Raw genomic sequence first — 230,686 nt, forward strand, 5'->3', positions numbered from 1 at the left:
GCCGTTCGACAGGAAGCTTACTGTATACGTATCGACCGTCCATTTTGCATACAGCGTCATATTTCCTTTAACCAGACCTGTACCAAAGTTCCAAGCCGTCGTTAAACCGGAATTCGTATACCAGCCTCCGAAGGTATGACCTGCTTTGCTTGGGTTTGCCGGCGATGAGATCTTGCCATCGTAGGCTATCGTTTGGGCAGCTACCGCCGAGCCGCCGTTCGACTGGAAGCTTACCGTATAGGTATCGACCGTCCATTTTGCATACAGCGTCATGTTTCCTTTAACCAGGCCTGTACCAAAGTTCCAAGCCGTCGTTAAACCGGAATTCGTATACCAGCCTGCGAAGGTATGACCTGCTTTGCTTGGATTGGCCGGCGCTGCAACTTTGCCATCGTAGGCTATCATTTGCTCTGCAACAGCCGAGCCGCCGTTCGACTGAAAACTTACCGCATACGTATTGACCGTCCATTTCGCATACAGCCTCAAAGGCCCTTTAATCAGATCCGTATCAAAGTTCCAAGGCATCGTTAAACCGGAATTCATATACCAACCTTCGAATGTATGCTCAGTCTTGCTTGGGGTTGTCGGACGTAAGACTTTGCTATCGTAAGCTATCGTTTGGGGAGCTACCGCCGAGCCGCCGTTCGACTGGAAGCTTACCGTATAGGTATTGGCCGTCCATTTCGCATACAGCGTCATATCCCCTTTAACCAGACCCGTATCAAAGTTCCAAGCCGTCGTTAAACCGGCATTCGTATACCAGCCCGCGAAGATATAACCTGTTTTGCTCGGGGTTGCCGGTGATACGACTTTGTCATCGTATGCGATAGCTTGGTCTGCTACCGCTGAGCCGCCGTTCGACTGAAAATTTACCGTATAGGTATGGGCAGTCCATTTCGCATATAGCGTCATGTTTCCTTTAACCTGATCTGTGCTAAAGTTCCAGGGCGACGATAAACCAGGATCCTTATACCAACCCGCAAATGTATGCTCTGCTTTGCTTGGATTTGCTGGCAATACGACTTTGTCATCGTACACGATGGTTTGGGCAGCTACCGCTGTTCCACCGTTTGATTGAAAACTTACCGTATACGTATTGGCAAGCCACTTCGCATACAGCGTTATGTTTCTTATTACAATATCCGTATTAAAATTCCATTGATTAATGAGTTCCTTTTCCTTATACCAACCTGCGAAAGTATGTTCTGTTTTGGCTGGAGTTGTTGCGACTACTGATCCCTTTTGACCGAAATTTATAGCTTGATTGTCAACTCTCGATCCTCCATTTGAGTTAAACGAAATGACATTCGTCTTCCACGCTGCATAAATAGTCATTGGAGGCGTAACTGTGTTATTCCAAACGTGTGTATATGCAGCTTCAGTATACCAATCATACAGATCACTATTTGTTGCATCAGAATACTGACTTGAAAAAACGCTAGCATCAGCAAGAGCGGGCGTCCCTAAAAAGGTCACCGATGTGAGTGCATTGTAGTGAAATGCGTTGCTCTTCAGATGGGTTACCGTAGATGGAATCACCAATTCGACTATACGGTTTCCGCTGAATGCAGAGTCGCCAATAATACTCACACTGGCTGGAATGTCAATAGAGGTTAATTTGTTGCCATAAAAAGCGTTATCTCCAATCTCCCCCAGATTATTAGGCAATACCAGATTTGCTATTCGATTTCCGAAAAATGCATTCTTAGCAATTTCAGTTACACTATTCGGAAGGTTTAAAGTCGTTATTCTATTACCCATAAATGAAGCTAAACCTATCTTCTCTACACCATCATGAATGGTTAGACTTGTTAGAGCATTATCTTGAAACGCACCTTCTTCAAGCGTTTTAACATTTCCCGGAATTTCCAGACTCGTCAATAGATTTTTATAAAACGCTTTTTCACCAATCGAAACTAATCCATCCGGTAACGCCAGGCTTTCTATGGATTTACTTTGAAAAGCTCCGTCGCCGATTGCTGTTACCCTTTTTCCATTAATCATCTGCGGAATAACGACATGATTTCTCGGAGCAGAATCTGTATATCCTGTTATTGTTACAGTTGTAGTATCCGCATTTTCAATATAATAAAAATCACCACTAAGATCATCTGCATGCACAGGCAAGATGTTAAACGGTGCTAACCATAATGCCATAACAAGCAACAACGTGCATGTTTTCTTCATACCAGCCTCCAACCCTTCATCGTTCTAATTATTCAATCCGCCCATTACTGCCAAATGCTACCTCCCGCATTTTAAATATTTGAATACGATATGTAGCTTAATGAATAATAATAGACAAATACTGAACAAATATAATTAAAATACGAAGTGATTGGTTATGCCCTTTCCATATACTCTTTATATAATTCATTCATTTTTTCAGGAATCGGAATGTTTAACTCTTCTTGCAATTTTTCTTGTATGGTTTCATAAAATTGTTTGCACGCTTGTTTTTTATTTTGCTCAATCAGAAATTGCAGAAGCAGGAGCATATACTGCTCATTATATTCCTCTAGCTCCACCATCTTTTGCAAACAATTCAACTTCAATAATGAATTTATTTCCTTCGTAGTTGCCACATATGACTCTAGCACATTTACGACAGCTTGTTTTAACCGAATTCTTATTCTAACTGCCCATGAATATTCTTCGGCCGCTAGAAAATCATCCTCATAGCAATTCAAAATTTGTTGAATCGACTGTTCATCATGCTGCTCTCTCTCGATCAACGCTAATAATTGCTCGTAATCGCTATCGATTTTTTTTATCAACTGATAGTGATTATTAACGAGTAGAATAGGATTTTCACTTCCATACTGCTTGAGTGTTTTTCTTAATTGATACATCGTGGTGTGAAGATTCACGCTTGCTTTTTCGGGATCAACTTCCGGCCACAAGTTCTCCATAATGACGACATTTAATAATGGTTTTTTTTGATGGAGCCACAGAAATAAGAACAACTCACTTACTTTCTTGGTACGCCACTTCACCGTTTGTTGCCCAGCATCCAATAATTGAAATCCGCCAAATACACGAACATAGAGAATTTCATTTTTATCATCATTCCGTTGTTCCTTGCGCGTGTCATAAACCTGCTGTGCTTTGATCATCGCCTTCTCCAGCCGCTGCTCTTGAACCGGCTTTAACAAATAATCTGTAGCTGCAACGTCAAATGCATCCACCGCAAACTGGGCATGTGCCGTTACAAAAATAAGTTGAATCTGCGGATATTTTGCTAATATTAATTTCGCAATCTGCAATCCATGAACATCAAGCATCTCCATGTCTAGAAAAACAAGATCGATCTGTTCCCGTTCAAAAAGATCAAACGCATCCATCGCATCCGTAAAAGTGCCTTTTATGCAAATCGAGAATTGTGTTAACTCTTCTAACACAATGGCCAATATGTCAATCGCTAGCTTCTCATCATCAATGATGACTATGTTCAATGCGATCATCTCCTGGTAATAATATAATGACCGTCGTTCCTTTTCCTTCTTCACTATATAAACGCAAACTAGCGCTTTTGATTAGCTTAAACTTTTTCAAAGGGTTTTTTAAACCAATTCGCGAATTGCCCCCGCCCACAATTTGCTGCAATTTATCTTCCGGGATCCCTACGCCATTATCATCAATTTTGATACGGATTAGCTGCCCATCCCGCTTAACGCTGATTTCAACCGTGCCCCCTTCCTTTTTCTTGGATATCCCATGAAAGACGGCATTTTCAACTAATGGCTGAAGAGACAATGCTGGAATTTGTATAGCGATGGATTCGTCAATATCATAAATAACAGTCAGTCGATCATCCAATCGCATTTGTTCGATATAAAGATAAGCCTTTACAAGTTCAATCTCCTCCGATATAGAAACCATACTATTGCGATAATGAACATTTAATTTGGCACGAAAGTAAGTAGATAAATAGTAGAGCGCACTTCTCGTATTTTTGATATCTTTATAACTTAACGCAATTATGGTATTTAGCGTGTTATATACAAAGTGAGGCGTCACTTGAGCGTATAAATAATTCATTTCCTCCTCTATCGCATCAATAGAAGATTGACGAACGGCTAGCAATGACTGAATGCGTACCAACAAATCTTCGATCACGATCGGTTTTAACAAATAATCATTGGCTCCGCTATGCAAAGACAGCATCAAATCTGAATGCTGCATAATCGAGGTTAGCACAATAATCGGCAACTCTAATATATCGTGATGCTTACGTACTTTCTTACACAATTCATAGCCCGACATACCTGACATCATGTAGTCGATTAACATACAATCCACTTTATGCGTATTGAGAATGTCCAACGCGTCATACCCATTATCAACGGCAATGAATGTATATCCGCTTTGAGTTAAAGCGTCAGCAAGCAGCTTAATACTCGCATGATCATCATCAACCACTAAAATCGTCTGTTCATTCCCCTTATAGAAGAGCGGCAATTCTAAAGAATGTGAGGTGCTGTCTGTTGTAGAATCCGTGATGCCATCGGTCTTGGCAAGCGGCATCGTGAAGGTGAATATGGAGCCTGCGCCAAATGTACTCGTGGCATAAATGTGACCGTTTAGCTTTTCAACAATATTCTTTGCAATACTAAGCCCTAATCCAAACCCTCTTCTTTCATTTTTCACTCGATAAAAGGAGTCGAAGATATATTCCAGTTCTTGCGGAGGTATCCCCGATCCTGTATCACTGACCCCAATGACCATCTGTTCTTCACGAACCTCTGCAGTAACCTTAATATGTCCCTCCGTAGTATGCTGCAACGAATTATATAGCAAGTTGTAAAGCACCTGCTTGAATCGCAATTCATCCGTATACATGGCTGGCAAAGGATCTTCAACAGCGCTAATCAATCTTATCGGCACATCATCTGACAGTAAGCTTCGGATTTCATCGATCACTTCATTGATGACTGCAATCGGCACAGCGCGTGGTGTGACACTCACTTCACCTGCCATATGATTGGACGAGAACAATAAATCTTCTACCAAAAAACCTAAACGTTGTGTGTCATTATGAATAGATATGATATTTTCCTGTTGCTCACGCTTTAATGGACCCTTAGTGCCTTCCATCAAGGCTTTCGATACGTTTAGTATGCGATTTAAAGGCGTCCGAAGCTCATGTGATGTTTGTATTAAAAACTCATCTTTTAATTGGCTATTTATGTATAGCTCCTCCGATAGTTTTTGTGTTTTGCTAAAGGAGGCATTTGCTCTAAAGCTAAGAAGTGACGCAAAACTGTAAAGTACGAGTACAAATAACAGCAGCTCACTATAATCCATAGGCAGATCAAATAAAAATTTAACCACCATTAAAATGGAGTAGCAGCAAAGCGATACTAAAAAGATTAAAATATAATGCGCGCCTTCTACTTCTTTCAGGAGTACACGGAATAAAACCAATAAGTTATAGAGTACGACTGGAATAATTGCACTTACATACATGAGCTGAAAGAATATAACACCACCCGTTTCATGATTGGCAAACGGATTTGTAATCGCATAGATAAAGAAAACAATGCCAAGTAAAACGCTAATTCTAATGATTGCTCGTTTCTTTATATATTCAGGATACATCGCGTGCACAAAATAGGTTAAGCTGGCAGCTACCAAAGGTATAATGCCTAGCTGTAAACGTATTTGCTCCGAAACGCCTACTGTAGGAAAAAATTGAAAAAATATCTTTTGATTAATAAATGACATGTAAATACCTAGCAATAAGATGAATAGACCAAAAAACAATTCTTCTTTTCGTTTCCGGTTTTGATAATAGGATATTAAATAAATAAGACCAAATATCATATAGCCGATGGATACCAACGCATCCAATAATAATTTCTTGTTGTAATCATTTTCGATGGAACTCTTAGTGCCAAAATCGACTTGAAAAAGAATGCCTGCCTTTGAGTAATTGTAATTGGCTACATGAATGACGATATCAAGCAGCTTATTTTCGCTTGCTGAAAAAACCGTGTATTTATCTGCATTTTCCACACGAAACGTTTCAAATCGATGACTTGGGTTCCCCTTTGCACCGACTTCTTCTCCATTTATAAATATGCGATTGGCTTGCCGGATTGTACGAAGGTATAAGCCGTATTGTCCTTCAACAGGTACTTCTACGATGGTATGATACGTTCCAACAGAGAGCCCTTCCTCATTGGGTTCAACAAGGTTATCCCACTTAGAAGGGACAGCTATACCTATTCGTTGATCTTCAAACTCACTCATCGCCCTGCCCGGAGGGATCAACACATTGGGATAAAATGCCCACTCTCCATCTAATTTTATAATGGACTGCTTATCTAATTGCCCAATATCAATGGATGCGAAACCATCCTGTACAACTGACTTATGTTCTATATGAAAATAGTTTTGATTGCCGAGGAAGAAGATCATCGTAAATAGCATCATAATCATTACAATCAAGCTTATATTCCTTCTCATGATTAAGCCTCCTGCTTTAAATGACTACTCTAGCCTATTCGATCATTCCTAGACAAAATCTGATCAATCATAGTCCTACCTCAATATATCACGGCTCAACTTCCCTACCAACATCGCTGAGATCATTCTCGGTCTAATCATATAAATTTATCATACGCTAATCATGATAACGATTACCGGGGGGGCATGTAGTTGAAAAAAGTTAAAGTCCGTCTACAGCCTATTGTCAGCAGGATAAATATGCCGACTATCATCAAAACAACCATCTTTCCGGGGGACTCGATCGAAAGCATAATTGTCGCAACCCAGGTCGGAGAGATCTTTTATATGAGACACGGAGTGATTGGCATATTTGCAGATATACGTCAGCAAGTCTTAAAACTAGGCGCCAATGGCGGATACGATGAACGAGGACTGTTAGGTCTAGCTTTTCACCCTCAATTTCACTATAACGGTTTGTTCTACCTCCATTACTCAGTAGCTGGAACCCAAGGTCCAGCAGCTTTTTCCGAATCTTTTAAACCTAACCCGTGCGATACCAGCACCTTAAACCTACAGTGGACAAATAGGGAGAAACAATATGACCATGTTGATACCGTTGAAGAATGGATTCTGCCATCGAACGGGCAACCTCAAAGACGGCGTACCTTACTAAATATAAGAAGGCCCTTTTTAAATCATAATGGTGTCAACAGCTTAAACTTTTCACCTGAAACAGGGAAACTTGTTTTGACGACCGGAGATGGCGGATCAGCCTATGACCCCTTTAATTTAAGCCAAAACATGATGGAGATCGCAGGTAAAATAATTGAAATTGATGTGGGAATGAATGCTTTTATTGATCATCCATCCGTCGTTACACGGTTTAATGAGTTGTCCGTGCCTATTCAGGAAACGCTTACGGTCATCGCCAAAGGTGTACGAAATATAACGGGCATTTCTTATCAAAGGTTCAATAATAAGTATGTGAAATATGCAGGAAATGTCGGGCAGGAGCTGGTGGAATCCGTCTTTTCATTCGTTCAATATACACCAATACCGGTTACTCAAGTTGTTCAAGCTTCTATAATGGGGTCTGAGCTTGACCAAGAACAATGTACGAACTTTGGCTGGCGAGGGTGGGAAGGTGTTCTGCCTACTTCCGTGCCAAGAAACTGCCCAGAAAACGCGATATTGAATGAGAAATACATGGCCTATTACGATGAGGCCTTAAAAACTTCCGCGCTGCGTCTACAGCCTTTAACAAGTTATTATCATGAAGATCCCCGCCCCGACAAGTTTGGAGGAACCGCTCTAACAGGCGTTCAGGCCTATAGCGGGAATGAAATCCCCGATTTAAGGGGGAGCGTCGTGTTTACCGACCTTGCTCGGAAACAAGCAAATGCTCCTGCTAGGGGAGTTTTAGCGTATACCAAGATCAAAGCCGATTGCAGACCAAATGATTACACTGTTATTGAAACGGATTATGATTTCGGATCTCAAGCCGCCTATTACGTTTGCCTAGGAACAAATCTGAATCAAACCCGGCTATATTTAGGCGTTTACGGCTCTATGAAAGTAGCCGATTCTAACTTAGGCACTGTATTTGAGATTGTTCCATGGGGGCCATAAGGAGCACTTGCTGATAAGAAATCATCGCTTTCTCGCTGACTAATAACGCAATTAAGCGTTCTTGACTCTGCTTGTGCGTTATTTTAGAACAAATTTCAAACTGTTTAAATAACCGGTACACAAAAACGAAGATCTCAGGCTGCTTATCCTCGCCTGAGATCTTTTTGCACTATGACAGGTAAATGTAGCCTTCAAACTCTACTCCCTCACCAGCAACGCCACTACCTCCACATGACTGATCTGCCTATCTTTTCTCTATGCTTCAACCTCACTACGTCACAAGATATTGCGATTGACAACAACATATTTCTTCAAGATAATACTCATTAGTAATATATAAGACTATCGAGTATTATCGTTGGGTATTATTGGATTATTAATAGCCCCGTGAGTGGCTAGGTATGTATTTGAAGGGGGACATTTAGTTTATGAATATGCGAAAAAGATTGAGGTCGAAGGAAACTAAATTAATGTTTATTGTCGCATTAATTTGCTTACTATCACTCGGTTGGATCGTTGCTAAACAACCTATCGAAGCAAGCGAGAGGGGTACCATTTTTTCAGACATAGAGCCAGGCAGTGAGTATGAAGAAGCTTTGGCAAGCCTAGTGCAACAAGAAATTATTTTTGGCTATTCAGACGGGACCTACCGTACATCAGAAAAATTAAATCGCGAACAAGCAGCGGTTATTCTCGCCAGAGCTCTACAACTCAACCTGGAGGCGGTTGATGATCCCAATTTTCAAGATGTGAATGAAAGCTCCAAGTATTATAAGTCTATTGCTGCTATTGTAAGCGCTGGAATATTCCAAGGATATTCAGATGGAACATTTAAGCCTGACCAATCGCTTACACGTGCGGAAATGGCGAAGATTCTCGTAGTTGCCTATCAGTTACCAGTAGAAGAATTAGCGGTAAACCCTTTTAAGGATGTATCCTCAACGAGTTGGTATGCTCCTTACTTGGCTTCATTGATTCAAAATAAGATTACAACAGGAACTTCACTGACCACGTACTCACCTAATAATGTAGTAACTCGTGGAGAAATAGCTTTATTCATCTATCGTTGTCAACAATTGTCGCAGCAACTCACTGAGCGAACAATCGAGTCTGAAGTGACGACAATCACTTCAGATTCAATTCAATTAGGTAACGAAAGCTTTGCTTTAACTAATGATCAAAAAACTTGGATTACGCCTGAAAATCTTCCGATATTAAAAAAATCAAGAATAAAAGCTCAAATTATTGGAGGGAAAATAAGCCGGATTGAATGGGTTACTCTTTACGCAAATGGGCTATTAAATGATGAAAAGGAAAATCCAACTGTAGTGTTAAAAGGTAATAGTGCCGTTATTGATGCTACCGTGATTATAAAAGGCGACAATTTGTCCATTAAAGACGCTACTATAACAAGGGATTTAATTATAGAAAGCGATGTTCAAAAAAGCTTTTATCTTGAAAATGTACTGGTAAAAGGTTCGACGATACTATCTAAGCCACAAGAAATAGTTGCAGCGGAGTCGTATAGCACATTTGTTTCGTTGGATATCAAAAATAGCCACAATCCCAAACTGCATTTACATAATTCAATTCTGCAATCTGTTAAAGTTTCGTTGGATAGTTTTACCATTAAATTGACTGGTGAAACCAAAGTTAATGAAATAGATCTATTAGTTGATGCTTGTATCGAAGCAGACGCAAGTATAACCATCCCCCTCGTCAGGGTTGGAACTGACGCCTTAAATATAGTGTTAAATGCAATGATAGATTCCCTTTTCATCGAAAATATGAATAGTAGAATTAACCTTAATAACGACGCTAAAATTGAAGATTTACTCTTGGAACTGAAAAATAATGTGACATTCATTTTTCTCAACTACGAGTTGATAAAACACAAAATTATTAGAATTAATGGGGTTCCAAATATAGAGTTGCAACCTTCGGCTGGCGGGTCACCTAACTCGGGAGAAAATTCTAATTTAATTTCAGCAAAAAATGCTGTTGCTTGGTTATTTTCGAACAGTACTAAAACAGCTTTGAAAGCTGGTGTGGACCAAGACACAATTGACGCTGCCAGTGCTAAAGTGAATCTGGTTGCCGACGGTGCGGAAAAGTCAGCGTTGGTCGCGGATCTTCAATTCGCACAACAGCTCTTAAACGCACAACTCGAAGCCATAGCTCACTTACAAGCAGCTACTGAAGCCGTAAATGAGCTATTCTCGGACAGTACTAAAACAGCTTTGAAAGCTGGTGTGGACCAAGACACAATTGACGCTGCCAGTGCTAAAGTGAATCTGGTTGCCAACGGTACAGAAAAGTCAGCGTTGGTCGCGTATCTTCAATTCGCACAACAGCTCTTAAACGCACAACTAGAAGCCATAGCTCACTTACAAGCAGCTACTGAAGCCGTAAATGAGCTATTCTCGGACAGTACTAAAACAGCTTTGAAAGCTGGCGTGGGTCAAGACACAATCGACACCGCAAAGGCAAAAGTGAATCTGGTTGCCGACGTTACGGAGAAGTCAGCGTTGGCGGCGGATCTTCAATTCGCACAACAGCTCTTAAACGCACAACTCGAAGCCATAGCTCACTTACAAGCAGCTACTGAAGCCGTAAATGGGCTATTCACGGACAGTACTAAAATAGCTTTGAAAGCTGGTGTGGACCAAGACGCAATTGACGCTGCCAGTGCTAAAGTGAATCTGGTTGCCGACGGTGCGGAAAAGTCAGCGTTGATGGCTGACCTTCAATTCGCACAACAGCTCTTAAACGCACAACTCGAAGCTATTGCCCACTTACAAGCAGCTACTGAAGCCGTAAATGGGCTATTCTCGGACAGTACTAAAACAGCTTTGAAAGCTGGTGTGGACCAAGACACAATTGACGCTGCCAATGCTAAAGTGAATCTGGTTGCCGACGGTGCGGAAAAGTCAGCGTTGGTCGCGGATCTTCAATTCGCACAACAGCTCTTAAACGCACAACTCGAAGCGATTGCCCACTTACAAGCAGCTACTGAAGCCGTAAATGGGCTATTCTCGGACAGTACTAAAACAGCTTTGAAAGCTGGTGTGGACCAAGACGCAATTGACACCGCAAAGGCAAAAGTGAATCTGGTTGCCGACGGTGCAGAAAAGTCAGCGTTGATGGCTGACCTTCAATTCGCACAACAGCTCTTAAACGCACAATTCGAAGCTATTGCCCACTTACAAGCAGCTACTGAAGCCGTAAATGGGCTATTCTCGGACAGTACTAAAACAGCTTTGAAAGCTGGTGTGGACCAAGATGCAATTGACGATGCGAATGCTAAAGTGAATCTGGTTGCCTACGGTACAGAAAAGTCAGCGTTGATGGCTGATCTTCAATTCGCACAACAGCTCTTAAACGCACAACTCGAAGCGATTGCCCACTTACAAGCAGCTATCGAAGCCGTAAATGAGCTATTCTTGGACAGTACTAAAACAGCTTTGAAAGCTGGTGTGAACCAAGACGCAATTGACACCGCAAAGGCAAAAGTGAATCTGGTTGCCGACGGTGCAGAAAAGTCAGCGTTGATGGCTGACCTTCAATTCGCACAACAGCTCTTAAACGCACAACTCGAAGCGATTGCCCACTTACAAGCAGCTACTGAAGCCGTAAATGGGCTATTCACGGACAGTACTAAAATAGCTTTGAAAGCTGGTGTGGACCAAGATGCAATTGACGATGCCAATGCTAAAGTGAATCTGGTTGCCAACGGTACAGAAAAGTCAGCGTTGATGGCTAACCTTCAATTCGCACAACAGCTCTTAAATGCACAACTCGAAGCGATTGCCCACTTACAAGCAGCTATCGAAGCCGTAAATGAGCTATTCTTGGACAGTACTAAAACAGCTTTGAAAGCTGGTGTGAACCAAGACGCAATTGACACCGCAAAGGCAAAAGTGAATCTGGTTGCCGACGGTGCAGAAAAGTCAGCGTTGATGGCTGACCTTCAATTCGCACAACAGCTCTTAAACGCACAACTCGAAGCGATTGCCCACTTACTAGCAGCTACTGAAGCCGTAAATGGGCTATTCTCGGACAGTACTAAAACAGCTTTGAAAGCTGGTGTGGACCAAGACGCAATTGACACTGCCAGTGCTAAAGTGAATCTGGTCGCCAACGGTGCAGAAAAGTCTGCTCTAAAACAGGCCATTGAAATAGCTCAAAATTTACTTACCCAAGTCTTGGAAGCCCCGACTTTAACGGGGACAGCTCTGAATGTCGACACCGTGCAAATTTCATTTTCAGATGATGCTGCGTGGAGAAACAAAATTTCCGGGGTTTACCTAAACGGCAACTCGGTTCCCATCCACAGCTCTAGGGTGAATCGTTCTACCGCAGGAGTCATTGACATTAATCTTACTGGCGCTTCACTAAGCCCAGGAACACATCAATTTTCAATTAAAGCTGAAGGGTATGCGGACGCTGTCGTTACTATTGAAGTGCTCGTACCGTTAGCAGCCCCGACTTTAACGGGAACAGCTCCGAATGTCGACACCGTGCATATTTCATTTTCCGATGATGCTGCGTGGAGGAACAAAATTACCGGGGTTTACCAAAACGGCAACTCGGTTCCCATCCACAGCTCTAGGGTGAATCGTTCTACCGCAGGAGTCATTGACATTAATCTTACTGGCGCTGCACTAAGTCCAGGAACACATCAATTTTTAATTAAAGCTGAAGGGTATGCAGACGCTGTCGTTACTATTGAAGTACTTGTACCGTTAGCAGCGCCGACTTTAACGGGAACAGCTCCGAATGTCGACACCGTGCATATTTCATTTTCAGATGATGCTGCGTGGAGAAACAAAATTACCGGGGTTTACCTAAACGGCAACTCGGTTCCCATCCACAGCTCTAGGGTGAATAGATCTACCGCAGGAGGCATTGACATTAATCTTACTGGCGCTTCACTAAGTCCAGGAACACATCAATTTTTAATTAAAGCTGAAGGGTATGCGGACGCTGTCGTTACTATCGAGGTGGATCCGCCGTTTGCAGCGCCGACTTTAACGGGAACTGCTCCGAATGTCGACACCGTGCAAATTTCATTTTCAGATGATGCTGCGTGGAGAAACAAAATTACCGGGGTTTACCTAAACGGCAACTCGGTTCCCATCCACAGCTCTAGGGTGAATAGATCTACCGCAGGAGTCATTGACATTAATCTTACTGGCGCTGCACTAAGTCCAGGAACACATCAATTTTTAATTAAAGCTGAAGGGTATGCGGACGCTGTCGTTACTATCGAGGTGGATCCGCCGTTTGCAGCGCCGACTTTAACGGGAACAGCTCCGAATGTCGACACCGTGCAAATTTCATTTTCAGATGATGCTGCGTGGAGAAACAAAATTACCGGGGTTTACCTAAACGGCAACTCGGTTCCCATCCACAGCTCTAGGGTGAATAGATCTACCGCAGGAGGTATTGAAATTAATCTTACTGACGCTTCACTTATACCAGGAACACATCAATTTCTAATTAAAGCTGAAGGGTATGCAGATGCTATGGCAGTGATCATTATTGAATCTTGATTATAATAAGGCATAGTTGTTATGATAGAATTACTTTCTTAACTCGTACGTACTTTCTATTAAATTACTACAGGTGAGTTCAAATAGAGTTTGGAGTTGTTCTAACTGAAAAAAAGAGGTCGAAAAATCGGAGCGGATGGAGAAAAAAGCAGGGAGTTGCTTTTGAAGATCGCAGCAAAACAATTTGCTTTATATGGATTCCATGAAACGAAAATCAGTACTATCGTAAAGGAAGCCAACGTGACACAGCCAACATTTTACCTATATTTCAAAAGCAAAGAAGCAATTTTTCATGAATTGATTGATTTATTTAAAGCTAAGTTGCATACACGGGTTGAGCAAAGCAGACTCACTTCTGGTATTGAGGCGGCAGGGATGCTGCAACGAATCGCAAATAATATTGCCATGATTTTTCAGCTATTTCAAGAAAATGATCATGTCGCACGGATTGGTTTTTTTCTCTCAGAGGATGCTATTGAAATAAAAAAACAAATGGCAGAGCAAATTGAAGAAAACCTTACTGTAGAAGTAGAAAATGGATATTTCCATCCTAACTTTGATTTAAGCATTGTAGCCTCAGCAATCGTTGGTGTTATTGAACACCTTACATTAACAAAGTTATGGACAGGTTTAAAGACACCCGACGAGCTTTCCAAAGAAATAACTAGGCTCTTTTTGTATGGATTAATTAGGAAAGATTAAATTGCAAAAGAAAATTACACAATCCCTGCTCTTGAATGATTAGATGCAAAAGACGCAAAGGAATCATATTCCCTAGCGTCTTTTTAGTTGCTTTACACTGGTACATGTTTAATTTTAACATCAATTTTTAATCACGCATCTCGTCTCAGCTCAATTAACACTTCAAGATCTTCATTTCTTCTTCCAATTCGATTGGCTTCCACAAATACAAAAGACCTAGCGCTTTATTAATTCGAGCTTTTACGGTAGGTAAATGCGGCTCACAAAAATGTTATTTCTTTAATAGCAACGCACAGCATTCAACGTGCGCCGTCTGAGGAAACATATCCACCGGTTGAACCCATTCCAGCCGGTATCCGCTGTCCAGCAGCACCTTGCAGTCCTTCGCCAGCGTTGAAGGATTGCACGACACATACACGAGCCGCTTCGGCTGCGCTTTCGCAATCGCCTGCAAGAGCGGCAGCTCGCAGCCTGTGCGCGGCGGGTCGACGACGACGACGTCCGGGCGGATGCCTTGGGCGACCCATTGCGGGAGCAGTTCCTCAGCTCGCCCCTCGAAGAAGCGCGCATTGTCGATGCCGCTGGCCCGGGCATTATCCCGCGCATCCGCAACGGCCTCCGGGATGACTTCAATGCCGCGCACCTCGCGGGCATTCTTCGCTAGCCACATGCCGATCGTTCCCGTGCCGCAATAAGCATCCACGACCAGTTCCTTGCCCGTCAATGCAGCCGCTTCCTTCGCCGCGTCGTACAGCTTCACCGTCTGCTCCGGATTGAGCTGGAAGAATGCCCGCGGCGACAGTGCGAATCTCACATCGCCCAGCGTCTCGTTCAGCCGCTCGTCTCCCCACAGTACCGTCGTACGTTCGCCAAAAATAAGCGGTGACTTGCCTTTGTTCACATTCTGCGCGATCGTCTTCACCATCGGCACCTTCTCGCGAATGCGCTGGACAAGCCTTCTGGCGTCAGGAAGCCGATCTACTGCTGTAATCAGAGTGAGCTGGACATGCTCCGAAGCCCGTCCTACCCGCGCCACAATCGTCCGTAACGCTCCCTCACGAGTCCGCTCATTATAGATGGGAATATCCAGCTCGCGAAGAACCTCCTTCGTTCCTTCTATCACTTCATTCACGATGGGATCCTGCACTTCACAGCCGCTAATGTCGACCAATCGATGCGAGCCTGCAGCATACAAGCCGGTTACGATCTCTTCACCTTGCCGTCCCGCTTGAAGCTGCGCCTTGTTACGATAACCCCAAGGGTTGTCCATGCCCAGAATAGACCTCATCGGCAACGAATCGATGCCGGCATATCGCTGGAACGCTTCCCGCACTATCTCTTCTTTGGCCGTAAGCTGCGCCTCGTACGTCATATGCTGCAGCTGGCATCCCCCGCATTCTTCGTAGACCGGGCATGGAGGCTGCTGGCGATGCGGCGACTTTTTCTCAATCTCCGTGACCCTAGCTTGAATATAGCCGCGTTCCGCCTTCGTCACCTGCGCTTTTACCACTTCACCGGGCAGCGCTCCTTCGATAAAGACCGCCTTCCGTTTGTAATAGCCGACGCCTTCACCATTAATACCGATGCGCTTGATTGTAATGACAATACGATCGCCCGCTTTCACCTCTTCAGCAGACGAGTGAGCGCTTAGCGATGGGTTGGCCTTTGTTTTGCTTCCGCTATGCCCCGCATGATGCGCTCGATCCTTTCTTTCCCCTCTATTCCCTGCATCCTTCCCCTTGTTCTGGCCTCTATTACGATCCGCTCTCTTGTCTTCCATTCGTGCCATCATGTATTCGCTCCGTTTCCACACTTGGTACATTCACTATACCATAGCGCATCCCCAATCCCAACGGTAGCATCAGCCAGTTCTCTTGCATCCATCCCGCGAGCAAGCTATGTTATGATTAGAAGAACAAGATGAACGAGGAGGCCAAGCAGTCATGTTTCAACGCAAGAAAAAATCAGCATCCGGCTCAGCGCCTTCCGGCAAACGCGGTCTGTACATGACTCGCGTATTTAACGTGCCTAAGGAAGTGTTGTTCGAGCTGTTCACCCAAGGCGAACATATGAAAAACTGGTGGGGCCCGCGAGGATACGAAATGACCATCCTCTCCCAAAAGCTGATACCCGGCGGGATCATTCATTATAAGCAGCTATCCCCTGAAGGCAATGTGATGTGGGGCAAATTTACATACCGGGAAATTGCGGGACCGGACAAGCTTGTCTATGCGAACTCCTTTGCAGACGAGACTGGCAAGACCGTCAGAGCTTACTTCAGCAAGGATTGGCCGCTAGAAATATTGAATACGGTGACCTTCGAAGAGCAAGAGGATGGGACAACAAAGCTGACCTTGCACGGTCTGCCCGAGGATGCCAAAAAAGCTGAGATGCGCGTGTTCGAAGCGCTCCGTGACCATCTGCGGCAAGGCTTCGCCGAGACATTCGACCTGCTGGACGAATATATACAGAATAGGTCCGTTTAAAAGAAAGGCGCAGTGCACTGGAAGGGAATTTATCCCTAGACAGTGTCTGCGCCTTTTTACGATCAACCTCTACTCTTCCATCACATATGCAATTAGGAGCGCAGCTGTATTCACGACCGCTTCCTCATGGGTACGCTCCATGCCATGAGAAGCATGTACTCCCGGACCCATTAATGCAGCACGAATGTTGCTTCCACCTCTTAAGGCTGCCGATGCATCAGATCCATAATGAGGATAAATATCCACTGCATGTGGAATGCCTTCCCGCTTCGCTAATTCAATAAGACGTGTCGTCATCCCATAATCGTAAGGACCCGAGGAGTCCTTTGCGCAGATGGACACATCCTTCTCCGTCGCTGACAGATCGTCGCCAAGCGCCCCCATATCCAGGGCAAGCAGCTCCGTAATATCCGGCGGAATGAAGGCACAGCCATGTCCAACCTCTTCATAAGTGGAGATCAGCAGCTTTACAGTGTACGCTGGCGACTTCCCTTCCCTCTTCAGCCATTCCAAAAATCCGAGCAGCGCCGCTACGCTTGCCTTGTCATCCAGATGGCGGGATTTGATCCAGCCGTTCGGCAATATGCGGGTTCTTGGATCCCATGAGATAAAGTCTCCAACCGAAATACCAAGCTTCAGCGTATCTTCTTTGGATGTAACGGATTCGTCGATACGAATCTCCATGTTCTGTTCTTCCCGCTTCATATCGCGAGCGTCGCTATAGACATGCACCGAAGGCTTGGTCGTCAGCACCGTTCCTTCATAGTTGCGGCCATCCCTGGTATGGATGACACAATATTCTCCCTCTACCGTTCCCATGGCATAACCACCTACAGGAGTAAACCGGATCATGCCGTTTGATTTGATCGAACGAACCATAGCCCCCAGCGTATCCACATGCGCGGACACCCCGATGACTTTATCCGTACGCTTACCCGGAATCGTAATGATGCCCGTTCCCTTCGGTGTCTGCTCCATCGTGTAGCCTAAGCTCTCCACTTCTTTGCGCAATTCATCCATAATCGCCATGCAATAGCCGCTTGGACTCGGAATGCTCAGAAGCTGACTTAATTGACGAATCATATATTCCCGATTAAGCTCGGGTTTTAATGCGTTAGACATGATGCTGCACTCCTTTTTTATAGATCACAACCAGTGATTTTGATCTTTTCATCTTACCATATCTTCCGAATTGGAAACCAAACTCCTTGCCTGGCCTGCCCTCACGGCCTTCAAACGCCCAAAAACACAATTGATTTCTATCAGAAATCATTCCATATTGACAAAAATAAAAACATTCATTAACACTGTGTATATTTTGTAAAAATTTACCCCTTCCATACCATGAATTTACCCCTTCCGCTTGTTCATACTTCGAATCATGATAGGAGTAGCAACACCGCAATTCCATTAAAACTAGGGGCTGGAAGGAGGGGCGAAGCAAGCATCCAACGAACCATTAGCGGCCAATGAACTTGCTAGCCAGACTGATTTTTTTCAGAAAAAGAAAACGCTGTCACAAAACGCTCCCCATTCAAAACGGACAAGCTTTATCTTCAGTCCAACTAGTGCAATACCAGTACATGCTTCCAAACATGCGACTAGATCGCAGTATGTACGACATTGGCTAGCACACACCATGAGTTTCTTACACACACGCAAAATTCCCTATTTAAACATCGAACGAAACATCGAATCCGACATCATGAAGCAACCCTCATCAGCTCCGCCGCAACACCTGCCAGCGGCTGACACGTCATGCCGCGAGGACAGACTATTACAATGAGGTGATATGGTGTATTTTGCTGCACGCAAGAAAGAATTAAAGCTACTTTTTATCGTTTTCTTGGCTCTAGCGATCATGCTCAGCCCTCTGATGCAATCCGTATCTTACGCCGAGGAATCTGCAGCGCCGGAAGCGATCACTCAGGAACAACAAGTTCCTGAAAACGAAGGATCCGAACAGGAACAACAAGTTCCTGAAAACGGAATATCCGAAGAAGTTTCTTCAGACGAAGAGATAGAAGCAGCAGCAGATGACGAGAGTACACCGTCTAAAGTACCACAAAACTTGACTGTGGTAGAAGGTTCCGTAACGGCTACCACAGCAACACTCAAGTGGGATACAGAAGAGGGTCTGGCTGATGCGGATATCTGGTATTTCGTAAAGGAAGATACGAAGGAAGAAGACACCAATAACTACCTGGCTTCCGGTAAAGATGGAAGCGTATCTTTAACCAACTTGCAACCAAATACGACTTACAAATTATATTCGACTTGGTATAAAAGACCATTCACCCGTGTGGAACGCAGTAACTTTGTTGAATTCAAAACGTTGGACGGAGCGCCTACAGGCCCTACCGGTACTACAGCAGCAACAAATCTCCGTGTTGTAGAAGTAACTCATAACACAGTAAAAATCGAATTCGACCCTGCTCATAAAACAGATCACTACTGGATTTGGGCTGATCCGGCAACTCCAGGCAAAGACCCGTATAGCGGACATACGCAAGTTGGAGGAAGTGTCGTTAACGAACGCCTTAAGCCGGAAACGACTTACTCTTGGATTATTGGCCCTGACGGTGTCCAATATGCCAACCTGAAGCCGGAACAAAGGAGCAACCGGATTACCTTTACTACACTGAAAGATACCAGCGAGTTCGAACCTGCTCCGCTGACACCGCCTCAAAATCTTCATGTTAAGAGCATTGTAGAAAATAAAGTAACGTTGAGCTGGAATGAAAGTCCTGACGCCACCGGCTACGACTTGTATGTCAATGGCGGCTGGGGCGGCGGAAAATATGACGGTACCGATGTAATGGAAATCACCTACACCGTACCAGATACGACAGCAGGCACCCTCTACAAATTTATGCTCGGCGCACAAGCAGCTGCGCCTGGAGGTCCAACTGAGACTTCAGAAAAAAGCAATATCCTTACTTTGAAATGGGGACAGCTTGATCCACCACAAGATCTGCAAGTAATCACATCGAACAGTACAACTGCCTCCCTGGGCTGGGCGCCTGTAGGTGGTGCTGCCAGCTATGAAATTTACCAGGACGGAGAGCTTGTTGGCACCAGCAATAACAATCGCTATGCGGCATCCGGCTTGACCGAAGGCCAAACGTATAGCTTTACGGTTAAAGCCAAGAACAGTCTGTGGACCTCCGAATCCAGCAGCACTGCGATTGTGGTTCCTGGAAGCAACTACACCAACGTTACGTACTATATTTCTTGGGCAGCATACACAAGCGCTAACTCGAGAAATTTCCAGCCTGAAGACATGGACGTTTCGCAGGTTACTCACATCAACTACGCCTTCGCGGATATTTGCTGGAAGAAGGTCGGCTCCAACGGAAGAGGGTGCCAGGTAGACAAGTCTGAAAATGCTGAAAAGCTTCCCTATGAAATCCCTCTCCAAGACCGTTATGTGCATGACGGGGAAATGATAGTTGGGGATAAATTGGTGGACATTCAAAACTTCAATAAATTTGCTGCCATCAAAGAAGAGAATCCGCATCTGAAATTGCTTGTTTCTGTAGGGGGCTGGACATTCTCCAACCACTTCTCGGATATGGCTGCTTCTGAAGAAACAAGGCGCGCATTCGCTGTTTCGGTCGTTAAGTTCCTGAGAGCATACGGCTTGGATGGCGTAGACATTGACTGGGAATACCCGGTTGAAGGCGGAGAAGACGACAACATCCACCGTCCAGAAGACAATGTCAATTTCACCTTGCTCATGAAGACGGTACGGGAAGCGCTGGATGCTGCTGGTTCCGAAGATGGCAAATATTATTTGCTGACGATCGCTTCTCTACAAGCCGATAGCTTCATTGCCAATGCAGATCTACCGAATTCGTCCAAATATCTGGACTTCGTTAATATTATGACTTACGACTACAGCGGTGCCTGGACCAAGCTTGCCCATCATAACTCACCGCTTTACTATGATCCGAAGCATCCAGGCGCATCCGCTAAGCGCAATAACGTAAGAGGAGGCGCACTAGGCCACTTGAACGGAGGCGTTGAACCTCATAAGCTGGTACTGGGTATACCGTATTACGGCAAGGGATGGATCGGCTGTCCTGAAGCCGGACAGTATCAGGAATGCGAAGCTTTTGCTGATTTCGGCACATGGGAAGACGGGCTGTTCGAATACGATGACATTGAGGACAACTACTTAACGAACCCTAAATTCCAACATTATTGGAATGAAGCATCCAAAGTATCATATGTATACAGCAAGGAGGACAAGCTGTTCATTGGCTACAACGACGTGACAACCATGATGTATACGGCTTCCCTTGTTAAAACATTGAACCTGGCGGGCATCATGAGCTGGGATATTACAAATGATGAAAACAGAACGCTAACGACTCAACTCATCAAAGATCTCCCAATTGATGGGAAAGCCAACGAAGCGGCGCTGAAAGCACCACAAAACGCTAAAAAAGTAAGCTCTAGCACAAACTCATTTACTGTACAATGGGATGCCGTCGAAGGAGCAAGCGCTTACGAGATCTTTAACAACTACACTTACGTTAAAACGGTTACTGATACGAAAATATCTCTAACAAATCTTGCAGCCAACACGGAGTATACAGTAACTATCTTGGCTGTAAGAAATGCCGATGAAAAAATTGCAGAAGTTTCTCCAATGAGTAATCCTGTGACAATTAAGACAGCAGAACTGACAAGTCCGCCAGTTGTAACGCCTCCAACAGGTTCTGGAGATACAACTACGGAACTGGATGCCTCCATTACGAAAAACGATGGCAAATGGGTAATTAACATTCAAGAAGGTATTTCTGTTCAAACGATTAATGGCTCAAAAGAAACTGCTTTTAAATTATCCGTAGACAAAGAAGCCAAATCGATTGAAGTTGAATTGCCTCAAGCAGTAGTAACTGCTCTGGCTGCAAAAGGCGACAACGCTCAATTGTCCATCATCTGGAATGGTGTGACATACGTGATTCCAGCACATGCGCTTCCACTCGGCGTTAACCTGCAAATCTCGATTACACCAGCATCGGCAAGCGCTGCAGAAGCTGCAGAGAAGTTGGCCAAGGACAGCGGACTGAAGCTATTGGTTCAACCGCTTGACTTCAAGATTTCTAAGTACACCTCCGATGGCAAGCTGGAGGAAATCACAGACTTTGGCAAACATTCGCTTAGCCGCATCTTTACGCTCGAAGGAGCGGATGTGACTCCAGCGAAAGCTACTGGAGTTGTATATGACCCAACTACTAACACATTACGTCCAGTTCCGACCCTGTTCACGAAGCTGTCTAACGGCAAAGTAACTGCTGAGCTGAAGCGCAGCGGCAATAGTATCTACACGATCGTACAATCCAGCATTTCATACAAGGATGCAACCGCAGCTTGGGCAAAAGACTCTGTAGCTCGCGCTGCAGCCAAGCTTCTGCTTGAAGGCGAGTCTAAAGACACATTCGGCGTTAGCAGCAGCATCACTCGCGCTGAATTTACGTCCATGATCGTCAAAGGTCTTGGTATCCTGCCTGAGAATGGTACAGCTCCATTCCAGGATGTCGCTGCCAATTCCAAGTACGCTGGCGACATCGCTGCTGCGAAGAAGCTAGGTCTGATTCAAGGCAAATCCGAGACGGCTTTCGATCCGGAAAGCACGATTAGCCGTCAAGACATCACCGTTATTCTGACAAACGTCCTGTCCTACCTGGGCGTGAAGACAGATGCCGATACATCGAAGCTGAACGCTTTCGCTGATGCTAAGGATATAGCAGCATATGCGAAGTCGGCAGTCGCTCTGGCTGTTCAAGAAGGCATCATGATCGGCAAATCCAGCACGACCTTCGATCCGAAAGCTGATCTGACGCGAGCTCAAGCAGCCGTAATCGTCATCCGCATTCTGGAGGCTCACAAGCTGGATAAAGTATAATCCTTTCATAGAGAGGGACGGAACAGGCCTTGGCCTGATCCGTCCCTCTTTTTTACTGTGGAACTTAATTACGTTGCTTGCGATCCGCTTATCCCCAGTTTCTCACACCAGCTCCAAAAGCCCTCTTTCAATACACATCGCCATAGCCAGCGTTTTTACGTTGTTCTCACCGAACCGGATAATAATACTCTCGTTGTCGGCACGCTCAATGCATCCCACTCCAAATACGCGGTGCCGAACGTTGGCTCCTGCCGCAAGCTCGGTCGGATGTTTGGCCGCGTTGGGATTTGCTTCAGCCTTCACGGGCTCCCTGCTGCTTGTGAAATTGGTGCTTTTCAGCCTAATGGAATTGCTCCGCGAATCCCCAGCTGCAGATAAGATAGGCTGGCGTTCTGAGCCTGCCGTTGCTCGTGCCGATATGCGGCTCGGGTCTACAATATCTTTTACCGCTGACATGAAGGAAGACTCCGTCGCTTGCTCCCCGTCACGCTGTCCATACGTGACCATCTCCAGCGTTCTTCGCGCCCGCGTCATGCCGACATAGAAGAGCCGTACCGCTTCCTCCATAGAAGACGAATCTCCGCCTGCTCCCTTCTTACCGTCCTCCGAAGCAGGAATAACCCCTTCAATAAGGTCTACCATATAGACATGATCGAATTCCAATCCTTTGGCGCTGTGGAACGTAGAGAACGTTACGGCGTTTTGACCTTTCCTCGACTTCGCACCCTTCAGCACCTTCTCCAGATATTTCAGGCGCGCTGCAAAGTCGGCCATCGTCTCCAATCCTTCGGCGATATCCTCCAGCGTATTCAATATGCCGATCAGATACTCCTTGCGGAAGCCCAGCCGCTCGCATAGCTTCTCAAGCGCCTTCTCATACCCGAGCCGCGTCCGAATGACGCGAATGGCATGCAAGGGCGGCATGCCGTTCATCTCTCGGAATGTTTCTTTCGCCTCTTGCAGCGGCTTGATCTGATAGTCGTGAAGCTGTGCGATCGTCAGCAGGTTATCGAAGACCGACTCTCCGTTATCAATGGATTTCAGAACGGACATTTGATGCTTGCTAATGTAGCCGTTGAATTTCAAGTGAATATTCTCCAAGATATCCGCGCGTTTATCTGTATAGGACATACGCATGAAGTTCAATACATCTTCGATCACCCAATGGGAGAAAAACCGATTATCCGCATCCTTCATATAGAACGGAATACCGGCACGGTCAAATTCATTCATAAGTGCAATTGACGATGAATTGTTCCGGTACAGCACTGCGCCCTCGGAGAGCTTCTCGATCTTCGCGATCTCCCGGACAACATATTTCGCTTGCTCCCGATAATCCCGAAGTGTCTTGAAGGTTATTGGCTGATGAGATGCATTGTTCGTAAACATCTCTTTATCGTAGCGATTCTTGTTGCGCTTGATAAAGGTGTTGGCCGTCGTCACGATTTCAGGCGATGAGCGATAATTTTGCACCATATACAGCGTAACGGCTTCCGGATATACATTCTTGAAGCGGAGCAAATAAGTCGGCTCCGCTCCCCGCCAACTATAGATGGACTGGTCGTCATCCGCCACTACACAGAGATTGCGATGCGATTTCACCAGCTTTTCGATAATGGCATGCTGCACCATCGACGTATCTTGGCTTTCATCCGTCATAACATAATCATAGCGGCTTTGCAGCTTGCGAAGCATTGCTCCATCCTTTTCAAGCACATCATGGGCTATCGTCAGCATATCGTCAAAGTCAATAAGCAGCTTAGACGTTCCGCTGCGCTTGAACGACTCGTATTCGTGCAGGATTCGCTCGGCGTGTGGCACATCAACCTTGACGCTTGCCCATTGCTCCGGAGGCAGCATCTTGTTCTTTACATAGCTAATGTAAGTCGTCAGTTCCTCCATGGCATCATCCGTCGCATTTTCGCCTACGATATCCTTGAACAAATTGCGCAAAATGATCCGTTTATGAAGAGGCAAAGGTCTTTCATACCCTTGCTCTTCATCCCCCTCTTCAATCTCCAGGGCTCCCTCTATGATGTCATATGCGGTTCTTGTTTTGTAGAAATGAGTGCGCACGATCTCAAATGCAAGACTATGAATTGTTGAGAAATCGACTGGCTGCAGCAGCGGGAAGAAGCGCGTGAAGCGCTCCTTCATATCTCTTGCGGATGCTCTGCTGAACGTAACCGCCTTGATTCGTGCCGGATCCGCCCCTAGCTCTTCAATCAAGTAGCCGATTCGCATAATTAGGGTCGTAGTCTTGCCCGACCCCGGCGAGGCCAGCAGCAATAACGGCCCTTCCGCTTGACCTACGGCTTGCTTCTGCACTTCATTTAATCCTACGCCAAGCTCCTCAAGCTTGCGCTCCAGGAAACGTTCCAATTTCCCCATATCTCCCCGATCCCTTCCGAACAAAAAACAATGTCGCTATTATAGCATATTCTAGCTGCCTATCCTTTCAGGAAAGCGATGGATACAAGGAAGGAAGTCAGTCCTAATGTATAGAGCTGACGTGATGTTGACTGTTCCATTAATTAAGCCGCTGCATACGCAGGTATCAACCTGCCTTGCAGCGGCTCTTGGCGCAGTCAATTAATACCCGGGCTTGGCTTCTCTCTTCAAACGCAACCATGTCGCATCCCCGTATAAATAATGGAGGATATCTTCAATCTCCGAAGTCTCCAGCAGAACCTTCTGATGGTCTAACAAAACATAGGTAGGTGTACGTTTCATTTCAAAAACTTTCACATAGCGGTAATTGGGATCTTGCGGGTTTAATTGAACAACCTGAAGTCTCGCTATATGCAAGGATTGGCGGAAATCCTCGGAGTCGAATGGACGGAGCATAGATGCTGGCAACGACGATCCTTCCGCGCCCTCATTATCCCAGAACACATAGACATGATAATAGCCGAATTCTTTCGCCGCCATTTCTTGGATCAGCTCTGCGTGATCATGCTCGTAAACGATGGGTATGCATACAAAAATAATCAACAGCAACAGCAGCACCCATCTCTTCATAATTCACCTCCGCAGGCTTGTTGCAAGATTTAACTCTATAACACGCAAAACAACAAGAAAGTAGCAGAAATTTGTCGAATTATTTCAAAATGCTCTATTTAACACATGTGATTAGTCGGAAAAAACGCTGCGGCTACCGCATTATTTCCAGGTTCTTATACTATCTCAAGAAAAAGTGCAACGAACGAAACGCTTCAAGTGTTTATATAGTGGATACGATTCATGAACTTCTATTCTATCGTCACGAAAGCGGGTGCGGGGATGAAAACAGAAGAATTAGAAACGATGTTTGACCATGCCTTTCGTGAAAGTGTCACGCTTACCCGTTTTGTCCCCGATACCGAAGAGTCCTGGACAAGGCTGCAGAAGAAACTTGCGAAGAGATATAGAATCAGAAGAAGAATGGGCTTATTCAAAGTGCTGCCCTTCATCGTAGTCTCCTTTTTACTAGGTGCTTTTTTATTCGGAACTCCTACCGTCTCTAACGCCTTTCAACAAGTTGCCACAGTAATTAAACAAGACATATTCGGGATTTCCGACGATACGACTAGTCATAATCTAATCCCCAAGACCGCACCTCCTCCTGATTACAAATTGTTTTACGATTAATTCTCTACCATAGAACCGACATACGCCATAAACAAAATATTGTCTAATTTTTCTGTAATACATTAACCCCCATATACGGTATAATGGCAGGAGACAAAGACTTACACGATCTTCCAAACTACCGAATTCCATATGCATCCGTAAGGGGGTCGCATTACCGTGGAAAGCAAGCTGTTTCTTCTGTCAGGCGCTAATTACCATGCGCTTAGTCCGCAGCTTCAAAAGGAGATTTACGAGGAGTTTTATCAATTCGTATATTCTCCCATTATATATATGGTTAAGGAACATGCTGCGACAGAGGATATTATTCAAAATTCATTTATCAAAATTATAGACAGTGTACCGCGCGCCGATAATGAAGCTCAGCTAAAAAGCTGGCTTAAGGTCGTTGTTCGGAACATGGTCTATAATTATTTTCGAAAAACAAAAAAAAATCGCAACGAGATTGACTCAGAAAGTGTTTATATAAATGAAAGCACGCCGATGTCCACCGAGATGGCTTCACTGGAGAAGGAAGTCGAGCTGAAGCTTATGACGGAGACAATCAGCCAATGCTTGAATGAGCTGCGCCCGGAATACAAGGCGTTAATTGAATTAAGATGGAAGAAGGATCTCAGCTACCGAGAGATTGCAACCGAGCTGGAGACGACAGAAGAACGGGTGAAGTATAAGCTGTACCGGGCAAGAGAAGCGATGAAACGAACCTTTTCCAAGAAGTGGGGTGAGTAGGGTGAACAAAGAGGAGTTCGATAAATTATTCGACCAGGCCTTTGAAGAGAGTGTCCAAAACCATAAATTCACCCCCGATGCTGGACCCTCCTGGGAAAAACTTCAGCTGCAGCTTGCTAAGAAAAAACGCAGAAAATCTCAGCTTCGTGCCTTGCCCTATATAGCGGCTTCGTTTCTTCTAGGTGCCTTTTTATTCGGCACGCCTACAGCGTCAAATGCTTTTCAACCATTATTCAAGGCCGTTGTGACTATCAAGGACGATGTTGTACGAATTATGTTTGGTGAGAATAATGCATCTAAAACAGTTCCAAAAACACCGCCTCCGCCTGAAGACAGCTCCATTGTTGAATATGACGATTCTAATGTTGTGGCGGTTGATGAACACTATCTCTCCAGCAACCCTCAGGACTTAAGATTTACGACATTAGAGGAAGCATCCGAAAAAACCAACTTCCCTATACCAGCTATCACTTATATAGCTAAGGGGTATCAGTTACAAGAAGTAATTGTTTTTCAAAACCAAGAAATTTCGCGTATGGCAGCAATTTCGTACACAGATGATGAAGGGATTGCCTATACTATTATCCTTCAAAGATTATTAGAGAACTCTGCATTCACATCAGGCGGCGGTCCAAACATAAAAATGGAAACATTAAAAATTGGAACTACAGAAACTTATATTTTCTCAACGAACGACGGGTACATTGCTCAAGAGTTCTTGATTGATGATATTCATGTCTCTGTATCTGGTCCGCTTAGTCCAGAGGAGACACTTATTATATCCAAGGAAATTATTAAAAACATGACCAAATAGAAAAAAGGACTAGGTATTGTAATATACCCAGTCCTTTTTTCTTCATGCAGTGATCGAATTATGGAGCCAGTACTGTTTCTGAATATGAAACTGCCGTTTCAGTTGTTCCGTTATGCGTCACGAAATGAGTAACCTTCGCTCTATAGTAATATCCGCTTCTTACAGACTTGGTCATATTCCCGGTTGCCAGTGTCGCATTTTTATTTGAATAGGGGGCTGTAGGAACAAGATTAATCCAGCTCGTGCCTGACCATTCCTGCAACTGTATAGTCCCGCCAACCTCAGAGACAGTCGATTTGGCATTCGTTACAGTAGTCACTACCGCAATAAGGTTAGATCCAATGGACAAATTTTCAGAAGATGACTTCAAATAGGTATAGCCTTCAAACACAGCCATTGGCTGTACCATCACAGGGGGTGGAGAGGTTTGTGGTACAGTTGCTTCTCCGGCGGCAGCGAGTTGTGGAACCATGACAAGTGCAAGTGCGAGCATCAAACTAATAGTTGTTTTTGAGAAACGCTTGATTTTTACCATCCTAACCATTCCCTTCGTTTGTGTAATGTGTTGATAATACTTAAACGAATTAATGATTAATCAGGTTACATTTATTTTCACAACATTTCAATATGCAGCCGACTATCCCAAGGATATAAAAAAACGATAGCCGATGGACAGCTACCGTACCCCGATTAGTTATTTCTTCAGCATCAACTGCGGCATCTCCAGCGCCATCGATACGTTGCATAACATCCCCCTGGCCAGAAAATCGGAGGTTCTTTCTTCCACATCGGCGAATCCCGCCTGCTGGAAGGCATCTCGCACCAGCGTCTGCACTTGGTTCATGCCCGCTTGCATCGCCTCGCGCACAACCGGCTCTGTGATGGTCTGCGCCTGCATTTGAAGCAGCACTTCATGGCGGTGGGATTCCATAATTGCTTCATACGCCCGAATAAAGCTTATCTCTAGCCGTTCCGAGGAAGGCGTATCTCGAATGACCTGCTGGAAGGCTCTCAGGATGCGTTCCCATGAAAGCTCGATAGCTGCAACCAACAGTGATTCTTTTGTAAAAAAGCGATATACATACGGCTGCGAAATATCCGCCTTCTCCGCTACCTGCGCCGTTGTTGCCCGGTAATAGCCCAGCTCGGCGAATACTTCAATGGCAGCCGCTACAATATCGTCTCTTCGATTGGATGCCGATATACCTCTGACCATAAAACAGGCACTCCTTTTCACCTTATCTTTATTGATCGACCAATTACTAAATAATGTAACCAGTATAGTACAGCCGCATCATGAAAGCAAGAACGCTACACCTGAGAAGAGCCCCATTGTCCGCAAATATTGAATAGCCCATTCGCAACGAGAGGGCTTATTCATATCAATTTCACTTAGCAACCATTCTGCTCCACGAGGCGATAATCGAACACTCGCGCTATATTTCATGAAAGCATGATGGAAGGATCATTGATCCTTCCTTTCGCTATCCTTTTCCTTTGCCGACCAAGCGGCAAGACCCCATATGGAAGCTACCAACACAACCAGGAATGTAACTAACGCTGCGTCTAACATGGCGCATCCTCCTCTCGTTTCTCTTCCCAACGATTCTCTTCAAATTCCAATACAAGCTCCTCCGGGATTCGCCGCTGATGGCCAATTGAGCGCAAAAAAAGAAGCCTGCGAAGGAGGGGTCCCTCGCGGCTTCTTCTGTAGGCATAGCGAAACAAGCTACACTTATGCTGAAGAGCTGCAATTGGCCTCTCTCGAGTCGCTTACGAGGTTAGCTGTCGGATTCGGGCGTGAGAGTCGCCCTACCGGACCTGCTCGGTCCGGATTCACCCCGGGATTTCACGCTTGGCATGAAATCGTATGGTTCCCCCGCTTTCTGCTATGTGCAGAAACTCAGCGTGTTGCATGGTCATCATCCTAATTTGCGCATCAAAAAAACCACAGAGGCGCGTGTCCCCTGTGGTCGCCTATGCGATCACAAGCCACTTCCTCTCCATCTACGCTTACGAGGTTAGCTGTCGGATTCGGGCGGTGAGAGTCGCCCTACGCTTGGCTCGCACCTGATCAGGCGCTGCAAGCGATTCACCCCTTGCCTATCTATAACGGCCGGCTCTCACACCGAACTGTTCATAGGCGATGGTTCCCCCGTTTTCCCGCCTTATGCGGAAAACTCAGCGATTGCTATAAAGCTTAATCCGAATATTACTCCTGTCTTCGGAAAGTGTAAAGCTGCAGTAAATGCTGCTTTCAGCGATTTTCCATACCTTGCAATCTGATTTATCGCATTCATCGGCTCTTATCGGAGAAAAGCTCTTCTACACTCGTGCAATCACGGCCGCACACGATTTGCTCCATGAAGGCGAGCCCTTTTTTATTGCTTTTTCCGAAGACCGCCCGTAACAAGAAGCAGCGCAAAAGATATAACGACCATGCCAGCCGTCCATGCCCAAGCCATTGGCATGTTGCCAGCATCAACCGATACGTAGATAGCAGTAGGGATCGTCTGTGTCTTGCCCGGGATGTTGCCCGCAATCATGAGCGTCGCTCCGAATTCGCCTAAGCTGCGCGCAAAGCCGAGAATATAAGCAGTCATTACCGCGCGCATCGTCAGCGGCAGCGTCACATAGCGGAACACCTTCCCCTCACTGGCGCCTGCTGATCTCGCCGCATCCTCCAGATCCTTGTCCACCGAATCGAGTGCGACCTTCATCGTCTGGTACACAAGCGGGAACGCCACCACAATCGAGGCAATGACAGCCGCCCATGGCGAGAAGAGCACCGGTGCGGAGAAAATCCATTCTGCCGTACGTCCCAGTATCCCCTGTCTGCCCCATAGAACAAGCAGCAGAAAGCCAACGACAGTAGGCGGCAGCACCAGCGGCAGCATGAAGGCCGTCTCCAGCAAGATCTTGCCAAGGAATGACCTCCTCGACATCCACCATGCTGCGGCAATACCTGCCACGGAGGCGACAATGCTGGAGATCAGTGCCACCTGCAATGACAGTACGACTGGCGGCCAGAACGATTGCCAGCTCATCAGGACTGCTTCGGCAGGCTGAAGCCGTATTTCACAAACAAATTTAGCGCTTCTTCCGTCTGCAGATAGTCGTACAATTCGCGTACTTGCTTCTCATGCTTGGTTGCCTTGATGATGCCGATCGGATACAGAATCGGCTTGTAGCTGCCCGGATCCACCGCAAAAGCGATGTCCGTCTTCGACTCCGAAGACAGTGCGTCCGTACGGTAGACAAAGCCTGCATCCACGTTTCCCGTCTCCACATACTGAAGCACTTGCCGCACGTCCTTGGCCTGAACCGCCTTCTCTTGAAGCTGGTCCCACTGACCGGCATTCGTCAGCGCTTCCTTCGCATACGCACCGGCAGGCACACTCTCTGGAATGCCTATTGCCAGCTTGCTCACAGAATGGGACAACAAATCCTGTACACTCCCGACACTGTCCCCTTTGCCCTCCGGCGTCACCAGAACAAGCTCGTTGGATAACAAGTTGATTCGATCCTTCGCATCTATAAGTCCCTTATCCACCAACGCGTCCATGTTCTTGGCCGCAGCCGACAGGAACAAGTCCGCTGGCGCACCTTGCTCAATTTGCTGCTGTAGCGAGCCTGAGGCCCCATAATTGAACAATAGCGTAACGCCTGGATGTTCCTTCTCATAACCCGCTTTCAGCTCGTTCAACGCATCGGTTAAGCTTGCCGCAGCGGATATCGTCAGCTCCACTTTCGTATCCGCAGCATCTTTCCCGCAAGCAGCCAGAACCACAATCGTCACGATTGCCATCATAAGTGCCATTGCTTTTCTCTTCATTCCGTTCTTTCTCCCTCGTCCCAATAACTAACTATATCTATTTATAATTAAATATATCTAAATAGCATTATACCTACCCCTATTCACTTCTGTAAATAACATACCCGCTCTCCATCATTACGCCTCCTCTGTGCTACAATGACTATATCGAATTTGGACACGGACCAGGAGGCTAATCGGACATGTCTCAGCATCTCTCTTATACGACAGAAGAAATCGCCCAACTGCTTAAAATTTCAAAGCTTACCGTCTATGATCTGATCAAAAAGGGGGAATTGCTCTCCTATCGGGTCGGCAAGCAAATGCGCATCGATGCATCCGACCTTGAAGCCTACAAGCAGCGCAGCAAAGCAAAGTCCGCCGGACATGAGGCATTCACAGCTCCGGCGGCTGCTCCAATCGCTTTTGAACGCACGGGCAACGCGCCTGTCCTCACCGGACAAGATATCAGCCTCGATATGCTCGCCAGCCAGATGGAGCGTCGCATGCCCGGACTGCGGCCCTTGCGCTCGCATACCGGAAGCCTCGACAGCTTGATCAGTATGTACAAGGGCGAAGCGGATATTGTCAGTACGCATCTCCTTGACGGAGACAGCGGCGAATATAATATCCCTTATATCCGCCGTTTGCTCATTGGCATGCCGTATATCGTCGTCAATCTGCTAAGCCGTCCTGCCGGCTTGTATGTGGCGAAGGGCAATCCTCATGGCTTATCTGGCTGGTCAGATCTGGGCAGCCCCGAGCTAAGTCTCGCCAATCGGGAGGTGGGATCGGGGGCGCGTGTACTGTTGGATGAGCAGCTGCGGTTGAGCGGAATTGCGCCTGGGAGCATTGCCGGTTATGACAACATCCACACCAGCCATATCTCCGTCGCCTCCAAGGTCGCATCGGGTGAAGCCGATGTCGGAGTGGGAACCGCCAGAGCCGCATCCATTGTGGAACAAGTGGATTTTATCCCGCTCACACAAGAACGATACGATCTGGTTATTCTGAAAAACGACCGCAGCAAGCCATGGCTTCACGAGCTGCTGGCCGTGTTGCGCTCAATTGAGTTCCGGCAGGAACTGCAATCCATCTCCGGTTACGATCTGTCTCTAACCGGCCAAGTGCTGTATGAGACGCCATAATCCATCCATATCTTTACACATATTGGACTCGTTCTTATAATAGAAATAGAGAAGTAACATATCGGGGTATGGCGCAGCCTGGTAGCGCGCACCCTTGGGGTGGGTGAGGTCGCTGGTTCGAATCCAGTTACTCCGATACGATAGAAACAACAAGGATTTAAACCAAGGGTTAAGATAATACCCTGGCTGAGCATATTAGACCATTCTCCTCATTGAAGTAACATTCAAGGAAAGAGTGGTCTATTTTGTTTTTTAAAGTTTGCCATTAATCTTTTATTGAAGGACTAAGCGTTATTTATCCCATCTAGACGTTCGAGCTTGTAGTTCTTAGCGTACGAGATGTTATCCTTTTCGATGGTGAGAACGACCATCATGTCAATAAAGCATGTCCAGCAAAATTGATATTCTCTAATCACAGCTTGCGGAATTTCGTCAGAGAACTCGGGTTGATAACCGGGGCCTTTGGCGTCATACTGAGGGCGCTCGACAATGTCTACGCCTGATAACTCGAAGATGGCCTATAACAGCATATACTTGAACGTATAAATCGGAGCGTTAGCGTGCCGACTGCTCTCCATGATGTCTAATTATAAGTGAAAAGAGGCACAGCCTCCCTCGAATTTCTTGAGGGTCTGTACCTCTTTCGTGAAACGGACTTTTTCAGCTGCCTCCTTAAACACTGGTGTGATTTCAACAAGTTTACTCAAAATTCATTCTTACTCTTCTTTATTAACTGCACAGTCAGAATCAATGAAATAATTGCAAGAATGACCAGAACGACTACCTGAATTACTACCGTGAAAGGTAATGAATGGTACCAGTCATCTTGTATGAGTAGCTTCACAATTTTAAATAGAATATAAAATATCGCAAAAAAGACCAAAGTATGAACGAGTTTGTCCGCTAGTTTCTGGATAGTATCGCCTCATTTCATAGATGAAGTTATTTAGCAAGATACTTATCGATACTTGGAGCTACTGTGTTTGTTGTTGCTTCCTGAATGTAATCTAATGATTCAAACTGACCTACACTTTGAACTACAAGGAATTTAAGCTTTAAAGCAGAACCAGATGAAAATCTTTTTGTTAAATCTCCGTTAAATGCCCAACTTGTTTCGTCTCCATCTAAACCAGCAAAGGTAACACAGTATAGCCTTTGTCAGCGTCATACTCGATGAATTGAATGGTATCCTCAAAGTTAATCATACTTCCAATCGAATAATCTTTAAAGTCAACTTAATTAGAATTTTCGGAACATTCTTTTATCATTTCATAAACTTTTTACTCATGGAATATTTTCCATATTTATGAACATCCTAAAGCTATTGCCGTTCGAGCAACGGTTAAATCTACATGTTCTACTTCAGGAGGAACCCATGAAAAAAATAATGATGCTCCTAACGGTGCTGCTGCTTTCCCAGACGGTGGCTCTCGCCAGCGCAGAAGAAGGAAACGCGCCTGCCGAGCAATTAGTCTCCATTGTGAACAGCAAGGGCGAAGAGATCGGCAACGCCCATTTGAAGCAGCAGGGCAGCAAAGTACTGATTCATTTGGAAGCTAAAGGCTTGACTCCAGGCGTGCACGGCATTCACTTCCATGCCGAAGGCAAGTGCGATACGCCGGACTTTAAGACGGCAGGCGACCACTTCAATCCACATCACAAGCAGCATGGCTTCAAAAACCCGAAAGGCTTCCATACCGGCGATCTGCCGAATATTAAAGTGAATGAAGACGGCACAGTCACCGCCATGCTGGACAGCGAGACGGCGACCTTATTGCCGGGCAAGCCGAATTCTCTGACCAAAGAAGGCGGCACATCGCTCATCATTCACGAAAAAGCAGACGACTACGTAACCGACCCTTCCGGCAATTCCGGCGCGCGCATCGCCTGCGGCGTTATCAAGTAACTCAAGGGAACAAGCTGTCTTCGCGCTTCCGGCGTGCAAGACGGCTTTTTTATATGTTTCGAACGCTCCGCATCGGGTTAATAACCCATAAGAGGCGATATGCAGGTTCGTATGGCCCAATGGCAATCGAAGGAGAGATGCACTATGTCCAAAAACACATCCACAAGCGGAGTTGTAGTCGGAGCATTGGTAGGAGGTGCGGTCGGAGCCATCACAGCACTGCTGTTCGCGCCGAAGACAGGCCAGCAGTTTCGCTCGGATATCGGAAATCAGCTCCAGTCGATCGGACAATGCGCCAAGGAGCTTGCAGCGAGCGTAGGCACACATACGAAAGAGATGGTAACCAGCGTAAGCGAGCAAGCAAAGGACAGCGCCCAGGCTGCTGTAGAAGGCGTTAAGGCTGATGTCAATTCGATGGCGCCCACAGAGGACGACATTGTCAAGCTAGGCAAGGAAATGGACAAGATGTCTACCAATTCCGAGGTCAAGAGCAAGGGTCGCACACCCGATCCGGCTCAATAATATACCTTATCCCCAGAAGAAGGAGCGCCTGCGAGGCGCTCCTTCTTCTGGCGTCCGCCTTCCATGTCTAACAGTCAACCCCGTTGCCACACTCCCCCCTGCTTGACGATACTATCTCCTCCAACGAACTCTTGCTGCAACAAAAAAAGCCTGCCAGCCATCTTCATGGCCCACAGGCTATTCCGTTTGTGCAAGACGCGGGTTCATTCCAGCCGACTACACTAGCCAGCCTTAATTCCCGGCCTCCTCTTCCTCCTCCGCGAGAAGCGTTTTCAACCGCTCGATCGCCCGGCGCTGAATGCGGGAGACGCTCATCTGCGAGACGCCCAGCCTCTCGGCTACATCCCGTTGCGACAAGCCGTGTGTATAGACAAGGGTTAGCACATGCTGCTCCTGCTCCTTCAGACGTCCGAATGCCTCTCGAAGGTCCATTCGACCCTCGAGCGCCTGAAAGCCGTCGGAGTCGCCTGCAATCATGTCGCCAACCGTAGCCGCGCTTTCCCCTTCGGATGACAGAGGCATGTCCAGCGATACGTATTGATACGCTTCGCGCGAAGTCATGACTTCAATCGTCTCTTCGACGCTTAGTTCCAGGCACTCCGCAATATCCTCTATCTTAGGCGATCGGCCCAACTTAACCGTCAGCTCATCGATAGCCTTCTGAAGCAGCAACCCCTTCTCTTTGATTCGCCGAGGCACTTGGATGTACCAGGACTTATCCCTGAGAAAGTTTTTCAGATGGCCGATTACACTCTTCATCGCGTACCCTTCGAACGGAATGCCCTTCTCCGAATCGAATTGCTTGAACAGTCTGAGCATGGATATCTGCCCGACCTGGAATAGATCCTCGTACAAGTCGGGTCGGCTCCTGGACAGCTTGCCTGCCGCCATGCGGACGATGGATTCATAATGAAGGAGAAGCTGCGTCGCGCTATCGTTGCACTCATGCAGACGATAGCGCTCCATGAGCATCGAAGCATTCTCCGGCGTCAAACCCGAGGATTGTTGATTCATACCATCTCCTCGTTTCTGCTCATGCGCTTAATGAGTACAACCTCCGTACCATTCTCGGAGCGTACGTGAACCTCATCCATCAGAGCCTCCATCAAAAATATGCCCAGACCGCCAACAGCGACATCGGCAATCGGCGACTGATGCAGAACGGAAGGCGCAGTGCCCTGCGCCGCCCTCACTACGTTTCCTCTTCCATCATCCTTGACCGTAATGTTTAATTCATCTTCCTCGCACAGGAAGGACAGCTCGACCAATCCGTCGTATCCTTCCTCATAGGCATGCCGAATCGCATTCGTGCACGCCTCGGTTACTGCAACCTTCATATCTTCTATAGCTTCATACGAGAACCCGGCTTTGCTCGCGATTGCGAACAAAGCAGCTCTGACAATATCCAGATAGTCGGCTTTAGCCGGAATGCGAATCATAATAGGTAACGGATTCATGCTCCACGATCCTTTCTCACACCTTCAATTATAGCTTAATTCTGCTTGAGCCGGTTCCATATCCGAATGGTAGAGGCGATGCCGTCCGCAATCGCTGCGATTGTCCCGCCCTCCGGCTTTTGAATATCCCGACTGTTTCGTTTCACCTTCGATGCGGCTCCTGTTGCGGCTTCCTTGACCGATTGCGTCACCACATGGGTCGCTTGGCCAATCTCCTTCACGCTGGAAAATAATGAATCCAGTTCCTGCATTTTTTTCTGCGCATCTACGGTTACAGCATTCGTGTTGCGGACAACCTCGCGGGCATCCTGGCTGATTTGCAATATCTCGGTTCTCAAGTCGCCCAGCGTTACCTTGGCATCTTCAATCGCTGCTCCCGCAAGCTTCAGTGTTTTGAAAGCAGCCAACAGCATAATAACCGCGGCTATAGCAACTACAACTATACTGATTTCAACAACTAGATTCATAGGATTACGGCCCCTTCCAAAGTATCCTTTCTCCCGTATTACCCTGCAGGGCAAAGGTTGAAACGAAGAAATCCGGAATCACTCCAATTTTTCCGATTGGACCTCGCATGCTATAATAAATAGAAAGAAAACCTTTTGCCCGGTGGACGGGCATTTCGATACGAGTTTTACGGGTTCTGCACAAGAAGGAGGCTGTTATGCTTACGCCACGCCATATAAGCATCCGATTCAAGATCGCGATGGGCTATATTCTCATCATTTGCTGCCTTGGCGCAGCAGTCGTTGCCGTGTCCGAACGGATCCAGTCGCTCCAGAACGAGATCGAGACGATTACATCGAGAGATATGGATGTTCATAACTTGATTACGAGCATCCGGTACAATGTCATCAGCATGGAGACTAGCCAGAGGGGCTACTTGCTGACAGGCGACGAAAATTACTTAAAGCCCTATACAGAAAGCAAAGCGGAATGGGAAGATAATTTGAACCGCCTCAGCGGCTTTTTTGACGATGACAACGAGAAGCGCAGAGACCTGGATAATATTCGGGCAACAATTGAACATTGGATCGAGGTATCCGGCGAACCGACCATTGCGCTCAAGCGGGAAAACAAAACCGAAGATATCATCGATTATTACAAAAACGATCCCGGCAAGGAGGATGTCGACCAGCTGCGCGATCATCTGGAACAACTCCGTCTTAAGCATCTGGACTCCAATCGGATATATATCGGAGAGCTGGAGAAACGGAATGAGCTGCTGACATTCAGCCTAATCGGCATTCTTATTGCTGTAGCGGTTGTGTCCTTCATTATCGTAGCTTATGTATCGAACGCCATCGTGCGTACGATACGCCAAGTATCGTCGACGATCAGCGAGATTGCCGATTCCCGAGGCGATCTGACGAAACGGATCAAGGTCAATTCGAAAGACGAGGTCAGGGATTTGGCCAACGCGACCAACATATTGTTGGAGAGCCTGGAGGCCCAATCCTGGATACAGACGCATGTCGCGGAAGTAGCTACTATGAACCACGGTGTAAACGACTTGAAGCAGCTTGCTTCTTCGTTTCTAAGCAAGGTAGCGCCTATGATTGGCGCCTCCTATGGCGTCTTTTACTATCGCAGGGGAGCAGGAGAGCAGCTTCGCCTGGACAAGCTGGCAGCGTACGCCGCCAGCGGAGACGAGAAGGCAAGGGACAGCTTCCGCTTCGGCGAAGGACTGGTCGGGCAATGCGCGCAGGACAAGCGGCCATTCCTGCTCAACCAGCCTGAGCAATACAACGCCAGCATCACAACCGGATTAACCCAGATACAGCCGAGAAGCGTACTCGTCGTTCCCGTCGAATTCGAGGATAGAATCATTGCTGTTATTGAATTTGCATCGCTGGATCCCTTCCTCGCCCAGCATCTGAAGCTGCTGGAAGTAATCGAGGATCACTTCGGTGTCGCGATCGACAATGTTGCGGGACGTATGGAGGTCGAGCGGCTGCTCGGCGAATCCCAAGCGATGACCGAAGAGTTGCAGACGCAGACAGAAGAGCTGCAAGCGCAGTCCGAGGAACTGCAAATGCAGCAGGAAGAAATGCGCATGACGACCGAGCATCTCGAGGAGCAGAACTTGTTTGCGGAACAGAAGACAAAGGAGTTGGAGCTGGCCAAGGCGGAGCTGGAGGATTATGCGGAGAAGCTAAGGCAAAGCGCGCAATACAAAACCAACTTCCTGGCGAATATGTCCCATGAGCTGCGTACGCCGCTTAACAGCATTCTCATTCTGTCCCAAATGCTGTACGAGAACGAAAGCCAGTCGCTCTCTTCCGAGGAGGAAGGTTACGCTCGCGTCATACACTCCTCAGGCAATGATCTCCTGGCATTGATCGATGATATACTCGACTTGTCCAAGATCGAAGCCGGCAAGATCGCTCTGGTGGTCGATGAAGTCAATGTCTCGGAAATTCCGGAAATGCTGAAGCTCAGCTTCGATCCGATTGCCGATAAGAAAGGGCTGTCCTTCCTGATCGAGCAGCAGCGCGAACTGCCTCCGATCATCCGGACGGATGGTCAGCGCTTGCAGCAAATTATGAAAAACCTGTTGTCCAACGCATTCAAATTTACCGAGAGCGGCACAGTGACGCTGAAGCTTCATCAAGCCGATCCATCGATCATACAAAAGCATATGCCAGATACGGATGCGGAGAGCTTCATCGCCTTCTCGATCATCGACACCGGGATCGGCATACCGAAAGATAAGCAAGACCTTATCTTCGAAGCCTTCCAGCAAGTCGACGGCAATACGAACCGCCTCTACGGCGGAACGGGACTCGGCTTATCCATATGCAGCGAATTTGCCCATCTGCTGGGCGGCTGCATCGTCGTAGACAGCGAGCTGCACAAGGGCAGCACCTTTACGCTATATTTGCCGTATCAGATTAACGAGGCGCAGTTTGAGCTTAACCAGGCATTGCTGGAGGCCGCGGCTGCCGCTCCAATCGGAACACCGACAAAACATACAGAAAGAATCGATCCTCCAGCAGACATTCCGACTGCGGAAGCGGCTCCTTCGCATCGGGTCGAGGAGCAATCGGAACACCCTGAGGGCGACTCCGCCTTCTTGAATAAGCGTGTGCTGCTCGTTGAGGACGATGCGCGCAACGTCTTCGCATTAGTTAGAGCGCTGGAGTTGAAGGGCTTGGAAGTGACAGTCGCCCGCAACGGACAGGAATGTCTCGAGATTGTCGATACCGACGCTAATTACGATCTGGTCCTAATGGATATTATGATGCCTGTCATGGATGGCTTCGAGACGACCAGAACGCTGAAGAAGCATCCGCTGATGAAAAACACGCCAATCATCGCTCTGACAGCCAAAGCGATGAAGAGCGACCAAGAGAGCTGTCTAGCAGCCGGCGCATCCGACTATATTAGCAAGCCGATCCAAATGGAGCAGTTGTTCTCGCTAATGAGGGTTTGGCTAACAAAGCAGGTGGAGCATTAACATGGTGGATGACAGCATATTGCGACATGGCGATTCCTTGCGGGAGGTCGATGAAGAGCTGTCTGATTATGGAGAGATCGAGGAGCTGGAGCTGGATTTGCTGCTGGAGGCCATCTATCGGCTGAGGGGCTTTGACTTCCGCCATTACTTGCGCTCTTCCCTGCGCAGGCGTGTTCGGCACCGGATGAACCTGGAGAAGCTCCCGACAATCTCCTCGCTGCTGGGCAAAGTATTGCATGAAGAAGGCTTCATGGAGAAGCTGCTGGAGGATTTCTCGATCAAGGTAACAGAGATGTTCCGCGATCCGGAGTTTTTCCTTGCCTTCCGCCAGAAGGTCGTGCCGCATTTGCAGGGACTAGATGAGCTTCGCATCTGGCACGCAGGATGTGCAACAGGCGAGGAAGTCTACTCCATGGCGATTCTGCTTCAGGAGGAAGGGCTGCTGGACCGCTCAATCATCTATGCCACAGATATGAGCAAGATAGCTATAGCTCAAGCCAAGCAAGGAAAGTTCCCGCTCAAGCGCATGCAGGCCTATACGCGCAATTACTTGCAGGCAGGCGGCACGCGCGAGTTTTCCGCTTATTATAAGACAGACCATGCCTATGCTTTTTTCCAGCCAGAAATTAAAGGACATATGATGTTCGCCGAGCATAATCTGGCGACAGACGGTTCCTTTAACGAATTTCATGTGATCCTGTGCCGCAATGTGCTGATTTACTTTGACCCCGAGCTTCAAAGCAGAGTACATCGTGTTCTGACGGACAGTCTGGCACCAAGCGGCTTTCTGGTACTGGGCGGCAAGGAATCCTTCCTGTCTCCGCACAAATCCAGCTTCGCCGAACATGCGCCGGAAGAGAGGATCTTCCGCAAGCTATAAGTCTCACAAGGCTGTCCGGCTTTCCCCTTGCAAGCCGGACATCACCATACGATTTCTTTACAGCAAAAAGGCGTGTCGCTTTGGTCAACCAAGCGCACGCCATTTTATATCATCATTTATAATTGCATCCTCTACATTCCATCCGCCGCAAGGCACAGAGGTTCTTGTGTTCATCCCCGGTATTTCATGAGGCGAACTTCCGTCCGCTGCTCATCGGAATTCATCTGCACTTCATCCATTAAGGCTTCCATCAGATAGATGCCCAGACCGCCTACGCGCAGCTCGCTGGGATGATTGCCCTGGATGCCGGAAGCCGACTTCCGTGCATCCGAATGCGCAAAGGGAACGCCGTAATTGACAACGCGAATGGCAAGACCCTCCGCATCGGATTCGAATGCGACGTCGATCACGCCATCACCCGCCGTGTCTCCCGTCACGCCATGCAGCACCGCATTGCTGCATGCCTCGGATACCGCTACCTTCATATCCTCAATATCCTCATAGGAGAAGCCCAGCTTGGTCGCCACACCCAAGAGACAATTCCGAACCAAATCGATATAGTCCGCATCTGCCGGTATTTGCAAGTGAACAGCTTTCATGCCCCGGCCTCTTCCTTCAAATAACCCGTCAAGCCCGTCATATCGAACAGCTTCCGTACGGTCGGCGGAATATTCCTCACAAAGAACGGCGCGTTCACATTATCCCTCGTCTTCAGAATCGAGACGATAATACCGATGCCCGTGCTGTCGATATAAACCAATCCCTCCAGATCCAGAATCATGGCGAGATCTGTGCGTCTCAAGTAAGGCTCTACTGCCGCTTGCAGCTGGGGAACGACGGCCAGATCCAGCTCTCCGCCAAGCTTTAATACAAACTGCCCGTTCGTCTCATGCTGTTCCATACGAAAAGGTTCCATTTTCATTCTTCCCATTCACTCCGCTCTATTTGACCTTATATTGATCCTACCAATTGAATCCCAATTAGACAAGCTACACTGTTGCGATATGGTAATAGCTCACATACTGCGGCTCACGCGTAGCTTCATCGAAGAATAGCTTGAGCACCGCATCATCCCGCTGGAATACGATGCCGTCCTCGGCGGTATAATCCGGCTGGCCGAACGCTTTCTTCAGAGCGGACTCTGTAATAGACAAGGTCACGCCGTCTACCTGCAACGCTTCGTCCGCCTCGATGTTGACATACTGGATGAACTCACCGTAGAAGGCGATTTCCATATCTGGATATGCATAAACCGCCAGATCGCCCCATATCTCATCCACCGACTTGCTCACCGGTTCGCCCAGCTTGGATACGACAGCTTCAGGGTTGTCATATAGACTGATCCCATTTACGCTGTCCAGATCAAGCCCGTTATCCGCTAAGGCTATGCTCTCTTCCGACGGTTGCGGCGGCTCCGAAGCAGGCTCCCCGTCATCCGTCTGCAAGTACATGGATGCTTCCTCTGCATGATTCATATGCCCGGTTGAATCATAGATGGCAGGCATCATTACCAGAGGCACTCCTGCAACATGCTTCATCGTCATCTGTGCATCAGCCGGCTGCTCTGACGACTGCATTCCCATTGCGACAACACTTACTATAATAAAGACATACAGAATGATCGCTCTCATAATGAACTCCCTCCCGCTATGGATGCTCATGCTTCACTTAGCCTTCAAGGTTCCTATGATCATGTATAAACCATTCTGTGTCATTTGAAACATGAGGTCGGCGCTACTTTAGCGTAATTTGCAATAAGCAAATATCATCGCGCTGCCTGTTGCTGCCGTCCTCGCATTGCATCAGGGCCTCTACGATCTCGCCCGGCTCCGCACCGGGACTGTTGCGAATGCCCTCCGCAATGCGGGTGACAAGCGCATCGTCTTCATCCGAGCCCATCGCTTCCAGCAGTCCATCCGTGTACAGCGCAATGACCGTACCCGGCTTATAAGAAACCATGCCTTTGCTCACGCGGATATGCTCGAACAATCCGATAGCCGGACCGCTGGGATTAAGCATCGCCAGAGAATCATCCGTTACGACAAGCCCCGGCGGATGACCTGCATTGACGTATTCAACCGTATGATTGGCGGTATCAATCACGACGAATACAGCCGTGAAGTAATAATTCATCAGCTCATCAGAGCGATAGAGCTGCCCCATATACCGATTCAGCTCCAGAATCACTTCCTCCGGGTCGGTAATACGAAACATCATATCCTTTAGAACGGAGGAGATGAACATGCATACGAGGGATGACGAAATGCCATGGCCCATCATATCCAGCAGAATGACGGCATACCGGTCCCGATCGATACGGAACCACGCATAGTAGTCGCCCGCCAATTCGAAGGAAGGCCGATAATCGGCCAAGATGCTGATCTGCTCGTTCTGAATAGGCGAGCTAAGCACGCTCCGCTGAACTTGCTTAGCCAGCTCCAGCTCATAGCGAATACGCTTGTCCCGCTCCTTATGCCAATCCTTCTCATATTTCAACCGGAGCGCGGAACGTATACGCGCCATCAACTCCAGCTTATTGATTGGCTTCATGACATAATCGGTTGCGCCGGCATCCAGCGCCTCTGCCAGCTTAAGGGAATCACCGACCGCAGTCACGAATATGATTGGCACATCGCGGTAGCGGTCATCCGCTTGAATTCTTCTGCAAGCCTCAAGCCCGTCAATCTCCGGCATCATCATATCCAGCAGGATAAGGTCTACCGGCTCCTCGGCGCGGCATTCCGATTCCAGATGCAGCATACCGAATAATTGCCGGGCAGATGAAGCGATTCGCAGATCGGAATATCCTTCTTTGGTCAGTATCGTTCTTATAATCATCTGGTTCGTCACATTGTCGTCTACGATTATAATACTCAAGTGGATTGTCCTCCTATTACAAGTTGCTAGAGGTATATAGCAATAGCCTACCCTTGCGGGCAGGCTATTTCAACCTATTTGTAAGGAGGCTGATTGTGCATCGGATAAGCGTAAGGGTAGAAGTAGACTTCACGGTCGAAGTCATCGTCGTAATACTCCCTTCCGCCCCAGGCGATGACGACGATCGCATCCCGGTCCATCGCGGCCTCAAGCCTCTCGGCTTCCTCCTTCGCGACGCCCAGCGACCTCATCTTGGCTCTCAGCTCATCACCCGTTGATCGGAAAATATTCGCAATCGATGTCCCAAGACCCTGCTCCGCTACTCCGATTTCTTCGGCATCTGTCCGCTCTGCCAGACGCTTCGTTCTTGTCTTGTCATGTGTCAGAACAAAGATACGATCCTCCGCATAGCCTTCATGGCGGAATTGTCTCACTTGCTCCTGCACTTCATCGCGTGTCATGACCGTCCGTACTTTGGTTTGCTCTGTATTTGCCGTTTTCATGATAAATCCCTCCTGAATGATATGGTTGATGGTACTGCGTTAGCGTACTGCCTTGGATATCATTAGGCTTTTCTTCTGCCCAGAATCAGGGAAGCCAAGAACAAGACTACAAAGATAACGAATAGAACCTTGGCTATTCCCGCCATAGCGGAAGCTATGCCCATGAATCCGAAGATTCCAGCTACCAGAGCGAAAATGAAAAACATTAATGCCCATCCCAGCATAGGAATCACCGCCTTTCTGATTGCTGGCGATTGTGCTCGCCGGCTTGCTTGTTCTTAACCCGATCAGTCCAGCTTGAAACAAGCGGCATGCGCATCATTTTGGGCAACCCCTATCCGATTCAACCGCCCGATCTCTGGGTAAGGAGAGCTATACCTTTTATAAAGGAGTGTAGTGTTATGAATACGAATATTCCGCAGCGCAACGTGGAAATCGAAGAACGGCATGTTCAGAAGAAGTCGGATTCAAGCCAGGTTCTGTCTACCCTTATCAGATATACCGCATACATCGTAATCGTCTTTGGCGTCCTGTACTTCCTCGTCCGGTATGTATTCCCCATGTTCTAAGAGGATTCGGCAGGAACCGCTTGAAGAGTTCAAACTCCTCAAGCGGTTTTTTGTGTTCTTTCCCCGTTGCCGACAGCCAGGCATGAAGAAAACCTCCCGTTCTCAGGGAGGTCTCTATGGCGGTCTCTATGGCGGTCTCATCTATGGTTATTCCGTCACCGTATCGTCGGCGTCGCCTGGCACGATTGGCTCTGTTGCAAGCGGATCATCCGTTACAATCGGTGCGTTATTATTCAGGTTGTTGTTGTTGGATGTTCCGTTCGTGTCGCTGTTGCAGGCTGCGGCTGTGAATATCATAATGGCGCACATCGTAGCCGTCAGCAACACCTTTGTCATTCTTTGCTTATTTGCGAGTTTGTTCATTGCTATCTTCCTCCTGATTGATCGTTTTTGGGTATGGAGCTCTGCGTCTCCTATCCCTACTTAACCCAACCTTCTCAGGATGAATCAGCTCTTCTCATGAGAAAAAACTCAGAAACCAGCAAGTCTACCGCGCATCCAACAGAAACTCATCGATGCCGGAGGCAATCATCCCGGCCCCCCGCTCCACATTGGCCAGTACATGCGCATAAACGCCTGGCTGCAGATAGGCCGAAGACAGCATAACAACACCCGGATCGCTTCCCATGACAAAATATTTGAACGGCTTGCCGTCCATGATCGTCATCCACACGCCATAGCCATAGGAAGTATGCTCATTCGAAGCCGCATGCGGATGCAGCATCCGTGCCGTTGACTCCTCAGACAGCAGCCGGAAGTTCAGCAGCGCATCCCAAAACCGGTCCAAATCGCGAACGGTTGTATAAGCGCCGCCATCCGGCCCTCCTGTGATCGGGATGGAGAACTGGTTTGTACGCCAATCGGTATCCGTTCCGATATAGCCGAGCGCTGTCCGTTCCGGCAGCCGGTCCATCGCGAAGTAGCCGGAATCGTCCATCCTGCAGCTGCGGAAGATATGCTCCTCGACATAGGAGGTGAAGCTCTGTCCGCTCACTTTCTCCACAATCAGACCAAGCAGAATGAAGCCTGAGTTGCAATAAGAGAAGCGCTCTCCCGGAGCGAACTTCATCTCCTGCTTATCGAACAGCGGCAGAAAGTCCGACGGAGACTTTACGCGGTACGTTGGAATGGCGCTCCATAACTCCTCATAATGACTCATGGTCTCCTCATCAAAGTAATCCGGCACCCCCGATGTATGGGTGAGCAAGTGATGGACGCTCACACGGGAATCAAATGCTGGAAAAGGATGCTCCACAACCTCCTTCAGCAAGGTATCGTACCCCAGCTTTCCCTGCTCGACAAGCTGAGCAATCGCCACAGCGGTGAAGATTTTGCACCCGGATGCGATACCAAAGCGCGTATTGGCGCTATTGTGGATACCTTCACTGCGATTGGCATAACCGCAACTCTTCTCGAACTGTTCGCCGTTCGCGGTCACTCGTATCGACCCGGAGAACGACATAGCAGCCTTATCATTAAAGTCCTGTACTAGTGCTTCAATTCGATTGGCTAATGACATGTGTTTCCCTCCTTATTCAAAAGCTTTCTATCAAAACGTTTGCAGTTGTCTCATTCCGAATACGTCAAGCCATACTCCTGCAACAAAGCGATCAAGGCAGCTCTGGCATCACCCTGGAACAATCCGCCGTGATAGCAGATCAGCTGGCGAATCGGGTACGTCAGCATGCGTTCGACGGAGCTTAAGGCCGCTTCCATATCCATCGTATATTGCGGATTGGCAATGCCAAGCCTGCCGTCCGCTTCAATCACCACTGCATCTCCTGCGATCATCGTGCCGCTCTCCCTGACAAATAACGATGTATGCCCCGGCATATGCCCTGGCGTATGGACAACCTCCGTCCCCCTGCACCACGGCAACAATGTCCCATCTGCTACCGTGCGGTGCACCAGAGCTGGCTCGATTTGATTCAGGAAGGCGATGAAACCTTCCGCCTGAGGCCTTGCCTCCTCCGCCATGCCCTCCAGAGAAGCTTCAGCCTGGATTAGCCTGAGCGACTTGCGCTTGCCCGCCACATAGAGCGCCTCCAGCTCATAGGTGACCGTCTCCGCCTGCGAGTATGCGCGCTGTAATTCGGCAAGCGCTCCGATATGGTCCATATCGTGATGAGTCACAAACACATGCGTCAAATGCTGGAGCGACAGGCCCTGCAAGCCAGCTGCTTCCTCCAGCAGCGGCACAAAGCCTGGATAACCGCAGTCGACTAGCACCATATGGCGGTCATCCCGCAGAATGACGGGCGTAATGGTCTGCCGTGGTCCGCCATGTTCAACAGTAATCGGCAAGCTGTACACCTGATTCATTCCGTTCACATCCTATTCTATAGCTTCGGGGGAATACGATGGCGTGTCGCCTGTTCGAAACCGTAAGCCAGCTTGATTAATGTCGGTTCGCTAAAGGCCGGACCGGAGAATATTACGCCGAACGGCCCTTTCGTGGAATCGCCATCCTCATCGATGATTCCATTCGCCGAATACCCCGCCGGAACGCAGATTAGCGGATAACCCATTCTAGCCGCCATATATTTGCCGTCCGCATCGCCCGGCAGAAGAAGCGCGTCCAGCCGCTCCTGCTTCATCAGATACTCAATACCTTCACGGCGTGCCCTCTTTTTGTACGAGGTCTGCTCCCTCTCCACCTGTTCCTCCGTCAGCTCGGTGGCCTCCGATTGCTCCAGCGTGTCCTGACCATAAGCCAGCGTCAGCTCGGCATGGTCCCGATGGTAAGCTATTAATTCCGTTAAGGAATGTACCGGAGATGATTCATCCAAGCGCGCCAAATAAGCGTTGATGCCTTGCTTGAACTCGTAACCTACGACGCCTTGGTTCCAATTGCTGTATTCCACCGGCAAAGGAATATCGTCGACGATCGTCGCCCCTTCGCGCCTCAGCGCCGCAATGGCATCTTCCATAATCGCGAGACGCTCTTCGTCCAGATGCTTGTAGTAGGGACGCGGGATCCCGATCCTCGCTTGCGCCACATACGCTGCGTCGAGGAATGCCGTGTAATCCAGGCAAGCCGCTTCTCTCCCGGCCTCCGTCAGCGAATCCTGCTCATCCCATCCTACGATAGCTCCCAGCAGGATAGCCGCATCCTCGACTGTTCGGGCAAGCGGACCCGGCGTATCCTGATAGAAGGAGATCGGTATAATACCCGATCTGCTAGCAAGCCCCACTGTGGGCTTGATGCCTACCAGCGCATGCTGAGCGGCCGGCCCTACAATGGAGCCTGCCGTCTCTGTTCCGATTGCAGCTGCCGCGAGGCTTGCGGCGACGGCCGCCGCCGAGCCGGAGCTGGAGCCGCTGACGAACACCTCGCCCGGACCGTAGGGGTTGAGAACCTGCCCGCCCCGCGAGCTGTATCCCGCCGGCATGCGGCTGGACATGAAGTTCGACCATTCCGTCATATTGGTTTTCCCCAGCAGCACAGCACCCGCCTTCCGCAGCCTGGCTGCGATGAAGGCGTCCTCCGCCACCTTGTTATTCGCTAATACAGCGGAGCCGGCGCTTGTATGCATGCGGTCTCCCGTGTCGATATTATCCTTCACCAGAATCGGAATACCGTGCAGCTCGCCCCTGCTCCCTCTCTCCTTCCGCTCCGCATCAAGAGACCGGGCAATGTCTATTGCATCCGGGTTCAGCTCCAAAACAGCATGAATAAGGGGATTGATTTCCCGTATCCGATCTATGTAAGCCAGAGTCAGCTCCTCCGAGCTGATTCGACCCGACTCCATCGCCGATTGCAGGCTCCTGATATCCGCTTCTATCATCCATTCTTTCAATGGCGCGATCATCCATCTCACTCCTGTCACTTCCGAAATCCATAGATTAAACCTACCATATCCCCCCATGCGACAGGTACGGAAAGATCAGTTATATTCAATTGGTAACGTGACTCAGCCGCTTGGTTAGGGCTGTATCCGATCGATATATCGAGGCTGTCCCGCAAACCGCTTATCTGCGACAAGCTCTCCTTCCCCATTGAAGGCACGGATCGTCCAGTTCTCTTCCGTATAATCCTCCAGCACTAATAATGCATATCGGCCCGCGACTTCCTTCCACTTATAATGCTCCGAATTGGCCTTCACATCATCAAGCGTCATCGTATAGGGCTCGTTATAGGCCAAGTCCTTCAGATGATTGCCCGCCGAAAGATAGCGAATCTGCGAATCGCCTGACAGCTGAATACCGACCAAGAACCATATTTCATCACCCCCGCTGCCGTATCCAGCCACTTCGAATGGCTGCCCGTCTTGAGCGGCGATGCGGCTTGCTTCGCCGCCATGGCGGTACAACAACCCCCATAGCGTATGTAGCCTGCCCACGCCGAAAGTACCGTGGAATGAATCCTCATAAAGCACGGCCTTGCCGTACGGCATGTCCTCGGACAGAATAACCCGGTAATCCTGATGAAAACCCGCCGATATCGCCGCCGACATCGTGAAGCGGTAACCTGCGAACCATCCGTAGGCCACAACCAGGACCGCTATGATTCCGATACTCCAATACCATTTCTTCTTCATAGCCTCACTCCCCCTTCTACTCTCTCTTTATCCTGCTGCGCTAGCACCGTGTCTATAAAAGTTCGATGGGCACGGGATATCCATTTGTTCTTGTGATAGCAGACTTGTCCGTAGAATGTCAGTTCGTCATCAGTCCGAAGTACCGCCATATCCTTGCTCCGCAGCAGCCCCTCCACGCTCATATGCGGCATAAGACTAATACCCAAGCCGCTGACGATGCACTGCTTCATCGCTTCCATGCTTGTGAATTCCATATGGCTGCTAAGGGCCCAAGCCTTGCCCTCCATATACGACTCGAAGGCTCGGCGGAGCGAGCAGTTTTTTTCGCTGAAGATGATGCACTCGTCCATAAGCTCCACGATTGAACGTGTAGCCAGATGGATTCCGCCGACGAAGACAAGAGGCGTTTCCAGGAATGGGATCGCTATAAGCTGAGGGTCTTCCACGATCGGCTCCAGTGTAATAGCAACATCCAACTCCCCGGTGTGAAGCATCTCCCGCAGCGGCATGCAGTTGTCATTAATGAGAGACAGAGTAACATCCGGATAATGTCTCTTGAACTGTGACAGGACAGGACCTAGCTTATAGACCGTCATCGTTTCGGACGCGCCGACGCGCAGCTCGCCCCGAACCGTATGGTTGTCCTCAGAGATATGCTTGATTTTTGCATAAGCCGTAAGCAGCTCCATGACATAAGGATACAGCTCCTTCCCCGCTACCGTTAGCGCAATCCGCTTCCCTAATCGGTCAAATAAGGGATAGCCGATCTCCCCTTCCAGTTGCTGAATATGGGAGGTGATGGTGGCCTGGGAATACTGCAACGCTTGGGCCGCTTTCGTAAAGCTTCCGAGATCTGCTGCCGATTTGAACGTCTGAAACTGCCGAATGTCCATCCTTATAGCCCCTTATTATCAGAAATACTGAACATATACTTATAATATTTCAATTTTACTAATACCCGTTTCTATTCTATCATGAATTCAACCAATCCAAACCAGATAGGAGCGAGAAGCATGAGCCGAATTTGCCTGCTGCTGCCGAACGGCTTTGAAGCTGTAGAAGCTAGCGTGTTCACCGATGTATTAGGATGGAATCGGGAAGAAGGGGACGGATCGACCGAAGTTGTGACAGTCGGAACTCGTAAGAGGCTGGCCTGTACGTGGAACTTTACCGTGCTTCCGGAAAAACTGCTGGTTGACGTGAACGTCGATGAATGCGATGCGCTGGCCTTGCCTGGGGGATTCGAAACGGCTGGATTTTACGAAGATGCTTTCCGTGAGGATGTGCTGGCCTTTATTAGAGAATTTGATCGCCAAGGCAAGTGGATCTCGTCTATCTGCGTAGCTGCGCTTATGATCGGCAAAAGCGGGGTGCTGGAGGGCAGGCGAGCCACGACGTATAACCTGAACAATCGCAAACGCCAGCTCATGCTGAAGGAGATGGGAGCACTGGTTGTTCCAGATGAGCGCATTGTCGTTGACCGCAATATCATTACGTCCTTCAACCCCTCTACCGCTTTCGACGTCGCATTTATGCTGCTGGAGAAGCTGACAAATGCCGACAACGCCAATGAGGTCAGAGGTTTAATGGGGTTTGCTTAAGAAGAACAATCCATATCTGATACATTTCCTATGCAACATCTTCGCCTCTTCCAACGTACTATCCATAAGACTAGCAACCGAAGGGAGCGGATAGGAGATGGAATTGTACTTTAACGACCGATTCTTCAGTACGGGCCAGACGGACATTATGGATAAAGGAGGATTGCCGGCTGGCATGCTGGATCTGGAGAGTATGCTGACCTCTTCCATTTCTGTCTACGCACAGGGCTCCAGTCTGCGTTGTACCGGCAAATTCCGATTTATTGGCAACACATGGGAGGTATCGGATGCTGCTGGAGAAGAGCTTGGCACGCTGCGGGCCAAGTTCTCCTTATTCAGCAAGCGATACGAATACGATACGGGCTACCGCGGCATCTATATGATTGAATCTCCGGCCTTCTCACAGGATTATGCTATATTAGACCGGAGCGAGACGACCGTTGCTACGTTCCAGAAGGTAAGCGGCTGGCTCCAACCCGGTGCATTCCGTCTGCAAAACCATGCAAGCGAGCTTGATAGCTATGAGCTGATTGCCGTCATTATGGGCGTGCACAGTATTCAGAAGCGCAACAACAATAACCATGCGGCTCATACGTGATTCGATTGAACAGTCCATCCCTTTGCCCTGCCGGCAAGGGATATTGTTATTTTATTCTTTGCTGCCTGCGGCATATGACCGGAGCTCCGACAATCCCTGCATTAATCGGCGTGCGCCTTCCCTCAATTGCTCATCATTAAGATGACCATAGCCCAATATAATGCGGTGCTCATGCCTGCCCTTCACTAGCGTATGATATTCTACCGGATAGACCCTCACGCCATCGTCTAGCAGACTCGCTAGTCGTTCTTCCGTAAACTTGATGCCCCGGAACGAAACCACAAAGTGTAATCCCGTTGACTGTCCCGTTATGTCCACCTCTTCCCCAAAAGCTTCCTTCAGACAGCGCAGCAGCACATCTCTGCGGCTCCGGTACAGCTTCTTCATCTTGGCAATGTGGCGCTCTAGCCCTCCGCTCTCGATGTAACGCGCCAGGACAAGCTGATCCAGGGAAGAGGTATGCAGGTCCGAAAACCACTTCAAGCTCCGGCACGCCTCCACTAGATGACAGGGCAGCACCAGATAGCCCAGCCGAAGAGCTGGCGATAATATTTTGCTGAATGAGCCGATATACAGCACGCGCTCCGGCTCCAGTCCCTGCAGCGAGCTGATCGGAGGCCCCTTATGCCGCTATGTTCAGCAGAAACAACTCAGGGTCATAGAAGTAAAGCAGCCCGAAGCTTCAGGAGCATGGCCTCGTCCAGTTCAAAATCGTAGGCAGGCCGTAATGCGGCCATTAACCGCTCCGCGACATGCAGCGCTTGAGCATATGCGTCTCGCAGCTCCGCTTGATTCAGCCTGGCCGTTAGCAGCGCGTATTCCCTATACGCTTCCGCACTCAGATCCTTCTCCAGATTTTTTGTGCTATTGAGCCATCGCTCTACATTCCGTTCCCTGATTCTTAATAGCTGCAGAAGGAATTTCTGTACCTGGGATAAGACCTCATGGGATCTTGCCAATTCTCCCCGCCTCATCACATTCAACCCCATTAGCCACGCATTCACAAAGTTATTGAACGCATAATTCACATTTTCGGCGGTCAATCGATCGGGTCCCCCGCCGCCCAGATAGTCCAGGCATAGCCTCAGCTTTCCAGTACGATCGTAGATAAACATGGCTTCCGGGTCCGGAAATACCCCCGTTGGCTTGAACGTCTTGATCACTTCCAGTTTGGCTTCAGGCAAGAAATGAAACTCGCCCCGAATCAAATTGGAAAAAATGACAACCTCCGTGTCATAATCATTGCGAAACATCAAGTCATAAGAAGCGACTTCCGCTACCCATTGCCTGGATTGGAACTCGTCAAACTGATGATCTGCAATAAAAATATAAAACTCAACATCAGAATAGGGATCCCCTTCACCTTTCGTAAAGGAACCGTACATCATGCATGAAGACACCTTCTGATCTTGTTCACAATGTTGTTTGACCCTTTGAATGATTTGCTTCTGTGGCAACATATTACACCCACTCCTTCATCTATAATTACGAAATAGATTCAGAGTGCTTGTCGGTCACCGCACAACAGCAACAGCACATCGTCATGCCCCTTTCCAAGGGAAGAACAATCATCATGGCATTATAAGTCTTGCGACAGACGTACCATATCCATGACTTGTATCCCGTTCTCGAATATTTCCTCCTCATAATGTCGGATGAAGAAGTCCCTGTCAACACCTGTTATTCTGAACCCGCACTTCTGATAGAGCGCAAGCTGGGTTACGCCCGAATTGCCGGTTCCAATCTCGATCGTTTTATAACCCGACATCCGGGCCTGTTCAATCGCATGGTTCACCAATTGCTTGCCGAATCCTTGCCCGTGACAGCTTTCATCTACCGCCACATTCACAAGCTCGACCGTCTCCGGCCTTGTCGGCAGCAGGACGTAGACACCGATGACGCCATTCTCCGACTCACCCACAAAGCATTGTCCTCTGCTCAAATATTGCTCAACCAGCTTCCGGGAAGGGTCGGCTAGTAAAAGCAAATCCATCGGCGGCTGTTCTTCTGCTCGAAGCATTCGTATATTCATCTGCATTTCTCCTTATATATTCAATCCGACTGCACGGGCATGCCAGCGATGTGCAACGGAAGCCGCGTCAAAGTGGCACCTTGAAAATAGTGCAATAGTGGGTCTCTTGCCAACCATTTTAACATGATAAATTGAGGACATACAGAGCGAAGGAGTGTGCCAAACAATGACCAAGCCGGAAGTACAAGCTGCCACTGCCCTAAAATCGATTTCCCGCAACGAGACAATCAAGTCCTATATCCGCCAGTCCAACGAGTTATATCCCCTTCTGCGGAAAGCAGCTCTCCGATTCGTTACCGGCGATACGCGTGAAGAAGCGCTGAAAGCAGCCGAATGGATCAAGATGAAAGGATATCATGTGGCGGTTGAGTGCATCGGGGAAAACACTTCAATAGAACAGGAGTGCCTGAAGGCGACTGAAGAGTTTAAATCCTTAATTGAGGCCTTTGGCCAACATGCCCTCAAAGAGACGGTGTCGCTCGATCTGTCCCATATCGGGTTATCCGTCAGCAGCGATCTGGCATACGCCAACCTGACCGAGCTTGCCGAAATTGCTCAGTGCTCCGGCGTCTCCATCATGACCGGGATGGAGGAATCCTCCAAAACGGATGCCATTCTGCAAATCTATAAAAAAGCATCAGAGCGCTTCCCCTCGGTTGGCGTGACGCTGCAGGCCCATCTGCATCGCTCTCCAGCCGATCTTCAGGAGCTGCTTCACTATCCCGGCAAGATCAGACTTGTGAAGGGAGCCTACGGAGAACCAGCCGAGCTGGCCTTGCCACGGTCGCCAGAGCTTAACCTCCGCTACTTGGAGATGGCGGCCGCCCTCTTGGAGAACGAGCATCCTGTCTCACTAGCCACTCATGATGAGTCGCTGCTGCAGGAATGGACACTTCGATACGGGCAGTTGCCGTCACATGCCGAGTTCGAGATGCTCTACGGCATTCGCCCGGAACGATTAAGCGAGCTTCGGGCCGAAGGCAGCCGCTGCAAGGTCTACCTGCCTTACGGTGAAGAATGGTATCTCTATGTATGCCATCGCATCGCGGAGCATCCCGAAAATTTGTATCGGGCGCTTGTGGATATCATTGGGCCTTCAACAAGCAGTCGAATGAATAGTTACAACTGACACAAAGAAACGAAAGAAGGAGAACCGGTAATCCGATTCTCCCCCAACCTTAATTCCGCGTTCATATTCAGCTATTTCTCAGGCTGCTCTTGCGTACGTTCCAGTTGGGCCTCATTTAAAATGGGGACAAACTCGACATCCTCGCCGCCGCTCTTAGAATACCCGCGCCCCGAAGAAGTCTTTCCGCCCCAGTAGTCAGGTATCCAGCCCGTATACATCATCGATCGCTGCTGTGTGCTGAACATGGAGCCGATGAGATCGTTGACCGCCCTGGACTGCTTCTGGTCCGCCTCCATGAGTTGGGCCCACTCCTCCGGGAACGGAATGGCCCCGTAATTTTGCTCATTCAGCACAACAGGCAGTTCCATCTGGATTCGCGGCACATAGAAGAAATCATTATAATGCCCGTACGCATTTCGGTCGCGCAGCAGATAGAAGGTAAGCCTCTCCATCTTGTCTCTGGGGTTAATATGATAGACGAACACGCGCTTGCGAGGGTCCTTATCATCAAGCTTCCAGATATGCGGCATGCCATTGTCGTCCACTCTGGTCAGTCTCCATTCATGTTTCTCCCACTCCCAGAAGCTCATGCCATGCTCCCCATACTCCGAAACAAACGGCACAAAGGCATGCCTGCTGTCCAACAGATCAACGGCAACCAATTGCTCAACTTCCCCTTGATTATACATTCCATTGATGGCGTTCACCATAATCTGCTCGTCGGGTAGCGCTCCTGGCTTGCCATCCGATTGGCTATACCCGATGACAGCAGCGGCTATCAATGCAAGTGCGGCAACTATGAGCACTTTAATCTTCACGAGCTGTCACCTCCACATTCACAAGAGGCTCTTCACTGCGGAAATAGTAGTGGCGCTCCGGCGTCTGAATCAGCAGCCCCTTGCCGTCAGACTCTACAAATACAGCGGACTCGTAGCCGCTGCCCCAGCTTGGCTTTGCTCCAAGCAAAGCATAAGGAAACTTCTCGTTCGCATGCATTGTTTCTCCCGTCGGCCTGGACTCGTAATACCAGGTTAACGTATCGTAGGACTCCTCAAGCTTCAGATCAGGAATCCGCTTCTCGAATGTCTCTTTATCCCAACCAATCTGCTGCGCAGATGGATGAATTCCAATCACTTGAATGTGCTGTATATCTGACAAATAAGTCACGGGATCAGTCTTGTCATATACCGTCTGATGCAGCCAGCTTCCAAGAAGAGTCGCCGCTACAAGAATAAAGCTTGAGAAGAAACCGATCCATGCGAACTTCCGGTAGGTATTCCACGAACTGTTCCTCATAAACAGGAATACGAGCAGCACGCCGATCGGCAAGATCGAAAGCTTGACGGTTGTAGAGAATAGGGTGACATTGATCGAAACCGACAGGATGCCCACTAGTGTGACGAGGATCATTTTCCATACAACAGGCTTTTCCCGAAGCTTTTGATAATTGCGGATCATCCAGTAAATGACGATCCCCCAGCCCAGGATACTAGCGATAACCAAAATAATATTTTGAGGGAATTCCAATTGCAAGGCCATAAATATTGCCACGCCCCCTTTCAAAAATTTGTTTGCCCCTAATTGCTCTGCTGCTAACCATCGCTCTGCATCCCATGAACCTTTTCACTCTAACATACCTGTTTTGGTAATGTAACCCTTTTCACTTATAAAAAAGCACCCCGACAACTTGCGTCAGAGTGCCTTCTAAATTTAATATCAGGATGCGCTCGCCTTCAAATCCGGCTTGATCGTTCGATTCTCGCCAAGCCGGTAGAACCAGATGGAAATGATCGATACAACCGCAACCGCAATGAACAAGCTTTGCCCGCCATAGCCCTGCAGCAGCATGCCGCCCAGCCACGGACCGAGGAAGTGGCCCAGATTCGTGAACGTTTGGGCGCCAAAGTAGGTGCCCCGCATCTTGTCCGGCGCCAGCCGATCAATAATGATCGCTCCGGCAGGGAACGTCAGAATCTCGCCCCAGGTAAAAATAATCATGGATACAATCAGCATCCACCAGCTATCGCTGAACGCAAAGCCGATATGTCCGATCGCATAGCTGATGCTGCCTATCGTAATCGCCGTCATCGGCGACCTCTTCTCCGCCCACTTGGAGAACGGAAGCTGGAAGGCAATGACGACCACGGCGTTAATGCTCATCATCCAGGCGAACAACGTAACCCCGCTTGCGAACTGCCCGTCCACAAATTGAGATAGGGTTGACGTCATTTGCGAATAAGAGATCGCGCTAATAACGCCCCCGATAATGAAATACCGGAATGCCCGGTCTCTTCGAATGACGCTCCAGGATTGGCCGATCGTAACCGGTTCCTTCTTCTCTCCCTCGATTCGGCGAATGCCGAATTTATTCAGGAGCACATGCAGCAGAATGCCGTAGCATACATAGATGCATCCGGTAATGATCCACGGCAAGCGGCCGCTCATCGCCGCGAACAGCGTGCCGAGCAGCGGGCCTACCGATACGCCGATATTAATGGCCATATAGCGAAGGGAAAAGACGTGATACCGTTTCTCCTTCTCCGTTAGATCGGCCATCAACGCCTGAGAGACAGGTTCATAGAAGGAGCGGCATAACCCGTTAACAGCATTAAGCAAAGCGAATATGATCGGAACACCTGTAAAGGCAAAGCCCAAAAAGACGAAGCCCCACATGTAGATCGCCGTCAGCATAATGATTCTGCGGCCGAACCGGTCGGACAGATATCCGCCGAAGAAGCCGCCAAGCATGCCCGCAAGCGAGCCGATGCCAATCGTAACGCCGATCATGGTCGGACTCATATCGGTCGCGGCCAGTAAGTAGATGGCGAGGAACGGCAAGCTCATGGAGCTGGCGATTCTGGCAAAGATGGTGCCGGCCAGCAGCACCTGGACAATGGGATGGTACTGGGTAACCGTCCCGAAGAAACGATGAAACATCGAATCCCTTCTTTCTCTTGCTGCAACGATACGATCCATGGGATGCGATGTTTTAGTTTACCGCCGCCTGCGCAGGCTATCGGGTCAGCAAATTTTTATAGAGTTTAATAATGCTTTGATGCAAGCCTTCGTGATAAAGTGCCATACTTAGAAATTGTTCCGGCGAATCCAGCGTAATGCCTGTCGAGGTCGTATAAGGTGTTATCTTCTCCTGCAAACGATCCTTCAGCGCCGCCTGAATACGGGCGTTCTGCTCGCCAAGCAGCCGCTCCAGCTCAGGCAGAGAGGGCACAGCAGCGGAGCTTACGCTCGTCAAGGGTGACGTGCCGTATTCAAATCGTTCCTTGAAGCCATCCGGCAGCTGTTGCGGAAGCCCTATATTATGAAAGGCGAATCGCTCCAGCACCACATAGACATGTCCTAAATTCCAGCGAATTGAATTGCGGAAGCCATCGGGAATAAGGTCCGCCATCTCCTCGGACACCCCGCTAGCCGCCTTCAATGTGCCATTTCGAACAAAAGCCAACTGCCTAAACAGATAATGCTCCATACGTACCGCTCCCAACGTCTTTAATGGTATTTAAAAAGAACCTTTTCATGAAAAAGGTTCCTTCTACTCGGCTATAGCTCTTGCATCCGCATTATTCACATCGGAATAAGAAGATCATCTTTAAGGAGAATACAAGGCTAAAAAGTGTCGATTCTGTGAAAGGTATGCTCATTATACCTGACACCGTGCGAACGGACAATCCCTTTTTTAAGCTGATAGAGAACCATCAATGTCATCCCAAAAAAGCCGCCTCCCGTAGAAAGCTCTACGATGAGACGGCCCTTGGCTTACTCCTATCCTTTATGGGTATATGCGAATAACGGTATTATTCCCCGGCAATCAGCCTTTTGTTATTCTGCCAAGCCTCTGTACGCCATTCAAGAAGCTTGTCGTAGCCTGCGGACTGAGCGTTTTGCTCTGCTTTGTCCAGAATGCTGAGCACTTCTTCATCGCTCTTCGCCATAACGCTTTGCGCATAGGCCTGCGTGAAGATATCGTCTACGCGCTGTTTCACGAGGCCCAGATCACTGTTCGGCTCCGGGTCAAGATTGATGAATTCTGTAACGTCAGCCTGAGTCGGCCAAGTCACTTCATTCTGATAACGAGCGGCCCAATTCTGCTCTTCAGGCGGAAGCTTGCTTTCGTACTTCATTTTAGCCGGATCGATGTAGCCTGTGTTGCCGTTCCACATGATGCGGTCATGCGCCTGCTGAAGATCCAGCACTTCCTTGGCATCGTATTCATCTGTATAGATCGGATGGCCGTCTTCGTCAAAGCCCTTCCAGTTCTTGCCCTCCGGACCGAAGAAGAGAAGCGCCTGTCCTTCCGGACCTGTATACCAGTCAAGGAATGCGAAGATCTTCTCAGGGTCCTTCGCGGATTTCGTGATGACGCTTACATTCCAGCCAAGCGCTGAGTAAGTGCCTGTGAAGATTTTGTTTTTGTCCAGTCCCGGCTTATGAATCGGCCAGATCATGAAGTAACCCGCTTCCGGATCGTTCTTCGACAGCTCCTGATGGGCATCCATCGCAATCGGATTAGAGCCGGCATAGACCGCCACCCGGCCCTGCATGACCTTCTCTTCGATCTGGTCCAGCGTCTGGGTAAATGCATCTTGAGAGATCAGCTTCTCGCGGTACAGCTTGGAGATATATTGCTGAGCCTCACGGAAGGTCGGGTCCGTGAGCAGGGACGTCAGCTTATCGCCTTGCGGCACGGCACGTATGCCCAAATATTCGTAGAGATTGTTTTCAGCAAAACCTGTATAAAGAACACCGAGTCCTTGCATATCCTTCGCCAGATGCGGCTCAAACGGAATGATGCTTTCTCCGTACTTTGCCTTTACCTTTACGAGATAATCGTATAGATCGTCAGTTGTCTCCAGCTTTGGCGAACCCAGCTCGCCATAGACCTTCTTGTTGATGACATAACCGGCGTTGCCGTTCGGACGATTCGTATACCAGTTCGGAAACTGATACAGCTTGCCGTCGGAGGAACGAAGCAAGTTCATGTTGTCGCCCATCCAGGTTTTCAAGTTTGTGTATTTGTCCAGATAATCATCGAATGGAACGAGCATGCCTGCTTCACGCAGTCTCTCTACCTCTGCACCCCGGTCCATCCACATCACATTCGGCAATGTGTTCGAAGCAATCATTGTGCTCAGCTTCTGGTCGGCGTTGCCGCTTGCCGCAATTGGAACAATGTTGACCCCTTTGTTTTCTTTAATCCATCTTCCCGCCACTGTGCTGTCCCATGCCGGTACGTCGTACCAGTCATAGTGTCCGTACATGGTGAACTCGAATGGCTCTGAACCCAGCTCCCATTCCGCTCCGGAAGCGGACGGGCTAGGTGCAGGCTCCGAGTTCGTCTTCTTTGAACTGCTGCAGCCTGCTAGAATGGTGCCACATACGAGAATCGTGGACACGATGAGCATCGTTGTCTTTCTGGCTTTCGTCATGCTTGTATTACCCCTCTCCATATGATGGTATATGTCCAAAGCGAAGATCGCCTTCAACCATTGGGATAGGACGTATCAAGCAGAATCGATCAGCACGATGTTTACGATGTGTAAGGTGCCCGGATGTTGATGTGCCAACCCGCTTATCCTTGCCCGCCCTAGCCTAGGCGTAGTTGCCCGGCTGTGTCTTGCTCTTCATAGCCACTCCGAAATCGGTATAGATGCGGTTCGTCAGGTCAATGCCTCTCGCTCCCGCAATATGATGGGCCAGAATTTGAAAAGGTATGATGAGCGCAAAAGGTGCGGCGAATTCGTCGATAGTAAGATCCAGTCCAAGCACGCTGGCTTGGGACGAGCTCCCCGTCGTGACGGTGTAGACGTACCCCGAGATGCGCTCTTCATAGCTGCGGAGACGCTCCAGGCGATCCTTGACCGGACTTTCCGTCTCGACGAAGAAGAAGCGATGTTCCGGATTGACCTCCAGATACGGACCATGCATGAACGCCTCCACCTCTACGCCTTGAGAAGGCACTCTGACGGTCTCGACAAACTTGGTCTCGAACTCCTTGATCGTTCCCACCGCAGGCCCGTAGCCGACTGCCGTGAACCGGGGCGCGCTGGCAAGCTCCTCGCGGAACGTCTCGAAGAATGTTTCCGTGCGGGCTATCGTATCCGGGATCGCTTCTGCAGCGCGCCTCAGCGAGTCAAGCTGTACCTGTACCTCGGCAGCGCTTAAGTTGCGATTCAGCTCCGCTGTGCGCAGACCCGCCAGCATCAAGGTAAGGACAGTCGCGAGAAAGCCCTTCGTTACATAGCCCACCCGTTCCTCGCCGCAGCCGATATCGACGGTCAGGTCGGCGACTTCGCTAATCGCGCTCGCCGTATCGGCGCTCAGCGCGATCGTAGGCAGACCCGCCTCCTTACGGACGCGCTCCAGCGCCCCGATTGTCGATGTGCTGTGTCCGCTCTGGGAAATGCCGATGACAAGATCTGTGTAAGGACTCAGCTTGTCATAATAGGTGAACGGAAACGGCTCCTTGATCTCAACCCGAACGCCCGCCCAGCGCTCGATAGCGTACTTGGCGCTTAGCGCCGCATTATAGCTGGAGCCCGTTGCGACAAGCAGCCAGTCCTGCTTGCCGGAAGCAAGCTCGGCAAATGGTTGAACATTATCTGGGTAGGCAGCTAGAATCCGCTCCGCCATATCCTTCTCTTCGTTGATATACGTCATCATGGTCGGTTTCATCGGTTACACCTCCGCTGCGTACAGATCGGCTACGATGGACATCCATTTGCCCGCATTGCCGGTCCATACTTCTTTATAAGTTGCATTGTTGAACTGCGGCCAATACGGCTCATCCTCATTGCCGAAGGTCTGTACGCCAACCGGCAATTCGCCGGTCATCTCGCCGCAAAGCACCGAATATTGCTGCGCATAGCGATAGCCTTCTCCATGCATCATGGATTGACCGAATGGATTTTGTCCGACGATCCATTGCAGCTGTCCCTCTGCAATATTCAGCAGCGCCTTATCCTTCAAGTGAAGTCCCGCTACCGAAGCCGCCTTTCCTTGCGACAGGATAATCGCATTATTGCCTCTGAACGAGAACCAGGCCGGGAATCTGCGCAAGTAATAAGAATCATTCAGCTTGACGCCTGCTTTAAGCTGGTTGCCGTAATCCTCTTTCGCTTGATGATCGATAAGCAGATGCTGATAATTGAAGCTCTTGTCATCCAGATGCTCGTTCACATGGTATACGCCGCTTGCCAGCATCGGATACGGCAGCGTGTATTCCGCAATGCGCTTGACGTATTCCCCGTAAGCCTCAATCGACGCCAGCCAATCTCCCGCTTCGGGATGATTGCCCTGCGTCTCATGGATGGCTGCGAAAGCCATCATATACAAGTGCTCACGAGCCTGATGATTGAAGTGCTGCACGACTTCTTTGCCCGGATTCCGGTAGAAGAAGCCCCTAAGCTTCGAGCCGTTGTCCAGCAGCTCAATCCCTTCAAGCTCCTGGGACCTTCTGACGAAGGCGATAAATTCGGCAGCCTTCTCCGCATAGAAGCTGTCCTTCGTCGCCTTGTACAGCATCGATGCAGCCCATGATGCCGTAGCCATATATAGGCTCTCCGACGATTGGTACGTATGCTCCCAGAAAATCGGCTTTTGGTCGAAGCCATGCTTCTTGAATTCTTCAAGCGCATATTGGAAGTCTTCCTTGGCGATATGCAGGAGCCGCTTCGATAGCGCAGGATGATGATTCATCCGGCTATGAATGAAAGCTTCGATGCCCGCGCAATAAAAATTCTCATACGCCTGGTTGTGAACGCGTGCTTCTGCGTCATCCATACTCCCGATTCGGCCGTCCGTCCACCTTGTCATGCCTGCGCTTGTAGCGCGATAGCCATCGCCGAAGCGAGTTTTTAATATAAAATCGAGACCCCACTCGCCTTCTTCCAGCAAGCGAAGATAGAGATCCTCGTCATAGGGCTTCACTTGATCCGCCATCTCGAACAGCGAATGCGTCACCTCTGCCGTCTGGATCAGCTGCTGCGAGACATCGCCTGCATCATGCCAGCCGCCGTTGAACGACAGCAGCGTCCCCTTATGCTTCGCTACAATATCCGCATGACAGCTGCCGTGAATGCCCGGAACCGGATATCCGCAGCGCTCGCAAAAGATGAAGTTCAGCGATTTCCACAAGGAGGCATGCCATACGCTCGGCGCCGCTCCAATCGCGAAGCTTTCTGTCGTCGCGCCACCCGCACTAAGTATATAGCGGCCGTTCTGCTTGAACCCGGAGAAGTCCATCACCTGGAACATCCCCCACTCCGTCTTCATCTCACCAAGCTTGCCCGTGAATACGGCAAAGCCAGTCGTCTCATGGATGAGCTGAAAGCGCTCTCCCTCAAGACCGGCTGCAAAGGCTGTTTTCCCCCCGTCAACTGAATAACCGCTGTGGGAGAACACAATCTCTCCCCGCTTCGGCACCCAGCCTTTGGACACATGATGTCCGTCCACTTTCTCCAGCGTAATATCTTTAAGCGCCAACTCAATCGCATCGCCTGTCGCTTTTTCCTTGCCGTTCAAGTAATACCCGATGGTCAGCTCCGTTATAACGTCTCTAGGCAGCTCCTGGATATCCAGATGAACGGTGTTCCACTCGTGGTTATCCATGTTCACGCCGTGAACGCCTTCCCGGTGGTACAAATCGGGAATTGGAATCACGCCTTCATTTTTGAATTTGATCATGATGTAGGCGTTAGGTACACCCTGAAAGTCAGGGCGCAGGTTAAGCGTGACGCGGTTGAAGGCCTCCCAGTTCACTTCCGGAAGCTTCAAGGTCATCCATGCGCTGCCGAAGTTTGTATAGTCTCCGTCAGCGGGTGCGCCCTCCGGCCAATGCGGCATAATGGAAGGCGACACGAGCTGAATCTCTTGTTCAGAGGCTCTTAGCGATCCTACGCCGTGATGAACCCACTGTTGGCTTTCGCTGGCAGCGGCATCGAACAGCGTCTCCCGGGAGAGCACGACTTGCTCCGCTTGTTCCTTCTCCATCGAACGTTCCGGGTAGATGGGCAGCGGGCGGTGAAGATAACCCGACTGCCTGATATCCTGCTTGAAGCTTTCATTCATCATGAGACAACACTCCCCTGCTTCTTAGTCCATGCTTCTAACCCGACCATCGCTGCTCCTACAAGGCCCGCTTCTGGCGTCGCTTGCTTCGTCCCCCTAAGTCCGTTCGTCACGAAGCGCATCGTCTTCGGGTTCAGATGCTGCTCGACCAGCTCCTTGAAGTACGTATTGCCGCCAACGCCGCCGCCAAGCACAATCGTATCCGGGTCAGATATGCGCACCATATTCATAATTGCAGCAGCCAGCGCCCTTGCCCCTTCTTCGGCGATCCGCTCCGCCAGCGGGTCTCCTTCTTGTGCATGCTTGAAGATCGCTTGGGCTGCCACTCTCTCGCCCTCTTCAATAGCAATGGCGGTATCCGGGTATTCGCTCCTCAGCCTCATTACACGCTCATGCAAGCCTAGTCCCGAGGACAGCCGTTCCACACAGCCTCTCCGGCCGCAGGTGCAGATGGCATCACTATTCATGTCCACAACCATGTGCCCGATCTCTCCGGCATTGAAGTGTGAGCCCTCGATAATCACGCCATTCACGACAAAGCCTGCCGCGATGCCAGTGCCGACATTGAGGTAAATGAAGTCCTTGGACTCCTTGCCCCATCCATGCTTCAGCTCGGCAAGCGTAGCGCAGGACACATCGTTGTCGATCCCGCATGGCAGGCCGAAATGCTGCTCGATGATCCGGCTTGCATTGGTCGGGTTTGTTTTGCCCGGCTCAATCTCCATCCACACACCGCCCCCCCGATCCACCCTTCCCACTACTCCAATTCCAATCGCGATAAGTTCGCTCGCCTTCTTCGGCACAGTATCGAGATAATGCGAAATGGCTTTTTGTATATTCTCCATGGCAGCTGCTTGCGTCGCCGTATTGGTTGGATACGACTGCGTATACAGCACTTTGCCGTCCAATGTGACTTCTCCGAGCAATATCGATGTACCGCCCAGATCGACTGCGAGTATAGATTGCGGAATTTGCTGTTCCACAGCTGCACCTCCTTTTTCATTTGGTATCGTTACCAAAAATGAATAAATCACTTTGTTGTTGACATGAGATTAACAAATGAAAAAGATGGTGTCAACAGCATATTTGCGCTATTCTTTGTGTAAATCGAAAGATATTCCGTGAGTTGATCCCTGTATTGAGTATGTGGTAACGATACCAAACTTGTATTGAATAAAACCCGTACTTGGGTTAAAATTTAGCTATAAATACAGCATCGGCCAAAGGATGTGCCCCGTTGAAAACGAAAATGACCATTCAGGAAATCGCCAAAAAAAGCGGCGTATCCGTGTCCACTGTTTCGCGTGTGCTTAACAATAGTCCATCCGTTTCTCCCAAGAAGAGGGAGAAGATTCAGCAAATTATCGACGAATACAACTATACGCCAAGCGTGTTCGCCAGAGGCATGGTCAATCACACATCGAAGAATATTGGCATTATTTTGCCGGACATTACAAATCCCTACTTTGCCTCCTTGTTTCTGGAGGTACAAAACTTCGCGCTGAAGAATCAATATGCCACGCTGTTGTTCAACACGATGTTCGTCCGCCATCGGTTGCAGAATGAGCTTCATCTGAACGAAGAGGACTACTTCAAAATGATTCTGGAGAAGCAAGTAGACGGCGTTCTGATCCTGGGAGGCAGCATCGACAAGGAAGATGTATCCGATTCGTTCATCCATGCGCTCAATCAACTGCAGCGCCGGGTCCCCGTCGTCGTCGTCGGCTCCAAGATCGATGGCTGCGACTGTCTCTTCATCGAGCGGAACCTGAGGCAGGGGGTTACCTCGATCGTCCATCACTTTATCGCGCTTGGCCATGAGCGCATCGGCTTCATCGGCGGCGAACCCGGCATCCGTATTACATCTGCGCGAATCGATGCCTTCAAGCAAAGCCTGCATGTGCTGAATATGCCGGTAGATGAGCGGCATATCGTCACATCCGACTACTACGCGCAAGACGGCTATTCTGCTATGACCCAATTGCTGGACACTTCGGCCGATGGTTTGCCAACTGCCGTAATGGCGATTAACGATATGGTTGCGATCGGCGCCATTCGCGCCATGAAGGATCGCGGCCTGGATTGTCCCGGCGATATTGCGATCGCAAGCTGCGACCAATTCCTCCAGAGTGACTTCAGCATCCCTAGACTGACATCGCTTGATCAGCACAATGAATATTTAGGCCGCATGGCCGTTATGCAGCTCATTAGCGCCATTAACGGCTCAGAAGAGATGCTCAGCATCAACCATTCCCCGGAGCTGATCATCCGAGAATCTTGTGGAGCTGCTGGAGACGCGAGCACTCGCGCTTAACTGAAGCCGCCCTGCAAGCCGAGCTTCTCGGCTTGCAGCCTCTTCGTGCGGCTGCGCGGGCGCTCTAAGCCGAGTTTCTCGGCTTGCAGCTCCTTCGTGCGGCTTCGCGGACGCTCTAGCCGAGTTTCTTTCGCGCGGCTGCGCGGACGCTCTAAGCCGAGTTTCTCGGCTTGCAGCTCCTTCGCGCGACTGCGCGGACGCTCTAAGCCGAGTTTCTCGGCTTGCAGCTCCTTCACGCGGCTTCGCGGAGGCTCTAAGCCGAGTTTCTCGGCTTGCAGCTCCTTCGCGCAGCTGCGCGGGCGCCCTAAGCCGAGTTTCTCGGCTTGCAGCTTCTTCACGCGGCTGCGCGGGCGCTCTAAGCTGAGTTTCCGGCTTGCAGCTCCTTCGTGCGGCTGCGCGGACGCTCTAAGCCGAGTTTCTCGGCTTGCAGCTCCTTCGCGCGACTGCGCGGACGCTCTAAGCCGAGTTTCTCGGCTTGCAGCTTCTTCGCGCGGCTGCGCAGACGCTCTAAGCCGAGCTTCTCGGCTTGCAGCTCCTTCGTGCGGCTGCTGCGCGGACGCTCTAAGCCGAGTTTCTCGGCTTGCAGCTCCTTCACGCGGCTTCGCGGACGCTCTAAGCCGAGTTTCCCGGCTTGCAGCTCCTTCACGCGGCTGCGCGGAGGCTCTAACCGAGTGTCTCGGCTTGCAGCCTCTTCACGCGGCTTCGCGGACGCTCTAAGCCGAGTTTCCCGGCTTGCAGCTCCTTCACGCGGCTGCGCGGACTCATTGGGATGAAGCCCCCCCTTGCGCACTAAACACTCCAGCTCGTCGGCAACACAAATAACCGATAAGGCCATTTACGGCTTCATCGGCTATCATGATCATTTTTATGACCAATTGGGTGAGGCAATACAGTAGCTGTGGAGCTAGAAATTATTTTGCTTCAGACTACTTATCATCACATTCGAAGCGACTTTAGTAAGCCCCATGACCTGAATAGATTTTAAACTACTCAGCGCTTTACTTCATAAACTCCTCCGTACTCTACTTTATGAACTTCTCCTTGCTCATTTAGCTACGCTGCAGCCTTCCCGCTATCTCGTTTTTCTAGCCATTACCGCAATGGACAGCAGATAAAACAGAACCGTCGTCCCCACCAGCACCGCGATACTGAGAGCTGCCGACGAGAATGTATCCCCGTATTGATAGACGACGCCCATGTCGAGCTTAAATTGCTGCACAGCCTCCGCGCTCGCTCCTGCGAACGACGCTTCCATCGGCCGCTCCACCATGACGCTGCGGATCAAAGCACCTGCGTGCGAGACAGGGAATACCTTGATCATCCACTGTACAGGCTCCGGCAACGACCCGATCGGGATATAGATCCCTGTCAGAAAGCCGATGAGCGTGCCGATTATCGTACCTGTCGTCGAGAAAGAATTGCGGCTGTTCAACAGCGACGTAATAAAAAATACGATGGCGCTGCTGGCAAGCACCGATAGCAGAATGAAGCCAATCACCTTGAACCACGCAACAAGAGGCAGCCATTCTCCGCCTTGTATTACAATATAGATTTCCGCCAGCACAAGCGTAACAAGACTAAGCACAACTCCAATTGTAAAGGCACTTAACAGATAGCCCCCAACCAGATCATAACGTTTGATTGGCGCGGCCTTGAAGTCCTTCAATATGTTCTGCGTGCGATCCTCAACCATAATGCCGAGTGCGCCAAGCGTAGCGGTGACGGATGTGACCGCGAGAATGCCCGCCATCACCCAGCTGTCCAGTAGAAATCCGATGCCTGGTGAATCCGGCACGCCTGACTTCAGTGTATCTCCAAGAAATAAAATATAAAGGCCCAAAATAATAAAAACAGACAGAAACGACATAACCACATTTCTGCGGTCGCGGAAAAACAGCTTCATATTACGGCTGGCAATGATATTCATTACGCTCTCATCCCCGTTCCTGTCAAGTTAAGAAATACATCATCCATTGAACCGCTTATTATCTCAATGCCGGCAATATTTCCCTTGCACCCCTCGATAAGCGGCAGCGCATCTATAGTGCGCTTCAGCGGAATATGATAGACGCCCCCTTGCACCGTATGCGGCAACGATCTTTCCTCCAAATATTGGACCAGCTCGGCCGGGCTGCCCGGTATCAGCCTCAGCACATCGGTGGCGTACCGATCCTTCAACTCGCTTGGCGTTCCTTGGGCAAGCAGCTTGCCATGATCCATCAGTGTAATGTAATCGGCCTGGGCGGCCTCTTCCATGTAATGCGTCGTCAAAAAGATCGTCATCCCCTGCTCCCTCTGGAGCTGGCGAATAGTCGTCCATACATGCTTGCGCGTCTGCGGGTCCAATCCGGTAGTGGGCTCGTCAAGGAACAGAACGGATGGCGCATGAATAAGCGCTCGTGCGATATCTGCCCGCCTGCGCTGACCGCCCGACAGCTTGCCATAAGGCCGATCCAGGAATCCGCCGACATCAGCCACTTCAACTGCCCTGGCTACCGATGCTTTCAGCTCCTTGCGCGAAAGCCTGTAGAAGCTTCCCCGAACGAAGAGGTTCTCCTTCACCGTCAAGAATGGATCCAGCAAGCTATCCTGGAACACAATGCCGATGGATGAGCGGATACCGTCATCCTCCTTGCCCAGCCTATAGCCACCCACGCTCACTTCCCCGCCGTCTGGCTCCAGCTGCGTCGTCAGCATATCGATTGTCGTCGACTTCCCGGCTCCATTGGGCCCCAGGAATGCAAACATGCTGCCTTGCTCCACGTAGAAGTCGATGCCCTGCACAGCTTGCAGCTCGCCGAACGATTTCCGTAATTGACTCACTTCAATGATCTTATTCATGCTTCTCTCCCCCTGCCTGATTCGCATCCAACTTTCGCTGCGACAACTGCTTATTAATCGCTCTGGCATCAGCTTGATCTCTTATCATCAGCAAGGCGCTAACGGCAAAATACGTAAGCAGAATCATGCCCAGTATCGGTCCAACATACTTCCATTCGAGCGGAAACATCTCAAAGACAATCCCAATGGTGAATACAACCGCCGCAATGCCCGCTATGCGGATGAATGATGTCAGCATATAGCTTCTGATGGGCAGCCGGTCAATAAGAGCAATGAGGATCGTCAAACTGACCGTCATCAAAAAGTAGATAAAGACGTCATCGACTGACATCGGCCTGAACAGTCCTGCCTTCACCAAGATCGAATACATAAGCGTAATAATCGTAAACGCATAACAGTTGATCGTAAAATAACTCTTGAATGTGGACATGCCATCCCTCCTCAAAACTGTATTTTGTCTTTAATCGCCTGCACGTAATGGCGGTTAATAATCAGCTTCTCCTTATTCACAAGCTGCGCCTCGAACTTGCCGTTCAGCAGCGCGCGCACATTAGCCAGCATCGCGATATTCAGGATGCAGGACTTGCTTATGCGCACAAAATGGCTGTTCGCCAAATGCTCTTCCAGTTCGTACAGCTTGTAATGGCATTCGTACACATCCTTTTCGCTGTACAGGAACGTCTTGTTGTCCGTGGATTCGATATAATAGACATCCTCCAGCCGTATCAGATGGCTTCGTCCATCCTTCTTTCCTGTAATGGAAAATGAATACAATCTGATCTGAGCAATGAGACGCTCCAAATTTTCGTCGATGATGCCGCACTTGATCGTAATTTCTACGTCCTGATGCTCCAGTGACTGGTCTATAATAAGCTTCAAGCTTACAGCTCCTCTCCGGCTTGCCGATTCCGCTTTTCTGTAACTCAGAATACCATCTTTGGCCCGTACTTCAAGGCCTTGCCCGGTCAGTTGCATATAGGATGGGGTGAAATGCATCAAAACATAAAAAAACCCGGCACTAATCAGGCACCGGGTCTTGCAATCGTATAATAGGCAGCGCTCATGTGCGAGCAAGTTGCGCATCTGTAGCATATCATCGTCATCTCATTAGTCGGCAATTCTCCGTTCATACAGATGAGCGCTCCAGCCTCCTCCGTTGAATCGGCCTTGCAGAACAAAGCCCTGGCTTTGATAATACCGATTCAGACCAGGATTGTCCGCCATGCAATCGAGACGAAGCCAGCGCTTGCCTTTGCTGCGGATGTAGCCCTCCGCCCATTCCAGCATCTCTTGACCGATGCCTGCTCCCTTATACCGACGGGAAACGGCCAGCCGATGGACATATCCTGCATCATCATGATACCGCTCTCCCCAGATTTCTTCGTAAGACCAGTGAACAGAGATGCAGCCTGCCAATTCCTCGCCGCGCTCCGCTAGGAACACCTCATGCTCCCCGATGAACGCGTCGACCGTCTCTTGCGTGAAATTCTCCTCGCGCCATTGCTGGAAGCCATGCGCCGAATGAATCCACCTGGCCGCTTCCTGCAACAAGCCCCGCAGCTTTACCGCATCCTTGGTGGTCGCTCTGCGGATGGCAAGCGAAGAAGACGTGTTCAGAACAGGAGCTTCACGATTCCATAGGTATTCGAGCTTCGCTGCCGTATCGAGCGCCCGCTCTTCTCCCGCTAACCGCCCCACTGCATGCAATGCCGCATCGATGCCCGCCGTCACGCCTGCAGACATGATGATGCTGCCGTTGTCCACGTATCGCACACCCTCCACGATGCGGGCGCTGGCAGGCGCCGCTTCACGGAGCAGATCCATAGCACGGCTGTTGGTTGTCACCGACAGGCCATCCAGCAAGCCTGCTTTGGCCAGCAGCAACGCACCGGTACAGACGGATATCGTAAGCTCAGCCTGCGTCGACAAGCTTCGAATCCAAGCCGTTATCACCCCGTTATGCATCTCTGTGCGCGCTCCCCAGCCTCCGGGTACGACCAGGATGTCCGGTATCGGACAATCCTCTGCACTATAGGTCGGGACAAGTGTAATTCCGCTAATCGAGCGGTATTCCTTCTTCTCCAGAGCTGCCGTATAGACATGGAAATCCTGTCCCCAGTTGCTCGCCACCGCAAACACGTCGAAAGGCCCTGCCAGATCAAGCGTATCTACTCCCTCATACATCAACACCGCTACTTGCTTAGCTCTACTCATTCTTATCGCTCCTTTGAACATAAAAAAGCATTCGATCCATGATCAAATGCTTTGCCCAGGCGAACGGCTTGTATGACAGATGTGCTCCCCCGTAGTGATCTACGTTCTCGCCAGTTACACACCCATATAATTACTGATTATTATAAATTTTCTGACAGAAAAGTCAATCGCTTATTTCCTTCTTCTCATTCCCAGCAGTACAACAACTAGAATAACGGCTATGGCTGCAATCAAGCCGACCATCAGTCCGGCTGAAGTGCTCATCCCGGAATCTGATGACTGCCCCAATTCCGATCCGTTTGCAATCGGACGGCTCTGAGCGTCATCTCCCGTCGTGTCCGTAGCTGCAGGGGCATGTGATGCCTCTACAGTCGACAGCTCGCTTGCTGGTTGGAGTTGAAGCTCCTTATCTTTTAAGTAATCCAACTCTGCATCAGCCAATGATAATTTTACGGTAGGTGAGCAAAGCTGATTCTCCCAATGACTATCGATATTTTTCAAATAGTACAAATACTCCTCGCCTTCCTTGCTCTCGCGGCTGTCCTTCTCCCAATATCGATCTTCCAAAATCGTTAAGCGGTCAACCTCGATCCCTTTGAAGCTTTGCTTAACCTCCAATTGAATGGTATGTTCCTCCTTGCCCGCTTTTACATTCAACACTTTCGCCACAATGACTCCATCATATGTCTCATACCGCTGATCGATTGGACCAGGCTCCACGCAAGTAAGAGCCATCGCTTGACCGGGCTGCAGAAGCCAGTAAGTTAACATAACCATCGCCAGCCAAACCGGTTTTCTCATCTTATCCCCCCTATGCTACGATAGACGAAGAAAGCTCCTTGATTTGTTTCAAATCGGACAAATGATAAGCTGCTAAAGATTTGTTCGCCAGCATAGAAACGCTCGAGGAAACTGCAAGCCGAGTAACTCGGCTTAGAGCGACCGCGCCGCCGCACGAAGGAGCTGCAAGCCGAGTAATTCGGCTTAGAGCGACCGCGCAGCCATGCGAAGAAGCTGCATGCCGAGTAACTCGGCTTAGAGCGACCGCGCAGCCGAACGAAGGAGCTCCAAGCCGGAAAATTCGGCTTAAGAGCGACCGCGCCGCCGCACGAAGGAGCTGCAAGCCGAGTAATTCGGCTTAAAGAATCTATCCCTGCCGTCATTTCACTCCGAGATATGACAAAAAAGCATTTGGGTACAACCCAAATGCTTTTTGTTATGGATATTTCGAGCAGCCAAGTAACGAGACAAGCTACTTTTTCGATTTGGATGAGAAAGACGACCACGGCGAAGGCAGAATCGATATAACCGCGCCCGACTCCTGGTGTACTTCTTGACGCAGCTGCGGCTTCGCATAACGGTCAGCTGAAGTCGGCTTCTTCGACTGCTGCTGCATTCTAGCCGACTTGCCCGCTTGCCGCTGGTTTTGACCCTCGCGAGGACGGTCACCCCGAGGCTGGCTCGGCTTCGCAGGGGCTTGCCCTTGCGGCCTCGCTTGCTCCTTCTTCTCCTGCGGCTTTGGTCCATTGGAGCGGCTCGGCTTGTTCTCCAGCTGCCGGACTTCCCCGGATTGCGGCTTATTCTGCGGCTTGGATTGACCGGCTGCACTTGCTTCTGATCCTGCTTCCGCTGCTTGCGGCTTGTTCTTTCTCCGGCGAGACTTGGAGCTGCCTCCTGCGCCTCCTTGATCAGACTTGGATTCAGCAGCAGCTGCCGGTTTCGAAGAGCCCTGCTCTGCTGCTGCAGGAGCGGCTCCTTTCATCGGATAGGGATGATCCTGAACAACAGGGATCTTCTTCTTGATCAGCTTCTCGATATCCTTCAGATACGGGAGCTCATCCTTCTCACAGAAGGAGATGGCCGTTCCGTCATGACCTGCGCGGCCTGTCCGCCCGATACGATGCACATAGGTCTCCGGAATGTTCGGCAGATTGAAGTTGATGACATGAGACAGCTCCTCCACATCGATTCCTCTTGCCGCGATATCCGTCGCTACGAGCACACGGGTTGCACCGCTCTTAAAGTTGCTCAGCGCGTTCTGGCGCGCATTTTGCGACTTGTCGCCGTGAATGGCCTGTGCCGTAATCCGCTGCTTGTTCAGCCCGCGGGCTACACGGTCTGCGCCATGCTTCGTGCGCGTGAACACCAGCGCGGATACGATCGACTGATCCGCGAGCAGCTCGTTCAGCAGCGACTGCTTGTTCTCCTTGTCAACCAGATAGAGGGATTGATGAATGCGTTCTACCGTGGACGATACTGGCGTCACTTCCACCTTGACCGGGTCCGTGAGCAGACTGTCCGCGAGATGAGCGATCTCCGGCGGCATCGTAGCCGAGAAGAACAGCGTCTGGCGTTTAGCCGGCAGCTTGGCAATAATTTTTTTGACGTCGTTAATGAACCCCATGTCGAGCATGCGGTCCGCTTCGTCCAGCACCAGCATCTCCACTGCTTGCAGGCTGATGACCTTCTGATTCAGAAGATCCATCAGACGGCCAGGCGTAGCAATCAGAATATCGGTGCCTTGAGCGAGCGCACGTTCTTGGCCGCTCTGGGAGACACCGCCTACGATAGCAAGGCAGCTCACCTGAGTGAACTGGCTATAGGCTTGAATATTGTCCGAGATTTGCAGCGCCAGCTCTCTTGTCGGCGACAGAATCAGTCCGCGGATCGGGCGGTTTTTCTTTGCGCGTTCCATGCTGCCGCTCAGCAGCTGGATCATCGGCAGCGAGAATGCTGCCGTCTTGCCTGTCCCTGTCTGCGCGCATCCGAGCAGGTCCCGTCCCGCCAGCACGGACGGAATCGAGCGCTCCTGAATCGGCGTAGGCTCGGTGTAGTTTTCTTTGCTTAAGGCTTGCAGAATGGGCTGAATCAGATTCAGTTCTTGAAAATTCATTTTTGTCGTTCTCCTATTTGAACACTAGTATGTGTTGTTATCGTGTATAGCGTCTAAGGATACCACAAATAAGTGTAAAATAGTAGAAACATTCGAAGATGTCCCGTAAATTTGCACCTATCCCCCAGACTTACTCGGTTACAATTCCTACAATTCCTCCCTAAGCCTTCCGAACCAATCCCTGGCATAGCGATGCGCTCCGAGTCCGTAATTCAACGTCAACAGCTGATACCGGAAGATATCGCGGTACCGTTCGGGCACTTCTCCTCCCACCAACTCTCGTTCCATCTGCTCCAAGCCAGCCAGTTCCTGCTCCAGCTTGTCCATGATCTCGGCTACGATACTCCGCTTGTCCAACGCATGCTCCACATGTCCAAGAAAGAACAGCTTCGACAATGCCGCTACTTCCAGCTTATGACCCGGCGTCTCACCTTGCATCCAGCGAAAAAATTCTTCACGTCCTTGCGGAAGCACATGATACACCTTCTTAAGCCTTCCGTTCTCTACAAGCTCCTCGCAAGCGACCCGTTCCTTGTCCAGCAGCTTCTTCAGCGCCGTCTGCAAGCTGCCGTAGCTCGCGCTGTAGAACAGGGAGATTCCCCGCGTAAAGCTTTGATGCAGCTCGTACAATGTCTGGCTTTGAATCATCAACAGACCCAAGATGACATGCTCCATCCCCTCACCGCCGTTTCGTCCCGATTGCCGCAGTAATCAATTACCGCTATTAGCAATATATCTATTAGGGATCAGAAAAAGAACGACAGGAGGTTGCGGAATGACAGCAAAAACAGGATTAACCTCATTAAACAATCTCAAGCTTGCCCAGCGGCTGGACCACATGTTCCGAAAGTATGAGCAAAAGGGAATTGGCGTACCAAAAGGTCACGCCGCCGAGATTCAAGCACGGATCTGCTCTCCCGCACTGGGCATCGACTATCGCTTTCCAGACACAGCCGGACCCTATCATATCGCCAGCATCGGCAAGCTTTTTACAATGACGATTATAGGCATGTTGGCTGATCAGGGGCGTATCGGATTAAATGATCGCATCGCCGCTTATTTTGAGCAAGGAGAGCTTAGGGGACTGTTCCTGCACCAGGGACGCGACTATGCCTCTGACGTGACGGTCAGCCACCTGCTTAGTCATACATCGGGAATCGGCGATTATTTTGAAGGTCCTGTCACCAGCGGTCGGCCGTTCGCCGACAGCATCTTATCCGATACGGAGCGGCTATGGCACCCATCCGACCTCATTGCATTTACAAGGGAGCGCCAGAGGTCGGCAGGACCGCCAGGCAAGCAGTACTTGTATTCCGATACCGGCTATATCCTGCTGGGGCAGCTCATCGAGAAGGTGTCCGGCAGCCCTTACGGCAGCCTTCTTCGTACGCAAATTTTTGAGCCTCTGGAGCTGAGAGACACCTATCTGATGTTCCATACCGAGCCCATGAATGTGCCGGCTCCCCCCATCTCTCCACTCTGGTTCAAAAGACGCGACATAAGCGGCCTGAACAGCCTGAGCTGCGACTGGTCAGGGGGAGGAATCGTGTCCACGACGGATGATCTGCTCACCTTCAGCAAAGCGCTCCATGGCGGAAAACTGATCGCCCCCTCCACGCTGCAGCAAATAGCTGCGTTCCCCTATCGGTTCCGTCCCGGCATCTATTATGGACTTGGGATGATGGAGATCCGTTTCGAGGGATTGTTTTTTCTGCTGCGGGGTTACCCCCGACTAAGAGGACATCTCGGCATTACAGCCGCCCATCTTCACTACGATCCTGCAAGCGATACCCATATCGTGCTCAATTTTGGCTCCGATGCTGCCATGCGTCCGAGCTTCAATGCGCTTATCGCCATGATGAACGAGCTGAGGAAAGCGCAAACCAGTCAGCCCTCCAAGTAGCTATTTCAAAAGTCATATATCCATCTCCCGCTCTAACCCTGAATAGACATAGAAGAAGACGCTTCCAGAGCCACTTGCGGTGGTTTTGAAAGCGTCTTTGCACATCATTTTGGACCGCAGCCGCGGTGTTGTCCATTTGCGGGTTCCCTTACGGGTTTGAATAAAAGCCCAGCTGATGCAGCAGCTTATCCTCGCTTACGCCGCCATGCCCTTCATTTTGATAATCAGGACATCCCAATATAGCAAGACCGGCAATTCGATTACAGCCGCATAACCCCGCGGTGTCGCCACTATTGTATATTCCAGCGGAATAGCGCGGCCGTTCCCAGCATCCGGGCTGGCGAGCAGCACGGACTCCAGTTCGCCGTCGATCGCAACCGTTACGGTTCGTCCCTGAAGCGGCTCCGGAGCTACCTTCGCCTCATTCCAGCAATCATCCGTTGCCGACAGAAAGTTGATGAAGTGAACCAGCTTCAAATCCGGACGCTCCCGAATGACCGTCCATACCTTGCCCGCCTCTCCGTACGTGCTGTACGGGAAGCCCTCGAAAGCATACTCCAGGTTGTCGCCGTCGGCATGCGTCATGGACACGTCTCTCAGTCCTTCGTCATGAGTGACATGGCCGTAGCGAACGCCGAAATCCGCATAGTCTCTCACCGTGCGCCGGAATGCCTCGCGCAGCTTGGAATGATCGACATAATACCCTTGGGTCAGCACGCCGCCATTCTCCCCATGGAGCAAATGATAGGCGCCATGAGCCGTAACTACGGCATTTAGCAAGCGGAACGCATGCTCCGCGCCTTCCTCCCCAAGCCCGCCAAGCTCGCGGAACGGCTTCAGATACGCAGCCAGAATAACCTGTTTCCCCCCGCTACAATGCTGCGCCCACCCGATTATTTCACGCAAATGATGATATCGCTCATAAGGCTTCCATACCTCTACGTAGATCGCATCCTGGCTCGCACGAGCGACCGTATCGACCGGCCAATTGCCCACATTGTTGAAGATGAGACAGATGTCGTCCTTCAGCTTCGATAGCGCCGCTCTAGTTGATTCGATCAATAGAGGGAACTGCTCCTCCAGCCGCTCCAGCCGCTTGACGCCGCCAAGCCTCGACCAGCCCGTCTTCGGAAAACCGTACGTATCCATATGAATGCCGTCAAAGTCCAGCCGTTCCACCGTCTTCCCGTATTCTGAGACGATATGGGCATGCCACGGGCTCTTAGGCGAAATATTCATGATATTAAATATGCCGATAAAATCATATGGCTCGCCTGCGCTCGTGTAAAGCCGCCAATCGGGATGCTGTTCTGCAAAAGCTTTGCTGGCAGCATAGACAGCGCCGTAAGCAATCGCCTTCATGCCATGCTCATGGCACAGGGCAATCTTCTCTTCTACTACGCGGCGGCTGACCGCTCTTCCCATCAGATCTGTATAGACGTCCTCGCCGCTCACCAGATCGTCGTGTCGATACATCCAATCATAGAATTGCACCAGATTGAGATGGAGCTTCGACATCCACTTCACGTCTTCGGAATCTCCTGATTGTTCTGTGCCGAAGTCGCTCAGAAAGCCGTACCTTGTCGCACGCCGCCAATCGGAGACAACGTCGAAGGCGGTGGACGCTTGATCTTTGACAACGTCGTTAATCATCAGCTCGGCATCGATGCCATAACCGGTGAATTCGGCCTTGAACGGCCCCGCCGCAAGCTCAACCGTGAACAACCCATTTGCCGGAATATCTACCGTAATATCATGGTTCTCAATGACTTGATCAAGCTCGCGAATCTCATACCGCACCCTCGCCGTTATCGCTTCAGAGGAGCTATTCGCCAGCTCCATGGCAAGCCTCACCATCTCCCCGCTTGCATATTGCGCCTTAAGGGGATACAAATCTTGTATTACGCATAAGCAGCTATTGTCTATCACGCTCTTCACCCTTTCAACGCACCCGCCGTGATGCCTTTAATGAAATATCGTTGGAATACAAGGAATGCCAGTACAGCCGGGGCTAGCCCGATCAAGGCTGCGGCCGCCATCAGGTTCCACTTCGCGCCATAGGTCTGGAAGAACATCGATACCGCTAGCGGCACTGTGCGCATATCCTGGCTTTGCAGGAAAAAGACCGCCTGGCCGTAATTGTTCCAGATGCCTAGTCCCGTCAAAATGATGACTGCCGACGTAACCGGCCGCAAAAAATGGAATGTCACGCGCCAGAAGGCGGTGAAATAGGTGCAGCCGTCTATGACAGCCGACTCCTCTACTTCTTTGGGCAGCGCCCGAATAAAGCTCGTATACAGAAAGACCGACAGAGGCAGCGCATTGGCTGCCGTCAGCAGAATCATCGCCCAGTGCGTATTAATGCCGCCGATCGATTTCATCAGCGTATACAGCGGCACCGTAATAATGATGGCCGGAATCATTAGGCACGCCAGCAGCGTGTTGAAGATCGCCGTATTTCCTTTATGGCGAAAACGTGCGATCGAGTAACCGGCAGAGCTGGATACAAATACGACAAGCGCAACCGCCCCGAATGTAATAATGACGGAATTGACCATCGACCGCCCCAGCTTGGAGCCCTCCCAAGCCTCGGCGAAGTTGCCGAAGAAGAAATCCGGTACAAGGAACAGTCCCTCGAAGACGCTCGCAGCCGGCGTATTAAGCGATAAGTAAAGCAAGACGTAGAACGGGATGATCGAGATGAGCACCATCATCCCGGCGATGGCATATTTGACCGTAGCAGATAGTCCCCATTTCATAGCGGTTAACCTCTCAAAGCTCATATTCGGATTTTCTCGTCATCCTCAGGAACAAGACGACAGGAATTAGGATGATGACGAACAAGACCAGCGCCACTGCTGTTGAATAGCCTGTAAAGCTACCGTACAGCATTCGCATAATGTAGATGCTGAGCGACTCTGTCGCATAGCCCGGACCGCCGTCGGTAAGCGCCACGATAATCTCGAACACAGACAGGGAGCCGATAATATTGGTTACGACGTTGATTTTGATCGACGGATACAGCAGCGGCAGCGTGACATAACGCAGCGTCGTCCATCGGCCTGCCCCGTCTATGCGCGACGCTTCGTACAGCTCCGCGGGGATGCCCTGCAGCCCGGCAAGATAGACAATCATCGTCATGCCGACGTACTGCCACACATTCACAATAATGAGCACGATAAGCGCCGAGGTGCTTTCCCCCAGCCAGTTCACATCGAGGAAGCCGAGTCCAAGGCCGTTCAGCACATGGGCCAGGTAGCCCCGCTCCGGCTGCAGAATAAAGTACCAGATATAGCCCATAATGAGCGGACTGATGACCGCGGGCAAATAGACGATGGCGCGAACCAGGCCTCTGCCCGCCAGCTTCCGGTCCAGGAAGAGCGCATACGCCAGTCCGAACAGATTAAGCAGCGGAGCGCTGCCGAGCGCGAAGTATACCGTAATCAAGACGTCTCCGCGCGCCCGGTCATCCTTAAAGAAATCAATAAAGTTCTGAAGTCCTACAAAGTTCGGAGCGGTTATGCCGTTGGAATCGGTCAGGCTGATCCCGATGCCCTGCGTGAGCGGGTATAAGAAGAACAAACCGAAGAGCAAGATCGCCGGGACCGCCATGAAATGATGCAATTTGCTATGAATCTTGTGTAACATTACACGCATGGTTTCTCTCTCCTGCCTTTCCCTCCTGCTGCCCTAACGCCTACTTGTTGGTCGCGCCCCAAGCCTTGTTCCAAGCTTCCTTATACGCCGATGCAAAGTCGAGCGATGTCTTGTATTTGCCGGCTAACAGCTCCTGCACCATGCGGCCCGCATCGTCGCCGGAGAAGCCCGACGGCGTATCCGTGAAGGCGATGTTGACACCCGCTTCAAGCGCGGCTGCCGCCTGATCCTTAAGCGGACCCCAATCCGCGCTAACATCCGTGAAGGCAGGCGGCGACTTCAAGAACTCGCTGTACACCTTCAAATTGTCAGGCTGGAATAGAAACTCAAGGAATTTCTTAGCTTCCTCCGGATGCTTCGATTCCGCTGCAATCGCATAGACCGAATCCTCCGCTGACAACGTGACCGGCGATGTGCCGTCTACGATAGCCGGGAACGGAGCAAATCCGATATCGCCCGCTATGTCCGGCTTGAGCGTCAACAGGTCGCCCAGCACCCACATGCCTTGGCTGAACAGCGCCGCTTTGCCGGAGATGAACGCTTCCTTCTGGTTATCGTAAGTCGCGGTAATCGCATCCTTGTTAATCAATCCCGCTTCCTTCAGCTCCAGCAGCCTGCCGGCGAACGCCTCGATTCCGCCGCCCTGCGCATCGAACTGAAGCTTCGACTCATCGTTGTTGATAAACGCTGCGCGAGCCTCTCCCACACCGTACTTTTGCTTAATCACACCGTGAGCCATAAATTCGATTAAGTGTCCGAGCGTCCAGGAATCCTTGCCTGCGAGGAACATCGGCGTCATATCGGGACGTTTCTCTTTAATAGCCTGCAGGTTGCTCTTGAATTCCTCCCATGTGTGGGCTTCCTTTAGTCCAAGTTCTTCAAACACCTTCTTGTTATAGAAAATGCCCGCCATCGTCATGTTCGTCGCTACGCGGTACTGCTTGCCCGACTTGATATCGGTGTTAAGCTCTTTGATTGCGGGCAGCACGCGGGACCAGAACGGCTCGTTCGACAGATCCAGATACTTGCCCTGGTCGACGTAATCCTGCGCATAGACGGTCGTAATATCCGGGATGTCGCCGGAGGCGAACTTGACCTTGATCATATTGCTGGCATCCTTCTGATATTCCTGCTCCACTTTGATGTTGGGATTCTCAGCCTCGAACTTCGCGATCAATTCGTTCATAAGATCGACTGTTTCCACCTTGCCTGTAAAAAACTTCAGCGTCACCTTCTCCTGCGGCTTATCCGTTGCCGCCGGCTCCGAAGAAGAGCTCTGCGTCGGCTCCGCAGTTGAAGCGCTTCCATTGTTGCCATTCGTATTGCCTGAGCCGCATGCTGCGGCTAGCGCCAGAACGAGCATGATGCTGATGAGACTTAATAACCTTTTGCGGATCACTGTGTTTCCTCCCCCGAGGATGTATTTGTGCTACACGTCTAGCTTAAGGGCATTGGACCGGAGTTGGAATACCCGAAAATCATGATTGCGGTACGGTTTTTTCAGATCGTCTTTACAAGGCAAGGGGGGTGTCCGATACAATGAAGAAGAAGCAACGGAATCCTGCCGTACCTGTCGATTCATTCATGCACGCTGATTGCAGCCCTACAATTAGGATGAAGGAGGATTTCTATGAAGGCTGGTTCCCGAATGAAAAGCTACCGGGAATGGAGCATCAAGACGAAGCTGCTCGCCATGACCGGACTGCTGCTGCTCAGCTCCGTATTATTCGAGTCCTACCTCACCTACACGCGCTATACGCGCGACTTCCAGCAACAATCCTCTGAGAAGGTCCAGCAAATTCTGGATCAGGTCTCGCTCAATATTGATACGTATCTTGACGATCTGTACCGGCTGACGCTCTATCCGTACCGGAATGCCCGCATTATGCAAGCGCTTGAGGAGTCTCCTCCCGGTACAGAGCTGGCCCAGCTGGAGAAACGGCGGCTTGTGGAGTCGTTTTTGGATGAGATTATGATCTATCCGCGCGAGGATATTCTTCGCGTATCTGTTGTAACCGATGAGATTTACTCCAGCGCCCGCATGCCGACAAAAGTCATTCCCGATGAAGATATGGAAGCTTACGACTGGTATAAGAAAGCGCTGTCAACCCAGGAGTATATCTTTGTGCCGGACAGCGGCATCGAAGCCGGAACCATCGGCAACGTGCGGACATTCTCCGTCGTCAAGCAGCTTCGCAGCATCAGCAATACCCAAATCGTGCTGGGCGTTATTAAAGCGGATGCCAATTATAAAGGCATCATCGACATATTGGAGAGAGCGGAGATGGGCCGGGACGGCGGCTTGTACATTCTGGATGCCAGCCGGGAATTCATCTACGCCTCCGCCGAATCGCACAAGGATACCGCCTTGTCCGCGCTGTCGTCCACCGAATCGATCGCCAATGGCTATCTGCTCAATACTGCGCAAATTCCGCGCATCGGCTGGACGATTGTCGCTGTCGGCTCCGTCTCCGAGATGAACAAGGACGCCATTGGGACGCGCAATCGGGCATTGCTGTTCTCCATCGGGGGCGCATTCATTGCGCTCGTCGCCCTCATCCTGCTGATCCGGCATTTTCTGAAGCCGCTGCTCTCCATCGTCAAGCTGATGAAGGAGGTAGAGATGGGCCGGCTCGATGTGACCTTCCAGAGCGACCGGCGGGACGAGATGGGGTATCTCGGCTCCGCGTTCAACCGGCTGGTCGGGCGAATCGGCGGCATGCTGGAGGAGAATACCGCTCTCGTCAAAGAGGTGTACGAATCCAAGCTGCTCCAGCAGGAGGCGCAAATTAACGCGCTGTTCAACCAGATTAGGCCGCACTTCATCTTCAATACCTTGAACCTGATCAGCCTCTCGATGCAATCGGGGAAGCAGGAGAAGGCCATCGAGCATATCAACGCGCTCAGCAGCATACTGCGCGGGATGTCCCAATGGGACAAAGAGATGCCTTTGCAGAAAGAAGTGGAGTTGCTCCATGCTTACCTCGGCATCCAGAGCAGCCGCTACGAGGGCAGGCTCACCTATCGCATCGAAATCGAGCCTTCCCTGCTCCAACTGCGTGTGCCCGCACTGCTGCTGCAGCCCATTGTCGAGAATGCGGTCGTGCACGGCTGCGAGATGAAGAAGGAGCCGACGACGATTACCGTATCATCCCGTGCCGCTCCCGGACGACTGCTGCTGGAGGTTCGCGACAACGGCCCCGGCATGGATGAAGATACGCTCCGCCAGCTGCAGGGCAGGCTAGACAGGCTGGAGGATTCCAGCCCATCAAGACGCAATCGTACGGGAATCGGCTTAGTCAATGTGAACAAAAGAATCAAGGCCAAATACGGACAGGAATACGGCTTGACGGTCTCCAGCATTCCGAATGAGGGAACCGTTGTTGTATTGGCTATTCCTTATTCGGTCACCCTTTAGAACAACCCTATTAATGCGGCAAAGGAGTCTGGACATGTACAAATTGCTTATCGTAGACGACGAGCCCATGACAAGAGAATATATGAAAGCCCAAGTCAACTCGCTTCATCGTGAATGGATATGCGCCGGCGAGGCTGGCGACGGCCGGGAAGCGCTGGAGCTGCTCGAACAGGGAGAGGACTATGATCTGATTGTCACCGACATCAAGATGCCGATCATGACCGGGCTGGAGCTCGCACGGGAGCTAGCGGGGCGAGGCTCTCGCCCGAGGATGGTAATCTTGTCTGGCTATGACGAATTCGCATTAGCCAAGGAAGCGATGCAATACGGTGTTCACGACTATATGCTGAAGCCTATCGTGAATGAGGAGCTGGTCTCCGTCCTGGATAAAATGGCGAAGGAACTGGCAGCGGAACGGGCTGAGCAAGCTGCTCTTCAATCCCTGCTTGTCTTGTCGGAGCAATCTCGCGGGCAAATTGCGCGCAACTTCCTCCACGCGTTAATCTCCGATAACAACATGGAGATCAAGCTGCTGTACCCTCTCCTTCACCGCCTGAAAATCAGCCTGATTGAGGCCGAAGGGGCCATCATGCTTGTGGATCTGGATGAGGGGCAGCTGCTGGAGCGGGACATCTCCCCTACCGATCTGGTCCTGTTCCGTTACATCGTCCATCAAACCTGCGCAGAACTGGCTGCCTCAGACAGCCCCAGCATCGTGCTGTTCAGTGACAACGAGCAGCGAACCGCGCTGCTCGTGCCAGGCGAAGACGCAGCAAATGTCCGGCAGCGCTGCGCCGCCATATTCGGGAAGCTGTCCGCCGCTGTGCAGGAGATGACCGGCCTGCAGCTGTGGGGATCCGTCGGCTCCTCCGAGATGGAGGTGCTTCAGCTCGGACAGTCCTACCGGTTAGCTAGAGAGGCGCTCTGGCGCAAGCTGATTGCCGGCGAAGACGCGCTGCTTGCAACCGAGGACGGCGCCCCGGACGCGTCTGACGAGCAGACGGGGAATCAAGCCGAGCAGACCGTTGCCGCTGTCCATCGCGCTATGCTGGAGGGCCGCTATGCCCAACTCTATGCTTCACTGCTTTCGCTTGCGGAAGCAGCGGGCACTGCCGACCGGCGCAGCGTCCTTCGGACTGGCGCCTGCTTGCTGCAAGTGCTGGCCGAGACGATGCCGAAGGAGAAGCGCCAGCATCAGACGGCTGCGGCTTTGCTGCTCCTGAGAGATACAGCCTTGACCCAAGAGCTCTATCGTCCCGAGGAAGCAGCAAAGCTCTACGAGCGAATGATAGAATCGCTCTATAACACGCCTCAGAAAGAGTCTGCTGTGCAGGAGACGGACGGCAGCGAGCATGAGATTGTCAAGAGAGCGAAGGAATATATTCTCGCGCATTATGCGGAGCCGCTCAGTCTGGCATTAATCGCCGAGAAGCTCGGCGTATCGCCCGGCTACCTGAGCAGTTTGTTCCATCAGAACACGCTGGAGCCCTATATCAAATTTCTGACTCGAATCCGCATGGAACGAGCAGCCCAGCTTCTTCAGATGAGGCCTGCCGAGAAAGTATACGATGTCGCCGAGAAGGTCGGCTATTTGAGCGTCAAGCACTTCTCCTATGTGTTCAAGCAGCACTTCGGCATTCCCCCTGGTGAATATCAGGAGAGAGCCGTACGTTAGGTTAGGTTAGGATAGGCTAGACTTAGAGCTTCCGAACGGAGTAACGACTTTACGGGGTTTACCTCTGCATCGCTAATCCTTGCATATAGTCGATCACTGCTCGAAATAGCGGTGTAGGGCAACGCTAAATGCTCGAAATCATCGCACACGGTGAATTAGTTGTGCCACACACCACTAATCGCCTCAATAGTGCTGAAACTCGTAAATAGCGGTGCTGTGCAACGCTAAATGCACCGATTCGCCATAGAGGATGAATTAGTCGTGCCACACACCACTAATCGCCTCAAAAGTGCTGAAACTCGTAAATAGCGGTGCTGTGCAACGCTAAATGCACCGATTCGCCATAGAGGATGAATTAGTCGTGCCACACACCACTAATCGCATCGAAACTGCTGGCACTCGAAAATAGTGGTGCTGTGCAACGCTAAATGCTCAGAATCGTCACAAACGATGAAATAGACGTGCAACTCACCACTAAGAATGCTAAGAGGGCAGCTCCAGATCGCCAACGACCTGGAGCTGCCCTCTTTATGGTCCACTACTGAACAGACGACGTTTCGTCAATGGAGCTCCCCCGCTAATTAAGCTGAGCTGCATCTGTTAAAACCGCCTTCTATGGCTTCCGCCGATCCTTGAAGAACAAGTAACGGAATCGGCTCTCCCTACTGCTTCGTCACACGCACATCGTCGATGTGAAGGACGGTGCCGCCAGGGGAATCCACGTAGAAGCCTACGTCAATCTGACCGTTTGTAACATTGATATTGCTGATTTTAATATAGGCCCACTCCCCGTTGTTCGGGATGTCCTGCGTGAGCATCGACCCGCCGTATCCGGCAATCTCCGCTCTTGCGGTTGTCGGGCTCGCATATTGCAGGCGAACCCTGGCCTCAAACTCATACAGGCTGTTGTTCACCGGCACGTTGATGACTTGATGAATACTCTGCTTGTACGCGCCCGCCGAATAGAAGAACGCCCGCTTGTCCTCCGTCCAGGCTGAAGCCGGCGGATTCGAGCCGGAGCCGCTGTCTATGCCGTAGGCAACCTCCTGCCCTGTCGGATGCCATTCCGTCCAATTGCCGGCGTAAGCCGTCTCTCGCTCGAAGCCGGGATTATCGAGCAAATTCCGTTCGGACTCAACCGTTCCGATAGCAGCTGCCGAGACGAGCAGCCGGTCCAGGTTCACATTGCCGCTGTCAGAGGCATCGTAACGATACGCAATGGTATTCGTTCCGGCATTCAGAGCCAGCGACTGGACAGCATCCTGCCATACATCCCAGCTGCTGCCGGGGCTAGGCAGCGACGCTTGAGCGACATCCGTTCCATTGACATATGTGCTAAGCGTCTTGGCGCTGCCCGTACCGTTCGCATATCTCAGCGCAACCTGGTAGTTGCCTGCAGCCGGGACGTCAATCGTAAACTTCACCCCTGCCCCAACCGTCGTGATGTCGTCCACGAACGCCTCGCCTGTGTAGAAGAGGTGGTTTTTGTTCGTCGCTGCGCCTCCGGATAGCTCGGCGCTCTCGGCCTCGTATTTCCCTACAGCCGGATAGAACGGCACCGTAATGTAATCCAGATTGACGCTGCCTGTATCTCCCGCGTCGCTGTCGTATTTGAATGTAATAGCGTTTCGTCCGGCAGCAAGCGGGATCGTCTCGCCCACTGTCGACCAAGTGCTCCAGTTCGCAAGTGACGGAAGGCTTGCCGCTTTGATGCGCTTGCCGTTCACATAGATGCTCAGCGTCTTCGTCGAGCCTGTCGCGTTCGCATAGCGGATATCTACACTATAATCTCCACCCGCCTTCACATCGGCGTAAAACGTCGCGCCAGCGCCCGCTTGATCCAGCCCGTCCACAAAGCCTGTGCCGGAGTATCCGGCATGATTGTTGTTCGCCTTTGCCTTGGTCGCGGTCGAATCGCCCGAAAGCGAGCCGTTCTCCGCTTCCAGCTTCACGCCGGTCGCCGCAACAGACGCGCTGCCGCTGACGACAAGGTTTTTGGCGGAGGTACTGACAGCCGCTACTTTCACGTACGTAACGTTGCCATAGATATCTTTGCCTGTCGCCCAGCCCTCTCCGGCCGCTGCCTGAAGCGCGCCCAGATCGGCATATGGCGTCAGAGCCGCTCCGTTGCTTGTTACGCCTGTGCCAGCTTTGCCGTGAATTTTCACCATGTAAGATTGCACTTCAGGGGTATAAGTGCCGGATTTCGCCGAAAGCTGGAAGCTGACACCGCCTGCCCCATTGTCCTGTGCGGTCATCGTCTGCTGGAAGTGCGTTCCGCTCTCGTAATCATAAGTGGAGCCGTCATCGTCATAATAGGTGAAGCTGGTTGCCGCGCTGTCTGCGAACACATCGACATCCACCTCCGTTACCGGGCTTTGGCCGATATAGTCTTGCGGCTTCTGGGATGGAATGATTGCCCCTTTCTTCACGAATAGCGGAATATCCGACCAGGTCTCCGCGTTGACCGGATACTTGATCGTCTGTCCCCCCGTATAAGCTGTGCCTCGGAAATAATCGATCCATGTGCCGGCCGGCAAATAAATGTCTTTGACCGTCTGATTCTGATCGACGACCGGAGCCGCCAGCAAATAGTCGCCAAACATCCAGGCTTGCGTATAATTACTGACCGCCGGGTCATTCGGATAATCGAACAGCAGCGGTCTGACCAGGCCAAGCCCTGTGTCGAGCGCGCTTCTCTCATAAGCGTACATATAAGGAACAAGCGAGTATCTAAGCTGAATCGCACCCTTCGCCGCTTCCTCCGCCGTATTGCCGTAGTACCACGGCTGGCGCTGGTGGTTCAAATTGCCATGAACCCGGAAGACCGGCGTCAAAGCGGAGAATTGCAGCCATCTCGCGTACAGCTCGGGACTCGGATTGCTGTCGGACGGATTGAAGCCGCCTGCGTCCATGCCCCACTTCGGCTGCCCGTTATTAATCGACGAGAGCATCACTGTGCGCTGCTCCTGCATGCCGGATGCCCAATCCACCTTGTCTCCCTTATGGAATTGCGCCCCGATATCGCCGGACCACAGCGTCGTGGCATAGCGCTGGGCGCCCGGATAGAACGTTCGCGCTGTCTGCCAGACCCGCTGGTCCGTATAGGCGCGCTGCCCTTCGTACATCGCCTGCGACAGATGCGTCGTAGAGAAGTTGCCGAACCACCACTGAGCGGCGCCGGAGGACACCTTGTCCGTCTCGTCGTTCCACCAGCCCACAATGCCCTTGTTATAGGCGTCTACAGATTGGTCCCAGTACCAGGACCTCAACCCGGCATTATAAGGATCAATGCTACGAACCAATACGGGGATAAAATAATCCGCATATTCACTGTGGCCTGGATACCAGTACCCTCCAGCCTCAGCATCATTGTATTGAGTCGTCCGGTTGCCGCCTGCGTCGCGCGTTACAATTCTCGGCTTCGTAATGCCGATCATCTTGATCCCTTTGGCATCCATATCATCCTTCAGAGCCGTTGAGCTGGAATCCGGGAAATTGGACGTATTCCATGTGAATTCGCCATAGTTCGTCTCCCCATACTTCTTCCAGTCATAGTCAAGACCGTATGCATCGAGCGGAATATTTTTCGCCCTGTAGGTGTCGACCATGTCCGTCATCTCCGTCTGGTTCGTTCCCCATTCGAAGTTCATGAAGCCCAGCGACCACTTCGGAAGCATCGGAGACTTGCCGGTAATTTCCGTGAAGCCGGACATAATTTCCTTCGGACTGCCGACGATAGCATAATACTCTACATCGGACTTCGTATAACGCCTGCCCTCTTCCGGCGTTCCGCCGTAATAGAATTCCAGCTTGCCGGTCGTATCCGTATAGGGATAGCCGCCGTCGCTGTCGACAAGTATGCCGTAGCCTGCCGTCGACCATATGAACGGACCGCCCGAATCGCCTTGATGGCCGGCATGCGCAGGGTGGTTGCTGCTGTTGCGCAGCAAATCCGGAGCCTCCTCGTTCGCATTGTAGCTTCGAATGCCATAGATGTTATGTCCAGCCGCATGCTGGAAGCGGACGCCGTCATAGAAGACGCCTCCCGCCGCCGGCTCCCATAGAAGCGTGGTGCCATCCGCCTTCTTGATGGTTACGCGAGCGGGCGTTTTGGCAATCTCTACTCTCACCTTGGAAGTCGTGATGGTAATCGGATCGCCTGTCGTGTCGATCGCCGCCCCGACTGCTCCCCATGTTTTGTTCGGGTCAATCATGGGCGTATCATCGCTTGGCGATATGTTGTTGGGACGATAAGAAACCTTCACAATATCCTCTTGCAGCACATCGAAGATGAGAATGTCGTCATTAGACTCTGCGCCGTTGTCTATCGTCAGCGTCAAGGAGTCGCCGGATGCGACTGCCCCTGTGACATTGCCAAGAGCACCGACATAGGCGAGCGCAGGCGTTGCGAACGTGAACAGGAACGTAGTACAAAATAATGCAACGGCAAGCAAGGTAACCAGGCTTTTTCTTATCCGTGCCTGTACGGCATACGGCATGATCATCATATCCCCCTGCCTTTCATGAAATGGTTATGAAAGTTGGAGCGGATGCCATGAATACAGCGCCGCTCCACCTGCTCTGCGGTTACTGCACCTCAATTTGGAAGTCTGTTCCTTCCCACCGGTCAACGCTTGGCTCCAGAACACCGTTGCCGTTATCATCCCATAGGAAGGTGAAGTCGACGGCTGTGCCGGCTGAAAACGGACCGACGGAAATCTCATGGGTAGCCCCCGCTTGGCCCGATCCATTCGGCATCATCTGGAAGTCGCCGACATTGTTCCAATTATCGACGCCCTGGTGCACCCAGCCTGAGGCGCCTGTCCGGAACGTGATTCTGTAACCCGCAGGAACCGTCGCGATTTGCCGGTCAAACTGCCAGACATACGTCTTGTCCAGATCAAGGTGATCCAGATTAATTGCGCCTGTGTTGGCGGCGTTCTTCCAGATCGTAATGGTATGAACACCTTTTTTCAGCGGCACGGTCAGCTCAGCATAGGACCAGGAGGCCCAGCCTCCCGTGGAAGGGAAAGCAATGGTGCCGGCATAATTGCCGTCTACGAATATATCCCGCGTCGCATTGGAGCCGCCGTTGGAATAGCGGAACCGCAGCACTTGATCGTCATCCTGGGCAGCGGATACGGTAAAGGTCACACCGTCATTATCGGAAAAATTATCGACGAAGCCGTCTCCCGTATAACCCGCATGGTTCGTATTGACTCCTACGCCTACTTTCACCGCATGCTCCGCCTCATAGATGTCGTCGACAGGGGCCGTGAAGCTGCGCTTCATGTAGATCATGTCCCAATATTGGAGCGACGGTATGGTGAAGGAAACATAGTTGCCCTTGCTGTCCGTCCCTGTCGTGTAGCTTAGCGACTGAGTAGCGCCCAGCGCGATGTCCGGCGACGCCAGATATACGCCCGATACCGATTCTTGACTGCCGAGATATACCTTAGTCTGCAAATTGGTCAGGGTTGTCGGAGCTTGATCGGAATTGCGCCAATCCGTGTCCGTGCTGTTCTTCAAATTCAGAAGATGCACGATATTGTAATCATCGCTTTGCTTCATGAAATGCCAGATCGTGCCCGGCGTACCATCGCCGGTTACCGGCTGTCCGGCAATCTCCACGAATTGGCTGCCGGAATCGGTATTGAACACATCCTTGTCGTAGAGCAGGTTCTCATAGGCGGTAATAAAATTGTACTGGTTCTTCGTCGCTTCCTTTAGACTGTTGCGCATTTGCTTGGCTCGGTTCGGGAAGTACGGATGGCCGAGCATCTGGTCACCCTCGCCCATCTCGATGCGTGAGGCGCCTGCGGCCGCAATCGCTGCGCCTGTCAGTCGTACGGAAGCCTCATCAAAGGTACCCAGCGTCAGGCTGTCCAAATTTATAAAGCCCGTATCTCCAGCTTCCTTCGCCAGCCGAACGGTATGCGCACCCGCCGTCAGCCACACCGTATGCGATGCATCAAACTTCCACGTATCCCAGCTGCTTTGATCGAGAAAGTTGCCAACCTGCTTGACGAAATTGCCATCCACATACAGGCTGCGCGTGTTGTTCGTTCCCGTATCGTTCGCATAACGGAATACAAGGCCGTACCAGCCTTCCTCCGGCACCGTGATGGAGAACTCGACATAATCGCCTGTATCTCCGAAGCCGTCTACAAATCCGCTTCCCGTGTATCCCGGATGGTTGTTATTCACGGACACGCCATTCAGGATGGCGGATTCCGCCTCATACCTGGTTCCGGTATTTTCCTCAAAGTTCATGTAGGCCGCCAGAACAACGGCCTTTTGTCCATTGTTGCGCTTAGCCTTGTCGATCAGCGCTTTCAAATCGATATAATCGCTTGCATGTCCCCAAATCTCGGTGTAAGTAAAATCATAATCGGCATTCTTGGTGACATCGTCGAATGCCCAGCCGTCAGCTGCGCCATCCACGTTGTTGAAGGTCAGCACCTTGTCCGACATGCCGTTGCTGTCGAGATTGCCTCGGAGATTGTTGATAAAGCCGGAGAAGCTGTTGTCCAGGTCTATTACATTGCCGTCGTAATCATACGGATCTGCCCGCTCTCCCATCTGGTCCAGATGAATGCCGTCGAAGCCGGCTGTTTCGATCATGTCCCGGTACTGTCCGTAGATATAATTCTGCCAGCCGAGGCTTGCAGGATTGAAGAGCCAAAGCCATGTGTCAGGGTTGTTGTCGTCGAAGTCGAAACCAAGCTGGTTCGCGTGCGCGGGGTCGGAGTACATCGCCCACTCAGGGCTTACTCCGGAGATGGATTGGTAGTTGTGAAGCGCGGCATACGTCATGGTGTAGGGCATCGCTGCCGCATTGTATTGGTGCATGGATGAGATGAGGTTCTGGATTGTCGGCCAATACATCGTATGCTTGCCGCTCCAATCCGTCCAGGATTGATCGATTACGCCATTCGTTCTCTTGATGTTGTTCTCATGTCGCCACATCCAGTCGTAGAGCTGGAAGGCATTCGTATGATAGTCTTCTATCGTTTGCTTCACACGCGCTTCCGTCACTGCCGGAGATTCGGACGGATACTCCGTGATGTAGCCGTACCGCGGGAACCTTGTCCAGTCGCTGGAAACGTCAATCGCTGTCGCGCCGGTGGAGGCTCCCGCAGCAACTTTCACAAAATATCCTTTGAAATCGGTGCTAGGTGTTGTCCAAGTAAAGGTTACGGTCGTTGAATTGCCGTTCGGCAGGGAAACAGGCGAGACATGGGTATACACTTGCGTCTCCAGATGATAGATTTCCAGATTGACATTGCCGCTGAATGAGCTCCCGGACTTATTGTCAAGCTCGACCTTGATGGTCGCCACGCTGCCAGGGTCATACCTGGCCTTGTCTGTGTACACCCGTTTGATGATTCCGTTTGCCGATGCGCTGACCGGCGGCGGGATCATGCCCGACATCACCAGCAGCAGAGCTGCCATAGCAAGTCCTATCACGTACCTGGCTCTTCTCACATCAACTTACTCCTCTCATGGATAGAATAGGATGCACCTACATTGTAAAGCTCCTAATCTATCAGAGGAAACACCGAAAAATTCATATGGGAGTACGCTTTTTATAGAAGCGGCCTTATTTGCCCTCCTCGTCCCCTGTTTTGCGGTCCGGCTGCTTGATCAGTGAATAGGCAATATAGCCGATCAGGCCAAGAAACAATCCGGTTCCTACAACAACGTAGAGCATCATGAACACCTTGCCCAGCATCGTCTGCGGCTCGAATGTCGGATGCCCCACCGTACTAAGCGTCAAGACGCAGACATATAGCGCATCCACGATGGACAGCCCTTCGTTGCTGACGAAAAACACGGTGCCCGATATTAGCATCACAACAACCAATATAAACAAGGCCTGAAAATTTTTTAGCTTGAATGCCCGCCATAGCGCGCTAAGCAGGCGCTTCACGGTTAAGAGGAATGATACCATCGCACAAACTCCTTCTCTCGAACATAGAACAATCAGATCTATAGAATAATCATGGATCGCAGCTTCGTCCAATGTATGCACAGCCAATTACTATTTAAACATTTCGCTACTGTACGTTGACCCACTCTCCCAACAAAGAACCGTCCCCTTAGCCCCCTGGTCTTCTGTGTCCAATCCGGGTTCCGCCCGCCGGAATAAGCTGTAGCATGCCGGATTCGAAAGGGGCGGGAGAATGGACGCATGGAGGGACGAATACGAACAACTGCTATTCCTGCAGGACCGGTCAATCGGCTTCAAAGCCATCGTCGCCATTCATAATACGAGGCTCGGCCCTGCGCTTGGCGGCTGCCGGATACGGCAATACGCCAACGACAAGGAAGCCGTCGAAGACGCGCTCAGGCTAGCCCGGAGCATGACCTACAAATCCGCGCTAGCTGGAGTTTCTTATGGAGGCGGCAAGGCCGTTATTTTGGACTCTCCGGATGCCGGTCCTCGCGAGGCGCTGTTTCGTACATTAGGAAAGCATATCCAGAAGCTGCAAGGGCAATACATTACCGGCATGGACCTGGGCTCAACCGTGGCAGACATGGATACGGTTCGGCAAGAGACAACCTTCGTCACGGACGTGAGCGGCTCGCTTGGAGCGGTCGGCGATCTGACCGCCAAGATGACCGCGTACGGGGTATTTCTCGGCATCCAGGCATCGCTGAAGCGTCTCTTCGGCTCCGAGTCGCTACAACATCGAAGTGTAGCCGTTCAAGGGTTAGGCAAGGTAGGCTATCACCTATGCCGTTATTTGAAGAATGCCGGAGCCAGGCTCACGGTAGCGGACATTGATGCCGGACGGGTTCGAATGGCCGCGAAGGAGTTGGGAGCATCCGTCTCCCGGCCCGACCAGATACTAGCTGTGCCATGCGATGTGCTCGCCCCCTGCGCGCTTGGCGGCGTGCTGGACGACGGGGCTATCGGCAGGCTGAATTGCCGAATTGTTGCGGGTGCCGCCAATAATCAGCTGGCGGAGGAACGCCATGGCGTCAAGCTGCAGAAGCGTGGTATTTTGTACGCCCCGGACTATGTCATTAATGCGGGCGGCATTATCGTGACTGCTTCCGAGCTTGGCGGAGGGGATGCGGCGGAGGCCAAGCGCAATGTGGAGACAATCTCCGGCACATTGTCCCGTGTATATGACCTGGCCGAGGCTCAGGCCATATCCACATCAGCCGCAGCAGACCGGCTAGCGGAACTGCTCTTCCGCGTATAATAGGCTTGCCAAGCATCTGCTCTGCTTCCCTCACCAGCCCTCTATGACATGCAAAAACCTCCCGTTCCGCATTCATTTGCAGACATGGAGGCTTATTATTGCTCTTTATTTTCAACGGCATGAACCTTTTCAATACTCGCATACTTCCTAAGCGTTGCCATCGGGATCGAAGAATGCAAACTAGGATGTCTCCTACCACTTCATTGCTCTATCAATGTCTATGGCCGGAATCAAGACGGTATCGATATGCTATATGCTGGAACATCTTCGTTATCCCTATTTTCCTTCTATACGCTCGCTAGACTTCTAGAGCTTCCGCCGCTTTCACAGCCAGCGCTAGTGCACCGCTAATCCCCGCCTTGTCGCCAAGACCAGGTTTTACAATGTAGCTCTCAATTTCTTGATCCAAAGCAGGATGATGAACATATCCCTTCAATAGCTCCTTTACTTGCATCCGAATGAGGGGGAACAGATGCGACTGATGCATGACGCCCCCTCCCAGAATCAGCTTCTCCGGAGACAGAATCAAGATATAGTTCACGAGCGCCTGAGCGATATAGTAGCTCTGAAAGCGCCACGCGGCATGATCCACGCCAAGCTCGGATGCCTTCACACCCCAACGCGCCTCAACGGCCGGTCCTGCGGCAAGCCCTTCCAGGCAATCCCCATGGAACGGACATTTCCCCTCGTATCGGTCTTCCGGATGGCGGCGTACGATAATATGCCCCATCTCCGGGTGCGTGAGGCCATGGACAAGCTTGCCCTCAGCGACAGCTCCCGCACCGATGCCAGTGCCAACTGTCATATAGAGGCAGCTTCGCAGCCCCTCAGCCGCTCCCCACAATAGCTCGCCCAGCGCCGCCGCATTGACGTCCGTATCGAAGCCGACAGGCACGTTGAGCACGCGCTTCACATAGCCCACAATGTCGTAGCCACTCCAATATGGCTTCGGCGTGCTCGTCACGGAGCCGTATGTGGGACTGTCAACGTTCACGTCGACGGGACCGAATGTCCCGATTCCGATCGCTTCAACCCCTTTGTCTGCGAAATAAGCCATCGCCTTGCTCATCGTTTCTTCCGGCGTAGTCGTCGGAATGGTCACTGTCTCCTGTATCGTGCCATCCTCCGTGCCGATGCCGCATACAAATTTCGTTCCTCCGCCTTCTATTGCTCCATATATCTTCATACCTGCATTCCCCGCATTCTTTTAGCCAGTATTTCTATTAACGTATCAGCAAGTTTGGCAGATTTCAAGCATAGGGCATAAAGCATCATAACTGATTCGATGAAGCCTATTATTCTTTCATAATTTTAGGAGTGATGTTCATCTCCATTAAAGAACGCTTTTGTTATTTACGATTCATTCATATTAACTTTACGCCAAATCCTTATTATTGCATATACTCCGTATAGCATCATTAACAACCCGAGTATATCTAGTACACGTTTAACTATAAGACCAATATCAATACTAGAAAAATACAAGTAACTTAATTGAGGAGTATGAAGAAGCATAAAGCCCATAATAAAAATAGCTACTACAATAAAGTACTTATTCAAAATTATCACACCTCTAACAGCTATTTTTTTTGATCAATACTGTGAAGCTCCTCATCAGTCTGCAAGTACGACTATATTAGTCGTACTTATTTCATTACTCTTGTATAAACGTAGCCAACAATAGTTTTGACTTATACTATAGGATGACTAGTGAAGGAACTTTGTTGCACTAAGTCTAAATATTTTTTATAAAACTTTGAGTTACCAATTATGGTATTAGGCACATCATATGAATTTTGAAAAATACTGCTAGCAGTTGTATTGTAGGGATGCCGTAATACATATAGATTTTAAAGTTTTATATTCTCACTGTGCAGAGAAAGCTTTGAATAACTTCGAGAAAATGGTTATGGTTATATAAAACCGTTATCTCCTTCCCTTAATCGTTTATAGTAAAAGTGCCTTTCAATCTTCTGGCGGGGGTGCGTAATTCATGAAAAAGCTGCGCTTTTGGGTCACTTATGCTCTATTGTTTCTTGCCATAGGCGGAATGGGCGTTCTAATCTATCAATTTTATGACAATTATTCTCCCGCATACTCTTATCAACTGGACGAATCCATTACCCTGCAAGACCTGAGCAACCTCAGCCAGGTTACCATCGGTTATTCCGAAAAGCCGACCGTGCTTCTGTTCTTCACTTCCTGGTGCCCTTACTGCAACGAAGACGCTCCGAAAATCGTCGAACTGCACGATAAATACAAGGAATTCATTAACGTTTATGGCATTAATGTCATTCAGCGGGACGAATTCTCCGAGGTCGTCGACTATGTTGAGAAGTATAGCATCGACTATCCGGTGCTGCTGGATCAATCGAATCAGCTCTATACGAATTACGGCAGCCACGGCTTCCCCTCGATGTTTTTCATTACGCCGAAGGGCGAAACCATCGATGCTATCGTCGGATCGGCTGACATCTCCTATATTGAGCAATCTTTCCTTAAGCTCATCCATTAACTGAACGACTACAGAATAAAAAGAAGCCTTCCGTCTGCTTCACGCAGGCTCGGAGGCTTCTTCCCATAAGTACGGCTATATATCGTTATGATTGGCTCACCAAAAACGCTTCAATCTCCGCTTTGTCCGGGATCGAGGATTGCGCGCCAGGCCGGGTGACTGCGATAGCGGCAGCGGCAGCGGCGAAGCGCAGCGCTTCCTCCTTTGCGAGGCCGTCCGCGCACGCCGCCGCATAAGCGCCGATGAACGTGTCACCCGCAGCGGTCGTATCGACCGGCTTCACGCGGAACGCCGGCACGGCTGCGCGAGCGCCCGCAGCGCTGGCGAAGAAGCAGCCCTGCTCGCCCAGCGTCACGATGATGCTGGCAGCGCCTTTGGCCAGCGCCCATGCTGCCGCCGCTTCAGCGGTAGCAGTATCGCTCACCTTCACACCAGTAATGACAGCCGCTTCCGTCTCGTTCACGATCAGCGTGTCGAGCAGCGGGAACAAGTCATCCGGCAGCTCTCTTGCCGGCGCGGGATTCAGGAAGACGCGCACGCCTTGCGCGTTCGCGCTGCGAATCGCAGCGACGGTCGTCTCCCACGGAATCTCATTCTGCAGCAGAGCCGCATAAGTGCCTTCCCATTGTACCAGCGAGGCGATATCCTCTTCGCTCACCTTCCCATTAGCGCCAGCGGACAAAATGATGTTGTTCTCGCCTTCCTCATTCACGGTAATAAGCGCAATGCCCGACGTCCCTTCCTTGCGCAGGACGGATTCTGTCTGCACGCCCTTCTCTGTAAGGGAATCGACGAGCGTATCTCCGAACGGGTCAAGCCCTACGGCGCCGGCCATGGCGCACGCCGCGCCCGCTCTGGCGGCAGCGACAGCCTGGTTGGCCCCTTTGCCGCCCGGTACAAACTTCGTGCAGCTGCTGTGAATGGTCTCCCCAGGCAGCGGAAATTGCTTCACGTTGCTAACGACATCCATATTGACGCTTCCGATAACAAGCAGCTTCTGCAACGTTGCAACGCTCCTTTCTATAAAGCCTGCTGCTCTATATTCCTATTATTCTACTTCTGTATATACCTTCACATCGCGAAATTCACTCTCGACCGGACCCAGGCTGCCGAATCCAAACATGCCTCTTCCAAAGTAACTATCCCGGCATTCCAAAACATTAACGCCATTAATGTCCAGGGCAAAATGCTCTTCGTCCGCGACGAGCCTCATTCGGTATTCCTCGCCATGCTTCCAATCATACGCCGCGCTGATCAAGCGCTCCTGCCCGAAATCCTCGCGGATGAAGGAAACCTTGCCCGCTCCGTCGAAGCCGGCCAGATAGTGGCGTTTAATGCCCTGCGCTCGTGTAATAAGCAAGTGACTCTCCCCCGCAATTGGCTTAACCGTCGCTTCCACAATGATTTTCCCTGCATAGTAGTTGCCGGAATACGTAGAGCAATCCGTCTCGCTGGCGCCATGCAGCGCCCCATCTTTCAGCTCCCACTTGCCGCGGTGCTGGGCGAATGGCGTGACCGAGCCGAACTCCTTGTATTGCTTCGCAAAATCAATCGCATATTCCGCTGCTCCCGTCACATGGAATCGTCCCAGGAACAGGCTGCCGATCGCGCGGTTCAAGAGCGGGGAATCGCTCTCCAGAATCCAGCCGATCTCATCGATCACAGCTCCATCCGTATCCGGTACAGTAAAGACAACATCCGTCCACGCTCCGCATGCAGGCGCGAACGAGGCTAGCTTCACATCTTCCTTCGTATGCGTATTGCGCACGTAAGGCGTCAGCGTCAGCGGCTCCCCTTCCCATTGATCGAGATAGAACGACGCCGATACTTGCTGGCCCGCAGCGATAAGCGGCGCAAAGGTCGGCTTGTACTTCTCGTCATTGAACTCCTCGCGGCGGTGGAAAGGCTTGAAGTACAGCTTGCTGCTGTCGCCCGTTACGAGGCGGTCGAACACCACCTCCAGCGAGCCGCGGCTATTCTTCGTATGCTGCGCGGAATGACGGACGACCGGCGTCTTGAAGCTGTTGCTGGTACGGAACCCGTGTGTAGAGCCCGGCAGATCGAAGTCGAAGTAGACCTCACCCGGCTTCACACGCTGAGCCAGCTGATCAGGCGCTTCCACGCCATTCATCCGATAGCCGAGGAGCGCCAGCTCCTTCGAGAACGTCGGAAAATCAACTAGATTGAGATAGCCCGATACGCTTGAAGCGACGATAAAATCATTGATCGGCTTGCGGTAATGCGCCGGAATGCCTTCCAAACCGGCCATTACGCCCAGTATAGTTCCTACGTTGCCCGCATTGCAATCCGTATCCCAGCCGCACATCGAAGCAATCTCAACGGTACGCGCGAAGTCTCCTTCGCCATACAGCATCGCCAGCACGCAGACGCCCGCATTCGGAATGATATGGCAGACGCCGGTATATTTGTCATAGCCCCAATGCTCATCCAGGTAGTGCCAACAAGCCCGGAAGTCCTCCGGGTTGTCGCGATGGAACTCCATTACGGCATGCACCACTTTGGCATAGGTAGAATCCGCCGGAATGACGCTCAGCCCAGCCTCGATGACATCATCGATCGACTTGGTCTCGAATGCCTTGGCAATACAGGCCGCCATAAAGCGTGCGCCGTACAGCCCGTTGCCGTCATGAGATACGCTGGCGGCCTTCTCTGCGTAGTCTGCCGCTTTCTGCATATTACCCGGGAACAATAGGCCCCAGGAATCGATAAAGATCTGGCCGCCAATCTGCTCCGCCATCTCCAGCCCGTTCACCTCGATGGAGCCGGAGCGAGGGGCGGGAATGCCCCTTTGCAAATTCAGATAAGCGGTATGCTCGGTGCTGACGTTCTCGCCGCCCCACCAGAACATACCGATGCCTTCCCTGGCGTAGTTCAGCCATGCCTTTCCGACATCGTCAGGCTCCAGCTCTCGATCGACGGCGTCATCATACAACGCCCGGATAAAGAAGACCGGCCCGTTCGCGTCGTCATCCGCGGAGAATGTCTTGTATTCCTTCACATAGTTGCGGATATCTCCGTATACATCGCGGATGCGGTCATGCGTCCATACGACAGGCTCGATCGGCGCTCCCAGCCGGATGCCGACATTCATGCCGAGAAATCCGGCATAAATCATTTCTACATAATTGTTCGGTATCATTGCTCTCACTCCCGTCCCTCTTGCGTTAGCCCAGGCTCTTTGTCTACAGGTGTCAGCTTCAGCTTCCAGCTACTATTCCAATATGCTTCTCCTTGCTTCGTGCGCGCGGAGATCGTCCTTAATGATGTTCGCCGCCATGTCGCTGAATCGATCTGCAATGGCGAACAAATCCAGCCGGTTCACCTTGTTCAACTGCTCGATGTCGGACGCTTTGATCACTTCATGACCATACATCGCTCCCAGTATGACGCCAGCCATTACGCCGATGGAGTCCGTGTCGCGCCCGGAGTTGACCCCGTCCAGCATGGAGCGGTAATAGTCGCCGTCATTCAGCACGATGAACGCCAGCGCCATCGGCAGCTCCTCAATCGACCATAGGCGGCTTGGCGTATAATGATTGCTCGGCACGCCTACCTTGTCGATATGACGGCTGACATCGTCGCCCATCGGCGAATACTTGAGCATAATCGCCTGGAATTCCGCGATGACCTTGTCCATGTTGTCCCGCTCGGTGCGCAATGCTCTTGCCTTATCCGTCAGTTCCTCGATCGCGGCCTTCGTACCGTCCTTCGCCAGGCTTACCGCCGTCTCTACGATATCGTCTACCGTCACGCCCGGCTCGAACGCCTTGGCTACACAGGCGGCGAGCACGCCCGCCGCCTCCAGTCCGTAGCTGACCTGATGACCCATGGCGAATAGGATCGCTTCATCATAGGCCGCCTTCGGATGCCCCGCATTCACGATGCCGATGGGGGCGATATACATCGCCGCCCCGCAGTTCACCATGTTGCCTATGCCGCCTTCTCTCGGATCGCAGTTGGCGAGCACATGGCGCATGAAGATATATTTTTCCGGATAGAAAAGCCGGTCTATAATGTATGTCTCCTGATTCAGCTCCGGCACGAACGTCTTCCGGAAGGCAATCTCCTTTACGAACTCATTGCCCATGTCGTAGGCGTCCAGATGGCGGCCTTCCGTCATATAGACATTAATCAGCGCAACCGTCATGAGCGTATCGTCGGTCACAATGCCGTCGCCCCTCACTCGCCCAAGCCGGACGTCTGCGGGCAGGTCCATCTTATGCCAGCGGGTCATGATCGACTCCACTCTGCCATACTGCGACTTGATCCCCTCATAGGTCAGCTTCTCGATCGGCGCTCCCATTGCGTCGCCCAGCGCGGTCGATGCGACCACGCCTCTCACTCGGTCACGAAACGAAGTCATGGCATTAGCTCCTTACTTGATGTTTTCGTTGGCGTATTTTGTAATGTCTGTTCCGCCGGCTGCGTTCCAAGCTTCTACGAACTTGTCGAACTCGGACAGATTTTTCTTGCCGGTAATGAAGTCGGTTGCGTATTCCTTGTACAGGTTGTTCATCGCATCCCAGTTCGCAATGAATTGCTCTGGAATGATGAAGTTATTGTCTTCTGTATAGAAGTCAGATGCAGCCTGCAGCGAGCTTGAACCCGGTTCGCCCAGCAATGGCGTCTTCAGCGGAGTTTCGGATTTCATCTCCAGCGGCTCCCAGAAGCGCGCATACCATTCGCTGTAGTACTTGTCATTCAGCTCGATCTGGCCGTCAACCACGGTGTAGTGCTCGTTCTCAAAGCCGAGTCGGTCGAGCATTTGGCCTTTCGGGCTAGCCAGGTAATCGAATACTTGGAACGCTACGTCCTTATGCTTCGATTGCGAAGAGATGGCCAGACCTCTGGATTCCTTCGTCACATCCGTTGCACCGAAGCCTTGCGCTTCGCCTTTCGCTGGCGGCAATACAACCAGCTTCGCGCCGTCGCCGTTCAGCTCTGTCATTCTGCCGTCATACAGGTCGATGATTTTGCCCGCTGTGCCAGTAATGACAGCCGCATCGCCCTTGTAGAACGCATCTTCCTTCGTATCCCATTGCTTCGTGATGAATTGCGGGTCCAGCAGCCCTTCGTTGTACAGCTTATTGTAGAAGGCGAGCTTTTCTTTTTCATTTTGCGAAACTTTGGAATACTCGTACGTACCGTCTTCCTTCTTCAGCCAAGTGGTATCCAGGCCGAATGCAGAGTTGAAGATGAAGTTGATCTCAGCGATATCGCCAGCAGCGGTCAGCGCATAGCCAGGCTTGTCGCCGCCAGGCTTCTTCTCGACCAATTCCTTAAAGAAAGCATAGTAGTTGTCGACTGTCGGGTTCTCAAGCAATGCCTTAGAGCTGTCCATCGCGTTCAGCCAATCCTCGCGCACGACCGGCGTCTTCGACGCAAGCGGCTTGATCCACATCAGGTACGGATAACTCGCCATTCTGGTTGCGTTATGCGGCTCGATGATGTCTTTGACATACTTGGATTTTTCGATATATGGCGTCAGATCCTCCAGCAGTCCTTGCTCGGAGATCTGTTGGTCGCCGCCTTGGAAGTAGATCACATCAGGGATTGTGCCGCCCAGTAGAAGCAGGTTCAGGTTTTCGGCATAGCTGCCTTGCGCCAGATCGACCAGCTCGAACTTCACGTCCAGCCCTTCGTCCTCCTTAAGCGCTTTCTCTAATGTCTCGAAAAATTTGACGGAAACCGGGTTGGCCGTACCTTCGTCTTTGTATACGATCTTCAGCGTAACAGGATCTGCGCTTGGATTCGGTGAAGCGGTTCCGGGTTCATTCGACGGTTGGTTGCTGCCAGGCGAGTTTGAGTTGGAGCTGCATGCGGCAATAACCGTTACCAGCATTGCAATGATGAGTACCAGGCTTACTTTTTTCATGGTTGATTCTCCCCTTTAATAAATTGGCACTTCCATTCCTGCTTTCGCAGTGTCTTCCCGAGCTAATCCTTCACCCCTCCTTCAAGCGCTCCTTTCGCGTAATACTTCAGAATAAACGGATATAGGATCAGCAGCGGCACAATCGCAATCATAATCGTACCGGCCTGCAGGGAAGCAAAGTCAAAGGTAACGGAGCTGTCGAACAGATTGTTCTGGTTGCCGATGATGGACGTATTGTCCTTCCGGACAACGAACTGTCTCAATACCACCTGCAGCGGCCACTTGCTTGGCTCGGAGATATAGATGGTGGCCCGGAAATATTCGTTCCAGCGGAATACACCGTAGAACAGACCCATCGTTGCAAGTCCCGGCTTGGATAATGGCAGCAGGATTCTAGTATACATGCGGAAGTGACCCGCTCCGTCAATCCGTGCCGCCTCCATGATTTCCTCCGGAATGTCCTGGAAGAACCGCATGAGGATGAACAAGTAGTACACGTTCACGGCTTTGTACAGGATGAGCGCCGTCAGCTTGTTCATGAGTCCAAGGTCCTTCACCAGCAAGTATTCCGGAATGAGCCCCGGCTCGAATACCATGATGACGATCAGGAAGAGCAGCACCAGCTTCTTCCCGATAAAGTTCGTTCTAGCGAGCACATACGCCGCCATCGATGTCAGTATCAGGTTAAGCAGCGTGCCGGCGCCCGTGATCCAGACCGAATTAACAATACTGCCCGTAATAAGCGGATTGGACAGGAGCAGCTCGTAGTTCATCAGTGAGAAGCCCTTCGGAATAATGTCGAGGCCGCTCATCAGATGGGCTCTTCCAGGCGCCGTCAAGGACAGCGCCAGCAGGTTCAGGATCGGAACCAGCACGGCGAGCGTGGACAGAAACAGAATGACGTAGATGATAATTTTGGATAGTTCCAGTCGTCTCATTGCATAGTCCCTCCTTTACCAGACGCCTTTGCCCGAGATGCGTTTTGAGATGAAATGCGTGCCGAGAATAAGCACGATACCGATCACGCCTTTGAACAAGCTGGCTGCCGTCGCATAAGCGAACTGGCCGTTGCCGATACCGATCCGGTATACGTACGTATCCAAAATATCGACGACGCTGATGACGGAATCGTTCATGAAGTTAAAAACTTGGTCAAAGCCCGCATTCATGAAGAAGCCCAGATTCAGAATGAAGACGGTTACAATTGTGCTGTATAGATGTGGAAGCGTAATGAATGTCATCTGCTGGAGCCTTGTTGCTCCGTCGATCTTCGCCGCTTCGTACAGCCCCGGGCTGATCTTCATGATCGCCGCGAGATAGATGATGGAATCCCAGCCGGCGCTTCTCCAAATCTCTGACACGACGAACACCCAGCGAATATGGTCTTTGCTTGTCATATAGTCGACGGACGGAAGGCCGAAGAAATTGCCGATCAGGTTCACGCCGCCCTCAGTCGGATTCAGCAAGCTGATCCATATACCCGCAATGACAACCCAAGATAGGAAGTGGGGCAGGTAAACGACGGACTGCACGTACTTCCGGTACTTCGAGCTGCGCACCTCGTTGATCAGAAGCGACATGGCGATCGGGATCGGAAAGACGAAGATGATTTTCATCAAGCTGATGATGATCGTATTCTGCATCACCGACGTGAAGGCTGGAGAGCTGAACAAGACGTTGAAGTGCTTCCAGCCGACCCAGACATGATCGCCAAGGATGCGGTAATCCTGGAATGCCAGCTTCATGCCGTACAACGGTATAAGATGAAAAATGACAAAGTAAAGCATGGGCAAAGCGAGCATGGCATACAGCACCCAATCCTGCCGCATGCGTCTTAGAGCTTTCATGTCTATCCCTCCCTCGCGGTGTCGATGGCAAGCATCATAAGAGGCGCATGCTGCTGGGCGCCGTATACGTCACGATCGCCGACCGTACCGGACGAAATGTCTCGGGAAATGGTAATCTTGAAGCCAAGCGCCTGATCGAAAAAGACCAGATGGTGAATCTGCTCCTCCGTAATGCCGTACAGCTCGCAGACGGTTTCCTTCGTGATGCGTCCGGATGCCTTCACCATTCGGTAATTCTCTTCGGAATCGAACAATACGTCTAATGTGAGCTCGAAGGGGCCGGAGTTTTTGCTCCTCAGCACCTTCGCAAGCTGGCCGAGTTGGGTCACGGTCTATCCTCTCCTAATTGAAACTCAATCCGCTCGATGCGGAAGCTTTCCTTGCTCATCTCCATCAAGTGGTATACCGAAAACTCGTACACCGGGCCAAACTCGATATCGCTTGGCGCGAACGGGAAGGCCAGATTGCCTGCCGTCGACTTCCGTCCTTCGTAGCCGTAATGCAGGAAGGTGGACCGGACGGTGGCGCATAGGCTACTCGCGAGCTCCTGCGTCTTCGCGACCACCTCGAACATGACGCCGACTTCATGGCCGCGGAACGTCTCGGGCTCTTTGTCCCCCAGCACGCCGTTCACGCCGTAATTATAGAAATGAATGCTGTAATCGGATACAGGAATGTCGTTGTAATAGTCCTGCGCGCCTTGCTTCACCAGCGCCTCTATTTCCTCCAGCTTGCCGATTAGAATCGGATCGCGAATGCCGGCCACGACGAAGGTGCGATAAGCGACCAGCCTGGCGCCTTCCAGCTTGATCTTGTAGGTCTCGGCCGGGATGTACCGGCTGCCCGTTACCCGTACGACGCCTTCCTCTTGCTCCTCGAACCGGCAATGCTCCAGATCGAGCGTGAAGCCCGGCCCATGCAGGATGTAAGGATGCTCTTTCTCGTAAAAGGTATGGGCCGCCACGCTCGTCGGGCTGCACTTCCGCGCCGGATTCAGCGATTGCACCAGGAACGCATCTTCGGTAATGGTGCCGAGAATGCTGTCCTTGGTCGTGCCAGGCTCTGCGCATAACGCACCGCATTCCAGGATTTTGCCCAAATGATAAGAGAGCCCCGGGTCCTTGCCGTGGTAGATGCCGATTGCCGCGAACGGCGATGGATCATAAGCGCGGCCGCATACGATGATATCCGCACCTTGGCGCAGCGCCTCCACGATCGGCTCATGGCCCATCTGGGCAACGATACTGTTCGTCTCGCAAATCGCCGCTTCATCGAGCGGAGGAATGTTGGGGCTTAGGGTGTGGATACGCCCCTCGCGGGTCGCCTGCAACACTTCCTCCTGCGTAAAGTCCGCCCAGATGACGGAAATTCTCGCCTGTAAGTCCCTCTCCTGCAATATTTCCTGTATAATGTCAAGCGTCCAGTTCACATGCTTCGCTGCGCCCGAGCCTCCAGCCGATCCAATAATAATCGGGATGCCCCGGGGAACCCCGCTGGCAATCATAATGTCCAGGTCTTTCTTGGCCGCGCGCTTGCTGACAATAGATACGCCAGCGCCCAGCTTGTGCGGACCTGCGTCTGTCGATCCGGCATCGACGACGATGCCGTGAATCTGCTGTTCCATGCCTCTTAAAAAGGATTGCTCCGGGAATCCATACCCCAGCATGCCGCATGGCGATAAAATCCGAATGTCTGTGTTCATGTGCAATCCCTCTTTTATGCTTCGTATTCATTCATGCCATATTTGGATAATTGGGTGATCCAATTAAATGAAGTGAGGGCAATATTTCCCTCGCTCAAGCATGAACGTAGTTTTTCTGAATGTTCTCCTTAACCTTGCCCAGATGATGAAGCAGAGCAAGCTTGGCTTTGACGGAGTCGCGTTCCTTAATTGCCTGCACAATAAGCAGATGCTCCTCGTACACTTCGCTCTTGCGGCCCGGAATCTTCGCCGTCTTGCTTAACGTTCGTTGCAGCAAATCCATATGCAGCTCAATCATGTTGACCAATACAACGTTATGGGTCGCCTTGGCGATAGACAAGTGGAACGCCTGATCCGGCTTGGAGCGGTCTTCGCTCTCCTGATCGATCTGTCCCCACTTCTCAAACGCCGCTTCGATCTCCTCGATATCCTCCGCTGTGGCGCGCTTCGCCGCCAGCTCGACAATTCCCGTCTCGAACAACTCCCTGGCTTCAAGCAGCTCCATAATCGTCGCCCGCTCAATATTGTCCATAATGCGATTCTTGTCTTCCGCAACATCGAGCGCCTTGCTGAGGAATCTTCCCCCGCCTGGCTTGGCGTCAATCAAGCCCTCACGCTCCAGAATGCGGAACGCCTCGCGCAGCGTCCCACGGCTGATGCCGAACGCCTGGGCCAATTCCCTCTCTGTCGGCAGCACATCGCCCGGAGTCAGGTTTCCTTCAAGAATGAGGTTTTTGATCTGCTCAATGACATCCTCGTACACCCTATGGTATTTAATCCGTTTAATCGTCATATGAATATCCTCTCACTTCGTAATGCACCTTGCGGCGGTTGGTCCATAATTGGATCACCCAATTAACCGCAACACTAGAATAAACGCTCCTCGCCCATCGTGTCAAGTTAAAATATAGCGCTTTCATTTCATGTTGACAGGAGATATTCGCCATATTAGTATAGTAATCGGACAATTGGGTGATCCAATTATGCCATAATGCCAACTGGAGGGATGTTCATGCACCGCAGCAAGAAGAAGCTCGCGGCCGCGTTATTGGCGGCCGTTATGACGTTCACCGTTGTCGGCCAAGTTAGCCCTGCGCAAGCGGCAGGACAGAGCGGTCGTACTACGGAAGTTGTAACGTTCGCCTCGGATGCGCTGACCCGCGACCGTATGCCCGGCAACGACGAACTGACTTACAAGCTCTATCTTCCGAAAGGCTATGATGAAAACCGCAAGGAAGGCTATCCCGTCCTCTATCTGCTTCATGGCAGCTGGGGAGACGAAAAGGGCTGGGACGATTTCTGGGGCACGCTTGATGAGATGATTGAAAGCGGTTCCATCGATCCGGTCATTGCCGTTGCACCTGCATCGGGCAACAGCTATTGGGTCGATTCCGACAAGTTCGGCGCCTACGAATCTGCTGTCACCAAGGATCTGATCGCCAAGCTGGACAACGAGCATAACACGATTGCAGATCGCAGCGGGCGTTATCTGATGGGCTACTCTATGGGCGGTTATGGCGCGCTCCGATACGGTATGGCCTACCCTGAGCTATTCGGAGCTGTGACGCTGCTTAGTCCGGCTATTCAGAAGAATGAGCCTCCTGTCACTTCCGGCGCTGTGGAGCGAGGTTCGTTCGGCGATCCATATGATCCGTCGCTCTGGACCGCTAACAATTATCCAACGGCGATCGAAAGCTACGTGAAGCAGCCTCATCGTGTACCTGTCTATATTTTCGCCGGGGATGATGATTGGAATCATCTCAGCGAGAAGGAAGACTTGCCTGCGGATGCTTATAAATACAACATGGAGGTGCAAGCCGCCCTGCTGTACCAGGAGCTGCACCGGAAGAACCTATTCGGCCTGCCTTTCGAGAAATGGGAAGACGTGCCGGGCAGCCCTGCCGAGCTTCGCATCATCAATGGCGGCCACGATACGGACTTGTGGCTGACCGGCTTCCGGGACGGCCTTCGTTATATGATGGGCAAGGCGGAGAGCGCAGAGCTTAGCCCGTCCTACAAAGCTGAAAACTACACGCCAACGCGCCAAGGCACCGTTACGACCGAGACGGCGAAGCTGGCCAGCCTCACCGGCAATACAGACGGCACGGTCGGGACGGAACTGAGCTACCGCCTGTATCTGCCGCATGGCTACAATGAGGAAGCGCCAACCCGCTACCCGGTCATGTACCTGCTGCACGGCAGCGGCGGGACAGAGACGAGCTGGGATAAATTCTGGCCGATTCTCGATTCCATGATCGAGAGCAAAAAGATTCCGCCTGTTATTGCCGTTGCGCCTGTCACAGGCAACAGCTACTGGGTTGATTCGGGCAAGTTCGGGGATGTGGAATCTGCCGTCACTCAGGACCTTATTCCGCTCATCGACCACACTTATCCGACAATCGCATCCCGCGAAGGCCGCGGACTTGTCGGCTTCTCCATGGGCGGATACGGCGCGCTTCGCTATTCACTTGTCTATCCGGAGCTGTTCGGCGGCGCTGCCCTGCTGAGCCCTGCCATTCAAGACGGCGAAGCTCCCGCGACATCGGGCGCAGTGGAACGCGGTTCCTTCGGCGATCCGTTCGATTCGGCGCGCTGGACGGAGCTGAATTATCCGCAAGCGCTGAAATCCTACGCGGAGAAGAAACGGCCTGTGCCGATGTACATCATCGCTGGCGATGACGATTGGAACCATCTCAGCGAACAAGAGGATTTGCCGAAAGATGCTAACCGCTACAACATGGAGGTGCAAGCTGTATCGCTGTATCAGCAGCTTCACCGGTCGAATGTGTTCGGCTATCCATTCGAGAAATGGGAGGATGTGCCCGGCAGCCCGGCGGAGCTGCGCATCGTGAACGGAGGCCACTCCATGAACGTATGGGCGGACGGCTTCGAGCAAGGCCTGTCCTATCTGTTCAAGAACGGACTTCAAGCTGCAACGGCGGGCTTCAAAGATATCGAGAAGCATTGGGCCAAAGCAGACATTGAAGCTCTTGCTGCCCAAGCGATCGTGACGGGCCGCGCAGAGGAACGTTTCGCACCGGAGGCTAACATCACGCGAGCCGAATTTGCGGCTTTGCTCGTTCGGGCGCTTGGTCTAACCACCGAAGCCGCGGATGCCGAACCGTTCTTCGATGTGCCAATGGATGCTTGGTATGCGGATGCGCTCGCTGCAGCTATGAAGGCAGGCATCGCGCAGGGCAACGGCGACGGCAAGTTCTGGCCGGATAAGCCGATTACCCGTGAAGAGATGGCTGTATTCGCCATCCGCGCGCTTGCGGCGAACGGCTCTGCTCCTGAGGAGCCTGGCACAGTTGCAAGCTTCAAGGATGAAGCGCAAATAAGCACATGGGCGATTCATGCCGTTAAGCAAACGGCGGGGCTTGGGCTGCTTCAAGGTTACCCGGACGGAGCTTTCGGCCCCGGCATTCAAGCGACAAGAGCTCATGCGGCCGTTATCCTGAATCGACTGCTGGCAATGCTAGAATTGACTTCATAGATTAGACTTCAAAGAATAGCTCTAGAAAACAGAAAGCCCCTCATTCTGTCCTATGCAAGCGACCTGAATCGAGAGGGCTTTCCTTGTTTTGAGAAACATTGACGCTTTACACTAGTTTCTTCTTCTTACCGCACGTATACGAATCACGCCGTATGCAGCGAAACCGACAATGCCTAGAGGAATCGCGGCATATTTCCATGGGAACGAGAACTTTTCACCGGACGGTGTGGAATTAGCTGCTGCCAGATGCGAGGCTGACTCCATATCTTTTACCGATTTAATCTGGATGTTATCGTCCAAAAGCTGTATTGGACCCGAAGGGTCAATGTTAAGAGGAATCTCCCGATCCTGCAAAAATGCCAGATCATCAGCCGCCTTGTCTAGCGGCTTGGTCGGCGAGCAAAGCGGCAGCTCCCACTTGCCATTATCTTGCTTCAAGTAGAAGAGGTAGCTCTCCCCGGCCTCGCTTGTTCCCCAGTCTGCATTTTCGTATACCTTAATGGATGTTTCCTGCACATTTTTAAAGCTTTGTACGACCTTCAGCTTGAGCGTATTCGTATGTTCGACCTTTGTGATCTTCTCCACTTGCGCAACTATGACTCCATCATAGTGCTCTACATTCTCTTCTGCGTTCGGCTGCTCCATGCATTTCAGCGCGTCCGCCTGCTGACCAGGCACAGCTAGATAAATGACAAGCATCAACGCCAGCAGCGCCAGTTTCTTGGCCATCCCGTATCACCTCTTGCCTAACAGACGCAATAATGGAAGGAAAAGGTTGCGCATAACGCTGCGCATAACCAAACCTCATCACATTCTCCTGACAGGCAGCCGCAAAATGGTTTTCCTGGTTGAAGGCGCGCTTTTCCGCGGATCAGACAAATAGATTTCATGATGCAGCCCGTTTCCCGTGAGTCCATGCTCGCTTATATAGGCATGCATGCGCTCCAGCGTTGCCGGCTCCTCGCTATAAGGTCCGATATGCATGATCTGCACGCAATCGCCTTCTTGAATAGGAAGAAAGGCCACAGTCTGAATCAGCTCAGCCAGCACAGGCTTCTTCTTAGCGGCAGCTAGCCTCGCACTCGCTACCTGATCGGCTGCCACAAAGTCCGGCATTCGGATGATAATCCGCCAACGCCATTCCTCGCGCGGGACAGTCAGCGGATCTTCAACATCCGAATCGACCCACCACAGCCCCTCCATCTTGGCTACCGTAAAATCGGCTTGCTCACGCTTGCATAGACCTTTGACGCCGTAAGCTACTGTATATATCGCTTCTGTCGATTTCTGGAATCGCTCTCCATTGGGATCTCCCTGTCCTTCTATTGCCACATAATTCAGCTCTGGAAAGTGAACAAGCCTCGGCTCAAGCGATGCCGTGTAATAGAGCTTGTCTGTTTTCGCCAAATCCAGCTTCTGTCCATTCATCATGTCAATCCAACGCCTTTCTATTTCAGATAAGGCCACTATATAACAGCTTCCCTGACAAGATGGCTGTCAGGGAAGTTATCTGGGACTTCAGGATTTTACGATTCATGATAGTGGACCAATTCCTTGGCGAGTTTAACCAGTGCTTCCTTCAATGACAGGGGCTGCACTACCTTGACCCCCTTGCCGAAGGAGAGAAGCATGTGCGGCATATAATCCAGCATCGCTTCCTCCGCCATCAGCAGGCTTGCCTCGCCCTCGCTTCGTTCAATCTCGGCGCTATGCTTCAAAAACCACTGGCTGCAAATTGCGCTCAACAATTCGTTATTTGCCCTTAAAATAACCTGAACCTTCTCGCCTGCATGCTGTTCGGATACAGCAAGATAGCCGTTCAAATATGCTTTTGCCGAAAAAGAAGCCGGGCGTACAAAGACGCTTCCGGCTGGCGACACCTCGCTGACGCGATCCCCTCTGAACACCCGGATTGACTCGCGGCTATGGCAATAGGCAACGACATACCAACGGCCATGCCGATACAGCAGGCCATAGGGATCGATTTGCCGCAAGCTCGTCGGCCCCCCAACTGCTTTTGCATAGCCGATGGACAATGTTCTGCCTTCGACAATAGCTTGGTCCAGTGCATCCAGCACGCGCTGCAGGCCGTCAGCCTTGTCAGGCTCATCCACTTCAATGCCGGATGAGCTTCGCTCTAGCTCCTCCAACTGTGAAGCGTTCAGCCGATGCCTGATTTTATCGAGTGATCGCATGAGTGACTCTGAATAAGGGTAGTGTGCCTGCTGCGCCAGCAAGACACCATGCGCCATTGCCTTCAGCTCATTGGCATCGAAGAACAGCGGTATGCCGGCAAAGCTGCTTGGCAGGCTATAGCCTCCGCCATGTCCCGCTTCAGCAACGACAGGCACACCGCTCATGCTGAGCGCATCAATATACCGGTATACCGTTCGGACGCTTACTTCCAAATCCTCAGCGATCTGCTCGGCCGTCACCCGTCTTCTGGAGCTTAACAGCCACAGTACGGAAAGCAAATAATCCAGCTTAACCATAGCAGGATGAGCTTTCTGGTAAAATGGCCAACAGGGATCGAATCATAACATCCGTCCTTTATCTGGGAATAAGGACAGTATAGCATGCCTATCAGATGAACATAAGCAGGTTCGCAGGTTCCTTTTCACTACTCCGCTAAATCAGTTACTGCGCCTTTGCTCGCTGACGATACAAGCCGGGCGTACTTCGCGAGTGCACCGGACGTACGTTTCAGCGGCGGCTGTACCCATGACCTCCTGCGCTGATTCAGCTCTTCGTCCGATACGTCGAAGTCAATCCTCTGCGACTCGCTGTCGATCGTAATCATATCTCCGGAGCGCAGCAGCGCGATCGGCCCGCCTGTCTGCGCCTCCGGTGCGGCATGCCCAATGACAAAGCCATGGGAGCCGCCGGAGAATCGGCCGTCGGTCAAGAGAGCCACTTCGCCGCTCAAGCCTTTGCCGACGATCAGTGCTGTCACCGACAGCATCTCCGGCATGCCTGGTCCGCCCTTCGGCCCGCAATAGCGAATGACCAGCACATCCCCGCGCTGGATTTCATCCCGGATAATCGCTTCCGTGGCAGCTTCCTCGCTGTCATATACTTTGGCAGGTCCGGTGAATCGCAGCTTCTTCATCCCCGACATCTTCGCAATCGCCCCGTCTGGCGCAAGGTTGCCGCGAAGAACGACCAACGGCCCGCTTGGCTTAAGCGGCTCGCTGAACGGACGAATGACCTTCTGGCCCTCATGAAGCGGCTCGCTTGCCGCCAGATTCTCCGCTAATGTCCGTCCTGTAACGGTCATACAGTCGCCGTGCAGCAGTCCCTGCTCCAGAAGCAGCTTCATCACCCCCGTTACACCGCCCGCATTATTCAAATCCTGCATGACGAATTGGCCGCTTGGCTTCAAATCGGCTAGATGCGGAACCTTCACCCGAATGCGCTCAAAATCGTCATACGTCAGCTCCACGCCTGCGGAGTGGGCGATTGCGATCAGATGGAGGAATGCATTCGTAGAACCCCCGAGCGCCATGACGACGGTAATCGCATTTTCGAATGCCTGCTTCGTCATAATGTCGCGAGGATAGATGCCCTTCTCCAGCAAGGCCATGACTGCCGCGCCCGCCTCCTCGCATTCCTCCGCCTTTCGTCCCGCGATGGCTGGCGTCGAGGCGGAGCCGGGAAGACTCATGCCCATCGCTTCGGCAGCAGCTGCCATCGTGTTGGCGGTGTACATTCCGCCGCATGCCCCTGGCCCTGGACAGACGCTGCATTCCACTTTATGAAGCTCTTTTTCCGTCATTTTGCCGTCATGGTATTGCCCGACCGCTTCAAAAGCGCTAACGATATCGACCGGCTTCCCGTTCAGCTCGCCCGGCTGTATCGTTCCGCCGTATACATAGACCGACGGTACGTTCAGTCGTCCAATCGCCATGAGGCAAGCCGGCGTATTCTTGTCGCAGCCGCCAATCGCCACGAGCCCATCGAACCGTTCGGCACCTGTGACAATCTCGATGGAATCGGCAATCGCCTCGCGGCTTGGAAGCGAATAGGTCATGCCTTCATGCCCCATCGATATGCCGTCCGATACGGTAATCGTATTGAAGATCAGCGGCGCACCTCCATGCCGGGCAAGCCCTGCCTTTGCCCGAACGGCCAGCTCGTTAATATGCATATTGCAGGGGGTAACCTCGCTCCATGTACTCGCTACGCCGATCATCGGCTTCTTGAAATCCTCATCCGTAAACCCGACAGCGCGCAGCATCGCTCTGTTCGGCATCCGATTGGCGCCTTCGCTAATGACGATGCTGCGAATCCTCAAATCCTTTTTGCCTGCCATATCCATCGCTCCTTTAACTATTTATCGCTTCCGTTAATATGCAATATATCGCATATGAATGCGAAATTCAATGTTAAGTTCTATGGTGTGCCCTGATGTGTAGTTTTGACAAAGATAACAAGGGCTAATCGATGGAATCGAGATCCATGCCTGGCATTTAACGTTGCACCTCAATGGAATGGCGAATATACTTGGTAGCGAAATCATCTAAGGAATGGCTGCGATTGTGAGACATTTCCTTATGAAAAGGAGGCTGCTTCATGAAAATCAGACAAGTTCTCTCTATTCTATTGGCGATCGTCTTTGTCATTGTTATCGCGGATCGGCTCACCTTCACTTCCTTTCAGAAACAAGTCTTGGATCAATTGGGGGACAACGAACCGATCAAAATTCACGTTCACCGGTTTTCCGATGGAGGAAAGCTTACCATAAAAGACAAGGAAATTATGCAGAACATTCTGGAGGATCTGGCGAATACGAAGCTGTGGAAAGTAGACCGTACTCCATAAAGTGTTGAAACACGACAATCATTATTTGGAGACGATTGAAAACCTGGAGTGGGAGTATCCCGAAAAATAATCATAACAAAACGGCTCTCCGATTGTCGGAAAGCCGTCTTGCCTCATCTAGCAAATATCCGGTTAAATCTACTGGCGCCATGCTCCCAGCTGTCTTCGAATCAATACAATCTGGCCGCTATGATACGCGTCATGCAGCAGCCATATGGACAACTCCTGGCCAATTGTCGAAGAAGCGAACGGTTTCTCCAGATCCTCATCGGACAGCGAGGCAATCGTCTCCCGCAGACCTTCCGCGAGCTCGTGCGCCCTGGCTACCACAGCCTGCCAACCCTCTTCGTCGTCCGGCTGGCCTGTGGTGCCAAATGTAGCTTTATTGGTAACCCGAGGGCCCAAAGGTTGGTTTCTCAGCCGATATAATAGATCCTCGTTGTAATAATTAATGTGGAGCAGCGTCTGCCATATGGAATTGCCGCCTCCAACAGGCTCCCAAGCCGCAACCTTCGCTGTCAGCCCATCCAGTGCAACGGCCAGCGGCACGATCCATTCCTCTTTGTCCCACGCTTGCTCCCTCTGCAGCAGCAATAACTCAACCTTGTTCAACTCCATCAGCTCCCCCCAAATTGTAACTAGCTAATTGTTATTTCGAACGTTACAATGAGAAGGTAACATAGGTAAAATACAATTGCAACCATCTAATTTATTTTAGGTGGTTACACTCGCAATAAGTTGGAGGTCATGAAGGATGGACAAGCTATGGACCGACTTCGCCAATAGTTTATGGCATGACTGGAGGGGAGACGGTCACTCGGAGGACCAGCTGCTGAAGCCGGATTGGCAAGCCGCTTTCCTGGAGAGCTGGAAGCTTCGCGCTCCACTGCCGGTTCCGGCAGAAGAAATGGACACCCTGCTGCGATTCAGGGAACATCTGCGTGATTTCGCCATTCAATTATCGATGGACGCGACCGTAACCCGCGAGATGATGAATACCGTGAATGAAAAGCTGGTGCAAAGCGCAGCTGTCCGCGAAATAAGACAAGAAGATGAGACCATTCGAATCGTATGGCTGCCGCAAGAGCATACATGGAAGAGCGTCCTGTCAGAAGTAGCCGCCAGCTTCGCGCAGACGTTGGCTGACGGACAGGGAAATCGAATCCGAATATGCGAGAACAATAACTGCAAGTGGGTATTCCTGGACGATACGCGCAATCGCTCCAAGCGATTCTGCGATGACAAGATGTGCGGCAATCTCATGAAGGTGAGGCGCTTCCGGGAACGGAAAAGGTCGGAGTCTAAGTAAATCTGCATAGTCATAGCAGAACCATACCTCCCGACGCTCGTTTTTAGAATAAATAATAGTCCATGTTTTTAATTGAGGTGAATAAGCATGCATTCTACCGAGCAATTGACTGAAGCATTATATCAAGCGAAGAGTATTGCGGTCCTGACCGGCGCTGGTATCAGTACGGCAAGCGGCATACCAGACTTTCGATCCCGCGGCGGCCTATATGATCAGAAGCTGGATGTCGAGACGATTCTGTCGGAAACCTACTATCATCGGCATCCCAAAACCTTTTGGACATACTTCAAAACGATCTTTCACTTTCAAGCGATTCAACAGTATGAGCCTAATCTCGGCCATCTGTTTCTGCACGAACTGGAGCAAGCGGGCAAAGAAGTGACCATCATCACTCAAAACGTCGACGGCCTGCACAGCAAAGCGGGCAGCAGCCGCATCCTGGATGTGCACGGCTCCATCCATACCGCCTATTGTCCGAAGTGCCGCACAGCCTACGGCCTGGAGCATCTGATCAGCGAGGATGTTCCGCGCTGCGCCAAGGACGGATTTATTTTAAAACCGGATGTCGTATTGTTCGAGGGGATGGTCAAGCATCTGGAGGAAGCCTTCGATGCTGCCGCCAAAGCAGATCTGTTCCTTGCGATTGGAACGTCATTAAAGGTTTATCCCGTAAAGGAATTGCCCCGTTACAGCAAAGGCCGCCGGGCTCTCTTGAACCGCGAAGCGACCGAGATGGATGGCTTGTTCGATATCGTTGTTCATGGGGATATTGTGGAAACGTTCCGCACTGTTCAAGCGTCTTGGTGATTATTTGAGCCAAACCATATCTCGCCAACTAAAGAACCACAAACCAAAGCCCCTGCAGCAGCCAATCACATTGGCCGCCGCAGGGGCTTTGTTCGTGCAGAGTCATCCGAGCGGCCCGTTAAAAATCAGTCTTAAGAACGAGGTGAATATACCGTGTGCCACATATACTGTTTATATAATAAACAATATAAAGAGGTGAGCACACTTGACCCAAAATGCGATTGAAGTGAAAGGCTTAGTCAAATCATTTGGCAAAACGGCAATTCTGAAGGGCGTTAATCTAGCCGTGCCCTCCGGCACGATCTTCGCCTTGCTCGGACCGAACGGTGCAGGCAAGACAACACTCATCCACATTCTATCCTCCTTGACCAAGCTGGATGAAGGCAGCGTAAAGGTAGCTGGGTACGATGTCGAAACTGAGCAAAAGGAAGTCAAACGCTCCATCAGCTTAACAGGGCAATTCGCTGCCGTAGATGAACTGCTGACAGGAGCCGAAAACTTGCGCATGATGTGCAGGCTGTCCGGCTTATCGCAGTCTGAGGCCAATGCCAGAACTAATGAGCTTCTTAAGCAGTTCGATCTGGAGGATGCCGCGTCCAAACGGGCGAGGACCTACTCCGGCGGCATGCGGCGGCGGCTTGATCTGGCAATCAGCCTCGTCACGCATCGTCCGGTGCTTTTCCTTGATGAACCCACGACCGGACTGGATACCATTAGCCGCCGCACGCTCTGGGAGATGATTCTCGGCCTCAAGCAGCAAGGCATCACCGTATTTCTGACAACGCAATACTTGGAAGAAGCGGATGAGCTGGCCGATGAAATTGCGGTCATTCACGGAGGGCGCATCGTCGCATCCGGTACAGCGGATGAGTTGAAGTCGCGGGTCGGCGGTGAAGTAATCGAGCTGCGCAATAGTCAAGATGAGCTTATAGGCTCCTATCCGACTACGGGAGGACTTGCTGATGTCAAACAGGTGCTAAACAGCGCCGCGCATGCTTTCAACCCCGATACCAAAATCACGATTCGTAAACCAAGCATGGATGACGTATTCCTAGCCCTGACCGCAACCGAAACAAAGGAGGCATCCATCTCATGAATACGGCCGGAGCTGTGCAAAAAACGCCTTCGCTCATGACGACCAATCTTGTCTTTATCGGGAGAAGCCTGCGCCATAGCCTGCGCAATGTCGAATCGCTGCTGATGGCGATTATACTCCCTGTGTTTCTTATGCTGCTTTTCACCTATGTATTCGGAGGAGCGATTGATACGACAGGACGCTACGTCACCTATGTCGTTCCTGGCATAATCTTATTGTGCGCCGGATATGGATCATCCAGCACCGCTGTCGATGTAGCGACCGATATGACGAACGGCATCATCGACCGCTTCCGGACGATGCCAATTCGGGCCGTCAGCGTCGTGACCGGGCATGTCGTCGCTAGTGTCGTCCGCAATATGCTGGCGACATGCATTGTTGTCGGCGTCGCTCTTCTGCTTGGCTTCCAGCCCGTGGCTGACTTAAGCGATTGGATAATCGCGCTTGGGCTGATTGTCTTGTTCATCTTGACCTATACGTGGCTGTTCGCAGCGATTGGCCTCGTAACGGGAAGCCCCGCAGCTGCCAGCGGATACGGCTTTGCACTCCTGTTCCTCCCTTATCTGTCGAGCGCGTTCGTTCCGACAGACACGATGCCATCTTGGCTTCAGGGCTTTGCGAACCACCAGCCCATTACGCCGGTCATCGAGGCGCTTCGAGCGCTGCTCATTGGCGGACCCACCGGCAATAACGGATGGCTCGCGCTGCTCTGGTGTGCAGGCATCCTGCTCCTGTCCCTCATCTGGTGCACAATCGCCTTCCGCATGAGATCGGGCCGCCGCTAAACATATCGCAGACTCGCCATGTCTACTTAAAGAGCCGTGTACCCCAACCGTTCCATGAGCGAAACGGTTGGGGTACACGGCTCTAATCGCGCATGAATTCTGTTCGGTTTGCTCTAGCGAGAAATCCTTACTGTCTGCTGTTTCTGCCAGTTCGCCTTACTCCTTCTGCTTTTTCGCTTCAAGCCGTTTTTCCTGGCGCAGCTTGACGAATTGGAATCCTACGATTGCGAGTGAAACCGCAAATATAATGACATTAAAATCCCGCATTCAGTTGACAGAAAACCCGCTCTCACTCAAACTAATACATATAAAATTTACCATATCAAGATAGATCCGAGTAGAGGGAGACTGCCGAACGTGGACAAGCCTTTGAATACGTATACACCCGAGCTTGATCAATGGATTCGCAATGGCGTAAAGCACGCGCTGATCGACGTCGATAATACGCTCGTGAAAGCCAATATCGCTGAGCTATATCTGCGTATGCGCAAGAACAGCTTCAAGCGTTCATGGGCATGGCGGCTATGGCTGGCTGGCTTCGCCGCATTCTGGGCGCCTATCTATCTGCTCCTGGATGCCATGAACCGGGAATGGTTCCAGCGGGCATTCTACCGGCGGTTCCGGGCTTTCTCCCCGGAGCAGATCGATCAGGCATCCGAAGAGCTTGTCCAAGAGAAATGCCGTACGCGGCTTATTTCCTACACGCATCAGCTCATTCCTTATTTGCAGAAAAACAACATAAACGTCATTCTTCTATCCACCAATATCGAACCTGTCGTGAAGCGAATGGCGCAACGCTATGGCGTAGATTACCTATGTCTTCCTGTCTTGCAGAACGGGACAGCCGCACAGGTAGGACTGGATCAACTCCGCGATTTCAAAAAAAATCACGCCACACGCTACCCGTCTGAATCCCTGCTCGCCGTAGCCGACTCCAAGCATGATCTGCCCGTACTGCAGCATGCTGCATACTCCATTGTCATAGAAGATCGCCCGCTCTCCTGGATGAAGAAAATCGGCGGCACATACATCCGCGTACCCGGCGCCCTATTCCAGCACGGGCATGACTATACAGAAAACCGCACGCATACGGAGAACATTCCCTCTTCATAGAACTTGCTCCTCCATAGCAAAAAGCAGCGATTCTCCCTTGCACGAATCACTGCTTTTTGCTTCTATTCACTCAGGTGTCTTCTTCATCTCGATGTACTGCTCGATGCCGTCGAGTATACGCTCCAGCCCAAATGCAAGATCGTCTCCGATCGGATTATCAGCTTCTTCGGTATAAGCGCCAGCCATCACAACCGGATACAAATGAGGATAGTCCTCCTCCTTGACGAGCGCCTTCAGACCTGCTGTGTAGATCGATCCGCTGAACGCATCCAGGCTGTCGCCTCCCTTAATGACGACATCTTTGTCCCGTTCGATCAAGCCGCACGCTCTAGCATAGCTGTTCAGCAGCAGGACAAAGGACATTTTCTCATAATCATTGAGCGGAAAGTCCCGCATCATGCGCAGCGTCCAGTCGATCAGCCTCAGCGTGTTAGGCGTCAACGGCACATTGCGAATCGTAATATCGCTGTACCAGGGATGATCCCGGAATATGCCTACGCAAGCTCTGACGTATTCGCGCATCTCTTCACGCCAATCCCGTTCGGCGTTCTCGTCCGGCACGGGAATGTCACACACGGCGTCCTGCATAAGAAGCAGGAGATCGTTTTTGCTGGAGACGTATCGGTATAAGGACATCGTGGTAAACCCAAGCGACTTCGCAATCTTGCCCATGGACAAGGCTGTGAGGCCTTCGCGGTCCGCAATCTCGACCGCAGCCTGGACAATCTGGGGGATGCTTAGCTCGCCCTTCGGCCCTCTGCTCGGTTTCTTGACAATGCCCCAGCTCAAGGTAACGCCGCCCGGAAAGTTTTTGAAAGCTTCATGATTAGGATCATTCAAATTGCCGTCAGACATGTATCGCTATTCCTCCATCTCTATCCGTCCAAATACCAAATCCATACCTGCTTGCTGCAAATCGTGTATGTCGCAAACAGTATACCATAGGCCGCACGGCAGAAGGAACCGACGGCAAGCTACCGCTGAATCATATAGTACGTGCCAAGCGAGCCGATTCGAACATTAGATAGATCGGTAATAGCTGCCTGATCAAAAGCCGTGATCAAGGAATCCTTCCATTCATTATCCGACAACGTTTCCGTCATACGAACGACGATGAGGTCATCGTCTCCGCTCTTTAACCGTTCAGCTACTTTGCTCGTAAATGTGCTGGCGGAATCGACCTCCAAACCGTTCGCTACGTAATAATCCCGTGAATTATCCGTTGATTCGAATTGATCCAGCTCATGGTCCAGCCAATAACCTTCGTCCAGATAGAAATTCAAAGCGGTAGCCGTGTCGTCACTGGAGCCATAGAGCAAATACGGAATACCCGAATTCGTCGCGTTGTTGGTCGCATCTATATGAACCCATGAACCGCCGATCTTCACCTTATTCCAGGCATGCGGCACGCCGTTCATATCGCCAGTGACGACAACAGACTCCAGGCCGGCCAGATCGCTAAGCATCTTGTACGTAGAGGCATAGGACGCGCATACGCCTACTTTTTTCACCATAATGCCATAGGTGGTAAATGAATCGTTAAACTTCGGATCAACCGTCTTGAATTCATTCTTCTCTGCATCCTCAAGCGCAGCATCGTCATAGACGGTATTGTCATTCAAATATTCATATAAAGCCAAATGCTTCTCTTCCTCCGGCATATCAGCCTTGAAGATTGTCGTGACAAGATGGGCTGCTTCTGCAACGATCTCCTGCTGCTTGCGGGCAATCGTCTCACGGTCATCTTCATAGCTAAGTAACAACGTCAGCGACTTATAGTTATAAGCATATTGCTTAACGCCCAGAATCATCGGATTCTGATAGATGACCTTTTCGAGCATATCGGTTATGGTATCGAAGTTCTGCGCCTCTGGGAACGCCTTCAGCGACAGTTCTTCCTGTCCGTCAATCAAACCAAGAGCCAAGTATTCTTCCAAAGCCGATTCGGCATTAACCGGGACATCCGCAACTACGGCAGGCACTGTGACCGCTTGTGCATTCCCTTCCTCAACCGTCTTGTCCGTGTTCTTCTTCTGGGCCGTGACTACTGAAGCCTCTTCATCCTCAGCAGGCGTGTCCGTAATGATCGTCGGAACCGTTGGGTCCGGTACATGATCGGTCGTATTGCTCGGCGGCACATAGCCGTTCGCTTCCTTCTCCGCTCTCTCGGACAAAGCATCTAATTCTTCCTTCGTAATGGAATTCACAATAATGAATCCGACGAAAGCCGTGCCGTCAACCGTATGTTTAATGACCGCCGAACCATCGCTTTTAATTACGACATCCTCTGTCATATAATTCATCCGCCGAGGCGCTATCGATCCGTCGATATACATCACATCAACCGTCTCCGGCAAGTCCTTGACCGTCGCAGACTAGCATATATTTCCTATGAATTCAAAGGCTTTTTAGACAATTTTAGGTAATTTGGGGCAATTAACCCTTAATTGATAGAACAAAGGACACATAAAAAAGCTCTGGGGGATTAATCATCTAATCTCCCAGAGCTTCTTAATCGTTCATTCTATTTAGCAAAGCTATGATGCCCAATCGTCACGATAACATCCAAGTTGGACCAGAACTCACCTTTGGACACCTTCGGATTGAAGAAATATACGGCATTCTCTACATTGTTCTTGCCATTCAGGGCATCCTTGGCAGCACGCAACACGCTCGCGTTCGGCTTGCTCTTATCAAGCATCCCGTTATGCGCCGGCGGGAATTGCTTGCCGGAATAGATGACGCCCTTCACCGTATTCGGGAAGCGCGAGTCCTTCACCCGATTCAGGATGACATTGGCGACAGCCAGTTGTCCTTCATACGATTCGTTGCCTGCCTCGACCTGTGTAATCTTCGCCAGCAGCGTCATATCCTCTTCCGTAAACGCCTTTGCCTTGTGCTTCAGTACAGAAGGCATCACTACGCGCAGCTTCGTACCAACCTTGATCTCGTCCTTGGCATCCAGGCCATTGCGCTCCAACAGCTTCGCCTTGCCGTGTCCGGTCTCCTTGGCGATCTCGGCCACCCCATAGTCCTCGGCGACAATAGCAGGCTCCACAGTCGTCAGCTCTGCGGTATCCGCCTCCGCATCCCACTTCACCGTGGCGTGAAGCAGCTCTGCTACATAACGCAGCGGAATGTACAATTTGCCGTCAGCAAGGAATGGCGTCTCCTCCAGCTTATAGCGTCCTTCATTGAAGTACACCGTAGGCACTTCGTTGCCGAGTACAATCGTATCGCCTAATAAGGTATGTATCGTCGCTTCCTCGTTCTTCTTATCCCATTTCACTTTCGCGCCGAACATCTCTGCCACTCGCGCAACGGGCAAATAAATCCGTCCGTCTTGCTTGCGTACCGGTTCTTTTATGTCCACTGCTTCTCCATCAAGTTTAACTGTAATGCCCTTCGCAACCTGCGGTAGATCCGCCGCCGCGACCGAAAGCGGTCCGACGCAAAGCAGCAGCATCGCAATGAATACCATAAGCGTGCGCCTGCCCATCGGCATGCTTCTTCTGATCATAGTAACCTCCCGTTTCAATTGGAACCGTGCGGAACCTGTTATCCATGCTCTTCGCAGATTATATCACAGCTCTAAGCGCTTACAGGATTAACGTTTTCACAGAATTGGCCGTTTTTGCGTCCATTTTGCGAAAAAACAGACGGCTTCTTGTCCCATTTATCGAAAAAAGCTGTATCTCCAAACTTGAATGTTATACAATGAACAGGAACGTACATTCGCTTTTTTATAAAAGGAGGGACACGATGATTCAATTGCAATTCAACCCTTTTCCACTCTTGGAAACAAGCCGATTGCAGTTAAGAGAACTGAATGAAAGCGACCAGTACGACATGTATGTCCTACGATCGGATGCGCAAGTCCTGACCTACCAAGATCGAAAGCAAGCTCAATCAGTCGATGAAGCCGCCGCGTTTATTGGCAAAATACAAGAGGGGATCTCGAACAACGATTGGATCATGTGGGCGATTGCGAAAAAAGAAAATGACCGGCTCATTGGCACGGTCTGTCTGTGGAATATATCGGAGGAGGAAGCATGCGCCGATATTGGATTCGAGCTGCTTCCCAGCGAGCAAAGAGCTGGCCTGATGCATGAGGCCGTAACCGCGGTGATCGACTACGGTTTCCAAGCCATGGAGCTACGCTCTATCGTAGCATTCACCCATACCGAGAATGCTGCATCCATCCGTTTGCTGGAGAAGCAGCTCTTCAAGAAGGACGTCCGCTTTCCATGTGAACCTCATGAAGTCGCCTATCTATTGGAGGCCAATCGATAGTTCGAGCAGACGGAGTCGCGAAGTCTCCGTCCTCTTACACCACTGCATGTGCAGGCCCCCGAGCGCTACATGCTCTTCGCATCAGGGTCCAACCGTCTAACCCTGTCCAAATAAGCCGTCACTGCACAATCCTCTTCCAGCGGATAGAGGAAGCCGAGCTCGCTTGCCACATACTGGCCTGTCTCACGGAACAGCTCGCCCATCAGAAACAGTGCTTGCCACACACTCTCGTACGAGCCTGCCGGATAGGTAGCCATCAGCTTCTGCCAGCTGTCCTCCGGAATATAACGGTCCAGAAACTTGCCATTCTTGCCAACGCTTAACGAGAAGTCCGTCCGAATGCCCGCTTGCCACTCCAGCATCTTTACCAGCATAGGCCGCATCAGATTGTTCAGATGATCCTGTGCATATAGCATTTCCTTCCGCCATAATCCTTTGGCGACATACGTTGCCACCCACCAGAACTCATTGCAGCAGTCCGCGTAAAACTCTGCCGAAGGCTTTTTCACCCAATAATCAACGTCTGTCGAAGGGAGCACATCGGGGAAGAGACCATCCTTGTCCAGCAGAACCTGCATCAGCTTGTCTTCCTTCACGTAATCGTCCTTCTCTTCAATCGGAATAAGCGTCATATCGATGCGGTTGCCGTCCTTGAACAACATTAAATAGGAGAATCGGTTGCCCAGATCAGGCGGAAACATTGCCATCGCCTCAGGTATTTGCATCAGAATTCTTTCGCCGAACGCATCGACCCAATCCGGCTGATCGATGTACGACTGCATATCCGTCACATGGAAGCTGATATCATAATCGCGAAACAAGTCCTTGGGCACGTTAGGATTCGTCCTGGAACCCTCCAGCGTAACGGCCCTTACCCTCTCATCCTTCTCTGCCATGCCAAGCACCATGCCTATCATTTCCTGTTCGCTTCGCAACTCGCTTCCTCTCCTTCCATGAATCGTCTCCCAATTGACTCTATTTCTATGCTACCATAAAGAATACTAGTCAACGAAGGAGGCGTATGATGTCTCAACCACATACAAGCTCTGCCAATGAATACTCTACCCGGCTGCAGGCGGACTGCGAACGCTGCTTCGGCTTATGCTGCACGGCGCTGCCGTTCGCCGCATCGGCGGACTTCGCCATCGATAAAGCCGCCGGACAGCCTTGCACGAATCTGCAGGCGGACTACCGCTGCGGCGTTCACCGCGATCTGCGAAAGCTCGGCTTCAAGGGCTGCACGGTATACGACTGCTTTGGCGCAGGCCAGCAGGTATCGCAGTCCACCTTCGGGGGCCGCGACTGGCGCGAGCATCCTGAATCGGCGCAACTTATGTTTGACGTGTTCCCCGCGATGTGGCAGCTGCATGAGCTGCTCTGGTATATGAACGAAGCGCTGTCCCGCCCGGAAGCGGCCGAGATTCATTCCGAGCTGCAAACAGCGCTTGCCGAGACCGAGCGCCTTGTCGCTCTCGATGCAAGCTCGCTGCTGAAGCTGAATGTGCCAGGCTGGAGGGCAGAAGTGAACCAGCTGCTGCTCCGTGCCAGCGAGCTTGTCCGGCAGAACGAGCTCCGCCGAATTAAAGGAACATCCGGCCGCCGGAAATCATACGGCCGCGGAGCCGACCTCATCGGCGCCAACTTGAAGGGTGCCGATCTGCGGGCTGCCAATCTGCGCGGTGCTTATCTGATTGCCGCTAACCTGAGAAACGCCGATCTGCGTTCGGCCGACCTCATTGGCGTAGACTTCCGGGACGCCGATCTGAGCGGCGCCGATCTATCCAGCAGCCTCTACTTGTCGCAAGCTCAGATGAACTCGGCGAAAGGCGACGCCTCTACCCGTATCCCGCCAACGCTTACGCGTCCGGCGCATTGGAGCTAGCGCAAGCAGGCAGCGGAATCATTCCGCTGCCTGCTGCATTTTTTGCAGCTTTTACTCATCACTGCCGACTCGTTAAGACCATGTCTAGCTTATTCGCCTTCGGCAATTCGCTTCACTTCATCTATCAAATCTAATGACGTCAAAGCTTGTATAACGATTTTGCAAAGTTCGTCCTCATCTCGCAAGATGAAGTTCATTTGGATATCCCGAATGAGTGCTTTTTTAGAAATAGCGGGAGCTGAAACCATATACACCTTCAGTTCTTCAATATCGAGACGCTCATCCTTATGTACGTAATACGGAACATGAACCTCATCTTCCGCCAAGCTGCTGACAACGCCGAGCAAGTCTTGTGTCCCAGCGGCAATCCGCTCTTGACGTTGCCGTGCCAGAAGCTCTAAATGCCGGTACGGATTCTCGACATGCGGCAAGGAAACACGCTCCCTCAACGTTCTTCTAATATCCTCTCTCTGCTGCTGCTCCTCCTCAGTTGGCCCATAAGGCGAAACTGCCGCTTCCTCTTTCCAGCGTTGCTTGGCAGCTCGGTAATCCTCTTCCGTCGCGAACACATTGTAGAACAGCTCCTCGTCCGTCAACAATAGACTCAAAAACTCTTTAATGTCGTTTGCTATTATCTTCGTAGGCCGGTCAAAATCCATCGGGCTGACGCATACAACCGGAGCATGCTCCAAATGATCCACCGTTCCGAAGTCCGTCAGAAAACCGTAATGAATACCGTCTCCCCCATTATTGCCGAATACCACGACGTCACATGGCGTATTAAAATAGCGGAATGAACTTAGCTCCAAATAAAAATTCAGTCCCGTATAAAATGGATCATGCCCGCCCCATTCTTCCTTTAACCGAATGAGCTTCTGCAGGGTAGGCGGCACAGCGTAAGAACCAAAATTGCTATTTTTCATTTTCAATTCCCATCCTTCTCACATTTGATCTCTATATAGAACTTCTCTCTTATTTGCTAGCCAGATTGAAGACGTATTCCGTTGTTTTACCGCCGATGAACAGATAATGCTCAAGAATCAGCTTGTTATCTTTAATCTCTATCACTTTCAACCCGTCCCATTGATGGAACTCTGTATTTAATTGATCAAGGGACTGATAGATTTTCCAAGTTTCCTCATCCAGCACCGCTTCAGCCAGCAGCGTCGTCTCCTCCGTCTTCCGATTAACGAGCGTCAGCCATCCCGTCCGCTCCGGACGAACAACCATATAATTATCGTCGAACCACTCTACTTGGAAATGGTCATCCTTGTAGCCCATAATAGCCTTTAGATCGTACTCGCTTATCCATTTGCCATCAAGACTAACCTCATAGAGGATAGCCCCATTCATCAAAAGCGCATGATTGCCTGCCGACCTGGCTATATTGCGCATTGGATGTCCAGCTGTGTATGCCTTCGACTCCAAGACGAGCTTTTGATTTGAAAGTACCATTTTAAAAAAGGTATTATGTATGCCTGGTTCGCCGTAATTGTCATAGACCTGCAAAACATGAACATTAGTCGATAGCGGATCAACTGTAAATTCCGAATAGCCGAGCACCTCAGCCTTCGTATTCGCAACCAGCTTGATAGCATCCGCATTGCTCGCGCTATAGAGCTTGCCGTTTGTCTTTTCCAACCAATAGCTGGTTGCCCCTTGGCTGACATATAGATACTTGGCTTCCACATCAATATTTACACGGCGCTCCTTGTCAATCCAGGTGACCAACGCGCCGAACGCTTCGCTGATGAATCGGACCGGGACGTAGACGACGCCGTTTTTGTTGGTTGGGACGGTCCGCATCGCAACGTTTTTGCCGTTAACCTTCGCTTGCTTGCTGCCTAGCGTCAGCTCGATGCGCGTTTGCGGATTCGTTATGACAATACGCTTGCCCTCCGGAATCCAGGTCGTCTTGCTGTTCAGCAAAGTACCAACTTCCCTTAAAGGCAATTGTGTCGTTCCATTTTGCAGAATCGGCGGATTCTGGAATTGGATCGGCTCCCAGTTATTTTGGGTGACCTTGATCGGCTTCGCTGCCGCGCTTGCCGCCCCAGGCCATGTATAAGCGCCTGCTGCCAATAAAACTGCTGACAGCAAAAGCGCGGTTACCCATTTGCTTGATTTCATCATTTATTCCTCCAATGGTCAAAGATAATCCCTCTAATAAGACGTCCAAATCCAGTAAAAGGTTTCCTTTTTTGGAGTTGTTTCTTCAATTCCGATCGCTTCCCGTCGGAACAGCTACAGCGTTTCTATCGCTGCATCTAGCAAATGGTGAAATGCAAACAAAACCCGGTATCCGACAGATACCGGGTTCAGCGTATTAGACGGTTGTATGCAAATGGAGAATGTGTTCCAGTTTGCGGGCCAGCAGCTGTAGAAGCTGTCGGCTTTCGCTATGGATGAAGAAATGGTCGCCTGGCAGCATATGAAGCTCGAAGGCCTCCCCTGCCTGCGACTCCCACGCTTGCAGATCCTCCTGCGGAATATCGGAATCGGAGACTCCGCCGAATACGGTCAAGCCGCAACCAAGCGGAGAACTTGCTTCATAGGAATACGTATCGCAGAGCTGCATGTCGGCGCGGATCGTCGGCAGATAGAGCTCCATCAGCTCGTCATTTTGCAGCAATGCTTCCGGCGTACCATTCAGTTTCCTGAGCTCCTCTTTCAGCTCGGCGTTGGATAGCAGATAACGTCCATGATCCGTTCGCGGCAGCTGAACGGATCGGAAGGCGGAGGCGAACAAATGCTTGAGCCTGCCGGGCAGCGCAGACTCCAGCCGCTTCGCCGATTCGTAGGCGAGCATTGCCCCCATGCTATGGCCGAACAAGACGAATGGCTTATCCTCCAAGTAAGGGGTCAACGTAGCCAGCATCGGTTTAATAATCGCGTCCAAGTCGCCGACCGGCTTATCCATGAATCGATTGCCGCGCCCCGGCAGCTGAATCGCGACAACCTCGATCTCCGGAGATAATGCTGCGGGCCATTCCCTGTAGATCGTTGCGCTGCCTCCCGCGTAGGGAAAGCAGACCAGGCGCAGGCGGGCGCCCGGATTCGGCTTCGGAATATGCAGCCATGGGCTGTCGGTTCTTTGTAGATTCATAACAGGTTCTCTCCAATCATGAAAGGGATGCGACAGGCTGTTCGTCCCATGCCTTCATGCGCGCCGCAAGCCCCGCGATGGTCGGCTGCTCGAACAACACCCGAAGCGGCTGCGGACAACCGGTATCAGCTTGGAGCCTGACCATTAACCTGACAGCAAGCAAGGAATCTCCTCCCAGCTCGAAGAAGTTGTCGAAGACGCTCACGGACTCCAGGTTCAGCAGCTCCAGCCAGATTGAAGCGATTCGGGCCTCGGTCTCCGTACGAGGAGGAACGGCTTCAACCGAACAGGCAATCTCTGCGAACTCCACGCTTGGCAGCTCCTTGCGGTTTATCTTGCCATTCGCTGTAAGCGGGAGTGCATCCAGCACCATAAAGTAGGACGGAATCATATAGTCTGGTAGTTTATTCGCCAGATAGCCGCGAATTCCCTCTTGATCCGCCACTCCTTCCTGATGAAGCACCAGATAAGCTGCCAGCTTCTGCTGGCCGCCCGCTCCCGCTACGGCCGCAACCGCCTCCCGAACTTGCGGATGCTGCACAAGAGCCGTCTCAATCTCGCCGAGCTCTATGCGGTAGCCCTGGATTTTGACCTGGAAGTCTTCCCTTCCCATAAATTCAATGTTGCCGTCCGGCAGCCATCTGCCCAGATCACCGGTCCGGTAGAGCCTCTCTCCGGTTCGCGGATGCACCACGAAGCTGGCCAGCGTCTTCTCCTCGTCCCGGTAATAGCCCTGGGCCAAGCCGATTCCGCTAATATACAGCTGTCCGGGCACCCACATCGGGCAAGGCTCCATTGCATCATTTAACACATGCATGCCCTGATTGCGCATCGCTTTGCCATACGGAATGCTGGACCAGGCTGGATCTACATGGCCGATCGGATACAGGATCGACCAGATCGAAGCTTCCGTCGCTCCGCCCAGGCTGATCAATTCCACATCCTCGCATAAGGCCCGAATCGCATCCGGCAAGGCCAGCGGTATCCAATCCCCGCTCATCAGTACGAGACGCAGCGACTTGTTCAGTCTCTCACGCTGTCCGGAAGCAAATTCGACCAGCATATTCATTAAGGCCGGCACTGAATTCCAGATCGTCACCCGTTCCTTGCGCATCATATAGAGCCAGTGCGCCGGGTCCTTGCGGTGATCCGAGTCTGGAATGACGATTGTCCCTCCAGCTGCCAGCGTCCCGAACAAGTCGTAGACGGAGAGGTCGAAGCTCAGCGCAGACAGGGCGAACACCTTATCAGAGCTGGATACGCTGAACCGCTCGTTTATGTCCAGCACGGTATTCAGCGCGCCAAGGTGATCGATCATGACACCTTTCGGCTTGCCGGTTGAGCCTGATGTATAGATGACGTAAGCCAGATCCTCAGGTTGCTGTACCGAATCCAGCGGCCCATCCTGAAGCCGGGCTAGTCCATCGTACTCCACAGCCAAAAGAGTCATTTCCTCGCCAAGCCCATGCAGCTTCGCCTCCAGCCAAGACTGGGTCAGTACGATATGAACTCGTCCCTGCTGAAGCAAATATTGTATACGTTCCTGCGGCATATCGGGATCAATCGGCAAGTAGGCTGCCCCCGACTTCAGCACGGCGAGCACAGCCGCCGCCTGCTCCCAGCCCTTCTCCATCACCACGGCTACGAGCCGGTTAGGAGCCGCCCCTTCCTTACGCAGCTGGCGCGCGTACCGATTGGTCATACGGTTCAGCTCACCGTAGGTGATCTCGAATTGAGAGGTCGCGATCGCCGCTTGCTTAGGATCAAGCTTGACTTGCTCATAGAACAGCTCATGCAGCAGCGCCGGTGCTCTGCAGCTTGAAGCATCGATAGTCGGATTCGAGGGTCCTTCGCGATCGGACAGACCTTCTGGAACGTTAGGAGAATCGATAGACTCCACCGCGTCCACAGGAGCTTGGGCGATAGCAGCGATTGCCGATCCGGCCACTGCCCCCTCTTGGGCTATGCCTGCGGAATCTTGACCTTGAGTTCGTATAACCCATCCCTCATGCCAAATATCATCCTCGTTCGCCAGACGATTCAGCAATCCGAAGTAAGCGGCGAACATGTCCTCCAGCATCCCCTCCGGGAACAGCTCCCGGACGACATCCCAATTGCAATACAGCACCTTCTCATCTTCCCATACGCCGCAATCCAGCCACACCTGGGAAGTCTGGGTAATGCTGTAGAACGGCTTCAGATCGAATCCGCTGCTCTGGCGGTCCGGAATAGGCAGCGTTAGCGCACTCGTGAAGACGACCGGCATCAACGCACGGGTCAGTCCTCCTTGCGCCCGGCTTAGCTCACGCAGCACATGTACACCGCTCACATGATGATGCTCCAGATCATGCCACAGCTTCTGCTGCGTCCTTCCCGCCCGGTCGACGAAGTTGATTCCGTCCGTATGATTGATTTCCAGCAGCGTCAGAGAAGTGAATTCGCCTACGATATCATGGACCTGCGGATGAATCTGCAGCCGGTTCAGGAAGGTCAGATTCAAGCAGAAGCTCCGATTCTTGCTCCAGGCAGCCAGCACTTCGGCGTAAGCCGACAACAGCACTCCGGACGCGGTCAATCCCATGCGCGTAGCCTTGGATTTCAGACGACTCCAGACATCCGCATCCAGCCGGTTATGCAGCCGGGAGAAGTACGGGTTCTTGAGCGAGCCTGGACTCTTCGCCATCGGAAGCTCAGGGGCCGGAGGCAAGGATGGGATACGTTCCTTCCAATATGCAAGCGACCGCTTGTAGGCGTCCGTCTCCTTCATCCGGGCTTCCGCATGCACGTAGTCACGGAATGTCAGCTCCAGCTCGGGCAGCTCGGCATCTGAATCTTGATGAAGCTCGGAGAGCTCCTTAAGCAAAATGACATAGCTCCAGGCATCGAATACAAGCGCATCCGAGCTGAGATGGATGCGGGCCCGGCCTTGGTCAAGCAGGGTCAGGCGCAGGTCGAAGACAGGCCATCTGTCCGTCTCCAGCATTTGATGAGACATACTCTCCCTCAGTGCTGCTAGCGCGGATTCCGTGTCATCGACCGGACGACCCCGCAAATCGAGTACGGCAATTTCGTATTCGGGCACATGCTCCAGCACCTGCTGCATGCCGTCTTCCGTCACGATGGCGCGGAGCATATCATGCCGCTGCACCAGGCGGTTCCAGGCAAGCTGGAATCGGGCGGGGTCGATATGCTCAACCTCCAGCTCATCATAGCTGTGCGTCGATACATTCCCCATCTCGAATGCTTCGTTGCGTCCGATCCAGTAGGCTTGCTGCACCTCTGTCAGCGGGAACCGCTTATGCCTTCCCTCGGGATCCTTCCGAAGCTCCGGCAAAGCCTGCACCGCTTCCTCATGACGCTGCTGCTGCCCGCTCTTCTCCGCGATGATAACAGCTAGCTCTGCTATCGTAGGCGCCTGGAACAGCACCTGCAGCGTTAGGTCTACCTGGAACGACTCGCGGATCGAAGCAATCAACTGAATGGCAAGGAGGGAATGACCTCCATTGACGAAGAAATCGGAGTGGATGCCCATTCGTCTGACCTGGAACAGCTCCGCCCATATGCCGGCCAGCTTCTCCTCGATCAACGTGCGAGGCGCAGCGTAGGAGCCGTCGTCTTCCGACTGCAAGGTCGGAGCAGGCAAAGCGCCGCGATCGACCTTTCCGTTGGCGGTCAGCGGAAGCTCTTCCATTACGACGAAGGAGGCCGGGACCATGTAGTCGGGCAAGCTTAGCTTAACGGCGCTGCGAAGCCTGTCCGTATTGACTGACATCCCCGCTTCGGGCACGATCCATGCCGCCAGCAACCGGTCCTCCCATACCTGAACGACACACTCCCTTACGGATGGATCGCGATTCAGCGCCGTCTCGATCTCACCCAGTTCAATACGGTAGCCGCGCAGCTTCACCTGATTATCCATACGGTCCAGCAGCTCGATATGGCCATCCGGCAAGTACCTGGCCCGGTCTCCCGTCCGGTAGACTAGCGTTCCCTCATGCCCAATAATTGGATGCGGGATGAATCGTCCAGCTGTCAGAGCCGGACGATTCCAGTAGCCGAGCGCAAGCCCGCGCCCTCCAATATAAAGCTCTCCCGGCACGCCGACGGGAACAGGCTGCTGACTGGCATCCAGCACATAAGCCTGCTGGTTCGGAAATGGCTTTCCGATCGGAATGAGCTGATTCGGCGACATCCCCGCGACATCGCCCTCGAAGTATGTACTATCAATCGTTGCTTCTGTGAGCCCATACGAATTAATCAGGCGCGTATCAGGGCCGCAGAATCGTCTGAAATGCTTGTATTCATGAATGTACCAGCGGTCCGAGCCGATGCACAGTACGCGCATGAAATCGAGCTTTTGCCCCGCAGCCTCCAGGTAACGGATCAAATTCCGGAATACCGCCGGGACAAATTCGGCGGCATCGATCCGCTCCTTCTTCATCAGTTCATATAAGCGGGGCGCATCCAGCATCGTATCCTTCTTCAGCAGCACAAGCTTGGCGCCGGAGCACAGCGCCCTGACCCAATCTCCTGTGAAGACGTCGAAGGAGAAGCTCGCCAGCTGCAAGTGAGCTTTCACATCCCGCAAGCGGTATATGTCCTCCCATCCGAAATAAGCATTGACGAGACTAGCATGACTCACCATCGTCCCCTTCGGCTGGCCTGTCGTTCCTGATGTGTATACGAGATAGGCCAAGTCCTCTTCCATGATCACCGGCTGGTGCAGTGTCTCCGCACCCAGGGTCTCCGCTTCTCCGGCATCAAGCAGAAGCGTGGCAAGGCCGCCCCCTGTGAACCTGTCCGCAAGAGCATGCTGCGTCAGCATAACCGACAACCCGGCATCCTCCACCATATACGCGATTCGTTCCGCCGGATAGTCCGGATCAACTGGCACGTAAGCCCCGCCAGCCTTTAGAATCGCCAGCACGCCTGCAATCATGTCCAGGGATCGTTCTACGCATATGCCGACGCGCGTTCCCGAGACGACACCCATTCCCTGAAGCTTGAGCGCAATATGGTCCGCCCGCTCGTCCAGTTCCCGGTAGGTAAGCGACTCTCCGTCCATAACTACGGCTGTTCCGTTAGGAATCCTCGCAGCTTGCCGCTCGAACAACTGATGAATCGCCGCCACACGCTCGTACGGCTTGGAGGTGCGATTCCAGTCAACAAGCATCCGCTCCCGCTCCGCCGTCCCAAGCAGCGGCAATTCGGCAATTCGGCAGGACTCATCTCCCGCGACCGCCTCCGCAAGCACCTGGAAGTGCTCGGCCATGCGGACAATACGATCGCGGTCATACAGGTCCGTATTATACTCGAATATACAAGTGGGGCCATCCGGACCTTCGAAGATATCGAGGGACAAATCAAATTTGGACGTACCGCCGTCAATAGCTTCATATGTAATGGAACGATCCCCCGTCCGAATAGGAGGAAGCGCGTTCTGATAAGTGAACAACACTTGGAATAATGGATTATGGCTTAAGTTTCTCTCCGGCTTAATGGTCTCGACCAGCCGATCGAAGGGAACATCCTGATTCTCGTAGGCATTCAAGGCTGTCCTGCGCAACTCGCCCAGCAGCTCCGCAAATGTCTGCAGACCGGACACACCCGTTCGCAGCGGCAGCGTATTGACGAATACGCCAATTGCATGCTCGGTGCCCGGCAGATGGCGCCCGGAGATCGGAAAACCGACGATAATATCCGACACACCCGTATAACGATAGAGCAGCACCTTGAATAGCGACAGCAAGGTCATAAACAGCGTAGCTTCATGCTTCCGGCTATAGGTCTTCAGCGCATCGTACAGCTCTCGCGGCAGCACAAGCGTGTGCATCGCCCCGCGGAAGGTCTGCACTGGCGGGCGAGGCCGGTCCGCCGGCAGCTCCAGAACGGGAAGCTCGCCTGCCAGATGCCTTCTCCAATATGCAAGCTGGCGGCTCTGCAGCTCTTGGCTAGCCCTCTCGCGCTGGGCAAAGACATAATCCGCATATTGAGTCATCGGCTGAGGAAGTGCCGATAGGTTCCCTCCTGATGATAGCGCATCATAGATCGAGGACAGCTCCCGGATGAACACGCCAAGCGACCAGCCGTCGAATACGATATGATGCATTGTGAGAATAAGCTGGTACTCCTGATCCTCCAGCCGAATGAGCGTCGCCCACCAGAGCGGTCCGAGCCGCAGATCGCAGGGCCGCTGCACATCGTCATTCACGATCCGCTCCGCTTCCGCGAACCGCACATCCTCCGGCCATGCTCGAAGGTCAATGGAGCGCAGCATCACCTTAGGAGAAGCGGCCACAAGCTGCACCGGCCTGCCTTCATCGCCCATACGAAATGTCGTACGAAGCACTTCATGCCTGCGGGCCATCTCATGCAGGCTCTCCGACATCAGCTCCTGGTCCCATTCGCCGAATAGGCGGAAGGCTGAGGGAATATTATAGAACGGGCTATGCGGATCTAGTTCCTGCAAGAACCATAAGCGCTGCTGCGTGAAGGAGAGCGGAATAGGCTCTCCCGTCCGAGACTTGGCCGGAGACGGCTCCGACACCGCATCTTCGGCTTTCTTTTTCTTAATCGCTTCCAGCAATTGCAGCCGCTTCTCCGGCGACAATGCTGCCAGCTTGTCCGTCAGCTTCTCACTCATTCCTTAAGCCCCCCGCCGGCAGCTACTTCTTGAAGCAGGGCTTCGACCTCTTCCAATGAGAGGGAATCTGCTTCCGATAGCAGCTCCTTCAAGTCTGCATCCAACTCCTTGCTATCGACCGCAAGCTGCGACAATAACGTGACCGTCAGCTGTGAGACGCTCGAGCCCTTCAGCAATTCCACGACGGCGACGCTCATCCCCAGATTCGTCTCGATCCGATTCTTCATCTCGATCGCCATCATCGAATCAAGCCCCCATACGCTAAGCGGCTGCTCCGGCAATAGTTGCGAGCGGTTAATGCGCAGAATGCCCGATACGACGTCCAGCAAATAGTGCTCAAGCAAGCGATGCCGCTCTTCGGCGTCAACGGCTGCTCCCAGCTGGCTCCTTATGCCGGCATGCCCATCCCCTTGCCCGGTTGCCTTCCTGTCCTCCTCGGTCTGCGCCGACAGGCGCTCCAGCATGATCGGTGCAATGCCCATCGGGAAATTCTTCTCCGCAACGACCGGCCAGTCTGCTGCCAGCACCGTCGCCTGTGCGAGCCGTTGGCCGAGCAAATGCTCCATCGCTTCCAGCCCATGCGCATTGCTCATCGGGTAGAAGCCCCGATTGCCGAAGAACTCGACCAGATCGAGCTGTGTAGCCATGCCGATCTCGCCCCATGGCCCCCAATTGATGCTGAGCCCCGGCAATCCGAGCGACCGGCGATGATGCGCAAGTGCATCGAGAAAGGCGTTGCCCGCCGAATAATTCGCTTGCCCTGGCGATACAACTACCGAAGCCAGGGACGAGAACAGGACAAAGAAGTCGAGTGGCGCGTCCGCGTATTGGCGATGCAGGTTCCATGCTCCCGCTACCTTCGGCTGAAGCACGTCGCTGAACTGCCCTTTCGTCATCTGAACGAGCAGCTGCGGCTTTGCCACGCCTGCCGCATGAATAATGCCCCGGACAGCTGGCCATCCCTCCTGCTCATACGTGCGCATGAACTCGGCAAGCTGGTCGGCATCCGCGACATCAAGACCAGCGACGTGCACCGAAGCTCCCATCGCTTCCAGAGCGCGCACTGCGGCAATTCGACTTGCCACTGACGGATTGTCTCGCTCCGCATCTTTCCAGAATGCACGCGGAGGCAGCTTCTCGCGACCGACCAGAATGAGCCTGCGCGCCCCGCGCTCTACCATCCACCTCGCGACGAGCTGGCCTAAGCCGCCGAAGCCGCCCGTAATGAGATAGCTGCCGTCAGGCCGCAGCTTCGCCGGAATTCTCGCCATTGGAGCGCAGGCCTCAAGCCGGGCTACATAGCGCCCGCCGCTCCGGAAGGCCACCTGATCCTCGCCGTCTGAGCGCCGAATTTCCTCCAACAACCCGTTTATGCTGCGATTCTCCGTATCGATGATACCGCCCCATATATCCTTGTGCTCCTGATGTCCGAGCGTTCTCGCAAGGCCCCACAGCATCGACTGATGAAGCGCAAGCCCGCGGAAGCCAGGCTGGACAGGCTGGCTGTCGCTCGTCACCAGCCACAGCTTCGGCTTTCTTCTCCAGCTGCGCCCGGTAATGGCCTGCACCAGATGCATGACCGCAATGACGCCTTCCTGCTCCGCTTCCTTCCATTCCGCTTGACCTGCTTCCTCCGTATGCGCTGCATTCAGACTCCATAGATGGATGACGCCGCGAATATCCGCGTCTTCACCTGAGCATACGGCTTCCAGAAGACGAACAAAGTCATCAGGAGATGCCGGGTTAACGCCATAATGTCCAAGAGTCTCATCTGCGCGATATACGCGCTCCGGGTAAATCTGAATACAGGCCGCGCCCTGATCGGCAAGCTCGCCAGCCAGCTTATCGCCCTCGCCATGCCGGTCCATGAAGAGCAGCCAGCGGCCTGTCACATTTTGATCCTCTGTTGCTGCGGCAGGAAGCCGTTCCTGCTGCACCCAGTTCATCTCATACAGCTGCTGCGGCTTATTCAGAGCAGCCGATTCATCCCGCAGCGAGACGGCGCGACAGCCTTGAATATCCAGAATGAGATTGCCCTCCGTATCCATCAGTCGGATATCGCCAAGCAGGCCGGAAGCATCCTGCTCCGAGATTGTGGCATGAATCCACATCGCATCCGACAGCTCGCGATAGACATGCCCCTGATTGACCCCGACCGGCATATAGACGGAAGAAGCATTCGGATCGATGGGCAGTGCAGCGGCCATAACCTGGAAGCAAACATCCAGCACGGCCGGATGAATACGGTAGGCGGACAGCTCCGATGCCAGATTCACTGGAACGTCCACTCTCGCCAGCGCCTCGTTGCGGCCTTGCCATAATTGCCGGATTCCCTGAAAAGCCGGTCCATACTGAAGTCCCATCGTCATGAAATGGTTGTAGCAGACATCACGGGCAATCTCAGTCCCGCAGCGTGCTTGCAATTCGCCAAGCTCTGTACGGCTGGCCTGGCCATGATGCGGCCTGACGCAGCCTTCCGCGTGAAGAGTCCAATCCGTATCACCCTGACTGCTGAATATGCTGAATCGGGAAGCATTCGAATCGAGGGTCACGCGCAGCTTGACCGTATCTCCTTCCCCGATAAAGAGAGCTTTCTTGAAAGCAATAGCTTCGGTATGCAGGACGGCTGCTTCTTCGCCGTACAGCTCCCGCGTCGCAGCGAGGCCCATCTCCACATAGCCCGCACCTGGGAATACAACCGCATTCTGAATGCGGTGATCGTCCAGGAACGGCAGGCGGCGGACATCCAGCTCCACCTCCCATGTCGGATATGGCGATGGCAAGCGGCGGCCGAGCAGCGGGTGAGAAGCACTTCCAATCCGGTCCTGCTCGGATAACGCGGATTCATGCCAGTAGCGCTGACGCTGCCAGGGATAAGACGGATAAGGGATAAATGGCTTCTTGCCCGGGTACAGCGAATCCCAATGGATCTCATAACCGAATTCGTACAGCATGCCCAGCGACTCCAACACCGTTCTCCGCTCAGCGGCTCCTCGCTTCAAGGACGGAATGGTATGGCCTGTCCTTCCGAGCTTCATCAGCGATTCCGAGATCGAGCTCGACAAGACAGGATGCGGACCGATTTCCACGAATAGGCCGTATCCATCCCGTATCATATCCTGTACAGCGGAAGCAAAGTAGACCGGCTCCCGTACATTCTTCCACCAATACTCCGCATGGAGCTCCATGCCGTCGATTCGATGGCCTGTCGCCGTGCTGTATAGCGGAATAGCTGTATGAGACAGCTCCAGACCGCGAAGCTCGTTCATCAGGTCCGCCTGCAGGGGCTCCATGTAATGGCTGTGGTACGGTACGCTGACATGCAAGTATTTGCAGAAGATGCCTTCCGACTCCAGCTTGTTCGTCAGCGTTCCCAGCGCCTCCGGCTCGCCGACTAGCGTCACCGCACTTGGACTGTTGATGGCGGCTATGGATACCGCGCCCTCCGTGCGGGCTAGCCTCCGCTCTGCCTCCTCCAAGGAAAGCCCGACGGCTGCCATCTTGCCTTGTCCCGTCGTCTTCTGCTGCAGGCGGCTGCGGTGATAGATGACCCGGACAGCCTCCTCCAGCGACATCGCACCCGCGATATGGGCTGCCGCCACTTCACCGGCGCTATGGCCCACAATCGCCTCCGGTACAATACCCCATGATTGCCACAGCTCAGCCAGCGCAATTTGAAGAGCAAAGTTAGCCGGCTGAGCCACCTCGGTCTCGCCCATGCGCGATTCCGGCTCCTTCGCCATCATCGCATCCAGCAGCGACCAGCCGGCATGCGCCGTGAACAGGCGGTCGCACTTCTCGATTGCCGCCCGGAAGACGGGCTCCTCGCCGATCAGCTGGCGGCCCATTGCCCACCACTGCGGGCCCATGCCGGTGAAGACGAAGGCGAGCGGCGGCAGCGCCGCAGGCGTTCCGTCACGATTCAGTCCGGCCGGCTCCGGCAGCGCATCCCGCTGGGCGATCCCCTCAAGCAGCTCAGCCCACTCCTTCTTCGTCCCCGCAACTGCTGCGATGCGGACGCCATGATGATCGCGGCGCCTTGACAGCATATAGCCGGTATCGTGCAGGGATGCCGTCTCTGCTGGCCGCTCCGACCTCGCTCTCATACTCATGGCGAATGTCCGCAGCGCTTCTTCGCTTCTAGCAGACAGAGGCAGCAGCATATCCCGTTCCTCATCGCCGCCGCTCTGCAACTGGGTGCCTCTGCCCAGCTCCGGCGCCTCTTGCACGATGACATGGGCGTTCGTGCCACCGAAGCCGAATGAGTTCACCCCTGCAAGACGAGGCCCGTCCGCATGCGGCCAGTCGGTCAATTGCTGCGGAACCTGCAGCTTCAGCTCATCGAACCGGATGTTCTCATTCGCTTCGATCAGATGCAGATGCGGCGGGATCTGACGATGCTTTAGGCAGAGAACTGCCTTGATCAAGCCCGCGATGCCGGCAGCCGCTTCGGTATGACCGATATTTGTCTTCACCGAGCCAATGTAGCAAGGCTTGCCCTCCTCCCTGCCTTCGGACAGGAACGAACCCAGCGCGTTCGCCTCGATTGGATCGCCGACCGGCGTTCCTGTGCCGTGGGCTTCGACATACTGAACCTCTGCCGGATGAACGCCGGCTTTCCGGTATACGTCCTCCATTAGCGCACGCTGCGCTTCCCCGCGGGGAACCGTAATACCGGAGCTGTGTCCGTCCTGGTTCACACCTGTTCCCCTGATCACCGCATGAATCGGATCGCCTTCCTGAATCGCCTTTGACAGCGTCTTCAACACGACCATGCCGGCTCCCTCTCCGCGAACATATCCATTCGCTCTGGAATCGAATGCCTTCGAGCGGCCATCCGGGGACAGCATGCCCGCCTTCGACTCGGCGATGAAGTAATCCGGCTTCAGCATCACATTAACCCCGCCGGCAAGCGCAAGCGAGCTCTCTCCGTTCCACAGGCTTTGGCAAGCCAAATGGACAGCTACCAGGGAGGAAGAGCAAGCTGTATCCAGCGAGATGCTAGGGCCGCGGAAGTCGAATAGATATGAGATTCGATTCGCCAGCAGCGTCATCATCGCGCCAGTCGCCGTATGCGAATCTACCAGATGCCGATTGCTCTCTGAAAATTGCAGAAGCTTGTAATCCAGCGTAAAACCGCCCATAAAGACGCCGGTATCGGAGCCCTTTAGCCTTTCGGCTACCTGTCCTCCGTTCTCCAGCGCCTCCCAACAGACCTCCAGCAGCAGGCGCTGCTGCGGGTCCATAAGCGATGCCTCGCGAGGAGATATTCCGAAGAAGGACGCGTCAAAACGGTCAATCTGCTCCAGAAAACCTCCCCATTGCGTATTCGTCTTGCCTGGTTTCGATCGGTCCGGATCGTAATATGTCGCTCTGCTCCAACGATCCTGAGGAACATCTGTAATGCCGTCAACGCCCCTCTGCAAGATGTTCCAGAAAGCTTCGGGATTGCTCGCGCCTCCAGGGAAGCGACAACCCATGCCAATGATTGCAATCGGTTCTTTCGCATGCTGCAATTCGTTGATGCCCATGGCTTGTTCCTGTCTGTTCACCCGATCTCACCTCTTGTTTCCTATGAAATTTTTTTATGATCCGATAGGCTCTGGAACCAGGCCATCGTCTCGGCAACGGCTTGCTCGTGAGGCGTCGTGTCCTTGCCGAACATCTTCTCGTATTTGCTCGTGTTCACGACAAACGGATCCTCGAACAAGTAGAGCATTTCCTTGATCTCTCTCATATTCGCATTAAATAGAGAGAGCAGTGCTACGAATGCTTTTGGCGCGACACGGAACCTCGGTTCCCTGCCTGCCATGCTGTAGATCATCGTTACGATCTGGCGTGTCGTAAGCGTCTCAGACGCCGGGATATGCCAGATATGCCCAAGCGATGCCTGGGATTGACCCAGCTTCACCAGCCCCTTGGCAAAATCGCGAATGTATATATAAGTGTGAGGAGCGTCAATGTTGCCCAGCACTTCGGCTGGCTTGCCTTCTAGCGCGGCTCGGAAGACCCGCTCTCCCAAGGCGGAATCCAGAACGCCCGGCCCGAAAAAGTCGGGAGCGCGGCCGATGGCTGCCCGCACCTTGCCGCTGCGATGCGCAGTCAAGAGCCTGTTGGCCATTTGGGCCCGTGTAATGCCCTTGCGTCCATCGGCTTTGTTCGGAAGGTCTTCCGTCAGATCCCGTCTCGCACTGCCGTACATGTATAAATTGTCTGCATAGACGATAATCGCCTTCTCGTTCTCTGCCGCTTCGATAATACCGTCCATAATGGGCGGGAACATCTCAGGCCAAGCCGTATAGGGCGCCTTGGCGCAATGATAGATGACGGACGCTCCCCGGCAGGCCGCTGCAATTTCAACCGAAATCGTCGCATCCCCCTTCACGACCTGCACCGACTTAGGTACATTGGCACGTCCGCTGCGATTCACCATGCGCACCTTTTTGCCCTGAAACTGCAACTCCTCCATAACCGCCATGCCGAGCGGCCCGGTACCAATGACTACATGAAGTTCATCCATCTCCTCACACATTCCCCTTCCTAATATGGAGTCTACAACCTACGATGCTAATTATAACCATTTTGAGAATCGCAGTAAATATCTTTAGTCAAGTAAATTTTATTAATTGTGTTCAGTTATTTACGTACATACTAAAAAGTGCTCGAAGAAGCAAAAAAAACAAGCCAGCAGCGGGTTTGAACCGCTGCCGGCTTGCTTGGGCTATGCTTATTCGGAGGTATGCTTTCTCATAAACGCGTCCTACAACGTATCCTTCTGGAGCCAGTCTACGACTTTTTCCCAAGCCGTTGTGTCGCCGAATCCTTGCTTGCCGTAATCGGCTGATGACTGCCGGCCTTGGCCAGCCCGTGTATGGGCATATTGTTGTACATCGCCTCATAGCCGCCCGCGCGCACCTCATACGTCTCATGGTAGATGCCGACGCTGCCGCCAGCCCCGACCTTCCGGTGGAAGTTCCGCCAGGCCTTCAGATGCTTCTGCCCATGTCTCGCATAATGCTCCAGCTGCTCGAATGATCGCCAGTACTGAATAACCGTGATACCGCGCCAGGAGAAGTGGAAGCTCGCATGAAGAAATCCCAGCTCCTTGTTCGTATACAGCTCTTGCAGCATAGGGCTCATCGCGAGCGTCACCGGCAGCCACCGATGCACCGCCCATATCCGGTTAATCCGCACGCCGATATGGAATACGACGAACGAGCCCTCCATCCCAGCCGTATATCTTCCAGGGAATATGACGGCCATCCGGTTCCCTACCCTTTCTCCAGAAGATGCAGATGAATCTCATAGAACCCGATAATATCGGTCGAAGCATACTGCTGTGCAGTCAGGAACGAGCCATAGAAGATCGTGAACAGCACCTTGACCGCACGGTCAAGCGATATCCCATCCTTCAGCGTTCCCGTCTTCTCGGCATGCTCCATGCTGGTATGAAAGATCTTATAGAGATCGGGCGTAGAGCTGCCTATCTCTTCATGATCGGGAAAGAGCAGCCGGACCTCCGCTTCGCTCATCTCCTGCAAGCGAGGGTGCATTCTCATCTCCGCCAGGAACGAGATCAGACTGGGCAGAATGCCCGGCGTCGCCTTCGTCTGGTCGGCGACCTTGTACAGCAAGTGCCGGATGGCATCGAAGCCCTTCTTCTTCTCCTGCTCAATCTCGATAATCCGCTCCGTCAGCCACACTCGCATGAAATAGACGAGCACATCTTCCTTCTTCGGAAAAAACTTAAAAAACGTAACACGCGACACTTCGGCCTGTCGACAAATGTCTTCCAGCATCACTTCATGGAACATTTTGTCTTCCATTAAGGACAGGCTAGCTTCATATAAAGCAATCTTGGCTCTAGCCTTCTTGATCTCCCTTAATGAAATATCCGCTATAACCACGAGCATCATCCTCATTTTTTCGTTAACTCATGTCAATAACTTTACTTACGATAAATATTATTGTCAACATTTATTCCAAACTTTAACAAGATTACCGTCATTCGAACACTAGAGAACGCTCAGCGGCGCAATCGCTCCTTTGCCCTTACACGACCGGTTGCTGATTTCTCCCATCATACCATTTGCGCAAGTCAATCCGATACGTCGTCTCGTCTCATTCCTATCGCTTAACCTTGTCGGGTTTTGTCGAACGGGCAATTTGTAGATTTATTGGGTTTTCATGCGTACACTCAAGGGACTGGATAGTCGCTATCCGTCGATTCCTCACTATGGCGATTTCGCCTATCCATCTGTTTTTTTTCAACAAATATGTGTCTATTTCGCCCCTCGATTGTCTAATAGTAGGACAAGGCTGACGGAGATGCGGAAGAGAGGTGATGAATTGCGGCAATTCTCTGAGGTCTATGAACAATATTCAGCCCCTGTGCATCGATTCCTCTTATCCCTGACCCGTGATGAGACGATGGCGGAAGAATTAACGCAAGAGACCCTTTATCGAGCCTTCCTTCATATCGACCGCTTCAGAGGTCAAGCCTCGCTGTATGGCTGGCTGTGCCAGATTGCGAAGAACTTGTACTTCAATGAATACAGGAAGAACAAGCGTCATGCGAACATGCCCGCATGGGATGAGACCGAGGCCGGGGGCGACTTTACCTTTCGAATACTCCAGAAAGAACAGGCCATCATGGTTCATCGTATTCTGCACGCGTTGCCGGAGCCCTATAAGGAAGTGTTCACGCTGAAGGTATTCGGCGAGCTTACCTTTCGGGAAATTGCGGGGTTGTTCGGCAAAACCGAATCGTGGGCAAAAATGACCTTTTACCGCGCAAAAGAACGAATCGCAACGAAAATGGAGGAGCGCGAATGAGCACATCTTGCAATATCGTGTATGACTTGCTGCCGCTTTATGTCGACGGCGCATGCTCCGCAGAAAGCAGAGCTTACGTCGATGAGCATCTGTTGGATTGTCCGGCATGCCGGAAGAAATATGAGGCGATGGCGCAGCCCATAACGGTTGACATACTACTGGGAATTCAAGAGGATGCGGAACAGAGCGAAGGAGTGGAGGAACAACAACAACGTGACCATGCTGCCAAAAGCGTGCTGAGACGCATCAAGAGGAGATGGCTATTATCGCTTATTCCTTTGCTGCTGCTCATTCCTCTGCTGTTCCTGGGCATCAATCAATATCGCGGCGTAGGCATGTCGTTCACCAATCTGTATGATCATTATGCCGCAAGCCAATTTCTCACCGCCCTGGAGAAGAGAGATTACGAAAAAGCATTCTCGTATATCAATATGAGCCACGAATATGACAATATTCAAGAAGGGTTGAAGCGATCAGCCGAGACGCTCGCATTCAACGTAGAAGATTTTGAGTCCAGAACAGACGAGAACGGTATTCTTTATTATACGAATGGGAAAACCATCTATACGGAGGAGCATATCAAGGCGATGCTGCGCCAGTATGAAGAATACCCCTGGTCGAAAGCGACGGATAAAGTGGGTGCCCAAAAATTTATCGAGGAGTATCAGGATGTGAGCTATGAGGAATTCTATCAGAGGAGCAAAGAGAACTTCATAGCGAATATGAAAGAATGGGAGAGGCTTGGCTATACGCTCGCGGGACATCGGGTGAAAACCTCGTATGCCAATAACATTGACGGAGTCATGCATTACAGCTTCAGCTATTATCTATCTATAAAGAATGGCAAACAAACGATCAATTCTGGCACTATCGACTTCGTAGGAACGAACAAAGGGAAATTCTCCTCTACCGGCGGTTCTTATTTCCCAGAGGACACCCTAACACCTAGGTTGCTTGATCGGATATCCATCTATTCCTTTGAGTAGCAGAATGAAAGGCGTCAAATTCGGTCAGGCCGCAAGCCCATACAGCTGCAATGTGGTTTACATAGCCCACTAACCATTAAGCTCATTAAAGTTTAATTAGATTGAGTAGAAGGCGGCCGTTCTTATGAGCGGTCGCCTTCTTCGTTAATGAAGCTGTCCCTCGTATCTCACACGGCTTTTTTGCCGCTGCGGTATCGATTAAGCTTGAGGGTATACGAGATGTACGGGAAACCCGGGAAGATAAGCAGAATAAATGAGGCTAAGCCTGCGAAAAGACCAATCTGCCCTAGCGTTTCCGGCAGCCAGCCGTATCCGCTTATGATTCGAACAAGCAGCAGCACAATGGTTACGATCAGAAGCGGCAATGCCACCTTGCCGGACATTTTCCGCTCACGCTCGTATCTTTCAATAAGAGAGTCTTGATCCGTATAGATCGGTCTGGTGCCTGGAGGAGCGCTGAAGATATGGAAGGCACTCTCCCCGCCCGCAGAACACACCTTCTTCCAGCCTGCTTCTTCGAACAAGGCGAAGTAATCGGCGTCCGCATCCTCCTGATAATCTACGCTGTAGATGAGATTCTGAGGCTCTCCCTTTCTCAAGGTATATCCGAATGGAGCAAAGCTCTCCAGCAACCATCCTTTCCGTGCGTGCTTGCTTAGCTTCTTCATATCTGACGCTTCTGTAAACGCCAAGCCGCCGCTATATACATACTTTGTCATCTTCATCCTTCCAGCACTCCTTTTTGTTGAAATATCGCTTCCGCATGGCGAACCATATCCTTGCGCCACTCGACGTTTTTCTGGAGCAGCCCCATCCCTTTGGCGGTAGCCGCATAGGTTTTGCGCTTATCGTCTTCATCATCGAACAATTCAATAAGTCCGGCAGCCAACAACTTCTTAATGGTGGTGTACATCGATGCCGGTCCGACTGTCAGACGCTGATTCGTCATCGTCTCGATCGACTGCATAATCAAATATCCGTGCTTCGGCTCGACAACGGACAGCAAGATGTAGAACGCTGTATCCGTCAGCTCGCCCATCTCCAAAGAATCATTTCGCGGCAATTCAGCACCTCCCATATATCATTTAACGATATATCATTGAATGTAGTATATCGTTTAACGATATATGTGTCAACGGGAAAATTCAGTATGGAATCGACTCCGTAAAAATGACCCTGCAACTATGATATGATGAGGATACGATGCTTCAAATAAACAGGCTTTACATCAAGCAATGGACGAATACAGTCTTTTCTGTCACATCTATATATGTAATAAAATCGGAGGTTGAATAACTATGAACATCGCATTTATTGGACTCGGAACTATGGGCAAACCGATGGCTATGCATCTTCAGCGCGCAGGACATACGCTGGCTGTCTATAATCGCAACCGCGACAGAACGCGGGACTTCGAACAGTTGGACTCGGTCACAATCGTATCAACGCCGAAGGAAGCTGCGGGACATGCAGATATCGTCTTCACCATGCTGACGGATGATGCGGTGGTCGAGGCGGTTTATTTGGGAGAGGACGGCATTTTGTCCGCTTGTACGGATGAAACGTTCGACACGCCGAAGATTGTTGTGGATTGCAGCACCATCTACCCGGATACAACTACAATGCTGGCAGAGCGTCTGGCCGCAGTCGGCGTCGATATGCTGGATGCGCCGGTGTCAGGCAGTGAGCCGCATGCCATCGAAGGCATTTTGACCTTCATCGTTGGGGGTAAAAAGGAGGCGTATGAAACTTGCCTGCCGCTATTCGAATTAATGGGCAGAAAAGCGCTTTACATGGGGCCCAACGGAACAGGTGCCAATGCAAAGCTGGCGAACAACCTCATCGTAGCAGCCAATATTACAGCACTGGCTGAGGGCATGTCCATCGTACAGAAGTCCGGCGGCAACCCGGAGCTGTTCCTTGAGATTCTGGCTGGCGGAGGAGCGCGCAGTGCTGCTGCCGAAGTGAAGGGCCCTCGTATTCTGAACCGCGACTTCTCGCCGCAATTCATGGCCCAGCTCATGTTCAAGGATGTGAAGCTCGCTGGCCGTCTGGCCCAGTCTCTGCAAGTGCCTTCTCCTATTCAGGCGACCGTGCAGCAGCTGTTCCAAATCACATGCAACAACGGTCTCGGCCAAGAAGATCTCAGCGCCGTTGTGAAGACGTATGAAGCGTGGATTGGGGAGACGATTGGGGAGAAATAAAAGGCCGTGACGATAAGTGCCGGGATCATCCAAGGATGTTCTCGGCACAACAAACATGCTTGTTAACGACGAAGGCGCTTCTTCAGCAGCTCCATTTCTTCCTCTATTCGACTTACCTCTATCCACTCAATCAATATCTCCACGTCATGTATTTGTTGCAATGAGGCTCTCGGTTTACTCATATTCAAAAAGCGACGCACCTTCACACAAGCAAATGGAATAAACGGATTTAGCAAATTAGCCAAGTTGGCGATTATCTACATACAAATATGCAAGGTGCGGCCGCATAATGCTCGATCCTCTTTCACCTGTATCCACGGTTTTTGTTCGTCTAAGAACTGGGCGCACAAATGCGAATATCGTTTCCACGCACCCAAGTAACGTGCGACCCAGGCACGCAAACCCTTCTTAATATCTCCGAGATTTCAATCCACGCACCCAAGTAAGGTGCGACATCGCAGACAGCTAGACCAATCAGAGCAAAAAAAATTTCAATCCACGCACCTAAGTAAGGTGCGACTGTCACGCCAAGCCCGATGCCGCCACCCATCTGTATTTCAATCCACGCACCTAAGTAAGGTGCGACCAATGCCGGCAAAGATCGCAATATGACTTTGCTATTTCAATCCACGCACCTAAGTAAGGTGCGACTCCATATGAAGACCGATTACAGCGAACAGGTCATATTTCAATCCACGCACCCAAGTAAGGTGCGACCTAAATCCAAAAATGAGCAAGGTTATGGAATTTATTTCAATCCACGCACCCAAGTAAGGTGCGACTCATTTACCACATAAAACTATCAATTCAGGGAGATTTCAATCCACGCACCCAAGTAAGGTGCGACCACTTCGCCATCATAATCGGCTGCCGGCAGTTTTTATTTCAATCCTCGCACCCAAGTAAGGTGCGACCAACGATCGATACGTCACTCGTATTTGCTACGGTATTTCAATCCACGCACCCAAGTAAGGTGCGACGACTTCGACACCTGTAACGCCGACGCCAACAGTATTTCAATCCACGCACCCAAGTAAGGTGCGACTTTTGTTAACCACACATTCATAGCCCCCGACAAATTTCAATCCACGCACCCAAGTAAGGTGCGACAAAACCTCCTTTTAATTTTAGATGTTCCATGTGATTTCAATCCACGCACCCAAGTAAGGTGCGACCCCTTACGGCTCTCCGTCCCGACATAATCGAAACATTTCAATCCACGCACCCAAGTAAGGTGCGACTTGTCCATGTCGGACGTCGACTTGTTGCTAGAGATTTCAATCCACGCACCCAAGTAAGGTGCGACTTGTACGGTAAAAAATTGGGGAACAACTGGAAATTTCAATCCACGCACCCAAGTAAGGTGCGACGCATCGGAACGCGGCGGCCTCGCCACTTTTCGAAATTTCAATCCACGCACCCAAGTAAGGTGCGACATATCAATGGACCAAGCACTCTTTATGCACATATTTCAATCCACGCACCCAAGTAAGGTGCGACACATATTGGGCGCTGTAGGTATCCGGCTAGATCATTTCAATCCACGCACCCAAGTAAGGTGCGACCCACTAGACGTTACCGAAATTCCACCCTCAGACTATTTCAATCCACGCACCCAAGTAAGGTGCGACAACGGCTAAGTTCATAAGACAGAAGACATATGCAATTTCAATCCACGCACCCAAGTAAGGTGCGACCTCGTGTGTAGTCCGTTTTAAGATCGTAGGAAATATTTCAATCCACGCACCCAAGTAAGGTGCGACATTTTATCGCCCCTTTAATTGGGTGAGGGTGAAAATTTCAATCCACGCACCCAAGTAAGGTGCGACTTTAGAAAATGGAGTCAGTCGAGTTCCTATTCGTATTTCAATCCACGCACCCAAGTAAGGTGCGACATCCCGTCACCAATTACACCAAACTCTTTTACTATTTCAATCCACGCACCCAAGTAAGGTGCGACTGCGTAAAAACGATCCATTCTTTCGACATACAAGATTTCAATCCACGCACCCAAGTAAGGTGCGACTGCGACCTAATATTATGATGGTTAGTGGATGGAGATTTCAATCCACGCACCCAAGTAAGGTGCGACCCTGTTATTGAGTTCCATACTAAAGGAGAGATTGATTTCAATCCACGCACCCAAGTAAGGTGCGACTTACTGGATTTATAGGTACAAAAATGCTATAATAATTTCAATCCACGCACCCAAGTAAGGTGCGACGACATATTCGAGCAGACATATGAGCCAGTAACAATTTCAATCCACGCACCCAAGTAAGGTGCGACGCTGCAGACGAACAGGACGCATACAAGCGAAAGATTTCAATCCACGCACCCAAGTAAGGTGCGACCCACAACCGATTCCATGCGCTACATGTGTCTTGAATTTCAATCCACGCACCCAAGTAAGGTGCGACCGCGATTTTGAGCAAAAAAGCATAATATCAAGCGATGATTAGCTCTCAAACTGCAAAAAAGCAACTTTTAATTCTCCTTGTCTATCACTTGCCATGACAAATCGGCAATTCTACCTCGCAAAAAAGGTGCGAATCCCCTAGTGTTTTTATGTGAGCTTCACATTCGCACCGATGATTCGCACTTTTTTCTCCGCTTTCTTGGCATTGAAGTAAAAGCTAAAATATAAGTGGCCCTTCCATATCCAGCGACGCTTTGACCCCAATGTGCTCCACTTTCGTTTTATACTGGTTGCCAAGCCGGTAAAATCTTAAGCTGTCTTCTTCCTCGTCAATCAAATCGGCCAGTTGCAGCTTCAGTGATGTATATTGAGTTGCATCCACCACGCATTCAAATACCGAATTCTGAACACGCTGCCCATAATTCTGGCATAGCTTCGATACTTGCCGCAGCCGTTTTTGCCCTGCGCTTGTCACCGTGCGCACATCATACGTAATAAGTACCAGCAATGGCGCTCCCCCCTACTTCCACAAAAATGGCGGATACTCATCCAGGTCATTGCGCAAATATCGTGCCAACAATAACGCCTGCACATGCGGAACGAGTCCCCACGATATTTTTTCACCTAGATAAGGATGGGTTATTTTCTCCTGTTTTTTAGCCTGCCAGGCGGTCAAAAAAGTTTTGCGAGCATCATCCGTTAATAGAACTGCTCCATTCTCCTTCTCGACAAAATCATTTTTGTTCAGAATCTTCTTGTTAATCAAAGACAACACAAACTTGTCGGCATACACACCCCGCAATTCCTCCATCACATCCAGCGCAAGTGAAATTCGCCCCGGCCGATCCCGATGCATAAATCCGACATAAGAATCCAGGCCCACTCCCTCCAGAGCGGCTCCCGTATCACTCGCCAGCAGCGTATAGGCAAACGACAACAACGCATTAACACGATCTTGCGGCGGCCTCCGCGAACGAGTTCGGAAGAAGAAGTCTTCCTTTTGCTGCAAAATCATATCGTCGAACAATCGGTTGTATGCAACCGCAGCCTGCCCCTCCAGTCCTCGCAGCCGCTCCAAATCCTCGCAAGCTCTAATCTCCATCATCATCTGCGACAACTGCTGCGAGACAGCCTTGAACATCGCGACATCAATACGCATGGCGTAATCCCGCGTCATTCGCTCCAGCATCCACTTCTGATTGTAAAGCTTGCCAATAATAAAACTGCGGGCAATGGCGGCGGAGGCGGCTGTATCCTCCGAAATCAAATATTGTTTTTTCCGCAAAACAACGTTGCCGTTGCTCTCCCCGATCACTCTCGCCATAAACTTCCCGCTCATCGTCATAAAAACAAGAGAGATATTGCGCTCCGCACAATACCTCATCAACGCCGGACTGGCTCCCGTATATCCAAACGCCACGACCGACTCCAGATTATGCAACGGTATTCGGGCCAGCTTCTCCTGTTCTTTGACAAGTACGATATTGTCGCCGTCCAGGGACAGATAGACATCCGGCTGCGTCACAAACAACGTATTCAGAAGCTTCTTCATTCCGCCATTTTCCCTTCGACATAACTTTTGACGCTGCGCTTGTTCATCAAATCCGGCAAACAAATATGCTGCAAGGAGCAAGCCCTGCAGTATGCCCCTGTCTTCACTTTCGGAGTATGGCGACGCTTGTAATAATCCTGCATTTCGCCGACCAGCCGCTTGACCTTATCCTTCCATTCATCCGTAATCGGTACCTTAACCCGATGCTTGATTTCATTGTAAAACAGATACCCCGTGCGCACCTCGCACAACAGCATTTCCTCCAAACAAATGGCCTGGGCCACCAGTTGCACAATATCCTCATCGCCGCTCTTCGGTTTGCCGCGCTTATATTCCACAGGATAAGGAAGATACGTTCCATCCGCTCCGTGAATCGGAACCCCTTGATCGCTGCGGATAAACTCTACCACATCGCATACGCCAGTCAGACCAAGCTCGCTTGATCTGACCGGCATCGCCCTGACAATCAGCTTGTCTCCCCGCTTCTCGCGGGTAAACGGCTGATCTGCCTTGCGATGAACATGCTGTCCTTCTATCGTGTGAACATTTTCCTCCCACTGCTGTTCAATATGAATAAGGGCCCACTGACGCTTGCAGAATTGGAAATGCTGAATGCCAGACAACAGTAGTTCGTTATCTTCCTTACCGTCCATCAAGCTCTTCTACCTTCAGGCCCTCCAGCGGCAACACATGAAAAGAGTAGTCCTCAAAAGCCTTCGGTTCCTCTACCAATCTCTCTCTCACCAGGGACCGATGCACCTTCGCCGACGAATATTGTCCTAGCTTGGATGAATGCTCCCACCAGTACACTCTCCGAACCTCCATGCTTCCTTCCGGTCTGGCAGATGACACATCATTCTCGAACAGACTGAGCAGCGCTTCCTTGATACGGGCCGCATCTCCATTCGTAAAACCGGTTTTCTCCGCCAATTGGGTATTGATACTGCCATAGAACACGTACACGCCGGAATCAACACGATGCTTCATCCCCATCGTATCCGAACCTCTTTCCTTGCCGGATTCCGAATTGACGCTTTTTGTAATTTGCAGGCTTGTAATATCAATCGGATCAATGCTCATCGCAGGATGCACGGATACGGGGCCGCGCACCCCTACAGACACACCACCGCCTTTGCCTTCCGCCTTGAAAGCAAACACCTGGCCGAAGCTTCGGACATCAATCCAATTCTGACAAGCCACGGAGGCGAATTGATCACTTGAACCTGTCTTGGACTTCAGGATTTCCTTAAGCTCCTCCACCCCTTCGGCCCGTTCCTTCAGGCTGCTGTAAGCGTCGTTCTTGCGATCATTCGACTGGACAAAAACGGATTCGCCCATATCCTGCAGTCGGTTTCTAATTTTGCGCTTGATCGCCACGTCGGACATCTCACCTCGCCCGTCATAGTTCTGACGTGGACGATTGCCGTTAAGCGGATCGCCGTTCGGATTGGCGTTGGCAACGGAAAAAACAACAGCAAAGTCGATCTTATGATCCAGAATGGTCATGTTCATCTCTCCTTATTGTTCAGAATCCGCTTCCGCAGACTCCTGGTTTTTATTTTTGCCCATGTTATTGTACAGATCATAACGTTGACTATAGAAACCAAGCAGATACAGTCCCGTCAGCGATTCATTTGTAAACTTCTCCGGCGGCATCATGTAACCAACCTCATCCAGCAGCTTGTTTAGATTGGTCGCTTTCCGGCCTAACTTCATTTGATATGGGCACAATGCCTCTTGAATGATCGCCCAGGTTTTTGCCGGATGCCGCGAGAAAGCGTTCATATACCGAATCGCATTCGTCGGTCGATCCTCATCGCCAAGCGCCCTTCTCTCCAATACATCCGCAATAGCCAACATCCGGCCAAACAAATAATTATGGTCTGTCGTTACCGTATCCAGCGCCACTGAACGTCCCTCCTTTTTGTTAATCAACGCACACGCAATGCTAAGTGTCTTCTCCCATTCCCATCTCTCCATCGACACCGGATTGGAGGCTCTTTGGACCGAGCTTCTGACAATATCAAGCGGTATCGGCCTGCCATCAATGATGCAGGGCAGCATTCGCTCCATCAGTCCCTTGACGACCTTATCGCCGGCATTCGGGCCATAAGCGGCACGGGCAATATCGCGTGTCGCCGGTGCGCCGTAAAACAGAATCCCTTTTCCCGATTCATCCTTGCGGTAACGATGCAGCCACGCGCAAGCGGTATGCCACTCTATCAACTTGTTCAAGTACAATTTGATATCCATACTGCGGTAATACAACACGGCCATTCTTCCGGTCGTCGCAGAGTCTAGCACCATGATATGGGCATCCGTATGACCGTCCAACTTGTGACAATATCCATCCATCGCCTTCGCCAATTCCCTGGCAAATTCCTGATAGGTAAAAGCAGCTTCCTTCACAACTGCCGCTGCGGGGGCGAGATCAAATGCATCATCCGCAAAGCTCGGCATTTCCGGCCGCTTGCTTCCCCATACAAGAAACACCCGTTGATCGATCACTTTCCCCTGAAGATTGATGAGCCACTTCAGCGCATTGTGTGCCTTCTGGGACACCTCATAGCTAATGCTGGCGGCCTCCTGACTGCTGCGAAATCTCCCTCTGTATGTAAAGCCCGTATCATCGTTGGCGGAGATCAACTTCGCTTTATCGGCAGCGTTGCGGATTTTGTTCGCATGTTTATCCGTAGCCGGCAGCAACTCGCCTTTTACATAACAATAATCGTCCCCGCCAAGCTGCTCGTTGTAGTACCGAATGAATGACTCGTACATTCCCGAGTCCTTCCACACATCGTCCAAATATTCGCCCGGAGCATATACGTTGAACCGGACAAACGCGCTGCTCAAATCACCCGCCAGCACGGAATAAATGGGAGGTCTAGCTGAATCGCTCCCCTTGTCCCATTTCTGAATGAGACGATTCTGCTCATCTGCGTGCAGGATTTGCCGCTGAATCAAGTCTCGGACAAGCGTGCCTTTGCTGACATAGCTGTAAATGCTTTTTACCTTATCCGTCGCATAGGGAGATTGCGCCCATCCTTTCAATTGCTTGATATAGGCTGCAAATGGATCTTCTTTTTTCTGCTCTCCGCCATAAGCGATCAAATCGCCAGCAACATAACTGAGCTTGTCGTGCAACGGATAAGGCGCAACCACCGCACCGGCCCGACTGGCCGATTTCTCCGTGCAGGGAATAAGTGTGCTCATCTGGCTTTTTACCATGATCACTTCGGCGGAATGGATATCTCCCTCTTTCGTAACCGTTACTTCGATATGGGCGTTTTGCGTCGTATGCGAAAGCGGCAGCAGCGTAAATTCCTGATCGTTGTACCTGGTTTTAATGACGCCCACTTGACCACTGTTCGCATTGTACGTGTCATACAAATGAAGCAGCCAGCTCACCGTGCTCCCCTCCTCTCTTGTTAAGTTTCGACCGCGCTAACATTGGAATGATCGAAATGTTTCATGCTCATCCCCATGACTGGACGGACCAGTTCGCAGGTCTCCGGTCTCGGAAACTGGATTACGCCCTTGTCCATTTCAGCCTTCCAGAGGCGAACCTCCATCTGATTATTGCCCGTTTCGTCGGGATAGTTAATGCCGTGAACCATATGCCCGAATACGACCTTATCGTACTCGTCATAGTAACCTTCTCCCTCGTCGAAGCTGCATGGCTCCGCGTAGGCCTGACATTCCCTCGCGCCTAGAAAAATATCCCGGCGTCCTCCCGCTTTCAGCGACCTTAGCATAATGTTGTGGTGCTTGTGCTCGTTGCGGTCAAAGGCCATATCGGGCCGATTTTCATTAAACTCGAAATACGCTCGCACATGATACTCCACATCTCTTAAGTAGGTGTAGTTCGCGAGCGTATTGCCGCCCCCATATTCAATAGGACGGACCCCTTTCGATTCCATCTGAATGGGCTTCATGACACGCACCGCGTCGATATACATGATGATCGTCGGCTTCCAATAGATAGATTCGGCAATTCCTTTCAGCGCCTGGTAAGTTGGAATCTGGTAGGATAGCTTTTCTCCCCCTAGCTTGGTCAACGGGTCTGTGAATAAAGCGTAGTTGCCATAAACCTTGAATTCCATTGCATTTCTCATTTGTTCACCTCCTTCGTTTGGTCTACTTGTTCAGGCTTCTTTATTTCAGTTAATTAAAGAAAGCCTGAACAAGCAGTTTTATCCTACCTTTGCTCTCTGCCTATGATTAAAGTTGCTCGTTTCAGAATATAATTTTCCATTTTTAGCCGCTGATTTTCGCTGCGAAGTGATCGCAGTTGTTCCTTCTCATTTTGATCTGAAATCGTTTTCTCTTGACCACATGATCTTTGTCTTTGAGATTTTATTATCCATCGTTCTAAAGTTGATGCATTCAAATTAAACTCTCTAACAATTCTTGTCTTAGCTTCACCATTTTCATAGAGTTGCAAGACTTGATGTTTGAACTCTGTTGAAAACACTCCCTTTTGTTTAGACATATCAGATCTACTCCTAACTTCTTCATTTTTAAACTAGTACTTATTAAAGAAAACAGGCCCGAACTCTACTAAAAAATCAATATCCCATACTTCCCATAGGATTCTCAAAATTGACAATAAGCTGATATTTGACAACAAAATTTAATTATGGAATATCGATACATCTATATATTACCACCAATAAATCAAAAGTCAATTGCATACTATTTTGAACTTTTAGTTAAAGCATTTTTCTATGAAGTTATTCGGCTTCTATGCTATACTAACCTCGTCGCCGCAGGCGTGGATTGAAATAAAATAGTATGTAATATGGGCCTATCTCATAACAAGATAGGCTCGCTATTACATAATCAAATCCCCAAATGAGCCGTCATTGCCGACATCAAAACCAAATCGACCGTCGTACGCCGACTCCAGTAAAACTAGAACTTTTCCATCCTGCAAAGACTCTATCCCCTTGTTAGCATTCAATTCCCTTTTTTCATGCTCCCAGAGATTCACCGTATACTGCTGCGCCTTGCGCAGCCATTGCGAGAATTGTTCTATCGTCCCGTCTCCGTTCAAATCGGCGATTAATTCCCTGGCTTCATCGTTGTAAGGTACAATAACGGAAGTAGTCTGGTTCTTAATCACCTCGAAATGATCCGCCGCCGTTCCATAGCTGTGTAGACAATATAGATTAAGCTCCTCTTCTCTCTCTTGATAATAGGCCGCCAGATACTTATTTTGCTTGCGCGGGACGGTTAGCAGTTCTACCATATCCTTGTCTATCTTCGGAACATTGTAGTTCAGGCTGCTCGCCAGTTGCTTGTAATACCGGATGAAAAAATGCTCCATCGCCGCCACCGAAAGGATATGTCCGCCAAACAAACTCGGATCTTGCTTGAGATCAATGAACATTTTGCGAGAAATCTCTTTGCCTACGGCAATTTCTTTCAAGTGCTTCAAGTTCTCCTCTCCGTAGTTAATCACGTACACCTGACGCAGCTCATCTCTGCCATGCCTATTGCATCTGCCTGCGGCCTGGGCGACCGAGTCCAGCTCCGCAAGCGAACGGATGACACAATCAAAGCTGATATCGACTCCCGCTTCAATTAACTGAGTGCTGATGCAGATTACTTTTTCCTGCCGATCCAGATGTCCTCTTACGGAGTTCAAAATATCCTTGCGATGTCTGGCGCACATGGAAGTGCTCAAATGATACACAAAAACATTCGCAGACTCGCTCAATGCCCGATACAATTTTCTTACGACTGACTTGGTATTTAAAATAATGAGAACATTATCGACCTCATCAAGCTTGTCCAGCGCAAATCTCTCCAACATGGACTGATCGTAGATTTCCTCGGTCGCCATATCCACAATGTCCACCCGCTTGAACGCACAAATGACATCCTCAATCTCTTCTATCATTTCCGCATCTGCCTGGATGTCCAGCTTGTGTTCAACAAATTGAAGCGCGGGCTGTGTCGCAGAGCATAAGATGATAGTGGAATCGCCGCAGTCTCTCAGAAAGTTCACCGCTTGATTGAACAACGATACGCAAGAGACCGGAACCTTCTGCACTTCATCCACAATAATAACCGCATTCGATAGGTTATGAAGTCTGCGGATATTGCGCCCACCCTTGGCGTAGAACACATTCAGAAACTGAACCATTGTCGTAAAAATGACCGGGCAATCCCAATTATCCTTGGCATGCTTCAACTTCTGCGCCGTGTTCATATAGCCGTCGTCTTCTTCATCGTTATCGCTTGCATCGTCTACAACATTGGAATGATGCTCCAGCAAGTGTTCGTCATCTTGTATGATGTCGCGGATCTCTTGGGCATTCTGCTCAATAATTGTTGTGTATGGCACGATATAGATAATACGCGTTTTATTTTTTTCAATGGCATGGCGGAGCGCATAACGAAAGCTGGCAAATGTCTTTCCTCCCCCTGTCGGAATCGACAACGTATAAATGCCTGGATCGACAGAAGCAAACTGCTCGCAGCGATCCGACATGCGTTTCCTAAGCTCCTGAATAGAGACAGAACCCTTATTTTGATTGATTTCTTGAAGCTGTTGAAGCTTGATTCCAAGGTTCCGCTCATATTGCAGAAACAGCGATTTCACTTCCGTCTGCAATTTAGGGCCGACCGCTTCTTCAAACTCTCTTGAGTTCGTCCTGTCGGCGTCGACCAGCGCACTGAAGATGTATTTTCCCAAAAACATCAAGTTGGTGATTTTGTTATCCGGGTCCTTATTCAGGTAAGCTTCCAGTTCCGCTGCGGCTTCGTTCACATAGCGGGCAAATACCTCCTTGTTCATGACCCGCTCATAGAATAGCTCGACTGCTTGTTCGTATTCCCTCGGATCTTTTTCAACCCTTGCCAAAAAATCCGATTGATGTGGCGGCCCCAAAAAATCATGCAAATAGGAATGATGCGAGATGACAGCATTAGCCACAAGCTCCGCCAGTATCCAGGTGTTAGCACTGCGCTTCCCCAGATGCAGCTCCGAATAAATAAGCTTCCCGCCCGCCGTGGAATGGTCTACGCTCCCTCTGCGCGAGGGCAGCTCGGGATGAAACACTGCGTTCCATATATATGTTCTAAACTCTCCAGTAAATTTACCCATGTCATGCAACAATCCAGCAAGACCTGCGATGTGACGGACACCGATTTTGGCTCCAAAGGCTTCCGCCAATTGCTGAACCTCCGTCAAATGCCGCTCAACTGTTTGAATCTCATGATCGCTCTTCCGAATATGCGCAATATAGTCCATTAGCACACCACCAACCTTTATTAAGCGCTTACACAATAAATGCAAACGCTTATACTCTTAGTCCAAACGGCACAATTCTTAAAGCCTATCCCTATCATTTGGTGTTTCGACTAAAATGTATAAATTCCTTCTAAATTAATCATTTCAACTTATTTATTCCACGCATCTTTGATGAAGATGCGGCAAGATATAGAATTAATCCTACTTGCAGTCTATGACTGCAAGCATCGCACCTAAACAAGGTGAGACTGCGAGTTCGAGCAAAAACCATTCATTCTCAAGGCTTTTGCTTTCAAAACGTAATTGGTCCCCCTCCTTTCATGTTGCATGCGCCCATCGAATCCCGCTGACACTTCATAAATGGGAGCATTCAAGCTAAATCGACAGTACTATACTTAATAACGTCTGAAATCACAGGTTAGTCGCAACTTTTTTCCTAATTCTTTGGAACTATTTTCACTTTGTATTCAAGCTTCAATTTGCAAAAAGAGCCGTTTCGAGTATTTCGAAGCGACTCTTCCACTTACTTTTTCACCTCTGGTTTGAATACAATCCACTACCAACATATGAATCCCTGAATAAACTAAACGCATTTATACCCCTGCTCTAGAATATAAGCCTCCGTGCTGGGTTGCGCCCCTGTTACATCTCAATCCACGCACCCAAGTAAGGTGCGACTGCAAGCCGGCCCCGCCCGCCAATGGAGATATTTCAATCCACGCACCTAAGTAAGGTGCGACCTTTTGATGACCGTCAGCAACTTCGGCACCGACACATTTCAATCCACGCACCTAAGTAAGGTGCGACCTTTTGATGACCGTCAGCAACTTCGGCACCGACACATTTCAATCCACGCACCTAAGTAAGGTGCGACTTCGGGATCGGCTGGTTGATGTCGATCTTCAAAAAATTTCAATCCACGCACCTAAGTAAGGTGCGACAAGGCGTTGCCAGACTTTACTGACAGCGATTTTATTTCAATCCACGCACCTAAGTAAGGTGCGACCCGAAGCGGAAAAGGCCGAAACGGACCGCGCCAAATTTCAATCCACGCACCTAAGTAAGGTGCGACTAGCAGATACAAGCTTGTTGGTTGTCCAACCGAATTTCAATCCACGCACCTAAGTAAGGTGCGACTTTCTGAATCCATAATCGTATTCGTGACTAAATATTTCAATCCACGCACCTAAGTAAGGTGCGACTACGACTACTATTTTGATACAAGCTCCTTTGCAATTTCAATCCACGCACCTAAGTAAGGTGCGACATTCATGTGCAAATGTCGGGTCAAGGTTGCAGGATTTCAATCCACGCACCTAAGTAAGGTGCGACTTTGTCCAAATTGTCCTTCAGCTTGTCCCATTTCATTTCAATCCACGCACCTAAGTAAGGTGCGACTTGTCATCTAACCAATCCACCGTATATGGCGGAATTTCAATCCACGCACCTAAGTAAGGTGCGACGAAAGTGATCGAACTCTACCAACCTGTTGTAAAATTTCAATCCACGCACCTAAGTAAGGTGCGACAACCGCAAGACTCACTACCTGGCTACCCTTTCGATTTCAATCCACGCACCTAAGTAAGGTGCGACAGCTTGGTGAGATTAGTGCAAAGCTTACTGATCTATTTCAATCCACGCACCTAAGTAAGGTGCGACGTAAAGGGTGGACATTCAACGGATTTGGCACAATTTCAATCCACGCACCTAAGTAAGGTGCGACTACGAGTCACAACAAACTCACAGACGATACGAAATTTCAATCCACGCACCTAAGTAAGGTGCGACCTACCGCTTTCAAGTTCCCTGATTTAACTTTCGTATTTCAATCCACGCACCTAAGTAAGGTGCGACCTACCGCTTTCAAGTTCCCTGATTTAACTTTCGTATTTCAATCCACGCACCTAAGTAAGGTGCGACCTTGGTTTGTAGCGAAAGACGTATGCGCATTATTGATTTCAATCCACGCACCTAAGTAAGGTGCGACTTACCTCATGTGTTTTATATCCAAACATATTGAAATTTCAATCCACGCACCTAAGTAAGGTGCGACCTCCTGTTGGAGATTTTACAGGAACACTAGACGATTTCAATCCACGCACCTAAGTAAGGTGCGACTCTCGTGTGTAGTCCGTTTTAAGATCGCAGGAAATATTTCAATCCACGCACCTAAGTAAGGTGCGACTTTAATGAGATAACCGTTCTCCCGGAGCCATATATTTCAATCCACGCTCCTAAGTAAGGTGCGACCCGGTGCTTGTTGCCATGGTTATCCTCCTTTCGGATTTCAATCCACGCACCTAAGTAAGGTGCGACCCATCGCGACAGAGTTTTTGAACAGTTGGAAGAGATTTCAATCCACGCACCTAAGTAAGGTGCGACCGATTACTTTCAAGCAGCTGCCAACAATGCTGAATTTCAATCCACGCACCTAAGTAAGGTGCGACACGCTGACGAATGGGCGCGCGAGGTGGAGATGATATTTCAATCCACGCACCTAAGTAAGGTGCGACTCCCCTTGATCGGGATACTACCTTGTTCCTGCAATTTCAATCCACGCACCTAAGTAAGGTGCGACTCCCCTTGATCGGGATACTACCTTGTTCCTGCAATTTCAATCCACGCACCTAAGTAAGGTGCGACATCTATTAGATCATACGTCGACCGGGCGAAAGAATTTCAATCCACGCACCTAAGTAAGGTGCGACTTACAAAGAGTGCATGATGCGGCTGCTGGATACGATTTCAATCCACGCACCTAAGTAAGGTGCGACTCCGCGATAAACACCGTAAGTTCAGCCCGATTGAATTTCAATCCACGCACCTAAGTAAGGTGCGACGCGATCTATTATCTATAGGTATCACCTTATCATATTTCAATCCACGCACCTAAGTAAGGTGCGACTACAGAAACGTATGTAGAGACTTACAGGGTCTTATTTCAATCCACGCACCTAAGTAAGGTGCGACGGCCATTTGCGAAACGTAGCCATGATGTTAAGACATTTCAATCCACGCACCTAAGTAAGGTGCGACCCCTTTGCTAACTTATTGATCGCCTGCGCTGTACATTTCAATCCACGCACCTAAGTAAGGTGCGACTCTCGTACGCTGTTGATGTAATATCTTGATATTCTATTTCAATCCACGCACCTAAGTAAGGTGCGACGCGCTGAGACGATTGCCCCGGCCATGTTACCGTATTTCAATCCACGCACCTAAGTAAGGTGCGACACGCTCGCGCCTTCCTTCTCAGCCAGCTGCGCGAATTTCAATCCACGCACCTAAGTAAGGTGCGACGCCTGTATCGAGACAGCATCAGCGGCATTATCCATTTCAATCCACGCACCTAAGTAAGGTGCGACCCGGATTGTCCGATTGTTTACAACGGCTTCGACTATTTCAATCCACGCACCTAAGTAAGGTGCGACTAGACCCTGGACCTCTACGCCAAGGGCTGACATTATTTCAATCCACGCACCTAAGTAAGGTGCGACCTTACTTCCCCCTACTAGCATCGCAATGAGGCCGAATTTCAATCCACGCACCTAAGTAAGGTGCGACACGGTGTTATGGCTGCTGGCGATACTAATGCCAATTTCAATCCACGCACCTAAGTAAGGTGCGACGATTCCGGAAGCTTGGACGATTACGTTTGACTAATTTCAATCCACGCACCTAAGTAAGGTGCGACCCGCGAACAGCATGCCTGCATCATAGCGATAGCATTTCAATCCACGCACCTAAGTAAGGTGCGACGAGTATGCGCGATTGCTTCGATTGAGATACGTAATTTCAATCCACGCACCTAAGTAAGGTGCGACGATTATTGAGTACGCCATTGTATGTAAGATTGAATTTCAATCCACGCACCTAAGTAAGGTGCGACTCAGATTTTTACCGATGAGCAAATGGAAAAAATATTTCAATCCACGCACCTAAGTAAGGTGCGACTCTTAGCCCTTGTAGGGGGGCGGGCGTGTAGCAATTTCAATCCACGCACCTAAGTAAGGTGCGACGGCTCTGCTTTTAATAGAATGACTTCTCCGTTATATTTCAATCCACGCACCTAAGTAAGGTGCGACCCGATTAGCCAGAACGTGAGACAGTTCGCGCCAATTTCAATCCACGCACCTAAGTAAGGTGCGACAACTACGAGCGACAATTTCTTCTGTTTCTGTGTTATTTCAATCCACGCACCTAAGTAAGGTGCGACCATCTTGAACTAACTCACCTTTATCATACCAAGTATTTCAATCCACGCACCTAAGTAAGGTGCGACGTGCTGATATATATTGTTTATCAACACTAACAAGATTTCAATCCACGCACCTAAGTAAGGTGCGACGTAGCGATCCGATATCTAGCGCTTCCTAAAACGATTTCAATCCACGCACCTAAGTAAGGTGCGACTCATCTAAACGTCTCCCTTCACAACATATTACGATTTCAATCCACGCACCTAAGTAAGGTGCGACTCGCTTTTGATCCAGCGGAAGCGATTGATCATAATTTCAATCCACGCACCTAAGTAAGGTGCGACGTTACCTAAATCGGAACGTCCGACTGTAGACATTTCAATCCACGCACCTAAGTAAGGTGCGACCAGAGCTCGATTTCTTTTATGACGCCATGGATTGATTTCAATCCACGCACCTAAGTAAGGTGCGACATGCCGTTCCTCATGATGACGTTCCCAGCATTCGATTTCAATCCACGCACCTAAGTAAGGTGCGACTTGGTCATGACCATGCCCATCAGAACCAACACAAATTTCAATCCACGCACCTAAGTAAGGTGCGACTAAGTCCTATTGTGCGTATAACCGCCAAGGGTGATTTCAATCCACGCACCTAAGTAAGGTGCGACAAGCCCAAAATATCATCGACTTTGTGATGTATCATTTCAATCCACGCACCTAAGTAAGGTGCGACGTCTACAATGGATTGACAATGAAATGACATTTTATATTTCAATCCACGCACCTAAGTAAGGTGCGACCAGGTGGATCTACGATAACTTGGGTAATATCGGATTTCAATCCACGCACCTAAGTAAGGTGCGACAATCTGCTTTTCATGCAGGCGATGGAGGGAAAGATTTCAATCCACGCACCTAAGTAAGGTGCGACATGTTGAGACAAGTATTATGTCGGCATGAGTGATTTCAATCCACGCACCTAAGTAAGGTGCGACTCGCTTTCCACACCAGTTCATGCGTTTCAGTTGTATTTCAATCCACGCACCTAAGTAAGGTGCGACTTTTTTTGTTCGCTCAGTATACAAAAAGTGCAAATATTTCAATCCACGCACCTAAGTAAGGTGCGACAGCGATTTTCAGACCAAAAAGTAACATTCAATCATTTTCATAAAATATAAAATCATTAAAATGATCCTATATTTCATTTATAGCTACTCAATCTATCTTGAATCATCTTATAAAGCGTATTTAATGGTGCGAATCCCCCAGGGATTTCATGTGCACTTCACATTCGCACCAACAATTTGCACTACTTCATTACAATTAATGGAGAGTAAAAAGATTATAAACGAGCCTGCCTTTTATTACAATTTCAATCAGAGCTACAACCCCGCAATCCAAAAGAAATGATATCATGCCTAATCGCTTATAGTAAGTATATGCCTTTATCCAAAAGACTAAGAAAGGATGCTTGCCAATGGGAAAGTTAAAACCATATATCATTTCGGAGGACGCTAGAACGCAAGGTCAATTCTACATAGATTCACTTGGCGGCCAGCTCATGTCCATTATGACTCACGAAGAGGCAATGGGAGCGCAGCACGCTGACAAAGACAAGGTCATGCATATGTGTATTGAGGTGGCAGGAGACAACTATATCTTCTTGGCAGATGGCATGGAGCCGTTCACTCATGGGTCGGGGCTCTATCTGTCTCTGGAGCTAGATTCGGATTCGCAAGCTCGTGATGCGTTCGAGAAGCTTTCGGCTGGAGGCCAGGTGAAATATCCGTTCGAGTTACAGCCATTCGGCTTGTATTTGGGTGAAGTGATGGACCAATACGGAGTATGGTGGATGATTACGGCTCAGAACGAAGCAGCAGATGCATAGTAAGTGAAATATTCTATTGTATTACTATAAATAATTTCAAAAGACGAGTGTCATCCTCCATCTGGATGCCACTCGTCTTTCTCATTTACGCTTCGTTTTTTACTATTTACTTTATAAATAGTTCTCCTGTATAATCTAGATACAAAGTAAATAGTTATGGAGTGACAACAATGACCTATATTGACCTGGATCAACTAACTTCGCAATCCGGTTATAACCTCACTAGCGACATAATGTTACGGCTTATTATTGAACAACACACCATGAGCACGAATGAGGTTATTGACCGTCTTGGCATTTCCAAGCAAAGGCTAGTCGGATTAAAAAATCAGAGGTTGTTGCATGAAATAAAGAAAGGCATCTACTCGAGAAAAGAGGTGGAAATGATGCGAATGACTCAAGAGAAGCAAAACCGATTTAAGCACCAAAAAAATGCCTACGAGTTAACACCCGCTTATCGAATTCTCGATCCGCTGCATGTCATTATTAACAAGTCGCGTTTCTTCGACTGCCTTACTATGGTCAAACATAAAGACTCTGATGCCGTGTATGACCTTGAAGTTTCTGGCGCACTCAAAGCGGCTGACGACACTTATAAGGTTGGTGGAAAGGTGTATATGCTCCAGCATGAAGAGTTCGACCACATTAAGCATGCAGCAGACCTAAATATGTCCAATATACTGAAAATGTACACTGAAGCAGATTTTTTAACATTTTTGGAATCAACCGAAGCGCAAATACTAGGTCTTCCCCAAACAACGAATTATGCCAAGGTTCTGACATCTATGAAAGCAAATCAAACCCCTTAGGCCAGCGATCTCCCTTTAGACCACTCGGGCGGTTAATCCCAAGGGTACATCAAACCGCTCGAAAGCCGTACATTTCATCAAAAAATCGTAGGCACCATTCCCCCATCCATCCGAATCGGCGACCCTCTGAACGCAGACGCATAAGGACTGCACACAAAGGCTGTCAGTCTGCCTATCTCCGCTGGTCGGATGAATCGCTGAAGCTCCGATTGGGGCAGGTTGCTCTTCATAAATTGCTTCTCTTTTTCCGAGAAAGCCATGCCTTCGTCCGAATAAATGCTATCAATAATCTGATATACATTCTCCGAGAGTGTCGGCCCCGGCATAATCGTATTAACGGTAACCTCAGTGCCTGCCGCTAATTTCGACAAGCTTTTGGAGAGCGAAAGCAGCATCGACTTCGTTACAGCATACTGCGGCATTTGACCGGAAGGCATGACGGCTTCTTCACTCGCCATGAAGATTATCCGGCCATCATTGCGATTCAGCATACCTGGCATATAAAATTTGGTCAGCGCATTGGCTGCCAGAACATTGGTGCGAATGTATCTCTCCCACACTTCATCGTCAGCATCCTCATAGGACATGATTTCATAAATGCCCATATTGTTAATCAAAATATCTATCGCAGGGTGCTGCTGGAATAAAGCCTCTCTTTGCTCCGCATCCACCAGATCGGCTGTTGCCTTAAGTGGAGAAGTCTCTGGAAAGGCCGACTTTATCTCTTGTACGGTATGCTCGACCTCTTCATCCTTGCGGCCATTAATAAGCACATTCACGCCTTCTCTAGCTAGTTCAAAGGCTATCGCTTTGCCGATGCCCTTCGTTGCTCCGGTAATAAGCGCTGTTTTATTCGATAATCCCATATCCATCTTATAATCCCCTTCCCGTTATTTATCACTCACGACGAAGTCCTGAGCTTCGGATAGGGACAATATTACCTCTTACGGGCAGTCCGGTAACTAGCACCTTGCGCCAAAGTTCTTGCATCAGACGCCAGGCAATCCAACTTAGGTTTCACGGCTGTTCTTCTGTTATTTTATTTGTACCGATATGTTCGGTACGCCAATGAGCAGGTGTATCCCCTTCCCAATAACGAAAGGCGCGGTAGAATGAGTTCTGGTCTTCATAGCCCAGCAGGAACGCCACTTCTTTAATATCCAGCGAAGGGTCTGACAGGTACTCGCGCGCCTGCTCATGTCTAGCTTGTGTCAGCAGATGCTTAAAATTCGTATTTTCATCCGAAAGCCGGCGCTGCAAGGTCCGATCACTAACACCCAGCTCCTTCGCCACAGTCCCTATATCGGGACTTCCTCCAGCAAGGCTGCGCTTAATCAACCATTTGACTTTCTCGGTTATGGAGCTGCTGTTCAGTTGTTCCTCTAACGATCGGTCCAGTATGGGAGTCAAGATTTCAAGCAATTCTTCGTTGTAGGAGACAAAAGGACGGTCCAGATCTCTTCGATGCAGCGTCAACCGATTGCAGCCTGCACCAATCCGGACACGGCAACCGAAATAAGCTTCAAGAGCTTGTACATTACCCATAGGCAGCGAAAACTCAACGAGCTGCGCGGTCAAATACCGTCCTGTTCCCCGGCGCCCCAACTCCAGGAGATAAGCCAGCGTAATCCCAATCAGCATCGCCGGACCAGGTTGTTCCGTATACAGCCATTCCAGCTCGATAGTGCATTGCTCGCCCTGCTCGGTGATACGTAAGCTTTCCGGGGGACACAATTGCTTATACCGTGCCATTCGGTGCAGCGCATCTCTGTAGTCACGGGCATGATAGGTCGCCAAGACGGTAGGCGGGTATTTCGCCGTTTCAAATGCGGTGGCTAGCTTGATGATGCCCTCTGCGGTATCACCAATCAGATCCGAGTATGCCTGCCATATCGCGAAATATTGAGCGGTTGTCACTACCGGCTCATGGACAATGGTCAGAGGCAGCCCTGCTTTGCGTGCGATGTCTTGCGCAGCAATCCCTGCAAGACGCACGCCTTCCCAGAATCCCGGCGGGAACTTTATACGTTCAGTCAGATGGGCTTTCATACCGGCAGCCCCTCCTTTTGCACTTTATTTTAAGACGTGAATACTGATTTAATTTCGCTCTTAAGCGAGTGGCATGCAGTATTATGGTACCTTATAAGCTGATAAATAAAAACAAAACACTCCCGTAGTCTTACACGAAAGTGTCTTGTTCACTGCTTTCATTAACTTGTGGCACTTATTCGAAATCCCCCATAATAAGCTGATCCAATGTCGTCCCGCCAAGCACCATCGGATAGACATTCTCTTCTCGCGGAATCACAAACTCCACCAGCACCGGCCCGGCTGTATCCAGCGCCTCCTGCCAGACACGCCGCGCCTCTGTCTTGGTCGCAGCTCTCAATCCCTTAACGCCGTAAGCTTTCGCAAGCTTCACAAAGTCCGGACTGCCCGCCAGCTCAATCTGGCTGTATCGCCGTTCGTACATAAGCTCTTGCTGCTGTCTCACCATGCCCAGCACTTCATTGTTAAGAACAACTATCTTCACGGGAATGTTCTGAATGGCGCAGATCGCCAGCTCCTGCGCACACATTTGCATGCCGCCGTCGCCGTTGATCGATATGACCAGCCGATCCGGGTTGCCGATCTGGGCGCCGATCGCGGCTGGGAAGCCGAAGCCCATGGTCCCTAAGCCCCCTGAAGTCACCAGTGAACGGGGATGATTGAACTTGTAGAATTGAGCGGTCCACATTTGATGCTGGCCAACATCCGTTGTTATAATCGCATTGCCTTCCGTCGTTTGATGAATCATCTCCAGCACATATTGCGGCTTTAGCTCCGTCTCGGAATCCTTATACCGCAGCGGATACTCCGAGCTCCTTTGTTGCGCCTCCTCTATCCAACGGGATGATTTGGCAGGCCGAGCTTTTGTATTCGCATATTCCAATACAGCTTTAATATCACCGATGCATGCAATATCCGTCTTCACGTTTTTGCCGATCTCCGCCGGATCAATATCGATGTGGGCTATCCGCTTGGCCTGGGGAGCGAAGCCATCCACCTTCATCGTCACCCGATCATCAAAGCGCGAGCCAATGGAAATAATCAGATCCGCATGTTGAACCGACATATTTGCTGCGTAGGTGCCATGATGGCCCATCATGCCCAGGCATAAGTCATGCCCACTGGGGAAACCGCCTAACCCAAGCAATGTGGTGGCCACCGGAATACGGGTTGTATTTACAAATGCCAGCAGCTCGCTCGACGCATCGGAATAGACCACTCCGCCTCCGGCAATAATGACTGGCTTTTCTGACTCGGCAATGGCCTCAATCAACTGATCGATTGCCTCTCGGTTCAGGCTTGGAGCCCCTCCGTATCCCCGTAAGCTTAACTTATCAGCCGGACTGTAAAGCATCTTATGATTGGACACGTCCTTCGGAATATCAATCAATACCGGCCCCTTTCTCCCCGTGCTGGCAATGTGAAAGGCCTCATGTACCATACGCGGCAAATCGTTAACGTCGCGAACAAAATAATTATGCTTCGTGATCGGCATCGTCATGCTGATAATGTCCGCTTCCTGGAAGGCGTCCGTGCCAATGACGGCTGTCGAGACATTGCCTGTAATAATGACCAGCGGCACCGAATCCATATACGCTGTCGCAATGCCGGTTATCAGATTGGTTGCGCCTGGCCCGGAGGTGGCGATGCATACGCCAACCTTCCCTGTCGAGCGGGCGTACCCGTCTGCCGCATGAATGGCCCCTTGCTCATGTCTGGTCAAAATATGCTTGAAATCCGGACGATCCACCATCGCGTCATAGATGTACAGAACATTGCCTCCCGGGTAGCCGAATACACAGTCTGTTCCTTCCTCCAGTAAGCAGCGCAATAGAACCTCCGAGCCAGTGATCCACTCCTGCTGCTGTTCCATGCTCGCAATCCTTTCTTTTCCCATTGAAGCTCCTCCTATAATCAAAATAACCCCTCTCAGCGGGCAGTCATGAGCTGCCGTGCTGAAAGGGGCGAAAGGGGAACATTTTCGCGGTACCACCCTGATTTGCCTGAAACCTCACGGTCTCCGGCCTCATGAGGCAAGGCTTCCCTTGCCTCCAGCACGATAACGTGTGCCATTCCGTCTGGGTCTACTCATCGAGCCTGGTCAGCCCGATTTTCCGCCAAAAGCTCGGAGACGACATCGCATAAGGGTTTATGGCAAAGGTTCCACCGCTTCCTCTGCTCTCTAGACATAAGAGCCCTCATGCTTTTTTCTCTTCATCGCTTTATCCGTATCCATAAAGAAACCCCTCTCATCCTCAGCTAGGCAGCCATAAGCTGCCTGCTTGAAGGGACGAAAGGGGAACATTTTCGCGGTACCACCCTGATTTGCCAGAAACCTTGCGGTCTCTTGCCTCATGAGGCAAGTCTTACCTTGCCTGCAGCACGATAACGTGTGCCATTCCGTTTGGGTCTACTCATCGAATCTCGGACCGATTCGATTTTCCGCCAAAAGCTCAGAGGGCGACATCGCATAAAGGGTTATGGCAAAGGTTCCACCGACTCCTCTGCTCTCTGGACATAAGAGCCCTCATGCTTTTTTCTCTTCATCGCTTTTAACCGTATAAAATAAAGAAACCCCTCTCATCCTCGGCAGACAGCCGTAAGCTGCGTGCTTGAAGGGACGAAAGGGGAACATTTCGCGGTACCACCCTGATTTGCCGGGAATCTTGCGATTCCAAGCCTCATGAGGCAAGACAATCCTTGCCTGCAGCACGGTAACGTGTGCCATTCCGTTTGAGTCTACTCATCGAATCGATCACGCTTCGACTTTCCGTCAAATGCTCCGAGACGACATCATACAAAGGATTACGGCAAAGGTTTCAGCGTTCCCTCTGCTCTCTGGACATAAGCGCCTTCGTACTTTTTTCTCTTCATCGCAACATTTATTGTTTTTTATGGTAGCACAGAATATTCAGATTATCAAACAGGGAATTGCGACCTGCCTAAATTCTAATCAGATCGATTAAAGTACATATAAATAATGATGTCCCATTCTAAAGTTCTGCTGACTACTGAGCGTAGGAACTATCAATGTTAACATCTCCTAATACACATACTTTACTCGACATTTTTACTCATGCTTATTGGGCACTTTACTTCTAAACATGTACGAAAGTAAAACTAGAAGGGCTGCCGGAAAAAAGATCATTATGAAGTGTGGGAAAAAAGCAAATGCAAAGAAATACAAAAGACACCAAATCGTGATGATTATGTACTTTAACATCTTTTTGTCATTGTACTTCTCTTTTCGTTTCAAAAACATCCCAACAATCAGACCTATAATCATAGTATTAATAATTTGAATCATTGCGCTGCCTCCACCAAACCCTCGACTTTTTCAAAATGATGGTAGCATATTTATATCAATCTGTCTGTATTTTATTAAGCAACACAAGTCCCCCACAAACTTAGGCAGAACAAAAGAAGCTTTATGCAGGTCTGCGCCACGAAGATGTCGTCTTCCTTCAAAGCCTTGGCAATGCGGCCCCGCTCCAGCAGTTCACTATGTATTGTTTTGTATCCCTCGCCAAAAAACAAACCAGGATGCATCCAGCCTCTTCTGGAAACGTTCCAAATCGCCGTAGATCATTTCGACAAATAACCCATCCAGCACTGCTGTAAAAGCGGTTGAAGCCCGGTCAATCGAGACTTCCGGATGTAACTGTCCGCTGTCTGCCGCGGCTTTAAACACGGTTTCGAGCACCGAATTCGTTCGATCGAGATGAAGATTGCTGTAATCCACAACCTCCTTCTCCAAATGAGCAGGCGGAAAAAACGCTATACGCAAAAAGAACTTTGTATCATCCTCTTGCTCGTATCGATTTCTATATGCACTCAAGAAGCTATAAAGCTTATTTTCCAGTGAATGAGAACTGCTTTTCTCCAAATAGTCCTGAATGAAGAGCGTCTCCCTGTCACCCGCATCCTTAAATACGGTGAGGAACATATCGTCTTTACCATTAAAGTGATTATAAATTGATGGCTTCTTAATGCCTACTTCGGCGGAAATATCCGCAAGCGAGGCACCGTCATATCCATTTCGCGCAAAGTGACGAAGTGCGACTTCCATAATTTTATTGGCCGTCATGTTTTCACCTCCACCTACAAGCTAGACTAATGTTTTAGTCTAGCATCCTGATCATATGGGCAGCAAGGTCTGTGCCTTGGATTTCACACTTGTGTCCACCCAGAGCCTGGCCAATCATAAGTTGTATCTCTTTCATGTTACTAAACACACCTCGCAGGGTTCAAGCTATTTACTGTATGGATAACGAACTCTTGTTGCCAACGTAAAAACACCTCCAAGCTTTCTTCCATATCTTACGACACGAAAGCATTCTCTTGAAGGTGCATGATCCCTGTCTCCATTGTGGAAGTCCCGGGCTTGAATATCTGAAATTCGTTGGTTTGGCTAATTTAAACATCATTATCGAGTGTCTTGTTATTCGTCCAGAACGTCCGCCGCCACGCGGAAACCGCAGTTCCCGGTAGAACTGTCCGGCGTGTTGCTGCTTCTGGCTGCCACTCGGTAACGGTTGCAATAGGAGCGGTGACACAGATACGAGCCGCCGCGCATGGCGCGTCTGCCGGTAGGTTCTTGGAACAATGGGTTGTCCGCAGGTGTCAGCCGGTGGTAGCCGGGGCTGAACCAGTCCGCGCACCATTCCCATACATTGCCGGACAGATTGTACAATCCATAGCCGTTGGGCTCATAGGCATCCACCGGAGCCGTGCCTACATAACCGTCGCTGGCATTGTTCTTCACCGGGAACTTGCCTTGCCAGATGTTGCACATATGTTTGCCGTCCGGCTTGAGCAAATCCCCCCAAGGATAGGTCCTGCCCACAAGGCCGCCTCTTGCGGCATATTCCCATTCGGCTTCTGTCGGCAATCGCGTCCCGGACCAAGCGCAATAAGCCATCGCATCATGCCAGGTGACATGAACGACAGGGTGGTCATGCCTTTCCTCAATCGTCGAATCTGGGCCCTCCGGCTTTGCCCAGTAGGCACCGTTCACTGCAAGCCACCATGGCGTTTGCTGCGGAGACTGCATAACCCGCTCCCGTGTGGAATCAGAGGCTAGCAAATGGAAAACAAATGACCAACCGAATCGCTCCGCTTCCGTCACGTAACCCGTCTCCTTCACAAAAGCGCTGAATTCCCCGTTTGTTACCGCATACGGCGAGAGTAGGAAGGAATCGACACGCACGTCACGTTCAGGTCCCTCCCCGTCCGACGCGAACCCGTCAACTGCCCTCGTCCCCATTCGAAAGACGCCCCCGTCCACCCGAACCAGATGACGGTGTCCCCTCACGCTAGTCGAAACTGATGGTGCGTTTGAATGGGACAGTCGGTTTATTGGGCCGGCTGCGACAAGATCTCTGCTCGCCGAACAACAGGTTTTTCCTGGTTTCATGATAGTCCTCCTCTCTGCCCCCAATGTATCGTATCCTTCTATCCGGCCTATTACGCATAGAATGCCGCACCGCAAATTCCCGAGAATAACAGAATCGCAAACGGATGCATCCGTAAGCGCAATAGCATATATAAGCATGCTCCTACAATCAATAAGGCCGGCAGCAGCTCATGGACAGACAAAGCAGCGGATACATGGACTGCACAGAGCTGATAGGCGGCAAATAGAATAAGAGCAGTAACAACAGGCTGTACACCATACATGCTGCGCTTGAAGTAGTTTGCTTTTTGATCCCGTGTAATCACGAAAATGATCCCGGCCGTCATCAGCATGGAAGGCAGCAATAATCCGAGCACTCCCGCAATAGCTCCAGCTACACCGTAGGTTTGATAGCCGACCAGCATACCCAAATTAACGGCGATCGGACCGGGGGACATACCTGCGACAGCGATTACGTCGATAAGCATCTCACTGCTCATCCAGCCTTGGCGCTGCGTCTCTCTCTCAATCAAAGGGATCAACGCATATCCTCCGCCAAACGAAACAAACCCCATTTGCAGAAAAAACCAAAATAACTTCAGCATAAATTCACCCCCAGGCGGGTTCAACTAAATAAAATACATATAGGAGCTGTCCCCGCCAGCCTTGGATTGGCTTGTCTGCGAGCTATGAACAACGCACCGGTTCTTGCGATGTGTCGCAAGGACGCCGGCAGCAGCCCCTCCAATCAATAGCCAGATGGGGTTTGTATGCAAAAAAAGCAGGGTCAGGCTTGCAATGGCAATGGCTAACGTAAGCTTATCCTTAATGGATGGCCTCCCCAGCCTAATAACCGTATAGAGAATCAAAGCAACAATCCCCCAGCCAATGCCTCGCAGCGCAGCATTTACCTTCTCGCTGTCGCTGAAGTGGTTATACAGCAGAAAAAGGCTGATCACGATGAGACAGGTCGGTACGATAGCACCTATTGCCGCTGCGGCCGATCCCTTCAACCCGCCAAGTCGATGCCCGATCAAGAAAGAGGCATTGACTGCAACTCCTCCCGGGGCGGCAGCCGCAAGAGAAAGTATGTTTTGCAAATCCTCTTCGTTCATCCATTTCCTTCTGGCTACAATCTCGCGTTCGAGCGCAGGGAAAGTAGCGTATCCGCCGCCAAAGGAAACAGGAGCAAGCTTCAGAAAACTCCAGAATAGCGATATTAACCGGGGAGCACCCGACTCCGAACGATCCACTCTTCAACACTACCTTCCTGTGATGGTCTTCCTGCTGGCTGCTATCCATAACCCGTTCGTCATCTTCTCTTTCATCTTACCTCTTAAAGTCTGCAAGACAAAAACATTTTTCATATTCAACCTTACAAAATGACAAATGAACATAACACATTATGCTATCCTTCTTCTTACCCAAATTGACTATAATGATAAGCAAGAAGGAGATGATTCCATGAAAAAACCAAATATTCTACTCATTACGAGCGACCAGCAGCATTGGAATACGATAGGCGCATTCAACCATGAAGTTCATACGCCCAATCTGGACCGGCTGGTTCGTGAAGGGACAACCTTCAGCCGGGCTTATTGCCCCAACCCTACCTGTACGCCGAGCCGGGCATCCATTATTACCGGCATGTACCCAAGCCAGCATGGGGCTTGGACGCTTGGAACGAAGCTGCTTGAGGATCGTCACACCATTGGCGAAGACTTCCAGCAAGCCGGTTATCAAACCGCGTTGGTCGGCAAGGCCCATTTTCAACCCCTGCGTTCTACCGAACAATATTCATCGCTAGAATCGTACCCTATCCTTCAGGACCTGGATTACTGGAGAACGAACAAGGACTCTTTTTACGGCTTCTCTCATGTAGAGCTAGCACGAAATCATACCAATGAAGCGCATGTCGGGCAGCACTATGCCGCATGGCTGGAGGACAAAGGCTGTACCAATTGGAGGGACTATTTCTTGCCTCCGACCGGCACCATGGACCCCAATCAGACTTACAAATGGCCAATCCCTGAAAAATACCACTATAATACGTGGATCGCGGAACGAACCAATGCTTTATTAGAGCAATATCAACAGAATGACGACAGCTTTTTCTTGTGGTCCAGCTTTTTCGACCCGCATCCCGAATACCTGGTGCCCGAGCCATGGGATACGATGTATGATCCCGATCAGCTGACCATTCCCTCCCTGGTTCCGGGTGAACACGATCTTAATCCGCCGCATTTTGGGATGACTCAGGAAGAAGCCCCTGACTTCTCGGGCCTTCGGGAGAGCGGCTTCGACATCCATGGTTACCGCTCCCATCACTTCTATGAATACGGCAGCAAGTTCAAGCTGACGGAGGAAGACAAGAAAAAACTAGTCGCCGTGTATTACGGTATGGTCAGCATGATGGACAAATATATCGGGTCCATTCTTGATAAATTGGACCAGCTCGGCATGGCCGACAATACCTTGGTCGTCTTCACGACCGACCATGGCCACTTCTTCGGGCAGCACGGCTTGCAAGCTAAGGGTGGCTTCCACTATGAAGATTTAATTAAACTACCGTTCATTGTGAGATACCCGGGACATGTAGCGGCCGGCAAGACCTCTGAGGCCTTCCAATCGCTCGTCGATCTGGCCCCTACCTTCCTGTCCTTCTCCAATCTGCCCATCCCTCATGCCATGACAGGAGTAGATCAGAAGGAGGTTTGGCTCGGGACGTCGGATCAAGCAAGGAACCATGCGATCTGTGAATTCCGGCATGAAGCTACCACCATCCATCAGAAGACGTACGTGGATGCGCGCTATAAAATGACGGTTTATTACAACCAGACGTACGGCGAGATTTTTGACCTGCAAGAGGACCCGAATGAGCTTCATAACTTGTGGGATAACCCAGATTGCGCCGCTTTAAAATCAGAGCTTCTGCTCAAATACGCATGGGCTGAGCTTGGGAAGGAATCGATGCCGATGCCTAGAATTTGTCACGCTTAAGCCGTCCGAGCTGAAGGAGCAAAGCACGCAAGCTGGGGCCATTAAGAGCACGGCGCCAGCTTGTATGCTTGAGGCAATTTTATCGAAATAACACGCTGCTATTCTATTCGTCTATCCTGATGTTAAAATGAGAGGGACATACATCAATCTTTAACATGGGAAGAGGTCGTGTGCATGATAGAATTTACCCATGAGTATGCGGAGCATTTATATCACACGCCTAATGCATTTGAAAAGCATAACGGTGTGATCCCCATTCGTATCGGCTATAACGAGGCCAAGCCAAATTATCATATAGGACCTCGCTTCATCGCTTATTATAGCTTGCACTTCGTTCAAGCAGGCCAGGTTACCTTGCATATGAACCAAGAAGAGATCATCCTTACGCAAGGCGATCTGTTCGTGTTATTCCCGCATAGCATTCATGAATATTACATTACCCCTCGTGAAGAACCCGCTCTCAACATGTTTTGGATTGCTGCCGAGGGCAAACAAATGCCGCTAATCACCAGCCGACTTGGACTTACGCTCAAACACCCCTATATCAAAAACTTTTTCAATCAGGAGCTGGAGCAGTCGTTTTTTCAGTTTGCCTTTGAATGGAAGCATCTTGTGAAGCAGGATGACTTCTCCTTAACCCAGCGGTTCTACGCTTTGCTGAATCAGATCGTTCAATTGTCCAAGCCGATGAAGACAGCCTCGCCTACCGATGATTGGGTCGCTACAAGCCTGGACTACATTCATTTGTATTATAAGGAAGGCATATCCGTAGCCGATATTGCCGATCATGTCGGGATCCACCGCTCGCATTTTTCCAACGTCTTTCACCAGAAGGTCGGTGTGCGGCCGCATCGGTACCTGACGAATCTGATTATGGAGGATGCTATGAAAATCGTGAGTACGACGGTGCTGCCGATTTCTCATATCGCCCTTTCCCTCGGGTATGCAGATGTATACTCCTTTACGCATGCCTTTAAAAGCTACTATGGTCAGCCGCCAAGCTTTTACCGGAAGTCATAAGTGAACTAGCCATAAGAAGCGGACTGCGCAGCTCGCACAGTCCGCTTCTTATGCTGTAAATGTTCATTTAAGCTAAATTAATGGCCTTAATCGTATCCAACGGAATCTTCGGCTTGCGATCCTCCGTCAGAAGCCCGTTGATTTCCTGCTGGACATCGGCAAGCTGCGTATAGCAGTACCCGCTAATATAGGCAACGTCCTTAATCGCTTGGGTGATACCGCGGAATCGGTTAATGAAGTCCTCTTCCGATGCAACCTGGTCACCATAGCCCCAGCCCTTGTCCGACTTGAACGCGATTCCACCGAATTCACTGATAATGATCGGCTGTCCCCGGTATTCGTATCCTTCGGCGAACGCATACTTCCATTGATTGCAAGTCGTTTCATTGGTCACGATCGCTTCCTTGCTCGCATAACGCTTTAGAAAATCGTCCCCTAACGCGACATAGTCATGCAGCGTTAGAATGTCCGACACCGTATGCTCCCAGCCGTCGTTCGTGATGACCGGACGGTAAGGATCGATCGATTTGGTCAGATGATAGATGCCCTCGGTCAGCTTCTGCTGCCGCACATCTCGCAGAATGAGCGGGACGCCCCATGATTCGTTAAAGGGAACCCAAGTTATAATGCTTGGATGGTTATATTGCTGCTTCACAATCTCCAGCCATTCCTTCGTGAACGCATCAACCGCCCTGTCATGAAATTCGAAGGTAGCCGCCATCTCGGACCATACGAGCAGACCTTTCACATCGCACCAATAGAGAAAACGTGCATCTTCGATTTTCATATGCTTGCGCACGCCGTTGTACCCCATCGCCAGGATATGATCGATATCTTCGATCAGAGCTTCCTCGCTAGGCGGAGTCAGGTGGCTGTCGGTCCAATATCCCTGATCCAGAATCAATCGCTGGTAGATCGGCACATTGTTCAGCAGCACCTCTCCGTTCTTGATGGAAATCTTCCGCATGCCGAAGTAGGAGAAAACCCGGTCTACGACTTGGTCGTTCGCATACAGCACAAACTCCACGTCGTAGAGGTTCGGTTGATTGGGAGACCAGAAGCTTCTCTTCCACGGGCCGTTCGCCTCATGCAGCAGATCAACCTCAACGGTCAAGCAAGGACGGTCAATCGCCAGGCTAACCCGCTTGACAGGCTTGCCTTTGAACGTAACGATAGCTTCCAGCCTTAAGTCGCCGGCTGCCACTACCCCATTCACCTCGTAATCGAAACGGACGATGGAACGGTCGAAATCCGGTGTGATCTTGACCGCATCCAGACGTTGTTCCTCCACATATTCCATCCATACCGTCTGCCAGATCCCAGTCGTCTGGACATAGAAGCATTCGAAATTGTTTTCGGTCCAGCGCTGCTTGCCACGCGGCTGATAACAGCTGCTGCTGTCCTCGGCTTTGACCGTGACCTGATTATCAGCCCCGAATACGAGATAGGGGGTAATATCGATTGAAAAGGCTGCATAGCCGCCTTGGTGCCCGCCTGCCAACGTTCCGTTCACCCACACTTTGGCTTCATAATCCACCGCTTGAAAATGAAGGATGGTCCGTTTCCCTTCGGCTTCCTTCGGGATGTGAACGGCTTTGTTGTACCATACTTGCGGATGAAATTCCTCGATTCCGATTCCGCTCGCTTTGGTTTCATACGTAAAGGGCACGTTAATTTTATGTGTTTCTACGAATTTCTCCTGCCACTTCTCTTTCTCTCCTACGTTATGGTCATCGAAGCGGAAGCTCCATTCGCCGTTTAAGGAGAGCCAATTATCGCGTACAAATTGAGGTCTGGGGTAGTCTTTGATATATGCCTTTGTTGTCATGCTGTGCCTCCTATTTATGTTGCTTTGCCTTTATTTCCAGTACATACACGGAAGCAGGGCGCAGCGGGTAGCCGAGCCCCCATTGTTCGGCAGGGACGACTTTCTCCTGACATTTAATCCGTTCCGGCTCGAACACGGAATTGATAAGGTCGTGGGAATCACCCGTAATTTCATACAGAATCGTTTCCTCCGAAGCTTCGAACGCTTGCAGGTCGAGCGCCGCCTTCACCTCATTCAAGCTGCGGTTCACAATAAATACGGTAACGGTGCTGCGGTCGTCGTTCGTGCCCGCCACAATGTCAAGATCCGGCAGCGCATCCAGCTCGATAGGCGTCTCCTTGAGCGAAGGAACGGCAAACGTTCCGCACTCGGCTGCGACGGGGAGAATATGCCGAACATCCCGATTCGCGTATAGCTTCATCACTTCATAAGTTGGCGTTCCGTATACGGTAAGCGGCAGCCCGCTCCAGCCGGGCACCTTGCCGCAATATTGGTCGGCATAATAATCGCCTACGCGAATGCATCCGCCCAGCCAGCCATTCACCAGGTCGGAGAAGCTGCCGATGTGAACCATGTCGCTGCTGCGTATCATTTCGTTCAGGTTAGCGGCATTAGCGACAGCAGCACCCAATGTATGCTCGTTCGGCAGCCCTTTCCGAGTCGTGTTCGGATCATACATCGTGTTGTATTCGGTAATGGCCAGCTTCACATGGCTATGCTTCGCGTCCGCTAGAATATGCTTAGCCGTCTGCTGGATATGGTGACGGGTAAATTCGGGATAAGAAGCAATCGCCTTATAACGATCCTCCTCCGGCGTATTCCGATTCATGCCGAAGAGACCATAGCCGTGATACAAGTGCAAGGTAAGATAATCGAAATGCTCGCCGGCTATATCGAGGACGGTCTTGTTCCACTCCTGCTCGAAATGGCCGCAGGCCAAGAGCACAATAGAGGGATCGGCCGCCTTCATGGCTTCGGCGAAGGGCACCGTGCGTCTAGCGAATTGCTCCGCGGTGCAAGTGCCTACCTGCCACTGTCCCCACACCTCGTTGCCAATCTCCCAATAGCGGACATTGTACGGCTCGGGATTCCCGTTCGCCGCACGCAGCGCCCCCATGGGAGTATCGACGCCGCCATTGCAATATTCGATCCACTCTGCAGCCTCTTCGGGCGTACCCGATCCGTCATTGACGCAGATAAGGGGCTCCACCTGAAGCTCGCGGCAAAACTGTATAAATTCATCCGTACCGAAGTATTTGCTGGTCCAGCCGCCCCACGCTTCGTTGTACATGACCGGTCTCTCAAGAACGGGACCTACGCCATGTTCCCAGTGATAGGCGCTGATATAGTTGCCTGCAAGCCTCATCATCCCCGCGTTCAGATCCCTCGTCATGTCGATGACTTCGCGCTTCACCATAGCCACGCTGTCTATCGGCAATAGAGACACATGGTCAAGCCACAGCATGCCGGTGGATACATGATCGACCCACCTCGGGTGATCCGCCGGAACGTATACGCGGATTTCGGCATCGACGCACTCGCGGGCAATCGACAGCCGCGCCTCATACTCGCGCCAGTTGTGACTGCCAAGCTCGAACTGGACTCTTCCCAGAAGCTCCTCCGAGCGCCGGTCCACCGCTTCGACGATAATCGCCTTCAGCTCGATGGAAGCGCGAGCCACAAGCTTGACCGTGTATTCCGCAGGTCCCTTGAGCGCTGCCTTCTGCGCGATGCCGGCATAGGCTTCGTCATCGCTCAGAATACGGATGCGCTGCGCGCGCCCCGAATGCTTCGGAGCAGACGCCTCCAGCGCGTACTTCGTGTTCCGCCCGTTCGTATAGGCATACCAGCTTCCAGATATCTCTTTCTTCGTCTCGGCTTCGCTTTCGAAATCCATATCCTTAAGCGGGAAAGCAAGCATCGCTTCCATATGATCCCGAATGTCCTCTACAAAATGGCCGAACAAGTATGGGTTGACCGTATGCTCGCTTGTTCGGCTGCAGTCGATCCTAATTTTTGCGTTTGTATTCAAAATAAACCTCCAGCTGATTTGTCTTAATGGTTGCGGATTTAACCTTTAATCGATCCGATCATAACACCCTTGACGAAATGCCGCTGCACGAATGGATACATGATCAATACCGGCAAAGTAGACACGATAATGACCGCGAACTTAATACTCTCGGCAAGCAGAATCTGCTTCTCCAGTCCGACACTGCCGCCCTCAACGGCTGACGAGTTGCTGATCAAGAGAATTTCGCGCAGCACAAGCTGAAGCGGTTGCAGAGCTTCGTCGCGGAGATAGATCAGCGCAGGGAAGAATGAATTCCAATGGCCAACCGCATAAAACAGAACCATAACAGCCAATATCGGTTTGGATAGAGGCAAGATAATGCTAAACAGAAGTCTCCAGTTGGAGCAGCCGTCCATATGAGCCGCCTCCTGCAGCTCCCATGGAATGCTTGACTGGAAGTACGTCCGCATGACGATCAGATTGTACGTGGCGATTGCCCCGGGAACGATCAACGCCCACATGGTATTCACCATTCCCAGATCCTTCACCAGCAAATAGGTTGGAATCAATCCGCCGCCGAGAAACATCGTGAGCGTGATCAAGATCATAAGGGCGTTCCGCCCGGGAAGATCTGGCCTGGACAACGGATAGGCCGCCAGTATGGTCATGATGATATTGATGACCGTACCAACTACGGTATAAACGATCGTATTGCGATACCCTATCCAAATTTTATCGTTGTGCAAAATGCTCTCGTACGCTTCCAATGTCACGCCTTTGGGCAGCAGCCATACATCTCCACTCAGCACCTTGGCCGGATCGCTGAACGAAGCGCTGACAATAAAGATCAGCGGGTACAGCACAATAATCATGATGACTGCGGCAATCGTGTACACGATGAAGTCGAACGTCCGTTCATCCGACGGTTTGCTTATGGCCTGTTGCTTCGACATACATGGGTTCCCTCCTTTACCATAAGCTCGTCTCCGACGTCTTGCGCGCGAACCGGTTCACCAACAGCAGCAAGATGAGATTGATAACCGAGTTGAACAGTCCAATAGCTGCGGTGTAGCTGTATTCACCCTTCAATATGCCTGTCGTATAGACAAACGTGGAGATGACATCACTTGATTCCAGGTTCAAGTTATTTTGCATGAGCAAAATTTTCTCAAAGCCGACATTCATGAAGTGGCCGATATCCAGAATGAGCAGGATCACGATGACCGGAGCGATGCCGGGAAGCGAGACATGCCATATGCGTCTCAGCCTCGACGCTCCATCCATCTTGGCCGCTTCGTATAGCTGCGGATTCACCCCGCTGAGCGCTGCAATGTAGATAATCGATTGCCATCCCATGTTTTGCCATATATTCGAGCCAATGAAGATCGTCTTGAACCAGCCGGCCGACTCCAGGAATCGGACGGTTGATCCGCCGAATGCCTCGATCAGCATATTGATCGGTCCTGTCGGCGACAGGAACACGTTCAATATGCCTACGATTACGACAACCGAAATGAAATGCGGAATATACGTAATGTTTTGCAGCCACTTGCTATAGGTTTTGCTTCTGATTTCGTTAACGAGCAGAGCCAGCATAATCGGAATGGGAAATGCGATAAGCAGTGAGAACAAGTTGATGGACACCGTGTTCCATAACAGCCTCCAGAAATAATACGAATCGAAGAACCGTTCGAAATGCCCGAACCCTTCCCAAGGGCTTCCAATAATCCCCTTTGCCGGATTGAAATTTTTGAATGCGATTTGCAGCCCGTACAGTGGACCGTAGTGAAAGATCAAGTACCAGGCTATCGGCAGAAGCAGCATGAGGTACAGGTCATACCGTTTGGCTATATTTCGGATTAGGCCGGATCCGCGCCTCGGCTGGATAGGAGACAGAGCAGCTGCATCTTCTTGCACGCTCTTCATGAGCATTCACTCCTTACTAATGCGGTGTCGATATTATTTCGCCATCTTGTCATATGCAGCTTGATAGATCCCTTCCAGCTCGTCGATCTTCATTTTGTTCAAAGTAGACTGGAATTCCTCCCACTTATCGAAGCCAAGCGCGCCAACGATAAACTTTGTGCTTTGCTCATTGACATATTTGTCGATGTCATTGCGCAGAATGTTCACCTTCTGAGCGGTCTCTTCATCGAACATCGGATTCGCGTAGCGGATTTTCGGCATGTACGGCTCCAGCTTCTTGAACGCCTCTTGCACTTGCGGCGGATTGATGAATGACGCTACCTGGTCGCTGATCAAGTGAGGCGCGCCTCCTCCTGCATACGGAGTCATTTTTCCTTGTGCACCCGTGATGGCAATAAAATCATCAAAGTAATACGGAACGCCGTCCCTCATCTCGTAATGCTCGCCCTCTCTGCCGAAACGCAGTAAAGTAGAGCCTTCGTCACTGTAGAAATAGTCGATCCAGCGCATCGTCGCTTCCGGATGTTCGTTCACGGATGTAATGGCGAAGGCTCCGAAGTCGCGCGGCACCGGCGCTAACGCGCTTTGCATTTGGTCGCCGTTCGGGCCGGCTGGAGGAGCGATGCCCACATATTGATCCATGATTGGCAGGAAATTATTGTTCGTCTGGTCGAAGAATAGACCCGTATTGCCAGATCCTTGCTTAGCCAGATATTGCGCTTCCGTATGCGAGAAGATCTCCTGGTCCAGCAGCTTCTCCTTATACAGCCTGTTCAAGTACATCAGCATCTCTTTGTGCTTCTCGCTGCCGCTCCAAAGGTTTACCTTGCCGTCTTCGATGTTAATGTTATAGCCGAGCTGCAAATCCAGGCCAAACGATCCGGCCATCATATTGACGATAATGATCCCCGCAGCAGCATTACGCGCAGTCATCGGAATTTCGTCCGCTTCGCCGTTGCCGTTCGGATCTCCATCCCGGAAAGCGACGAGCACATTATAGAGCTCTTCCGTCGTTGTTGGCTCTTCCAGGTTCAGCTTCTCCAGCCACGCTTTGTTGATCCAGCGTTTGTCCGTACGCGCCGAGCCTGTCGTTACGATGCCGGGGATCGAGTAAATATGTCCTTCCGGAGTCGTAATGGCCGAGCGGATCTCTGGATATTGCTCCATCAAGGCTTTCAGATTAGGCGCATACTCCTCAATCAAATCCTCGAGGGGGATCAGCTGGCCGGCTGTCCCGTAACGAATCGTCTCAAGCGGATTGAGCTCCGAACGGAACAACGCATCCGGAAGCTCATTGGACGCGAACAATAGGTTCTTTTTCTCTGCGAAGCCGTCTGTTGGAGCTTCGGTGAATTCAACTTGAATATTGCTTAATTTCTCATAGTCTTGGAACACCGGCATTTCTTTGAACGGTCCGTTAGCTGGCGCTATTCTTGTGAACATCTTGAGCTTGATCGGTTGATCTACAATCGGGAATCCTTCCGCTTTAACAGCGCTTTCAGGTGAAGACGAAGGATTATTGTTCTCTTTCTTTGAGTCCCCACCGTTGCTGCAGCCGGCCAGTATCAGACCGGAAATGATCAGCGTGGTTAGCGCGCTTCTTCCCCAATGTCTACGCATATATCTGTGACCTCCAATGTTCTATTCACCGTGTTTTGAAAACGTTTACTTCCGGTGTCCACTCATTATAGTTCACCCGTTCCGCAGCAAAGTTATAAATATATGACTATTTACTCCACATATTTTACGACTTCGCTGCCGCTCTCCCGCCTCCCAATCCGTTCAAGTAGGCCTGAGGCGTCGCACCCGTCATTTCCTTGAACACTTTGAAAAAATAGTTATAAGTAGCAAAGCCCGCCAGATTGCTAATTTGCTTTATTGAATATTGACCGCTCCCAAGCAGCTTTTGCGCCGCATCGATTCGGACCCGGTTCACATATTCCGAGAATGTCGACTGCGTCTCTTCTTTGAATATTCTGCTTAGGTACGATGGATTCAGACCGATGGCGCCTGCCGCCAGCTCCAGCGTCACGATGCCCGAATACCTTTCCAAAATGAATATGATCGCTTGTGACACATGCCGGGAATATGCGCCGCCCGCATGCTTCTCCTTAAGCCGTTTCAGCAGGCCAGCATAAAAGTCTTGCAGCCATTGCTCCATCTCACCGACGCTGTCTAACCTGCCTAGCTCGCTGCGAGCAGGCAAGCTATCCATCGCAGAGTCGGCCTGGGACATCCATTTCTTCAAAGCTTTATCCCCAATATGCAGCAGCTCGCTGATGATCATTTGCACCGAATGAGAATGAACCGGTTGCTCACGAATGGAATCGAATACAGATGCAATCAACCGATGCATGCCTTCCTGATCAAGGATCTCAATAGAGAGGAGCAACTGCTTCTGCTCCTCGATCGTTAATGAAACGCGCTTAGAATGTTCGACGCTCCTCCATTCTGTCGCTTGGCCGGTCGGTTCAGCGGCAGGATAAGAGTCTAGCTTCCGCTCAGCGGAGACGTAGCTTTCTTCAAGCTGTGACAAGCTGTGGCATACATGTCCGACAGCATAGACGCACTTCACATTCAGAAACAGCTCCAGCGCATGGCTAAGCTTGCTCATCATGCGGCCGGCCTCGCTTATAGCGACATGCTCGCTGCGTTCCTTGAAGGCGAATACAACAACCAGACGTCCATTCTCCAGGTAAGCGACCGTTCGTTCCTGCACATCGCCTAAGCTCTGCTGCATGACCTCTATCGCCTGTTGGACGAGCCGATTCGTCTGCATGTCGCTGTAAGATTGCGTAAGCAGCAGGAAGGGGACAATCTGAACCGACGCTGCAGCATAGCGGATCGTCTGGGGGTATAGGCCATTTTTCCGCGCAAACGCTTCGAATTCCTGGACGGATCCCGGCTTTCCCTTCACCAGATCGGCTATATACCCGCGGATGAGCACGGGATTCATTCGTTCCGCTATAGCCTTCTGGGCACTCAAGTTCTCAAGGATCTGATCATCCTGCCGCAGCTCCAGTGCCGCTTTATTCAACATGCCGATAAGCGTTGCACCGTCGAGCCTATGCTTCAGCAAATAATCAATGGAGCCATTCTTCAGGCAATCGCGCACATAATCATAGTCGTCGAAGCTGCTAAGCATGATCGTCTTGATGGCTGGATATCGTTCCTTAATCGTCCGATTAAGCTCCACACCGTTCATCTCGGGCATATTCACATCAATAATGGCGATATGCGGCGGAGACTGCTCGATCATCGCCAAAGCCATAAGTCCGTTATGGGCTTCGCCGCATATTTCAAAGCCATGCTTTCGGAAATCCACTAACATCCCTACATCGCTGCGGGCCAACGGCTCATCGTCTACCAATAACACTTGATACATGACTTATATCACCTCTTGAACGGATTTTCCCTTGTCCCGCAGATCGGGAATAGTAATAACGACCTTCGTATACAATGTCAGCTCGCTGTACAGGCTCACTCCGTACGGCTCTCCGTACTGGCGAACGATTCGTTCATGCACATTGCGCACCCCCATGCCGCTGAAGCGTGAAGGGGTCTCTCCTTGGAATGGGCCGTCCAACAGCAAGTCCATCTGCTCCTGAGTCATGCCTTTGCCGTTGTCCGTCACTTCGACCTTAAGATTGTGATTCTCTTGATAGACGCGAATCATGACCAGCCCCCCTTCCTCCAGAGGGCCGATCCCATGAATGATGGCATTCTCCACGATAGGCTGCAGCATAAGCTTAGGCACCCGGCATTCCAGCAGATCTTCTTCGATCTCCTCATGCACGGGAATCGGCTGCATGTATTTATATTTCACGATGGAGATATAGCTGCGCACATAGTCCAGCTCCTCCCGAACCGTAACGTATTCGTTGGAATGGCCGAGAACACCGCGCATCAGCTCGATTAACGAGCCGGATACCTCCTCGATATTAGGCACCCCGTTCTTCTTGGCCAAATATTTGATGGTATTAAGGGAGTTATATAGAAAATGCGGACGTATCTGTGCCTGAAGTGCGGTCAATTCGGCCTCCCGCTTCTCCTTCTCACTGACTCGGATCCCCTCCATCAGCCGATTCAATTCCTCCACCATGCTGATAAAGGCGTGGTACAGTTGTCCTACCTCATCCTTCGTTTTGATTTCCTTCATGGGGAATGTCAAATTACCGTCCTTGACCAGCATCATCATAGACTTCAGACGGCGGATATTAATGGTGATGCGCGATGACACCTTCAGCGAGCCAATTAACACGACGATCAGTACAATGACAGACACTTCTGCCATCAGCTTGCGAAGCTTCGCGGATTCGCCGAGCAGCGAATCCATCGGTATAAGCGCCAGCGTCGTCCAGCCCGTATGCTCAGATGAACGGCTAACGACGGTGTAGGATTTTCCGTCGATAGTCATCTCCGCTGCATCGCCGGGACCCGAGAACCCCTGTCTGATGCTTATGATCTTCTCGATGGAAGGAGCGAAGGACGGCGCCGATTCGGACTGATAGACAAATCCGCCTTCCTTATCGAGCACATACAGCATGCTATCGGCGGTCGGCTTCACACCGTACGTTTTTTTGATAAAATCATAGTTCAAATCCACCATTACAACGCCGATGGTCTCCTGGTTATAGCGGATCTCACGACCTACGGTAATGGCATCGGATACGCCCGTCTGCTTCAAATAGGCATGGCGCGAACCGTTCTCCAGCATAAAATCCATCATCGGTGTACCGATAATCGTCCTGTCCAGCCAGGGCCCCCCGGTGAAGAATACTTTCCCGTTCAGACCGACAACGGCAATCCGCGAAATATAAGGCTTATAATCAATAAGCACCGATAGAAATTCATCGATCCGCTTCTGTTCCAAAAACCATTCATAACTGATCTCTTCCGACGGGCTGAGAATCGTATCGATCACCGTATTTTTATTGGTCACCACTACGGTATTCAGCCGATCGATTTCTTCCAGCATCATATTGAGGGATTCATCCGCTTGGCGAATACTATCCGATACCGAGGTGACCGCGTTATCCTTTATATTCTCACGCATGTTCACGTAGACAATGCTGACCGTGGAGAAAATGGAGAGCAGGGCGACCAGACTGAATGCGATGAATATTTTTCCCTGGATGCTTTGACTGGGCGAAATCCATCGCCTAAGAGTGGACAGCTTCATATCAGGAAATCTCCTTTATGTTCATAGGACATGCTAGCTTGCAATCGAATTAACTATAAAGTGCCTATTCTCGGTTAGTTGATCATCTTCCGCAGAGCTTGAGGGGATTCCTTATAATAAATTTTGAAGGCTCGGGTGAACGTGTACAGGTTCGGATAACCAAGTGACAAGGCGATTTCCGTAACCGTCGCGTCCGTATCGATCAGCAGCTGTCTTGCCTTCTCCATACGGATCTTCTGTATGTACTTCATGGGGGGAATGCCCGCCTGGCTCGTGAACACATGGGTAAAGTAGGAGCGGTGCACACCTGCGAAATCCGCTACCTGCTGGACGGAGATCCCCTCCGAGGCGTGCAGCTCCATATAGTTCATGCATTCATGAATCCAACCGGCAAGCTCAGCCTCAGGTGCAGGCGCCGTCTCCGTTATCAATTCAGCGAATAGCGCGTAAACAAGGCTTTGCAGCTCCAATGCCCCTGCCGGGCTCCAGCGCTTAGCGCATGCCAGCGTATGAATGACTCGATCCGCCGATAACCTGACGCTTGAGCTGACCGCTTTTTTGCGATAAGGCTTCTCATGCGTAAACCCGGCGAGTTCCAGCAGCGTCAGTACCCTGTCGCCATCTACCGCCAACCAGCTCATTTGAAGCGGCTTGCCAGAGGGAAGCATATCGTAGCTATAGGTTCGTCCCGGATACAAACAAAATAGGTCATCCTTTTGCAATTCAACCTGATTGCCTTCGTACTCCAGCCGAACCCTCCCCTCCTGCACCAAGTGAAGACTGTAGCACTCGATTCTTTTGGGTCCCACTTTGTAGTTCGGTTTGGCCATACTGCAACCCGCCCGGACCGGCCATATACGTCCTTCCTTATCCAGATCCCCTGGCGTATAGTAAATGAAATCAGCAAACTCGTAATCGTATTCCTGCATCATAGAGCCCACTCCCATCTCTTGTTCCCTCCTGATATTTCCAACAAAATGACAATTACGAAATCTCCACTAATTAAATATAAAGCGCTTTCTTATAAGTGTTATCATAATTGAGCATGTGAGTCCTGTCTAGTACACCTAACATTATGCTAATAATATTCTTGTGCTTGACCCTATTTGAATAGTTGCAAGAGAACATTGAGCTGTATATCTGCTTCATAAGCATTTGCAGGCAAAATAAAAGGCCTCAGCCCCGTGGCATTCAGGGCTAAGGCCGTATAAACTTTTACTTATTTTACTTGAAGCTATATACCCAACGCGGCCAGCAATTTGTAAATCATAGCGGCTGCTTCGCCTCTCGTCGTTTCTTGGTCCGCGCGGATAGCACCATCCTCGTAACCGCTCAGGATCCCCATGGACAAAGCCTTGTCAATCGACGGTTTCGCCCAGGACGGTATGTCCGAAGCGTCTTTCAGGCCCGGTGCTTTACTCGTCAAGCCAGTGGTGCCGGTACCGTAAAGCTGCAATGCTCTTACGAGTATAACGGCTGCTTCTGCTCTCGTCACTGTGCGCTCACCCTTAAAGCTTGTCGTGCCGGCTTCCTCGTAACCCAGAATCAGGCCTGCTTCAACTGCGGCCGCAACGTGCGGCTTCGCCCAAGACGGGATATGCCTGTTATCCGAGAATTTCGTATCGCGGGAAGCCTCTTCAAGGCCCAAGGCCGAAGCCAGCATCTTCGCGAATTCGAACCTCGTTACCGTTTCTTCCGGCCGGAAGTTTCCGTCCAGGTATCCGGCAGCGACATTCATCCCAGCGAGACGACGAACGTAGCTTGCTGCCCAATGATTCGCCATATCCTTCAGCGCTGCCGGTTCATAGGAAAAGACAGCGAACGTCGTGAAGTGATCGACATCCACACGTATCGTTCCTTCTTCCTCCACGTAGCCGCCGATGAATAGCCAACGCTTCTGGCTTTTGTGGTAATAATACACGGCCGGGTGGGTCCCCGGCTTCAATTGCTTGGCGTCGTAGACGAATGAAAGCTCCAGCGACTTGGAAAACCGTTCGCCCGCCGTACTGGACAATTCGTAAAGCTGGCTGACCGATTCCAGATCGCCATTCGCGGGAATCTGATCCGGTTCGACGACCGCGATACGAATCGTCCCCTTCGAAGACACGGCGCCCGCAGGAATATGAATCTTTACTCCGCCTTCCAGCTCCAGCTGCTTGCTTTCTTCCGGGCTCACATCCGTCTGCTGTTCCTTGCTCCCGGAAGCCGGCGGAGGGGATTCCTCCGAATGGCTGCCTTCGTCGACAGGTCCCTCGGTTCCGGATGAATTCTCCTTCTTCTTGACCGTCACCTTACGTTCGGCTTCCGCAGCAGCGTTCCCCGCTTGGTCGGAAACATGGTATCGCAGCGTATAGGTGCCTGCCTTGTTGGTATTAACCTCACCTGTAACCGTAATCTCGCCTACTGGACCGATATTATCGGTTGCCGTTGCGCCTTGCTCCCTATATGCGGCGCCGAATGTTACGGTCACGCTGGACAGGCCATTTAACTTGATAACCGGAGCGGTCTTATCGATGCTGATGGTCAACGTTGCGGTCTCCGTTGTATTCCCCGTCCCATCGTCGGCATAATAGCGGAGCTCATTGCGACCCTCGGCGGAAATCGCGATCGGGCGGCTGTACTCGTGCCATGTGTTTCCCGCATCCAGGCTGTAGAACAAGTTGACATGATCCAAGTCTTCGCCTTCCGGACGCAAAGTGACCTGTACATCCGAAACGTACCATCCGTTGCTGCCGGCTTCGCCGGCAACCTCCGCTTTCACGGTCAGCGAAGCGCCGCCGTCATCGCCCGCGGCAAGTCGTCCCGATACGTCGAAGCCGGTAAAGGCGTTGTATGTCGCTTGGATTCCATCTGTATAAAGGCCGGTCTGAGCGGGTCTGTTTTCGAAAGGATCCTCAGCGTCAAAGATCAGCTCGTTGTTTACCCATACATAGATTTTCCCCTTCGACCGAACCGCCTTATAGAAGTTTTGCGAACTGACCTCTTCCCGAACGACGAAGGTAAAGGGACGATTCGATTCTGAAGGGACGCTCAGTCGAAGCTGACTGGTCTTTACATTGTCCTCAAAGTCGGCGATATGGTAATCGCCTCTACCCTTGTCTTGATACGTGAACGGCACCGCATCCCAACCGTCCTTCTTACTGTCGAACTTGAAATTTGCCGATGTCGAATCAGGCAGCTCAAAGTTCTTGTTCACGTATTGGAACGGACCGTGGAACCACAGCATCTTGGCCGACGAAACCTCCGCTTCTCCACGCAGATCGTACACATACTCACGCTGTCCTTCCGCAGCGTAATTGCTGTGCCCGTAGATCGTATCTCTCGCCGCAGGAGCAGCGGCAATGAGCTCCTCCCGGCCATCCACGACCTTGCGCAGCTCGAATTCATTCGTGGCGTAATTCGTACTTGCCGTCACGTAGTTCCGAGCGTCAATATACGCGAGAATAATACCCGCTTTACCCGCTTCCGGCAAAGCTCCCGTATTCACATTGACCGAAAACTCATGTTCGAGCATCCGGTCGCCTTTGACCGTGAGCGCTTCTCCGGCTGCAGGGGATTGCAAGCCCTTCCCGGATACCGACCATGCTTCATCCCAACCGTTGATATACGTACCGTATTCACTCCAGCCGGTCGTCACGGTCACGTTATCCATCCGAACGATCGCCTTGTTGCTGATCAAGCCGATTTGCCCCGGAGCAGCCATCGTCTCATGCTCGAACACCGGCCGATCGTCGTTTAGGGTGTATTGATCCAATTCCGCAAACAATTTGGTCCCGTTCTTGTATACCCTGAGCGTATGATATTGCTCCGCGAAGTCCGCAGCGCGCGCGTCATCATGCAGGAATGCAAACGTCGACGGCAAATCCGCTGCCGAGCTTTCCGAAACACCATCGATGCGGGACTGGATCACAAGCTTCCGGTCGTCGCGGTCAATCAACAGGCTCACGTAGTTGTTCTCATCCCGATGCCACACGACCATACCGGCCTGCCCCTCATCTCCGAAATCCTTGTCTTCGAATCGAAGATTGGTTTCCATAAAGAAGTTTTCTGCTTCGTATCCGTTCAGCAGCACCCGTTTCGAATCATGAGCAGCATTAAAGTACAACGTCCCATTGTCAATCGAGACATCCGTCTCCGGCATTTCATAATGCTGCAAGCTGGATTCCGAATCGAACCGGTCTTGGAATGTCGGTGTCCAGGCATCCGGATGGAGGCCCTCGGAATCATACGAGGTCGGTCCGTCGACGACCATCTCCTGATCCCAGAAATAGACGCGATCCTTCCCTTGTCCGTTATCGCTGTTCCAGAATGCCTTATAGGTGACCCAAGTCTCGAACCCGTTTGGTCCCACAATCACATTCGGTTGGGACGGTCCGATGATGTCAGGCTCGACCGCATGGCCGTTCGTATCGTACAAGCCGAAATCCATATGGTAAAAGTTCAATGCAGGACCGTTTGTGCCTGCCTCTACGGCGATCACGTTCTCCCCGGTCTGCAGCAGTTCGGCAGGAACCTCAACCATCTTGTATGCACGCTGCTGACCGTCGAATGCGAAGAGCTCCTTGCCATTCACATACAGCTTCCCGTAGCCTTGCAAGCGGTAGCGCAGAACTGTCTTCTCCGGCACAGCATCCAAGCTGAAGGAGCGTTTCGCCCACATGGAGGCCGGACCGTTCGGATGCGACCAAATCTCGGATCCCGCTGTTTTCCCGTCATTGTAAATGCTCGGGATTTTCGCTCGATTCACATCCGGCCAACCAAAGCCGCCCTCCCCGGACACCCAACCGTCCGTATCTGCGCCAAGGCTGTTCCAGCCCGCCAGGGGCGACTTGAAGGTGTATTGATACGGCTGGCCCCCATGCTCGGACGTCGGTAAGAGGACACGATATTTCAGGATTAACTCCTCGGCATTACGGGCGAGCAGCTTGCCCGGATACTTGGAATCATTCGTAATTTTATCGTAGCTGTCGGCTTGCGCCACTCCTGTATCATAAAGGCCTGTTTCCGGGAACATCTGATTCCCCACATACAGCATGTAATACTGGCCGTTATGATAGTGTAGCTCCGGTCCCTCGAAATTGACGAAGTTCATATTGGCCCAGTGGCCCATCTGTGTGGTCACTGTCTCGAGCGCCTTGCTGCGGTCCGGATTGCCCTTCTCGTTGAAGAATGATTCCACGTTCCAGAGCCATGCGCCGGCGCGCCCTGGCTTAGCATGACCGGTATTCGGGTCCAGCTCGTCCGGATTGACCTTGCGCAAGAAGATCAAATCTCCGTTGTGCGCGACGAACAGCTGCGGGTCAATCCCATCATCAAACTTCTTGTCCCAGAAGCTGTTACGAAAATCGGGCACCGTATTCATCGTGCTCGGGTCCCCGTGAATCAACGAGGTGCCATTGTAGGAATAGAACATCACTCCGTTATGATAGAACAAATCGGATGCTCCTAATTCATTGTAATCAGCCGGGTTCACCGTCGGGGGCATCGTGCTTGGATCATTCGAAATCAATCGATAAGGACTTTCCCAATGAATCATGTCCTTCGAACGATACACGAATCCCAATGTACCGGTTCCCATCGCGTAATAATAGCCGTTATACTTCTCGATCGTTCCATCGTAGAGGGTAGCCTTCTTGCCTTGCTCGGGCCCCGAATCGACACGAAACAGATTATCTATTCTCTTAACAGCGAATGAATTTACCGTGACTTCGCTAGTGGCTGCAAAACCTCCATCCTCGGTTGTGGCCGTAATGATCGCATGGCCCGGTCCCTCTGCCGTCACCCTGCCGCTCGCATCGACCGTCGCCACGGAAGAATCGGAAGACGTCCAAATGATATGTTGGTTCGTTGCGTTTTTAGGCGAGATCGCGGGCGACAGCAGGTGCGTCCGATCAACCGCTAACGTGACTTTCGTGTGATTCAGAGAGATTTTCTCAACTGGTATACCCTTAATTGTGACAACCATAGAAGCTGAATAACCTCCATCCTCTGTTGTTACGGTGATCGACGCCGTCCCTGGTTGAAGCGCCGTAACCGTACCCGATTCATTGACCGTCGCTATAGACGGACTAGTAGACTCCCAGCTTACATTCCGATTTGACGCATTCTCCGGTGTAATCGTCGGTATTAGGGTCTGCGTCGTACCCACCACCATTTCCACATCCGCAGGCGTAAGGCTTATCCCTTCAACTGGGACCTGCTCGACGGTCACAATACTTGACGATGTAAATTCCCCGTCAACAGCCGTCACGGTAATTGTCGCCGTTCCTTCCGATACCCCTTGCACAACCGCCTTCAGACCGCCACTCGGCGAAACCTTTGCGATGGAATCATCGCTGGAGGTCCAGATCACATTCTGATTCGTCGCATGCTTCGGGAGAACTGTTGCAACAAGCTCTTGCGTGAGGCCCTTTCCAAGCGTGACCGCATCCCGATCCAGCACGACGCTTTGAGCAGAGACCGCGCCTACAATGGGTTCGACAGCAGCCTTATATAATCGGACATCGTCGATAACCCCTTTGAAGTAGCCTCCTGTGGCTGCTCCCTCGAAAGCGTCAACGGCGAATCTTGCGCCAAGCGCCCCTTCGTTAGCTGCTGCGGATACTTTATCAAAAGGCGTTCCTGTTTCTTTGGCCAGTTGCCCGTCTAGGAACAGCTTGAAAGTGCTGTTGCCGAAAGAAACCGCGACGTGATGCCATTCAGCCGTGCCAGTCAGTTCAGTAGAAAGAATAACTCGATTGACCTCAGGTTTGTTATTCACAACAGCAGCTTCGAGCTTCCCTTCATTAATTTGGACCGCAAGCCCTGCCCCATTGCCTCCGCGCTCGAACAATACCTGTCTCGTGTTTAAATCCGCTGGCTTGAACCACATGGCGGCGGTGAATTCAGAAAACTCATTCCTCAAGAAGGTGTCGTTCGCCGTATTGAGTTGAATGATACTCGTCGACCCATTGAAGGAGAATGCTCCTCCATCGACACCTCCGCCAGGCAGCCAATCCCCGATCGCGCTGAAGGAATGATGCCCTTTCCCGGAGGAATCCTCTGCGACTATCTTGCCTTTTTGACTGAGAGGGCCGTCCAGCTTATACCAGGCCTCTAAGGGTGCTAGATCGTCGAGGGGCATGGAAATCTGCTCTGGAAGGATGGTCACTTCGCTGGAAGCCGTATAATTCCCATCCTCCGTTGTCACGGTAACGGTCGCACTGCCCGCTTTTTTGCCTTCGATAGCCGCTTGTGCTGAATCGTAACCGGTAATCGTCACGACGGATTCATCGCTGGATGTCCAGGTGACATTGCTATTCGTCGCGAACGACGGCTCCAGAGACGCGGCAAGATACACCGATTCGCCGACCGTCGCGGTCAACTGCGCCTTGTTCAAGCTTACTCCTGCCACTTCGATCGAAGGCTCAACCGCTCTGTCGTACAAACGCACATTATCAATCATCCCGTTGAACCAAGCCCCGGTCTGGTTGTCTCCGCCGAATGCATAGACGGCGATTTTTGCGCCGATGGCTGCTTCGTTAAGCGCGCTATTCACTTTTGTAAACGACGCAGTAGTCGCGGCGGCGACCTCCCCATCCAGGTACAGCGTGAATGCCCCGTTGTCGAAAGTAACCATCACATGATGCCAAGAAGCAGTATCGGTAAAATCCACGGACAAGGTTGCCCGCTCACCGCTCACTACAGCGGCCTCCAGCTTGTTCGCGTTCAATTGAATCGCCATTCCAGACGCATTGCCTCCGCGTTCGTACAGCACCTGCAGCTTTTGCGTATCGTTTGCTTTAAACCATAACGAAGCGGAATGCTCCGTAAATGCGTCTTTCAGGTACGATCCTGCCGGAGCCGACCCCAAATTCAGCTGAATCAGATCGGTGACGCCGTTAAACGATAATGCCCCGCCGTATACACCGCCATCCTCGTCCCAAGTGCCGATTGCACTGATGGCATGATGACCATTACTGGAGGAGTCCTCCGCCACGCTCTTGCCGTTGAGCTCATAAGGCGTATCCAGCTTGTACCAAGCCAACAATCCTGGTTCCTCGCTTTTCTCCAAAGCATAAGCTTTGCCACCCGGCATTACGCTGGATACGAGTGCTATGATGAGGATAAATGCGAATGACTGCCGTAATTTCTTGCTCAATTTGCCTCTACCTCCCAAATATCGGTATCGCATCACAAAAAAGAAAGCGCTTTCTTTTTATTATAGTTTATGGTTTCTCCCGGTGAGCTCCAATATTATGACATTGCACTCTATTTTTTTCACTTTTACATCCTTAACTGTTTCAGTATCCAGAACGTGAATAGCTACCTTAGCCGACTGAAGAGATGGATGGACCGCTTTAATGGAGTTGCAACAAAATATCTGGGGCATTATCTGGCGTGGTTTCGCTACCTCGATAGCAAGGAGTACGAAAATACGACGTCGAATAAAAAGAATAGGTTAGTTTCTTCATGTCTGTTTTCTGTGGAGGACACGAACGTAAAGCTTCGAAAGATGGCTTATAGTTGAGCTATTCTTGGAGAATTTATTGGGGGAGGCTATTTATGCAATATACTGTAAGGATGGCTAGTACTCATGATATTGATGGACTCTGCACGATAAGAAACAATAAAGACTTATTTACTTCCTACCTAACAGACCAGGAGAATAAAGCTGCAATTTTAATAGTTGCTGAAATGAATACTATCATTTTAGGATTCGGCGTTCTACGATTAAGAGGGAAACTTGTACCAAAGTTAAGTGATTTGTATGTTAAAGAAGCTTACCGTGGAAAAGGTATAGGTTCAGAACTAATAAATTATCGAGAACGTCTTGCAAGAGATTTGGGTTATACCGAAATGTATGTTAGCGTTGACCCTATAGAAAATCCCAAAATGATTAAGCTTATTTCTAAATACGGGTATCATGCTATTTCAGAACCCTATTCAAAAGACGCCATATACTTCAATGAAGATGGTTCAAGTTATGAGAAGACATATACAAGAATTGACTTAAAGAAATTATTGAACTAAAGAGGGCATTAGCTGAGTGCCCTCGTCATATATTCCTTCGGCGCAAGCTGTCACCTTAATCAAAAATCCCCCATGATGGTCTGATTTATTATTCAACATTCATTATTTCCGCGATTTCCTTCATTTGCTCTTGGGACAACGGCCCACGGGCAATGGCACCAGCTAACTCCTCGACTTGTTTCCTCGTCTTGAAGCCCGGGATCGGAATGAAAGCGTTAGGCCCATTCATTCAAGACGGTCAACTGGACCGCCATGTTCATGCGATGAAGAAGGTGTATCGAAAACGAAGAGCGTTGTTAAAGGACCGACTCCATGATATTTTAAGGGATGAACTATCGATTCTGGGCGACGAGGCTGGCATGCATATATTGGTGCAATTTCATTCCAAGCGGCTTGCCCTTCTTCCTTGGGAAGATACGGCCTCTTACGGGTTTCTAGTGGAACGCTCCGCCGAATACAGATGGTCTGGCCAACTCGATGAAACAGGAATTGTGCTTGGCTACGGCAACTTAAGCACCGGGAAGATCGAGGAAGGCGTGCGGTGTATACAGAAGTTTGTGGCTGAACGTTAAGAGCAGGCTGCATGGACAGCCTGCCCTCTGTTAACGAACTTCAATTTAATTCCAAGCCAACTCAAATATTTGTGAGGAAGGGTCGAATTCAAACTTACTCATGTTCCAATCCTGCGAACTCTTAGATGAAATGACATAATAGTGTTCGATGCAAGAAAGTGGGGTGAGAATGACTTTAATTTTATTATTTTGGTCCAGCACAAAGGCAAAAAACTCCTCGCAATTAAAATGCCTACACGTCTCACGGACATGTTGAACATGTTTCTCGGGATAATTTATAGTCATTCTATCGTTCACAATACCAGTCTTACGACTTCGACTTTTTACTGAAATCCCAAGTCTCTTACCGTCCTTGGCGGCAATAATGTCGATTCCAACGTGTTGAACATGTGCACATTCATAACCCTTCTTAGAAAGCCAATACATGACAAGATGCTCGGCAAAATCACCAGTAATGTGTTGGTGATTATTGCTGTAACTAGATGTCTGTGTCCCTCTGTCCCCTACTTCTGATAAAACTCGTGTATCCATAAGCAAAGCAAAAATGTAAGATGGTGCTACTAGATCACTAATGGCCCCTGGACCTTCTAGCGGCATCCTCTGCCAAGCCTTCTCAAGTTGGCTTCTCGGAACAATATAATTTGTTGTGCTAGGAATAAACGAATCTCCAGATATCTTGTAAGTAAATATTTTTCCACGAACCTGCCGAAACTCATTCCCCTCCAACTCCACTATTCGCTTCCAAATCTGCTCGAAAGACCCCATCCATATTGCCTCCCTACAAACGTTTTCTTGTATAAATTCGGTGAATAATGTTGCTACTTCCTTTACTAATATAGGTCTTCTTTATATTCGACATTACGTAAGGCCTTCCTACTTTAGCTCTGCTAAAGTTGAGACAAAATTCTGTATCAACGAAAAAAGCACACTCCGGACGCGTTGCCGCGCCAATCAAAGTGTGCTTAAACCAATTATTCCTGCCTCTACTTCTGCTGCTGCCCCTCAACGAATTGAAGAGCGCGATACAGGAAGGTCGCCGCTTCCGCTCTGCTGGTTGTATTCTTCGGCTTCATATAGCCATTGGAACCCGTAACCAGCCCGTGCTTGAGCATCGTTGCCACGCTGTCCGCAGCATATGGCGCGATCTGGCTCGCATCGCGGAAGCCCTCAAGCGCTGTATCGGATACGGATGGCTTGATTGCCCTCGTCGTTTGCAGCGCTCGGGTCAGCATCACCAAAGCGTCCTGCCGGCTGACCGGATCGCGAGGGGCGAAGCTGCCCTCGTTCACTCCCGAAACGATGCCCAACTGCTTGGCGATGGACACCGCATCATAATAATAATCCCCTGGCTTCACATCGGCGAATGTCGAAGCAAACTCGGCGCGCAGGTCAAGCATGTTCACCAGCATCAGGATAAAATCCGCCCGCGTTACCGGGTTTGCCGGGCTGAAGGTGCCGTTATCGATCGAGGTGCCTTGGACGATGCCTCTCTCGGCCAGCTCCTCGATCGCCTCGCGCGCCCATTCATGCTTGCCAAGATCGTTGAACGCAGCCGGCTTCGCACCGCCGACGGCATAGACGCCGACATGGTCGATGGTAAGCCGCAGCATACCCTTGTCTTTGTCATAAGACGCGCCCTGGATGACTGCAGCGGTGTCGCCCGTCAGTTCGTAAGCTTGCAGTTCAGTTGCCTGCTCTCCCGACTTCAGCGAATATGGAATCGCAATCTGGATCGGAGCGTTCGCATTGCTCCAGGAGAGAGCCTCCCCGTCCAATTGCATCGCAACCTGTACGATCGGCCTGTTTCCGATCCGGCTTGCCGCTTCGTTGCCGCGATACTCGCCCATATGATCGCTTATGATAACGACCAGCTTCTCGGCATTCGCCTTAACTCCAGCAAGCATGTCGCCGGTCAAAGCAAGCCGGGCGAACGGCGTGGAGATATACAGAATCAGATTAGACTGATTCGTCAGATTAGCCGCAGGAAGCTCCAGCGCATAGCTGCCGGCCGCGTTCGACGGTTTCAATTCAAGATGGACATGCTTGTTGCCGTTGCTGTCGGCCGCTGCCTTCTGAATGGCAGCATTCAGGTCCGATGCTCCGACCGAAGCCGTAGCCTGTTTGCCATTCAGCGTCGGAACGAGCACGGCTTTGACTGAACCGTCCGCTTGCAAGTTGTACGGATCCGGATCCGTCACCGGACCGCCGCCATTGCCTCCGCCATTGGTAGGCGGCTTGCGGTATTCGAAGGTAGCCAGCTCGGGAGTCGTCATGTCGTCCGTCTCAAGCTCGACCGTATACCTTCCTTGCGCTCCTCCGGTCAATGTAAAGTCGATCCGGAAGCTTCCGTCATCCTCAGTGCTCGTCTGGCCGGAATATTGAATCTTGCCGTTCGGGTCGAGCACTTTGACATACAAGTGCTCCTTCTTGCCGTTCATGACCAGTCCGTCGATCGCAACTTTTTTCGTGGAGACATCCACAGCGGCTTGTATGCCGTCGAGCGTCTTCAGCTCTTGCTGCAGGGCAAGATCGTATACGCCGAATTCGTAGAAGGAATAACCATAGAACGTTGCCCGACTCAGTCCCTCAAACTTGATATACCTTGCCGTCGTCGCCGGGAATACCAGCGTATTCTTGCCGTCCGACGCTTTAACCACGCCTTTGTCGCCGACGTTCAAAGGACTCCAGGTCTCATTATCCTCCGAGACGGACAGACGATATTGGTCCGCGCGCGCGTATTCCCAATCGATGCGGATCGTATCGAAGGTTTGCTGGCTGTCCAGATCAACCTGGAACCAAGCCGTCTCGCGCACTTCGCTCGCCCAACGTGTGGCCGGAGCGCCATCCAGCGCCTTCGCAGGCTCCAGACCAGCCGCTTCCGTCGAGGACGCCTCGGCTTGTTTGTCTTGCGCGATGCTTCCAATCTCGAAATACACGCCTTCCTTCAGCTCCGTATAAGCACCTTCCGATACATACTCATGTTTCTTGGCCTCTTCCAGCTTCGCATTGAATGCCTTTAAATAATGCTTGGCTTGCTCTGGATCGCTCTCTTGCGTACGCTCCATCATGATCAAGGCGTTGCGCATAGCCCGGTTCGTATCGGCATGGCTCAGCTGCTTGTTGTCCGCGTATTTGTCCACAAGGGCAAGCAGGCCGTCAGCGCCCAAGCGAGCCTCTATCACATACTTGACCGTCTTGGATGTGGCAGCCGCCACCGTCAGCTCCAGCACATGCTTGCCCGGCTTGCCCGTCAGATCCATCACAGTTCCTTCGATATAAGCTTTGCCGTCATACTTGGCCGTTACTTTGACGATCCCGCTTCCGTCATCTCCCGGAATGGTCCAGGTGAAGGCGGCCTGCGTCGTATCGGGCACGATCGTATGCTCCGAGATCGGCTGCCCGTTCATGAGCGCTACAACATCAGGCGGAGCAGCGTCTTGTTTCTGATAAGTGCCTTTCGAGAATTGATACAGCCAGTCGTAAAGCACGCGGGTGGCAGGGTCTGCGCTTTTCGCCGCATTGTATACCGCGTTGTTGCCTTGATAATAAGCTTTATATCCTTGCTGCATCAGCCCGGTATCCACGCCGCTGTTCAAGTACTCGATGAACCGCTCGCGGAAGACGGCGTCGTTGATCATCCGGTCGTCGAATTCCAGCTCCAGCGACATGCCGTACCGCTTCGCCATATCCGCTGTATCCTCCAGACGCGAAGGGTCCAGTTTCTCAAAGAAATAGTTCGGCTGCAGAGATACGGCATCGATGCTGACATCCTTCCACATGAATGCCTTGTAGGCCATAAAATGAGGAATCCAGAACAGCTTCAGGCCGGCGTTATGAACGATGTCACTCGCTCTATTAACCATCTCCGGTCCGGTCGCATGCGTGCTGATTTGCTCCTCCAGCCAATACATGCCGACGAGCTCCAGGTTCGAGTAGCCCGCAGCCGTCCATCTGGCTTGCACTTCATCGACCCACCACTGAATCGCTTTGGCCCGGTTGTCCAGCGATGCGGCATCACCGACTGCACCTACATCGAAGTTCAGATCCTCACCGTTAATGCTGCCGAAGTCGGACTGATACTCGCCCGGTTCGGGAATCATCAGAACAACCTTCGTCTTATGGTCGGGCTCGCCAAGCTTCACGCCTGCCTCGACCGTCGCCTCGTTCAACGCGCTCATATCGCCGCCGTCGTCAAACGTTTTATTCAGATACCATTCCCATTCCTCTTTTCTGGCTTTGCCGGCTGCGTCCGTTGCTCCAAATCCCCTGCCGTTATCCGACGTCAAACCCAGATACAGCACGCCGTCGAATAGCCAATCGACAGGCTCCCCCTGCTCGTTCACATAGCTGATATTAGGAGTAGCCCTCTCCTTCGTCCAATTTCCTGTGCCGTCCGCATAATGCCCGTTATACAGCAAGCCCAGGTTCTGGATCCCGCCAGTAGCATCTCCAGGCTGCAGGAGATCATAGGGCACAGGCTGCACCGGCTCCGCTCCGGCGACCAAACCGTCCGCGCCGGTAATCGTCACCTCATCGATCATGCTCCATGCCCTCGGATGCATGGAGAACACCACTTTCACATACCGAGCGTACACGAGTCCTTCGGTATAATCGCCACGCTTAACAACTCCGGTCTCCGGGCTGCCGTCCCATGCAAACGTCTCGATGTTGGTCTGGTCGCCCCATAACAACTGAGTTGCATTATGAGACAAAACGCCCCAGTTCACCCCATCGTCCGACGCGTAGAACGAAACGGTGAGCGGCACAAGCGTTTCGTTGTTCGGCCAATCGTGCAGGAAACGCGCGCTCACCTCCTGGACCGTCTTTTGCTCGCCTAGATCAAACACAACCGAACGGGATTTCATGTTGCGATGGCCCACCCAGTTGCCGCTGTTACGCGACAAGTCGGCGGCATTGCCGTCTGTCAGCTTCGTCCCGTCGTCCGGGAAAGCGTCCTCCGGCGGTTCCGACCATGTGTACGTTTTCCCTTGAGCCAGATTATAGAAGCCGGCGTTTTCTCCGCCCGGCTCCTCCGCATATACGGACGATATTAACGATAACAGCATGACGTGGACAAGCAGCAAAGCAGTCAAAACTCGTCTTGTTTTCACCTTAGCTCACTCTCTCTTTCTATGAGAAATTAGTTCAGCTCCTGTGCCTTCAACTCCGCAAGCGCATCGATCATGTTCAGAATGACGGTCACTGCTTCAGCTCTCGTCGCCGAAGCATCTGGCGCAAAGCGGTTATCCCCGCGTCCGTTCATTACTCCCGCTTCCCGGGCTGCCGCCACATAAGGCTTCGCCCAAGCCGGAATTCGATCCGCGTCCGCGTAAGAGAGCTTAGACCCTTCCGCAGGCGCGAGGCCCAAGCCGCGCACGATCATCGCCGCCAGCTCCGCCCGGCTGATCGAAGCCTTCGGACGGAAGGTCCCATCCTCATAGCCGCTGATCAGGCCGGATTCCAAGGCCTTCGCAATATACGGCTTCGCCCAGCCTTGAATCGAACCTGCGTCCGCGAAGTCCAGCGCACTGTCCGCTCCTTGCAGCTTCAACGCTTTGACCAGCATGACGACGAACTCATCCCTGCTCACCGTCTTATTCGGCTTGAACGATCCGTCCGTATAGCCGGCTACGAATTCAAGCTCGACGGCCCGTTTGATCGACGCTTCTGCCCAGTGGCTCGCAATATCGTTAAGCGAGACTGTCGTCGATCCGCCGGACTCCCCGCCATTGCCGCTTCCGTTCCCGTTGCTATTGCCTGGATCTCCGCCGCCCGGATTTGAACCGCCGTTTTGGCCTTCTTCCGGATCTGGCGTGACCGGGCTCGGAACCCATCCTCCGCCGCCGGAGCCAGGCAGCGCTTTGATTTTGATCTTGAACGTTTTATCCGCTGAAGCGTCTCCCTTGCTGATCGTCGCGATCAGCACAACCTCCATGTCGCCTGCCCCGCCTGACGGACGTTTCAACAACTGTCCATTGGCATTCAGATAGTCGGGCTTCGAGCTGCTCCAGACGATGCGCGTGCCGAGTTGTCCTTTCTGCGGAAGATAGAGGTTCGCGGCGATGCTTCCGTTCACGTTAAGCTCGATCAGGCCCATCACGTCTTCGATCGTTAGACGATCGCGCGCAACGCTCAGCCCTGCATACGCCTGCTCGGCTTCAGGACGGGACAGCTGTGCGGTCTGAATAGCCGCAATCGCTTGCTCCATCGCTTGCTGAAGCTGTGCCCAGCCCTCCGGGGAATAATTGGCTTCCACGAGCTTGTCGGCCTCGATAGCCGTCAACAGGTCGATAATCGGCTGGATATTGCCGAGCTTATATTCCTCGCCGTATACTTCAAATTCCTCAAAGGAATAGCCAAACATGGTTGCTCTGGACACGCCTTCGAACTTCACGTATCTGGCCGGCGTGCTCTGGAAGGTAGTCGCGACTCGCCCCGGCTTGCCGTTAATCTCGCCATTGTTGTCCTTCACGACGTTCGTCCAGTTCTCCTTATCCTCGGATACGACAATGCGGTATTTCGAACCATAAGCCGTTTGCCACAAAATAGATACGGCATCAATGTTCTTCACTTCACCCAGATCCACCATGAACCAGGTATCGTCCACCCAATCGCTGGACCATCTGGTATCCCCTCTGCCGTCACCGCTTTGTCCGCGGTATAGGACGAGGATTCCGGCTGCGAGGATTCGGCTTGCTTATGCAAAGCCAGATTTCCATGCAGGTCCATGAAGGTGTTCCTCACGACCAGTTCGTCAATCAAGCCTTTAAAAGCGTTCGTCTCGCTGCCGATTCTGGCGACCGGCAAAACGAACGTTTCCAGTCTGGACCCGTCTTTTAGAGTAGCCGTATACTCGCTGCCATTAATGAAAATGGAGGTCCCTGTGTCGTCGCCGGTCATAATCACCTGCGTCCAGCGGTCGGTCGGCAGCTTATAGTTAAATTCGCTGACGTAGTTTTCCTTCGTGATGGCCATTTTTCCGCTGCCTCCGATGTTGTATTTCAGCTGTCCATCCGGAGATTCCAGCAGCACGGCTCCTTGCGGGCTGTCAGCGTCCGGCTTGATCCACATGGACATCGTCCATCCGAATCCGAGCGTGCGAAGCGGCGTATCCACGTAGCTGGCCCCGCCTTTTAGCCTCACGGCTTGCCCGAAGATTCCCTTCTCCGTGCCTGCATTCACCGCGTTGCCGTCAAAGCCGTTGCCCGAACGATCCGCGAAGCCTTCGTCGAAGGTATAATCCAGCACGATATGGCGCCCATTGTCGACTTGAAGCTTGTGCGACTGATGAACACCCGGCGGGTCCGCGTACCTTGCGGCATCCGCCTGGAAGCTTGCGAAGTTCCGGTCGATGCGGTTGCCTCTCCACAGCTTCTCCGCCAACACTTGCATAGAAGGCAAGATCCGCTGATGCGAGTCCGCCATGGAGACGCCTTTCTCTACGGACACATCGTTCCAGAGCGCGAACATGCCGCCTCTTACCTGCGGGTGCGCATAAGGAAGCTTAGTCTCCAGCCAATCGTTAGGCTCCCATTCGTTGTAAATGAAATCGTAATTCAAATAGCTGCGGTACAGCTGCGGAACGATATAGAGCAAATTCGTGTTGGTGTTGATAATGTCATAGCCGAGTTCAACGGCCTGCTGAGCGCTACCGTACGGCTCATACCAGATGTCCATCGTCGCATTGTTGCTGACCGGCGTCGTGCCGTCGTATGCGGACAGGCTGCCCCACAGACGGGCGCGCTTGCCTTTGCTGTTAATGTGGTTAAGGAGCATATCCGCGTATCTGCGGAACGCCTCCTTGTCGTCGCCGAAATATTCATCCGTACCGACGTGTACGTCCGGGCCGACGAAGGTCGGATTGCTGCCGTCGAGATACTCGTCAAAGAGTGCCTTGATAAAGTCGATCGTCTCTGGACGATTGATATCCAGCTGATTGTTGCTGCCCAGCCGGGAATCGTAGGCGATGAACGCGCCGGAATGGCCCGGCGTATCGATTTCCGGCACGACGTTTACGCCGTATTCCATCCCAAGCAGCTGCAGCTCTCTGAATTGCTGCTTCGTGTAGAAGCCGTCCTTGCTCGTAATGCCCGGAAATTCCTCGCTCTCCAGACGAAACTTCCCGACATCGCCGATATCATCGTTTAAGTGAATCTGAAACCGGTTCATCTTATAGTAGGACATCAGCTTGACATAGTCCTGCAAAAACTCGATCGTATAAAACTTGCGGGCTACATCGAGCATGAAGCCTCGATCCGGGTATTTCGGATAATCGCGCGACTGCCCCTTGGGCATCGCCTTATGATCGGCAGCTTGGCCGAGCAGCTGCAGGATCGTTCTCGTGCCGAACATGACCCCCGTCTGCTCAGAGGCAGCGACGGAAGCATACTCGCCGATAGTCAGCTCATACCCCTCAGTCCCCAATCCCGCTTGCGCGGCATCCAGTGCCAAATAGATGTCCCCCGCTTGAGGAGCGCCAACCGTCACTGTCAGCGGCAACTTCGTTAAATCCAACAGGTCCTGCTGCAAAATGTCTGCCGTCCCCCGCAGAGCCGCCTCATCCTCCGCGCGAATGACGACTTTGGATTTGTCCGTCAAGCGGAATTCGCCGCTTGCGCCCAGCCACTCCCGCAAAGAAGGAATGACGCGCGGCTCCGGGTTCCGATCGCTCGTCTGCTTGAAGAGACCGGGCACGGTGACTAGCGCATTATCCGTTAAGAGATATGACGGATCGCTGTCGCTCTGGATGTGCAGCAGCAGCTGAACCTGAGTATTGACAAGCGGCGCATGGATATTGCCCTGCGCATCGATTACCGGCAAGCTGTCCGTGTTCACCAGCGTCAGCGTAAAATCGTCCGGTACAGCGGGCAGGTTCAGCTGAGTGTCTCCTTCGGAGACGACGATGCCCTTTTTGACCTCCTCCATCATAGGCGGCAGCTGCGGCCTGCCTTTGTATACCTCGAATTCCCAGAAGGAGTATCCGTAATACACCTCCTCAATAGGACGTCGCGTCACCCCTTGGAATTTGACGTATTGCGCCACTGTCGGCTCGAAATCAATCGTATCTTCACCCGGCCCGGAGGCAACGAGCATGCGGTTGTCCGCGAATACGTTCCTCCAGGATTCCGCATCGTCGGATACGAGAATTTGATACTGCTCCGCCGGAGTCTGCCAGTTGATGACCACTCTTCCGATCTCTACGGGCTCGCCCAGATTAACGTAAAACCACTGGTCGTCCGTTCTTTCCGATGACCAGCGGCTTGCATTCTCGGCGCCTCCGTCCACTGCTTTCTCAGGCCCGAAAAAATCCACCTCGTTCGACGACGAATAAGCCGTCTTCCCTAGAGCCAAATTCCCCGTTGCGGCGTTGGACCACTCCTGAGGAATGGCAATCATTATGAAAGCGGTAACAAAAAGCAATAAAAAAATAGTCTTATGCCGAAATCGCACTAAAATCCCCCCCGTTGTAATTAAGAGAATTAAACTAGCATATCGCATGACCCACCATGCTCATTTGCTGCAGCAACTTCATTATAAGTAGGGGGCATTCGTTCATCGATATACTTATGTTTACATTCCATATACAAATGTGGACATTTGGCCTTCTTCTCTCAACTTCGCAGCTTGATATCGGAAGGTCATCCTTAATATGTAATTGGGCAGAGCCGCTATCTTGTTGGAGTTAATGGTGAGTTAGGATAGAAGCCAAGATTCTCCAAGTCGGTTATCGGATATGCCGCTTCTTTGACGAATCCGAGCATCACATGGGCGACCTACAATATGGCTCTCGGGGATCGATCTTTGGTCCGGCCGCTCGAATACGCCCGGTTTCTGGCGCTGCAATCGACTATGGTTTGAACCCCATGGACAATAAAAAGAATTGGCAGCTGCATGCATTCGCGTTAGCGTTTGAGGCAGGCCAATTCTTTTTTCAATCCTTCTAATCCCAATCCATGATTACTCCATTACTGCAGATTTACGGCGCATGGTTAAAGAATAAATAGCTGGGATAAGTCCAATTGCGACGCCAACTCCGCCAATCCAGCCAACTGCTGTAAGAGAGATGTTTTCTACAACGATGCCCCCGATTACAGCCCCTACGGCCATTCCCAATTGAACGATGGAATTGTTCAAGCTCAGAATGATCCCTGAAGCCTGAGGAGCCATACCCATTAAATACACTTGTTGAACTGGGCCCGTTGACCATGCGAAAAAGGACCAAAGCATAAGCAGCGGCAACACGATCATGGACGAATGAGAGAATGCCGCCAATAAAAATAATACTCCAGCGTGAAAGAGCAAGCCTCCAATCATCGTGCGGGGAATACCCCATTTGTCTGCACCATAACCGCCAACTTGGGAGCCTATGAGACTGGCCAGCCCAAATGCAAACAATCCGATGCTTACCATCCGCCCGCTCATCCCCGTAATGTCCAGAAGAAAAGGCGTGATATAGGTGTACAGAATGGTATATCCCAGTATCCAGAAAAAACTGATGGACAATGCGACAGTGATACGAGGATTCTTAAACATAGCGAGCTGTTCCCGAATCGGTACGGGAGCCTCTCCCTCCGATTTTGGAATCGTCGGCAAAAGAACCAACATCGCGATCAAGCTGAGTGCGCCGATCCCTGTGAAGATGATTTGCCAATCATACGAGCCAGCAATGATCCTCCCAAGCGGAACCCCGAGTATAAGCGCGAGGTTAAAGCCCAAGAGTACCTTAGCGATAGCGCCGCCCCGTCTTTCAGGGTTTGATAGTTTGGCCGCGACGGTCAGGGCGACGACCATAATCACCCCCGTGCTTATCGCCAAAATAATTCGCGCTCCCATTAGCATGCCGTAGCCTGTGGTTGAGATCGTGATCAAGTTCCCTGCGAAAAATAATGCCAAAGCCGACAGCATAAGCTTTCTTCGATCCATTTTTGCCGTGAGGGCAATAAGGATCGGAGTACCGATCGCATAAGCAAGCGAGTAAACTGTAATCAGCTGTCCAGCCGCTGCTACGGACACCCCAATATCACTTGCAAGCATATCCAAAATACCGGCAATGACGAATTCCGAAGTTCCGACCAAAAAGCTGACAATGGCCAGAATATAAATTTTCCATGAATTACCCACTTCATTCTCTCCTTTTGGTTTCCATAAATCTAAAACTATAGAACTCTTAATTAAAAAAATTTCTCCATTCTCCAACATCATTTTACTGGTTAATCCGGCCTCTTCTCCCCAAAGTGTATTCTTCTGATTTAAGCATTTCGGACAGATGTCTGACTAGCGAGTTCCTTATGAACAATCGGCGCTACTTTTGTTCCGAGAAGCTCAATTGTGCGAAGTAAATCACGATGCGGCAACGAACTGAAATCGATGTACATCATAAATCGTGTTAAGCCCAGATTCTTGTGCAGCAGTACGATCTTCTCTGCAACATATTCGTGGTCTCCGACATATAAGGCACCATGAAGGTCGCGAGCTGCATCGTACGAGGTACGTGTATAAGTAGCCCAGCCTCGTTCCCGTCCAATCTGGTTCATTTGGGCAGCCATGACTGGGAAATATCGTTCTGCGGCTTCTTGTGTTGTATCTGAGATAAAGCCATGAGAATGCGTAGCAATCTGCAGCTTATTCGGATCATGACCTGCTCTCGCAGCAGCTTCCTTATATAGCTCCACCAATGGAGCAAATCGCTCTGGCATGCCCCCAAGAATCGAGAACACAATTGGAAGTCCAAGCAAACCTGCCCGAATAGCAGAGTCAGGACTGCCGCCCGTGCCAATCCAGACAGGCAAAGGCTCCTGCTGTGCGCGAGGGTAGATGCCCATATGATCAATCGCCGGGCGATGGCCGCCAGGCCAGGTTACCTTTTCAGAAGCACGGATCTTCAGCAACAGTTCCAATTTCTCTTCAAATAACTGCTCATAATCGTTCAAATCATAGCCGAATAGCGGAAACGACTCAATGAACGAGCCCCGTCCGGCCATAATTTCCGCTCGCCCGTTAGAAAGTCCATCCAGCGTTGCAAAGTCCTGATATACCCTTACCGGATCGTCCGAAGAAAGGACCGTAACTGCACTTGATAGACGAATATGCTTCGTTGTGGCTGCTGCAGTCGCCAAAATCACTGCTGGCGAAGAGCTTGTGTAGTCGATGCGATGATGCTCACCGATCGCATAGACGTCAAGACCAACTTGATCGGCTAATTGTATTTCTTCCATCGCTTGGCGCAGTCTCTCTGAATGCGAAACACCGCCATTATGGGGATTGGCATGGAGGAAGGTACTCATTCCAATCTCCATCGTTTTTGTTGGATTGCTCATCGTCATTCACTCCTTTTTGATACGAATAATTCCACAGTTCTAAATCTATAGAAATCATGAGTAAAAAAATTACGCCAACAAATAGGGCGCAAATTTTTCCGCTATTTCTCGATTGACGCTATAATGAATATACGATCCACTCTTGCGAAAATCAATCAAGCCAGAGTCCGTCAATTGCTTTAGATGATGCGACAGCGTCGAACCGGCTACCGATTCAAGCTTTTCGCCGATGGCAGTAAAGCATAAATTGCTTTCGTTCGCGAGCAATAAAGCAATTTTCAGTCGGGTAGGCTCCCCCAGAGCTTTATATATTTTAACCGCTTGTCCCATATCATCTAGAGCTTCCTTCATTATGATTATTGTCACCTCCCAAAGCATTTATCATTTCTACAGTTATATAACTGTCGAAATAAATAATATCACTATGCCGTTCAAAAGTAAAGGAGATTCATTCCTTCATTATATCCATCCCTCCATACTTCAACCCCATTAATGATCAATACCGTTAGATGTTCTACGCTTCTATTATCGTTTCCCCTTCTTCAGAAGGAGTTTCAAAACCATTTAAATATTGGGTTAGAATGTCCTCGGTGATCGGAAATGCCGCATTGGCATCAAAACGTTCTCTTCGGATGAGAAGCCTTTGACGTAATTCATCAGGCTGAACCTTTAAGTAAATTAGTTCCCATACGCCGCCATACTGCTCGATCAGTTGTTTATATTCATTGCGTCTTTGACGCTGCCAAAAGCTAAAATCGACAACGACATGGTGTCTGGCCTGGATTAGATTCCCCAGTTCCAACCGCAGCTTTATTTCCGATTCTTTTTGATAAGACTCATAATTTCCCTCTGGATAATCAACCCCAAAACGTCCATGTGTAATCCATATATCCTCATCTATCGAGAGCCGGACGAATCCCTCTTTCTCCAGCTTTTGCGCGAAGGTCGTTTTGCCCGATCCTGCCACGCCGCACATCATCACTATGACGGGAGCTGCGCTCGTACGCTTCTGCTGCACCAATCTTTCGATAACAACCTTTTCTCCCAACACATTGCTACGCCCCTTTTATCTTCAACTCATTGAAACGGCGCTTCCTCGTGTCTAAAACTTTATTTTCTCAGTTCTATCACTTTAGTTTTTGGTCTAGAAGTTTATTTTCTTTGGACAGTCAGGAGAAAATGAAGTATTTTCTTAGTGCTTAGGTTAAGATAAGTCCCCTATTTAAGCACTACATACTACTCGCATACATTCTTTAATAGGTGATTGGAAATGGAGTATATGCAAATCGTATATGTGAGAGTGATTTGTTTGAAGCAAGGAATTATTGTGTTGTTGAATGGAACTTCAAGTTCAGGAAAGACGAGTATTTCTATTGAACTGATGAATCAGAAAGAGATTCTTTTCATCATTTATCAATAGATGATTTTTTTAATAATAATTTATTGATAAAAAATTTCCGAATTTTAAACCTACAAGAGAAGTAGATGATCAAGTTATCGCACAAATCATTTTTGATCGGGTTGAATGTAATCGCAGATACGGTAATCGACAATGACAAGAGGTTTAATGAGTGTCTTGATGTATTTTTTGATCAGCCTACATTGTTTATAAGTGTAATATGCTCGGAAGAAGAACTCATAAGAAGAGAGCAAATAAGAGGAGATCGACAGATTGGATTAGCAAGTTCCCAGTTCGACAAAGTATATGGCTTTCATGAATATGACCTTGAAGTAAATACTGAAGAGTTGAATCCAAAAGAATGTGCCGAAAAGATCTTAAGCTTTATTAAGTCCAATAAGGATTACTCGGTATTTAAGAAATTAAGTAAAAGAAATGTTAGTGTTTCATAGAAGGCGAAACCATCAGATAACATCGGAAAAGTATCTAGACTGATCCAGTCATAGACCGCCGCTGTACTATTAAACTATCGTCTCCTTTAGGCCGCTGAGTCAGACACAAAACTAAGCTGGTACGTAGGTCAACCTGATCACCTGCTCGCCAATTCGATCGCTTGCCACGAGGCGAAGCGGCGGCCGCGGACCGGCGAAGAACGGCTTGCCGTGACCCAGCACGACTGGATGGAGATAGAGTCGATACTCATCAACGAGACCGAGCTCCGTTAGACTTTGCGCCAACTCCGGACCGGCAACTTCAATCACCCCTTCATGCTGAGCCTTCAGCCCCAGTATGGCCGCTGAGAGATCGCCTTCGATCAGAGAAGCGTTCGGACCGACGGACTTTAACGTCCTCGACACCACCCACTTCGGTTTGCTTTGCCACGCCATTGCGTATTCCCGTTCCGGCGCATCCCATTCAGAATGGTCTCCATCCCAATACCGCATGGTCTCGTACATGCGGCGCCCGTACAGGCTCCCCACCAAGCCGCGCACGTCGTCGATGAAATGACGGAATAGCACGGGGTCGGGCTGAAATGCCATGTGGTCGACGAACCCGTCCAAAGACTGGTTCAATGCGAAAACGATCTTTGCCATGCAACTGCCTCCTCCCTGGTTTTCTCGCACATTCATCATCAGGATTACACGTTCCATATGCAGCTTCTTGATGTCTACATTTTATCATCCAACAGCATGCCCAGTTTCTCATAGATTGCTAACGTTCTTTTCATAATCTTCAGGATTTCAAAAAAGCTTCAATCAGCCTTTTCTCGAACTCATCTTCATTATCATCCCATCTCCTGCAGCAAAACCGGTTAATAACCGGTTTAGACTTACGTTATATTGGTGTTCAGATAGAGATAAGCGTTTCGCAGAGGGATTACTATTTCCCATTTTCGATCAATGAGGTTCCCTTGAGAGATTCCAATAAACTGAATTTGGTTTAAATTATTCTCTTTGCGGATAGATTTGATTCTTAGTCAATATCACTCTACAACTTCACCACCGATTTTTAAAACCACATGTACATTTATTTCTTCACAGATTTAAAGGGAGCCCATTTTTTTCCACGGGGCTCCCTTCTAGATGCTTAATCATAGTGGTTATCGGTTCAAGGCATCTTTTACTGGTTCACGACTTTTTTATCACCGGACAGCATTGTTTGAAGAAAATTATGTTCTAGACTGAAGAATAAAGTGTTAGACTCGGAAAATAAAGTTGTAGACTGAGGAAATAGAGTATTAGACTGACAATACTTCATTAAGCTAACGGGCAGTTTAGCGGAACTTTCCAACACATGAAAGCGTATTGCAATATATTGGTATTAACGAAGAGACGCGCGGTAGGTAAAATTAGCTTGGTCACTGTCAAACCATAACATTCTTCAGCCATTAAATTAAAAGGAGTCTATTATGAAAAACATCTTTAATCAAAAGGACGCTGTGGAGATCTTAAACCGAATAGACATATTGAGTCCAAATTCACGCCCTCAATGGGGTAAGATGGATGTCGCCCAAATGCTAGCTCATTGCTCAGCGTTCCAAGACATAGCAATGGGAAATACCTTTCCGCCAAGAGGTTGGTTAGGCGTATTTATTGGAACGTTTGTGAAACCACTTTTTTTTAATGACAAGCCGCCTGCTCGAAACATGTCGACTATTCCTACAATTTTGATTGTAGAAAAAAAAGAATTTGAAATAGAAAAAGAAAAACTAAAACAAAAAATTATAAAATTCCAGAACAATGGCCCGGAAAAATGTACATCTCATCCACATCCCTTTTTTGGAAGTCTGACCCCTGAGCAATGGGGAAAAGGAATATATAAGCACCTAGACCATCACTTAAATCAGTTTGGTGTTTAGTATTAACTGAAGTATAAAGGTCTACCAAGAGAGCAACCTTTACTAAGCTAGTTCAATAAGACAGCGACAGTCCAGGACTTTATTTTCTCGTCCTTGGCTGTCGCTGTTTCGATTTAAAGGGTCAGTCTAAAACTTATATTATGGTGTCTGACGGTATGTGAATTCGAAATGCCGCGTGTTATTTTCGGCTGACAAGCATCAGCTGCCACTACCTTCCACCTACTCCACCGTCACGCTCTTCGCCAAATTCCTTGGCTTATCTACGTCATGGCCTAGCGCCAGGGAGGCGTAATAGGACAACAATTGCAGAGGAACGACAGCAAGCGCTGGCGTAAGCAGCGGAAGTGTCCGCGGGATAACGAAGGTCTCGTCGACGGACTTCGCAACCTCATGCTCGTAGCCGCTATTTGCTACGGCTAGCACATGAGCGCCGCGCGCCTTCACTTCCTTAATGTTGCTAAGTGTCTTATCGTATAGCGCTTCTTGCGTGACTAGCGCGATCACAGGGACGCCTTCTTCGACAAGAGCAAGCGTACCATGCTTCAGCTCACCGGCTGCGTACGCCTCGGAGTGAATATACGAGATCTCCTTCAGCTTGAGCGAGCCCTCCTGTGCGACTGCATAGTCGACGCCGCGGCCGATGAAGAACAGGCTTCTGTGATGGGAAATCGATTCCGCTACCTGCTTCAGCACCGGTGCTTGCTCCAGAATCTGCTCCACTTGCTCCGGCAAAGCATGCAGTCCAGCAATAAGCTCTTCCACCGTCGCCCGTTCCTGCGATCCCAATACTCCAGCCAGATGCAGACCGAACAAGTAGAAAGCGATCAACTGTGACGTGTACGCCTTGGTCGAAGCGACAGCAATCTCCGGTCCTGCCCAGGTGATGATGACATCATCCGCCTCGCGGGCGACTGAGCTGCCGACAACGTTCGTAATCGCCAGCACTCTGGCGCCATTGCTTCTTGCTTCGCGCAGTGCAGCAAGCGTATCTGCTGTCTCGCCCGATTGGCTGACGACAATGACTAGCGTATCCGGCGTAATAATTGGCGAGCGATAGCGATATTCCGAAGCGACATCCGTCTCGACCGGAATTCGTGCAAGCGACTCGATCACCGACTTGCCGACAAGTCCGGCATGATATGCGGTGCCGCAGGCGACAATATGCACCTTGCTAATCGAGCGAATGTAGTCTTCCGACATCGTTAGCTCTTTTAACTGGACAGACTTTCCATCATCCGAGATTCTGCCGCGCATCGTGTCGCGGTATGCCTTCGGTTGTTCGTGAATTTCCTTCAACATGAAATGATCGAATCCGGCTTTCTCTGCTGTCACAATATCCCAGTCGACATGAAATATTTCCTTGGAAATAGTTTCGCCGCCGGTCGTCATCAGTTCGACACTACTCCGTGTCAATACGGCCATTTCGCCGTCGTTCAATATATACACATTCCGCGTATGCTCCAATATTGCGGGAATATCCGAGCCGATAAAATTCTCGCCTTCGCCAACTCCGATCACTAGAGGGCTTGCGAAGCGCACCGCAACAAGTCGCTCTGGCTCGTATTCCGTCAATACGCCTAGCGCGAACGCGCCGCGCATCCGTGCTACCGCGCGCTGCACCGCTTCGACAATATTGCCGTCGTATTCATCGGCGACAAGATGCGAGATCACCTCCGTATCCGTCTCCGACACGAATACATGGCCTTTCGCAATCAACTCATCCTTCAGGTCCAGATAGTTTTCGACAATGCCGTTATGCACGACCGAGAACTTAGCGGAATTGTCCGTATGCGGATGGGAATTGACGTCCGAGGGCTTGCCGTGCGTCGCCCAGCGTGTATGCCCGATGCCGACAGAGCCTTCCAGCGGCTCACCCTTCAGCTTATCCTCCAGTACAGCCAGACGCCCCTTCGACTTCTTGATCTCGAGCCCGTTCGATGTGAAGACGGCAATCCCGGCAGAGTCGTACCCCCGATACTCCAGCTTCTTCAAACCTTCCAGCAAAATATCCTGAGAACCGCGTTTACCAATATATCCTACGATACCACACATAATTTAATAGACCTCCGTTATCGGTATATTTCCCGTCCAACGGATGCCTGCCTATGCGCAGCCAAGGCAGCTATGAAGTTGTCACCTATTGATTCTTATAGAGGCTGTTCAACAAGTCCGCATTTGATCACGAAGCAGATCAGGAAGCCTACTCGTACATCGAATATGGCATCATCCGGAACTTCCGGTGCTCACGCAGCTTCCACTACGCTCCGCTCCTCATTTCCTAGCTTCATCCAATCCTTTCGGTGCTGAAATCGGACTTTTCGAACACGCACTTATCAAGTACAAACTCAAAGAGAGGTCACCGTCAGCGCGGTGCCTTCATTCCCTGAACGTCCACTATAACCTCTCGAAAAAACGTGTAACTCTCCTGCCCGAGCCAGCCCCACAGGCGGCATCGCAGACATATGGGAGCAAAATTTGCAGCAGCCTGCCGCACGTTTGTACAATCGGTCGCCCGATCGCTTTGCGTTACGGCTTACGGTTGGCTTGCTATATACCGGAAGGTCCCCGCCGAATAATTCGAACACCCTCACCTCGTCAGCTTCAGTATGAATGGTACTCCGCAGCTCCATCTCAGGGCCGCATCCCCCATCCATCACCAAAGCTCTGGCGCTTGTGAATCACGTACAACCTCTATCCTCGCTTTCCTTCTTGAATCATACTACCTATCATATTCATTTTACGGAACTCGCGCAACCATTTTCTGAAAACATAGCTCAATCGACGCAGAGCCCATTTATATAACAGCTATTGCCAATTTCGTCTTTTCTGTGATAATATTTGAATTGAATAAGGTTGTGAAAATAATCACATTACTAGAAAAGTCCCAAAGCTCTATCTCTAAAGTTAGATGGATTCCACTCTGTGAATTTTTTCTCAATCTATCCTGTTAATGAAATGATGGTCCATGCAAAACCCGTTATCCTTCAATGTGTTTTCCTATCACAACGCAGAATTTGTGATTTTTTTCTCAAATCAACCTTAAACCGTATGGCCCCATTCGATGAAGGAGATGATCGCTTGAAACAAATTGTCATTTTAGGCGGAGGATACGCAGGGCTGTTATGCGCGCTCACGGTAAGGAAATTTGTCTACGACAATGAAGCTGTCGTCACACTGATCAACCGCTCTTCGAGTCATCAGCTGATCACCGAGCTTCATCGGCTCGCGGCAGGCAATCTGCCGGAGCAAGCGGTCGCTCTGTCGCTGACCAAGCTGCTGAAGGGCAAGCGTGTTCAGCTTGTGACCGAAGAAGTCACCGTCATCGACACCGAGCAACGTGAGGTTCGAACCAGCGAGGGAGACTACAGCTATGATTATCTCGTGATCGCGATGGGCAGCCAGACGGCTTATTACGACATCCCGGGGCTTGAGAAGCACAGCTTGCCATTGAAATCGATTCATGAGGCTAACCGAATCAACGCACATATTAGAGAATCCTTGATGCGGTTCAAGAAGTCCCGCCAGCAGGCTGATGCAACCATCGTCGTAGGAGGGGGAGGTCTGAGCGGCATTGAGATGATCGGCGAGATTGCCGATATGCTGCCGAAGTGGTGCGAAGACTATCAGCTTCAGCGCGAGGATATTCGGTTGTACGGCATCGAGGCCTCCCCTTCTATTCTTCCGGGATTTCCTGCTGAGCTGGCAGCCAGAGCCACGTCCAGTCTGGAACGGCGCGGCGCCAAGCTTATCGTCGGGGTTCCGATAACAGCCTATGACTATCCTGTCGTCCTGCTGAAGGATGGTCAGTCCATTCCGACCCATACCTTGATCTGGACCGGCGGTGTGCAAGGCAATCCCATTGTAGCAGCCTCCAATCTAGAGACGCTGCGCGGTCGCGCCATCGTCAATGCCTGCTTGCAATCCGAATCGCACGAGGATGTATTCGTTGCGGGTGACAGCGCCATCTGCTACCAGGATAACGGGCTGCCGCTGCCGCCATCCGCCCAGCTTGCCTGGCAGATGGGAGAGGCGGTCGGCTATAACCTATACGCCATTATGAACGGCATGCCGCTTCAGCCCTTCAAGCCGGTCATCTACGGCAAGCTTGCAAGCCTGGGCCGGAAGGACGCTGTGGCCGTTCTAGGCAAAAACGACAAGCCGCTCAAGGGGCTTCCCGCTTCCCTCATGAAGGAAGCCAGCAAAGCCAAGTACTTGACCCATATCCGCGGTCTACAAGCTTATTTGCATTAAGCATAGTTCCAAATGCAGCAGCAGTATAATACCTTCCTAAGAAGCTCCTATACTCCCTATACCCAAAGAAAAGCAACAAAGGACAGCCGAGCGAAGCCTAACGCCTCACTCTGCTGTCCTCTTCAATACTTAATAAGCTTAACCTAGTTCACGTTTCACCACATTAGCGATCTGGTCCACATAGGCTTCGACCTGATTCTTATCCGGACCTTCGGCCATAACACGAATGAGCGATTCCGTACCGGATGGACGCACGAGTACGCGTCCATTGTCGCCCAGCTCCGTTTCCACTTGCTTTACCGCTTCTTCAATCGCGGTGTTGCCGTTGTACAGACTCTTGTCGGCTACTCGCACGTTCACCAGCTGCTGCGGGAATTTGCGCATCAGACCCTTCAGCTCGCCAAGCTTCTTGCCGGAAGCGGCAACCGTCTCCACCAGCTGCAGAGCCGTCAGAATACCGTCGCCTGTCGTAATGTAGTCCAGGAAGATCACGTGTCCGGATTGCTCTCCGCCCAGATTGTAGCCTCCGCGGCGCATCTCTTCCATGACGTAGCGGTCGCCGACCGCCGTCTTCGCCGTCTTAAGACCAATACTCTCTGTGCCTTTGAAGAAGCCAATGTTCGCCATAACGGTCGTAACGATCGTATCCTGAGCCAGCTTGCCTTCCCGCTTCAAGCGGTCGCCAACAATGCAGAGGATGTAATCGCCATCGACTTCATCGCCCTTCTCGTCAATGGCGATGAGGCGGTCAGCATCACCGTCAAAGCTGAGTCCAAGATCAGCGCCTAGCTCCAGCACCTTCTCGCGCAAATACTCCGGATGTGTCGAACCGACGCCTGCATTAATATTGCGGCCGTCTGGCTCCGCGCCTACCGTGGTCACGTCTGCGCCAAGCTCGCGGAAGACAGCCGGAGCAAGCTCGTAGGCAGATCCGTTCGCGCAGTCCAATACGATTTTCAGACCGGAGAAGTCGCCCTTCACTGTTGTCTTCAGGAAGTCCAGATAACGATGCTTCGCATCTTCATCGATGGTTACCGTACCGATGTCTCCACCGACAGGACGAGGAAGCTCGTCCTTCTCCGCATCCAGCAGAGCCTCGATCTCCAGCTCCGTCTCATCGGACAGCTTGAAGCCGTCGCCTGCAATAAATTTAATGCCGTTATCTTCTACGGGATTATGCGAAGCCGAGATCATGACGCCGGCATCCGCACCCAGTTCCTTTGTCAAATAAGCAACTGCAGGCGTAGATACAACGCCCAGCCTTACAACACTAGCACCAATCGACAGCAAACCGGCGATAAGTGCCGCCTCCAGCATCGGACCCGAGATACGGGTATCCAAGCCGATAACAACTTTCGGCTGATTCACCGTTCTAGTCAGGACGTAGCCTCCGCAGCGTCCGATCTTATAGGCCAGCTCAGGCGTAAGCTCTGCGTTGGCAACGCCGCGCACGCCGTCCGTTCCGAAATATTTCCCCATTTGAATGTTTCCCCTCTATCCCCAATATTGTTGCGAACCTTCTTACGATTAACGTATGAATCAGCTATATGGTTGCGACCTCTTTTTCCCAAGATAATAAAGAATTCGACGGAGATCGACGATTTGCGTCAACCAGGGCATGCTGATTCCCTGAATGCGAATCGCCAGAAGCAGCATTCGCATTGCCTGACTCGGCTCCGTTATTGCCGGTTCCGCCTTCTTCCTGTTCATCCTCAGGCGGATCGGTCGGCGTGCCGCCAACCTCGACATCCCCTGGATCTCCATCGCCATTCGACGCAGTCGTATCCATAATCTCAATCGTAACGCTAAGCGATTGCCCATCCGCCAGAACAGGCTGTACATATGGCGGAAGCTCAAGCTCCAGTGCGACCGTATGCGTCCCCGGTTCAAGACCGGCGACCTTCGCAACTATAGCGACATCATCCAGACCAATTTCAGCAAGCACGGCCTCCGCACCGCTAATCTCCAAATCCAACGTCCCGCTCGCAGGCGTTATAATCTGGGCTGTCAGGCCCGGTTCCGTTCCTGTAATCGTAATCGGCACATTGGACAGCTTCCGGGTCGTGGCCACCTCTACGACAATATCCAGATCAATCTCTCCCGGATTGACCGCTTGAATATGGTCGACCGGCGGCGCCTTCACCTTAATCGTACCCGATTGCTTCACTTTCGTCAGGTCAAGCACCGCACCGTCATAGATCGAGATCGCATCCAGTTCCTCTTGAGGTGCATAGACCGTCACGAAATCCACACTCGGCTTCACGGTTACCAGACTCATCCCCTCTGAGAGCTCTCCTGTGTACCTCACCTGCAGCGGAACCTGCTTGAATGGCAGCGTCACCTTTACCTCCACATGAAGGGTAGAAGGCTGTACAATTGCGTTCGGGATTTCCTGGCCCTCCTTGTCATAGACGACAAGCTTCGCTCTTTTGTTCACGACGGTTTTGTCCGCATTGGACACATCCAGCGACGCCGCCACAAGGCCTACCTTATCCATATCATCCCTTGGCAGCGTCACCTGGACGGAGCGACCGCCCTCCGACTGAATCTCCGGCTCGCCCAGCACAAACCCTGCGGCCGGATCACCATCTATCATTACCTGAGCATCAAAGGTCTTGGTCACGATCTCCTCAATCTGCACCATGACCCGTCTAGGCGACAGCTCCACTTCCTTGATCCCCCGTGGCAGCTTGATTGTCAGCGGCAGCTCCTGAAGCCCCGGCTTCGTCACGCCGGACAAGTCGACATTCACGACATAATCCGCGTTTGTCGCAGCGCGCAGGTTGGATATCTTCCCTTCTACTACGAGTCTGGCTACAGTCGGTTCCATGGCGGTGAGCACGTACTTCTCCTCATCCAGGCCAATCGGAATGATCGTAGCTGCCTCGATAATCTTCGTATCGATGCTGGAGGTTATCGACTGAGGCGATGTCTCCGGGTCTATATGTACGACTGCGAACAACAGTATCCCTAACAATACAGAAATGATTTTCAGCGCAGTAGGATGACTTAGCCATTTATCCATGTCATTCTCCCTTCCGCTTCCATAACGCGGCGAAGCCGCGCTTCTCCTTGTCCTTGCCGTTCGCATTAGTCGTCAATTCTTCGAACAGCTTGGAGATAAGCGATTCTTCGTTGATATCCCGGACAATCATGCCGTTAATTGAGAGTGAGACTTGTCCCGTCTCCTCCGATACGGTAACAGACAGCGCATCGCTCACCTCGCTGACTCCGATGGCGGCGCGATGCCTCGTACCAAGCTCTTTGCTGATAAAAGGATTCTCCGACAGCGGCAAATAACAGCCCGCCGCCATAATCTGACTGCCCCGAATAATGACGGCTCCGTCATGCAGCGGAGAATTCGGAGTGAAAATGTTCATGAGGAGCTCCGATGTAATGCGTGATTCCAAGGGAACACCGGATTCGATCAGCTCCGTCACCCCCGTCTTCCGCTCGAAGACGATCAGCGCTCCGATCTTCCGCTTCGCCATATGCTGCACAGCGCGGATAACCTCTTCCAATTGCTCGCTAAGCGCATTCCGCTCCAATGAAGAGGTCCGGGAGAACAGATTGCCGCGCCCAAGCTGCTCCAGTGCGCGCCTCAGCTCCGGTTGGAAGATAATGACGACGGTAATAATCCCCCATGTGAACATCTGGTTCATCAGCCACTTCAGCGTGTACAGATTGAACCACGTACTGATCGCCCATGTCGCGACAAGCACGAATATGCCCTTCAGAAGCTGCACCGCCCGCGTACCGCGAACGAGCAAAATCAATTTATAAATAATATAGCTAACGATGCCGACATCGATAATATCCTTCAGCCAATCCTGCCATGTCGAATCTGTAAAGTAGCTCATGCGCCAACCCCCAACTGCAGACCACGTGAGTATGTCTAAAATCGCGTTTCAACTTTATTGTTTTCTATATCGGGGATTGGAAATCCTTTATTTTAAAATTATTTTCAGAAATCTTTTCGAAAAAGTTGTAGAAAAAAAGCTTCCCTTGTACAAAAGGGAAGCCGCTATGCTTGTCAATGAGGAATTACACCGCCGAAGGCGGACGTAACCTTGTACCAGAACCAGTCCAACGCCTGGTCAATTGTGCGGCTTTGTCCCGCAATATGTCCGGTCGAAGCCAATACCATGGAGCCGTCGATCACGGTCACGTTGCCGTCAACGGAGCCCTGCACTTCTACCCGGCCATTCTCAACCGTCAGATTGCCCGTCACCTTCACGCCCTCTGGCACAATTACCGTATTGCCGTTAATGACGACATGCTGCAGATCTTCGCCCGATACGACCATCTTGGCGTCCTGATCCCAGGAGGAGAACAAGCTGCCCAGCATGACTAGCAAAAATACAGCCGCGGCGGTCAGGCCCGGATAACGGTACAGGATGCGCATGAAACGATTGCGCTCGGTGCTCTTCGGCTTCGGCAACTGCGACATAATGCGATTCTTCAGATCAGCCGATGCGGCACTGTCCAGCTGCGAAGCCGGCTTGACCGATTCCCAGGCAGCGAATGCCGCTGCATCGGCCTTCTCCAACTGTTCGAGCCGCTCGCTGCAAGCGGAACACGACTTCAAATGCGTTTTTAATTTGGTTATTTCTTCACGTGGCAGCTCGCCGTCCAAGTAGTCATGGATTTTGACGATGGCGACTTTGCATTCCATAGCAGCCATTCCTTTCTTCTATTGCTCGATTATGCGAATGTCATCCCGCTTCGGTCGGGAAGTTTAATTACCTGCTTACGCCTAATGATTCTGCTTACCCCTGACTCTTCCCAAGCTAAGCATGATCTCGTTATAGGATACGTATCAGAAAGAGGGATGTTTCAAAAAAATAAAATGGCTTCAGCTTATAATCGATGCTCCAGCTTTTTGCGAAGAAATTCTCGGCCTCTATGGACACGGGTTTTGATCGTCGTAACCGGCATATCGAGTATATCGCCCACTTCCTGCAGCGACAGGTCCTGTATGTATCTCAGCATCATGACGGATTTATACTTCGGCGGCAGCGACTCCATTGCCTGATGAATGATCCGCTGCGTATCGGACAAGATCAGCTCCGACTCCGGTGTCCGGTTATCGCTTGGAATCATGGAGTAGCCATCCAAGCCGTCATACTCCTGCGATTCGGCATCCAGCGAATAGGTAGGCTTCCGCTTGCGAAGACGGTCAATACATAAATTCGTGGCGATCCGATAAATCCATGTCGAAAACTTGAGCGTCTCGTCAAACCGCTCCAGGTTTTTATAGACACGCAAAAAGGTATCCTGAACAACATCTTCCGCTTCTTGTCTGTTGTTCAACATACGGTAAGCCATATGATAGAGCTTGTCCTGATATAGGTCCACAAGCTCAGCGAACGCTTGCTGGTCGCCTTTCAGTGCGAGCCTCGCAAGCCTATTCTCCAACACGTTCACCTTGTCATTTCCTCCAAACGTTACGATCGCCCATCCCGACCGCCATATAGCGCGGGCGCCTGGAACGATACCTCTACCACCTATGCATCATCTATTCCAATCGGTAACCACTTACAAGGTACATGCAACAAGAAACCTTCTAGAAAAATGGTAATCGACATGAACCCAAAATGCAAGACCAATACGTAAGCGATTAGTCTCATTAGACGGGATTATCGCATTTGACAAGGGAACGCAATCATCTTCCTATTATCGGAATGGGAATATCTAACTATACAGGAAGCCGATCAAGAAAAAAAGAGGCCACTCATCAGCCAACAGCTGATGCAGCGTCCTCTTATCATCACCTACAGAGTGTTCGTCTTCAGCTTCTCCAGCACATCCGTAATCGTCGTCGTTGGAATGGCAAAGCCGATGCCCTGCGCCTGCGCGTTCACCGCTGTGTTCATGCCGATCACCTCGCCCTTTGCATTCAGCAGCGGGCCGCCGGAGTTGCCCGGATTAATCGAAGCGTCCGTCTGAAGCAAATGTTCATACGTATGCTCTCCTTGCTCGTCCTGAATTGTGATCGGACGCTCCTTTGCGCTTAGCACACCCATCGTCAGCGTATGGTCAAATCCGTATGGATTGCCGATTGCCAGCACCCAGTCACCGATCCGCGTCTCATTGGAGTCACCCAGCTTCAAGGCCGGGAACGATCCGCCGCTCGGATGCACAACCTTCAGTACCGCCAAGTCCAGATCATAGCTGGACCCCAGCACTTCGGCCGTCAACGGCTCGTCGTAGCCCTGCACCTGAACCTTCACTTCCGATGCGCCGGAGACGACATGCTCATTGGTTAAGATCAGCCCTTCCTTGTCGAAGAAGAAGCCCGTTCCCGATCCATTCAGCACTTGCGAGCCTTGCTCATTCTGAGGGGGCGTCGTGCTGCCATTCCTGTCCTGTGAGCCTTGTCCGCCGAAAAATTGCTCCAGCCACGGCTCCATATTCATGCCGCCCTGCTGTTGCTTATTCATGCCGTAATTCTCAATCTTTACGACGGCAGGGCTTGCCTGCTCATAGATCGCTGCCATATCGTCCTTTGTATTGACGGACGCGGTGGTGAGTCCCGCATCTTGTCCATTCCCGCCGTTCGCTTGTACGCCAGTTGCCCCCGGTTCTCCTAATAAACCGCCCGTGAACAGGTTGTTCCGGTCTGCGGTATACGTGAAGCCGCCGATCACAAGTGCGCCCGTCAGAAACGCTGCGAATAGCGGGAGCGCCGCATTCTTCTTTTTCCGGCTAGACCGGCCTTGATTCACTTCCCTATAATAAGCTTCGAATTGAGGAGCAGCCAATTGCCTTCCCGCATCTGCATCATTATCGCTTGCCCGCTTGTTGTAGTGGTTCTCTTCGTTCATATCCGTCATCCTCCCTCATGAACTGGTGAGCTTCATAGGTCTATCATGAGGGTTGCACCTTAAATCAATCTTAAGAGGGACTAAAAGCTACATAAATATGAGCGTGTATTAAAAAAACCGCCTCCCCGGTGTCAGAAACCGGGAGAGACGGTATGGAACTTGCTATATAAGCATTAGCCCGTATTGCGAAGGCCGGCTGCAATGCCATTGATGGTAAGCAGCACTTCACGCAGCAGCTCTTGATCGTCTTGATCGTTGGCACGCAGGTCGCGAAGCTCCGTCAGCAGCTGCACTTGCATGTAGCTAAGCGGATCGACATACGGATTGCGAAGACGGATCGACTCTTGGATAACCGGAACGTTATCCAGAATCTCGTCTTGACCTGTAATGCTTAGAATCAGGTTGGAGGTCAGCTCATACTCGGCCTCGATTTGCGAGAAGATGCGATCACGGATGCTTTGCTCCTTGATCATATTTGCATATTCCTTTGCGATGACCAGGTCAGCCTTCGCCAGCGCCATCTGCAAGTTATCGATAAGCGAGCGGAAAAACGGGAATTGCTCGTACATCGTCTTCAGTGTAGCCAGCTTCTCTGCATCGTCGCCAACGTATTGCTGGAGCGCCGTACCGGCTGCATACCATGCCGGCAACAAATAACGGCTTTGCGTCCATGCGAATACCCATGGAATCGCACGCAGATCCTCGAACCGGTCGCTGTTCTTCCGCTTGGAAGGACGCGAGCCAATGTTCAACTCGCCAACCTCAGGCAATGGCGTAGACTCCTTGAAGAATGTCAGGAAGTCCGGATCGCGGAAGATCAGATCCTGATACTTCTTCAGCGCCGTCTCCGAGATCGAACGGGAGATTGCGTCCCACTCGGCTTCGGCGGCAGGCTCCTGCTGCGGATACTTCGCTAGTCTAGCGGAAGTGATCAACGCCCAAGTCGCTTGCTCCAGGCTTCGGTACGCGATTCCTTGCATCGAATAACGGGAGGACAATACCTCGCCCTGCTCCGTAATCTTGATGCCACCGCCAACCGTATGAGGCGGTTGCGCCAGAATACTGCGGTTCAGCGGCATGCCGCCGCGTCCAAGAGCGCCGCCGCGTCCATGGAAGAACTTCAGCTTCACGTCGTACTCTTTGCCGGCAGCGGTAATTTCCTTAAGCGCTACGCGCAGCTCCCAGTTCGCCGTCACTACGCCGCCGTCCTTGTTGCTGTCGGAGTAGCCCAGCATGATCTCATGCAGGTTGCCTCTTGCTTCGACCGCCTTGCGGTAGACCGGAATCTCGAACAGCTCCTTCATGATGCCAGGAGCGGCATGCAGATCGTCGATCGTCTCGAAGAGCGGCACAGATTGCAGTGTGCAGCGGATCGTACCGTCGGCTTCCTTGCGGAACAAGCCAACTTCCTTCGCGAATACCATAACCTCCAGCATGTCGCTGGCAGCTTGCGTCATACTGATCAGATAACTGCTAATGCAGTTCTCGCCGAACTCCTGCTGAGCCCGGTATACCGTCTGATACACGTCCAGACACTCGCGAGTGGATTCGGAGTAGTCCAGATGGCTCGATGTCAGCGGTCGCGGATCGTTCAGCAATTGGTGAAGCAGCTTCGTCTTCTCCTCTTCCGAGAGAGAAGAGTAGTCCTCCACAATATGCATCTTCGCCAGAATCTCCGTCATGGCGTTCTCATGTTCATTGCTATGCTGTCTAATATCCAGTGCCATCAGGTGGAAGCCGAATAGTTCTACTTGGCGAACCAGCTTCGCCAGATCCGTATCAGCTACATAGTCCGCATAATGATGACGCAAGCTGCGGTCGATCACAAGCAAGTCTTCGCGCAGTTCACTTGGATGGTTGTAGCGCATTGGAGTGCCCTTGAGCGACTCATCGCGCGTATTAGCCAGCTTCTCCAGCATGAAGGCGATCTTGATGCGGTACGGCTCGGTAGCCGTACGCCAAGGGTCGACACACTTCAGCTCGACATGCTCTCGGTCGGATTGGATCGATTGCTGCAATTCATCCGAGATCGTCACCAGGTTCGTGCTGAAGCTCAGCAGTTCCATCAGGCCGTTCAGCTTCTCTTCGTACTTGCGGATCGCGAGCTGACGGTGCAGCTGCAGCGTCTCCCACGTTACCTTAGCCGTAACGGACGGATTGCCGTCACGGTCTCCGCCGATCCAAGAGCCGAAGCGAAGGAAGTCAGGCACATGCCAGCGATCCTCCGGATAATACTTGCTCAGGCAGCGCTCCAGCTCTTCGTATACGCTTGGAAGCACCTCGAAGAGCGTCTCGTCAAAGTAGTACAAGCCATTGCGCACTTCGTCAATAACGGTAGGCTTGCGGTCGCGGAGCTCGTCAGTCTGCCACAGGGTCAGAACCTCGTTAAGCAGCTTCTCCTTCAGCTTCTCGCGCTCGCGGAACGTCAGCGTTGGATTGTCCAATTGCATAACGTCCTCTGCAATGCGCTTATGAATATCCAGCACCGCGCGTCGTGTCGCTTCCGTCGGATGCGCCGTCATAACCAGCTCCAGAGAGATGCCGCTCAGAATGTCACTCACATCTTCTACGCCAATCTGGCGCTCCTTCAGATCCTGAATCGCGCTCTCGATGGAGCCGCGCTGCACACTCTCACCCGCAGATACTTCATAGTCACGCTTTCTTCTAATACGATGGTTCTGTTCGGCAATGTTAACCAGTTGGAAGTAAATCGCGAAAGCGCGAATGACCTGATGCCGAATTTCCGGACTTAGGGAAGATACCGTGGACTTGAATTGCTCGAACAGCTCCGGCACAAATTCTGCACGAAGCGCTTTGCTTTGTTCCCGAATTTGCTCAACGATCTCAAGCAGTTCACGTCCGCCTTGATGAACGAGAACCTCGCCGAGAATGTTGCCCAGGAAACGTACATCTCGTCTGAGCAAATTGTTCGTTTGTGTTCGACTAGCCGCTGTTGATGATACAGATTGTTCCGACATACCGTTCCTCCTACAAATCTGTGCAGCAAACCCACTTTGAAAGCATCCGCTCAATCCATACGCACATGCCTATTTCAACTCTTCGTAAGGTTACTCTCACTTTATTGGCGTAATCACTTCTACTATCATACTACAAAACGACACGCCGTTGAAGTCCCGCAGCGTAATCTGTCGCCTTATTCTGACGACTTTCATGATTTACCACAGAAAAGCGCTATAGTATAAAAAAATCCCCCTGCATCGCAGAGGGAGTCGGTTGTGATTACTGGAGCGGGTGATGGGAATCGAACCCACGCTATTAGCTTGGAAGGCTAAAGTTCTACCATTGAACTACACCCGCAAATAAGAATGATGGTCGGGACGACACGATTTGAACATGCGACCCCCTGGTCCCAAACCAGGTGCTCTACCAAGCTGAGCTACGTCCCGAAGTATTGATTCATTCTAAAGTAAGGATGGCGCGGCCTAAGAGATTCGAACTCCTGACCTTTTGATTCGTAGTCAAACGCTCTATCCAGCTGAGCTAAGGCCGCAAAAACTTATGGAGCGGAAGACGGGAATCGAACCCGCGACCCTCGCCTTGGCAAGGCGATGCTCTACCGCTGAGCCACTTCCGCACATTGTTTATATCGTCGCTTTCATCAATTACCGTCGCGGCGACAAGTAATAATATATCATCTTCCGGAGTGAAATGCAACTCCTTTTTCAAAAAAAAGTTGTTCTTTAGAACAAAGCCGCATCCCCCTTGAGAAATGCGGCTTTATCATCCCATAATACCTACTGATATGCAGACTGCCGTCCCGATATCAGATTAGCCTTAAGCGCCTGCAGCCGTAAGCTCTTCTCGTTGTTCACGGCTCTCTTGCTTCATGACACGCTCAGCCACCGGCGGTGCAGCCAGGGCGAACGGAAGACATAGCGGAAGTCCTGTGCGCGGGTCCGGTACAATATCTGCCTCGATATTGAATACCTCGCGCATAATTTCAGGCGTAATAACCTCCACAGGAGATCCCTCGCCTTTTACTACCCCGGACTTAATCGCGATCATATGATGGGCATAACGGGCCGCATGGTTCAAATCATGGACAACCATCACGATTGTCCGATTGTTCATCTCGTTAAGCTTCTGGAGCAAATGCAGAACCTCGAGCTGATGCGCCATATCGAGGAATGTCGTAGGCTCATCCAGGAACAGAATATCGGTCTCCTGCGCCAGAGCCATCGCTATCCATGCACGCTGGCGCTGACCGCCGGACAACTGGTCAACCGGACGATCTGCAAAGTCAGCCATTCCGGTAGCTTCAACCGCCCACTTCACGATTGCGCGGTCTTCTTTGCTTAGCGAGCCAAAGCCCTTCTGGTACGGAAAACGTCCGTAAGCTACCAGCTCAGACACCGTCAGGCCGTCTGGAGCCGTAGGATTCTGAGGCAAGATGGCCAGCTGCTTCGCCACTTCCTTCGTCGATTGCTTATGGATGGATTTGCCGTCCAATAGCACGCTGCCCTTGGAAGGATTCATAATACGCGCCATTGTTTTAAGTATCGTTGATTTCCCCGAGCCGTTAGCGCCAACAAGCGCTGTAATTTTCCCTTGGGGAATGGAAATATTTAAATTCTGAACGATTTTACGTTCCTCATACGAAATATCAAGTCCTGATGTTGTTAACCGAATCATGCCATGCACGCTCCTTCCGCCATCACTGAGCTAACATGCACCAATACAGTGATAACGATTATCAATAATATTAATGATAATCGTTCTCAGACCAATTGTCAATGGCATTCTTCATCCACCCTTCATCCAAGAGGAAAAATATAGCGATCGAGTGAATAAGTAGATTCCTAGATTTGATCAGAGGTCATTGAATTTAGTACACTGTGAGCAAGGGAGTGGATAAACATGATGAACAAACGATATACGCTTGAGGAAGCCAATGCTCTGCTTCCAACCATCAAGCAAGAGCTTCGGCAGCTTCAACGCATGGCTGAGGAACTGGAGGATCACTACACTGCCTACCGCAAGGTCAAAGCCATCTATCAGGAAGGTCAGGGCGATGCCTTGTTTGAATTGGAGAGCAGACTGGATTTCATGCAAGTAGAGCTGAACTTATATATGGAGAACTTTTCACGCAAGGGTGTGCTTCTCAAAATGATCCATCCCGGTCTGCTCGACTTTCCGGCTATTCTAGACGGCGAGGAGGTTCTGCTCTGCTGGCAGGAGGGTGAGCCGCATATTACGCATTACCACGGCTGGACGGAAGGATTTATGGGAAGAAAACCTCATCCGGAGGCGTGAAACTCTCGCATAACAAACAAAAGACCCTTCTGCTCGAAGGGTCTTCTCATGTATGGTGCGCGTAGAGGGACTTGAACCCCCACGGTCGCCCGCTAGATCCTAAGTCTAGTGCGTCTGCCAATTCCGCCATACGCGCGTGGGTAACTCTAGAATTAGATCATACACCATTTCCCGTCAGATTGCAACCCGTTTCGTTCAAAAAAGCCCGGCCTTCGTAGTGAAAGCCGGGCATGTCCGTTATTCGTTAGCATTCCTATGATTATCGATATTAATCGCGTTTAGCCTCTTCATCCTCTTCCACAGCCGCATCCGATCTTGCATTCAATACAAGGGAAGCCTGCAAAATCTGATGGTTGTCCATCTCGATAATAGTCCATTGATTCTTGCCATGATAGATCGGCACAGGTTCATCATCTAATGAAATTAATTGGACTTGAAGCCAACCGCCGATTGTGTCGACATTATAATCGTTGTCGAATTTGATCCCGAATTGCTCCTCAATATCACCTAGCAGCACCCTGCCGCTGAACACATACTCATTCTCGGAAACCTTCATGATATCGGGCTTCTCATCCGCATCGAATTCATCGCGGATCTCACCAACGATCTCCTCCAATATATCCTCCA

171 protein-coding genes, 6 tRNA genes, 1 pseudogene, 2 CRISPR repeat arrays and 3 riboswitches (1 of these 183 cut by a window edge) are annotated in these 230,686 nt (G+C 50.9%); of the genes and pseudogenes, 46 read left to right on the forward strand and 132 right to left on the reverse strand.

Annotated elements, in window-relative coordinates:
• The 3 genes from D3P07_RS21110 to D3P07_RS21120 form a co-directional block, all read right to left on the reverse strand.
• Positions 1-2,187, reverse strand: a 2,187-nt coding sequence (locus tag D3P07_RS21110) for an InlB B-repeat-containing protein (protein WP_147384551.1), incomplete at its 3' end; no start/stop codon positions are given.
• A 155-nt stretch (positions 2,188-2,342) separates the two neighbouring features.
• Positions 2,343-3,455, reverse strand: a complete 1,113-nt coding sequence (locus D3P07_RS21115; RefSeq protein WP_119802251.1) for a response regulator — start codon at positions 3,453-3,455, stop codon at positions 2,343-2,345.
• Positions 3,436-6,471, reverse strand: coding sequence for an ATP-binding response regulator (locus D3P07_RS21120; protein ID WP_119802252.1), 3,036 nt, complete (start codon positions 6,469-6,471; stop codon positions 3,436-3,438). Before D3P07_RS21120 ends, D3P07_RS21115 begins: the two co-directional genes overlap by 20 nt.
• A 192-nt stretch (positions 6,472-6,663) precedes the next feature.
• Here D3P07_RS21120 and D3P07_RS21125 point away from each other — a divergent pair, with 192 nt between their 5' ends.
• From D3P07_RS21125 to D3P07_RS21135, 3 genes are all read left to right on the forward strand, one after another.
• Complete coding sequence (locus D3P07_RS21125) at positions 6,664-8,082, forward strand: PQQ-dependent sugar dehydrogenase (protein WP_119802253.1); 1,419 nt, start codon at positions 6,664-6,666, stop codon at positions 8,080-8,082.
• A 428-nt stretch (positions 8,083-8,510) separates the two neighbouring features.
• Positions 8,511-13,637: a toxin Cry1Ac domain D-VI-related protein gene (locus D3P07_RS21130; RefSeq protein ID WP_119802254.1), complete on the forward strand. Its 5,127-nt coding sequence runs from the start codon at positions 8,511-8,513 to the stop codon at positions 13,635-13,637.
• 162 nt (positions 13,638-13,799) lie between these two features.
• Positions 13,800-14,339 carry a TetR/AcrR family transcriptional regulator gene (locus D3P07_RS21135; RefSeq protein ID WP_259391631.1) on the forward strand — a complete coding sequence of 180 codons (540 nt, stop codon included), beginning with the start codon at positions 13,800-13,802 and terminating at the stop codon, positions 14,337-14,339.
• A 271-nt stretch (positions 14,340-14,610) separates the two neighbouring features.
• On the opposite strand, the gene rlmD is transcribed toward D3P07_RS21135, so the two are convergent.
• A complete protein-coding gene (gene rlmD, locus D3P07_RS21140) occupies positions 14,611-16,131 on the reverse strand; it encodes a 23S rRNA (uracil(1939)-C(5))-methyltransferase RlmD (RefSeq protein WP_310732564.1) in 1,521 nt (506 codons plus the stop codon).
• A 151-nt stretch (positions 16,132-16,282) separates the two neighbouring features.
• Between rlmD and D3P07_RS21145 the strand changes: the two genes are divergently transcribed.
• Positions 16,283-16,825, forward strand: a complete 543-nt coding sequence (locus tag D3P07_RS21145; protein ID WP_119802257.1) for an SRPBCC family protein — start codon at positions 16,283-16,285, stop codon at positions 16,823-16,825.
• Between the two features lie 69 nt (positions 16,826-16,894).
• On the opposite strand, the gene D3P07_RS21150 is transcribed toward D3P07_RS21145, so the two are convergent.
• Positions 16,895-17,947: a M42 family metallopeptidase gene (locus D3P07_RS21150; RefSeq protein ID WP_119802258.1), complete on the reverse strand. Its 1,053-nt coding sequence runs from the start codon at positions 17,945-17,947 to the stop codon at positions 16,895-16,897.
• A 670-nt stretch (positions 17,948-18,617) separates the two neighbouring features.
• On the opposite strand from D3P07_RS21150, the gene D3P07_RS21155 reads away from it, so the two are divergent.
• On the forward strand, positions 18,618-22,742 hold the full coding sequence (locus D3P07_RS21155; protein ID WP_119802259.1) for a glycosyl hydrolase family 18 protein: 4,125 nt from the start codon (positions 18,618-18,620) through the stop codon (positions 22,740-22,742).
• A gap of 102 nt (positions 22,743-22,844) precedes the next feature.
• On the opposite strand, the gene D3P07_RS21160 is transcribed toward D3P07_RS21155, so the two are convergent.
• Complete coding sequence (locus tag D3P07_RS21160; protein ID WP_119802260.1) at positions 22,845-25,133, reverse strand: ATP-dependent helicase; 2,289 nt, start codon at positions 25,131-25,133, stop codon at positions 22,845-22,847.
• 201 nt (positions 25,134-25,334) lie between these two features.
• Positions 25,335-25,763, reverse strand: a complete 429-nt coding sequence (locus D3P07_RS21165; RefSeq protein ID WP_119802261.1) for a hypothetical protein — start codon at positions 25,761-25,763, stop codon at positions 25,335-25,337.
• A 261-nt stretch (positions 25,764-26,024) separates the two neighbouring features.
• Here D3P07_RS21165 and D3P07_RS21170 point away from each other — a divergent pair, with 261 nt between their 5' ends.
• The 3 genes from D3P07_RS21170 to D3P07_RS21180 all read left to right on the forward strand — a co-directional run bounded on the left by D3P07_RS21170 (position 26,025) and on the right by D3P07_RS21180 (position 27,915).
• Positions 26,025-26,372: a hypothetical protein gene (locus D3P07_RS21170; RefSeq protein WP_147384552.1), complete on the forward strand. Its 348-nt coding sequence runs from the start codon at positions 26,025-26,027 to the stop codon at positions 26,370-26,372.
• A gap of 159 nt (positions 26,373-26,531) precedes the next feature.
• Positions 26,532-27,101, forward strand: a complete 570-nt coding sequence (locus D3P07_RS21175; protein WP_259391632.1) for an RNA polymerase sigma factor — start codon at positions 26,532-26,534, stop codon at positions 27,099-27,101.
• Between the two features lies 1 nt (position 27,102).
• Positions 27,103-27,915, forward strand: coding sequence for a DUF4367 domain-containing protein (locus tag D3P07_RS21180; RefSeq protein ID WP_119802264.1), 813 nt, complete (start codon positions 27,103-27,105; stop codon positions 27,913-27,915).
• A gap of 58 nt (positions 27,916-27,973) precedes the next feature.
• Here the strand turns inward: D3P07_RS21180 and D3P07_RS21185 are convergent, their stop codons facing one another.
• The 4 genes from D3P07_RS21185 to modA all read right to left on the reverse strand — a co-directional run bounded on the left by D3P07_RS21185 (position 27,974) and on the right by modA (position 31,750).
• Positions 27,974-28,450, reverse strand: coding sequence for a hypothetical protein (locus D3P07_RS21185; RefSeq protein WP_119802265.1), 477 nt, complete (start codon positions 28,448-28,450; stop codon positions 27,974-27,976).
• A 159-nt stretch (positions 28,451-28,609) separates the two neighbouring features.
• Positions 28,610-29,131: a TetR/AcrR family transcriptional regulator gene (locus D3P07_RS21190; RefSeq protein ID WP_119802266.1), complete on the reverse strand. Its 522-nt coding sequence runs from the start codon at positions 29,129-29,131 to the stop codon at positions 28,610-28,612.
• Positions 29,132-29,669: 538 nt separating this feature from the next.
• A riboswitch (cyclic di-AMP (ydaO/yuaA leader) is annotated at positions 29,670-29,834 on the reverse strand.
• Positions 29,835-29,909: 75 nt separating this feature from the next.
• Positions 29,910-30,112, reverse strand: a riboswitch (cyclic di-AMP (ydaO/yuaA leader).
• A gap of 184 nt (positions 30,113-30,296) precedes the next feature.
• Positions 30,297-30,962, reverse strand: a complete 666-nt coding sequence (gene modB / locus D3P07_RS21195; protein WP_119802267.1) for a molybdate ABC transporter permease subunit — start codon at positions 30,960-30,962, stop codon at positions 30,297-30,299.
• Positions 30,962-31,750 carry a molybdate ABC transporter substrate-binding protein gene (gene modA / locus D3P07_RS21200; protein WP_119802268.1) on the reverse strand — a complete coding sequence of 263 codons (789 nt, stop codon included), beginning with the start codon at positions 31,748-31,750 and terminating at the stop codon, positions 30,962-30,964. Before modA ends, modB begins: the two co-directional genes overlap by 1 nt.
• Before the next feature lie 182 nt (positions 31,751-31,932).
• Between modA and D3P07_RS21205 the strand changes: the two genes are divergently transcribed.
• The 4 genes from D3P07_RS21205 (at position 31,933) to D3P07_RS21220 (ending at position 35,305) form a co-directional block, all read left to right on the forward strand.
• Positions 31,933-32,877, forward strand: coding sequence for a helix-turn-helix transcriptional regulator (locus tag D3P07_RS21205; protein WP_119802269.1), 945 nt, complete (start codon positions 31,933-31,935; stop codon positions 32,875-32,877).
• Positions 32,878-32,939: 62 nt separating this feature from the next.
• A tRNA-Pro gene (locus tag D3P07_RS21210) sits at positions 32,940-33,013 on the forward strand.
• Positions 33,014-34,252: 1,239 nt separating this feature from the next.
• Positions 34,253-34,783, forward strand: a complete 531-nt coding sequence (locus D3P07_RS21215; protein ID WP_119802270.1) for a superoxide dismutase family protein — start codon at positions 34,253-34,255, stop codon at positions 34,781-34,783.
• A gap of 144 nt (positions 34,784-34,927) precedes the next feature.
• Entirely contained in the window at positions 34,928-35,305 is a 378-nt protein-coding gene (locus tag D3P07_RS21220) for a YtxH domain-containing protein (RefSeq protein WP_182914445.1), read from the forward strand.
• A gap of 231 nt (positions 35,306-35,536) precedes the next feature.
• On the opposite strand, the gene D3P07_RS21225 is transcribed toward D3P07_RS21220, so the two are convergent.
• From D3P07_RS21225 to D3P07_RS21235, 3 genes are read right to left on the reverse strand one after another with little or no spacing between them, the layout of a single operon-like run.
• Complete coding sequence (locus D3P07_RS21225; protein WP_119802272.1) at positions 35,537-36,319, reverse strand: sigma-70 family RNA polymerase sigma factor; 783 nt, start codon at positions 36,317-36,319, stop codon at positions 35,537-35,539.
• Positions 36,316-36,762 carry an anti-sigma B factor RsbW gene (gene rsbW, locus D3P07_RS21230; protein ID WP_119802273.1) on the reverse strand — a complete coding sequence of 149 codons (447 nt, stop codon included), beginning with the start codon at positions 36,760-36,762 and terminating at the stop codon, positions 36,316-36,318. Before rsbW ends, D3P07_RS21225 begins: the two co-directional genes overlap by 4 nt.
• 35 nt (positions 36,763-36,797) lie before the next feature.
• Positions 36,798-37,229, reverse strand: coding sequence for a DUF948 domain-containing protein (locus D3P07_RS21235; RefSeq protein ID WP_119802274.1), 432 nt, complete (start codon positions 37,227-37,229; stop codon positions 36,798-36,800).
• 197 nt (positions 37,230-37,426) lie between these two features.
• Between D3P07_RS21235 and D3P07_RS21240 the strand changes: the two genes are divergently transcribed.
• Together D3P07_RS21240 and D3P07_RS21245 are read left to right on the forward strand one after the other, a co-directional pair.
• Positions 37,427-40,222, forward strand: coding sequence for a response regulator (locus tag D3P07_RS21240; RefSeq protein ID WP_119802275.1), 2,796 nt, complete (start codon positions 37,427-37,429; stop codon positions 40,220-40,222).
• A gap of 1 nt (position 40,223) precedes the next feature.
• On the forward strand, positions 40,224-41,102 hold the full coding sequence (locus D3P07_RS21245) for a CheR family methyltransferase (protein ID WP_119802276.1): 879 nt from the start codon (positions 40,224-40,226) through the stop codon (positions 41,100-41,102).
• 170 nt (positions 41,103-41,272) lie between these two features.
• Here D3P07_RS21245 and D3P07_RS21250 read toward each other — a convergent pair whose 3' ends face one another.
• The 6 genes from D3P07_RS21250 to D3P07_RS21275 form a co-directional block, all read right to left on the reverse strand.
• The gene (locus D3P07_RS21250) at positions 41,273-41,701 is read right to left on the reverse strand and encodes an ATP-binding protein (protein ID WP_119802277.1); all 429 of its coding nucleotides are present in this window, start codon (positions 41,699-41,701) and stop codon (positions 41,273-41,275) included.
• Positions 41,698-42,018, reverse strand: coding sequence for an STAS domain-containing protein (locus D3P07_RS21255; RefSeq protein WP_259391633.1), 321 nt, complete (start codon positions 42,016-42,018; stop codon positions 41,698-41,700). Before D3P07_RS21255 ends, D3P07_RS21250 begins: the two co-directional genes overlap by 4 nt.
• A 73-nt stretch (positions 42,019-42,091) precedes the next feature.
• Complete coding sequence (locus D3P07_RS21260; RefSeq protein ID WP_119802279.1) at positions 42,092-42,733, reverse strand: hypothetical protein; 642 nt, start codon at positions 42,731-42,733, stop codon at positions 42,092-42,094.
• Between the two features lie 103 nt (positions 42,734-42,836).
• Positions 42,837-43,979 carry a SpoIIE family protein phosphatase gene (locus tag D3P07_RS21265; protein WP_119802280.1) on the reverse strand — a complete coding sequence of 381 codons (1,143 nt, stop codon included), beginning with the start codon at positions 43,977-43,979 and terminating at the stop codon, positions 42,837-42,839.
• Positions 43,980-44,053: 74 nt separating this feature from the next.
• Positions 44,054-44,482 (reverse strand): YflT domain-containing protein, encoded by a 429-nt coding sequence (locus D3P07_RS21270; RefSeq protein ID WP_119802281.1) that lies wholly within the window; start codon positions 44,480-44,482, stop codon positions 44,054-44,056.
• A gap of 62 nt (positions 44,483-44,544) precedes the next feature.
• Positions 44,545-44,706, reverse strand: coding sequence for a DUF1328 domain-containing protein (locus D3P07_RS21275; protein WP_119802282.1), 162 nt, complete (start codon positions 44,704-44,706; stop codon positions 44,545-44,547).
• A gap of 177 nt (positions 44,707-44,883) precedes the next feature.
• On the opposite strand from D3P07_RS21275, the gene D3P07_RS27195 reads away from it, so the two are divergent.
• Positions 44,884-45,051, forward strand: coding sequence for a hypothetical protein (locus D3P07_RS27195; RefSeq protein ID WP_182914446.1), 168 nt, complete (start codon positions 44,884-44,886; stop codon positions 45,049-45,051).
• 147 nt (positions 45,052-45,198) lie between these two features.
• Here D3P07_RS27195 and D3P07_RS21280 read toward each other — a convergent pair whose 3' ends face one another.
• The 6 genes from D3P07_RS21280 to D3P07_RS21305 all read right to left on the reverse strand — a co-directional run bounded on the left by D3P07_RS21280 (position 45,199) and on the right by D3P07_RS21305 (position 50,485).
• Positions 45,199-45,414, reverse strand: coding sequence for a hypothetical protein (locus tag D3P07_RS21280; protein ID WP_119802283.1), 216 nt, complete (start codon positions 45,412-45,414; stop codon positions 45,199-45,201).
• A gap of 124 nt (positions 45,415-45,538) precedes the next feature.
• Positions 45,539-46,570 carry a serine hydrolase domain-containing protein gene (locus D3P07_RS21285; RefSeq protein WP_119802284.1) on the reverse strand — a complete coding sequence of 344 codons (1,032 nt, stop codon included), beginning with the start codon at positions 46,568-46,570 and terminating at the stop codon, positions 45,539-45,541.
• A gap of 50 nt (positions 46,571-46,620) precedes the next feature.
• Positions 46,621-47,373 carry an MBL fold metallo-hydrolase gene (locus D3P07_RS21290; protein WP_119802285.1) on the reverse strand — a complete coding sequence of 251 codons (753 nt, stop codon included), beginning with the start codon at positions 47,371-47,373 and terminating at the stop codon, positions 46,621-46,623.
• 17 nt (positions 47,374-47,390) lie between these two features.
• Positions 47,391-48,863 carry an amidase family protein gene (locus D3P07_RS21295; protein ID WP_119802286.1) on the reverse strand — a complete coding sequence of 491 codons (1,473 nt, stop codon included), beginning with the start codon at positions 48,861-48,863 and terminating at the stop codon, positions 47,391-47,393.
• A gap of 114 nt (positions 48,864-48,977) precedes the next feature.
• Positions 48,978-49,592, reverse strand: a complete 615-nt coding sequence (locus tag D3P07_RS21300) for a hypothetical protein (protein ID WP_119802287.1) — start codon at positions 49,590-49,592, stop codon at positions 48,978-48,980.
• Complete coding sequence (locus D3P07_RS21305; RefSeq protein ID WP_119802288.1) at positions 49,589-50,485, reverse strand: LysR family transcriptional regulator; 897 nt, start codon at positions 50,483-50,485, stop codon at positions 49,589-49,591. Before D3P07_RS21305 ends, D3P07_RS21300 begins: the two co-directional genes overlap by 4 nt.
• 120 nt (positions 50,486-50,605) lie before the next feature.
• Between D3P07_RS21305 and D3P07_RS21310 the strand changes: the two genes are divergently transcribed.
• Both D3P07_RS21310 and D3P07_RS21315 read left to right on the forward strand, forming a co-directional pair.
• Complete coding sequence (locus D3P07_RS21310; RefSeq protein ID WP_119802289.1) at positions 50,606-51,193, forward strand: DJ-1/PfpI family protein; 588 nt, start codon at positions 50,606-50,608, stop codon at positions 51,191-51,193.
• Positions 51,194-51,290: 97 nt separating this feature from the next.
• On the forward strand, positions 51,291-51,791 hold the full coding sequence (locus D3P07_RS21315) for an LURP-one-related/scramblase family protein (RefSeq protein WP_119802290.1): 501 nt from the start codon (positions 51,291-51,293) through the stop codon (positions 51,789-51,791).
• A 51-nt stretch (positions 51,792-51,842) separates the two neighbouring features.
• Here the strand turns inward: D3P07_RS21315 and D3P07_RS21320 are convergent, their stop codons facing one another.
• From D3P07_RS21320 to D3P07_RS21330, 3 genes are all read right to left on the reverse strand, one after another.
• A complete protein-coding gene (locus D3P07_RS21320; RefSeq protein WP_483870200.1) occupies positions 51,843-52,370 on the reverse strand; it encodes an aminotransferase class I/II-fold pyridoxal phosphate-dependent enzyme in 528 nt (175 codons plus the stop codon).
• A gap of 77 nt (positions 52,371-52,447) precedes the next feature.
• Positions 52,448-53,251, reverse strand: a complete 804-nt coding sequence (locus D3P07_RS21325; RefSeq protein WP_119802292.1) for a nucleotidyltransferase — start codon at positions 53,249-53,251, stop codon at positions 52,448-52,450.
• 119 nt (positions 53,252-53,370) lie between these two features.
• Positions 53,371-53,823 (reverse strand): GNAT family N-acetyltransferase, encoded by a 453-nt coding sequence (locus D3P07_RS21330; protein WP_119802293.1) that lies wholly within the window; start codon positions 53,821-53,823, stop codon positions 53,371-53,373.
• A gap of 166 nt (positions 53,824-53,989) precedes the next feature.
• Here D3P07_RS21330 and D3P07_RS21335 point away from each other — a divergent pair, with 166 nt between their 5' ends.
• Complete coding sequence (locus D3P07_RS21335) at positions 53,990-54,952, forward strand: proline dehydrogenase family protein (RefSeq protein WP_119802294.1); 963 nt, start codon at positions 53,990-53,992, stop codon at positions 54,950-54,952.
• A gap of 71 nt (positions 54,953-55,023) precedes the next feature.
• On the opposite strand, the gene D3P07_RS21340 is transcribed toward D3P07_RS21335, so the two are convergent.
• The 8 genes from D3P07_RS21340 to D3P07_RS21375 all read right to left on the reverse strand — a co-directional run bounded on the left by D3P07_RS21340 (position 55,024) and on the right by D3P07_RS21375 (position 65,019).
• Entirely contained in the window at positions 55,024-55,770 is a 747-nt protein-coding gene (locus tag D3P07_RS21340) for a hypothetical protein (RefSeq protein WP_119802295.1), read from the reverse strand.
• Entirely contained in the window at positions 55,760-56,491 is a 732-nt protein-coding gene (locus D3P07_RS21345) for a hypothetical protein (RefSeq protein ID WP_119802296.1), read from the reverse strand. The genes D3P07_RS21340 and D3P07_RS21345 overlap by 11 nt, the downstream gene beginning before the upstream one ends.
• 177 nt (positions 56,492-56,668) lie before the next feature.
• Positions 56,669-57,889 (reverse strand): MDR family MFS transporter, encoded by a 1,221-nt coding sequence (locus D3P07_RS21350; protein ID WP_119802297.1) that lies wholly within the window; start codon positions 57,887-57,889, stop codon positions 56,669-56,671.
• A 76-nt stretch (positions 57,890-57,965) separates the two neighbouring features.
• Positions 57,966-58,439, reverse strand: a complete 474-nt coding sequence (locus D3P07_RS21355; protein ID WP_119802298.1) for a DinB family protein — start codon at positions 58,437-58,439, stop codon at positions 57,966-57,968.
• Between the two features lie 325 nt (positions 58,440-58,764).
• On the reverse strand, positions 58,765-60,396 hold the full coding sequence (locus D3P07_RS21360) for an extracellular solute-binding protein (protein ID WP_119802299.1): 1,632 nt from the start codon (positions 60,394-60,396) through the stop codon (positions 58,765-58,767).
• A gap of 163 nt (positions 60,397-60,559) precedes the next feature.
• A complete protein-coding gene (locus D3P07_RS21365; protein WP_119802300.1) occupies positions 60,560-61,642 on the reverse strand; it encodes an SIS domain-containing protein in 1,083 nt (360 codons plus the stop codon).
• 3 nt (positions 61,643-61,645) lie between these two features.
• Positions 61,646-64,036, reverse strand: coding sequence for a glycoside hydrolase family 9 protein (locus D3P07_RS21370; protein WP_119802411.1), 2,391 nt, complete (start codon positions 64,034-64,036; stop codon positions 61,646-61,648).
• Positions 64,036-65,019 (reverse strand): ROK family protein, encoded by a 984-nt coding sequence (locus D3P07_RS21375; RefSeq protein ID WP_119802301.1) that lies wholly within the window; start codon positions 65,017-65,019, stop codon positions 64,036-64,038. The genes D3P07_RS21370 and D3P07_RS21375 overlap by 1 nt, the downstream gene beginning before the upstream one ends.
• Before the next feature lie 266 nt (positions 65,020-65,285).
• Between D3P07_RS21375 and D3P07_RS21380 the strand changes: the two genes are divergently transcribed.
• Complete coding sequence (locus D3P07_RS21380) at positions 65,286-66,350, forward strand: LacI family DNA-binding transcriptional regulator (protein ID WP_119802412.1); 1,065 nt, start codon at positions 65,286-65,288, stop codon at positions 66,348-66,350.
• Here the strand turns inward: D3P07_RS21380 and D3P07_RS21385 are convergent.
• The 10 genes from D3P07_RS21385 to D3P07_RS21430 form a co-directional block, all read right to left on the reverse strand.
• Positions 66,347-66,688 carry a hypothetical protein gene (locus tag D3P07_RS21385; RefSeq protein WP_119802302.1) on the reverse strand — a complete coding sequence of 114 codons (342 nt, stop codon included), beginning with the start codon at positions 66,686-66,688 and terminating at the stop codon, positions 66,347-66,349. The two genes, D3P07_RS21380 and D3P07_RS21385, sit on opposite strands and share 4 nt — an antisense overlap.
• A gap of 17 nt (positions 66,689-66,705) precedes the next feature.
• Positions 66,706-67,185 (reverse strand): hypothetical protein, encoded by a 480-nt coding sequence (locus D3P07_RS21390; RefSeq protein ID WP_147384553.1) that lies wholly within the window; start codon positions 67,183-67,185, stop codon positions 66,706-66,708.
• 237 nt (positions 67,186-67,422) lie between these two features.
• Positions 67,423-68,277 (reverse strand): ABC transporter permease, encoded by an 855-nt coding sequence (locus D3P07_RS21395; RefSeq protein ID WP_119802304.1) that lies wholly within the window; start codon positions 68,275-68,277, stop codon positions 67,423-67,425.
• On the reverse strand, positions 68,277-69,191 hold the full coding sequence (locus D3P07_RS21400; RefSeq protein ID WP_119802305.1) for an ABC transporter ATP-binding protein: 915 nt from the start codon (positions 69,189-69,191) through the stop codon (positions 68,277-68,279). Before D3P07_RS21400 ends, D3P07_RS21395 begins: the two co-directional genes overlap by 1 nt.
• Positions 69,184-69,621, reverse strand: a complete 438-nt coding sequence (locus D3P07_RS21405) for a DUF3021 family protein (RefSeq protein WP_119802306.1) — start codon at positions 69,619-69,621, stop codon at positions 69,184-69,186. The genes D3P07_RS21400 and D3P07_RS21405 overlap by 8 nt, the downstream gene beginning before the upstream one ends.
• 11 nt (positions 69,622-69,632) lie before the next feature.
• Entirely contained in the window at positions 69,633-70,070 is a 438-nt protein-coding gene (locus tag D3P07_RS21410; protein ID WP_119802413.1) for a LytTR family DNA-binding domain-containing protein, read from the reverse strand.
• A gap of 228 nt (positions 70,071-70,298) precedes the next feature.
• Positions 70,299-71,405: a GNAT family N-acetyltransferase gene (locus D3P07_RS21415; RefSeq protein WP_119802307.1), complete on the reverse strand. Its 1,107-nt coding sequence runs from the start codon at positions 71,403-71,405 to the stop codon at positions 70,299-70,301.
• Between the two features lie 46 nt (positions 71,406-71,451).
• Positions 71,452-71,533, reverse strand: a riboswitch (ZMP/ZTP riboswitch).
• A gap of 43 nt (positions 71,534-71,576) precedes the next feature.
• Positions 71,577-72,206 (reverse strand): hypothetical protein, encoded by a 630-nt coding sequence (locus D3P07_RS21420; protein WP_119802308.1) that lies wholly within the window; start codon positions 72,204-72,206, stop codon positions 71,577-71,579.
• 451 nt (positions 72,207-72,657) lie between these two features.
• A complete protein-coding gene (locus D3P07_RS21425) occupies positions 72,658-74,298 on the reverse strand; it encodes a DEAD/DEAH box helicase (RefSeq protein ID WP_119802309.1) in 1,641 nt (546 codons plus the stop codon).
• Between the two features lie 147 nt (positions 74,299-74,445).
• A complete protein-coding gene (locus D3P07_RS21430) occupies positions 74,446-74,973 on the reverse strand; it encodes a helix-turn-helix transcriptional regulator (protein WP_119802310.1) in 528 nt (175 codons plus the stop codon).
• Between the two features lie 100 nt (positions 74,974-75,073).
• On the opposite strand from D3P07_RS21430, the gene D3P07_RS21435 reads away from it, so the two are divergent.
• Positions 75,074-76,201, forward strand: a complete 1,128-nt coding sequence (locus D3P07_RS21435) for a serine hydrolase domain-containing protein (protein WP_182914447.1) — start codon at positions 75,074-75,076, stop codon at positions 76,199-76,201.
• 195 nt (positions 76,202-76,396) lie between these two features.
• On the opposite strand, the gene D3P07_RS21440 is transcribed toward D3P07_RS21435, so the two are convergent.
• From D3P07_RS21440 to D3P07_RS21455, 4 genes are read right to left on the reverse strand one after another with little or no spacing between them, the layout of a single operon-like run.
• Complete coding sequence (locus D3P07_RS21440; protein ID WP_119802312.1) at positions 76,397-78,139, reverse strand: glycoside hydrolase family 66 protein; 1,743 nt, start codon at positions 78,137-78,139, stop codon at positions 76,397-76,399.
• Positions 78,136-78,960 (reverse strand): carbohydrate ABC transporter permease, encoded by an 825-nt coding sequence (locus D3P07_RS21445; protein WP_119802313.1) that lies wholly within the window; start codon positions 78,958-78,960, stop codon positions 78,136-78,138. Before D3P07_RS21445 ends, D3P07_RS21440 begins: the two co-directional genes overlap by 4 nt.
• A 13-nt stretch (positions 78,961-78,973) precedes the next feature.
• The gene (locus tag D3P07_RS21450) at positions 78,974-79,858 is read right to left on the reverse strand and encodes a carbohydrate ABC transporter permease (protein WP_119802314.1); all 885 of its coding nucleotides are present in this window, start codon (positions 79,856-79,858) and stop codon (positions 78,974-78,976) included.
• 40 nt (positions 79,859-79,898) lie between these two features.
• Complete coding sequence (locus D3P07_RS21455; protein WP_119802315.1) at positions 79,899-81,257, reverse strand: ABC transporter substrate-binding protein; 1,359 nt, start codon at positions 81,255-81,257, stop codon at positions 79,899-79,901.
• 231 nt (positions 81,258-81,488) lie between these two features.
• On the opposite strand from D3P07_RS21455, the gene D3P07_RS21460 reads away from it, so the two are divergent.
• Together D3P07_RS21460 and D3P07_RS21465 are read left to right on the forward strand one after the other, a co-directional pair.
• Complete coding sequence (locus D3P07_RS21460; RefSeq protein WP_119802316.1) at positions 81,489-83,276, forward strand: sensor histidine kinase; 1,788 nt, start codon at positions 81,489-81,491, stop codon at positions 83,274-83,276.
• Between the two features lie 34 nt (positions 83,277-83,310).
• Complete coding sequence (locus D3P07_RS21465; protein ID WP_182914448.1) at positions 83,311-84,951, forward strand: response regulator transcription factor; 1,641 nt, start codon at positions 83,311-83,313, stop codon at positions 84,949-84,951.
• A 662-nt stretch (positions 84,952-85,613) separates the two neighbouring features.
• Here the strand turns inward: D3P07_RS21465 and D3P07_RS21470 are convergent.
• The 3 genes from D3P07_RS21470 to D3P07_RS21480 form a co-directional block, all read right to left on the reverse strand.
• Positions 85,614-89,462, reverse strand: a complete 3,849-nt coding sequence (locus tag D3P07_RS21470; RefSeq protein ID WP_259391636.1) for a TIM-barrel domain-containing protein — start codon at positions 89,460-89,462, stop codon at positions 85,614-85,616.
• A gap of 79 nt (positions 89,463-89,541) precedes the next feature.
• Positions 89,542-92,442 carry a glycoside hydrolase family 66 protein gene (locus tag D3P07_RS21475; RefSeq protein WP_119802319.1) on the reverse strand — a complete coding sequence of 967 codons (2,901 nt, stop codon included), beginning with the start codon at positions 92,440-92,442 and terminating at the stop codon, positions 89,542-89,544.
• A 115-nt stretch (positions 92,443-92,557) separates the two neighbouring features.
• A complete protein-coding gene (locus D3P07_RS21480) occupies positions 92,558-92,908 on the reverse strand; it encodes a potassium channel family protein (protein ID WP_119802320.1) in 351 nt (116 codons plus the stop codon).
• A 232-nt stretch (positions 92,909-93,140) separates the two neighbouring features.
• On the opposite strand from D3P07_RS21480, the gene D3P07_RS21485 reads away from it, so the two are divergent.
• The gene (locus D3P07_RS21485) at positions 93,141-94,169 is read left to right on the forward strand and encodes a Leu/Phe/Val dehydrogenase (protein ID WP_119802321.1); all 1,029 of its coding nucleotides are present in this window, start codon (positions 93,141-93,143) and stop codon (positions 94,167-94,169) included.
• Between the two features lie 298 nt (positions 94,170-94,467).
• Here D3P07_RS21485 and D3P07_RS21490 read toward each other — a convergent pair whose 3' ends face one another.
• Positions 94,468-95,355, reverse strand: a complete 888-nt coding sequence (locus tag D3P07_RS21490; RefSeq protein WP_119802322.1) for an ROK family protein — start codon at positions 95,353-95,355, stop codon at positions 94,468-94,470.
• 807 nt (positions 95,356-96,162) lie between these two features.
• Between D3P07_RS21490 and D3P07_RS21500 the strand changes: the two genes are divergently transcribed.
• A complete protein-coding gene (locus D3P07_RS21500; RefSeq protein ID WP_119802324.1) occupies positions 96,163-96,684 on the forward strand; it encodes a TlpA family protein disulfide reductase in 522 nt (173 codons plus the stop codon).
• An 85-nt stretch (positions 96,685-96,769) separates the two neighbouring features.
• On the opposite strand, the gene rbsK is transcribed toward D3P07_RS21500, so the two are convergent.
• The 9 genes from rbsK to D3P07_RS21545 form a co-directional block, all read right to left on the reverse strand.
• Positions 96,770-97,687: a ribokinase gene (gene rbsK, locus D3P07_RS21505; protein ID WP_119802325.1), complete on the reverse strand. Its 918-nt coding sequence runs from the start codon at positions 97,685-97,687 to the stop codon at positions 96,770-96,772.
• 45 nt (positions 97,688-97,732) lie between these two features.
• Positions 97,733-99,844, reverse strand: coding sequence for an ADP-ribosylglycohydrolase family protein (locus tag D3P07_RS21510; protein WP_119802326.1), 2,112 nt, complete (start codon positions 99,842-99,844; stop codon positions 97,733-97,735).
• Positions 99,845-99,916: 72 nt separating this feature from the next.
• Positions 99,917-101,068, reverse strand: coding sequence for an ADP-ribosylglycohydrolase family protein (locus D3P07_RS21515; RefSeq protein ID WP_119802327.1), 1,152 nt, complete (start codon positions 101,066-101,068; stop codon positions 99,917-99,919).
• A 12-nt stretch (positions 101,069-101,080) separates the two neighbouring features.
• Positions 101,081-102,580 (reverse strand): extracellular solute-binding protein, encoded by a 1,500-nt coding sequence (locus D3P07_RS21520; protein WP_119802328.1) that lies wholly within the window; start codon positions 102,578-102,580, stop codon positions 101,081-101,083.
• 62 nt (positions 102,581-102,642) lie between these two features.
• Positions 102,643-103,518 (reverse strand): carbohydrate ABC transporter permease, encoded by an 876-nt coding sequence (locus tag D3P07_RS21525; protein WP_119802329.1) that lies wholly within the window; start codon positions 103,516-103,518, stop codon positions 102,643-102,645.
• Positions 103,519-103,533: 15 nt separating this feature from the next.
• Positions 103,534-104,427, reverse strand: coding sequence for an ABC transporter permease (locus tag D3P07_RS21530; protein ID WP_119802330.1), 894 nt, complete (start codon positions 104,425-104,427; stop codon positions 103,534-103,536).
• A gap of 2 nt (positions 104,428-104,429) precedes the next feature.
• Complete coding sequence (locus D3P07_RS21535) at positions 104,430-104,756, reverse strand: DUF4387 domain-containing protein (RefSeq protein WP_119802331.1); 327 nt, start codon at positions 104,754-104,756, stop codon at positions 104,430-104,432.
• Positions 104,753-106,129 carry an acyclic terpene utilization AtuA family protein gene (locus tag D3P07_RS21540; protein ID WP_119802332.1) on the reverse strand — a complete coding sequence of 459 codons (1,377 nt, stop codon included), beginning with the start codon at positions 106,127-106,129 and terminating at the stop codon, positions 104,753-104,755. Before D3P07_RS21540 ends, D3P07_RS21535 begins: the two co-directional genes overlap by 4 nt.
• Before the next feature lie 94 nt (positions 106,130-106,223).
• Positions 106,224-106,922 carry a FadR/GntR family transcriptional regulator gene (locus D3P07_RS21545; protein WP_119802333.1) on the reverse strand — a complete coding sequence of 233 codons (699 nt, stop codon included), beginning with the start codon at positions 106,920-106,922 and terminating at the stop codon, positions 106,224-106,226.
• 219 nt (positions 106,923-107,141) lie between these two features.
• Here D3P07_RS21545 and D3P07_RS21550 point away from each other — a divergent pair, with 219 nt between their 5' ends.
• Positions 107,142-109,625 (forward strand): alpha/beta fold hydrolase, encoded by a 2,484-nt coding sequence (locus D3P07_RS21550; RefSeq protein WP_182914449.1) that lies wholly within the window; start codon positions 107,142-107,144, stop codon positions 109,623-109,625.
• A gap of 111 nt (positions 109,626-109,736) precedes the next feature.
• On the opposite strand, the gene D3P07_RS21555 is transcribed toward D3P07_RS21550, so the two are convergent.
• The 4 genes from D3P07_RS21555 to ilvD all read right to left on the reverse strand — a co-directional run bounded on the left by D3P07_RS21555 (position 109,737) and on the right by ilvD (position 113,937).
• Positions 109,737-110,354 (reverse strand): hypothetical protein, encoded by a 618-nt coding sequence (locus tag D3P07_RS21555; protein ID WP_119802335.1) that lies wholly within the window; start codon positions 110,352-110,354, stop codon positions 109,737-109,739.
• 78 nt (positions 110,355-110,432) lie between these two features.
• Positions 110,433-111,056, reverse strand: a complete 624-nt coding sequence (locus D3P07_RS21560; protein WP_259391637.1) for a GyrI-like domain-containing protein — start codon at positions 111,054-111,056, stop codon at positions 110,433-110,435.
• 95 nt (positions 111,057-111,151) lie between these two features.
• Positions 111,152-112,117 carry a helix-turn-helix transcriptional regulator gene (locus tag D3P07_RS21565; protein ID WP_119802336.1) on the reverse strand — a complete coding sequence of 322 codons (966 nt, stop codon included), beginning with the start codon at positions 112,115-112,117 and terminating at the stop codon, positions 111,152-111,154.
• 128 nt (positions 112,118-112,245) lie between these two features.
• Positions 112,246-113,937: a dihydroxy-acid dehydratase gene (ilvD, locus tag D3P07_RS21570; RefSeq protein ID WP_119802337.1), complete on the reverse strand. Its 1,692-nt coding sequence runs from the start codon at positions 113,935-113,937 to the stop codon at positions 112,246-112,248.
• A 260-nt stretch (positions 113,938-114,197) separates the two neighbouring features.
• On the opposite strand from ilvD, the gene D3P07_RS21575 reads away from it, so the two are divergent.
• Positions 114,198-114,446 (forward strand): hypothetical protein, encoded by a 249-nt coding sequence (locus D3P07_RS21575; protein ID WP_119802338.1) that lies wholly within the window; start codon positions 114,198-114,200, stop codon positions 114,444-114,446.
• 138 nt (positions 114,447-114,584) lie between these two features.
• Here D3P07_RS21575 and D3P07_RS21580 read toward each other — a convergent pair whose 3' ends face one another.
• Entirely contained in the window at positions 114,585-115,064 is a 480-nt protein-coding gene (locus D3P07_RS21580) for a DinB family protein (protein ID WP_119802339.1), read from the reverse strand.
• A 136-nt stretch (positions 115,065-115,200) separates the two neighbouring features.
• On the opposite strand from D3P07_RS21580, the gene D3P07_RS21585 reads away from it, so the two are divergent.
• The 5 genes from D3P07_RS21585 to D3P07_RS21605 all read left to right on the forward strand — a co-directional run bounded on the left by D3P07_RS21585 (position 115,201) and on the right by D3P07_RS21605 (position 119,556).
• Complete coding sequence (locus tag D3P07_RS21585) at positions 115,201-115,755, forward strand: CGNR zinc finger domain-containing protein (protein WP_119802340.1); 555 nt, start codon at positions 115,201-115,203, stop codon at positions 115,753-115,755.
• A gap of 87 nt (positions 115,756-115,842) precedes the next feature.
• Complete coding sequence (locus tag D3P07_RS21590; RefSeq protein ID WP_119802341.1) at positions 115,843-116,562, forward strand: NAD-dependent protein deacylase; 720 nt, start codon at positions 115,843-115,845, stop codon at positions 116,560-116,562.
• 205 nt (positions 116,563-116,767) lie between these two features.
• On the forward strand, positions 116,768-117,658 hold the full coding sequence (locus D3P07_RS21595) for an ATP-binding cassette domain-containing protein (RefSeq protein WP_119802342.1): 891 nt from the start codon (positions 116,768-116,770) through the stop codon (positions 117,656-117,658).
• Positions 117,655-118,443: an ABC transporter permease gene (locus D3P07_RS21600; RefSeq protein ID WP_119802343.1), complete on the forward strand. Its 789-nt coding sequence runs from the start codon at positions 117,655-117,657 to the stop codon at positions 118,441-118,443. The genes D3P07_RS21595 and D3P07_RS21600 overlap by 4 nt, the downstream gene beginning before the upstream one ends.
• Positions 118,444-118,800: 357 nt before the next feature.
• Positions 118,801-119,556, forward strand: coding sequence for an HAD family hydrolase (locus tag D3P07_RS21605; RefSeq protein WP_182914450.1), 756 nt, complete (start codon positions 118,801-118,803; stop codon positions 119,554-119,556).
• Between the two features lie 66 nt (positions 119,557-119,622).
• Here D3P07_RS21605 and D3P07_RS21610 read toward each other — a convergent pair whose 3' ends face one another.
• The 3 genes from D3P07_RS21610 to D3P07_RS21620 all read right to left on the reverse strand — a co-directional run bounded on the left by D3P07_RS21610 (position 119,623) and on the right by D3P07_RS21620 (position 123,076).
• Positions 119,623-120,411, reverse strand: coding sequence for a TetR/AcrR family transcriptional regulator (locus tag D3P07_RS21610; protein WP_119802345.1), 789 nt, complete (start codon positions 120,409-120,411; stop codon positions 119,623-119,625).
• Between the two features lie 119 nt (positions 120,412-120,530).
• Complete coding sequence (locus D3P07_RS21615) at positions 120,531-121,892, reverse strand: transglutaminase domain-containing protein (protein ID WP_119802346.1); 1,362 nt, start codon at positions 121,890-121,892, stop codon at positions 120,531-120,533.
• 188 nt (positions 121,893-122,080) lie between these two features.
• Entirely contained in the window at positions 122,081-123,076 is a 996-nt protein-coding gene (locus D3P07_RS21620; protein WP_119802347.1) for a cell wall hydrolase, read from the reverse strand.
• Positions 123,077-123,318: 242 nt separating this feature from the next.
• Between D3P07_RS21620 and D3P07_RS21625 the strand changes: the two genes are divergently transcribed.
• Positions 123,319-123,849 (forward strand): GNAT family N-acetyltransferase, encoded by a 531-nt coding sequence (locus tag D3P07_RS21625; RefSeq protein WP_182914451.1) that lies wholly within the window; start codon positions 123,319-123,321, stop codon positions 123,847-123,849.
• A gap of 65 nt (positions 123,850-123,914) precedes the next feature.
• Here D3P07_RS21625 and D3P07_RS21630 read toward each other — a convergent pair whose 3' ends face one another.
• The gene (locus D3P07_RS21630; protein WP_119802349.1) at positions 123,915-124,784 is read right to left on the reverse strand and encodes an aminoglycoside 6-adenylyltransferase; all 870 of its coding nucleotides are present in this window, start codon (positions 124,782-124,784) and stop codon (positions 123,915-123,917) included.
• An 86-nt stretch (positions 124,785-124,870) separates the two neighbouring features.
• Between D3P07_RS21630 and D3P07_RS21635 the strand changes: the two genes are divergently transcribed.
• On the forward strand, positions 124,871-125,731 hold the full coding sequence (locus D3P07_RS21635) for a pentapeptide repeat-containing protein (protein WP_119802350.1): 861 nt from the start codon (positions 124,871-124,873) through the stop codon (positions 125,729-125,731).
• An 89-nt stretch (positions 125,732-125,820) separates the two neighbouring features.
• On the opposite strand, the gene D3P07_RS21640 is transcribed toward D3P07_RS21635, so the two are convergent.
• The 8 genes from D3P07_RS21640 to D3P07_RS21675 form a co-directional block, all read right to left on the reverse strand.
• Entirely contained in the window at positions 125,821-126,654 is an 834-nt protein-coding gene (locus D3P07_RS21640) for a hypothetical protein (protein ID WP_119802351.1), read from the reverse strand.
• Between the two features lie 49 nt (positions 126,655-126,703).
• On the reverse strand, positions 126,704-127,864 hold the full coding sequence (locus D3P07_RS21645; protein ID WP_119802352.1) for a copper amine oxidase N-terminal domain-containing protein: 1,161 nt from the start codon (positions 127,862-127,864) through the stop codon (positions 126,704-126,706).
• Between the two features lie 193 nt (positions 127,865-128,057).
• Positions 128,058-128,837, reverse strand: coding sequence for a thioesterase II family protein (locus D3P07_RS21650; RefSeq protein WP_119802353.1), 780 nt, complete (start codon positions 128,835-128,837; stop codon positions 128,058-128,060).
• 16 nt (positions 128,838-128,853) lie between these two features.
• On the reverse strand, positions 128,854-135,480 hold the full coding sequence (locus tag D3P07_RS21655; protein WP_119802354.1) for a non-ribosomal peptide synthetase: 6,627 nt from the start codon (positions 135,478-135,480) through the stop codon (positions 128,854-128,856).
• Positions 135,477-141,032 carry a type I polyketide synthase gene (locus tag D3P07_RS21660; RefSeq protein ID WP_259391638.1) on the reverse strand — a complete coding sequence of 1,852 codons (5,556 nt, stop codon included), beginning with the start codon at positions 141,030-141,032 and terminating at the stop codon, positions 135,477-135,479. The genes D3P07_RS21655 and D3P07_RS21660 overlap by 4 nt, the downstream gene beginning before the upstream one ends.
• 20 nt (positions 141,033-141,052) lie before the next feature.
• The gene (locus tag D3P07_RS21665; protein ID WP_182914452.1) at positions 141,053-142,000 is read right to left on the reverse strand and encodes an NAD-dependent epimerase/dehydratase family protein; all 948 of its coding nucleotides are present in this window, start codon (positions 141,998-142,000) and stop codon (positions 141,053-141,055) included.
• Positions 142,001-142,266: 266 nt separating this feature from the next.
• On the reverse strand, positions 142,267-142,743 hold the full coding sequence (locus D3P07_RS21670) for a DUF4188 domain-containing protein (RefSeq protein ID WP_119802356.1): 477 nt from the start codon (positions 142,741-142,743) through the stop codon (positions 142,267-142,269).
• 8 nt (positions 142,744-142,751) lie between these two features.
• A complete protein-coding gene (locus tag D3P07_RS21675; RefSeq protein ID WP_397334614.1) occupies positions 142,752-143,387 on the reverse strand; it encodes a TetR/AcrR family transcriptional regulator in 636 nt (211 codons plus the stop codon).
• Positions 143,388-143,808: 421 nt separating this feature from the next.
• Between D3P07_RS21675 and D3P07_RS21680 the strand changes: the two genes are divergently transcribed.
• Together D3P07_RS21680 and D3P07_RS21685 are read left to right on the forward strand one after the other, a co-directional pair.
• Positions 143,809-144,315 (forward strand): RNA polymerase sigma factor, encoded by a 507-nt coding sequence (locus D3P07_RS21680; protein WP_119802357.1) that lies wholly within the window; start codon positions 143,809-143,811, stop codon positions 144,313-144,315.
• On the forward strand, positions 144,312-145,301 hold the full coding sequence (locus D3P07_RS21685) for a zf-HC2 domain-containing protein (RefSeq protein ID WP_119802358.1): 990 nt from the start codon (positions 144,312-144,314) through the stop codon (positions 145,299-145,301). Before D3P07_RS21680 ends, D3P07_RS21685 begins: the two co-directional genes overlap by 4 nt.
• 167 nt (positions 145,302-145,468) lie before the next feature.
• On the opposite strand, the gene D3P07_RS21690 is transcribed toward D3P07_RS21685, so the two are convergent.
• Both D3P07_RS21690 and D3P07_RS21695 read right to left on the reverse strand, forming a co-directional pair.
• A complete protein-coding gene (locus D3P07_RS21690) occupies positions 145,469-146,026 on the reverse strand; it encodes a DUF2812 domain-containing protein (protein WP_119802359.1) in 558 nt (185 codons plus the stop codon).
• On the reverse strand, positions 146,023-146,364 hold the full coding sequence (locus D3P07_RS21695; protein WP_119802360.1) for a PadR family transcriptional regulator: 342 nt from the start codon (positions 146,362-146,364) through the stop codon (positions 146,023-146,025). Before D3P07_RS21695 ends, D3P07_RS21690 begins: the two co-directional genes overlap by 4 nt.
• Before the next feature lie 235 nt (positions 146,365-146,599).
• Between D3P07_RS21695 and D3P07_RS21700 the strand changes: the two genes are divergently transcribed.
• Entirely contained in the window at positions 146,600-147,505 is a 906-nt protein-coding gene (locus D3P07_RS21700) for an NAD(P)-dependent oxidoreductase (RefSeq protein WP_119802361.1), read from the forward strand.
• A gap of 422 nt (positions 147,506-147,927) precedes the next feature.
• Positions 147,928-149,925: direct repeats of the CRISPR family, unit length 32 nt; unit sequence ATTTCAATCCACGCACCTAAGTAAGGTGCGAC.
• Positions 149,926-150,141: 216 nt separating this feature from the next.
• Here D3P07_RS21700 and cas2 read toward each other — a convergent pair.
• The 8 genes from cas2 to cas3 form a co-directional block, all read right to left on the reverse strand.
• Complete coding sequence (gene cas2 / locus D3P07_RS21705; RefSeq protein ID WP_119802362.1) at positions 150,142-150,432, reverse strand: CRISPR-associated endonuclease Cas2; 291 nt, start codon at positions 150,430-150,432, stop codon at positions 150,142-150,144.
• Positions 150,433-150,444: 12 nt separating this feature from the next.
• Positions 150,445-151,476, reverse strand: coding sequence for a type I-C CRISPR-associated endonuclease Cas1c (cas1c, locus tag D3P07_RS21710; RefSeq protein ID WP_119802363.1), 1,032 nt, complete (start codon positions 151,474-151,476; stop codon positions 150,445-150,447).
• On the reverse strand, positions 151,473-152,129 hold the full coding sequence (cas4, locus tag D3P07_RS21715; protein ID WP_182914453.1) for a CRISPR-associated protein Cas4: 657 nt from the start codon (positions 152,127-152,129) through the stop codon (positions 151,473-151,475). Before cas4 ends, cas1c begins: the two co-directional genes overlap by 4 nt.
• Positions 152,119-152,982, reverse strand: a complete 864-nt coding sequence (gene cas7c, locus D3P07_RS21720; RefSeq protein ID WP_119802365.1) for a type I-C CRISPR-associated protein Cas7/Csd2 — start codon at positions 152,980-152,982, stop codon at positions 152,119-152,121. Before cas7c ends, cas4 begins: the two co-directional genes overlap by 11 nt.
• A gap of 12 nt (positions 152,983-152,994) precedes the next feature.
• Positions 152,995-154,884 carry a type I-C CRISPR-associated protein Cas8c/Csd1 gene (gene cas8c, locus D3P07_RS21725; RefSeq protein ID WP_119802366.1) on the reverse strand — a complete coding sequence of 630 codons (1,890 nt, stop codon included), beginning with the start codon at positions 154,882-154,884 and terminating at the stop codon, positions 152,995-152,997.
• Positions 154,885-154,904: 20 nt separating this feature from the next.
• Complete coding sequence (gene cas5c / locus D3P07_RS21730; RefSeq protein WP_119802367.1) at positions 154,905-155,591, reverse strand: type I-C CRISPR-associated protein Cas5c; 687 nt, start codon at positions 155,589-155,591, stop codon at positions 154,905-154,907.
• Positions 155,592-155,674: 83 nt separating this feature from the next.
• A complete protein-coding gene (locus D3P07_RS21735) occupies positions 155,675-155,968 on the reverse strand; it encodes a transposase (protein ID WP_119802368.1) in 294 nt (97 codons plus the stop codon).
• A 342-nt stretch (positions 155,969-156,310) separates the two neighbouring features.
• On the reverse strand, positions 156,311-158,737 hold the full coding sequence (gene cas3 / locus D3P07_RS21740; protein ID WP_119802369.1) for a CRISPR-associated helicase Cas3': 2,427 nt from the start codon (positions 158,735-158,737) through the stop codon (positions 156,311-156,313).
• Between the two features lie 646 nt (positions 158,738-159,383).
• Positions 159,384-164,065: direct repeats of the CRISPR family, unit length 32 nt; unit sequence ATTTCAATCCACGCACCTAAGTAAGGTGCGAC.
• A 349-nt stretch (positions 164,066-164,414) separates the two neighbouring features.
• Here cas3 and D3P07_RS21745 point away from each other — a divergent pair.
• Both D3P07_RS21745 and D3P07_RS21750 read left to right on the forward strand, forming a co-directional pair.
• Positions 164,415-164,825: a VOC family protein gene (locus tag D3P07_RS21745; protein ID WP_119802370.1), complete on the forward strand. Its 411-nt coding sequence runs from the start codon at positions 164,415-164,417 to the stop codon at positions 164,823-164,825.
• A gap of 170 nt (positions 164,826-164,995) precedes the next feature.
• Positions 164,996-165,634: a hypothetical protein gene (locus D3P07_RS21750; protein WP_119802371.1), complete on the forward strand. Its 639-nt coding sequence runs from the start codon at positions 164,996-164,998 to the stop codon at positions 165,632-165,634.
• Positions 165,635-165,711: 77 nt separating this feature from the next.
• Here D3P07_RS21750 and D3P07_RS21755 read toward each other — a convergent pair whose 3' ends face one another.
• From D3P07_RS21755 to D3P07_RS21790, 7 genes are all read right to left on the reverse strand, one after another.
• A complete protein-coding gene (locus D3P07_RS21755; RefSeq protein WP_119802372.1) occupies positions 165,712-166,506 on the reverse strand; it encodes an SDR family NAD(P)-dependent oxidoreductase in 795 nt (264 codons plus the stop codon).
• Between the two features lie 145 nt (positions 166,507-166,651).
• The gene (locus D3P07_RS21760) at positions 166,652-167,683 is read right to left on the reverse strand and encodes an AraC family transcriptional regulator (protein ID WP_119802373.1); all 1,032 of its coding nucleotides are present in this window, start codon (positions 167,681-167,683) and stop codon (positions 166,652-166,654) included.
• 175 nt (positions 167,684-167,858) lie between these two features.
• A complete protein-coding gene (ilvB, locus tag D3P07_RS21765) occupies positions 167,859-169,580 on the reverse strand; it encodes a biosynthetic-type acetolactate synthase large subunit (RefSeq protein ID WP_259391639.1) in 1,722 nt (573 codons plus the stop codon).
• 1,605 nt (positions 169,581-171,185) lie between these two features.
• Positions 171,186-171,770 carry a TetR/AcrR family transcriptional regulator gene (locus tag D3P07_RS21775; RefSeq protein ID WP_119802375.1) on the reverse strand — a complete coding sequence of 195 codons (585 nt, stop codon included), beginning with the start codon at positions 171,768-171,770 and terminating at the stop codon, positions 171,186-171,188.
• A 354-nt stretch (positions 171,771-172,124) separates the two neighbouring features.
• On the reverse strand, positions 172,125-172,997 hold the full coding sequence (locus tag D3P07_RS21780; protein WP_483870202.1) for a formylglycine-generating enzyme family protein: 873 nt from the start codon (positions 172,995-172,997) through the stop codon (positions 172,125-172,127).
• A 152-nt stretch (positions 172,998-173,149) separates the two neighbouring features.
• Positions 173,150-173,683 (reverse strand): chromate transporter, encoded by a 534-nt coding sequence (locus tag D3P07_RS21785; protein WP_119802377.1) that lies wholly within the window; start codon positions 173,681-173,683, stop codon positions 173,150-173,152.
• A 24-nt stretch (positions 173,684-173,707) separates the two neighbouring features.
• Positions 173,708-174,331 (reverse strand): chromate transporter, encoded by a 624-nt coding sequence (locus D3P07_RS21790; protein ID WP_119802378.1) that lies wholly within the window; start codon positions 174,329-174,331, stop codon positions 173,708-173,710.
• Positions 174,332-174,542: 211 nt separating this feature from the next.
• Between D3P07_RS21790 and D3P07_RS21795 the strand changes: the two genes are divergently transcribed.
• Both D3P07_RS21795 and D3P07_RS21800 read left to right on the forward strand, forming a co-directional pair.
• Entirely contained in the window at positions 174,543-176,078 is a 1,536-nt protein-coding gene (locus D3P07_RS21795) for a sulfatase family protein (RefSeq protein ID WP_119802379.1), read from the forward strand.
• Positions 176,079-176,252: 174 nt separating this feature from the next.
• Complete coding sequence (locus tag D3P07_RS21800) at positions 176,253-177,098, forward strand: helix-turn-helix transcriptional regulator (RefSeq protein ID WP_119802380.1); 846 nt, start codon at positions 176,253-176,255, stop codon at positions 177,096-177,098.
• 67 nt (positions 177,099-177,165) lie between these two features.
• Here the strand turns inward: D3P07_RS21800 and D3P07_RS21805 are convergent, their stop codons facing one another.
• The 9 genes from D3P07_RS21805 to D3P07_RS21845 form a co-directional block, all read right to left on the reverse strand.
• Entirely contained in the window at positions 177,166-178,926 is a 1,761-nt protein-coding gene (locus D3P07_RS21805; protein ID WP_119802381.1) for a glycoside hydrolase family 2 protein, read from the reverse strand.
• A gap of 10 nt (positions 178,927-178,936) precedes the next feature.
• A complete protein-coding gene (locus tag D3P07_RS21810) occupies positions 178,937-180,958 on the reverse strand; it encodes an alpha-L-arabinofuranosidase C-terminal domain-containing protein (RefSeq protein ID WP_119802382.1) in 2,022 nt (673 codons plus the stop codon).
• A gap of 38 nt (positions 180,959-180,996) precedes the next feature.
• A complete protein-coding gene (locus D3P07_RS21815) occupies positions 180,997-181,893 on the reverse strand; it encodes a carbohydrate ABC transporter permease (RefSeq protein ID WP_119802383.1) in 897 nt (298 codons plus the stop codon).
• Positions 181,894-181,909: 16 nt separating this feature from the next.
• Positions 181,910-182,866 carry an ABC transporter permease gene (locus D3P07_RS21820; RefSeq protein ID WP_119802384.1) on the reverse strand — a complete coding sequence of 319 codons (957 nt, stop codon included), beginning with the start codon at positions 182,864-182,866 and terminating at the stop codon, positions 181,910-181,912.
• A 33-nt stretch (positions 182,867-182,899) separates the two neighbouring features.
• Positions 182,900-184,486, reverse strand: coding sequence for an extracellular solute-binding protein (locus D3P07_RS21825; protein WP_119802385.1), 1,587 nt, complete (start codon positions 184,484-184,486; stop codon positions 182,900-182,902).
• Between the two features lie 124 nt (positions 184,487-184,610).
• On the reverse strand, positions 184,611-186,251 hold the full coding sequence (locus D3P07_RS21830) for a response regulator (RefSeq protein WP_119802386.1): 1,641 nt from the start codon (positions 186,249-186,251) through the stop codon (positions 184,611-184,613).
• Between the two features lie 3 nt (positions 186,252-186,254).
• A complete protein-coding gene (locus tag D3P07_RS21835) occupies positions 186,255-188,048 on the reverse strand; it encodes a sensor histidine kinase (protein ID WP_119802387.1) in 1,794 nt (597 codons plus the stop codon).
• Positions 188,049-188,122: 74 nt separating this feature from the next.
• Positions 188,123-188,995 carry an AraC family transcriptional regulator gene (locus D3P07_RS21840; protein ID WP_310732565.1) on the reverse strand — a complete coding sequence of 291 codons (873 nt, stop codon included), beginning with the start codon at positions 188,993-188,995 and terminating at the stop codon, positions 188,123-188,125.
• Between the two features lie 287 nt (positions 188,996-189,282).
• Complete coding sequence (locus D3P07_RS21845) at positions 189,283-196,188, reverse strand: Ig-like domain-containing protein (RefSeq protein WP_182914454.1); 6,906 nt, start codon at positions 196,186-196,188, stop codon at positions 189,283-189,285.
• Between the two features lie 404 nt (positions 196,189-196,592).
• Between D3P07_RS21845 and D3P07_RS21855 the strand changes: the two genes are divergently transcribed.
• Positions 196,593-197,060, forward strand: coding sequence for a GNAT family N-acetyltransferase (locus D3P07_RS21855; RefSeq protein WP_119802389.1), 468 nt, complete (start codon positions 196,593-196,595; stop codon positions 197,058-197,060).
• Between the two features lie 206 nt (positions 197,061-197,266).
• Complete coding sequence (locus D3P07_RS21865) at positions 197,267-197,632, forward strand: aminotransferase-like domain-containing protein (protein ID WP_147384556.1); 366 nt, start codon at positions 197,267-197,269, stop codon at positions 197,630-197,632.
• A gap of 45 nt (positions 197,633-197,677) precedes the next feature.
• Here the strand turns inward: D3P07_RS21865 and D3P07_RS21870 are convergent, their stop codons facing one another.
• The 8 genes from D3P07_RS21870 to D3P07_RS21905 all read right to left on the reverse strand — a co-directional run bounded on the left by D3P07_RS21870 (position 197,678) and on the right by D3P07_RS21905 (position 211,000).
• Entirely contained in the window at positions 197,678-198,397 is a 720-nt protein-coding gene (locus D3P07_RS21870; RefSeq protein ID WP_119802392.1) for a hypothetical protein, read from the reverse strand.
• A gap of 218 nt (positions 198,398-198,615) precedes the next feature.
• Positions 198,616-202,743, reverse strand: coding sequence for a DUF4855 domain-containing protein (locus D3P07_RS21875; protein WP_119802393.1), 4,128 nt, complete (start codon positions 202,741-202,743; stop codon positions 198,616-198,618).
• Between the two features lie 29 nt (positions 202,744-202,772).
• Positions 202,773-204,239, reverse strand: a complete 1,467-nt coding sequence (locus D3P07_RS21880) for an S-layer homology domain-containing protein (protein WP_119802394.1) — start codon at positions 204,237-204,239, stop codon at positions 202,773-202,775.
• On the reverse strand, positions 204,200-207,082 hold the full coding sequence (locus D3P07_RS21885) for a family 20 glycosylhydrolase (RefSeq protein WP_182914455.1): 2,883 nt from the start codon (positions 207,080-207,082) through the stop codon (positions 204,200-204,202). The genes D3P07_RS21880 and D3P07_RS21885 overlap by 40 nt, the downstream gene beginning before the upstream one ends.
• Before the next feature lie 507 nt (positions 207,083-207,589).
• On the reverse strand, positions 207,590-208,753 hold the full coding sequence (locus D3P07_RS21890; RefSeq protein WP_119802419.1) for an MFS transporter: 1,164 nt from the start codon (positions 208,751-208,753) through the stop codon (positions 207,590-207,592).
• A 128-nt stretch (positions 208,754-208,881) separates the two neighbouring features.
• Complete coding sequence (locus D3P07_RS21895) at positions 208,882-209,949, reverse strand: LLM class flavin-dependent oxidoreductase (RefSeq protein ID WP_119802396.1); 1,068 nt, start codon at positions 209,947-209,949, stop codon at positions 208,882-208,884.
• A gap of 69 nt (positions 209,950-210,018) precedes the next feature.
• A complete protein-coding gene (locus D3P07_RS21900; protein ID WP_119802397.1) occupies positions 210,019-210,300 on the reverse strand; it encodes an ArsR/SmtB family transcription factor in 282 nt (93 codons plus the stop codon).
• A 163-nt stretch (positions 210,301-210,463) separates the two neighbouring features.
• Positions 210,464-211,000 carry a P-loop nucleotide/nucleoside kinase family protein gene (locus D3P07_RS21905; RefSeq protein ID WP_310732566.1) on the reverse strand — a complete coding sequence of 179 codons (537 nt, stop codon included), beginning with the start codon at positions 210,998-211,000 and terminating at the stop codon, positions 210,464-210,466.
• A gap of 258 nt (positions 211,001-211,258) precedes the next feature.
• On the opposite strand from D3P07_RS21905, the pseudogene D3P07_RS21910 reads away from it, so the two are divergent.
• Positions 211,259-211,800: pseudogene (locus D3P07_RS21910) on the forward strand (chloramphenicol phosphotransferase CPT family protein).
• Between the two features lie 111 nt (positions 211,801-211,911).
• Here the strand turns inward: D3P07_RS21910 and D3P07_RS21915 are convergent.
• On the reverse strand, positions 211,912-212,442 hold the full coding sequence (locus tag D3P07_RS21915) for a dihydrofolate reductase family protein (protein ID WP_119802398.1): 531 nt from the start codon (positions 212,440-212,442) through the stop codon (positions 211,912-211,914).
• An 815-nt stretch (positions 212,443-213,257) separates the two neighbouring features.
• On the opposite strand from D3P07_RS21915, the gene D3P07_RS21920 reads away from it, so the two are divergent.
• Positions 213,258-213,707, forward strand: a complete 450-nt coding sequence (locus tag D3P07_RS21920) for a DUF1569 domain-containing protein (protein ID WP_119802399.1) — start codon at positions 213,258-213,260, stop codon at positions 213,705-213,707.
• A gap of 219 nt (positions 213,708-213,926) precedes the next feature.
• On the opposite strand, the gene glmS is transcribed toward D3P07_RS21920, so the two are convergent.
• Positions 213,927-215,759, reverse strand: coding sequence for a glutamine--fructose-6-phosphate transaminase (isomerizing) (gene glmS, locus D3P07_RS21925; RefSeq protein ID WP_119802400.1), 1,833 nt, complete (start codon positions 215,757-215,759; stop codon positions 213,927-213,929).
• 293 nt (positions 215,760-216,052) lie between these two features.
• Positions 216,053-216,337 carry a hypothetical protein gene (locus tag D3P07_RS26760; RefSeq protein WP_147384557.1) on the reverse strand — a complete coding sequence of 95 codons (285 nt, stop codon included), beginning with the start codon at positions 216,335-216,337 and terminating at the stop codon, positions 216,053-216,055.
• 448 nt (positions 216,338-216,785) lie between these two features.
• Here D3P07_RS26760 and D3P07_RS21930 point away from each other — a divergent pair, with 448 nt between their 5' ends.
• Positions 216,786-217,958 carry an NAD(P)/FAD-dependent oxidoreductase gene (locus tag D3P07_RS21930; protein WP_259391640.1) on the forward strand — a complete coding sequence of 391 codons (1,173 nt, stop codon included), beginning with the start codon at positions 216,786-216,788 and terminating at the stop codon, positions 217,956-217,958.
• 138 nt (positions 217,959-218,096) lie between these two features.
• On the opposite strand, the gene glmM is transcribed toward D3P07_RS21930, so the two are convergent.
• The 12 genes from glmM to D3P07_RS21990 all read right to left on the reverse strand — a co-directional run bounded on the left by glmM (position 218,097) and on the right by D3P07_RS21990 (position 229,438).
• Positions 218,097-219,437: a phosphoglucosamine mutase gene (gene glmM, locus D3P07_RS21935; protein WP_119802402.1), complete on the reverse strand. Its 1,341-nt coding sequence runs from the start codon at positions 219,435-219,437 to the stop codon at positions 218,097-218,099.
• Positions 219,438-219,501: 64 nt separating this feature from the next.
• Positions 219,502-220,983, reverse strand: coding sequence for a CdaR family protein (locus D3P07_RS21940; RefSeq protein WP_182914456.1), 1,482 nt, complete (start codon positions 220,981-220,983; stop codon positions 219,502-219,504).
• A gap of 1 nt (position 220,984) precedes the next feature.
• Positions 220,985-221,818, reverse strand: a complete 834-nt coding sequence (cdaA, locus tag D3P07_RS21945) for a diadenylate cyclase CdaA (protein ID WP_119802404.1) — start codon at positions 221,816-221,818, stop codon at positions 220,985-220,987.
• Positions 221,819-221,991: 173 nt separating this feature from the next.
• Positions 221,992-222,633 carry a zf-HC2 domain-containing protein gene (locus D3P07_RS21950; protein ID WP_119802421.1) on the reverse strand — a complete coding sequence of 214 codons (642 nt, stop codon included), beginning with the start codon at positions 222,631-222,633 and terminating at the stop codon, positions 221,992-221,994.
• A 185-nt stretch (positions 222,634-222,818) separates the two neighbouring features.
• Complete coding sequence (gene sigW, locus D3P07_RS21955; RefSeq protein ID WP_119802405.1) at positions 222,819-223,385, reverse strand: RNA polymerase sigma factor SigW; 567 nt, start codon at positions 223,383-223,385, stop codon at positions 222,819-222,821.
• 347 nt (positions 223,386-223,732) lie between these two features.
• On the reverse strand, positions 223,733-224,785 hold the full coding sequence (locus D3P07_RS21960; protein WP_259391641.1) for a S1C family serine protease: 1,053 nt from the start codon (positions 224,783-224,785) through the stop codon (positions 223,733-223,735).
• 173 nt (positions 224,786-224,958) lie between these two features.
• Positions 224,959-227,763 (reverse strand): phosphoenolpyruvate carboxylase, encoded by a 2,805-nt coding sequence (ppc, locus tag D3P07_RS21965; RefSeq protein ID WP_119802407.1) that lies wholly within the window; start codon positions 227,761-227,763, stop codon positions 224,959-224,961.
• A gap of 266 nt (positions 227,764-228,029) precedes the next feature.
• Positions 228,030-228,103, reverse strand: a tRNA-Gly gene (locus D3P07_RS21970).
• A 12-nt stretch (positions 228,104-228,115) separates the two neighbouring features.
• Positions 228,116-228,192: transfer RNA gene (locus D3P07_RS21975), tRNA-Pro, on the reverse strand.
• A gap of 27 nt (positions 228,193-228,219) precedes the next feature.
• A tRNA-Arg gene (locus D3P07_RS21980) sits at positions 228,220-228,296 on the reverse strand.
• Positions 228,297-228,305: 9 nt separating this feature from the next.
• A tRNA-Gly gene (locus D3P07_RS21985) sits at positions 228,306-228,380 on the reverse strand.
• Between the two features lie 200 nt (positions 228,381-228,580).
• Positions 228,581-229,438 (reverse strand): ABC transporter ATP-binding protein, encoded by an 858-nt coding sequence (locus D3P07_RS21990; RefSeq protein ID WP_119802408.1) that lies wholly within the window; start codon positions 229,436-229,438, stop codon positions 228,581-228,583.
• A gap of 225 nt (positions 229,439-229,663) precedes the next feature.
• Between D3P07_RS21990 and D3P07_RS21995 the strand changes: the two genes are divergently transcribed.
• Positions 229,664-230,059 carry a DUF2203 domain-containing protein gene (locus D3P07_RS21995; protein WP_119802409.1) on the forward strand — a complete coding sequence of 132 codons (396 nt, stop codon included), beginning with the start codon at positions 229,664-229,666 and terminating at the stop codon, positions 230,057-230,059.
• Between the two features lie 53 nt (positions 230,060-230,112).
• On the opposite strand, the gene D3P07_RS22000 is transcribed toward D3P07_RS21995, so the two are convergent.
• Together D3P07_RS22000 and D3P07_RS22005 are read right to left on the reverse strand one after the other, a co-directional pair.
• A tRNA-Leu gene (locus D3P07_RS22000) sits at positions 230,113-230,195 on the reverse strand.
• A 132-nt stretch (positions 230,196-230,327) separates the two neighbouring features.
• Positions 230,328-230,686 carry the end of a hemolysin family protein gene (locus D3P07_RS22005; RefSeq protein WP_119802410.1) on the reverse strand. It continues 988 nt past the right edge of the window, so 359 of the gene's 1,347 nt are visible here — the last part of the coding sequence; its start codon lies beyond the right edge, outside the window; its stop codon occupies positions 230,328-230,330.

Source organism: Paenibacillus sp. 1011MAR3C5 (assembly GCF_003591485.1).
Taxonomy (GTDB): Bacteria; Bacillota; Bacilli; order Paenibacillales; family Paenibacillaceae; genus Pristimantibacillus.

Coding starts and splice junctions, on each gene's coding strand:
- D3P07_RS21120 (WP_119802252.1), bottom strand. CDS start 6,471: ATGAGAAGGAATATAAGCTTGATTGTAATGATTATGATGCTATTTACG.
- D3P07_RS21130 (WP_119802254.1), top strand. CDS start 8,511: ATGAATATGCGAAAAAGATTGAGGTCGAAGGAAACTAAATTAATGTTT.
- rlmD (WP_310732564.1), bottom strand. CDS start 16,131: ATGATGGCACGAATGGAAGACAAGAGAGCGGATCGTAATAGAGGCCAG.
- D3P07_RS21145 (WP_119802257.1), top strand. CDS start 16,283: ATGTTTCAACGCAAGAAAAAATCAGCATCCGGCTCAGCGCCTTCCGGC.
- D3P07_RS21150 (WP_119802258.1), bottom strand. CDS start 17,947: ATGTCTAACGCATTAAAACCCGAGCTTAATCGGGAATATATGATTCGT.
- D3P07_RS21155 (WP_119802259.1), top strand. CDS start 18,618: ATGGTGTATTTTGCTGCACGCAAGAAAGAATTAAAGCTACTTTTTATC.
- D3P07_RS21160 (WP_119802260.1), bottom strand. CDS start 25,133: ATGGGGAAATTGGAACGTTTCCTGGAGCGCAAGCTTGAGGAGCTTGGC.
- D3P07_RS21165 (WP_119802261.1), bottom strand. CDS start 25,763: ATGAAGAGATGGGTGCTGCTGTTGCTGTTGATTATTTTTGTATGCATA.
- D3P07_RS21170 (WP_147384552.1), top strand. CDS start 26,025: ATGAAAACAGAAGAATTAGAAACGATGTTTGACCATGCCTTTCGTGAA.
- D3P07_RS21185 (WP_119802265.1), bottom strand. CDS start 28,450: ATGGTAAAAATCAAGCGTTTCTCAAAAACAACTATTAGTTTGATGCTC.
- D3P07_RS21190 (WP_119802266.1), bottom strand. CDS start 29,131: ATGGTCAGAGGTATATCGGCATCCAATCGAAGAGACGATATTGTAGCG.
- modB (WP_119802267.1), bottom strand. CDS start 30,962: ATGAGCTGGCAATCGTTCTGGCCGCCAGTCGTACTGTCATTGCAGGTG.
- modA (WP_119802268.1), bottom strand. CDS start 31,750: ATGAAGAGAAAAGCAATGGCACTTATGATGGCAATCGTGACGATTGTG.
- D3P07_RS21205 (WP_119802269.1), top strand. CDS start 31,933: ATGTCTCAGCATCTCTCTTATACGACAGAAGAAATCGCCCAACTGCTT.
- D3P07_RS21215 (WP_119802270.1), top strand. CDS start 34,253: ATGAAAAAAATAATGATGCTCCTAACGGTGCTGCTGCTTTCCCAGACG.
- D3P07_RS21220 (WP_182914445.1), top strand. CDS start 34,928: ATGTCCAAAAACACATCCACAAGCGGAGTTGTAGTCGGAGCATTGGTA.
- D3P07_RS21225 (WP_119802272.1), bottom strand. CDS start 36,319: ATGAATCAACAATCCTCGGGTTTGACGCCGGAGAATGCTTCGATGCTC.
- rsbW (WP_119802273.1), bottom strand. CDS start 36,762: ATGAATCCGTTACCTATTATGATTCGCATTCCGGCTAAAGCCGACTAT.
- D3P07_RS21235 (WP_119802274.1), bottom strand. CDS start 37,229: ATGAATCTAGTTGTTGAAATCAGTATAGTTGTAGTTGCTATAGCCGCG.
- D3P07_RS21240 (WP_119802275.1), top strand. CDS start 37,427: ATGCTTACGCCACGCCATATAAGCATCCGATTCAAGATCGCGATGGGC.
- D3P07_RS21245 (WP_119802276.1), top strand. CDS start 40,224: ATGGTGGATGACAGCATATTGCGACATGGCGATTCCTTGCGGGAGGTC.
- D3P07_RS21250 (WP_119802277.1), bottom strand. CDS start 41,701: ATGAAAGCTGTTCACTTGCAAATACCGGCAGATGCGGACTATATCGAT.
- D3P07_RS21255 (WP_259391633.1), bottom strand. CDS start 42,018: ATGGAACCTTTTCGTATGGAACAGCATGAGACGAACGGGCAGTTTGTA.
- D3P07_RS21260 (WP_119802279.1), bottom strand. CDS start 42,733: ATGAGAGCGATCATTCTGTATGTCTTTATTATAGTAAGTGTTGTCGCA.
- D3P07_RS21270 (WP_119802281.1), bottom strand. CDS start 44,482: ATGAAAACGGCAAATACAGAGCAAACCAAAGTACGGACGGTCATGACA.
- D3P07_RS21275 (WP_119802282.1), bottom strand. CDS start 44,706: ATGCTGGGATGGGCATTAATGTTTTTCATTTTCGCTCTGGTAGCTGGA.
- D3P07_RS27195 (WP_182914446.1), top strand. CDS start 44,884: ATGAATACGAATATTCCGCAGCGCAACGTGGAAATCGAAGAACGGCAT.
- D3P07_RS21280 (WP_119802283.1), bottom strand. CDS start 45,414: ATGAACAAACTCGCAAATAAGCAAAGAATGACAAAGGTGTTGCTGACG.
- D3P07_RS21285 (WP_119802284.1), bottom strand. CDS start 46,570: ATGTCATTAGCCAATCGAATTGAAGCACTAGTACAGGACTTTAATGAT.
- D3P07_RS21290 (WP_119802285.1), bottom strand. CDS start 47,373: ATGAATCAGGTGTACAGCTTGCCGATTACTGTTGAACATGGCGGACCA.
- D3P07_RS21295 (WP_119802286.1), bottom strand. CDS start 48,863: ATGATCGCGCCATTGAAAGAATGGATGATAGAAGCGGATATCAGGAGC.
- D3P07_RS21300 (WP_119802287.1), bottom strand. CDS start 49,592: ATGAAGAAGAAATGGTATTGGAGTATCGGAATCATAGCGGTCCTGGTT.
- D3P07_RS21305 (WP_119802288.1), bottom strand. CDS start 50,485: ATGGACATTCGGCAGTTTCAGACGTTCAAATCGGCAGCAGATCTCGGA.
- D3P07_RS21310 (WP_119802289.1), top strand. CDS start 50,606: ATGAGCCGAATTTGCCTGCTGCTGCCGAACGGCTTTGAAGCTGTAGAA.
- D3P07_RS21315 (WP_119802290.1), top strand. CDS start 51,291: ATGGAATTGTACTTTAACGACCGATTCTTCAGTACGGGCCAGACGGAC.
- D3P07_RS21325 (WP_119802292.1), bottom strand. CDS start 53,251: ATGTTGCCACAGAAGCAAATCATTCAAAGGGTCAAACAACATTGTGAA.
- D3P07_RS21330 (WP_119802293.1), bottom strand. CDS start 53,823: ATGAATATACGAATGCTTCGAGCAGAAGAACAGCCGCCGATGGATTTG.
- D3P07_RS21335 (WP_119802294.1), top strand. CDS start 53,990: ATGACCAAGCCGGAAGTACAAGCTGCCACTGCCCTAAAATCGATTTCC.
- D3P07_RS21345 (WP_119802296.1), bottom strand. CDS start 56,491: ATGGCCTTGCAATTGGAATTCCCTCAAAATATTATTTTGGTTATCGCT.
- D3P07_RS21350 (WP_119802297.1), bottom strand. CDS start 57,889: ATGTTTCATCGTTTCTTCGGGACGGTTACCCAGTACCATCCCATTGTC.
- D3P07_RS21355 (WP_119802298.1), bottom strand. CDS start 58,439: ATGGAGCATTATCTGTTTAGGCAGTTGGCTTTTGTTCGAAATGGCACA.
- D3P07_RS21360 (WP_119802299.1), bottom strand. CDS start 60,396: ATGACGAAAGCCAGAAAGACAACGATGCTCATCGTGTCCACGATTCTC.
- D3P07_RS21365 (WP_119802300.1), bottom strand. CDS start 61,642: ATGAAACCGACCATGATGACGTATATCAACGAAGAGAAGGATATGGCG.
- D3P07_RS21370 (WP_119802411.1), bottom strand. CDS start 64,036: ATGAATGAAAGCTTCAAGCAGGATATCAGGCAGTCGGGTTATCTTCAC.
- D3P07_RS21380 (WP_119802412.1), top strand. CDS start 65,286: ATGACCATTCAGGAAATCGCCAAAAAAAGCGGCGTATCCGTGTCCACT.
- D3P07_RS21390 (WP_147384553.1), bottom strand. CDS start 67,185: ATGGCCTTATCGGTTATTTGTGTTGCCGACGAGCTGGAGTGTTTAGTG.
- D3P07_RS21395 (WP_119802304.1), bottom strand. CDS start 68,277: ATGAATATCATTGCCAGCCGTAATATGAAGCTGTTTTTCCGCGACCGC.
- D3P07_RS21400 (WP_119802305.1), bottom strand. CDS start 69,191: ATGAATAAGATCATTGAAGTGAGTCAATTACGGAAATCGTTCGGCGAG.
- D3P07_RS21405 (WP_119802306.1), bottom strand. CDS start 69,621: ATGTCCACATTCAAGAGTTATTTTACGATCAACTGTTATGCGTTTACG.
- D3P07_RS21415 (WP_119802307.1), bottom strand. CDS start 71,405: ATGAGTAGAGCTAAGCAAGTAGCGGTGTTGATGTATGAGGGAGTAGAT.
- D3P07_RS21420 (WP_119802308.1), bottom strand. CDS start 72,206: ATGAGAAAACCGGTTTGGCTGGCGATGGTTATGTTAACTTACTGGCTT.
- D3P07_RS21425 (WP_119802309.1), bottom strand. CDS start 74,298: ATGAATTTTCAAGAACTGAATCTGATTCAGCCCATTCTGCAAGCCTTA.
- D3P07_RS21430 (WP_119802310.1), bottom strand. CDS start 74,973: ATGGAGCATGTCATCTTGGGTCTGTTGATGATTCAAAGCCAGACATTG.
- D3P07_RS21435 (WP_182914447.1), top strand. CDS start 75,074: ATGACAGCAAAAACAGGATTAACCTCATTAAACAATCTCAAGCTTGCC.
- D3P07_RS21445 (WP_119802313.1), bottom strand. CDS start 78,960: ATGAAATGGGGACTATCTGCTACGGTCAAATATGCCATCGCCGGGATG.
- D3P07_RS21450 (WP_119802314.1), bottom strand. CDS start 79,858: ATGCGTGTAATGTTACACAAGATTCATAGCAAATTGCATCATTTCATG.
- D3P07_RS21460 (WP_119802316.1), top strand. CDS start 81,489: ATGAAGGCTGGTTCCCGAATGAAAAGCTACCGGGAATGGAGCATCAAG.
- D3P07_RS21465 (WP_182914448.1), top strand. CDS start 83,311: ATGTACAAATTGCTTATCGTAGACGACGAGCCCATGACAAGAGAATAT.
- D3P07_RS21470 (WP_259391636.1), bottom strand. CDS start 89,462: ATGATGATCATGCCGTATGCCGTACAGGCACGGATAAGAAAAAGCCTG.
- D3P07_RS21480 (WP_119802320.1), bottom strand. CDS start 92,908: ATGGTATCATTCCTCTTAACCGTGAAGCGCCTGCTTAGCGCGCTATGG.
- D3P07_RS21485 (WP_119802321.1), top strand. CDS start 93,141: ATGGACGCATGGAGGGACGAATACGAACAACTGCTATTCCTGCAGGAC.
- D3P07_RS21490 (WP_119802322.1), bottom strand. CDS start 95,355: ATGAAGATATATGGAGCAATAGAAGGCGGAGGAACGAAATTTGTATGC.
- D3P07_RS21500 (WP_119802324.1), top strand. CDS start 96,163: ATGAAAAAGCTGCGCTTTTGGGTCACTTATGCTCTATTGTTTCTTGCC.
- D3P07_RS21510 (WP_119802326.1), bottom strand. CDS start 99,844: ATGATACCGAACAATTATGTAGAAATGATTTATGCCGGATTTCTCGGC.
- D3P07_RS21515 (WP_119802327.1), bottom strand. CDS start 101,068: ATGACTTCGTTTCGTGACCGAGTGAGAGGCGTGGTCGCATCGACCGCG.
- D3P07_RS21520 (WP_119802328.1), bottom strand. CDS start 102,580: ATGAAAAAAGTAAGCCTGGTACTCATCATTGCAATGCTGGTAACGGTT.
- D3P07_RS21525 (WP_119802329.1), bottom strand. CDS start 103,518: ATGAGACGACTGGAACTATCCAAAATTATCATCTACGTCATTCTGTTT.
- D3P07_RS21530 (WP_119802330.1), bottom strand. CDS start 104,427: ATGAAAGCTCTAAGACGCATGCGGCAGGATTGGGTGCTGTATGCCATG.
- D3P07_RS21540 (WP_119802332.1), bottom strand. CDS start 106,129: ATGAACACAGACATTCGGATTTTATCGCCATGCGGCATGCTGGGGTAT.
- D3P07_RS21545 (WP_119802333.1), bottom strand. CDS start 106,922: ATGACGATTAAACGGATTAAATACCATAGGGTGTACGAGGATGTCATT.
- D3P07_RS21550 (WP_182914449.1), top strand. CDS start 107,142: ATGCACCGCAGCAAGAAGAAGCTCGCGGCCGCGTTATTGGCGGCCGTT.
- D3P07_RS21555 (WP_119802335.1), bottom strand. CDS start 110,354: ATGGCCAAGAAACTGGCGCTGCTGGCGTTGATGCTTGTCATTTATCTA.
- D3P07_RS21560 (WP_259391637.1), bottom strand. CDS start 111,056: ATGATGAATGGACAGAAGCTGGATTTGGCGAAAACAGACAAGCTCTAT.
- D3P07_RS21565 (WP_119802336.1), bottom strand. CDS start 112,117: ATGGTTAAGCTGGATTATTTGCTTTCCGTACTGTGGCTGTTAAGCTCC.
- ilvD (WP_119802337.1), bottom strand. CDS start 113,937: ATGGCAGGCAAAAAGGATTTGAGGATTCGCAGCATCGTCATTAGCGAA.
- D3P07_RS21575 (WP_119802338.1), top strand. CDS start 114,198: ATGAAAATCAGACAAGTTCTCTCTATTCTATTGGCGATCGTCTTTGTC.
- D3P07_RS21580 (WP_119802339.1), bottom strand. CDS start 115,064: ATGGAGTTGAACAAGGTTGAGTTATTGCTGCTGCAGAGGGAGCAAGCG.
- D3P07_RS21585 (WP_119802340.1), top strand. CDS start 115,201: ATGGACAAGCTATGGACCGACTTCGCCAATAGTTTATGGCATGACTGG.
- D3P07_RS21590 (WP_119802341.1), top strand. CDS start 115,843: ATGCATTCTACCGAGCAATTGACTGAAGCATTATATCAAGCGAAGAGT.
- D3P07_RS21600 (WP_119802343.1), top strand. CDS start 117,655: ATGAATACGGCCGGAGCTGTGCAAAAAACGCCTTCGCTCATGACGACC.
- D3P07_RS21610 (WP_119802345.1), bottom strand. CDS start 120,411: ATGTCTGACGGCAATTTGAATGATCCTAATCATGAAGCTTTCAAAAAC.
- D3P07_RS21615 (WP_119802346.1), bottom strand. CDS start 121,892: ATGTATATCGACGGATCGATAGCGCCTCGGCGGATGAATTATATGACA.
- D3P07_RS21620 (WP_119802347.1), bottom strand. CDS start 123,076: ATGATCAGAAGAAGCATGCCGATGGGCAGGCGCACGCTTATGGTATTC.
- D3P07_RS21625 (WP_182914451.1), top strand. CDS start 123,319: ATGATTCAATTGCAATTCAACCCTTTTCCACTCTTGGAAACAAGCCGA.
- D3P07_RS21635 (WP_119802350.1), top strand. CDS start 124,871: ATGATGTCTCAACCACATACAAGCTCTGCCAATGAATACTCTACCCGG.
- D3P07_RS21640 (WP_119802351.1), bottom strand. CDS start 126,654: ATGAAAAATAGCAATTTTGGTTCTTACGCTGTGCCGCCTACCCTGCAG.
- D3P07_RS21645 (WP_119802352.1), bottom strand. CDS start 127,864: ATGATGAAATCAAGCAAATGGGTAACCGCGCTTTTGCTGTCAGCAGTT.
- D3P07_RS21650 (WP_119802353.1), bottom strand. CDS start 128,837: ATGAATCTACAAAGAACCGACAGCCCATGGCTGCATATTCCGAAGCCG.
- D3P07_RS21655 (WP_119802354.1), bottom strand. CDS start 135,480: ATGAGTGAGAAGCTGACGGACAAGCTGGCAGCATTGTCGCCGGAGAAG.
- D3P07_RS21665 (WP_182914452.1), bottom strand. CDS start 142,000: ATGGATGAACTTCATGTAGTCATTGGTACCGGGCCGCTCGGCATGGCG.
- D3P07_RS21670 (WP_119802356.1), bottom strand. CDS start 142,743: ATGGCCGTCATATTCCCTGGAAGATATACGGCTGGGATGGAGGGCTCG.
- D3P07_RS21680 (WP_119802357.1), top strand. CDS start 143,809: ATGCGGAAGAGAGGTGATGAATTGCGGCAATTCTCTGAGGTCTATGAA.
- D3P07_RS21685 (WP_119802358.1), top strand. CDS start 144,312: ATGAGCACATCTTGCAATATCGTGTATGACTTGCTGCCGCTTTATGTC.
- D3P07_RS21690 (WP_119802359.1), bottom strand. CDS start 146,026: ATGAAGATGACAAAGTATGTATATAGCGGCGGCTTGGCGTTTACAGAA.
- D3P07_RS21700 (WP_119802361.1), top strand. CDS start 146,600: ATGAACATCGCATTTATTGGACTCGGAACTATGGGCAAACCGATGGCT.
- cas1c (WP_119802363.1), bottom strand. CDS start 151,476: ATGAAGAAGCTTCTGAATACGTTGTTTGTGACGCAGCCGGATGTCTAT.
- cas4 (WP_182914453.1), bottom strand. CDS start 152,129: ATGGACGGTAAGGAAGATAACGAACTACTGTTGTCTGGCATTCAGCAT.
- cas7c (WP_119802365.1), bottom strand. CDS start 152,982: ATGACCATTCTGGATCATAAGATCGACTTTGCTGTTGTTTTTTCCGTT.
- cas5c (WP_119802367.1), bottom strand. CDS start 155,591: ATGAGAAATGCAATGGAATTCAAGGTTTATGGCAACTACGCTTTATTC.
- D3P07_RS21735 (WP_119802368.1), bottom strand. CDS start 155,968: ATGTCTAAACAAAAGGGAGTGTTTTCAACAGAGTTCAAACATCAAGTC.
- cas3 (WP_119802369.1), bottom strand. CDS start 158,737: ATGGACTATATTGCGCATATTCGGAAGAGCGATCATGAGATTCAAACA.
- D3P07_RS21745 (WP_119802370.1), top strand. CDS start 164,415: ATGGGAAAGTTAAAACCATATATCATTTCGGAGGACGCTAGAACGCAA.
- D3P07_RS21750 (WP_119802371.1), top strand. CDS start 164,996: ATGACCTATATTGACCTGGATCAACTAACTTCGCAATCCGGTTATAAC.
- D3P07_RS21755 (WP_119802372.1), bottom strand. CDS start 166,506: ATGGATATGGGATTATCGAATAAAACAGCGCTTATTACCGGAGCAACG.
- D3P07_RS21760 (WP_119802373.1), bottom strand. CDS start 167,683: ATGAAAGCCCATCTGACTGAACGTATAAAGTTCCCGCCGGGATTCTGG.
- ilvB (WP_259391639.1), bottom strand. CDS start 169,580: ATGGGAAAAGAAAGGATTGCGAGCATGGAACAGCAGCAGGAGTGGATC.
- D3P07_RS21775 (WP_119802375.1), bottom strand. CDS start 171,770: ATGACGGCCAATAAAATTATGGAAGTCGCACTTCGTCACTTTGCGCGA.
- D3P07_RS21785 (WP_119802377.1), bottom strand. CDS start 173,683: ATGCTGAAGTTATTTTGGTTTTTTCTGCAAATGGGGTTTGTTTCGTTT.
- D3P07_RS21795 (WP_119802379.1), top strand. CDS start 174,543: ATGAAAAAACCAAATATTCTACTCATTACGAGCGACCAGCAGCATTGG.
- D3P07_RS21800 (WP_119802380.1), top strand. CDS start 176,253: ATGATAGAATTTACCCATGAGTATGCGGAGCATTTATATCACACGCCT.
- D3P07_RS21805 (WP_119802381.1), bottom strand. CDS start 178,926: ATGACAACAAAGGCATATATCAAAGACTACCCCAGACCTCAATTTGTA.
- D3P07_RS21815 (WP_119802383.1), bottom strand. CDS start 181,893: ATGTCGAAGCAACAGGCCATAAGCAAACCGTCGGATGAACGGACGTTC.
- D3P07_RS21820 (WP_119802384.1), bottom strand. CDS start 182,866: ATGAAGAGCGTGCAAGAAGATGCAGCTGCTCTGTCTCCTATCCAGCCG.
- D3P07_RS21825 (WP_119802385.1), bottom strand. CDS start 184,486: ATGCGTAGACATTGGGGAAGAAGCGCGCTAACCACGCTGATCATTTCC.
- D3P07_RS21830 (WP_119802386.1), bottom strand. CDS start 186,251: ATGTATCAAGTGTTATTGGTAGACGATGAGCCGTTGGCCCGCAGCGAT.
- D3P07_RS21835 (WP_119802387.1), bottom strand. CDS start 188,048: ATGAAGCTGTCCACTCTTAGGCGATGGATTTCGCCCAGTCAAAGCATC.
- D3P07_RS21840 (WP_310732565.1), bottom strand. CDS start 188,995: ATGGGAGTGGGCTCTATGATGCAGGAATACGATTACGAGTTTGCTGAT.
- D3P07_RS21855 (WP_119802389.1), top strand. CDS start 196,593: ATGCAATATACTGTAAGGATGGCTAGTACTCATGATATTGATGGACTC.
- D3P07_RS21865 (WP_147384556.1), top strand. CDS start 197,267: ATGAAAGCGTTAGGCCCATTCATTCAAGACGGTCAACTGGACCGCCAT.
- D3P07_RS21870 (WP_119802392.1), bottom strand. CDS start 198,397: ATGGGGTCTTTCGAGCAGATTTGGAAGCGAATAGTGGAGTTGGAGGGG.
- D3P07_RS21895 (WP_119802396.1), bottom strand. CDS start 209,949: ATGAGCAATCCAACAAAAACGATGGAGATTGGAATGAGTACCTTCCTC.
- D3P07_RS21900 (WP_119802397.1), bottom strand. CDS start 210,300: ATGAAGGAAGCTCTAGATGATATGGGACAAGCGGTTAAAATATATAAA.
- D3P07_RS21915 (WP_119802398.1), bottom strand. CDS start 212,442: ATGGCAAAGATCGTTTTCGCATTGAACCAGTCTTTGGACGGGTTCGTC.
- D3P07_RS21920 (WP_119802399.1), top strand. CDS start 213,258: ATGAAAAACATCTTTAATCAAAAGGACGCTGTGGAGATCTTAAACCGA.
- glmS (WP_119802400.1), bottom strand. CDS start 215,759: ATGTGTGGTATCGTAGGATATATTGGTAAACGCGGTTCTCAGGATATT.
- D3P07_RS26760 (WP_147384557.1), bottom strand. CDS start 216,337: ATGGAGCTGCGGAGTACCATTCATACTGAAGCTGACGAGGTGAGGGTG.
- glmM (WP_119802402.1), bottom strand. CDS start 219,437: ATGGGGAAATATTTCGGAACGGACGGCGTGCGCGGCGTTGCCAACGCA.
- D3P07_RS21940 (WP_182914456.1), bottom strand. CDS start 220,983: ATGGATAAATGGCTAAGTCATCCTACTGCGCTGAAAATCATTTCTGTA.
- cdaA (WP_119802404.1), bottom strand. CDS start 221,818: ATGAGCTACTTTACAGATTCGACATGGCAGGATTGGCTGAAGGATATT.
- D3P07_RS21950 (WP_119802421.1), bottom strand. CDS start 222,633: ATGGAATGCAAAGTCGCCATCGTCAAAATCCATGACTACTTGGACGGC.
- D3P07_RS21960 (WP_259391641.1), bottom strand. CDS start 224,785: ATGAACGAAGAGAACCACTACAACAAGCGGGCAAGCGATAATGATGCA.
- ppc (WP_119802407.1), bottom strand. CDS start 227,763: ATGTCGGAACAATCTGTATCATCAACAGCGGCTAGTCGAACACAAACG.
- D3P07_RS21990 (WP_119802408.1), bottom strand. CDS start 229,438: ATGATTCGGTTAACAACATCAGGACTTGATATTTCGTATGAGGAACGT.
- D3P07_RS21995 (WP_119802409.1), top strand. CDS start 229,664: ATGATGAACAAACGATATACGCTTGAGGAAGCCAATGCTCTGCTTCCA.